At 55.5% G+C, this 230,686-nt stretch carries 201 protein-coding genes and 1 tRNA gene (1 of these 202 cut by a window edge); 113 read left to right on the forward strand and 89 right to left on the reverse strand.

Annotation, left to right across the window (positions count from 1 at the left end):
• On the reverse strand, positions 1-512 hold a 512-nt coding region (locus H6G07_RS00005; RefSeq protein WP_479684952.1), incomplete at its 3' end, for a photosynthetic reaction center family protein.
• 156 nt (positions 513-668) lie between these two features.
• Complete coding sequence (locus H6G07_RS00010) at positions 669-3,119, reverse strand: helix-turn-helix domain-containing protein (RefSeq protein ID WP_073608856.1); 2,451 nt, start codon at positions 3,117-3,119, stop codon at positions 669-671.
• A gap of 196 nt (positions 3,120-3,315) precedes the next feature.
• On the opposite strand from H6G07_RS00010, the gene H6G07_RS00015 reads away from it, so the two are divergent.
• Together H6G07_RS00015 and uppS are read left to right on the forward strand one after the other, a co-directional pair.
• Positions 3,316-4,287, forward strand: a complete 972-nt coding sequence (locus H6G07_RS00015; protein WP_073608855.1) for a hypothetical protein — start codon at positions 3,316-3,318, stop codon at positions 4,285-4,287.
• Positions 4,288-4,427: 140 nt separating this feature from the next.
• A complete protein-coding gene (uppS, locus tag H6G07_RS00020) occupies positions 4,428-5,201 on the forward strand; it encodes an undecaprenyl pyrophosphate synthase (RefSeq protein WP_073608854.1) in 774 nt (257 codons plus the stop codon).
• Positions 5,202-5,213: 12 nt separating this feature from the next.
• Here uppS and H6G07_RS00025 read toward each other — a convergent pair whose 3' ends face one another.
• The 3 genes from H6G07_RS00025 to trxA all read right to left on the reverse strand — a co-directional run bounded on the left by H6G07_RS00025 (position 5,214) and on the right by trxA (position 7,729).
• Positions 5,214-5,777, reverse strand: coding sequence for a bactofilin family protein (locus tag H6G07_RS00025; RefSeq protein WP_084173220.1), 564 nt, complete (start codon positions 5,775-5,777; stop codon positions 5,214-5,216).
• A gap of 167 nt (positions 5,778-5,944) precedes the next feature.
• Entirely contained in the window at positions 5,945-7,039 is a 1,095-nt protein-coding gene (locus tag H6G07_RS00030; RefSeq protein WP_073608852.1) for an alkene reductase, read from the reverse strand.
• A gap of 363 nt (positions 7,040-7,402) precedes the next feature.
• On the reverse strand, positions 7,403-7,729 hold the full coding sequence (trxA, locus tag H6G07_RS00035; RefSeq protein ID WP_073606994.1) for a thioredoxin: 327 nt from the start codon (positions 7,727-7,729) through the stop codon (positions 7,403-7,405).
• 86 nt (positions 7,730-7,815) lie between these two features.
• Between trxA and H6G07_RS00040 the strand changes: the two genes are divergently transcribed.
• The gene (locus H6G07_RS00040; protein WP_073606993.1) at positions 7,816-8,133 is read left to right on the forward strand and encodes an ArsR/SmtB family transcription factor; all 318 of its coding nucleotides are present in this window, start codon (positions 7,816-7,818) and stop codon (positions 8,131-8,133) included.
• A 52-nt stretch (positions 8,134-8,185) separates the two neighbouring features.
• On the opposite strand, the gene H6G07_RS00045 is transcribed toward H6G07_RS00040, so the two are convergent.
• Positions 8,186-9,229, reverse strand: a complete 1,044-nt coding sequence (locus tag H6G07_RS00045) for an AI-2E family transporter (RefSeq protein WP_073606992.1) — start codon at positions 9,227-9,229, stop codon at positions 8,186-8,188.
• 3 nt (positions 9,230-9,232) lie between these two features.
• On the reverse strand, positions 9,233-10,771 hold the full coding sequence (locus H6G07_RS00050) for a phosphomannomutase/phosphoglucomutase (protein ID WP_073606991.1): 1,539 nt from the start codon (positions 10,769-10,771) through the stop codon (positions 9,233-9,235).
• Between the two features lie 163 nt (positions 10,772-10,934).
• On the opposite strand from H6G07_RS00050, the gene H6G07_RS00055 reads away from it, so the two are divergent.
• Positions 10,935-11,498: a Uma2 family endonuclease gene (locus tag H6G07_RS00055; RefSeq protein WP_073606990.1), complete on the forward strand. Its 564-nt coding sequence runs from the start codon at positions 10,935-10,937 to the stop codon at positions 11,496-11,498.
• 128 nt (positions 11,499-11,626) lie between these two features.
• Here the strand turns inward: H6G07_RS00055 and H6G07_RS00060 are convergent, their stop codons facing one another.
• On the reverse strand, positions 11,627-16,666 hold the full coding sequence (locus H6G07_RS00060) for a PAS domain S-box protein (protein ID WP_073606989.1): 5,040 nt from the start codon (positions 16,664-16,666) through the stop codon (positions 11,627-11,629).
• Positions 16,667-17,250: 584 nt separating this feature from the next.
• On the opposite strand from H6G07_RS00060, the gene H6G07_RS00065 reads away from it, so the two are divergent.
• A complete protein-coding gene (locus H6G07_RS00065; RefSeq protein ID WP_244901900.1) occupies positions 17,251-17,385 on the forward strand; it encodes a PDDEXK family nuclease in 135 nt (44 codons plus the stop codon).
• Positions 17,386-17,516: 131 nt separating this feature from the next.
• Here H6G07_RS00065 and H6G07_RS00070 read toward each other — a convergent pair whose 3' ends face one another.
• From H6G07_RS00070 to H6G07_RS00090, 5 genes are read right to left on the reverse strand one after another with little or no spacing between them, the layout of a single operon-like run.
• Positions 17,517-18,059, reverse strand: a complete 543-nt coding sequence (locus H6G07_RS00070) for a J domain-containing protein (RefSeq protein ID WP_073606988.1) — start codon at positions 18,057-18,059, stop codon at positions 17,517-17,519.
• Positions 18,060-18,094: 35 nt separating this feature from the next.
• Complete coding sequence (locus H6G07_RS00075; RefSeq protein WP_073606987.1) at positions 18,095-18,796, reverse strand: lecithin retinol acyltransferase family protein; 702 nt, start codon at positions 18,794-18,796, stop codon at positions 18,095-18,097.
• Between the two features lie 43 nt (positions 18,797-18,839).
• Complete coding sequence (locus tag H6G07_RS00080; protein ID WP_073606986.1) at positions 18,840-19,064, reverse strand: type II toxin-antitoxin system HicB family antitoxin; 225 nt, start codon at positions 19,062-19,064, stop codon at positions 18,840-18,842.
• The gene (locus H6G07_RS00085; RefSeq protein ID WP_073606985.1) at positions 19,057-19,266 is read right to left on the reverse strand and encodes a type II toxin-antitoxin system HicA family toxin; all 210 of its coding nucleotides are present in this window, start codon (positions 19,264-19,266) and stop codon (positions 19,057-19,059) included. Before H6G07_RS00085 ends, H6G07_RS00080 begins: the two co-directional genes overlap by 8 nt.
• A 9-nt stretch (positions 19,267-19,275) precedes the next feature.
• Positions 19,276-21,897 (reverse strand): M1 family metallopeptidase, encoded by a 2,622-nt coding sequence (locus H6G07_RS00090; RefSeq protein ID WP_073606984.1) that lies wholly within the window; start codon positions 21,895-21,897, stop codon positions 19,276-19,278.
• Positions 21,898-22,857: 960 nt separating this feature from the next.
• Here H6G07_RS00090 and H6G07_RS00095 point away from each other — a divergent pair.
• Positions 22,858-23,247 carry a hypothetical protein gene (locus tag H6G07_RS00095; protein ID WP_073606983.1) on the forward strand — a complete coding sequence of 130 codons (390 nt, stop codon included), beginning with the start codon at positions 22,858-22,860 and terminating at the stop codon, positions 23,245-23,247.
• Between the two features lie 70 nt (positions 23,248-23,317).
• Entirely contained in the window at positions 23,318-24,190 is an 873-nt protein-coding gene (locus tag H6G07_RS00100) for an MBL fold metallo-hydrolase (RefSeq protein ID WP_073606982.1), read from the forward strand.
• 48 nt (positions 24,191-24,238) lie between these two features.
• Here H6G07_RS00100 and H6G07_RS00105 read toward each other — a convergent pair whose 3' ends face one another.
• The 4 genes from H6G07_RS00105 to glgP form a co-directional block, all read right to left on the reverse strand.
• Positions 24,239-24,730 (reverse strand): TM2 domain-containing protein, encoded by a 492-nt coding sequence (locus H6G07_RS00105; RefSeq protein WP_073606981.1) that lies wholly within the window; start codon positions 24,728-24,730, stop codon positions 24,239-24,241.
• A gap of 243 nt (positions 24,731-24,973) precedes the next feature.
• Positions 24,974-25,951, reverse strand: coding sequence for a pyridoxamine 5'-phosphate oxidase family protein (locus H6G07_RS00110; RefSeq protein ID WP_073606980.1), 978 nt, complete (start codon positions 25,949-25,951; stop codon positions 24,974-24,976).
• 13 nt (positions 25,952-25,964) lie between these two features.
• On the reverse strand, positions 25,965-26,372 hold the full coding sequence (locus H6G07_RS00115; protein WP_073606979.1) for an OsmC family protein: 408 nt from the start codon (positions 26,370-26,372) through the stop codon (positions 25,965-25,967).
• Between the two features lie 8 nt (positions 26,373-26,380).
• Positions 26,381-29,002 (reverse strand): alpha-glucan family phosphorylase, encoded by a 2,622-nt coding sequence (glgP, locus tag H6G07_RS00120; RefSeq protein ID WP_073606978.1) that lies wholly within the window; start codon positions 29,000-29,002, stop codon positions 26,381-26,383.
• Positions 29,003-29,266: 264 nt separating this feature from the next.
• On the opposite strand from glgP, the gene H6G07_RS00125 reads away from it, so the two are divergent.
• The 3 genes from H6G07_RS00125 to rbp all read left to right on the forward strand — a co-directional run bounded on the left by H6G07_RS00125 (position 29,267) and on the right by rbp (position 30,519).
• Complete coding sequence (locus tag H6G07_RS00125; RefSeq protein ID WP_171972951.1) at positions 29,267-29,404, forward strand: hypothetical protein; 138 nt, start codon at positions 29,267-29,269, stop codon at positions 29,402-29,404.
• A 228-nt stretch (positions 29,405-29,632) separates the two neighbouring features.
• Positions 29,633-29,935 (forward strand): hypothetical protein, encoded by a 303-nt coding sequence (locus H6G07_RS00130; RefSeq protein ID WP_073606977.1) that lies wholly within the window; start codon positions 29,633-29,635, stop codon positions 29,933-29,935.
• Between the two features lie 254 nt (positions 29,936-30,189).
• Complete coding sequence (gene rbp, locus H6G07_RS00135) at positions 30,190-30,519, forward strand: RNA-binding regulator (RefSeq protein WP_073606976.1); 330 nt, start codon at positions 30,190-30,192, stop codon at positions 30,517-30,519.
• 94 nt (positions 30,520-30,613) lie between these two features.
• Here rbp and ylqF read toward each other — a convergent pair whose 3' ends face one another.
• On the reverse strand, positions 30,614-31,477 hold the full coding sequence (gene ylqF / locus H6G07_RS00140; protein ID WP_073606975.1) for a ribosome biogenesis GTPase YlqF: 864 nt from the start codon (positions 31,475-31,477) through the stop codon (positions 30,614-30,616).
• An 88-nt stretch (positions 31,478-31,565) separates the two neighbouring features.
• Here ylqF and H6G07_RS00145 point away from each other — a divergent pair, with 88 nt between their 5' ends.
• The gene (locus tag H6G07_RS00145; protein WP_073606974.1) at positions 31,566-31,787 is read left to right on the forward strand and encodes a hypothetical protein; all 222 of its coding nucleotides are present in this window, start codon (positions 31,566-31,568) and stop codon (positions 31,785-31,787) included.
• Positions 31,788-31,941: 154 nt separating this feature from the next.
• On the opposite strand, the gene H6G07_RS00150 is transcribed toward H6G07_RS00145, so the two are convergent.
• Positions 31,942-32,346, reverse strand: a complete 405-nt coding sequence (locus H6G07_RS00150; RefSeq protein WP_073606973.1) for a universal stress protein — start codon at positions 32,344-32,346, stop codon at positions 31,942-31,944.
• Positions 32,347-32,529: 183 nt separating this feature from the next.
• Between H6G07_RS00150 and H6G07_RS00155 the strand changes: the two genes are divergently transcribed.
• Positions 32,530-33,735, forward strand: a complete 1,206-nt coding sequence (locus tag H6G07_RS00155; RefSeq protein WP_073606972.1) for a phosphoglycerate kinase — start codon at positions 32,530-32,532, stop codon at positions 33,733-33,735.
• Between the two features lie 90 nt (positions 33,736-33,825).
• On the opposite strand, the gene H6G07_RS00160 is transcribed toward H6G07_RS00155, so the two are convergent.
• Together H6G07_RS00160 and H6G07_RS00165 are read right to left on the reverse strand one after the other, a co-directional pair.
• Positions 33,826-34,731: a glycosyltransferase family 2 protein gene (locus H6G07_RS00160; RefSeq protein WP_073606971.1), complete on the reverse strand. Its 906-nt coding sequence runs from the start codon at positions 34,729-34,731 to the stop codon at positions 33,826-33,828.
• Between the two features lie 392 nt (positions 34,732-35,123).
• Positions 35,124-36,248, reverse strand: a complete 1,125-nt coding sequence (locus H6G07_RS00165) for an AI-2E family transporter (protein ID WP_073606970.1) — start codon at positions 36,246-36,248, stop codon at positions 35,124-35,126.
• A gap of 127 nt (positions 36,249-36,375) precedes the next feature.
• On the opposite strand from H6G07_RS00165, the gene H6G07_RS00170 reads away from it, so the two are divergent.
• Together H6G07_RS00170 and gmk are read left to right on the forward strand one after the other, a co-directional pair.
• Entirely contained in the window at positions 36,376-37,107 is a 732-nt protein-coding gene (locus H6G07_RS00170) for a phycocyanobilin:ferredoxin oxidoreductase (RefSeq protein WP_073606969.1), read from the forward strand.
• Positions 37,108-37,181: 74 nt separating this feature from the next.
• Entirely contained in the window at positions 37,182-37,814 is a 633-nt protein-coding gene (gene gmk / locus H6G07_RS00175; RefSeq protein WP_073606968.1) for a guanylate kinase, read from the forward strand.
• A 107-nt stretch (positions 37,815-37,921) separates the two neighbouring features.
• On the opposite strand, the gene H6G07_RS00180 is transcribed toward gmk, so the two are convergent.
• Entirely contained in the window at positions 37,922-38,458 is a 537-nt protein-coding gene (locus H6G07_RS00180; protein WP_242026555.1) for a DUF1499 domain-containing protein, read from the reverse strand.
• An 89-nt stretch (positions 38,459-38,547) separates the two neighbouring features.
• Between H6G07_RS00180 and H6G07_RS00185 the strand changes: the two genes are divergently transcribed.
• Both H6G07_RS00185 and H6G07_RS00190 read left to right on the forward strand, forming a co-directional pair.
• Positions 38,548-39,936 (forward strand): aldehyde dehydrogenase, encoded by a 1,389-nt coding sequence (locus H6G07_RS00185; RefSeq protein ID WP_073606967.1) that lies wholly within the window; start codon positions 38,548-38,550, stop codon positions 39,934-39,936.
• Positions 39,937-40,058: 122 nt separating this feature from the next.
• Positions 40,059-41,417, forward strand: coding sequence for an 8-oxoguanine deaminase (locus H6G07_RS00190; RefSeq protein WP_073606966.1), 1,359 nt, complete (start codon positions 40,059-40,061; stop codon positions 41,415-41,417).
• Here the strand turns inward: H6G07_RS00190 and H6G07_RS00195 are convergent.
• Positions 41,414-42,193 (reverse strand): phytochelatin synthase family protein, encoded by a 780-nt coding sequence (locus H6G07_RS00195; RefSeq protein ID WP_242026556.1) that lies wholly within the window; start codon positions 42,191-42,193, stop codon positions 41,414-41,416. The two genes, H6G07_RS00190 and H6G07_RS00195, sit on opposite strands and share 4 nt — an antisense overlap.
• 117 nt (positions 42,194-42,310) lie before the next feature.
• Between H6G07_RS00195 and H6G07_RS00200 the strand changes: the two genes are divergently transcribed.
• The 3 genes from H6G07_RS00200 to H6G07_RS00210 all read left to right on the forward strand — a co-directional run bounded on the left by H6G07_RS00200 (position 42,311) and on the right by H6G07_RS00210 (position 45,744).
• The gene (locus H6G07_RS00200) at positions 42,311-43,207 is read left to right on the forward strand and encodes a pirin family protein (RefSeq protein WP_073606964.1); all 897 of its coding nucleotides are present in this window, start codon (positions 42,311-42,313) and stop codon (positions 43,205-43,207) included.
• A 72-nt stretch (positions 43,208-43,279) separates the two neighbouring features.
• Positions 43,280-45,046 (forward strand): ABC transporter ATP-binding protein/permease, encoded by a 1,767-nt coding sequence (locus tag H6G07_RS00205; RefSeq protein WP_073606963.1) that lies wholly within the window; start codon positions 43,280-43,282, stop codon positions 45,044-45,046.
• Between the two features lie 353 nt (positions 45,047-45,399).
• Positions 45,400-45,744 carry a DUF1815 family protein gene (locus tag H6G07_RS00210; RefSeq protein ID WP_073606962.1) on the forward strand — a complete coding sequence of 115 codons (345 nt, stop codon included), beginning with the start codon at positions 45,400-45,402 and terminating at the stop codon, positions 45,742-45,744.
• Between the two features lie 297 nt (positions 45,745-46,041).
• On the opposite strand, the gene H6G07_RS00215 is transcribed toward H6G07_RS00210, so the two are convergent.
• Entirely contained in the window at positions 46,042-47,850 is a 1,809-nt protein-coding gene (locus tag H6G07_RS00215; protein ID WP_073606961.1) for an aspartate kinase, read from the reverse strand.
• Positions 47,851-48,164: 314 nt separating this feature from the next.
• On the opposite strand from H6G07_RS00215, the gene H6G07_RS00220 reads away from it, so the two are divergent.
• The 4 genes from H6G07_RS00220 (at position 48,165) to H6G07_RS00235 (ending at position 53,347) form a co-directional block, all read left to right on the forward strand.
• The gene (locus H6G07_RS00220; RefSeq protein ID WP_073606960.1) at positions 48,165-49,565 is read left to right on the forward strand and encodes an NAD(P)/FAD-dependent oxidoreductase; all 1,401 of its coding nucleotides are present in this window, start codon (positions 48,165-48,167) and stop codon (positions 49,563-49,565) included.
• Positions 49,566-49,761: 196 nt separating this feature from the next.
• Positions 49,762-50,067, forward strand: a complete 306-nt coding sequence (locus H6G07_RS00225) for a hypothetical protein (protein WP_073606959.1) — start codon at positions 49,762-49,764, stop codon at positions 50,065-50,067.
• 89 nt (positions 50,068-50,156) lie between these two features.
• Positions 50,157-51,275, forward strand: coding sequence for a FecR family protein (locus tag H6G07_RS00230; RefSeq protein ID WP_139296905.1), 1,119 nt, complete (start codon positions 50,157-50,159; stop codon positions 51,273-51,275).
• Between the two features lie 119 nt (positions 51,276-51,394).
• Positions 51,395-53,347, forward strand: coding sequence for a CHASE2 domain-containing protein (locus H6G07_RS00235; protein ID WP_139296904.1), 1,953 nt, complete (start codon positions 51,395-51,397; stop codon positions 53,345-53,347).
• Positions 53,348-53,458: 111 nt separating this feature from the next.
• Here the strand turns inward: H6G07_RS00235 and rpe are convergent, their stop codons facing one another.
• The 5 genes from rpe to rpiA all read right to left on the reverse strand — a co-directional run bounded on the left by rpe (position 53,459) and on the right by rpiA (position 60,194).
• A complete protein-coding gene (gene rpe / locus H6G07_RS00240; protein WP_073606956.1) occupies positions 53,459-54,169 on the reverse strand; it encodes a ribulose-phosphate 3-epimerase in 711 nt (236 codons plus the stop codon).
• A 250-nt stretch (positions 54,170-54,419) separates the two neighbouring features.
• On the reverse strand, positions 54,420-55,601 hold the full coding sequence (locus tag H6G07_RS00245; RefSeq protein ID WP_073606955.1) for an aldo/keto reductase: 1,182 nt from the start codon (positions 55,599-55,601) through the stop codon (positions 54,420-54,422).
• A 138-nt stretch (positions 55,602-55,739) separates the two neighbouring features.
• A complete protein-coding gene (locus H6G07_RS00250) occupies positions 55,740-57,383 on the reverse strand; it encodes an MFS transporter (protein WP_084172864.1) in 1,644 nt (547 codons plus the stop codon).
• 83 nt (positions 57,384-57,466) lie between these two features.
• Entirely contained in the window at positions 57,467-59,236 is a 1,770-nt protein-coding gene (locus H6G07_RS00255) for a mechanosensitive ion channel family protein (RefSeq protein ID WP_073607077.1), read from the reverse strand.
• Between the two features lie 250 nt (positions 59,237-59,486).
• Positions 59,487-60,194 carry a ribose-5-phosphate isomerase RpiA gene (gene rpiA / locus H6G07_RS00260; RefSeq protein WP_073606954.1) on the reverse strand — a complete coding sequence of 236 codons (708 nt, stop codon included), beginning with the start codon at positions 60,192-60,194 and terminating at the stop codon, positions 59,487-59,489.
• 238 nt (positions 60,195-60,432) lie between these two features.
• On the opposite strand from rpiA, the gene H6G07_RS00265 reads away from it, so the two are divergent.
• Positions 60,433-61,374, forward strand: coding sequence for an alpha/beta fold hydrolase (locus tag H6G07_RS00265; RefSeq protein ID WP_199311829.1), 942 nt, complete (start codon positions 60,433-60,435; stop codon positions 61,372-61,374).
• Between the two features lies 1 nt (position 61,375).
• Here H6G07_RS00265 and H6G07_RS00270 read toward each other — a convergent pair whose 3' ends face one another.
• The 3 genes from H6G07_RS00270 to H6G07_RS00280 all read right to left on the reverse strand — a co-directional run bounded on the left by H6G07_RS00270 (position 61,376) and on the right by H6G07_RS00280 (position 65,388).
• Positions 61,376-62,458 carry a serine/threonine-protein kinase gene (locus tag H6G07_RS00270; RefSeq protein ID WP_073606953.1) on the reverse strand — a complete coding sequence of 361 codons (1,083 nt, stop codon included), beginning with the start codon at positions 62,456-62,458 and terminating at the stop codon, positions 61,376-61,378.
• 468 nt (positions 62,459-62,926) lie between these two features.
• The gene (locus H6G07_RS00275) at positions 62,927-64,660 is read right to left on the reverse strand and encodes a helicase HerA domain-containing protein (protein WP_073606952.1); all 1,734 of its coding nucleotides are present in this window, start codon (positions 64,658-64,660) and stop codon (positions 62,927-62,929) included.
• A 185-nt stretch (positions 64,661-64,845) separates the two neighbouring features.
• Positions 64,846-65,388 (reverse strand): hypothetical protein, encoded by a 543-nt coding sequence (locus tag H6G07_RS00280; RefSeq protein WP_242026557.1) that lies wholly within the window; start codon positions 65,386-65,388, stop codon positions 64,846-64,848.
• 382 nt (positions 65,389-65,770) lie between these two features.
• Here H6G07_RS00280 and H6G07_RS00285 point away from each other — a divergent pair, with 382 nt between their 5' ends.
• Both H6G07_RS00285 and H6G07_RS00290 read left to right on the forward strand, forming a co-directional pair.
• The gene (locus tag H6G07_RS00285; RefSeq protein WP_073606950.1) at positions 65,771-66,511 is read left to right on the forward strand and encodes a hypothetical protein; all 741 of its coding nucleotides are present in this window, start codon (positions 65,771-65,773) and stop codon (positions 66,509-66,511) included.
• Positions 66,501-67,070, forward strand: a complete 570-nt coding sequence (locus tag H6G07_RS00290) for a hypothetical protein (RefSeq protein ID WP_084172863.1) — start codon at positions 66,501-66,503, stop codon at positions 67,068-67,070. The genes H6G07_RS00285 and H6G07_RS00290 overlap by 11 nt, the downstream gene beginning before the upstream one ends.
• 13 nt (positions 67,071-67,083) lie before the next feature.
• Here H6G07_RS00290 and ppc read toward each other — a convergent pair whose 3' ends face one another.
• Entirely contained in the window at positions 67,084-70,197 is a 3,114-nt protein-coding gene (gene ppc / locus H6G07_RS00295; protein WP_073606949.1) for a phosphoenolpyruvate carboxylase, read from the reverse strand.
• Between the two features lie 178 nt (positions 70,198-70,375).
• Entirely contained in the window at positions 70,376-70,609 is a 234-nt protein-coding gene (locus H6G07_RS00300; RefSeq protein ID WP_073606948.1) for a hypothetical protein, read from the reverse strand.
• A 393-nt stretch (positions 70,610-71,002) separates the two neighbouring features.
• On the opposite strand from H6G07_RS00300, the gene H6G07_RS00305 reads away from it, so the two are divergent.
• The 4 genes from H6G07_RS00305 to H6G07_RS00320 all read left to right on the forward strand — a co-directional run bounded on the left by H6G07_RS00305 (position 71,003) and on the right by H6G07_RS00320 (position 76,572).
• On the forward strand, positions 71,003-74,185 hold the full coding sequence (locus H6G07_RS00305) for a hypothetical protein (RefSeq protein ID WP_073606947.1): 3,183 nt from the start codon (positions 71,003-71,005) through the stop codon (positions 74,183-74,185).
• Complete coding sequence (locus tag H6G07_RS00310; RefSeq protein WP_073606946.1) at positions 74,182-75,663, forward strand: MBOAT family O-acyltransferase; 1,482 nt, start codon at positions 74,182-74,184, stop codon at positions 75,661-75,663. Before H6G07_RS00305 ends, H6G07_RS00310 begins: the two co-directional genes overlap by 4 nt.
• A 92-nt stretch (positions 75,664-75,755) precedes the next feature.
• Positions 75,756-76,313, forward strand: a complete 558-nt coding sequence (locus tag H6G07_RS00315) for a GNAT family N-acetyltransferase (RefSeq protein ID WP_073606945.1) — start codon at positions 75,756-75,758, stop codon at positions 76,311-76,313.
• 1 nt (position 76,314) lies between these two features.
• Positions 76,315-76,572, forward strand: a complete 258-nt coding sequence (locus tag H6G07_RS00320) for a DUF2442 domain-containing protein (protein ID WP_073606944.1) — start codon at positions 76,315-76,317, stop codon at positions 76,570-76,572.
• A 60-nt stretch (positions 76,573-76,632) separates the two neighbouring features.
• Here H6G07_RS00320 and H6G07_RS00325 read toward each other — a convergent pair whose 3' ends face one another.
• The 7 genes from H6G07_RS00325 to H6G07_RS00350 all read right to left on the reverse strand — a co-directional run bounded on the left by H6G07_RS00325 (position 76,633) and on the right by H6G07_RS00350 (position 81,966).
• A complete protein-coding gene (locus H6G07_RS00325) occupies positions 76,633-77,106 on the reverse strand; it encodes a hypothetical protein (RefSeq protein ID WP_073606943.1) in 474 nt (157 codons plus the stop codon).
• A gap of 120 nt (positions 77,107-77,226) precedes the next feature.
• Positions 77,227-77,436, reverse strand: coding sequence for a hypothetical protein (locus H6G07_RS00330; protein ID WP_073606942.1), 210 nt, complete (start codon positions 77,434-77,436; stop codon positions 77,227-77,229).
• 110 nt (positions 77,437-77,546) lie between these two features.
• Complete coding sequence (locus H6G07_RS00335) at positions 77,547-77,765, reverse strand: DUF2283 domain-containing protein (protein WP_035990708.1); 219 nt, start codon at positions 77,763-77,765, stop codon at positions 77,547-77,549.
• Positions 77,750-78,061: a DUF4258 domain-containing protein gene (locus H6G07_RS00340; RefSeq protein ID WP_073606941.1), complete on the reverse strand. Its 312-nt coding sequence runs from the start codon at positions 78,059-78,061 to the stop codon at positions 77,750-77,752. Before H6G07_RS00340 ends, H6G07_RS00335 begins: the two co-directional genes overlap by 16 nt.
• Before the next feature lie 125 nt (positions 78,062-78,186).
• A complete protein-coding gene (locus tag H6G07_RS00345; RefSeq protein WP_073606940.1) occupies positions 78,187-80,901 on the reverse strand; it encodes a DNA methyltransferase in 2,715 nt (904 codons plus the stop codon).
• Positions 80,902-81,044: 143 nt separating this feature from the next.
• On the reverse strand, positions 81,045-81,167 hold the full coding sequence (locus H6G07_RS26595) for a hypothetical protein (RefSeq protein ID WP_277882031.1): 123 nt from the start codon (positions 81,165-81,167) through the stop codon (positions 81,045-81,047).
• A 553-nt stretch (positions 81,168-81,720) separates the two neighbouring features.
• Positions 81,721-81,966: a helix-turn-helix transcriptional regulator gene (locus tag H6G07_RS00350; protein WP_073606939.1), complete on the reverse strand. Its 246-nt coding sequence runs from the start codon at positions 81,964-81,966 to the stop codon at positions 81,721-81,723.
• Between the two features lie 274 nt (positions 81,967-82,240).
• Here H6G07_RS00350 and H6G07_RS00355 point away from each other — a divergent pair, with 274 nt between their 5' ends.
• The gene (locus H6G07_RS00355; RefSeq protein WP_073606938.1) at positions 82,241-82,522 is read left to right on the forward strand and encodes a hypothetical protein; all 282 of its coding nucleotides are present in this window, start codon (positions 82,241-82,243) and stop codon (positions 82,520-82,522) included.
• Positions 82,523-82,618: 96 nt separating this feature from the next.
• Here the strand turns inward: H6G07_RS00355 and H6G07_RS26790 are convergent, their stop codons facing one another.
• Positions 82,619-84,325 (reverse strand): RluA family pseudouridine synthase, encoded by a 1,707-nt coding sequence (locus H6G07_RS26790; RefSeq protein WP_206756247.1) that lies wholly within the window; start codon positions 84,323-84,325, stop codon positions 82,619-82,621.
• Positions 84,326-84,510: 185 nt separating this feature from the next.
• Between H6G07_RS26790 and treZ the strand changes: the two genes are divergently transcribed.
• The 3 genes from treZ (at position 84,511) to H6G07_RS00375 (ending at position 89,793) form a co-directional block, all read left to right on the forward strand.
• Complete coding sequence (gene treZ / locus H6G07_RS00365; protein WP_073606937.1) at positions 84,511-86,346, forward strand: malto-oligosyltrehalose trehalohydrolase; 1,836 nt, start codon at positions 84,511-84,513, stop codon at positions 86,344-86,346.
• Positions 86,347-86,462: 116 nt separating this feature from the next.
• Positions 86,463-89,285 carry a malto-oligosyltrehalose synthase gene (gene treY / locus H6G07_RS00370; RefSeq protein WP_073607073.1) on the forward strand — a complete coding sequence of 941 codons (2,823 nt, stop codon included), beginning with the start codon at positions 86,463-86,465 and terminating at the stop codon, positions 89,283-89,285.
• Positions 89,286-89,409: 124 nt separating this feature from the next.
• Positions 89,410-89,793, forward strand: a complete 384-nt coding sequence (locus H6G07_RS00375) for a hypothetical protein (protein WP_073606936.1) — start codon at positions 89,410-89,412, stop codon at positions 89,791-89,793.
• 83 nt (positions 89,794-89,876) lie between these two features.
• On the opposite strand, the gene hpsU is transcribed toward H6G07_RS00375, so the two are convergent.
• From hpsU to H6G07_RS00405, 6 genes are all read right to left on the reverse strand, one after another.
• The gene (gene hpsU / locus H6G07_RS00380; protein ID WP_084172862.1) at positions 89,877-90,509 is read right to left on the reverse strand and encodes a hormogonium polysaccharide biosynthesis acetyltransferase HpsU; all 633 of its coding nucleotides are present in this window, start codon (positions 90,507-90,509) and stop codon (positions 89,877-89,879) included.
• 22 nt (positions 90,510-90,531) lie between these two features.
• Entirely contained in the window at positions 90,532-91,494 is a 963-nt protein-coding gene (locus H6G07_RS00385; RefSeq protein ID WP_073607071.1) for a glycosyltransferase family 2 protein, read from the reverse strand.
• 49 nt (positions 91,495-91,543) lie between these two features.
• The gene (locus H6G07_RS00390) at positions 91,544-92,482 is read right to left on the reverse strand and encodes a glycosyltransferase family 2 protein (protein ID WP_171972950.1); all 939 of its coding nucleotides are present in this window, start codon (positions 92,480-92,482) and stop codon (positions 91,544-91,546) included.
• A 158-nt stretch (positions 92,483-92,640) separates the two neighbouring features.
• Entirely contained in the window at positions 92,641-93,723 is a 1,083-nt protein-coding gene (locus H6G07_RS00395) for a fatty acid desaturase (protein WP_073606934.1), read from the reverse strand.
• Between the two features lie 290 nt (positions 93,724-94,013).
• Positions 94,014-95,654 (reverse strand): alpha-amylase, encoded by a 1,641-nt coding sequence (locus tag H6G07_RS00400; RefSeq protein WP_084172861.1) that lies wholly within the window; start codon positions 95,652-95,654, stop codon positions 94,014-94,016.
• Between the two features lie 176 nt (positions 95,655-95,830).
• Complete coding sequence (locus tag H6G07_RS00405) at positions 95,831-96,868, reverse strand: AEC family transporter (protein ID WP_073606933.1); 1,038 nt, start codon at positions 96,866-96,868, stop codon at positions 95,831-95,833.
• Positions 96,869-97,518: 650 nt separating this feature from the next.
• Between H6G07_RS00405 and H6G07_RS00410 the strand changes: the two genes are divergently transcribed.
• Complete coding sequence (locus H6G07_RS00410; RefSeq protein WP_073606932.1) at positions 97,519-97,791, forward strand: Npun_R1517 family heterocyst differentiation transcriptional regulator; 273 nt, start codon at positions 97,519-97,521, stop codon at positions 97,789-97,791.
• Positions 97,792-97,962: 171 nt separating this feature from the next.
• A complete protein-coding gene (gene psb32 / locus H6G07_RS00415; protein ID WP_084172860.1) occupies positions 97,963-98,679 on the forward strand; it encodes a photosystem II repair protein Psb32 in 717 nt (238 codons plus the stop codon).
• A 233-nt stretch (positions 98,680-98,912) separates the two neighbouring features.
• Here psb32 and H6G07_RS00420 read toward each other — a convergent pair whose 3' ends face one another.
• The gene (locus tag H6G07_RS00420; protein WP_084172859.1) at positions 98,913-100,817 is read right to left on the reverse strand and encodes a polysaccharide deacetylase family protein; all 1,905 of its coding nucleotides are present in this window, start codon (positions 100,815-100,817) and stop codon (positions 98,913-98,915) included.
• A 197-nt stretch (positions 100,818-101,014) separates the two neighbouring features.
• Here H6G07_RS00420 and pheA point away from each other — a divergent pair, with 197 nt between their 5' ends.
• A complete protein-coding gene (pheA, locus tag H6G07_RS00425) occupies positions 101,015-101,923 on the forward strand; it encodes a prephenate dehydratase (protein WP_073606931.1) in 909 nt (302 codons plus the stop codon).
• On the opposite strand, the gene H6G07_RS00430 is transcribed toward pheA, so the two are convergent.
• The 9 genes from H6G07_RS00430 to H6G07_RS00470 all read right to left on the reverse strand — a co-directional run bounded on the left by H6G07_RS00430 (position 101,904) and on the right by H6G07_RS00470 (position 110,794).
• Positions 101,904-102,545, reverse strand: a complete 642-nt coding sequence (locus H6G07_RS00430) for an LON peptidase substrate-binding domain-containing protein (RefSeq protein WP_073606930.1) — start codon at positions 102,543-102,545, stop codon at positions 101,904-101,906. The two genes, pheA and H6G07_RS00430, sit on opposite strands and share 20 nt — an antisense overlap.
• 205 nt (positions 102,546-102,750) lie before the next feature.
• A complete protein-coding gene (gene rpsJ, locus H6G07_RS00435; RefSeq protein ID WP_017300626.1) occupies positions 102,751-103,068 on the reverse strand; it encodes a 30S ribosomal protein S10 in 318 nt (105 codons plus the stop codon).
• Positions 103,069-103,178: 110 nt separating this feature from the next.
• The gene (gene tuf / locus H6G07_RS00440) at positions 103,179-104,408 is read right to left on the reverse strand and encodes an elongation factor Tu (protein WP_073606929.1); all 1,230 of its coding nucleotides are present in this window, start codon (positions 104,406-104,408) and stop codon (positions 103,179-103,181) included.
• 23 nt (positions 104,409-104,431) lie between these two features.
• Positions 104,432-106,507, reverse strand: a complete 2,076-nt coding sequence (gene fusA / locus H6G07_RS00445) for an elongation factor G (protein ID WP_073606928.1) — start codon at positions 106,505-106,507, stop codon at positions 104,432-104,434.
• A 126-nt stretch (positions 106,508-106,633) separates the two neighbouring features.
• Positions 106,634-107,104, reverse strand: a complete 471-nt coding sequence (rpsG, locus tag H6G07_RS00450) for a 30S ribosomal protein S7 (RefSeq protein ID WP_073606927.1) — start codon at positions 107,102-107,104, stop codon at positions 106,634-106,636.
• Positions 107,105-107,292: 188 nt separating this feature from the next.
• Positions 107,293-107,667 carry a 30S ribosomal protein S12 gene (rpsL, locus tag H6G07_RS00455; RefSeq protein ID WP_073606926.1) on the reverse strand — a complete coding sequence of 125 codons (375 nt, stop codon included), beginning with the start codon at positions 107,665-107,667 and terminating at the stop codon, positions 107,293-107,295.
• Positions 107,668-107,798: 131 nt separating this feature from the next.
• The gene (locus H6G07_RS00460) at positions 107,799-108,197 is read right to left on the reverse strand and encodes a HesB/IscA family protein (protein WP_073606925.1); all 399 of its coding nucleotides are present in this window, start codon (positions 108,195-108,197) and stop codon (positions 107,799-107,801) included.
• A gap of 92 nt (positions 108,198-108,289) precedes the next feature.
• Positions 108,290-108,709 carry a cupin domain-containing protein gene (locus H6G07_RS00465; protein WP_073606924.1) on the reverse strand — a complete coding sequence of 140 codons (420 nt, stop codon included), beginning with the start codon at positions 108,707-108,709 and terminating at the stop codon, positions 108,290-108,292.
• 285 nt (positions 108,710-108,994) lie between these two features.
• Positions 108,995-110,794 carry a phosphodiester glycosidase family protein gene (locus H6G07_RS00470; RefSeq protein WP_171972949.1) on the reverse strand — a complete coding sequence of 600 codons (1,800 nt, stop codon included), beginning with the start codon at positions 110,792-110,794 and terminating at the stop codon, positions 108,995-108,997.
• Between the two features lie 485 nt (positions 110,795-111,279).
• Here H6G07_RS00470 and gltB point away from each other — a divergent pair, with 485 nt between their 5' ends.
• The gene (gltB, locus tag H6G07_RS00475; RefSeq protein WP_073606922.1) at positions 111,280-115,977 is read left to right on the forward strand and encodes a glutamate synthase large subunit; all 4,698 of its coding nucleotides are present in this window, start codon (positions 111,280-111,282) and stop codon (positions 115,975-115,977) included.
• Between the two features lie 301 nt (positions 115,978-116,278).
• Positions 116,279-116,458, forward strand: a complete 180-nt coding sequence (locus H6G07_RS00480) for an Asl3888 family RNA-binding protein (protein WP_073606921.1) — start codon at positions 116,279-116,281, stop codon at positions 116,456-116,458.
• 7 nt (positions 116,459-116,465) lie between these two features.
• On the opposite strand, the gene H6G07_RS00485 is transcribed toward H6G07_RS00480, so the two are convergent.
• Positions 116,466-117,536 carry an NAD(P)/FAD-dependent oxidoreductase gene (locus H6G07_RS00485; protein ID WP_277882032.1) on the reverse strand — a complete coding sequence of 357 codons (1,071 nt, stop codon included), beginning with the start codon at positions 117,534-117,536 and terminating at the stop codon, positions 116,466-116,468.
• 85 nt (positions 117,537-117,621) lie between these two features.
• On the opposite strand from H6G07_RS00485, the gene H6G07_RS00490 reads away from it, so the two are divergent.
• From H6G07_RS00490 to H6G07_RS00505, 4 genes are all read left to right on the forward strand, one after another.
• Positions 117,622-118,470 carry a YaaW family protein gene (locus H6G07_RS00490; protein ID WP_073606919.1) on the forward strand — a complete coding sequence of 283 codons (849 nt, stop codon included), beginning with the start codon at positions 117,622-117,624 and terminating at the stop codon, positions 118,468-118,470.
• Between the two features lie 48 nt (positions 118,471-118,518).
• Positions 118,519-119,127 carry a J domain-containing protein gene (locus tag H6G07_RS00495; protein ID WP_073606918.1) on the forward strand — a complete coding sequence of 203 codons (609 nt, stop codon included), beginning with the start codon at positions 118,519-118,521 and terminating at the stop codon, positions 119,125-119,127.
• A gap of 42 nt (positions 119,128-119,169) precedes the next feature.
• A complete protein-coding gene (locus H6G07_RS00500) occupies positions 119,170-119,442 on the forward strand; it encodes a DUF3143 domain-containing protein (protein WP_073606917.1) in 273 nt (90 codons plus the stop codon).
• Positions 119,443-120,466: 1,024 nt separating this feature from the next.
• Complete coding sequence (locus tag H6G07_RS00505; RefSeq protein ID WP_073606916.1) at positions 120,467-121,180, forward strand: hypothetical protein; 714 nt, start codon at positions 120,467-120,469, stop codon at positions 121,178-121,180.
• A gap of 147 nt (positions 121,181-121,327) precedes the next feature.
• Here H6G07_RS00505 and H6G07_RS00510 read toward each other — a convergent pair.
• From H6G07_RS00510 to rne, 3 genes are all read right to left on the reverse strand, one after another.
• Positions 121,328-121,409 (reverse strand) — tRNA-Leu (locus tag H6G07_RS00510).
• 318 nt (positions 121,410-121,727) lie between these two features.
• Positions 121,728-122,324: a ribonuclease HII gene (locus H6G07_RS00515; protein WP_073606915.1), complete on the reverse strand. Its 597-nt coding sequence runs from the start codon at positions 122,322-122,324 to the stop codon at positions 121,728-121,730.
• A gap of 3 nt (positions 122,325-122,327) precedes the next feature.
• Positions 122,328-124,460 carry a ribonuclease E gene (gene rne / locus H6G07_RS00520; protein ID WP_073606914.1) on the reverse strand — a complete coding sequence of 711 codons (2,133 nt, stop codon included), beginning with the start codon at positions 124,458-124,460 and terminating at the stop codon, positions 122,328-122,330.
• 408 nt (positions 124,461-124,868) lie between these two features.
• Here rne and H6G07_RS00525 point away from each other — a divergent pair, with 408 nt between their 5' ends.
• On the forward strand, positions 124,869-125,018 hold the full coding sequence (locus H6G07_RS00525) for a hypothetical protein (RefSeq protein WP_190740673.1): 150 nt from the start codon (positions 124,869-124,871) through the stop codon (positions 125,016-125,018).
• 5 nt (positions 125,019-125,023) lie between these two features.
• On the opposite strand, the gene H6G07_RS00530 is transcribed toward H6G07_RS00525, so the two are convergent.
• From H6G07_RS00530 to H6G07_RS00540, 3 genes are all read right to left on the reverse strand, one after another.
• A complete protein-coding gene (locus tag H6G07_RS00530; RefSeq protein WP_073606913.1) occupies positions 125,024-126,907 on the reverse strand; it encodes a ribonuclease J in 1,884 nt (627 codons plus the stop codon).
• 419 nt (positions 126,908-127,326) lie between these two features.
• A complete protein-coding gene (dapA, locus tag H6G07_RS00535; protein WP_073606912.1) occupies positions 127,327-128,235 on the reverse strand; it encodes a 4-hydroxy-tetrahydrodipicolinate synthase in 909 nt (302 codons plus the stop codon).
• 312 nt (positions 128,236-128,547) lie between these two features.
• Positions 128,548-129,576 carry an aspartate-semialdehyde dehydrogenase gene (locus H6G07_RS00540; RefSeq protein ID WP_073606911.1) on the reverse strand — a complete coding sequence of 343 codons (1,029 nt, stop codon included), beginning with the start codon at positions 129,574-129,576 and terminating at the stop codon, positions 128,548-128,550.
• Positions 129,577-129,888: 312 nt separating this feature from the next.
• On the opposite strand from H6G07_RS00540, the gene tig reads away from it, so the two are divergent.
• The 6 genes from tig to H6G07_RS00570 all read left to right on the forward strand — a co-directional run bounded on the left by tig (position 129,889) and on the right by H6G07_RS00570 (position 136,751).
• Positions 129,889-131,376, forward strand: a complete 1,488-nt coding sequence (tig, locus tag H6G07_RS00545) for a trigger factor (RefSeq protein ID WP_073606910.1) — start codon at positions 129,889-129,891, stop codon at positions 131,374-131,376.
• Positions 131,377-131,571: 195 nt separating this feature from the next.
• On the forward strand, positions 131,572-132,261 hold the full coding sequence (gene clpP, locus H6G07_RS00550; RefSeq protein WP_073606909.1) for an ATP-dependent Clp endopeptidase proteolytic subunit ClpP: 690 nt from the start codon (positions 131,572-131,574) through the stop codon (positions 132,259-132,261).
• A gap of 12 nt (positions 132,262-132,273) precedes the next feature.
• Positions 132,274-133,614: an ATP-dependent protease ATP-binding subunit ClpX gene (gene clpX, locus H6G07_RS00555; RefSeq protein WP_073606908.1), complete on the forward strand. Its 1,341-nt coding sequence runs from the start codon at positions 132,274-132,276 to the stop codon at positions 133,612-133,614.
• A 2-nt stretch (positions 133,615-133,616) separates the two neighbouring features.
• On the forward strand, positions 133,617-134,471 hold the full coding sequence (locus H6G07_RS00560; protein WP_073606907.1) for an alpha/beta fold hydrolase: 855 nt from the start codon (positions 133,617-133,619) through the stop codon (positions 134,469-134,471).
• Between the two features lie 41 nt (positions 134,472-134,512).
• A complete protein-coding gene (gene bioA, locus H6G07_RS00565) occupies positions 134,513-135,826 on the forward strand; it encodes an adenosylmethionine--8-amino-7-oxononanoate transaminase (protein WP_242026560.1) in 1,314 nt (437 codons plus the stop codon).
• A gap of 25 nt (positions 135,827-135,851) precedes the next feature.
• Entirely contained in the window at positions 135,852-136,751 is a 900-nt protein-coding gene (locus H6G07_RS00570) for a transglutaminase family protein (RefSeq protein ID WP_073606905.1), read from the forward strand.
• 101 nt (positions 136,752-136,852) lie between these two features.
• Here H6G07_RS00570 and H6G07_RS00575 read toward each other — a convergent pair whose 3' ends face one another.
• Positions 136,853-138,148: a pentapeptide repeat-containing protein gene (locus H6G07_RS00575; RefSeq protein WP_073606904.1), complete on the reverse strand. Its 1,296-nt coding sequence runs from the start codon at positions 138,146-138,148 to the stop codon at positions 136,853-136,855.
• Between the two features lie 246 nt (positions 138,149-138,394).
• Here H6G07_RS00575 and H6G07_RS00580 point away from each other — a divergent pair, with 246 nt between their 5' ends.
• Positions 138,395-139,870 (forward strand): site-2 protease family protein, encoded by a 1,476-nt coding sequence (locus tag H6G07_RS00580; protein ID WP_073607067.1) that lies wholly within the window; start codon positions 138,395-138,397, stop codon positions 139,868-139,870.
• 83 nt (positions 139,871-139,953) lie between these two features.
• Here H6G07_RS00580 and H6G07_RS00585 read toward each other — a convergent pair whose 3' ends face one another.
• Positions 139,954-140,886, reverse strand: coding sequence for an isopenicillin N synthase family dioxygenase (locus tag H6G07_RS00585; protein WP_073606903.1), 933 nt, complete (start codon positions 140,884-140,886; stop codon positions 139,954-139,956).
• Between the two features lie 213 nt (positions 140,887-141,099).
• On the opposite strand from H6G07_RS00585, the gene H6G07_RS00590 reads away from it, so the two are divergent.
• From H6G07_RS00590 to H6G07_RS00740, 31 genes are all read left to right on the forward strand, one after another.
• Positions 141,100-141,891, forward strand: coding sequence for a peptidylprolyl isomerase (locus H6G07_RS00590; RefSeq protein WP_338420674.1), 792 nt, complete (start codon positions 141,100-141,102; stop codon positions 141,889-141,891).
• Positions 141,892-142,024: 133 nt separating this feature from the next.
• Positions 142,025-143,161, forward strand: coding sequence for an SLBB domain-containing protein (locus tag H6G07_RS00595; RefSeq protein WP_073606901.1), 1,137 nt, complete (start codon positions 142,025-142,027; stop codon positions 143,159-143,161).
• 135 nt (positions 143,162-143,296) lie between these two features.
• Complete coding sequence (locus tag H6G07_RS00600; RefSeq protein WP_073606900.1) at positions 143,297-145,585, forward strand: GumC family protein; 2,289 nt, start codon at positions 143,297-143,299, stop codon at positions 145,583-145,585.
• Positions 145,586-145,648: 63 nt separating this feature from the next.
• Complete coding sequence (locus tag H6G07_RS00605; protein ID WP_139296901.1) at positions 145,649-147,733, forward strand: hypothetical protein; 2,085 nt, start codon at positions 145,649-145,651, stop codon at positions 147,731-147,733.
• 68 nt (positions 147,734-147,801) lie between these two features.
• Positions 147,802-148,788, forward strand: a complete 987-nt coding sequence (locus H6G07_RS00610) for a hypothetical protein (protein ID WP_073606898.1) — start codon at positions 147,802-147,804, stop codon at positions 148,786-148,788.
• An 811-nt stretch (positions 148,789-149,599) separates the two neighbouring features.
• Positions 149,600-150,904 (forward strand): glycosyltransferase family 4 protein, encoded by a 1,305-nt coding sequence (locus H6G07_RS00615; protein ID WP_073606897.1) that lies wholly within the window; start codon positions 149,600-149,602, stop codon positions 150,902-150,904.
• A 229-nt stretch (positions 150,905-151,133) separates the two neighbouring features.
• Entirely contained in the window at positions 151,134-151,559 is a 426-nt protein-coding gene (locus H6G07_RS00620; RefSeq protein WP_073606896.1) for a hypothetical protein, read from the forward strand.
• Positions 151,560-151,592: 33 nt separating this feature from the next.
• Positions 151,593-152,459, forward strand: coding sequence for an ABC transporter permease (locus H6G07_RS00625; protein ID WP_073606895.1), 867 nt, complete (start codon positions 151,593-151,595; stop codon positions 152,457-152,459).
• Positions 152,460-152,500: 41 nt separating this feature from the next.
• A complete protein-coding gene (locus H6G07_RS00630) occupies positions 152,501-153,766 on the forward strand; it encodes an ABC transporter ATP-binding protein (protein WP_073606894.1) in 1,266 nt (421 codons plus the stop codon).
• Positions 153,748-154,548: an FkbM family methyltransferase gene (locus H6G07_RS00635; RefSeq protein WP_084172856.1), complete on the forward strand. Its 801-nt coding sequence runs from the start codon at positions 153,748-153,750 to the stop codon at positions 154,546-154,548. The genes H6G07_RS00630 and H6G07_RS00635 overlap by 19 nt, the downstream gene beginning before the upstream one ends.
• Entirely contained in the window at positions 154,545-155,315 is a 771-nt protein-coding gene (locus tag H6G07_RS00640; RefSeq protein ID WP_073606892.1) for a DUF268 domain-containing protein, read from the forward strand. Before H6G07_RS00635 ends, H6G07_RS00640 begins: the two co-directional genes overlap by 4 nt.
• A 2-nt stretch (positions 155,316-155,317) precedes the next feature.
• Positions 155,318-156,184, forward strand: coding sequence for an FkbM family methyltransferase (locus H6G07_RS00645; protein ID WP_073606891.1), 867 nt, complete (start codon positions 155,318-155,320; stop codon positions 156,182-156,184).
• Positions 156,185-156,214: 30 nt separating this feature from the next.
• A complete protein-coding gene (locus H6G07_RS00650) occupies positions 156,215-157,060 on the forward strand; it encodes an alpha-1,2-fucosyltransferase (protein ID WP_073606890.1) in 846 nt (281 codons plus the stop codon).
• Between the two features lie 38 nt (positions 157,061-157,098).
• Positions 157,099-158,004 carry a hemolytic protein HlpA-like protein gene (locus tag H6G07_RS00655; RefSeq protein ID WP_073606889.1) on the forward strand — a complete coding sequence of 302 codons (906 nt, stop codon included), beginning with the start codon at positions 157,099-157,101 and terminating at the stop codon, positions 158,002-158,004.
• 79 nt (positions 158,005-158,083) lie between these two features.
• The gene (locus tag H6G07_RS00660; RefSeq protein WP_073606888.1) at positions 158,084-159,046 is read left to right on the forward strand and encodes a polysaccharide pyruvyl transferase family protein; all 963 of its coding nucleotides are present in this window, start codon (positions 158,084-158,086) and stop codon (positions 159,044-159,046) included.
• A 30-nt stretch (positions 159,047-159,076) separates the two neighbouring features.
• A complete protein-coding gene (locus tag H6G07_RS00665) occupies positions 159,077-159,940 on the forward strand; it encodes a class I SAM-dependent methyltransferase (RefSeq protein ID WP_199311831.1) in 864 nt (287 codons plus the stop codon).
• Between the two features lie 80 nt (positions 159,941-160,020).
• Positions 160,021-160,935, forward strand: coding sequence for a hypothetical protein (locus H6G07_RS00670; protein WP_073606886.1), 915 nt, complete (start codon positions 160,021-160,023; stop codon positions 160,933-160,935).
• 99 nt (positions 160,936-161,034) lie between these two features.
• Positions 161,035-161,694, forward strand: a complete 660-nt coding sequence (locus tag H6G07_RS00675; protein ID WP_073606885.1) for a sulfotransferase family 2 domain-containing protein — start codon at positions 161,035-161,037, stop codon at positions 161,692-161,694.
• An 81-nt stretch (positions 161,695-161,775) separates the two neighbouring features.
• Positions 161,776-162,654, forward strand: a complete 879-nt coding sequence (locus H6G07_RS00680; protein ID WP_139296900.1) for a class I SAM-dependent methyltransferase — start codon at positions 161,776-161,778, stop codon at positions 162,652-162,654.
• A gap of 23 nt (positions 162,655-162,677) precedes the next feature.
• Positions 162,678-163,910 (forward strand): glycosyltransferase family 4 protein, encoded by a 1,233-nt coding sequence (locus H6G07_RS00685; protein ID WP_073606884.1) that lies wholly within the window; start codon positions 162,678-162,680, stop codon positions 163,908-163,910.
• Positions 163,911-164,215: 305 nt separating this feature from the next.
• A complete protein-coding gene (locus tag H6G07_RS00690; RefSeq protein ID WP_084172854.1) occupies positions 164,216-165,127 on the forward strand; it encodes a glycosyltransferase family 2 protein in 912 nt (303 codons plus the stop codon).
• A 205-nt stretch (positions 165,128-165,332) separates the two neighbouring features.
• On the forward strand, positions 165,333-165,695 hold the full coding sequence (locus H6G07_RS00695) for an acyltransferase (RefSeq protein WP_422393849.1): 363 nt from the start codon (positions 165,333-165,335) through the stop codon (positions 165,693-165,695).
• 26 nt (positions 165,696-165,721) lie between these two features.
• Entirely contained in the window at positions 165,722-166,531 is an 810-nt protein-coding gene (locus H6G07_RS00700; RefSeq protein WP_073606881.1) for a methyltransferase domain-containing protein, read from the forward strand.
• A gap of 23 nt (positions 166,532-166,554) precedes the next feature.
• Positions 166,555-167,661 carry a glycosyltransferase family protein gene (locus H6G07_RS00705; RefSeq protein ID WP_084172853.1) on the forward strand — a complete coding sequence of 369 codons (1,107 nt, stop codon included), beginning with the start codon at positions 166,555-166,557 and terminating at the stop codon, positions 167,659-167,661.
• Positions 167,658-168,365: a class I SAM-dependent methyltransferase gene (locus H6G07_RS00710; RefSeq protein ID WP_073606880.1), complete on the forward strand. Its 708-nt coding sequence runs from the start codon at positions 167,658-167,660 to the stop codon at positions 168,363-168,365. Before H6G07_RS00705 ends, H6G07_RS00710 begins: the two co-directional genes overlap by 4 nt.
• Before the next feature lie 282 nt (positions 168,366-168,647).
• Positions 168,648-169,781 (forward strand): glycosyltransferase family 4 protein, encoded by a 1,134-nt coding sequence (locus tag H6G07_RS00715; protein ID WP_073606879.1) that lies wholly within the window; start codon positions 168,648-168,650, stop codon positions 169,779-169,781.
• Positions 169,741-170,550, forward strand: a complete 810-nt coding sequence (locus tag H6G07_RS00720) for a methyltransferase domain-containing protein (protein WP_171972945.1) — start codon at positions 169,741-169,743, stop codon at positions 170,548-170,550. The genes H6G07_RS00715 and H6G07_RS00720 overlap by 41 nt, the downstream gene beginning before the upstream one ends.
• Positions 170,551-170,609: 59 nt before the next feature.
• Positions 170,610-172,025 carry a hypothetical protein gene (locus tag H6G07_RS00725; protein ID WP_073606877.1) on the forward strand — a complete coding sequence of 472 codons (1,416 nt, stop codon included), beginning with the start codon at positions 170,610-170,612 and terminating at the stop codon, positions 172,023-172,025.
• Positions 171,979-173,244 carry a glycosyltransferase family 4 protein gene (locus H6G07_RS00730; protein ID WP_073606876.1) on the forward strand — a complete coding sequence of 422 codons (1,266 nt, stop codon included), beginning with the start codon at positions 171,979-171,981 and terminating at the stop codon, positions 173,242-173,244. Before H6G07_RS00725 ends, H6G07_RS00730 begins: the two co-directional genes overlap by 47 nt.
• Positions 173,241-174,428, forward strand: coding sequence for a glycosyltransferase (locus H6G07_RS00735; protein WP_242026563.1), 1,188 nt, complete (start codon positions 173,241-173,243; stop codon positions 174,426-174,428). The genes H6G07_RS00730 and H6G07_RS00735 overlap by 4 nt, the downstream gene beginning before the upstream one ends.
• A gap of 1 nt (position 174,429) precedes the next feature.
• Positions 174,430-175,623 carry a glycosyltransferase gene (locus tag H6G07_RS00740; protein WP_073606875.1) on the forward strand — a complete coding sequence of 398 codons (1,194 nt, stop codon included), beginning with the start codon at positions 174,430-174,432 and terminating at the stop codon, positions 175,621-175,623.
• Between the two features lies 1 nt (position 175,624).
• Here H6G07_RS00740 and H6G07_RS00745 read toward each other — a convergent pair whose 3' ends face one another.
• Together H6G07_RS00745 and H6G07_RS00750 are read right to left on the reverse strand one after the other, a co-directional pair.
• Positions 175,625-175,924, reverse strand: a complete 300-nt coding sequence (locus H6G07_RS00745) for a hypothetical protein (protein ID WP_139296899.1) — start codon at positions 175,922-175,924, stop codon at positions 175,625-175,627.
• 19 nt (positions 175,925-175,943) lie between these two features.
• The gene (locus H6G07_RS00750) at positions 175,944-177,455 is read right to left on the reverse strand and encodes a UbiD family decarboxylase (RefSeq protein ID WP_073606874.1); all 1,512 of its coding nucleotides are present in this window, start codon (positions 177,453-177,455) and stop codon (positions 175,944-175,946) included.
• A gap of 40 nt (positions 177,456-177,495) precedes the next feature.
• On the opposite strand from H6G07_RS00750, the gene H6G07_RS00755 reads away from it, so the two are divergent.
• From H6G07_RS00755 to H6G07_RS00765, 3 genes are all read left to right on the forward strand, one after another.
• Positions 177,496-177,663, forward strand: a complete 168-nt coding sequence (locus tag H6G07_RS00755; protein WP_171972944.1) for a hypothetical protein — start codon at positions 177,496-177,498, stop codon at positions 177,661-177,663.
• Positions 177,664-177,677: 14 nt separating this feature from the next.
• Positions 177,678-178,349, forward strand: a complete 672-nt coding sequence (locus H6G07_RS00760) for a DUF4333 domain-containing protein (RefSeq protein WP_073606873.1) — start codon at positions 177,678-177,680, stop codon at positions 178,347-178,349.
• Positions 178,350-178,491: 142 nt separating this feature from the next.
• Positions 178,492-179,184: a MotA/TolQ/ExbB proton channel family protein gene (locus tag H6G07_RS00765; protein ID WP_073606872.1), complete on the forward strand. Its 693-nt coding sequence runs from the start codon at positions 178,492-178,494 to the stop codon at positions 179,182-179,184.
• Between the two features lie 109 nt (positions 179,185-179,293).
• Here H6G07_RS00765 and H6G07_RS00770 read toward each other — a convergent pair whose 3' ends face one another.
• Entirely contained in the window at positions 179,294-180,577 is a 1,284-nt protein-coding gene (locus H6G07_RS00770) for a glycosyltransferase family 4 protein (protein WP_073606871.1), read from the reverse strand.
• A gap of 522 nt (positions 180,578-181,099) precedes the next feature.
• On the opposite strand from H6G07_RS00770, the gene H6G07_RS00775 reads away from it, so the two are divergent.
• Positions 181,100-182,071 (forward strand): CIA30 family protein, encoded by a 972-nt coding sequence (locus H6G07_RS00775; RefSeq protein WP_073606870.1) that lies wholly within the window; start codon positions 181,100-181,102, stop codon positions 182,069-182,071.
• 80 nt (positions 182,072-182,151) lie between these two features.
• On the opposite strand, the gene H6G07_RS00780 is transcribed toward H6G07_RS00775, so the two are convergent.
• The 5 genes from H6G07_RS00780 to H6G07_RS00800 form a co-directional block, all read right to left on the reverse strand.
• Entirely contained in the window at positions 182,152-182,805 is a 654-nt protein-coding gene (locus tag H6G07_RS00780; protein WP_073606869.1) for a DUF3318 domain-containing protein, read from the reverse strand.
• A 65-nt stretch (positions 182,806-182,870) separates the two neighbouring features.
• Positions 182,871-183,032 (reverse strand): hypothetical protein, encoded by a 162-nt coding sequence (locus tag H6G07_RS00785; protein ID WP_171972942.1) that lies wholly within the window; start codon positions 183,030-183,032, stop codon positions 182,871-182,873.
• Between the two features lie 18 nt (positions 183,033-183,050).
• Positions 183,051-184,118 (reverse strand): tRNA dihydrouridine synthase DusB, encoded by a 1,068-nt coding sequence (gene dusB / locus H6G07_RS00790; RefSeq protein WP_073607062.1) that lies wholly within the window; start codon positions 184,116-184,118, stop codon positions 183,051-183,053.
• Positions 184,119-184,137: 19 nt separating this feature from the next.
• Positions 184,138-185,625, reverse strand: coding sequence for an adenylate/guanylate cyclase domain-containing protein (locus H6G07_RS00795; RefSeq protein WP_073606868.1), 1,488 nt, complete (start codon positions 185,623-185,625; stop codon positions 184,138-184,140).
• A gap of 142 nt (positions 185,626-185,767) precedes the next feature.
• Positions 185,768-186,856 (reverse strand): hypothetical protein, encoded by a 1,089-nt coding sequence (locus H6G07_RS00800; protein ID WP_073606867.1) that lies wholly within the window; start codon positions 186,854-186,856, stop codon positions 185,768-185,770.
• 319 nt (positions 186,857-187,175) lie between these two features.
• On the opposite strand from H6G07_RS00800, the gene recJ reads away from it, so the two are divergent.
• Complete coding sequence (gene recJ / locus H6G07_RS00805) at positions 187,176-189,452, forward strand: single-stranded-DNA-specific exonuclease RecJ (RefSeq protein WP_073606866.1); 2,277 nt, start codon at positions 187,176-187,178, stop codon at positions 189,450-189,452.
• Between the two features lie 33 nt (positions 189,453-189,485).
• The gene (gene sfsA, locus H6G07_RS00810; protein WP_073606865.1) at positions 189,486-190,217 is read left to right on the forward strand and encodes a DNA/RNA nuclease SfsA; all 732 of its coding nucleotides are present in this window, start codon (positions 189,486-189,488) and stop codon (positions 190,215-190,217) included.
• Between the two features lie 56 nt (positions 190,218-190,273).
• On the opposite strand, the gene H6G07_RS00815 is transcribed toward sfsA, so the two are convergent.
• From H6G07_RS00815 to cpcB, 8 genes are all read right to left on the reverse strand, one after another.
• Positions 190,274-191,011 (reverse strand): WecB/TagA/CpsF family glycosyltransferase, encoded by a 738-nt coding sequence (locus tag H6G07_RS00815; protein WP_073606864.1) that lies wholly within the window; start codon positions 191,009-191,011, stop codon positions 190,274-190,276.
• A gap of 149 nt (positions 191,012-191,160) precedes the next feature.
• On the reverse strand, positions 191,161-191,811 hold the full coding sequence (gene cpcF / locus H6G07_RS00820) for a C-phycocyanin alpha-cysteine-84 phycocyanobilin lyase subunit CpcF (protein ID WP_244901896.1): 651 nt from the start codon (positions 191,809-191,811) through the stop codon (positions 191,161-191,163).
• Between the two features lie 64 nt (positions 191,812-191,875).
• Positions 191,876-192,709 (reverse strand): C-phycocyanin alpha-cysteine-84 phycocyanobilin lyase subunit CpcE, encoded by an 834-nt coding sequence (cpcE, locus tag H6G07_RS00825; RefSeq protein WP_073606862.1) that lies wholly within the window; start codon positions 192,707-192,709, stop codon positions 191,876-191,878.
• 39 nt (positions 192,710-192,748) lie between these two features.
• Positions 192,749-192,973: a rod-capping linker protein CpcD gene (gene cpcD / locus H6G07_RS00830; RefSeq protein WP_073606861.1), complete on the reverse strand. Its 225-nt coding sequence runs from the start codon at positions 192,971-192,973 to the stop codon at positions 192,749-192,751.
• 96 nt (positions 192,974-193,069) lie between these two features.
• Positions 193,070-193,945 (reverse strand): phycobilisome linker polypeptide, encoded by an 876-nt coding sequence (locus H6G07_RS00835; RefSeq protein ID WP_073606860.1) that lies wholly within the window; start codon positions 193,943-193,945, stop codon positions 193,070-193,072.
• A gap of 203 nt (positions 193,946-194,148) precedes the next feature.
• A complete protein-coding gene (locus tag H6G07_RS00840; protein WP_073606859.1) occupies positions 194,149-194,964 on the reverse strand; it encodes a phycobilisome linker polypeptide in 816 nt (271 codons plus the stop codon).
• A 102-nt stretch (positions 194,965-195,066) separates the two neighbouring features.
• Positions 195,067-195,555, reverse strand: a complete 489-nt coding sequence (gene cpcA / locus H6G07_RS00845) for a C-phycocyanin subunit alpha (RefSeq protein WP_073606858.1) — start codon at positions 195,553-195,555, stop codon at positions 195,067-195,069.
• 98 nt (positions 195,556-195,653) lie between these two features.
• Entirely contained in the window at positions 195,654-196,172 is a 519-nt protein-coding gene (gene cpcB / locus H6G07_RS00850) for a C-phycocyanin subunit beta (RefSeq protein WP_073606857.1), read from the reverse strand.
• Positions 196,173-196,877: 705 nt separating this feature from the next.
• On the opposite strand from cpcB, the gene H6G07_RS00855 reads away from it, so the two are divergent.
• On the forward strand, positions 196,878-197,465 hold the full coding sequence (locus H6G07_RS00855; RefSeq protein ID WP_073606856.1) for a phycobiliprotein lyase: 588 nt from the start codon (positions 196,878-196,880) through the stop codon (positions 197,463-197,465).
• Between the two features lie 461 nt (positions 197,466-197,926).
• Positions 197,927-198,685 carry a phycobilisome rod-core linker polypeptide gene (locus H6G07_RS00860; protein WP_073606855.1) on the forward strand — a complete coding sequence of 253 codons (759 nt, stop codon included), beginning with the start codon at positions 197,927-197,929 and terminating at the stop codon, positions 198,683-198,685.
• A gap of 113 nt (positions 198,686-198,798) precedes the next feature.
• Here the strand turns inward: H6G07_RS00860 and H6G07_RS00865 are convergent, their stop codons facing one another.
• On the reverse strand, positions 198,799-199,524 hold the full coding sequence (locus H6G07_RS00865) for a ZIP family metal transporter (protein WP_242026565.1): 726 nt from the start codon (positions 199,522-199,524) through the stop codon (positions 198,799-198,801).
• Positions 199,525-199,797: 273 nt separating this feature from the next.
• Here H6G07_RS00865 and H6G07_RS00870 point away from each other — a divergent pair, with 273 nt between their 5' ends.
• The 5 genes from H6G07_RS00870 (at position 199,798) to H6G07_RS00890 (ending at position 206,241) form a co-directional block, all read left to right on the forward strand.
• Positions 199,798-201,093, forward strand: coding sequence for a valine--pyruvate transaminase (locus H6G07_RS00870; RefSeq protein ID WP_073606853.1), 1,296 nt, complete (start codon positions 199,798-199,800; stop codon positions 201,091-201,093).
• A gap of 11 nt (positions 201,094-201,104) precedes the next feature.
• Positions 201,105-201,677, forward strand: coding sequence for a ribosome maturation factor RimM (rimM, locus tag H6G07_RS00875; protein ID WP_073607061.1), 573 nt, complete (start codon positions 201,105-201,107; stop codon positions 201,675-201,677).
• Between the two features lie 280 nt (positions 201,678-201,957).
• Complete coding sequence (gene ypfJ / locus H6G07_RS00880) at positions 201,958-202,794, forward strand: KPN_02809 family neutral zinc metallopeptidase (RefSeq protein WP_073606852.1); 837 nt, start codon at positions 201,958-201,960, stop codon at positions 202,792-202,794.
• A 392-nt stretch (positions 202,795-203,186) separates the two neighbouring features.
• Positions 203,187-205,637, forward strand: a complete 2,451-nt coding sequence (locus H6G07_RS00885; protein WP_073606851.1) for a DUF4912 domain-containing protein — start codon at positions 203,187-203,189, stop codon at positions 205,635-205,637.
• A 76-nt stretch (positions 205,638-205,713) separates the two neighbouring features.
• Positions 205,714-206,241, forward strand: a complete 528-nt coding sequence (locus H6G07_RS00890; protein ID WP_073606850.1) for a DUF937 domain-containing protein — start codon at positions 205,714-205,716, stop codon at positions 206,239-206,241.
• Positions 206,242-206,462: 221 nt separating this feature from the next.
• On the opposite strand, the gene H6G07_RS00895 is transcribed toward H6G07_RS00890, so the two are convergent.
• Together H6G07_RS00895 and H6G07_RS00900 are read right to left on the reverse strand one after the other, a co-directional pair.
• A complete protein-coding gene (locus H6G07_RS00895) occupies positions 206,463-207,254 on the reverse strand; it encodes a tetratricopeptide repeat protein (RefSeq protein ID WP_073607060.1) in 792 nt (263 codons plus the stop codon).
• A 135-nt stretch (positions 207,255-207,389) separates the two neighbouring features.
• A complete protein-coding gene (locus H6G07_RS00900) occupies positions 207,390-207,914 on the reverse strand; it encodes a gamma carbonic anhydrase family protein (protein ID WP_073606849.1) in 525 nt (174 codons plus the stop codon).
• Positions 207,915-208,077: 163 nt separating this feature from the next.
• Between H6G07_RS00900 and H6G07_RS00905 the strand changes: the two genes are divergently transcribed.
• From H6G07_RS00905 to H6G07_RS00915, 3 genes are read left to right on the forward strand one after another with little or no spacing between them, the layout of a single operon-like run.
• Positions 208,078-208,590 carry a TIGR02652 family protein gene (locus H6G07_RS00905; RefSeq protein WP_073606848.1) on the forward strand — a complete coding sequence of 171 codons (513 nt, stop codon included), beginning with the start codon at positions 208,078-208,080 and terminating at the stop codon, positions 208,588-208,590.
• 21 nt (positions 208,591-208,611) lie between these two features.
• On the forward strand, positions 208,612-209,043 hold the full coding sequence (locus tag H6G07_RS00910; RefSeq protein ID WP_073606847.1) for a VOC family protein: 432 nt from the start codon (positions 208,612-208,614) through the stop codon (positions 209,041-209,043).
• Entirely contained in the window at positions 209,030-210,517 is a 1,488-nt protein-coding gene (locus H6G07_RS00915) for an AAA family ATPase (protein ID WP_171972941.1), read from the forward strand. The genes H6G07_RS00910 and H6G07_RS00915 overlap by 14 nt, the downstream gene beginning before the upstream one ends.
• 29 nt (positions 210,518-210,546) lie before the next feature.
• On the opposite strand, the gene H6G07_RS00920 is transcribed toward H6G07_RS00915, so the two are convergent.
• Positions 210,547-210,828: a hypothetical protein gene (locus H6G07_RS00920; RefSeq protein ID WP_242026567.1), complete on the reverse strand. Its 282-nt coding sequence runs from the start codon at positions 210,826-210,828 to the stop codon at positions 210,547-210,549.
• Between the two features lie 180 nt (positions 210,829-211,008).
• Between H6G07_RS00920 and H6G07_RS00925 the strand changes: the two genes are divergently transcribed.
• The 4 genes from H6G07_RS00925 (at position 211,009) to gloA (ending at position 215,048) form a co-directional block, all read left to right on the forward strand.
• Entirely contained in the window at positions 211,009-211,542 is a 534-nt protein-coding gene (locus tag H6G07_RS00925) for a Dps family protein (RefSeq protein WP_073606845.1), read from the forward strand.
• A 218-nt stretch (positions 211,543-211,760) separates the two neighbouring features.
• Entirely contained in the window at positions 211,761-213,401 is a 1,641-nt protein-coding gene (gene pheT, locus H6G07_RS00930) for a phenylalanine--tRNA ligase subunit beta (RefSeq protein ID WP_073606844.1), read from the forward strand.
• Positions 213,402-213,633: 232 nt separating this feature from the next.
• Positions 213,634-214,554 (forward strand): SPFH domain-containing protein, encoded by a 921-nt coding sequence (locus tag H6G07_RS00935; RefSeq protein WP_073606843.1) that lies wholly within the window; start codon positions 213,634-213,636, stop codon positions 214,552-214,554.
• A gap of 62 nt (positions 214,555-214,616) precedes the next feature.
• Positions 214,617-215,048 carry a lactoylglutathione lyase gene (gene gloA / locus H6G07_RS00940; RefSeq protein ID WP_073607058.1) on the forward strand — a complete coding sequence of 144 codons (432 nt, stop codon included), beginning with the start codon at positions 214,617-214,619 and terminating at the stop codon, positions 215,046-215,048.
• 92 nt (positions 215,049-215,140) lie between these two features.
• Here the strand turns inward: gloA and H6G07_RS00945 are convergent, their stop codons facing one another.
• On the reverse strand, positions 215,141-215,593 hold the full coding sequence (locus H6G07_RS00945) for a hypothetical protein (protein WP_139296898.1): 453 nt from the start codon (positions 215,591-215,593) through the stop codon (positions 215,141-215,143).
• Positions 215,594-216,039: 446 nt separating this feature from the next.
• On the opposite strand from H6G07_RS00945, the gene H6G07_RS00950 reads away from it, so the two are divergent.
• The 9 genes from H6G07_RS00950 to H6G07_RS00990 all read left to right on the forward strand — a co-directional run bounded on the left by H6G07_RS00950 (position 216,040) and on the right by H6G07_RS00990 (position 227,382).
• The gene (locus tag H6G07_RS00950) at positions 216,040-218,682 is read left to right on the forward strand and encodes a DEAD/DEAH box helicase (protein ID WP_073606841.1); all 2,643 of its coding nucleotides are present in this window, start codon (positions 216,040-216,042) and stop codon (positions 218,680-218,682) included.
• 221 nt (positions 218,683-218,903) lie between these two features.
• Positions 218,904-220,265 (forward strand): glycosyltransferase, encoded by a 1,362-nt coding sequence (locus H6G07_RS00955; RefSeq protein ID WP_084172846.1) that lies wholly within the window; start codon positions 218,904-218,906, stop codon positions 220,263-220,265.
• A 55-nt stretch (positions 220,266-220,320) separates the two neighbouring features.
• Positions 220,321-222,408, forward strand: a complete 2,088-nt coding sequence (locus tag H6G07_RS00960) for an ABC transporter ATP-binding protein (RefSeq protein ID WP_073606840.1) — start codon at positions 220,321-220,323, stop codon at positions 222,406-222,408.
• Between the two features lie 43 nt (positions 222,409-222,451).
• On the forward strand, positions 222,452-223,666 hold the full coding sequence (locus H6G07_RS00965) for a glycosyltransferase family 4 protein (RefSeq protein WP_073606839.1): 1,215 nt from the start codon (positions 222,452-222,454) through the stop codon (positions 223,664-223,666).
• Positions 223,663-224,649 carry a glycosyltransferase family 10 domain-containing protein gene (locus tag H6G07_RS00970; protein ID WP_073606838.1) on the forward strand — a complete coding sequence of 329 codons (987 nt, stop codon included), beginning with the start codon at positions 223,663-223,665 and terminating at the stop codon, positions 224,647-224,649. Before H6G07_RS00965 ends, H6G07_RS00970 begins: the two co-directional genes overlap by 4 nt.
• An 86-nt stretch (positions 224,650-224,735) precedes the next feature.
• A complete protein-coding gene (locus tag H6G07_RS00975; RefSeq protein WP_073606837.1) occupies positions 224,736-225,725 on the forward strand; it encodes an Npun_R2821/Npun_R2822 family protein in 990 nt (329 codons plus the stop codon).
• Between the two features lie 8 nt (positions 225,726-225,733).
• Positions 225,734-226,663: an Npun_R2821/Npun_R2822 family protein gene (locus H6G07_RS00980; RefSeq protein WP_073606836.1), complete on the forward strand. Its 930-nt coding sequence runs from the start codon at positions 225,734-225,736 to the stop codon at positions 226,661-226,663.
• A 75-nt stretch (positions 226,664-226,738) separates the two neighbouring features.
• Positions 226,739-226,996: a type II toxin-antitoxin system VapB family antitoxin gene (locus tag H6G07_RS00985; protein ID WP_199311833.1), complete on the forward strand. Its 258-nt coding sequence runs from the start codon at positions 226,739-226,741 to the stop codon at positions 226,994-226,996.
• Positions 226,996-227,382: a type II toxin-antitoxin system VapC family toxin gene (locus H6G07_RS00990; RefSeq protein ID WP_073606834.1), complete on the forward strand. Its 387-nt coding sequence runs from the start codon at positions 226,996-226,998 to the stop codon at positions 227,380-227,382. Before H6G07_RS00985 ends, H6G07_RS00990 begins: the two co-directional genes overlap by 1 nt.
• A gap of 33 nt (positions 227,383-227,415) precedes the next feature.
• On the opposite strand, the gene nfi is transcribed toward H6G07_RS00990, so the two are convergent.
• A complete protein-coding gene (gene nfi, locus H6G07_RS00995; protein WP_073606833.1) occupies positions 227,416-228,126 on the reverse strand; it encodes a deoxyribonuclease V in 711 nt (236 codons plus the stop codon).
• A 133-nt stretch (positions 228,127-228,259) separates the two neighbouring features.
• Between nfi and H6G07_RS01000 the strand changes: the two genes are divergently transcribed.
• Positions 228,260-230,314 (forward strand): thioredoxin domain-containing protein, encoded by a 2,055-nt coding sequence (locus H6G07_RS01000; protein WP_073606832.1) that lies wholly within the window; start codon positions 228,260-228,262, stop codon positions 230,312-230,314.
• 3 nt (positions 230,315-230,317) lie between these two features.
• Positions 230,318-230,686 carry the 5' portion of a class I SAM-dependent methyltransferase gene (locus H6G07_RS01005; protein ID WP_073606831.1) on the forward strand. The gene runs 816 nt beyond the window's last position, so the window shows 369 of its 1,185 coding nt (coding positions 1-369); its start codon is at positions 230,318-230,320; its stop codon lies off the right edge, out of view.

A 230,686-nucleotide genomic window follows, 5' to 3' on the forward strand; every position in this document is an offset into this window, starting at 1 on the left:
CCGTCGGAGAAGGAGCCTTGACCCAGAGGGTAGATCAAGAACACGGCGGTTGCAGCAGCTACAGGAGCGCTGTAAGCGACGCAGATCCAGGGGCGCATACCCAGGCGGTAGGAGAGTTCCCACTCACGACCCATGTAGCAGAAGACGCCAATGAGGAAGTGGAAAATTACCAACTGGTAAGGGCCACCGTTGTACAGCCACTCATCGAGGGAAGCGGCTTCCCAGATGGGGTAGAAGTGCAGACCAATGGCGTTAGATGAGGGCACAACCGCACCGGAGATGATGTTGTTGCCGTACATCAGGGAGCCCGCAACAGGCTCACGGATGCCGTCGATGTCAACGGGAGGGGCGGCGATGAACGCGATGACGAAGCAAGCAGTGGCAGCGAGCAGCGTGGGGATCATCAGTACGCCGAACCAGCCCACATACAGGCGGTTCTCGGTGCTGGTCACCCACTGGCAAAACTGCTCCCACAGAGAGGCAGACTGTTGTCTTTGTAAAGTCGTGGTCATGATGAAATAAGTGCAGTTAGGTTTACTTTGTGCCCGTCCGCGAAGGACAAGCGGGGTATGTATGTCATTACATTAACCGAAATATTGCGGATTGTAAACAACCCAGGGTAGATTCCCCCCTAAAAGGAGCCGGAAATTACCCATCGGATGGCGTATTTAATCTGGCCCAAGGCTTTCGGCATGGCCCAAACCCTCTATCCACAGGTGTTTAGCCCTGTTGACCTGGTGGGGAGCAGGGATGCCTTCAAACAGTTTCAGAGCGTTACAAAAGTGGGCATGGGCTTCATTAACGTACGCGGGCTGGCAGACCAGGGTAAGGGCGTACTGGAGGTGAGCCGTAGCCAGATCACCGTGGGCACCGACTTCGTCAAGCAGGGCGATCGCCCCCCGACAATCCTCCACAGCCCCGGCCACATCACCCCGTCGATGCTGCAACCGACCCAAGCCAATCAGCGCATTGGCCTTAATTTGCAGATAGTGGCCTGCCTCTGCCGCCTGAATGGCAGCGTTAAACAGCAATTCTGCTCGATCGAGATCGCCTAGGTTGAGATAGGTATGGCCTAAAAGCTGCACAAAGAAGGCGTGGCGACCGCTTTGGCCTCGGCCCCGCACATGCTCAATGATGGAATCAGCTAAGGTTTGAGCAGTTTCCTGATCACCCTGGTATGACCGCACCAATGCGAGACAGGTGGTGGCTTTGTCGGCCCAGGGCTGGTGGCGAGTGCCGGTCGCGGTGGCGATCACCTGGCTAAACCAGGTGGCGGCAGCCTCAAGATTCCACAGATCTAAGTGATAGAGGCCAAGGCTGAGTTGAGAATCGACCACCAGCATGGTGAGGTAGTACCAGCGGTGGGTGTTGGCGTCGGGAGTTTCGGTGTGCAGGCAGGTTTGGGCGATCGCGATCGCATTCTGCTGACAGGCGATCGCCCTCTCCAAACGCCCCTGAATCCAATACAGATCGCCTAGGATGTTCGACAGCTCGCTAGCATCGGCATTCTTGGTGGGAATGTGGTCAATGATGGCGGTGATCGCATCGGTGACCGGCTGTACCAGGCCCATGCGGTAGAGGGTGCTACCCAGGGGCAAAAACTGCTGCCACTGGTTGTCGCGGCTGTGGAGAATGACCCGCGCCGCCGCGCCGTAGTCGCCAATTGCCACGTAGTGATAGTAGGCTTCAAACGCCTGAGTGGCATCGTCGAGGGTGCAGATGCGCTGGATGCGATCGCTCCAGCAGGAGGCAGCAGCGCGGTGGGCCGATTCCCACTCGGTAGACTCTTTTGAATTGGCGGCGAGCTGGGCTAAGGCTCCGGCTCGCACCACGGGATGCAGCCAGTAGCGGCCCTGGCGGCACTCTAGCAGCGATCGATTGCGTAAGGAGGTGACGATCGCCTGGTGACGCGGCGCGGGAATGTCGGCCATCAGGCACTGCACCGATTCCCAGGGAATAGTCGGCACATCTTGGTAGCGGTAGACGCCCAGGCGGCAAAACAGTCGATAGGCATCGGGGTCAAGGTCACGCAGACGGTGAATCTGGCTTTCGACCAGGTTTTTGAGATCTACCGGGCCGAGCAGATCTTGGCTGTGGGCCTGCCAGTAGAGCGCCAGGCTACCTTCAAAATCGGCCTGGACAGCCCCAGCGAGAATTTCCATCGCCTTGGCGTTGCCGCCGTAGGCGCTGTGCATGGCGGCCAACACATCCCTATGGTCAGGGATGCCTCGGTGGGCGAAGTAGGTGGCCCAGGCAGCGAGTTCTAAGCCAGGAAGACGGTAGTGGGTGATAGGAATGCCGGGTTCGCAGAGGCGATCGCGACTCGTCATCAACGTCAGCGTTTGCCCGCGAGGATCTGCCAGCACCCTCAGCAATTCTCCATAGCGGCGGTGAGCAGCGATGAACTGCCCCTGGGCATCTAGGGCGGGTTCGAGGTTGTCTATTAATATGGCGACGCGTTGCTGACGCAGGTGGCGACGCAGGCGATCGAGGGTGACGCCAAACTCACGCCCCGGCTCGACGCCAAAATCCTGGCGCAGCCATTCTTCAACCACCCACTCGACTGGAGTAATGTCAGCGGGGTCTTTGGCCATCAGCAGTTCTAGCGTGAGATCCGCCGACTGCTGCGCCAAAAAATGCTGGGCCAGGGTGGTTTTGCCGAGGCCGCCTTCGCCCTGGATGAGAATGGTGCGATCGCCTTGGGCAATCAGGGCAGTGAGGTGGGCGATCGCCTCTTGCCGTCCCACAAAGCTAGGATTGACCTGAGTAAAAACAGGCTCCTCGACAGGTAAAGCCTCGCGCTGAACCGTGGCATCCGTAAACCCAAGGGCAGCGCTGGCCCCCGACACATCAATGCCCATCTTGAGCAGCGATCGCTTCAGCGCCGATTTGAGAGTAGATTTGGTGACTTTCTCGCCGGTCACCCGTGACAACAGCCGCCACATTTGGTAGGCCACATCTTTTATATGGCCCTCGGTGTATCCGGCGGTGTTGGCAATATCGAGATACTTTTGGCCGTGCCACACCTGGTGCAAAATGGTGCGCTGCAAATCGTTCAGATGCCGTCCGGTAACGGTGAAGACAAGTCGATCTGCCAGTTCTACCGCATCTGAAGCCATAGCTGCCGGTATCCTCCACGGCCACAACTCTAGCCGAGATTTAGAGTTCTTTCATCCTCGGTGGACGGTTTCCGCCTTTTTCCGCCCCTGGACTATTGAGCGCCAGCAGAATCGCCGACCCTAACCGACCGACGACCGAAATTCCTAGAGCTACGGTGAACTTACTCAACCCTAACTTAATCCAGGCGTATCAAATATGACTACTACCCTTTTCTCCCCTGCAACGGTATTTAAGGACGATTTGGCTGGCCCCTGGTCAACCTCCCTCAGTCCCAGGCTAGCGCACCAGCGAATTGCGGCATTGACCCGGCGATATGTGACGGTGAAACATCTGCGCGATCGCCTCACCGACCTACCGCACCAGTTTCAAGATCCCCAGCCGCGCCGATGGCATCCAGTGAATTGGGCCGATGTTTCCTCCGATCAGATTAGCGGCATTAGCCTCGACACCTTCTGCGCCATTCTGCTGGGCACCATTAACACCGAAGCCCCTATACGCGGCTACACCCAGGCCAGCCGCCAATACCTGGAGCATTTCTATCCTCAAATGGCCAAGTTTGTGGGCGGCACTGTGGATGCTACCGGACACATGATCAGTCCGGGGCTTTGGGAGCGAGAAGAGAAGCGTCACACCCCTGTCTTGACCATGCTCTACCATCGTCTCTCTGGAAAACACCCCCATTCTGTCCCGCACAGCGCCAGGCCCTACACCCCCAGCGGCAACCCCCGCGCCGATCTCTACCGCCACGGACTGCACCGCATCGCCACCGAGTACGGAGCCGCATGCCTCTACCTGTGGATGATGGCCTACACCACCGGCCCCCTCCAGGCAGCGCTGGGGGAGCTAGTCATCGATGAGATCAACCACATGACCAAGTTCTGGGGTTTTGGTCGCTGGGCCTATCCCAACAGCGGTCTAGGCATGATGGCAGGCACGCTAACCCACGCGATGGTGAAAAAGTGGCGGCAGCCGCAGCTTCAGGGCAGCCTCATTCACACCCTGCGGCGCATGACGGCTGAACTCGCCTGGGAGCAGTGGAGCCTCAGCCACCGGCTCACCTTTCTCTATACCTTTGACCAGGTGATGCGGGTGCTATGGCGGTGGGAGCGATCGCTAACTCAGCCCTACTTAGAAGAGTTATTTGGCAAACGTCCTAGCCATGGTTAGAGAGAGCTGACGGGTGGGAAAAATCGCAATGCCCAACTCAGGCAAAAGCAAATGTCAAGGGCAAATGAAAATTCTCTCTGCCAAGAACTGTTGATTGTTTGAACTTATACCGTCCAGCTTATTTGTAAGGAGTATTTGAGATGGCCCAGGTAATTGATTTTGCGACTCTACCAGCAGACCTCTATACCGAAGCTCTGCCGAACCATGTGGCGGTGATCATGGATGGTAATGGTCGCTGGGCTACCCAGCGGGGCATGCCTCGCATTGCGGGCCACCGCCAAGGGGCCAAAACGGTGAAAGATCTGCTGCGCTGCTGCAAAGACTGGGGTATTGGAGCGCTGACGGTCTACGCCTTTTCGACCGAGAACTGGCGGCGACCGATGGAGGAAGTGAACTTTTTAATGCGGTTGTTTGATCGGCTGTTGCGCCGCGAACTTGCCGAAATGCAGCGCGAGGGCGTGCGAATTCAGTTTTTGGGTGACCTGTCGCCGCTACCGGAGCGGCTGCGATCGCTGATAGCAGAAGCGATGGCATTAACCCGCCAGAACCAGCAAGTGCAGTTCAACGTGGCGGTGAACTACGGCGGGCGGCAAGAGCTGGTGATGGCCACGCGCCACATTGCCCAGCAGGTCGCCTGCGGTGCCCTATCCCTAGAGCAGGTGGATGAGGAGGCTCTATCCCGCGCCCTGCTGACCTATCCTATGGCTGACCCCGACTTGCTGATTCGCACCAGCGGCGAACAGCGGCTGAGCAACTTTTTGCCCTGGCAGTTGGCCTACACCGAGCTGTACTTTACCGATCTGCTGTGGCCTGAGTTCGATCGCGCAGCCTTTCATCAAGCCTTGCAGTGGTACCAAAGCCGCCAGCGCCGCTTCGGGGGATTGGCGACAACCCCCATCGCCCAGGGATCCTAAAACAGGCATCCTTTAGAACCGGGCGCACTGGTCTTCTTTGTTGCCCCGCACCATGTTGCCGTTGCCGCTGGGGGTGGGGCGATTTTCTTTGCACTGCAAGTTGCCGTTGATGCGATTGCTAGAAACGCGCAGGCCGCCCTCGTTCTGAAAGGCCTGCAAATTGCCGCCGATGGTGTTGCTTTGGCTGAGCAGCGATCGCATATTCTCCTCAAGTTGCAGATCGCCACCAATGCGGGTGTCAGCTACCATCACGCCACCCGACTGTTTAATCTGAATGTCGCCATCAACCACAGAACGGGTGGTCACCGTCACCTGCTCGGCATTTTCGGCCTGAATGTTGCCCTCAACGCGAACGCTGCGAGCAATCAGCACAGCCCCCGATTCCACCGTGATGTTGCCCTCGACGCGGGTGCCGTTGAGAGTGCAGGTGGCATCGGCGGGCACCCGCAGGTTATCGACGGTGGTGTTGCCCAGATTGCCCCGACAGGTAAACTCATCCGCCTGGCTGGGGAGGGGGAGGGCGATCGCGCTAGACAGCCCAATTACACCCGCCAAAAGAATCTTTGCGGCTTTCATCATTGCGCTTCCTGGTTGTAGTGACTTGCAAACTACACGGAAAGACGCAGACGTGGAGCCGTTTGTTGCTGAACAAAAAAGTGAGCCAGATCTGGCTAAAAATCTGGCTCACCTGAGGGGGAATCGCTTAGAGAAAACTGTCGGTCAGCGCGGGTTGCGCTGACGCCCTAGGCCACCTCTGCAAGGGCGGGATAATCAATGTACCCTTCTTCCCCACCGCCGTAGAAGGTGTCGGGGTTGGGCTCGTTCAGCGGCGCATTCTTTGCAAAGCGCTCGGGCAAGTCGGGGTTAGCGATAAACAGCTTGCCGTAGGAAACCAGGTCGGCATCGCCGCTGGCGATCGCCGCATTACCTGCCGCCTGGTCATAGTCCCAGTTCACCATCAGCAGGCCATTGTATAGAGGCCGAAACTCTTTGGTAGGAATGGGAGTGCCGCCGTAGCGCAGGTCGGCCTCACTGGGTTCGAGCAGGTGCAGATAGGCCAGGTTGAACTGATTGAGCGCCTGGATGGCGTAGCCAAAGGTGGCTCTGGGGTCAGAGTCGGTCATGTCGTTGAAGGTGCTGCTGGGGGATAGGCGCACACCGACGCGATCGCCTCCAAACACTTCCACCACAGCCTCGGTCACTTCTAGCAGCAGGCGGGCGCGGTTTTCGACCGGGCCGCCGTAGGCATCGGTGCGGTGATTGGTGCCATCGCGCAAAAACTGGTCGAGCAGATAGCCGTTGGCCCCGTGCACCTCTACGCCATCAAAACCCGCTTCTAGCGCGTACTTGGCAGCCTGGCGATACTGATCAACAATGCTAGGAATTTCCTCTAGCTCTAGGGCTCTTGGTGTGACAAAGCGCTGCATACCCTCGTAAGTCATAGCGTCGCCCTTGGGCTGAACGGCGCTAGGAGCTACGGGCGTTGCTCCATCGGGCTGTAGCGACGGGTGCGAAATGCGACCGACGTGCCACAACTGCAAAAAGATCCGCCCGCCCTTGGCATGGACGGCCTCAGTAATCTTTTGCCACCCGGCCACCTGTTCAGCGCTGTGGATGCCGGGAGTGGCAGGATACCCCTGCCCCTGGGGCGAGACCTGACTGGCCTCGGTGATGATCAGACCAGCGGAGGCTCGCTGTTCGTAATAGGTCACATTCACCGCCTGGGGCACGTTGCCCTCCCCAGCGCGATTGCGGGTGAGGGGAGCCATCACAATGCGGTTGGGCAGGTCGTAAGCGCCAAGCTTAATCGGTGTAAACAGATTCTTCTCAGTAGACATGGAGATCTCCTTTTGTACTGCTGGAGCAGGGTATTTTGAATACTGGCAAAGACTGGATAAGGGCAAAGGGTATTTGCCCCTAAGGGAATCGGGCGTTGCTGATCAGCAGTATGATTTGCCCCCCTAGCCCCCCAATTCTGGGGGGAACCAGACGACTTCAAAGTCCCCCAAAATTGGGGGGTTGGGGGGCCGATGCAGCAACTGTTGCTTTTGCAAATTCATTCCTCAATTCAGCAACGCCGGGAATCGAAGCTGGGGAAGATTTGAATAGCGATAGGAATGGGGCAAGGGCAAACAACCATAAAGCCTTGGGATTGATTGCACCTACGCCCCTACACAGGATCGAACTGAGGCCAATCAGTCCTAGCTCAGAAATGGCTCGACGGCCTTGGAGAGGGCCGTCTTAGACACGGCCCCAACCACCTGCTCCATTTTTTCGCCGCCCATAAACACCATGAGCGTGGGAATGCTGCGAATGCCGTAGTGGGAGGCAATGCCCGGCTGCTCATCGGTGTTGACTTTGACCACCTTGAGCTGCCCTTCGTACTGCTGGGCAACCTCATCGACCACGCCCGCCACCAGGCGACAGGGGCCACACCACGGTGCCCAAAAATCGACGAGCACTGGCACGTCACTCTTTAGCACTTCGGTTTGAAACGTATCTTGGGTAATGCTGACAACTGCGGACATTGGACACCTCCGCCGACTGGCGAATTTCAGTTATTCGAAAAATTCGAACAATCAAACTATAGCGTCTCCCGTGGCATAATGCAACTATGCGACCCATTCATCATCCCAACTGCCAAGACATCGCCCTTGAAGGGGTTTTGTATGCCCTCGGCGACCCCGTGCGGCTCGAAATTGTGCAACGCCTAGCCAGCAACGATGAGCTGTCTTGCTCCGATTTGGATTTGGGAGTGGCCAAGTCAACCCTCTCTCACCACTTCAAAATTTTGCGTGAGGCTGGGGTGCTGCACTGCCGGAAACAGGGCACTCAGCACATGAATTCTCTGCGCCGCGACGATCTAGAAGCAGCGTTTCCTGGCCTGCTCGACAGCATTCTAAAAGCGGCTCAAACCCAGGTTGAGCGCTAGTTCACCCAGCCACTCCTGCATCTAGAAGCGGCTTGGGTTTGGGGATGCGGCCCTAAACGGTCTCTATTCTGGGTTCTCGAAACGCATCGACAATTTTTTTGATAAAGCTAGCTGTCGGTACGGCTAGCAGCAGCCCCAGAAATCCAGCAAACTTTGACCCGATCAGCAGCGCCAAAATAATCACCGCTGGGTTGAGGCCGGTAATGCCGCCCATCAGGCGCGGAGCCACCAAATTGTCGTTGATTTGCCCCAGCAAAAACGCTACACCCAAGACTTTTAAAGCCAGCCATACATTTTGGAAAGCTAGCAGCGTGCTGATGCCCACGACCGCCACCGTGCCGCCAAAGGGAATAACGCTGACCAAGCCAATCACTAGACCAAACAGCAGACCAAAGGGCACGTTTAGCAAAATGAGGGCTGTTGACTGGGCCACGGCCAAAATTAGCGCTAGGGTGGCCTGCCCTGAAAAATAGCCCTGAAAGCTGGGCCGTAGAGAGTTACGAATTTGCGCTTGCCAAGAGGCCGGAAACCAGCTGAGCAAACCTTCCCAAAGCGCATCGCCATTGATCACCAGCAGAATGGCCAGAACGGCGGTGATCAGCAGATTTAGGGCGCTGTCGAGGGTGCTGAGGGTAACGCTAATAGCTTGCGTGGTGGTTGCTTGCAGTGTGGTGGTGAGCTGATTGGCCGCCTGCACGGTGAGCTGATCGAGGTTGACGGGCAGGCTTTGAAAGATGGCCCGGTCTTCTAACAGCAGCAGCTGGGTTTTGGCCTGATCGATCCAGCCGGGCAGCCGTAGGGCAAAGTCGTTGAGCTGCTGCCACACCTGCGGTCCTAAAAAGACAACCAAGACAGTGGTAACTAAACCAGCCAACAGCACCACTAGAGCCACCGCCAACCCTCTGGCTAACCCTCGCTGTTCTAGCCAGTCAATGGGGTAGTCGAGCAGAAAGGCGATCAGGCTGGCGGTGATAACGATGCTGGGAATGGGGTGCAACACCCCTCCTAGTTTGTATAGCAGCCAGCCGTTGAGACAAATTAAGGGGAAGGCTAGGCCTGCGATCGCCCATCGAGGCAGTTGAGACAAAGAGACCATGGTTTACCGTTCTAAAGCCGAAATATCTAGCTCGGCTAGGGAAGTGAAAAACGCCTGCAGGCGCTGCGCTATTTTAGCCACTCCATCGGGCACATTCGACTCAATATTCAGCGGCAGCACCGGGTCGTGGAGCGACATCCGCATCATAAACCAGCCGTCTTCGTCGGGCGACTGGCAGGCAACACGCACTCCTTCGTAGGTGTTGGGCACCACCGCCCAATCGGTCTGGGTGGCAACAAAGTCTTTGAGCTGATTCATGACTTCAGCACCACGGCTCTGGGCATTGGCAGCCAGAATTGTGAGCCGATACTCCTGGCTGTCGTGGGGGTCTTGCAGCGTGGCAATTAGGTCGGTGAGGCGTTTGCCGGTGAGGCGGGCTTTGGCCAGTTCGACCAGCAGTTTGCTGACCAGGTAAGCGCCATCGTCTAAGAAGTAGTTTTCTTTCATGGCCCCGTGCCCCGAGGCCTCGATCGCAAGCCAGCTAGGCTGACCGCTCTCGTTGAGCCGAATCGCCTCGTTGATCACATTCTTATAGCCCCGCTTAAAGCGATGGTGAATGCCCCCCAGGTCGCCTTCAATAAACCGGGTGAGCCCATCGGAGGTGGTGGAGTCGGTGACGATGGTGGTGCCGGGGTGCTCTTGCAGCACGATCGCAGAGATCAGCGCAATTAAACGGTTGCGGTTGAGTTCGCGCCCGTCGGCGTCTACCGCTGCGCCGCGATCGACATCAGTATCGAAAATTAGGCCAAAGTCGGCCCCCTGGGCGACTACGGCTTGGCAGATCGAGGCGATCGCCGCTGCATCTTCAGGGTTGGGCACGTGGTTAGGGAAGGTGCCATCGGGGTCGAGGAATTGGCTGCCGGTGGTGTCTGCTCCCAGGGGTTCGAGCACCTGGCTGGCGAAAAAGCCGCCCGCCCCGTTGCCCGCATCGACAATAATTTTGAGCCCGTGCAGCGGTCGGTCAAAGTTGTCGGGATGGTTCACCGACTGGCGGATTTTCTGCACTAAGCCCGCCGCGTAGGCACCAATCAAGTCGCGGCTCTCTACTAATCCGGGGGCTGTCGCTGTAGAGAAATTGCCCCGCTCAGCCAATTCTAAAATGCGCGAAATATCCCCTTTGCCGAGACCACCCTGGCGAGTGAAAAACTTGAGGCCGTTGCGGTTGAAGGGCAGATGGCTGGCGGTCATCATAATCGCGCCGTGGCAGCTAAACTCGGGCAGCACGGTGGCCATAAACATAGCCGGGGTCGAGGCCATGCCCACATCCATCACCCGACAGCCCAGGGAGGCCATGCCGTCGATCACGGCCTGCATTAGGGTGGGGCCAGAGAGGCGGCTGTCGCGACCGACAGCGATCGCCAATTCTGCCGCTGGCAGGCCTAACTCTGAAGCAAGCCAGGTGGCAAAAGCTTTGCCCAGAATGGTGGCCACGTCAGGGGTGAGGTTCACAGCTTGACCCGCCACCCCCTCTAGGGCAACGCCGCGAATGTCGGAGCCGTTTTGCAACGCGGCCCAGTTGATGGATGTGGTGGATGGGGGCATGGGGGGCGATCGCTCCTGCTGTCGTCCCCTTCACCATAGAAGCAGCCCCCGGTTTCCGCCGATTTCTTCAGCTTTTTTGCACCTGATCGCTAAGTTCCAACCCATTCAAGCAGCTTCCCTTAAGGAAGCCACTAAACTTAAAACAAGCCCATCGGTAACTGCTATGGTCGCCTACTCCCAACCCTGGACTACCCGCGATCTGGCCGCCATGCCCGACGACGGCGGCTGGAAGCGCTACGAAATTATTGACGGAGAGCTCTACGTGACCCGTGCCCCCCACATTCGCCACCAGGGTACAGCCGGAAAGCTGCATGTACGTTTAGAAAACTGGTCTGAGCAGACGGGGTTGGGCTCTGCATTTCAGGCTCCGGGGGTCGTTTTTACCCCTACAGATGCTGTGATTCCTGATGTGGTGTGGATTAGCCAAACACGTTTAGCCGATGGGGTAGACGATGCGGGGCATCTCATTGTGGCCCCAGAGCTGATGGTGGAGGTGCTTTCCCCCGGCGACCTCAACGAGCAGCGCGATCGCGAAGTTAAGCTCAAACTCTATTCCCGCTACGGGGTGCAGGAATATTGGATCGTCAACTGGCAACTCAAAACCCTGGAAATCTATCGTCGCGCTGAAGCCCAGCTCCAGTTGGTCGGTACGCTCTTGGTTGACGACACGCTATCGTCTCCGCTACTGCCAGGCTTCAGTACTCCCATGGCTGAGTTCTTTCGCTAAGTCAGCACAGCCTCAGTAGGTCGAAAGCAAATTCTCGCAAGGGAGCTAGCCCACCCTGCGGGAAGCAAGCTACGCTCTTAATTCCTCTGCCCAGCTGGAAGCAGGACCTTGAACAGGAATTGTATGGGTTAGGAGTCTATTGAATGATTTTGAGCGACAGCATGGTTTAGCTTAGTGCCTGTGACGGTCATCAAAGCTCGAACCAAACGTTCTGGCTCCAATGGCTTGGTGACATGGTTCGCAAAACCACTCTTGATCGATCGCTGGCAATCTTCCTCTCTGGCATAGGCAGTGAGGCAGATCGCTGGAATCTGTCCCCCTTTTGTAGCCGGTAGGGCTCGTACCTGCTGGATCAGAGCATAGCCATCCACATCAGGCATCGCAATATCGCTGACCAACACATCTGGTTGAAACGACTCCAAACTGGCTAGCACTTCTGATGCGGAGGCAACCGCCAGAACTTCTGCTCCATATTCAGTCAGTAATACCGTCAATAGCTCACGGGCATCAAGTTCATCATCGACGGCCAGCACTCGAATTCCGGCAAGATTGAGTTCCTGCTGTGGCACCCCATCTGCCGGTTGAATTGCCGGGGTAACATTCAGGAGGGGCAATCTAACGGTAAAGGTAGCTCCAAACCCGTCACCGGGGCTTTCGGCTGTGATTGTGCCATTGTGAGCTTCAACCAACTGACGAACAATGGCTAAACCTAGACCTAACCCGCCGTATTGGCGCGTAATCGAGGCGTCCTCTTGCCGGAAGGTCTCAAAAATATGGGGAAGAAACTCTGGGTTGATCCCTTTGCCGGTGTCTTTTACAGTAATTTCTGCTTGATGGCCAACCCTTTCCATATAGATGTCAACCTGGCCGCCCTGGGGAGTAAATTTGATAGCGTTGGACAATAGGTTCCAGACAATTTGCTGTAAGCGCGCAGCATCACCAGACACTTGCCCAATATTGGGCAACATTGAATGTAGCGAAATTGATTTAGCGGCAGCGTTTGAGCTAACTGTTTCGATCGCCGATTTAATGACAAACGATAAATTGACAGAATCGACATTTAAGCTGAGTTTGCCGCGCAGGATTTTGGCAATATCCAGCAGGTCGTCAATCAACTCGGTCTGCAATTTGGCATTGCGTTCGATCGTCGCCAGCGCTTCAGCCGTTTTAGCGTCATCAAGCTTCCGCATTTGCAACAGCTTTGCCCAACCCAGGATGGGATTCAGCGGCGATCGCAACTCGTGGGAAAGCACGGCCAGAAACTCATCTTTGATGCGGTTGGCGCGTTCAGCCGCTTCCCGCGCGGCTTGCTCTTGCTGAAAGAGCTGTTCGCGTGCGGCCTCGGCTCGCTTGCGATCCGTAATATCGGTCAACATACCCAGGTAGCCCGCAACTTCACCCGTTTCGCGCTGTAGGGCGGTCGCAGTGCCTTGAATCCAAGTTACTTTGCCTTGCGGCGTTTGAAAGCGGTATTCAGCCGCAAACACCTGGGCATTTTGAGCCGCTTGATACCATACGTCTGCAACCCGCTCTCGATCGTCGGGGTGGAGCGCAGACACCCATCCTGTGCCTTGAGCGGCCTCGAGTGACATGCCTGCCATCTCACACCAGCGCTCGTTGACATAGAGGCAGTTGCCGTCTGGATCGGTCATAAAAATGCCAACCGGGGCGTGACTGGTGAGGGTGCGGAATCGAGTTTCACTCTCGCGTCGTGCTTCCTCCGCCTGTTTGCGAGCGGTGATATCCATCACCGTGCCAATAAACCGCAGCGGCTTCCCAACCGCATCAAAATAGGTTTGCCCTTTGGCAGCAATCCAGCGTTCAATCCCATCTTGAATGCCGATGGTTCGATATTCTGCGTCATAGCTGCCGCTGCTGGCCGGGTTAAAGGACCACTGCACGACCTGTTCTAAGCGTTCACGATCAGCAGGATGCAGTCCCTCAAAAAAGATCTCTACGCTGCTCTCTGCTTCTGGCGGCAACCCAAACATCGCTTTGCAACCCGCATCCCAGGTGAGTTGGTTGGTGATCAGATTCCAGTCCCAGGTGCCCAGCTGGGCAGACTCGATCGCCATGCGGAGGCGGTCTTCACTCTGGCGCAGAGCGGCTTCGGCCTGCTTGCGCTCGGTCATATCGCTATGCACACCGACCCATTCTCGAATCGCGCCATTTTTCTCAAACACGGGCACGGCTCGCACAGTCATGTGACGATACACGCCGTCATGTCGGCGCAAGCGATGCTCAAATTCATAAAGGCTACGGTTCTCTAAGGCAATTGACCAGGCTTGAGTGGTGGCTGCGCGATCGTCGGGATGCACGGCGTCGAGCCAGCCCCAGCCTTTCAATTCGTCGAAAGTTTGCCCGGTGAAGGCGCTCCAAGCGGGTTGCGGGGTCTTAAACTCGCCCCGATCGCCTAGCTCATTCCAGATGATTTGAGCGGTGGCTTCGATCAGCGATCGGTAACGCTCTTCACTGGCTTGTAAAGCGGCTTCTGTCTGTTTCCGCTGACTGACATCCTCAAACAAAATGGCAATTTTTCGGCTTTCGGGTTGCCCGATGCGGAAGGTTGACACATCAAACCACCGACCCAACGCTTCCGAATAGTTTGCGTAACGGGCAGGTTCCCCCGTCAGGGCAACCCTGCCATAGAGGTCGAGCCAGTACTGTTCCAGTTCTGGGTTCAGCTCGCGGCCTGTTGTGCCCTGGGCATCTTTCAACCCTGAGTGCTTTTCAAAAGCTGAGTTGATTTCTAACAAGCGGTAATCGATGGGCTGATTGTCTGCGTCAAACAGCACTTCAGCTATGCAAAAGCCTTGATTCATATTCTCAAACAGGGCGCGGTAGCGCTCCTCCGAGAGCCGCAATGCTTCCTCGGCTTGTTTGCGCTCTTCTTCGATGCGCACGCGATCGCTAATGTCGATCACAGAGCCGATGTAGCCCTTAAACTCCCCGTCCTCACCAAACCAGGGACTGGCTGCGTCGATCGCCCAGCAATATTCCCCATCGTTGCGCCGCAAGCGATACTCCAACCGGAAGGCGGCGTGACGTTCGGTTGCCTGTAAGAAGATGTGTTTGGCGGATTCGCCGTCGTCGGGGTGCACGGCATCGAGCCAACCCAGCCCCAAACCGGTCTGCTCCGTTTGTCCAGTGAAGTCGTACCAACCCCGGTTGAGATAGGTACAGTAGCCCGTGGAGTCTGTCACCCAAATCATCACTGGCGCATTGTCTGCCATATGACGAAAGCGTTCTTCACTCTGACGCAGCACTGCTTCTGCCTCAATTCGTTCCGTAATCTCTTCACAAACGGTGCTGATGCCAACCACCTCGCCGCTCACCTTTAAGGGCAGAAAATGTTCTAGCCAGGTGCGCTGTACGCCAGGTTGCGCTGGCGTTTCACCCTGAATTTTGACATTGAGCAGCGGTTCTCCCGTTTTCAGAATCGGCTGTAGCAGTTGCTCGATCGTATCTCCCAGTTCGGGGAACAGGTCCCGCACCGTATGCCCAATATGGGCGTCAACTGGTAGTCCGTTGATGTCTGCTAGCTGTTGATTGATCCGCACAAAGCGGAGGTCTGTATCTAGAACATTCAGGCCAATCGGGGCAGACTGATAAATCGCTTCGATTTCTGCCAGCTGTCGCTGCAACAAGGCCTTGCTGCGCTTGATGTCATCAATGTTTGTAATGGTGCCAATCCAGCTGGTGATTTGGTTTTGACCGTCACGGGTCGGAATGGCCCTGCAGATAAACCACTGATACTCCCCGTCCCAACGGCGAAAGCGGCATTCAGTCTCAAATGGTTCTCCATGGGCGATCGCCTCTTGCCACTGCGCTAAAGTGCGATCGCGATCGCTGGGGTGAACGGCATTGGCTTTCGGAATGCCGATCGACTCGGCTTCACTCATTCCGGTGTATTCGTACCAGCGCTGATTTCGATAGGTGACAATTCCAGCAGCATCGGCGGTCCAAACCATCTGCGGCATGGCTTCCGCTAGCTCTCGGTAGCGCTGCTGGCTGGCTTTGAGTTCAGCGGCATCCTGACTGCGCTCTGTGATGTCTAAAAAGGCTCCAACAACCCCTCTAATTTGGTTCTGCTCATCTCGCAGGGGTGTGGCATAGGAAAGTAGCTGATGTACCTTGCCATTTGGCAGCAGAATGTCAAACTCTGCGTCTCGCACCTCTACCCCCAGCCGGGCAGCCATCTGCATCGGCAAATCAGCCACAGGAATTTCCTGACCGTTTTGAAGCACCCGATAGGCAGGTTGCTGATCGGCAGGAGCGCTCTTGGAAACATTGCTGTCAGGGCTAACGCCGAGCAGCTGCCGCAGGTAGGCATTGTTGTGCATTTGGGCACAGGTAGGGTCGGTGGCGATCGCAATTCCCACCGGCATGATGTCTAACAGGCTTTGGAGTTCAGCAACCCGGTTGGTCAAATCTTGGTTGAGCTGTTGAACCGCTGTCTCTTGTCGCTGCAAATTGGCCACAGTCTGGTTCAATTGCAACTCTAGCTGCCTGTGCTCCGTCACATCTCGCCAGGAGGCAACAAAGCCATCCTTCAGTTTGGCGGCGCGAATATCAAACGCTCGAATTAGCTGCTGTTTATCGTCATCGCCATAACTATCCTCGTAAACGAGGGAGTCTTTAATCAACGGTTCAGCCGTCTCAACGACCTGGCAATATTCCTCAAACAACCCCGACTCGCGATGGGCGGGCAGCATCTCGCATAACCCTCGACCAAGCTGCATTTCTTTGGTCATCCGGTTGTTTTCACAGGCGGCTTGGTTGAGATAGTCGATGCGAAAGTCTACAATCTGCCCCGACTCGTCTCGCTGGGCCGAGAAGATGCCAAAGCAGTCCAGCATATTTTCAACCGATGTTTGAAACTGCTCCTGGCTGCGCTGTAGTTCCCGGCGTAGCTCAGCGTTTTCGATCGCGTCTCGCATGGCCAGGCGCAAGTCCTCGGGCGTCATGCGGTCTTGCACCAAGTAGTCTGCGGCCCCCTGTTTGAATGCCCGCACGGCTAGCTCCGCATCATCGCGGTCAACCACGACGATGGGGGGGCAGCGATCGCCCATTTGCTCCTGCAAGAGCCGCAGCACCGTGACGCTACTGGATTGTGGACGGTGAAGGCCCAGCAGAATGCCATCCACCGCCTGCGATGCCGACAGCATCCACGCGGAGGGCTGATACGGCTCCGACAAGATGCTGTACTCAACACTCCTATCCTGCTGTAATTGCTGCCTGTAGCCTTGGTCCCCTTCCTCTGAGTCAGCAATGACAAGAAGTGTTCGGTGAGTGGGCATGTAGAAACCTAACCTGCAAAGTAACGTGAAGCGAAGCTACAGAGTTTGAAATATTTTGGGTAGAAAAAATATTCTAAATATGAATCAAATATGAAAAAAGTTATCAAATACAGCGATTCCAAGGAAGAACCTGCTCAGACATTATCACTGTGACCGCTTCCCTAGTACCCCTCCCATAGAACCCTGAAGCGCGGGGTCTTAAAAATTATACTCATTGGGTCTCAGGAATAGGTGAGTAACGCCTATAAATGCTCCTACTGTTGTCCCCTTCACCATAGAAGCAGCCCTTGACTTCTGCCAATTTCTTCAGCTTTTTAGCACCTGAGGCTGATGGTATGGACGATGGGGACACCTCATTGTGGCTCTAGAGCTATGGTAGAGGTGCTTTCCTCGGTGATCTGAACGAGCAGCGAGATAGAGAAGTTAAGCTCAAACTCTATTCCCGCTACGGGGTGCAGGAGTATTGGATTGTTAGCTGGCACCTCAAAACCCTGAAAATTTATCGTCGCGCCGAGGCTCAGGTTCAGTTGGTCAGGACGCTATTGGAGGGTGACGCCCTAAACTCTCCGTATATTGCCAGGTTTTAGCACCCCAATGACTGAGATTTTTCGCTAGTGCTGGGTGGCACTATTAACACCACCATTCAGATTGAAGTACTGCAATATGAATAGGCTATCCGTGAGCTAACCGCTGGAATACTTACGCCCTTGAGGATTAGTTAAGTGAAGTCTTTCTGAACTTGGGTAATAGCCTGGTGAAAAACATCTGAATGAATCCAGCCGACAAAACCCCCAAAAACCATATTTCCTTTTTCATCTGCAATAAATACATGATCTACACCTACAGGATTTTTCCAAGTTTTTACCACTGAGCCATCACAAAGCTGAAACTGTGATACTGCACGGTTAAAATCCCGCCTATGGGCTTGAGTCATTCCTGGCACTTGATTCAGAATACTTATAACTTTCTTTGTGATATTAGACGTGGATCTTTGACTTTCAGCTTCCTGCTTGCAATCCTGTGAATCATCTACAGGGGTTTGATATCCGTTGCCTTCACAATATTCCTTGAGAATTTCGTATGACTCATTAATCTTCTGCAACCTTTGATGAGCGCGTTTCTGTAAATTAGAATTGCCATGAAATCGATCTGGATGCCAAATCTGAACTAGTTCCTTGTAAGAGGTTCTAATTTCGTCCAAGGAAGCACCTGGCTTAAGTTCAAGAACTGCTAAGTGTTTATGAATATTTTGATTGTCCATATTTCAATTACTTTTTTAAACACGAAAATGTTGCATCAACATCCACGCAATTGGCGAACAATGCCTAAAATCTCACCTCTTCCAACGAGAGCACCAAAATGCGCCAAAACAACCGAGTTGTAGCTTGACTCAAAATCCTCTAATTTGGAAATAGATGTTACATACAAGTGTTGTCCTCCCAAAGAGTGACTTAGATGATAGGTGTAGTAACCGTCTCTTAATTGGCTAACAAAAATAGCATTTTCAAAGTCCTTCCTTGACAATCTTGCAGGGCCGCAAAACTGGCATCTTAGCAAAGCATCACGCAGTTGATTAAGATCGTGAATCATAGGCTGACTAGTAAATGGATCTTTGTCTGTAAACAAGTGCCAAACACTTTGCTCAGAGTTTGGTGTTTGTCTAGTCACATAATTTGCAAAATGCTCACAGTTGCGGTGGCCTAAATGGTAATCGATTCCTGTGGTCATCTGATTAATTCGCTCTAGTATAGATTGCTCACTTGCTCCAGTACGTTTTTCTAGAGTAATATCTTGAATTTCTCCATTACTCCCTAACCACTTGTACTCTGTTTCAACTTTAGAAAGAATTTTTCTTTCAACGTGTCCCTTGCCGCCCATCCACGACATTCCATCCCAAGGCCCCCAACCGACCGTTTCTCCATTGCCAACATAGACAAAGAAATGACGGGTATGAGCAAAAAGTGGAACTGATAAAATGTCCCCGACTTTAAGGTGCATAAGATCCAATTGCCACGCTAGTAGTTTTCTGATCTACGTTGATTTAGGCGGCGATGTAGATAATATTAGGTTCTGGTAGCGGTTCGTCTGTAGCTTCATAGGCAATTACAAGCGATTCTAACGCTTCATATCCATTGGTGGCCGCTTCGGCATAGGTGTCTCCGTGGGTTCGCCATTTCTGGCCTGGAAAATCGGGAAAACCTACCAGGAAGCTTTGATCTTCTTCAGACCATTGAATAACCATTTGATATTTGAGAGGGTTAGTCATGCTCTTGACTCCTTATTGTTTGAATTGCGTTATTAACTTCCTTTTCTTGATAGGGCTTAGCATCTGCACTATCTTTACCAGAAACAGTGATTTTGCCAGGATAGAGAGGATGTGTCCAGTTGGTATGGCTACCCTTGCCAGGAACTTCTTGAAACCCGGCCTGACGTAACTTCCGCTTTAACTCCCGGATTTTTTGAGGCATGATGTCTTGCTACTTCGCCTTTGCCTCCAACGTCTCCAGCCGACTCTTCAAATCCTGATTCGATTTCTTTAAGTCATCCAGCTCTTGGCGCAGTTTTTCTACCGCTTTGTCTTTGCCGATCGCTTTCTGAACATCCTGCACCGCTTCCTGAGCGCGGCGGCGCACCCGACCATCGGGGGTATGATCGGCCAGGCTTTGCAAAATGCCCATCGCCCGCCCAGTTTCGATGCCGCTCAGGCCCGACACCGCCGATACCTGGGTGAGGAAGAACGGTTCGCTGGCAATGGTCTCCAGTCGATCCAAGATGCGCTCTACGTTGGATTTGCTCTGGCCTTTAGAGATCACCCCCAGGGAGCGAATGGCCGCCAGTCGCAGGGCTTGGGGAGTGCCGGGTTCGGTGTACTTGAGCAGCAGATCCAGCGCCTCTTCGGAGGATTTGAACTGGCTGAGGGCCGCGATCGCCCCCGACCTGACCGTCTCATTCCACCCCTGTCGCTCTTTGAGAATGCTCTCTAGCAGCTTGAGAGTTTTCTTGTCTTTGGCTTTGCCCTCCAGGTCAGCCGCGCCCACCTTGCCGAGGGAGCGAATGGCAGCAGCTTCGACGTAGTAGCTGGGGTCGCCTTTTTCGGCGATCGCCTTCAACGCTTTATAGCTCTCAGCAGTCTTGATGTCGCCCAGGGCTTCCACCACGGCGCGGCGCACGCGGGCTTCGGGGTCGTCGAGTCCTTTGAGCAATCCCTCGACGGCTTGATCAAGCTTCACCGAGGCCAGTTGCTCGGCCACTTCGGCCCGCACGCCCCAGAAGGGTTCGTCGGTGAGGGCTTCCGTGAGGGCGGTGACGGCTTCGAGACTGCCTTTTTTGGCCAGGGCGATCGCCGCCTCAATCCGTGAGAGGGAGTCGGGGTCGTGCTTGAGCTGCGCCTTGAGTTCCGCCACTGGATACTCTAGCTCGACGGTTTTGAGGTAGTGGTTGTCGATATCAAAGCTAATAAAGTCGGGCTTTTTGTCGAGGGGAAAGAACAGCGCCTGCTCCCGCTCGTGGATGCGCACGGTGAAGGGTTTGACCTCGACCTTGCCAGATTTCCCCTTGCCCACAAACCCGAAGCCGATCGGGATTTTTAGATCGAACAAGCCACTAGTGCTACTGGTGTCGCCGTCTTTGGCCTGGGTTTGGGTGACGGTGACCTTGGCCAGGTTGCTGTCGCCATCCCAGCTGTAGGCGACTTTGTAATCGGGGTGGCCGCCGCGCAGCACGTACTGGTCAAACAGGGGCCGCAGGTTGCGCCCGGTGGCTTTGTCGATCGCTCGCAGCAGGTCAATGGTTTCCACGGTGCTGTGGGCGTTGTCTTGCACAAAGGTGTGAATCGCCTTCCAGAACAGGGTGTCGCCCAGCTCGGCGCGAATCATGTGGTAGACGCAGGCCCCTTTTTCGTAGATGTGGCGGTCATACAGCTCGATCGCCTCCCGATACACATGGGTGACCATGGGGCGACGGTAGCGGCTTTTATCTTCGTTGAGGTAGCTGCGGGCTTCGCCCAGGCGGTAGTAGGCGGCCTCATCTGCGCCGTACTCCTGCTCGGTCCACATCACTTCAGAGTAGGTGGCCATGCCCTCTTTTACCCAGGCGTGGCTCCAGTGGTTGATCACCAGCAAATCCCCAAACCACTGGTGAGCTAGCTCGTGGACGACCAGGGATTCAGAACCGCGATTGTCGATCGCAGCGCGTTCATCCAGCAGGCAGCGATCGGTGAGAATGGTCACCGATGTATTTTCCATGCCGCCAAAGATGAAGTCGGCGGCGCACACCTGGGCATACTTGGGGAAGGCGTAGCGGTAGCCGTACTTTTCGCTGAGGAATTCCACCATGCGGGGCGTTTTGCCCATGGTGAGCTGGCCCTGGTCTTTGCGGCCTTTCTCGACGTAGTAGGTGACGGGGATGTCTTGCCACTGGTCTTGAATGACGTCGAACTCGCCCACCGCTAGGGCCATCAGGTAGGTGGGGTGTACCTGCTGCTGGTGCCAGTGATAGATCTTGTGGTCGTCATCTTCGGTCGTGTTTACCAGTTCGCCGTTAGAGACGACCTGGTAGGCAGCGGGCACCCGCACTTTAATCTCTGAGGTCGAGAGCATACCGGGATAGTCGAAGCAGGGAAACCAGAAGCGCGAGTCTTCGTCTTCGCCCTGGGTCCACACCTGCACGGGTTTGTCGGGGTAGTGCTTGTCGGGGCCAATGAAGTAGATGCCGCGCTCGGGTTGCACCAGGCGATAGGCGATCGCCACTGTAAAGCTCTGGCCTGCGATCGTGGGCTTCTTCAGCCGCACCACCAGTTGCTCGCCGTCGTAGTCAAAGTCTTGCTTGGCGGTGCCCACCTTCACCGACTCAATCTGCTGGTTCACCGCATCCAGCGTCAGACTTTCAACGCCGTCGCGCACGGGGTTAATGCGAATTTTGCAGATGCCTTCGCAGATCTTCCGCTCCAGATCGAGGCTGAGGTCTAGGGCAATGTGCTCGACCTGGCCAGGGCGATCGGGGTTGTAGTGGGGTTTAGCCCCCGGCATTTCAAACGACTTGTGGCCGTTGTTGTCGGTCTGCAAGCTTTCGATCTGAAACGTGCGGCGGGCGGTAGACATGGGCGCAATAAACCTTTTGGTGACGTTCAAGCTTCAGGGCCAAGGCACCGTGCTACCGAGCTGCACACACCTTGGGCCAAACAGTCTAACCCTGACTGGCATAAAGCCATCCTACTCTGAAACGTCTAAAACGTAGTCAGATTGACATTGCTTAAGCAACGTCAATCTATGGACAGCAGTTGGGTAAGGGATGGGACATTTAACCCGAAACGCCAAGCGTTTGCTCCAAGCATTGAGTAATCTGCTCGGAACGCTGAGGCTTTTATTCTCAACGCCAAGTAAATTTCTCTGGATGCCGAGCAAATTTCTCTGAATGCTGAGTCTTTTTGTCTGAACGCCGAGCAAATTTCTCTGGATGCCGAGTCTTTTTGTCTGAACGCCGAGTAAATTTCTCTGGATGCTGAGTCTTTTTGTCTGGGAGCCGAGTAATTTTCTCTGGATGCCGAGTAAATTTTTCTGGACGCCGAGTTGTTTTATCGAAGCGCCGAGTGATTCACTCTAGCTCCCGAATCATTATCTCTGGACGTCGAGTGCTTCACTCCAAGCTCCAAATAATTTGCTCGAAACGCTGTGTTTTTGGAGCCAACATTCGGGCTGCTGACCGCGATCGCCGATCGCACAACCACCTAACTCACAGAACACCGCCTCAAACCAGATTGGCCAGTATTGGATGGAGACCATAGCCGTGCAACGTCCTTACCGCTGGGTCAGTCAGCCATTTGGTTTAGAAGGCTGCTCTACCTAAAGTGGGATTTATGTCATGAACCGCCATCACTATTGATAAAGTTTCCTACTATCAAAGAGCAAGACTCTAAAATGAAAACCTCGATCTAAGCAGTGCTGTAGATTGTGTTTTAGCCATAGCCCAACGCGCCATCGGGGTTTGTTTCAATGCGTCAGAGTGCTCCATCACAGTGCCCTGCGATCGCCCCATTACAGTACTGTTTAGACCCTAAAATCATGCCTACCTTAAACCCCCAACAAGAAAAATCGCTGACGGCCTTCATCACCGCCCTGGGTCAGCAAGACAACGCATTACCCGAAGGACTGCAAAAACAGCTTCACGCCATCGGTCAAAATCTAGAGGCTCGCGTGTTGGAGTTGCCTGCGATCGCCGCCAGCTTGCCAAACTTAAACCAGGCCTACCAAACGGCTCTGTCGGAAACCCAGGCCGACGCACCGGCTGCCACCTTTGCGTCTAGCACCAGTCAATCCGACAGCGACAAACAGTTCGATCGCGCCGTGGATATTCTCACCGCTGATGACCCGGTTCAAGCGGCCAAGCGCCATCGCACCCCGCTGGGACAAGTTGCCTCAAACCCGCTAAAGCGGATCTTAGGCAGAGGTTAACTCTGTTTACATGCTGCCCCACGACCGCCCACCCCCAACGATAGACTCAAGCTATTAATGGGTAATAACCATGGCTCACCTCACCGCCCGCCGCCCCCAAAACGTAGAGGGCGATCTCTACGTCGATAGCTCTTGCATTGACTGCGACACCTGCCGCTGGATGGCCCCCAACATCTTTGGCCGCGACGATGAGCAGTCGGCAGTCTTCCACCAGCCTGAGACAGAGGCCGAACGACTAGCCGCACTACAGGCGGTGCTGGCCTGCCCCACCGCTTCCATTGGCACCGTAGCACCGCCCAAAGACATGAAAGAGGCCCAGGCCAGTTTTCCGATTCCAATTACCGACAACATCTACCACTGCGGCTACCATTCTGAAAAATCCTATGGTGCAGCCAGCTATCTTATTCAGCGGCCCGATGGCAATGTGCTGGTCGATTCGCCCCGCTTTGCCGCACCCCTGGTCAAGCAGCTAGAGGCTCTAGGCGGCGTGCGCTACCTCTACCTCACCCACCAGGATGATGTGGCTGATCACCAGCAGTTTCATGAGCGGTTTGGCTGCGATCGCATTCTCCACGCCGACGACATCGGCTCTGGCACCACCTCGGTCGAAATTCAACTCAAAGGCTCCGACCCGGTTGAACTAGCGCCCGACCTCACCATCGTTCCAGTGCCGGGGCACACCAAGGGGCATACGGTGCTGCTGTACGACAACCGCATCCTATTTACCGGCGATCACCTGGCTTGGTCGGTGCGGCTGCATCAGCTTCACGCTTTTCGCTCCGTCTGCTGGTACTCCTGGCCTGAGCAAATCAAGTCAATGGAAAAACTCGCCGCTTACGACTTTGAGTGGGTGCTGCCCGGCCACGGTCGCCGCCACCATGCCGACAAAGCTACGATGCGCCAGCACATGCAGAAGTGCCTCGACTGGATGAAGGCGCAGTAGGGTTAGGGATGGTCGTAGGGAGAAAAGAGCTGAATGCGATCGCAGTCTCTACACATCGAACACGTAGCGCACCGCTCCCGATTCTGGATCATTGATGACATCGGCATAGCCGCTGTGCAGAGCGGTCTGAATTAGGGCCTCTACCCGCTCTGTACTCAGTCCGGTGTGCAGTGCCACCTGCGCCTTAGAGAGCTTGCCCCCGTTAGCGTGGGCGGCCTTTAGCAGCAGCAGCATTGGGTCTTCTTTGGGTTGCGCGATCGCCTGGGCCGTGACCAAAGTTCGACCTATCGGCACCGGCATCGCCAGGCCATCTTCGCCCCACTCAGCTAGATACTTCCGCCGCAGTTGATCGTTGCGGGTTTTGACCATACCGGGCACCAGCACCAGATCGATGAGTTGACCAAAGCCAAACAAGCCAAAGGTAAACAAGTAGATGACACCCCACACAATCTGACCAGCATAAAACCGATGTAGTCCGCAGATACCAAACAAACACAGTGCCCACAGCAGGTAGGCTGTTTCAGTTTTTGCTCGTGCCATGGTGTGTCTCTGAAAAGACCAATTGTGGGGGGCAGCAAACCTGAGATTGGCTCGCAGCAGTTACCTAGAGCCCATTATAGACAGCCAATTTTTTGGAGTGCTGCCCCTGTAACCGACCCGTAATACCCTTGCTCTCGGTCAACAGCGCTTATGGGGGCATGGGGGCGAGGGGGAAACGACAGAACTGTAGGGGCAAACACCATTGGCCCTGACACTTTAAGGAAAGGCTGACAGTTTGACCGCCTAGGCCTGCGATCGCCAAGGTCCCGTGTCATTCAAAAAGGGCGAAACCTCTGGAGCTGACCAGGCGAGAGGCAAACTACCTTCAACGCGGTAGCCTTGCTTTACATAGAACCGCAGCAGACGTTCAGCCCCTTCATAGGCCATGATTTCGGGGCTATCCCAAATCACTTCGGCAGTGCCGGTGAGGTAGAGCAGATCGCCCTTGGCAAAATCGATGAAGACCAGCCCAGCGCGAGGGTTGAGTTCTAGATTGCCAAAGGTGTTGAAGTGCAAGTTGCCTGAAAAATCTGGAATCGTGAGCGTCTGCGCGTCGTCAATTCTCACAAAGCCCGGCTTACCGCCCCGGTGCGACACATCCACACCGCTGGCTGGCCCTGCCGCCGCATTTTGGTAGGCGGTGGCGATAAAGAAGGTATCGGCAGCGGCGATCAGTACCCTTTCGGCATCTCCCAGCATCGCGAGGGTATGTACAGATTTAACCACCGCTGCATCAAAGGAGCGCAGATCAAACTGCCGCGCCTGAATGTATTGGGGGCAGTTGCCAAAGCTCTGGCCCACCGCCACCGTAAATCCTTCCGGCTGGATGGCCGTTATGGTGCCATTGAGGCGGTTGCGGCGACGGGTGTTCAGCTCAATGCCGAGCAAACCAATGTCAGCTCCCACCGTCAGGGTAGTGTGCAGCGGGTCGCCAAACAGAGGTTGAGCGGCGATGTGCAAAGTGTCGCGATCGGGGGAGGTGATGAATCTCGGTTCCCCGACCAAAACCGAGGCCCAGGGCTGGCTATCACTCGCCACCGTACCCACCAAAACGTAGGACAACTGGGCGAAAAAATCGCGATGCTGGTCAGGCAAATAGTCACGAATGATCCGACGCCCTTGCCTGTCCAGGCGCTCTTGCACTCCCAGCCGGGTCTGAATCGCCAGCTCCCCGGCATGGAAGGGAGATTGTTCGTAGGACCAACTTAGATTTGCAGCCATCGGGTTACCTCCATTACGGCGACGGGGTAGCGGCAGGGGTCAAGATGGTTTGAATGGGGGTACTGGCGCTGAGCAGACGATGAACGGGGCAGCGATCGCCGATTTCCCGCAGGCGATCGCGCTGCTCGGCGGTCAGGTCGCCCACCAGAGTCAGGTAGACAGCAACCACCGTCTGTTTCTCCACGGTTTGTAGCTCCGCCGCCACGTAGACATTCTCCACCGGCCAGCCCTTGCGCTCGGCATACATTTTGATCGTGATCGCCTTGCAGCTGCCCAGCCCCGCCAGAAGCAGCTCCGTTGGGGTCGGCCCCTGATCGCTGCCGCCGAGGTGGGCAGGCTCGTCGGCAACTAGCTGAAACTGGCGGATGGCCACGTCTTGGCCATAGCGCGATCCATTCGACGAAACCTGCACTGAAGTCATGGCAATTCCTAGACCAGGGCTGCTGTGGGTGTCACCACTCCCGAGACAATTCGCACCGAGTCTGGGTCGGCCCAGAGCACCAGTTTGGGGTCGTAGGGGCTGTTGAGGTAGCGGTGGCGGGGCAAAATGCGCAGCGACAGGCCCTGTAATCCGCTGGCGGTGTACTCCATCTCTAAGGCGTAAATGCTTCTGCCGTTGGCATCCGGCCCCTGATGGGCCATGGGCACCGCCAGCCCTGTGTGAATTTCGCCATCCACCGAGACGGTGCCCTGGTAGAGTTCGACCTGCACATCGTCGGGGGTGAGGGCACCGAGTTGAATGGCGGCGGTCACCTTAAAGGGCTGGTTCACCTGGAGGTTGGTAGTGTCGGAGATGGCCACTTCTTCAAAGCGCACCTCATACCAGTGGTCGGCCATGCGGGCCTGCCAGGTGGCCAGCTCTTTGCCGGGGCTGTAGCTCGCTGAGGCCAGGGTGGCGGCGCGATCGCTGGCCGCAAAGTAGCCCAAATTGGCGTAGTCCTTCACCATGCGGGCGGTGTTGAACTGGGGCGTGTTGAAGTAGATCGCCTCCTTCATTTTAGCGACCCAGCCCCGAGGGATTTCGTCTTTGTCGCGATCGTAAAACAGCGGTACCACCTCTTTCTCCAAAATGTCGTAGAGGGCGTTAGCCTCCACATCGTCTTGGTAGTCGGGGTCGTCGTAGTCCTCGCCGTGGCCGATGGGCCAGCCGGTGCGAATGTAGTCGGCCTCATCCCACCAGCCGTCGAGCACGCTGAGGTTGGGCAGGCCGTTCATCGCCGCTTTCATGCCGCTGGTGCCGCTGGCCTCGCGGGGACGGCGGGGGTTGTTGAGCCACACATCGCAGCCCGCCACCATATCCCGCGACAGGTGAATGTCGTAGTTGGGCACAAACACGATGGATTTACTCAACCCCTGATCGCGGGTGAAGTGAATGATGCTGCGGATCAGTTCTTTGCCGGGAATGTCTTTGGGGTGGGCCTTGCCCGCAATTACAAACTGCACCCGGCGATCGCCGCCATGGCCGTTGATAATATTGCGAATGCGCTCGAGGTCGTGGAGAAACAGGGTGGCGCGCTTGTAGGTGGCAAAGCGGCGGGCAAAGCCAATGGTGAGCACAAAGGGGTCGAGGCATTCCTGGGCTTCGGCTAGCTCGCGGGTCGAGCCGCCGCGATCGCGCGTGCTCTTGGCCAGGCGATCGCGCACGGCCACCACCAGATGCGATCGGCATTGCTCATGGTTACGCCACAGCTCGTCGTCGGGAATAGCGTACACCCGTTTCCACAGCGATGCGCCGGGGCTGGCTTCGGCCCAGTTAGGGCCGAGGTAGCGATCGTAGAGCGCCTGGGTCGACCGAGCGACGCAGCTGCGGGCGTGTACCCCATTGGTGATGGCGTAGATCGGCACCTCACCCAGGGGCAGCCCCGTCCACAGCTCGCCAAACATGTCGCGCGACACCTCGGCGTGAAGCTTGCTCACTCCGTTGATAAAGGTCGCCGTCTTAATCGCCAGCACCGCCATGCTAAACGGAGCCGAAAAATCTCCTGTATCGGTGCGGCCTAGGGCCAAAAACTCGGCATCGCCCAGGCCAAAGCGCTCGCGGTAGTGGCCCAGGTAGTGCAGCACTTTCTCCGGCGGAAACAGGTCAATACCGGCGGGCACTGGAGTGTGGGTGGTAAACATCTGGCTGGCCTGGGCCACCTGGAGGGCTTCAGCAAAGGTCAGGCCCTGTTCTTCGACCAGCACCCGCATGCGCTCTAGGGCCATAAAGGCCGAGTGGCCCTCGTTCATGTGGTAGGCCGTTGGCGTCAGCCCTAACGCCCTCAACATGCGAATGCCGCCGATGCCCAGCATCACCTCCTGGTGAATGCGCATGTCGATGTCGCCGCCGTAGAGGCGATCGCAGATGTCCTGGTCGTACTGATTGTTGGGCTCGATATTGGTGTCGAGCAGATACAGCGGCACCGTGCCCACCTGCACCCGCCACACCCGCGCATACACCACCCGACCGGGATACTCCACCTCGATTCTGAGTTCCTGACCTTGGGCATCGCGCTCCAGGTGCAGGGGCATGTTGTAAAAGTCGTTGATCGGGTAGCGCTCCTGCTGCCAGCCGTCGGCATTCAGATACTGGGCAAAGTAGCCCTCCTGGTAGAGCAGGCCCACCGCCACCAGGGGCAGGCCCAGATCGCTAGCCGACTTAAGGTGATCGCCAGCCAGCACCCCCAACCCCCCGGAATACACCGGCATGCAGGTGGTAAGGCCAAACTCCATGGAAAAGTAGGCGTAGCATTCTCCCGAGACCGGGGTCTTGCGGTGTTTTTTGTACCAGGTGCGATCGCGCAGATAGTCATCCAGCCGCTGGGCCGCTCGATCCATCTGAGCCAAAAACCCCTCATCTTCCGCAATTTCATTCAGCCGCGCCTGTCTAATGGTGCCCAGCATCAGCACCGGGTTGTAGCGGCTCGACTCCCACAGATCGCCGTCCAGTCGCCGAAACAGGTCTACCATCTCCACATCCCAATCCCAGTGAAGGTTGTAGGCCAGGGTGCGCAGCGCCTCTAGCCGCTGGGGCAGAGCCGGGGTAACGTTAAACGTACGAATGGGGCGCATAGGAAAGAATTTGCAAAGATTTCATATAGAGCCATTCTGCCCTATCAGCCTTAAGGCAGTCGTAGGGCCACGGCTTTTGACACTCTCTTCGGCCCCCAGCTAAGCTTACAGCCGCCATCCTGCCGCCGCAATTAGCGCTTCTCCCCCAACTCCAGGTTATGAAATCCCTACCCGGGGGCATAGCCGAGGTCGCTGACCTCAGGGAATAATAATCTAGGTCAGAAAAATAACCCAACTATCTATAAAGACAACAAGGACAAGGCTATGACGCAGGACAGGAATAACCAGGGATTTGGAGCCACCCTCGACAAAGACGCTCACCCCGTAGTTGAGTTTGATCAGTGGGCCAGGGCCGTACGCCAGCAGATGGTGGCCGCCCTCAAGCGTCGCGGCAACAGCTAGAACTACCTTAGGCAACGACAGGCCTTGGGGCTGTCGTCATGACCTAGAGCTAGGGGGTGCAAAGTCTAAGTTGCCAGAGCATGGGGCCAAACCTTGCACCCTCAACCCTCAATCTTGCGCTCAAACTTGCCCTTAAACATCCCCATCTCCATCAACTCTCCTCCATAGTCTTGGTAGACTACTGGTGCAATCCCCTTCAAAGCACCCGTACCCTTCATCGCCAATCCTGTGGCCACCAAAAAAACCACCGGCAAAAGTAGCGGCCAGCCCGGCGAACGCCCCATCTCGGCTTCCGCCAGCTCAGGTCGAGGGTTTAAGGTTCAAGTATTTTATCTAGCGGCTAGCAGCAACAGCCCCAACGCCCCCATCAAAGACGCCCTGTGGTTTGCCACTTACCCGATCATTCCACGCATTGGCGACTGCGTATTTAGAGACGGCGTGTACTACCGGGTAGAGCGCGTCTTTTTATACGAGAATCTGGCCGCTGGCTGGTGTGCCGACGTAGAGGTCACCTTCTACGGCAGGCGCTAATCGAGCCTGGCTACGTGCTCCGCACAGCGTGTTACAAAACTTATGGAAAGCCCCGTCCTCAATGGCTGTAACGGTTGCTGTCACGGTGTTACAGAAGGATTAATCTCCAGAAACCTTATGCTAAAGTGGGAGAGTAACATGTTTTGCTTTCGGTAGGCTGGTAAATCACAGTTTGATCTCAGCTTTCGGGTAATCGACGTGTACCACTCCGAATCGAACTTGTCTACATTACATGTCAATTTTGGAGTTGTGCCATGTCGATTTATGTAGGAAACCTCGCCTACAATGCTGCGGAAGCAGACATCACCGAAGTCTTTTCCGAGTACGGGGCCGTTAGCCGAGTAACGGTGCCCACCGATCGCGAAACCGGTCGCCCCCGGGGCTTCGCGTTTGTCGAGATGGAGAAAGAAGCCGACGAAGACGCTGCCATTGAAGCCCTCGATGGGGCCGAATGGATGGGCCGCGAGCTGCGCGTTAACAAAGCTCGTCCCAAAGAAAAGCGTGCCGGTGGTGGTGGTTCCCGCGGCAATTTCGGCGGTGGCGGCGATCGAGAGGGTGGCAACCGCGAGTTTTCCCGCTGGTAAGTCGCCTAGACACAACTAAACCGTTGCAATGGCAGAAGATAGTTATCTTCTGCCATTTTGCTATGAACCGATTGGGCTGTTCCGCAGACAACCCCTAGGCAGGGGGCCACTCCAGCACCCACGGCCCTAGCAGCCCAGTGCGAAAATCGTTCAGAATGCGCTTAGCCGTGCGTTCTACGTTGTCCTGAAATTTTTGGGTCGCCACTTGAAGCAAAAAATCTTCTCCGGTGCAGTCGTCTAGGGTCAGGCCGTAGCGAGATCGCAACCCATCGCGATAATCGTCTGGAGAGCCTACCTGCTGCAAGCCTTTGAGCACGTCTAGAAACGCGGCGGCGGTGCGCTGCGTGTCGTAGGAAGCTTCGCCAATGTCGTCACAAATGGCCAGCTTTAGAGCGGCAGCCTGATCATCCATGCGGGAGGGAATAACGCCCGGCGCATCAAGCAGGTCAAGGTCGCCTGATAGACGCACCCACCGCAGCTGGCGGGTAACCCCGGCCTTGCGAGCACTGGCCACTACCTTGCGATTTAGCAGCCGGTTGATCAGCGCTGACTTGCCCACGTTGGGAAAGCCAATTACCACAGCGCGGATGGGGCGGGGTTTCATGCCGCGAGTCTGGCGGCGCTGGTTGACGGCCTCGCCAGCGGTTTGGGCAGCTTTTGCGATCGCCTTCACCCCCTTACCCTGCTGCCCATCGGTGAAGTAAGGCACCTCCCCCTGCTGACGGAACCAGGTTTCCCAAGCGGTGCGGGCCTCGGTTGAAATCATATCGACCCGGTTGATCACCAACACGCGAGGTTTCTCTCCTACCCAGATATCGACCTTAGGGTGCCGCGTCGATACTGGAATGCGGGCATCCCGTACCTCTAACACCACATCCACACGGTTGAGCTGATCGACCAGGGCTTTTTCTGCCTTGGCGATATGGCCGGGATACCACTGGATTTCGGGGGTGGACATGGGGGGTAGGGGTGAATAGGTGAGGAAGACGGAGAGAAAGTGACGGGGGTGATGGAAACGATGGGGAAAGCTCTCTAGCCATCGTAGGATGCAGAACGCCAAAAACACCTCACCGATCGGGGAGTTTGGCGTGGCAGTCTATACCCCGGTGCAGTACCGCAACCCGCTAAACGGGTTTGTGCTCTCCTTTATGCCACTCAGTTTGACTAATTCGCTGTGGACGGTGCCGCTGTGGAGGGCGCTGGGGCACGGGTTGCCCACGGAAATAAGGGAAAGGGAGGCGATCGCCTCCCCACCCAAACTCAACTAGGACAAATCGCTAGCGATCGTCCGCTCAGAACTGGGGCTGAGAGATTTTTTTGGAGGTCTATGGATATAGGCGAGCTGCCCTTCCCTATGAATTGTGGCACTTGGCCTACGCTACAGGCTATCCACCCGTCCACCCGACCCATCTACCTCTTCTCCTAGGGAATAATCAGCACCGGGCAGGGCGACAGATTAATTACCCGCGTGGTGACGCTTTCGTCTTGCACGTCTTCGATCAGGCCTACACCGCGACAGCCCATCACGATTAGGTCAGCATTGAGTTCGTCGGCGACATCGCAGATCACAAAGGCCGGTTGACCTTCTCGCTCAATCACTTCGGTCTCAATAGTCTGGGCGGCAAATAGGGCCTTGGCCTGCCCCAGCAGCTTAGCCACCGCCTCGGGGGATGACTGGGCCGAAGGCTGACTTGCCTCCTCCCTCGGTTCGACGACTGACAGCAAAACCAGCCGACTCTGGTGAGCTTTAACCAGTTCTGCCACTTTGGGAGCCGCCTGCTGCGCCTCAGAACTCATGTCGATGGGAAATAAAACCGTCTTGAACATGGCGTATCGAAGGGAACTCACACTCCGGTAAAATAAGGGCGGCAATAAGTAAATATTACGACAGACACAGTCGTTGAGCCGTTTCCTCAAATCTACCTTAGTCAAGGTTGGGGCCGCTGCCATCGACGCGCTGCATAACGTAATAAATACAGAGACTTAAACCAGTTTTAGGAGGTAGATACAGTGGTTAAAAAATCCGTAGCGAGCCTGACGGCAGCCGACCTTTCGGGCAAGCGAGTGCTGGTGCGAGCCGATTTCAACGTGCCCCTCGACGACCAGGGTGCGATCACCGACGACACCCGCATTCGGGCTGCCCTGCCCACGATTCAAGACCTCACCGGCAAGGGAGCCAAGGTGATTCTCACCAGCCACTTCGGTCGCCCCAAGGCCCAGGTGGTCGAGAGCATGCGCCTCACCCCCGTCGCCAAGCGTCTCAGTGAGCTGCTAGGCCAAGAGGTCATCAAGTGCGACGACTGCATCGGTGACGAAGTCGCTGCCGCCATTGGCGGTATGTCTGACGGCCAGGTGGCGCTGCTAGAGAACGTGCGTTTCTACGCAGGCGAAGAGGCCAACGACCCTGAGTTTGCTGAAGCACTGGCCGCCAACGCCGACCTCTATGTGAACGATGCGTTTGGCACCGCCCACCGCGCCCACGCCTCTACCGAGGGCGTGACCAAGTACCTCAGCCCCTCCGTGGCGGGCTACCTGATTGAGAAAGAGCTTCAATATCTACAGGCGGCGATCGAAAACCCCCAGCGGCCCCTGGCGGCGATCATCGGCGGCTCCAAGGTTTCTAGCAAGATCGGCGTGATCGAAACCTTGCTTGACAAGGTCGATAAGCTGCTGATCGGCGGCGGCATGATCTTCACCTTCTACAAAGCACGGGGTCTGAACGTGGGTAAATCCCTCGTTGAAGAAGACAAGCTGGAGCTGGCCAAGTCGCTAGAAGCCAAGGCGAAGGAAAAGGGCGTTGACCTGCTGCTGCCCACCGACGTGGTGCTGGCCGACAACTTTGCCCCCGACGCCAACAGCCAAACCGTCAGCATCGAAGCAATTCCCGATGGCTGGATGGGTCTCGATATTGGCCCCGACTCGATCAAAGTGTTCCAAGACGCGCTGAAGCAGTGCAAGTCGGTGATCTGGAACGGTCCCATGGGGGTGTTTGAGTTCGACAAGTTTGCGGCGGGTACCGAGGCGATCGCCCACACCCTGGCCAACCTCACCGGCACTGGCGTCACCACCATCATCGGCGGCGGCGACTCGGTGGCAGCGGTCGAGAAGGTGGGCGTGGCCGAAAAAATGAGCCACATCTCTACCGGCGGCGGCGCTAGCCTGGAGCTGCTCGAAGGCAAAGAGCTGCCCGGCATTGCTGCCCTAGATGACGCCTAGACGCTAGATTCGCTAGCTAAGGTCTAAACACAAAGGGATTGGGATGTCATTGCACCCCAATCCCTTTGTGTTGAATGGCGTTTCCTAACCCTAGCTCACCGACAGTTCGGGATCGGCCTTACCGCGGCTGAGCTGAGCCACCGCAGCCTCCTTTGCCATATCGAACCAGCTATGCCAGTAGCCCAGGGCCCAGCCGAGGTTAAGAAACCAGAGGAAGAGACTGGGGCGATCGCGCACTCGCACCACAAACTTCACCGGCACTAGCGGCAGCGACAGAAAACACTTGAACAGCATCTTTTTAGGAAAGCCATCGGTCCAGTGCTTGCGGTACAACCGAGCAGAATAATAGCCAAACTTTTTCAGCCGCCGAAAGTTAGATCTGACATCGCCCCGAAAGCGAAAGTTGACCACCGCATCTTTGACTTCATGCAGCGTTACCCCCAGCGCCTGGATGCGCCAGCAGTAGTCAATGTCTTGCAGGGCCAAAAACTGCCCGTCAAACCCGCCCACCGCCTCGTGGTGCACCCGTTTAACTGCCAGGTTGCTGGCTGAGCCAAAGGGCCGAAACGGATGGTAGAGCTTCCCGGTGCCCTCAATGCTGGTCAGCGCGGCAGAAAATTCGTTGCGATCGTTGAGCTGCGCCATTTCTCGCCGACCGCAGACCAGGTCGTACTTTTCTAGAGCGGTGGCCATAGCTGCTAGCCAGCCGGGGGCAACCGCATCATCAGCATCACAGAACAGTAGTGCGTCACCCTGGGCCTGGGCACAGGCCATGTTGCGGGCGTGGGCAGCCCCCCGGCGAGCCGAGGCATCCACTACCTTGAGGTGGGGCATCGTCTGCTGGTAGCGCCGCACGACATCTAGGGTGCCGTCGGTTGAGCCATTGTCGCCGACCACAATCTCCCAAGGCCCCGCAAAGGTTTGCTGGGATAGGGCATCGAGCTGATCTGCGATCGTGGTGGCAGCGTTGTAGGCCGGAATAATCACGCTTAGCATAGAGCTATTAATATAAATTCAAAGGAAGAAAATTTTAGCCATAGACCTGGCCCTACGACCTACGTGTGCCATCGACGAAAGGACGTAGGTTTCTCTAGAGCAGTTCCTAGTCAGTCTATGAAGATCCCCTTAGAATGACAAGTCTCCACCGTTCTCGGCAGCAGGCGATCGGTAGCCACTGTCTTAAATTATACTTCGTCTTCCAGCCGTAGCCTCTCTAGGCGAATTAGTCTAGGGTGACAAGTCTAAAACCGTCAGTTCGCTCTGGGAAAGCCTCAAAACCCCAGGATGCTGCGGCAAAAATTGACCTTACTGTTCAGACTGATTGAAATAACCTCTGCCCCAAGGATTTTTCACTTTGAATTTTGCATTTTGAACTCCGCGCAGCGGTACTAAACATCCTCTGGGGTCAAGGCAGTCTCTAAGGGTTCCGCAGTCGGTTCTACGCCCTCAAACGTTTGAGGCCGCGACCCGATCGTATGACCTCTAGGGCGATCGAGCACGTCGATGATCCAGGCTTCTTCAATCCAGGTTTTGCAAACCACCGCCAGCGGCAGAGCCAACACCAGCCCCACAGGGCCAAGAAAGGTAGCAAAAAAGATTTGAGACACCAGGGTGGCGGCGGGCAGCAGCGACACCTGCTTCTGCATCACCATGGGCGAAAACCAGTAGCTCTCAACGTTTTGAATCAGCACGTAGAGCACAATCACCGCCAGGGCCTTACCGGGCGACTGGAGGAGCGCCACGAAAACTGGAAACACTGCGCTCAGGGTCGGCCCCAGGTTGGGGATAAAGTTAAACAGCCCCGCCAGCACCGCGTGGGCAAAGGCGTAGGGCACCCCCAGCAGCACCAGTCCGGTGAAGCTGATCGTGGCCACAAAGATTGAACTCAGCGCTACCCCGCCCAGCCAGAACATCAGCGATCGCTCGCACTTGGTCAAAATTTCGTCGGCCCGGCGACGGTAGCTCGACGGAAACAGGCGCAGCAGCAGTCGGCGGTAGGCTTGGGGATTGGCCAGCATCATCAGCGTCAGCACGACCAGCAGCAACAGCTGGAGCAAAATCGCCATTGAGCTTGAGAAAAACGTTAGAAAGTTGCCAAACACCGTGGAGCCAATGGAGGCCACCTGACGCAGCAGGTCGGGCAAGGGCGGCAGCACCCGCAGATCTTGCTCAGGAAACCATTCCGGTGGGTTCTCCTGAAAGGCATCAAACCACACCCCCAGTTGCTCAAACCCTTTGGGCGTCAGCAGCAGCAGTTCTTGAAACTGGCTGACAAACAGAGGCAGCACTAACCCCAAAAACACCACGCCGCCCAAAAGCACCAGCGCCCCCGTGACCAGCACGGCGCGATCGCGACGCCAGCCATATACCCGCGAGAAAAATCGCACCAGGCTGTTGAGCGCAATGGTAATCACCACTGCCGCAAACATCAGTAAAACGATCTGGCGAAACTGCCAAATAATGACGAGGGCAATGCCCAGAGCAGCTAGGTTGATCCAGTCGATGAGCTTCACGGCAATAGAACCTTATGCAGTTAACGACGCCTGTGGCCAAATTGTAGCTGGCTACCGTAACCGAGAGGTCTAGTATCCCGACTGCGACTGGTATGCTGAATATTTATTGCTGTTTCTTCGGGTGTCAATGGTAGCCCCAACTCCAATCTCCCTGCGCGACCAGCAGCACCCGATGATTCGGGATCTAGCCGATCGCATTGAAGCCACCTGGCGACAGTATCTCGACCTATCGCCCTACCACCTGCCGGAGGATCTCGGCTACATTGAGGGCCGCCTGGAGGGCGAGCGGCTCACCATTGAAAACCAGTGCTACCAAACCCCCCAGTTTCGCAAGCTGCACCTAGAGCTGGCCCGCGTGGGCAACAACCTGGACATTTTGCACTGCGTCATGTTTCCCCAACCCGAGTACGCCCTGCCCATGTTTGGTTGCGACCTGGTGGGCGGGCGTGGGCAAATTAGCGCCGCCATTGTCGATCTTTCACCCGTGGGCAATGTTTTACCGGCGGGCTACACCGCTGTTTTAGAGGCTCTACCAGCCCAAAGCTTTAGCGAGGAGCGCGATCTGCCGGGTTGGGGCACCATTTTTTCGCCCTATTGCCGGTTTATTCGCCCGGCCAGCCCCGAGGAGGAAACAGCTTTTATCGATCTGATTGCCACTTACCTGGCTCTGCACTGTCAACAGGCGATCGCCACCCCAGCGACCCCGGCCCAGCGAGAGAGCATTGTGGCCGGTCAGCGCCACTACTGCGAGCAGCAGCAAAAGAACGACAAAACCCGACGAGTGCTCGAAAAAGCCTTTGGCGACGCCTGGGCCGAGCGCTACATGACCACCGTGCTGTTTGATCTGCCGCCGGTCTAAAGTCATCTGGAAGTTAGCCTGTCCCCAGGCTCGGGGTTGACTAGAATAGAAAATCTTAGCTATACACCGCCGCCATGACCGTCAGCACCCCAGCACCGCTAGAAACCCTCAGCCCGGAGACCCTCAGCCTAACCACCGAAACCGAATTCACCCCGCGTCGGGGGCGGCTGATTGTGTTTACTGGCCCTAGCGGGGTGGGTAAGGGGACGCTGCTGCGGGCGCTGCGCCACCGCTATCCGGCACTGAAGCTGTCGGTGTCGGCCACCACGCGATCGCCCCGCCCCGGCGAGGTCAACGGCCAAGACTATTTCTTCGTCAGCCGCGACGAGTTTCGCGCCATGGTTGAGCAGGGGGAACTGCTGGAGTGGGCCGAGTTTGCGGGCAACCTCTACGGCACCCCAAAAACTCCGGTAATTAAAGAGATCGAAGCTGGCCAGTGGGTGATTTTAGAAATTGAGCTAGAGGGCGCTCGTCAGGTGCGTGAAACCTTTCCCCATGCGCTCCAGCTATTTGTGCTGCCCCCCTCGCTGGAAGAGCTAGAAAGCCGCATTCGCCTACGGGGCAAAGATGCCGATGATGCCATTGCCCGGCGGCTTCAGCGGGCTCTGGTTGAGATCGATGCCGCCTCAGAGTTTGACGAGCAAATCGTCAACGACGATCTCGAGGTAGCCCTTCAACAGCTAGAGAATGCGATCTTCAAGGATTAAACTCAGCTTTCCCTAGCTCTCCAGCCTGCAAGATATACCGAAGAGATTCCCCTAGCCTTAGTAAGGTCAGGGGAATCTCTTTAGCAAGCGGTTAGAACGGAGCTGGTCTATCCAGCCACTGCTGCTGAGGCTAGAGCCTGGCGAATGGCTTCGATGCGTTTGCGGTTGGCCCCCAGGTCGGACTGGCCGAGGCGCGACGCCGATCGCACCTGAATGACGGGCGTGGAGGGGTCGAGGTAGAACTCCACATCGTCCACAAAGCCCATCAGCTTGCTGGTGAACTCGGCGTAGAGGTAGCGATCGGTCTTCTCAATAATTTTGGTGCGCGACATGGCATTGACCACAGCCTCTAGCAGAGCCATGGCCTGAGCGGGGTCGCCACTGTAGGCCAAAGGTGCGATCGCGTGTTCGGCATCGGCATCGCTCTCGCTGATCACGCAGTTGGGCGTATTGGGGCAAGGCGACAGCTTACCGTCTTTGACCCCCAGGTTTGTGGGGCGCTTACCTGCCAAACCACCCATAAACGGTAGTACTGCCATGGGGCCATCATCCAAAGAAACAGCAGCGCTGGGATACGCATGGCCCAGCAGAGTCATCATAACCAGAGCAACCCCAAATACCAGGCGAAAAACTGATCTCAGCATGGTGAAACGTTCAAATCCTTAGGTGGCTCTCTAGTAGGATAAAGCAGATGAGTTAGCTCCGAAACCAGCCCCCCTGCCAGAGATTAACCATGACGACCTTTGCCGCCACCACACCCGTCGCCGACCTGCTGCAACGCCAGCGGGCCTACTGGGCCACCGGGGCCACTCGTAGCCTCGACTTTCGCCTCGGTCAGCTCAAGGCGTTGCGGGCGGCGATCGTTACCTATCAGGCAGAGATTATTGATGCGGTCAGGCAAGACCTGGGACGCCCTGAGTTTGAGGGCTACTTTGAGGTGGGCACCATCAGCGAGCTAGATCACGTGATCAAGCATCTGCATCGTTGGGTCAAACCTCGCAAGACATCGCTGCCCCTGAGCCAACTACCCGGTTCGGCCTGGGTGCAGCCCGAACCCCTGGGGGTAGCTCTGATTATCGCCCCCTGGAACTATCCTTTTCAGCTCACCATATCGCCGCTGATCGGGGCGATCGCCGCTGGCAACTGCGCCCTGCTCAAACCCTCGGAGCTGGCTCCGGCCACCTCTAAAGTGCTGGCTCAGCTCATAGCAGACACCTTTGACCCTGCCCACGTGGCCCTGGTAGAAGGCGGCATCGACACCGCCCAAGCGCTGCTGGCCGAGAAATTTGACCACATCTTTTTTACCGGCGGCGAGCGCATCGGCAAGATTGTGATGCAGGCGGCGGCCCAGCACCTGACGCCCGTCACCCTAGAGCTGGGCGGCAAAAGCCCCTGTATCATCGATGCCGATGTCAACCTGGAGGTCGCGGCTCGGCGCATTGTCTGGGGCAAATTTCTCAATGCGGGGCAGACCTGCGTAGCCCCAGACTACCTGCTAGTCGATGAGCGCGTTAAGGACGGTCTAGTGGCTGCGCTCCAGCAGCGCATTCAGGTCTGCTATGGGGATGACCCCGCCATCAGCCCCGACCTCTCGCGGGTGGTTAACGATCGCCAGTTCGATCGCCTGGTGAATTTGCTGAATCAGGGCAACATTCTTGCCGGGGGGCAGCACAACCGGAGCGATCGCTACATCGCCCCCACCCTAATCGACGGCATCGGCTGGGATGATTCGATTATGCAGGAGGAGATCTTTGGCCCGATTCTGCCAATTCTCACCTACAAAGATCTGGGGGATGCGATCGCGGCCATCAACCAGCGGCCCAAACCCCTGGCGCTATACCTATTTACGCGCGATCGCCAGGTGCAGACCCAGGTGCTCGATCGCACTACAGCGGGCTCAGTATGCATCAACGATGTGATTTTGCAGATCGCCATCTGGGATTTACCCTTTGGCGGCGTCGGCAGCAGCGGCGTCGGCAGCTACCACGGTCAGCACAGCTTCAATACGTTCTCTCACCTCAAAAGCGTGCTCAAAAAGCCCTTCTGGATCGATATGGACTGGCGCTACCCCCCCTACGGCGACAAGGTAAAGCTATTTCAGAAATTTATCGGGCTGTCCTAGACTAGGGCCATCGATCCTGAGGCAACCGTTCAAAATCTGACTTTGCATAGGGGAAAACATTGGCCTCAGCGAACGGTCTGCTATAGTCCGCTGCTAATGCTGCGCTGCGGGGCTTATTTACCATGCCAACCCTTCTGGTCAAAAACATTCACACCTTGGTCACCATGGATGACCAGCGGCAGGAGATTCGATCGGGGGCACTGTTCATTCGCGACCACGCGATTGAGCAGGTGGGCACCACTGAAGAACTCCCTCAGACGGCAGATCGGGTGCTGGATCTGGGCGATCGCCACCTCGTTCTCCCCGGCCTGGTCAATACCCACCACCACTTTTTTCAAACCCTTACCCGCGTAGTGCCCAGAGCGCAAAATTCATCGCTGTTTGACTGGCTCAGCGCTCTCTACCCGCTATGGCAAAAACTCACCCCTGATGCGATCGCCCTCAGTGCCCAGGTGGCCGCCGCCGAGCTGATCTACTCAGGCTGCACCACTGCCAGCGACCACCTCTACCTCTTCCCCAACGACTGCACCCTGGATGACGAAATCGAGGCGGTGCGCCAAACCGGGCTGCGCTTCCACGCCAGCCGAGGCAGCATGAGCGTGGGCGAAAGCAAGGGCGGCCTGCCCCCCGACGCGATCGTGGAAGCCGAGGCCAACATTCTCAAAGACTCCCAGCGGCTGATCGAGCAGTACCACGACAACGACCCCTACTCCCTGCTGCGCATTACCCTGGCCCCCTGCTCCCCCTTCAGCGTCTCGACTGATCTAATGCGCGAATCGGCGGCGCTGGCCCGCAGCTACCCCGGCGTGCGGCTGCACACCCACCTGGCCGAAAACAACTCTGATGTCACATACAGCCTCGACACCTTTGGCCTCACCCCCGGCGACTACGCCGCCTCGGTGGGCTGGCTGGGGAAAGATGTGTGGCACGCCCACTGTGTCAAGTTGGATGACAAGGCCATCCACAGCTTTGGCCAAACGGGCACCGGGGTAGCCCACTGCCCCTGTAGCAACATGCGCCTGGCCAGCGGCATGGCCCCAATTCGGAAAATGCTGGATCAGAGTGTGCCCGTTGGCCTAGGGGTGGATGGGTCGGCCTCCAACGACGGCAGCCACCTGCTAGCCGAAGCGCGTCAAGCCCTTCTCATGGCCCGCGTGCGCGAAGAAGATCCTTCAGCGCTGACCGCTCGCGAAGCGTTAGAAATCGCCACTCGCGGCGGCGCTCAAGTGCTGGGCCGCACCGACATTGGCCACCTCGCCCCCGGAATGGCGGCAGATTTTATCACTGTAAATCTCGATCGCCTCGCCCTATCCGGCATCACCCACGACCCTGTCGCCGCACTAATTTTCTGCATCATCGATCGCGTCGATTACAGCTTCATCCACGGTCGAGAGGTGCTCAACCCGGAGGGCTTGCTGACGCTGGATTTGCCGGTGGTGCTGGAGAAGCACGGGGCGGTGGCGCGATCGCTTGCTGCCTAGCGTGCCTCAATCAACAAAAACCCCCGCGTCTTGCCCGACACCGAATCTACCGTGTTAGTAGACTCCCACAGGGTTTCAGCCTGCACCCACACCGGAGGATATTTGTAGCGCGACACATCCAAAACCAAAAATTGGTCGGTATCAGCATCGTAGGCGGCGATGGGCGAAATGTGTCCACCGCTTTCTTGACCGATCGCTCGGCGCAGGTAATTGATCAGCACGTAGCTATCGGGGGTCTCCAAGTTGGTGCGAATCAAATTGCGAAACTCATCCAAACTCACATCGCTGCCGTGGTGAATTTCAGCGCTGACGGGATAGGTTTCGAGAATGCCAGCGAGTTCAGCTAGGGTGAGGCCCTGACGGGCGATCTCGTCCCTGGCAATAATCGCCTCGGTCTGCTCGTTGAATACATTCTCCTGGGTGAAATAATTCCGCTCCCACTCCGGGGCCAGCGGGGCCGGAACCCCCAGGGCGTTGAGCACCATCACCGTGCTAGCTACCCCGCAAAAGGCCTGGTTCACCTGAGTGACAAACTGGCTTGTCAGCGGCACATAATCCGCTAGGGCTTCACTATCTCGCAGCAGCCTCTGCCCCTCCGCCGAGGTCAACGGAATTAGGTGATCGGGCAGAGGTAACGTTTGAGCAGCCAGTGGCCTGGCGATCAGCGTTAACCCCAGCGCCGCCAACAGCGCCATGATTTTGGGTTGTCGGGGGGCGATCGTCAGCATCTGACGCAGCGCAGGAGTAGCAGTCTTTGCAGGGGATGCGATCGTCATAGAATTATTCCAATCCGTAGCTAACACTGTAGGTCACGACTTTATCCTCGGCGGCACCCAAAACAATGGGTAGCTACAGTAGAAGAGTGACCACAAGTTTTCTTCGCAGCCATTGTTATGTCAATCTTGAACCAGGCCAGTACTGCTAAAACCCTGCACAGCATTCAGCGATCCCAAGGTCGTCACTGGGTGGGCGATGGCTTTCCGGTGCGCACGCTGATGGCCTACAACAGTTTGGGCCAAACCATCAGCCCCTTTTTGCTGCTCGACTATGCCGGGCCAGCTGAGTTTTCGCCAACCACTGCCCGGCGCGGCGTGGGCGAGCACCCCCACCGGGGCTTTGAGACCGTCACCATTGTCTACGACGGCGAAGTCGAGCACCGCGATTCTGCCGGGGGGGGCGGCATCATTGGTCCTGGCGATGTGCAGTGGATGACGGCGGCGGCGGGTTTAGTCCACGAAGAGTTCCACGGGCCAAATTTTGCCCAAACTGGTGGCCCCTTTGAGATGGTGCAGCTATGGGTGAATCTGCCCGCTAAAGACAAAATGTCTACACCTCGCTATCAAGGCATTACGAGCGATCGCATTCCCACCGTCGAGCTACCCGAGGGCCAGGGCCACCTGCGAGTCATTGCCGGAGAGTTCCAAAACGTCCAGGGGCCAGCCCAAACCTTTACCCCCATCAATATGTGGGATCTGCGGCTGAGCGGTGGTAAGCAAGTGAATCTAGAACTGCCCGAGGGCCACACCACCCTGCTGGTGGTGCTGAAAGGCTCGGTGCGCGTCGGCAGGTCGGAACCGATTAGCGAAGCAGAGATCGGCATCTGCGACCCGGCTGGCACCACCCTCACCCTCGACTGCCTGCAAGATACCAAGGCTCTGCTGCTCTCGGGTGCTCCCATCGACGAGCCCATCGTCGGCCACGGCCCATTTGTGATGAACACCTCGGCGGAAATCTACCAGGCTGTAACCGACTACCAGAGCGGCAAAATGGGTGCCCTCGCCCCCCAATAGCCCGGCACAAACGGGTCAACTTTTGTAAGATCCCCACAGCACCCTTTGCGCAGCGGGAGATTTTGCACCGGCATGGAACGATTTAACCTAAAGGGCTTCAGGCGGTTTTGGGCGATCGCCAAGAGCTACTGGTTTGGCGACGAAAAGTGGAAAGCCGGGGGCCTGCTGCTGCTGATTGCGGTGTTTCTGCTGGGCTACACCGGCCTCAGCGTGGTGCTCAACAACAAGCGCGGTGTGCTGATCTCGGCCCTTTCGGCCAAAGACGAAGCTCGCTTTTGGGAGACGGTGCTGGTATTTATCGCTGTGCTGGTGGCCTACGCGCCGCTGATGGCGGGCTACGACTACCTGCAAAAGCGCCTGGGCCTAGAGTGGCGACGCTGGCTGACCGGGCGGTTTGTGGCCGACTACTTCGGCGATCGCGCCTTCTACGACATTCAGCAGTTTCACCCCGATATCGACAACCCCGACCAGCGGATTGCCGAGGATGTGAAGAACTTTACCCAGCAATCCCTGGCGCTGCTGTTAGTCGTGGTCAGCTCTGTCTTGCAAGTGATCGCCTTTAGCGGTGTGCTGTGGGGCATCTCCAAAAACCTGGTGGGCTTTCTGGTGCTCTACGCCGTTTTAGGAACGCTAGTGACGGTCGGGATCTTTGGTCAGCCCCTGGTGCGGCTCAACTTTGAGCAGCTCAAGCGGGAGGCCAACTTTCGCTTTAGCCTAGTGCGGATTCGCGAAAATGCTGAGGCGATCGCCTTTTACCGGGGCGAAGCGCAAGAGGCCAGCCAGGTAAACAACCGCTTCATGGCCGCCTTCGAGAACTTCAAAAAGCTGATCGTTTGGGAACTCAACCTCAACGCCCTCACCAACGCCTACGAGTTCATTCCCTTTGTGCTGCCCGCGATCGTGGTAGCTCCGGCGGTGTTTTCTGGCGATCTCGAAGTGGGCAAAGTCTCCGAGGCCCAGGGAGCCTTCGTGCGGGTGTTCTTTTCCCTCAACGTCGTGGTGGCCCGGTTCTCAGAGCTAACCTCCTTTGGCGCGGGCATCGACCGTCTCTACAGCTTTGCCGAAGCCCTCAACCACCTCGAAACTGAGGCTCCAGCGGCAGCAGAGCCTTCAGCATCAGTAGACGATCCCACAGCGACAGACGCTTCAGAATCCTTAGAGCACCCCACGATCGCCATCGAAACCGCAGACTCTCTGGCGCTGAAAGAGTTCACTCTGCAAACCCCCAACTACCAGCGCACCCTGGTCGAAAATCTCTCTATCAATATCCCTGACAAAACCGGGCTGCTGATTGTGGGGCCAAGCGGCTGCGGCAAGAGTTCGCTGTTGAGGGCGATCGCTGGTCTCTGGCATTCCGGCAGCGGCACCATTTACCGCCCCGAGCTAGACAACATTCTCTTTTTGCCCCAAAAGCCCTACATGATTCTCGGTACCCTGCGAGAGCAGTTGCTCTACCCCAACACCAGTCAAGCGGTAGACGATGCTGGTCTCCAGGCTGCTCTAGAGAAAGTCAATTTGGCGAACTTAGCTGAGCGCTTCGGCGGCTTTGATGCCGTAGAAGAATGGGGTGATGTGCTCTCCTTGGGCGAACAGCAGCGGCTCACCTTTGCCCGCATCTTGGTCAGCCAGCCCAAATTTGCCATTCTTGACGAGGCCACCAGCGCCCTCGATCTGGCCAACGAAGCCAAGCTTTACGACCACCTGCACCACAGCGGCACCACATTCATCAGTGTTGGCCACCGCGAATCGCTGGTTGACTATCACCAAACCACCCTGAAACTGGCAGAAGACCACACCTGGGCCATCAAACCCTCAAGCTTAGCCACAGCAGATTTATAACGTTGCATGACATTGTCGCTAGAAACCGCCATTTAGTTGTGACGGCTACCGTGGGGGCTCAATTTACTGTCTACCCTATGCAAAGTGCATTTTCAGCCCCCCGCTACAGCCCGCCTTCACGTTAGAACGCACAAGTTCTCAAGTTTTCACAATCTACAGGATGCTTTCGCAGCCTATGTCTGCGGGGATATGACAGTCAGTGAAAGATAGATTTAGCGTCGAGGAGGGCAGATCTACGTCAGGGTCGCTAAGATGGATGGATTGCTTAACCAGAAGTTGAGCAACATATTTAGTATCTTAAGAATTAATTAATTTTTGGGCTACAATTTTTATGGGTAACGAGGAGTGTCGTTATGTTTGTCAGACTAGCCGAGCAGCACCGTCAATTTGTTAGAGACCTGGTTATGAACCTGCAAGCACTGGCCACCGTGCTTGAGGAAATGGGCTATCTAGCCTCCTGCTACACCTGTGGCGGCCAAATGAACAGCGCCTCCTTTATGGTGAGCCTGGGCGATGACCACCTGATTCGCTTTTTGGTGTCCGACTACGGCATCACCTGGACCGAAATGCGCGACGATCGCGAGCTGATGAAGCTGGAAGGGGCTGAGGCCATTCACCAACTGCAAGAGTTGGCCAACCTGGTCAAGTTCCGCGTTCAGCCTGTTGGGGCGAAGAAAGTGGTTCCTAGCAAGGTTTAGCACCCCCGGTCGTACAACCTTTTGTGAAAGCTATACTTTCGCCCCCTTTGGGGGACTAGCACCGCTGTGAGCATCGGTGTTTTTTAGTATTTAACCGAACTGCGGCCAAGGCAAGCTTTGAGAGCGCTACTAGATTTGTCATGGGTTCTCCAGGAGCGAAGGTTTTGGGGAAGCGTTGCCTGCAAAACGCTGCTGCACAAGCATCAACAAACTCCAGGGAAACTACTCACTCAGCTTGGCATCTGCGACCTAAAGGGTGCTGCCAAAACGGCCCGATTTGAGAACAGGCCAACATTCTCAGGCGGGCACCACCGTGCGCTCTAGCCCCGCTAGACCAAAGGCGTTGTGCACAGCCCGCAAGGCCGTAACGCCTTCATCTTCCGCCACTACGCAGCTAATTTTGATCTCTGAGGTAGCAATCATTTGCAGGTTAATGCCCTGTTCTGAGAGCGCTTTAAACATGCGTGCGGCTACGCCAGGGGCATAGATCATGCCGGTGCCGACGACGCTGACCTTGGCGATCGCCTCATCCACCGCCACATCCCCTAGGCCCAGTTCAGCGGCAGCCGACTCCACTACGGCCTTGGCAGTTTGGGCATCGCCCTGGGCCACGGTAAAGGCAATGTCGCGGGTGGCCTGGCCCTGCACCAGACGGCAGCGCTGGGACTGAATGATCATGTCTACGCTAACCCCGTGGGTGGCCAGTAGCTGAAAGATATGGGCCGCCATACCAGGGCGATCGGGCACGTGGCGAATGGCAACTCGAGCCTGCTTGGTATCTAGGGCCGCGCCACGTACCACTGGAGCCTCAGCAGCCGTGGGCGATGCGCCCTGGGGCATGGGAGACGAGGTGACCTCAAAGGCCTCGCAGAGGATCGCAATGGCGCGATCGCAGTCTGCCACATCAATCGTGCAGCTCACCTTTACCTCTGACGTTGAAATCAGCTGAATGTTGATCCCCGCTGCGGCTAGGGAGGAGAACATCTTGGCGGCCACCCCAGGGCGACCAATCATGCCCGCCCCGGCGATGCTAATTTTGGCCATGCGCTGGTCAATCATCACCTCGGCCTGGGTGCTGTCGGTGGGGTTGCTGCGCAGCGCTGGAGCAATAGCCTCGGCCACCGCCTCCGCCCGGTTCAAGTTCGCCCTGACCATGGTGAAAGCAATGTCGTTGGTATTGCCCTCGTGAATCGACTGAATGATCAAATCTACATTCAGCGCCTGGGTGGCCAGTTCGCCAAACAGTCGAGCGGCAATGCCGGGGCGATCGGGAATGCGCAGCAGCGCCACCTTGGCCTGGTCAGTGTCAAACTCCACAGCATCCACCGGCTGGGCTAGCTCTAGCCCTTCGAGGGGTCGGGGTTGAGGTCGCGGAGAAATGACGCGGGTGCCTGGCTCATCGGTCCAGCTCGATCGCACCACCAGGGTGACGCCATAGTTGCGGGCGATCTCCACGGCGCGCGGGTGCAGCACCTTGGCTCCCAAGCTAGCCAGCTCCAGCATTTCATCGCTGGTGATCTCATCCATTAGCTGGGCCTCGGGCACCAAGCGCGGGTCGGTGGTGAGAATGCCCGGCACATCGGTATAGATTTCGCACTTTTCGGCCCCTAGGGCCGCCGCCAGGGCCACCGCTGACGTGTCAGACCCGCCCCGCCCTAAGGTGGTGATCTCTAGATCGGAGGTTTGGCTAATGCCCTGAAACCCAGCCACCACAATCACCTTGCCTTCGTCAATGTGGCGCTTGAGGCGATCGGTTTTGATTTTCAGAATGCGGGCGCGGGTATGCTCGGCTTCGGTGACAATGCCCACCTGAGCACCCGTAAGGGAAATGGCGTCTTGCTCCAAGGCGTGCAGGGCCATGGTCAGCAAAGCGATAGTCACTTGCTCGCCCGTGGAGAGCAGCATGTCCATCTCGCGGCGACTGGGCTGCTTGGTAATCTCGTTGGCGAGCTTCACCAGGCCGTCGGTGGTTTTGCCCATGGCCGACACCACCACCACCACTGAGTGCCCGGCCTCCACTGTGGCTTTGACCCGCTGGGCCACCGCCTGAATGCGCTCCACGGTGCCCACGGAGGTGCCGCCATATTTCTGTACGATCAGCGTCATAGCCGTATTTTTGTCTCCCTGCGATCGCGCGGTCGGCCCTCCTCACCCCGTCGCCAAGGCACAGGAAAGCTCCCCAAATTTTAGCCCCCTTACCGCAACCCAAACATGACGTTGTCTAGATTGGTCGAGTAAGGCCCATAAAAACCAGATCTTTTAATTTATCAGCCTGGCTCCCGCGATCGAAACCCCTGCCCTTCAACTTGTCACAATCTTAGGCGGGCTGCATGGAGCTGCGCGGATATAGCACAGCGCACAGTATTTAGCGGTATCCTGCTTTATAACGAAAAGTAACAACCTGCTTCCCTGGTATTGTCATGCAGACTGTCTCCCGTCCCGACCAAGCCGCTACGGCCCCAGATACAGCCCGCGCCGATGCTTCCCCCACCGTTGAGGTGCCGCCCGTTACCCCCGGCAAGCATCAGGTGGTGATTATTGGCGGCGGCTTTGGTGGTCTCTACGCCGCTCAGCAGCTCGGTCGCGCCGACGTGGAAGTCACCCTGATTGACAAGCGCAACTTTCACCTGTTTCAGCCGCTGCTGTACCAAGTAGCCACTGGCGGCCTTTCCCCCGGCGACATTGCCTCCCCCCTGCGCGGCATTCTCAGCGCCCAAAAGAACACTCGGGTGCTGATGGGGGAAGTCACCAATGTTGACCCTGGCCCGCAGGTGGTCAGCCTCAACGATGGACGCGTTGTGTCCTATGACAGCCTGATTGTAGCCACGGGCATGAGCCACTTCTACTTTGGCCGCGACGACTGGGCCGAGGTCGCCCCCGGCCTCAAAACCGTAGAGGATGCCCTAGAGATGCGGCGGCGCATCTTTGCCGCCTTTGAAAAAGCTGAGAACACCACTGACCCTGAGCTCAGACAAACCCTACTCACCTTTGTGATTGTGGGCGGCGGCCCTACCGGCGTCGAGCTGGCTGGAGCGCTGGCTGAGCTGGCTTTCCACACTCTGCCCAACGACTTTCGCCACATTGACACCACCGACAGCCGCATTCTCTTGATCGAGGGTATGGATCGCGTGCTGCCACCATTCCCGCCCGAGCTATCGACCCGCGCCAATACAGATCTAGAGAAAATGGGTGTCGAGGTGCTGACCCAGTCTTTAGTAACCGATATTTCAGGTCACCAGATCACCCTCAAGCAAGGGGATGAAGTCACCACCCTTCAGGCAGGCACCGTGCTCTGGGCGGCTGGGGTGCGCGACCCCGGCATGGGCGGTATTTTGGCTGAGAGCACAGGGGCAGAGCGCGATCGCTCGGGCCGAGTCATCGTCAACAACGACCTCAGCCTACCCACCCACCCAAATATTTTTGTAGTCGGTGACCTAGCCCACTTTGCCCACCAAGGCGACCGCCCCTTGCCAGGAGTGGCCCCCGTCGCCATGCAGGAGGGCAAATACGTGGCCAAACTCATTCAAAAACAGCTCAAAAACGAAACCCTGCCCCCATTTGAGTACAAAGACACCGGCAGCCTGGCGGTGATTGGTCGTCACGCCGCCGTCGTCAACCTGCCCTGGGCCAAGCTCACTGGCTTTTTTGCCTGGTTTGTGTGGCTGTTTGTGCACATTTTTTATCTGATTGAGTTTGACAACAAGCTCATGGTGATGACCCAGTGGGTAGCCAACTACCTCACCCGCAAGCAGGGATCACGCCTGATTACCGAGAAAGTGTTTGAAAAAGGCGAGGCCCGCGCTCCAGCCACCCCTGGCTAAGGACTCGGAGTTAGCGAGTTATGCAGAAAAGCACCGGACAGCTTGTCTGGTGCTTTTCTGTATTGCCCTACTCTGAAGAATCAGGTGGCGGCAAGGCGATCGCTTTCTAGACTGCTTTACGGTCAAATGGGTAGTATCAAAGGCCAACACTGACTCTCAGCGGTTTCTGCCTTAGGCCATTCCTATTTGCATCCCTATGCCCATCGATCCCCAAACTTTGCCCGACTACGAGCGCGATCTGCTGGCGGCCCTAGCCTACTTTTTAGGGCGCGATCCCGAAGCTCAGGCGCGGGCCTGCCTGTGTATGTATCTGCGCCAGGCCGAACCGCGCATTATGGCTCAGCTGCGCTACTATGCCCATCGCCTGTCGGCGCAAACTGGCGAGCCGATGGAGGCCTATGACTTACTGACGATGATTGCCGAGTCACCCGACGATGTCAGCGCTCTGCTGCCCGACCTGGGCCAAGTGCACGACCCCGATCGGCTCGATGTATTCAGCTAGGTTTTGGCGAGTTAAGTTTCGCAATCTGTGCTGAATTTAACGGGTTGCCTGTGTATAGATCCTATCAAGGCAACTCAGTGGAACTTATGATGGCGTCTTTTTGGTTATCGGGGCTTAGACTACAGTCCAACACCAGTTGGGGACGGTTTGCGCGACTCATGGGGGCAGCGCTGGTAGGCAGTAGCCTGCTAGCCATACCGGGGCAGCGGGCACTGGGCCAATCGAGTGCTACCGCTACCGTGACCGAAATCTTAGACAGCAACCAGGTCTACATTCAAAACCGCGCAGCCCAGGTCAACAGCGTAGCTCAGCAGCGCCAGCAGGTCAGAACTAGGGATGCTCGGGCATCGCTGCGGTTCAACACTGGGGCCGTGGCGCGCCTGGCCCACAACTCTAGTTTGGTTGTGGGGCAATGTGCCCAGCTCAACCGGGGCACGCTGCTGGTCAATGGCAACCTCAACGGCTGCTCGACCACCGTCGTCGCGGGCGTGCGAGGCACAATTTATACCATCGAAGTTACTGACACTGGGGAAACCATTGTTCAGGTCTTTGAGGGAGAGGTCGTGGTGGGGCGCAACGCCAACCCCGAGCCGATTGAGGCAATGTCTAACGACTTTGACCCGCTCGATCCATCCCTAGACCCGGCAATACCCACCACCGATCCGGTGGTTCCCTTCGTTAACCCGATGGAACCCCAGACGCCACCGACTGAGCCATCCCCGGTAGCCCCCCCCGACCCCATCACCCCTGCCCCTGATCCTGTCACGCCTAACCCTGACCCCGTCATTCCACCTAGTACTGAGCCCCCAGCCTCGACGTTTGATCCCATGGGCTTTGGTTCTCCGCTCAAACGTAGCCGTCTGGTAGCCGCCAATTCCCTAGGAGCGGCTAATAAGCAGACTGATGCGTCAACAAGAGATGCCGATGCAGAAACCGTGGAGTTTACGCCAGAAGACTCTATTACCGTAGCGGAAGGGCAACAGGTTGTCGTGGATGCTGAGGAGGATGAGGCGGTGATTTCACCCCTGAGCCCGGAGGATTTTATCGACCTGCTAGAAGGTCCGCTGATTGACGGGTTTGCGGTCGAAATACCGGGTATGGCTAACCTGCGCCGCTCCTTCGAGCAACTGTTTCCAGGCATACCGTTGCCCTACTATTGGGTGCCCGCCATTCCTAGCCCACCGATCCGCTTTCCCTTTCCGTTCTAACGGTAAGCTTCCAGCATAGGGAGCAGGCGGATGGTGGAAGAACGGTAGAGGCATTGTCAAACTTTTGGGGCTGTGCCAGAACTACTCGTTCAGCGTTGGCGTCTTAGGGAGCGGTTGCTGTGGTTAGATCCTATCGACGTATCTTTCAGCTGGGACACGGGCTGATGGTGAGCTGGGCGGTGTTTGGGGCGATCGCCCTCACCTCCCAGCACCCGTGGATCGTGCTGATTGAGGGGCAGGCTCAGTCGTTTTTGCTTCGGCTGCGGGGGCCAGTGTCCCCACCCGAAGAAATTGTGATTGTGGGCATTGACGAATATTCGCTGACCCAGGGCGATCTGTACCAGGCCGATCCAGAACGCTATCCGTTTTTGGAACCCCTGGCAATCTGGCCCTGGCAGCGCCAAGCCTATGCCCAGGCCATTGAGCAGCTGATGGCGGCTGGGGCTAAGGCTGTAGCCCTTGATGTGCTGCTGGTTGACCCCAGCGGCTACGGCCCCGATGATGATGCAGCTTTAGATGCGACCCTGGCTCGGTGGGGCGATCGCGTGGCCCTAGCCGCCGCCTACGACGTGTCGAGCAGCGACTTTGGTCTGTTTACTAACCTGCTAGAGCCTGTCTATAGCAGCCAGACCCAGGTGGGCCTGATCAACCTGGAGGTTGATGCCGACGGCAAGCATCGCGCCTTTCCCGATCGCGGCATTGAAACCCTGCGGCAGGCCCACCAATTCTCTGATAATTTACCCTCTCTGGCAGGGGCCACCCTGGCGGCGGCCAACTATCCCAGCCCAGCGCGCCAGAGCGAACAGCTCTTCTTTTACGGCCCAGCGGGCAGCTTCCCGGTGGTGTCGTTTGTGCAGTTGCTTGACCCCACCAACTGGCCCCTAATCGCCGATCAGTTTGAAGGCAAAATTGTGCTGATCGGCCCCATGGCCACGTCGTTTCAAGACCGCAAGCGCACCCCCAGCGATGACGCCATGCCAGGGGTTGAAATCCACGCCCACGCCCTAGCCGCGCTGATGGAGGATCGGGTAGTTAACCCTGCGATCGCCAACCCCCTGGCCCAGGGCTTGCTGACGGCGATCGCCATTGGCGCGATCGGCCTGGGGCTCGGCTACCGCTTTACGCAGCCCGTGCCTAGGCTGGTGGGCTTTGTGGGCGCGATCGCCACCTGGGGCGCGATCGCCTACCTGCTGATGGTGCATGGCGATCGCCTCATGCCCGTCGCCATCCCCGTCGCCTGTCTGGGCATGGGCGGTGTCACCTACATCGCCACCGGGGCCGTCAGCAACCGCCTCGAAGAACAGCGCCTGCGCCGCACCCTAGAGCGCTACGTAGCCCCGTCGGTGGCCCAAGAAATTCTCAACCAGCCCGAAGACTTTACCAGTCTCACCGTAGGGCAAAAGTTTCAGGCAGCGGTGCTGTTTTCAGACATTCGCGGGTTTAGCCGCATTTCGTACCAGTTGGGGGCAGTTGAAACCGTCAGCTTGCTCAACTCCTACCTCGATGTGATGGTGGACGCCATTCTGGAGCACCGGGGCACCATCGACAAGTTTATTGGCGATGCGGTGATGGCCGAGTTCGGCGCGCCCAAATCCCTCGGGCCAGAGCAGGACGCTCTGGGGGCCATCTCCGCTGCCTTGGCCATGCGAAAGGCGCTCGCTACCCTGCGCGTCTCCCTCAAAGAAAAAGGACTGCCGCCACTTTTCAACGGCATCGGTATCAGCTATGGCGAGCTGGTGGTGGGCAATGTGGGGTCGGTGCAGCGGCTAGAATACACCGCCATTGGCGACACCGTGAACGTCGCTAGCCGCATTGAGGGACTCACCAAAATGGTTGGCACCGATCTGCTGATCACCCAGCCCTGCTACGACTTGGTGAAAGACCACATCATCACCATCGACCACGGCACGCACTTTTTGGCCGGGCGCGAGCAAGAATCGGTTCAAGTGTACGGCGTCGTGGCCTTTAAAAACGAAAGCGACGACCTCTATCAGCAAGTGCAAAAAGACCTGATTCAACACTTGAGCCAGCCGAAGGCCATAACCCTGACCAGCAGAGAAAAACCGACCTGACATCGAGAAGAAACGACACAAAAAAGGGGGAGTCAGCTTAGATGCTGATCTCACCCCTTAGCGTCTAACTTTTAGGGAAGTAGACGGTGTTAAATCTCACTGTTGAGCGAACTAGACAGCGGCCAGCTCAGGGGCGGGGCGCTTGCTGTGGCGAATGCCTTCGATCGCCGCTGCATAGTCGGGCGCGTTAAACACTGCCGAACCAGCCACGATCGCATTGGCCCCAGCCTCTAGCACCTGCCAGGTGTTGTTGGCCTTGAGGCCACCATCCACTTCAATCCAGGGATTTAAACCGCGCTCGTCGCACATGGTGCGCAGGGCACGAATTTTGTCGACCATGGTGGGAATGAAGCTTTGGCCGCCAAAGCCGGGGTTAACGCTCATGATCAGCACCAGATCGCAAAGATCGAGCACATTCTCGATCAGCGATAGCGGGGTGCCGGGGTTAAGCACCACGCCCGCCTCTTTGCCCAGTTCTTTGATTTGGCCGAGGGTGCGGTGCAGGTGAGGTGAGGCGTTATGCTCGCAATGAACCGTGATGATGTCAGCGCCAGCCTTGGCAAAGTCGGCCACATACTTCTCCGGCTCAACGATCATCAAGTGCACGTCGAGGGGCTTTTGGGTGACGGGGCGAATCGCCTCGACAATCAGGGGGCCAATGGTGATATTGGGCACAAAGCGACCATCCATCACGTCCACATGAATCCAGTCGGCACCGGCTTTGTCAGCAGCCTTGATCTCTTCGCCCAAACGGCTAAAGTCGGCTGACAAAATTGACGGAGAGATGACGACGGAATTTTTGTTAGAAGAGGTGTGAGGCATGGGGAATGGTTCTCCTGTGCGTTTGTGTTTATCGTAACAAAGTCTTAAAATCTCTTCTCACAAAAGTTCTAGATTTGAGAGAATTCACCATCAATATATGATGAAGCCCTGGGATCGCCCAAGGGGCAAAGGTTTCGTCAAGCTAAAAAAATTGATCTCCCCGTAGGTTGGGTGAAACCCAACACCAGACTGGGTTTTGTTGGGTTCCGCTCCGCTCAACCCGACCTACATAGTTGATTTTGACCAGCCATTAGGCATTCGACAGTCGAGCCATCGCTTGACCCGCCAGTGCAGCGTGGGTCTCGGCCAGCAGGTGCGGAATTTTCTCGGCGTGGGGGCTGCGGCGCAAGCATTCAGACAGATCGACCTGGCTCAGGTGCTCGGCCTTTTCGCCGGGGAACCAGTGGCCTGCGTTGCCCAGCATGTTGTAGCGGGCCTTGGCGTAGTCTTCCATATCAAAGGCAAGCAGCAGATTGCGCAGCCGCAAAATGGCGGGGATATTGATGTGGCCAGGGGTGTCGTCGGGGCTGGGCAGGCCGATCGCCCAGGTGCGGAGCCAGTCTTCGCCCAGAACGGCTTGGGCGTGGCGGTGCAGGCGATCGCACACCGGTTTGAGGTGCCGATCAGCGTTCTCTAGCAGAGGCAGGGTCTTGAGGTGCTCGTCAAAGTCGGTGGGCTGCGCCGCGCCAATGCTGAGGGTGTGCACCTGGGGGTGGCTGAGGCAAAACAGATCGTTAAACACCATCGGGCTGAGCGGGTCGCACAGTTCTACTAGCTTGGCGGGAGGATTATAGAGGTGCCCACCTTTGTCAGACGGGCTGATGATGAAGACGCCGACATCGTGGCGCTGGGCAGTGTCGATCGCAGCCCAATTGTCTTGATTGACGTAGTACCAGTGCAGGTTGACGTAGTCGAATTGGTCAGAGGCGATCGCCCGCTGAATTACCGCCGTCGGTGCATGGGTCGAAAAGCCAATAAACCGCACCCGCCCCTGCCGCTGAAACTCGCGGGCTACCTCCATGCAGCCGCCGGGGCGCAGAGTCCAGTCTAAAATTTCGGCGGTGTTGATGCCGTGGAGGCCGAGCAGGTCAACGGTGTCTAACCGGAGGTTGGCCAGCGATTGAGTCAGGTTTTGGCGAAACTCAGCCGGGTCGGCGGTGGGGGAAACTTTGGTTTGCACAATCAGGCGATCGCGCTCTAGCCTCGGCAAAATTTGCCCCAGCTGAATTTCAGACGTACCGTAGCCCCGCGCCGTTTCGATGTGGTTAATGCCCACATCTAGGGCGCGGTGAATGGTGGCTGCCAGATTCTCCTGATTTTTCTGGGGAACGTCCTCTAGGAGCACATCTTTCCAGGAGTGCTGATACCGCATGCCGCCGCAGGAGAACACGGGCATCTGAAGCTCGGTACGACCAAAGCGTCGGTACTGCATAGGGGGTGAGTTCTCAAAAGGACTTATCCATCACGGTAAGCAAGGGATTGCTGGTTGTAAAGGTTAGGCCACCCATGGGTTGGTGCCTGCTCTACAATCATCGCTGCTTTGCGCTGCGACGAGAGTAGAACTAGCTGTTCAATCGATGGGGGCTTCGAGGGTTTTGACCGTCTTGGGCAGCAAAAACGACAGCCCCAAGCACAGGAGGCACAGCGCCAAAATAACCAGCAGCGTGCTCTGCATCGCCTCGATCGCAGCCGTTTGCAAAATACCGTTGAGCGCGGGCTGAATCGAATCAGGCAGCTGGTTGAACAGGTCTCGGCGATCGCTGCGCCGCAGGGTTTGAATGGCCACCTGTAATGAGCGAATTGCATTCCGCCGCACCTCAGGCTCCACCGACTGCCCCAGCTCGGCCACAATGCCATCGACAATTTTGTAAGAGGCCACACTGATCAGCAGCGTACCCAAAATACCTCGCCCCAGCGAAGCCCCCAGGTTTTGAAACGGGCGGTATACGCCGCGCGCTTCGGCTTTTTGGTCTTTGAGGGTGTCAGCAAAGGTGAGAGAGGTGATGTAGGTGGTGAACAGCCCTGTGCCTGCGCCCATCACCACCAGGGCAGGCACTAAACCCAGGGATGTTACCGGCGGGCCAACGGCAGCCACCAGCATGGCAATGCCCACACTCTTAACCAACAGCCCCGCCTGAAGCAGGTAACGGGGCGGAAACTGGGGCCGTCGCTTGACCAGCGCCAGCAGCACGGCCAGTTGAGCAATGGTAGAGGGCATGACCGCAATGGAGGTTTGTACCGGGTTGAGCCCCACCACCGCCGGAATGAACTGAAACAGGTTGAACTGCACTCCCACCGTCGTCATGGTGTGCAGGGTGCCAATGATTAACCCCAGGGTGTAAATGCGGCGGCTAAACACCCCCAGGCGCAGCAGAGATGGCTGGCCCTGGCGCGTCCTGGCCCGCTCCCAAAACACTAAGATTCCCAGGCAGATCAACCCCGTCGCGATCAACACCGGGGCGATGGAAATGCCGAAGGGGGCTAGGGCAAAATCTAGAACCTGGGGTTTGCCCTTGGGCTGCCACCAGCCCAGTTCTGAGGCCAGGCTCAGCCCCACCAGCGTAAACCCAAACCCCGCCACCGAGAGCAGCCCCCCCAGCCAGTCAATGGGCAACGTTTGGGCGGGGACAGGCACCGCTATGGGTTTTATCAGCAGCCAAATAATAGGAATTAGCCCCAGCTCAAAGGCAAAGGCCCAGCGCCAGCTAAAGTCAAAGGCCATCACCCCGCCCGTAATCGAGCCGACCAGGGCACCGAGCACGCCTGCGATCGCCAATGCCACCAGCCCATACCGCTGGGCCAGCTCGTCGGGGTAGAGGGTATCCATCAGCGCCACGGGGGTGCTGACCAGCACCGCTCCCGCCACCCCAATCAGCCCCGCCAACCCCAGGGTAAACAGGCCAATGCTGGGGCTCAGAATAATTGCCACCAGCCCTAGGGCAAAGACCCCCAGGGCGATCGCCAGCATCGGGCGGCGGCCTAGCCGCTGGCTCAGATTCTCAGCAGTGGGGGTAAACGAGGCCGTCACCAGCGACATCAGCACCAGGGCCGACTGCACATAGCCCACGCTAGAGTCAAACTCCTGCACCAGGGGCGGCATAATCGGCTGCACCACCCCCAGGGTGTAGGACAGCATAAAGAGCATCAGGCACAGCCCCAGGGGCTGGCCCCACGGCACTTTCAGGGCTGCCGAGTTAACCATGGCCGTGGGCATGGGGGATATTTTGCTCCCCTACTCTTTCCGCTCCACCTAATCTCCCCATTAACAGAGGTAGTAGAGGGATGCATCTACTGGGCTTAGGCACCGTTGCTCTCCTGATTCGTCTCACTGAAGGTAGGATTGCCGAGTGGGCCAGCGCCGTTGGTGCCCTGCACCACAAACGAGGGCGCTTTGTAGTCGGCGGGCAGATAGTCGGCGGGAATGGTGGAGTGGTTGCCGTCGCGCAGGGCCGAGAAAGCGGGCGACAAAATCTCGATGTCGGCGGCGTTGCAGTAGTCCTGAATGTTTTGGTGCAGTCGAGAGTAAATGTCGGGCATTTTTGACGGCGAGGCCGTGAAGGCATTGAGTTCGTAGCTGACGTTAAAGTCGTTGAGGGCGGTTTGCAGCACAAAGGGAGCAGGCACAGGCACAACATCAGCCGTTGCCCTCGCCGCCTCAATCAGCACCTCATGCACCTTGCGCCAGGGCAGGTCGTAGCCCATGGTAACGGTGGTGTAGAGCAGCAGATGGCCGCTAGATTCGCGGCAGATAGCGCTGTAGTTGATCACATTGCTGTTGAGCACCGACGCGTTGGGAATGGTGACCGTCTCCTGCTTGGGGGTGAGCACCCGCGTCACAAACAGCGATTTGTCTTGCACCTCGCCCACCACATCATTGATGCGAATAAAATCCTTGAGCTGAAAGGCGCGGGTGTAGATCAAAATAATTCCCGACAGGGCGTTGGCCACCGCCGACGATGACCCCAACGTCAGCAGCGCCCCCAAAAATAGCGAAATGCCCTGAAACGCGGGGGAACCAAACCCTGGCAGGTAGGGGCCGACGATCACCATGGCGATCGCCACAATCAGCAGCATCGCCAAGCGGTTCGTCGGCTGCACCCACTCGGGGTAAAACCAGGGGTAAACATCGTGGCGACCCAGCTCGATAATCACCTGCCGAGCAAACTCAATTACGTAGTAGGTGAGCAGGGCAATCACTCCAATCATCGCCAGCTTAGGCAGGTAGGCCACAAACCCCTGGGCCAGCAGACTGAGGCGAAAGGCAATGTCTTGCAGCAGGCTGTCGCCAAAGGCCGCCGTCGCCGGAAACTGGCTGAGCACAAAGGGCACGTATAGGTACAGCGCCAGCAAAATCAGCACCGGGCGCAGCAGCCGCACCAGCCCGCCTAGCAGGTAGCTGGTGGCCCCCGACCCCAACACCCGCACCGCTTGAATTTGCAGGGTCAGGCTATCGGCCTCCCGCCGCTGGCGAATGTAGGTCAACAGCTTAGAGCTACCAAACAAAATGCCCCGCAGCACCAAAAACACCGCTATGGTGCTGAGAACGGTCATGCCTACACTGGTGGCAATGCGCCGCAGGCTGCGGCGATCGCGGTAGTCACTCACCCCCTGCTGAATCCGCTCCACCGCATCGGCGGCCAGTTCTGGATGGGACAGACCGTAGGCCGCCACATCATTCTGGCGCACGGTGAACAGCACGGTGTCACCCGCCAGCACCACCGTCTGGGTGCCTGTAGACTGGGCGCGAATGGCGTCGGGGCTCAGGTCGGGGTCGGCAGCGATCGCCCCGAGCCGCTGGGTAATGATGCCAGCCCGCTCCTCCGCTGTGGTGACGCCATCCACCCCCTGCTTAACGTAAAACAGCGGCTCCCCATCCAGCGTCACCGGAAACCCATCGACCTTATTGCCTACTGCCTCGGGGCGAACGGGGCTAGCGTCGGCTGGGCTGGGGGAATCGGCGATCGCCAGGGCCGGAGGCAACCCCACCAGCAGCACCACAGACAGCCCCAGCAGCAGCCAGCGCCTCAACCGCCGCCTCTGAATGCGCCAATCTGCTAAAAAACCCATAGCGTTGATTACTAGCTGGCTGTAGAACACCAAACCCTTACCCAGGCTGATTGGGTATAAGCAGTTTAGGACGGCTAACTGCTGGGCATACAGAATCATGTATTTCCTTAAAAAACGGGCTCCTAAAAAACGAGCGATCGTGGCCAAAGGCAATTACATTCGCTAGCTCTGCTACCCGCAAATACAAAAATAGCCGAGGGCTACGATTCCGCTTAGCCCTCGGCTATTTTCAAACTAAAATTTGCAATCTCTACAGCTTGCGAACGCTGGCCTGACCGTCTTTGACTTCGCCCACCAGCACTTCGGTGGCTACGCCCACAAATAGGCCGTTGTCGAGCACGCCGGGAATGTTGTTGATAGTTTTCTCTAGCCCGGCAGGGTCATCGATCGCGTCAAATTTCACATCCAAAATCATGTTGCCCTGGTCGGTGATCACCGGGCCGTCTTTTTTAATGCCCATCCGCAGGTCGGGCTTGCCGCCCAGAGCTTCTAGAGCTTTAGTGACAGGGGTAACGGCCAACGGCATGACTTCCACGGGCAGCGCAAAGGTGGTGCCGAGCTTGTCAACCAGCTTGGAGCTGTCCACAACAACGATAAATTCTTTGGCGAGAGAATCCACAATTTTCTCCCGGGTGTGGGCAGCACCACCACCCTTCACCAGGTTCATTTGAGGGTCAACCTCGTCGGCCCCGTCAATCGCCAAAGCGATCTCATCGCCTTCGTCCAGCGTGGTGAGGGGAATGCCGTACTGCTTAGCCAGCACCGACGCCTGAAAGGAAGTGGGCACACCTTTAATATTGCTGATTTCACCGCTAGCCAGCCGTTCGCCAATGAACTGGATGGCGTAGGCGGTGGTCGATCCGGTGCCCAGACCCACTACGGTATTTGACTGCACCCGCGCCGCTGCCTGACGACCCACTTCCTGCTTCATCAATTTAACAGGATCCATCTCGGTCATAACTCTAGTTCCTCGTAAATCACTGCGTTTTCGGGATCTAGCATGACCTAAAGCGGGGCGGCTGCATAGGGAGGGGTGAGGGGGTGGATGGGTAGATGGGTGGATGGGTGGGGGATGTTCAGATTTGTTGGGGTTCTTGATGCTGGGAAGGGGGGTGATCCGCTTTGAGGCGGTAACCTCTGACTCGCTAACATCGTAGTGTGGGTAGTGTCCACCATCCTCAATTGGGCTTTGTGCTGTGCCTTTACCTCCGACGTTCCTTAGCAGCCTGTCGTCTGGTCTCAGCGAGGCGGGCTATCAGCGGTTTTGGCACTGGCGGGGCTGGCGCATTCGCTACTGGTTTCACCCTGGGCCGGGGGATGCGGCGGTGCCGCCCGTGCTGCTGATTCACGGGTTTGGGGCCAACCTTAACCAGTGGCGGCACAACCTGCCGGCCCTGAGCCGAGTGGCTCCGGTCTATGCCATTGACCTGCTGGGTTTTGGCGATTCTGAGAAGGCGGCAACGCTCTACGGCGCAGAGCTGTGGGCGGCCCAGGTGAGCGATTTCATTCAGCAGGTGATTGGTCAGCCAGTGGCGCTGGTGGGTCATTCCCTTGGGGCGCTGGTGGCGCTGACGGCTACTCACAACCACCCCGACTGGGTGCGGCAGCTGGCGCTGATCACTCTGCCGCTGGAGGCCAACCGCGAAGATCTGGTGGCGGGCTGGGTGGCGGCCCTGGCGCTGCGGGTCGAGAGTCTGGTGGCCAACCCGCTGCTGATGCGATCGCTCTTTGCTCTGGTACGTCGCCCCAGCATTTTGCGGCGAGCGCTGGCGGGCATCTACACGGTGGCTGAACGGGTAGACGATGACCTGGTTAATTTGTTTGCGCTGCCTCCCTGCGATCGCGGCGCGGCCCGAACGCTGTGTTATCTGGTGCGATCGCGCACCGATCCCAGTTTTAGTCCCTCGGTTAAAGATATGCTCGCCACGCTAGCAATCCCCACACTGCTGCTTTGGGGCGATCAAGATCGCGTGGTTCCCGTGGGGCTGGCCGCAGGGTTGACGGCCTTGAGCCCGCACCTTTCCCTAGAGGTGGTGCCCGATGTGGGCCACTGCCTCTATGACGAAACCGACGCCGATTTTAACGCCCGCGTAGAGGCCTGGCTGCGGGGCACAAGCCCGACCTTGCAGCCCTGCTAGCCTAGTAGGGCCGCGACACTGGCCCTGCCGAACGCCCCTGCCCCTGTGGGAGCGAGCGCTTTGTGCGCCACTTGCGAATTGCCTGGGCCTCTCGCTGAATGGGGGTTAAGTAGGCATCGCTGGGTAGATCAGCAGACCCGTCGCCAAACTCGTTGGGTGGGTGCTGACGCGTATTCATGCAGCCCGCCAGCACGTCGAGGTGAGGCTCTAGCTCCAGAGCGCGCTCCAATTCATCGACGGTGGTGTAGCGGTCTTGGGAATCGGGCAGCAGCATGCGATCGAGCACCATGGTCAGGTGGGGGCTGACGGTGACGGTGTGGTGCCAGCGAATCACCCCGCTGTGGGGGTCTTGATCAAACTCGATGGGGGTGCGGGCGGTGAGCAGATAGAGGCAGGTCATGCCCAGGGCGTAGACATCGCTGGCGTAGCAGGGGCGCAGGGCCAGCTGCTCGGGCGGGGCAAAGCCAGGGGTGCCGACAAACTGAGTGGCCGGGGCCTGCATCGCGCCTTCATCCACGTCGGAGAGAAACTCCCGCACGGCCCCAAAGTCAATCAGCACTAGGCGGCGATCGCGCTCGCTGCGAATGATATTGGGAGGCTTAATGTCGCGGTGAATGATGCGATTGCGGTGAATGAACCGTACCACCGGAATAATTTCGCGCAGAAAATATTTGACCTGGGCCTCAGTCAGCCGCCCCGCCCGCCGCACCTCCTGGGCCAGGGTTTCGCCATGCACGTACTCCTGCACCAGGTAAAACTCGCCCCCAGTAGTGAAGTAGTCGAGCAGCTGCGGAATCTGGGAGTGACTACCCAAACTGGCCAGCGCCCGAGCCTCACGGCGAAACCGTACCTTGGCCCGCTCTAGCGACAGCTCGCTGCCCGCCTTGGGGCAGAGCTGCTTAATCACGCAGTAGGGCTCCCCCGGCAGAGTGGCGTTTTGAGCCAGGTAGGTGACGCCAAAGCCGCCCTGACCCAGCTTTTTAAGCACGCGGTAGCGATCGCGAAACAACCGATGCGACTGGTAGTAGTGGCGAATTTCAGAATTGGCTGCCCGGTCGAGGGGTTGGCCCGGTGAATTGACCATATTTGTTTGTCCTGGCCTCAAAAGAGGGGAAGATGCCTGTTTCCCAGTTTAATAATGAGCCAACCGGGCTATGGCTCTAGAGCAGTTAAAAATGCGCAGGAACACAAAACGCGAGTACATTCAAAGCTAACCGCAGTGCAGCATTATCCACCACCTTAGCAATTCTCCCAACAATACTTAGAAACTTAAGATTGAAGTGGCAGCAATACTACATTCGTAGCGACGATTAGCCATTAGGGTATCACGACGGGCCTGCTCTACTCAGCTATAGATCTTATCTCTATCCAGAGGCGGATTTTTTCTCCGGAAGAAATTTGGTTCTCGCTCTAACGTGGCGATTGTTAGAACGTTTTTGGTGCATCATCCCCTAGATAGCATCCTCCAAAGTGGTCTTGCCACAACCCTTAGAGCGATCGCAGAGGCCTGACAACGCCGATGCCAATCTCGTGCCGGGTTTGTTAACTCTTCCTAAAACCCTAGATCGGCGCGGGCCATCTCTGAGGCTTTAAACACCACCTCATCGGGCAGCTCTTCCCAGGCGGTGGCCCCCACCTGAGTATAAAAAGTGCTGTCGTAGGGGCGGGTGCGCACGACCACAGGCATGGGCACCGCATGGCCTAGCACCAGTGCCTGCTGCTTGGAGTCGAGCTTGGCGAGAACCGATCGCAAGCTCTGCCCCCCCGATACGCCGGTAAAGATGGCGTCGATATCTTTCTCATCGTTGAGCAGGGCGGTAATGCGGGTGCCAATCTGCGACATCACCTCGTTATCGATGCCTGAGGGCCGCTGATCGACCACCAGCAGGGTGACGAAGTACTTGCGCATTTCGCGAGCAATGGTGCCAAAAATCGTCTGCCGCGCCGTGGCCGGGTCGAGAAAGCGGTGGGCCTCTTCGATGGTGATCATGAGCTGGCGGGGCCGGTCTACGACATTCTTGGTCTGCAAGAAGCGATCGGCCTTTTTGACGTAGCTGGCGTGGATGCGGCGGGCAATCACGTTGGTGGCCAGCATATAGGCCAACATGTTCGACTGGGAGCCAAACTCCACCACCACGTGCTTGCCCTCATCGATCGCCGCGAGAATCTGGGTGATGTAGTTGGTGCCGCTGACCGCCTTCATATATTTAATGTCGGCCAGCCGCGTCAGCTTGCGCTGGAGGGCCATGATCGACGACTTGCTGCCCATCTTGGTCTCGCAGAATTCTTGGATCTCCTCGTTGGTCATGGTCAGCAGGCGGTTGATCCAGGCCTTGCCAAACTCATTGCGCAGAATGATCGCGTTCTCCAGGCTGGCCTCCGATAGATTCAGCTCGCCCCGCACCAGGTTCAGGTCTTCCACATCGATCTGGTCAAAGCTGATGTAAAGCTCTTGGGCATCGCGCACGCCCCGCCGCTGGGTGGCCTCGGGGTCGAGGGTAAACATCTGCACCTGGCCGGGAAATAGCTGACGCAGCCCCTTGACGGTGCTGAACTGCTTGCCCTCACTGACCGCCTCCCAGCCGTACTCGGAGTGCATATCGAAAATCAAATTCACCGCCGCCTGCCGCTGAATCACCCCCGCCAGCAGCAGCCGGGTGAGGAACGATTTGCCCGTGCCCGACTTGCCAAAAATGCCGTTGCTGCGCTCCACAAAGCGATCGAGGTCTAAGCACACTGGCACTTCCATATCGATGGGCTGACCGATCGCAAAGTTGCGCCGATGGGGGTCATCTTCCCAGCCAAAAATGATGCGAAAGTCGCGATCGCTGGCGTCATACACCTGACTAAAGTGCGCCGGAATCGTCTTCACCGGCAGCAGCTCCACCTCAGCACTACTCTGCACCTCCATCGAGCCGTAGGAGCTATCAGCCTTTTTCTTCGCCTTCCCCCTACCCCCTACTCCATCACCCCCACCTCCCTCACCCTCCTGCTGCGTAAACATCAGCATCGGCGTCAGGTTGATCGTGCCATAAGTCCCCGTCCCCGCCAGGACTTCTTGCAGGAAAAGGTTCGACGGCTCCGGCGGATGGGCCAAAATGCGCTGGCTGCCGGTGCCCAGGGTGACATCGGTGAGCATGCAGAAAAACTGCGATCGCCGCCCCTGCACCACCAAAAACTTGCCCACCCGCATATCTTCTACCGAGATGTCAGGGTGCAGGCGCACCTCTAGCCCCTGGCTCAGCGAACCCTGGATGACTGACCCCAGCGGCTGACTCATCCCCATGGATAATCCTCTGTGTGAACTTCAGATAGCAGGCTAGCGATCGCTCCCTTCAGTTCAGCCAATTTTAATACATTTGTTCTGACTTGCCCAAGCACAAAAAAGAGTTCTGAGCTAACCAATTCGTTAGATAGCTCAGAACTCAACCGCTCAATCAAAACCGTTGGCGAGGGGCCTAAACCCAATCGCTAAAACTGAATGCCGACGCCGCCCTGCACCGAGACGGCCATGTTGTTGCCCTGACGGTAAGCATCGAAGGCAAAAATAGCATTACCAAAAGCGACCAAATTGCTATTGGGGAACAGATGGTCAATACCCGGTTGAATAACAAAAGCTGTCTTGTCGCCCACGATGGAGGGATCGTCGCCACCGCCGCCGACAAATGAGGCCCCAGCGCCTACGTACACGTCGGTATTCCAGCTCAGCGGCACGTCGTAGGAAACAGTTGGCACAAAGGCAAAATCGCCGCCAAAAACAAAGCCCTGGGCCCGCAGCGAAACCGGGTACTGCAACAGCCGGTAGCGGCCCGAGATCACACCCTGCACGCCGCCGCCTTGGCCTGTAGCTGCGTCGCTGGTCAAGCCGAGACCGGCCCCAATGCCGACATAGCTCCCGTAGGCGACCTGGGCCTCGGCGGCCTCTGGGGCGATCGCCGCACCCGTAGCGGTGGCAGCTACTGCTAGCAGAGCAGCCCCTGCCGTACGCCCCATCCAACGCCCTAAGCTTTTCATGGAGTTACTCCTCAACCCTTCAAACGATTTTGTGTTGGCTGACTGTGCGGGCTTACCGATGCCGACCTGAACCCATCGCTGTAGGGCGATTTTGGCCCTGATACCCCTTAGTCTGCCGATAAGCTTACTGCATGGCTCAGATTTCGACACACTGAATTTTTCCAGTCGGTAAGATCGTGGGGGAGGATTTGAGGCGAGGGTTAGAGGTTTCCGCGAGAGCAGCAGCACATCGACGAAAAGGGCATATCCATCTACCGCAGCGATTGTCTGACAATCAAGTCTATATAGCTTAAGTAAAGGAACCAACGGAAAGCCTCAGACTCAATGGCAGACGGGTATTCTGAGGCTAAATCAGCTAACAACCAACGCCGCGATCGCCGTGATGAACGATTCTAAAGTCCTCTTTGACTACTGGCATAGCAAGGTACGCCTTAAAAACCTGAGCATCGTCTCTTCCCCTGGCCATATTGAAACTCCCCGCCTGCGCCACGATTGCACCAACTACGACACCCTCCGCGCCAGCCGCGAAGTCGCGTTGCTAGAAGAGCCAGAACGTAGTCGGGTCATTGCTGTCATCAAGTACCAGTGCACAGCTCAGGTGCTCCAACGGCGGGCAGGCTTTCTCAACAGCCACATTGCAGAACTCCAGAGCGAAGTTCAAGACCTCGCCCATACCAAGGGCAAGTTTCAAAAGATCATTCAAGCGCTACAGGAAATTATCTTCGGCAAGGATCAAGATATTCAGGCGCTGCAAAATCGCATCTCTATTCTGGAGACAGAAAACGAGACCTTGAAAGCTGAGACTGAGCAGGCCAAAGCTTACAGCGAGCTTCTCCAAGAGTTTGAGACCCTCAAGAAAGAATTTGAGAAAGTTGCTAAGCGCAAGCAGGAACTTGCCAAAAATAATCAGAGTCTTGGCGGTCGAGTAAGTCACACTAACCGCTTCCGGAACGAGCGCGATGCAGCACGGGCAGCGGCAGAAGAGCTGCGCCAAAAGCTGGCCCAGGTTACAGACCATAACCAGCAGCTCCTTAGCGAAAATGAGGCGCTAACGTCAGAACTATCTCAGCTCCGCAAGCAGACCAAGCTAGGCATTGTAGAAGTTCGCCGCCATGGGAATTAACGACTTAAAGGCTAGAGCCTACGAGCTAGCCGGAGTAACCACTACCCAGCAGCTCAAAGCTAAATACACGGCGATTGCTCAGCTCAACCTTCGCCTCAAAGCCTCTTGGCAAGAGGCGATCGTTATTCTAGAAACGAACCCGGTCAGCGATGGCAACCTCGCCAAAACCATCGCCAATCTAAAGGCCGAGGTTTATGCGCTAGCTCAGGTCACCACAACTCAGCAGCTCAAAACCAAGTACGAACCCCTAAGGGCACTCAACTTCAGCTTCAAAGCGTCTTGGGAAAAGGCTCTTACCCTCTTAGCCGATCACACACAAGACTTTCAATCCTGGCTGGCCAACCCACCCGAAGAGTACAAAGCCCTGTTTGCCGAGATTGAAACAGTTTCCGATAGCTTTGACTCCAAGCTGGGGAAGACCAAACAGCTGGGGCAAGAAGCTCGGGCAATGGCCATCAGCCTTGAACACCTAGCTGAGGAGGCCCAAGAGGATGCAGAGCAGCTACGGCAAGAGGCCGAGATAGCCTACCAGGCCGCTCAACAGGCCAATCTCAACTAGCCAAACTCCAAAATCAACCTGTGTTCCGCATCCCCGCCGCGATGCCGTTGATGGTAAGCAGTGCGCCGCGCAATAACTCGCCTTGGCTGTAGCGCGATCGAATCACCCCCGTTGCCGCCTGATCTTTATACTGGCGCAGGCGTTTCAGCAGGGCCACCTGCAAAAAGCCCAGGGGCACAATGGTGCCATTGCGCAGGTAGACCGATCGCTGCAAATCGGGGTCGCCATCGAGCAGGCGATCGCAGTCGGTAATCCGCAGCACCATATCCCGAGTCAGGTAAAACTCCTGGGAAATGGTGTCGAACAACGCCAAAAACCGCTCTTTATCTTCGGGGGTGGTGAGTTCGCGCACGTAGTGCTCAGCAATTTGCAGATCGACCTTGGCCAGAGTCATCTCAACCTTTGAGATCACCATCTTGAAGAAAGGCCACTTGCTGTAGAAGTAGCGCAGCACCTTAAGGTGTTCCTCCGGTGCTTCGTCCACAAACTCTTGCAGGGCCGTGCCCACCCCGTACCAAGAGGGCAGCAAAAACCGGGCCTGGGTCCAGCTAAACACCCAGGGAATCGCCCGCAGGCTGCCGAGGTCTTTTTTGCCGCCTCGGCGCGAGGGGCGCGAGCTGATCTGGAGCTGGCTAATCTCTTGAATGGGGGTGACCTGGTGGAAGAAGTTGACCAGGTCAGGCTGTTCGTAGATTAGCTGGCGGTAGTGGCTGCGGGAGCGGGTGGCCAGCTCCTCCATAGTCTCATTCCAGGGCTGAATGTCATCGACGCTGTTGCTCAGCAGGCTGGCCTGAATGACGGCGGTGGTCACTGTCTCTAGGTTGTAGAGAGCCAGGTCTGAGAGGTTGTACTTAGAGGCCAGCACCTCGCCCTGCTCGGTAATTTTGATCCGGCCTTTGATGCTGCGGCCCGGCTGGGCCAAAATCGCCTCGTAGGCGGGGCCGCCGCCGCGCCCCACTGAGCCGCCGCGCCCGTGGAAGATGCGCAGGGAAACGCCGTAGCGATCGGCGGTGGTCTGGAGCGCCTGCTGGGCCTTGTGAATTTCCCAGTTGCTGCTGAGAAAGCCGGAGTCTTTATTGCTGTCGGAATAGCCCAGCATCACCTCTTGCAGAGGCACCGCCCGCGGCGTGGCCACGCTGCCGGGGCCTTCGTCGGCGGGCTGGTTGGCCTGACCTTCTAGCAGGTTGCGATACAGCGGCAACTGAAACAGCTCCTCCATCACCGCCGGGGCGCGCTGGAGGTCTTCGACAGTTTCAAACAGGGGCACCGGCTGCAGGCTGCTGAGCTCGGCGCTGGGGTCGTAGAGGCCCGCCTCCTTGGCCAGCAGCAGCACCTCTAGCAGGTCACTGACGGTGTGGCTCATGCTGATCACATAGCTGCCACAGATGTCGGGGCCAAACTCCTGGTGGAGCTGGCGCACCATGTGCAGAGTAGCGATGGTCTCGCGGGTTTTGTCGGAGAAGGGCAGCTCGCGCGGGGTAAGGGGGCGGCGGGTGGTGAGTTCGCTGACTAGCCAAGCAATTTTGTCGGCCTCAGGCAGCTCGCTGTAGGGCTGGGGCAACACTTGCAGGTACTCGGCGATCTCGTCGAGGGCGTCGGAGTGGCGTGTGCTCTCTTGCCGCAGGTCAAGCTGAGCCAGGTTGAAGCCAAAGATTTCGACCTGGCAGATCAGGGTGTTGAGGTCTTGGCAGTTGAGGCCAGTGGCTTCTAAGTTGCGCTGAATCAGCCGCAGCTCAGCCAAAAACTCGTGGCCGTAGCGGTAGATGGGCAAGCCGCTGGGGTCGTTGGAGTGGTCGGCGAAGGGGTCGCTCTGGTATAGGCGCTGGCTGCGATCGCAAGTATTCTTCAGCCGCTGCTTGATGTAGGCCAGCTTGAGACGGTAGGGCTCTTGACGATAGCGAATCGCTAGCTCGTCATAGATGTCGGCCATTTTGACCTGGTCTTGCTCCAGCGATTCGAGCAGCTCGGGCAGCACCTCGCTCCAGTGGAGGGAGAGGCTGAGCAGCTCGACGAGGCGATCGATGGAGGCCATGTACTTGGTCAGCACCAGGTTGCGCTGGTAGCAGGCGGTCTTCCAGGTGACTTCGGGGGTGACGGAGGGGTTGCCGTCGCGATCGGCCCCCACCCAGGAGCCAAACCGGCAAAAGCGGTGGCGGGGCGGGTCAAGCTCGGGGAATGTGGTGGCGATCGCCCGCTCAAACCGCTGGTAGAGCTGGGGCAGCGCATCAAACAGCACTACGTTGAAGTAGTGCAGGGTGTAGTCGACCTCGTCGAGCACCGAGGGCTTAAACTGGTGCAGCTCGTCGGTGCGCCACCAGAGGCGAATTTCTTCGGTGAGCTGTTCTTTGAGTTCTTCGATTTCCCAGGAGGAAGCCAGACCTAGGGTTTGGGCGCTTTCTTCGGCCTGATCCATCTGGCGCAAAATGCTGGCGATCCGCCGCTGCTTGTCGCGGATGGTGTGGCGCACAATTTCGGTGGGGTGGGCGGTAAACACCAGCCGCACGTCCAGCTGATCGATCAAGTTTTGGATCACCTGGGGTGGCACGTTCAGCCGCTTGAGGGTGGGGAACAGCCAGTGGAAGGTACCCGCCTCTTTGCGGCTGCTGGGGGGGTCGGCGATGCTGCGAGTCAACAGGTCGGCCTGGAAAAGGTTGCTCGACTCGCTGTCGCTGACAGTGTTGCCAAAAATCGACTGGCCGATGCGCTGGGCCAGTTCTGAGGTTTCGTAGGCGGCCCGATACTGCTGCTGCTGATCGCGCTGCTCGTAGTGCTGTTCGACGATGTTAATCAGCTGAAAGTAGAGGGCAAAGGCCCTCGAGGCGCGAATGGCGTCTTCGAGGTCGAGGGCCTCGACCACCTCAACCACGGCTTTGACCCGCGCCTCGGCGGCGGTGGGGGCCTGCCCCTCGGGGGAGCACATGCGCCGCAGCTGCTGGAGCAGCTTTAAGAGTTCAGGGCCACAGGCATGCTCCAGAACGTTTTCCCACAGGTCTTCGACCACGCGCAGCCGGTGGCGCAGCAGCAAATCTTGCCAGGAGGACTGATCATCCACCGCTGCGGGCAGGCTAGCCGGGTCAGTCTGAGCTGCGGGCCGGGCATCCCCGGAGGAGTGGAGCGTTGAACTCATGGGTATGACAGCAGAGAGAACGGGGATATCGCAAAGATTCTATAGGATTACCCTGACCGGAAGAAGTTTATCTAGATGAACAAATTGAAAACATTAGCCATTAATCAGTCCTGGTCAAAGCCGTCAACCCTTCTTCTGGCAGGGCTTTCAGAAAAGAGAGAACCCTTGCCAAAACAACCTAAACCTCAGGTGCAGGGGCCGCAAGATCGGGCGCAACCGGCGGCATGTGCAAGTTGGGTAGGCGATCGCCCGCAAACAGCTGCTCACTGACCAGACCTAGCTGGGTGAGCCCATCGGCTAGGGCACGGGTGAGCACAATACCGAGCAGCACCGGGGGCACCAGCAGACCCACCGCCACCTCGGCAGACAGGCGGTTAACTGGAGCGGAATCAGAAGGGGGCGACGAGGTCATAGGATAATCACAAGTTGGGGCACAAAGAAGAGTGAACCTAGGGCCATGGCCGACGCTGGAAGCACCACTGGAAGGGTCTCGGGGAGCGATCGCCTAGCCATACCGTCGGTGCAATTGATCACTAATATAGTAGACAAGGAGCCTTGCACCTGACCAGGTGGCCTTGGCCAGGGCATTCCTATGATCTCTGTATTGTCGAGCAAGTAGGATGGGGCGAGTAGGATAGAGTCAATGGCTGGGCGCGACCTGGGCTGGCCCAGTTTTGAAATTGCCCCAAAAGAAATCGGCTGAATGGCGCTGGAGTTGGTATAAATTAAACCGACTGCGCCACGGCCAGGCGTTGTCTCACAATTCGGGAGTGTGGCCCTAGCCTAGCCGTTACCCTGACCCCCTATGCCTGTGTCTTTATCCAACCCCACCCTTAGCCCCAATTCCCCAGCAGACACCGTGCTGGGCTGGCTGAAGCAGGCCATGGGGTTGCCCACGGCGGAGCTGCACATCAAGCTGCGGGGCAACATTCTCCACGTGCTCTGCGAGACCCCATCGGCGCTAGATCAGTCGGCGGTGCTGCTCAAGCTGGTGCGATCGCTGATCGAAGGCGGCGACGACCTAGTGCGCCAGCACTACCCCCAGGTGTATCAGCTCTACGTTTATAGCAGGCTAGAGGGCAACCCCACCCCCGGCTGGACAGCCCCGATCTATCTCAACCGGCTAGAGCGCCACCTGGCCCAGCTAGTGCTCGAAAACCAGGACGAGGCCGATATCAAGGCCACCCAGTCGCTGCTGGAGAAATATAACCAGGGCCAGTCGGCCCGGGGAGTCGAGGGCGGCAGCGGGGCGATCGTGATGTCGAACCTGAGCCTGGCCCGCAAGGGCGACCCCGAGGCGATCGCCTGGTACCTGAGCGAGACCCTCAGCAGCCTGGATGTCGGCGTGTGGGTCAGCATTAAGGCCATCCCCGGCACCGCCCACCTGCACCGGATGGCAATTCCGGTTGGGCTGGCATCGCGCATCGCTGGCGACGATAGCGACACCACGGCAGATGACCCGGCAGGCACCGATACGACTATCTCGCGGCTATGGATTCTCTGCGAGGCCACCTACAGCCCCGACCCCTCGCTGATTGCCCGACCCACGGCAGAACGGCTGCGGCAGCTTCAGCTCACCCAATTTAAGGATGCGGTGCTGCTGCTTCAGGTGCGAGGCGAAACCAAGCCCGACTGGAGCCTGCGCATTGACCTCACCCCGCCCGAGGAAATGCTGCGGGAGTGGGGCCGCTGGGGCGATACCGATGCGATCGCCCGCTTACTTTCAGCGGCGGTGGCCAGCTGGCACCTAGGCATCACCGCCGAACTTACCAACGGCACCCTGCACCTGATCTGCTCACCCCAGAGCGGCGACCACGACACTCAGCAGGCCGAGGGGCTAGCCGCCCAGGAGGCCGTGCTCGAAGCCCTGACGACGCCCCTCAACGACCTCGCTCCCCAAGGCATTCCTCGAGCGGTGATCTATGGCCAGGCTGGAGCCAACGCCACCCCCGCCTGGGTGCACTACCTCGACCTGCCCGCCGCCGAGCACAGCGCCCTGGCCGATACCCCCGAGTATCTGGGCCAGACCGGCGACCTGCCCGCGATCGCCTTTCTGCTCACCCGGCTGCTCAACCCCAGCCTCGACGACCGCCTGGCCACCGGTGGCCAGCGGGTGCAGCTGCTGCGCCGCGACGGGCTGCTGCACGTCATGGTCGATGGCCCGGTGGCCCCCCGCCGCCGCCTGGTAGCCCCGCCCATCAACGACTATCTGCTGTCTCTTAGCCCCATGGGCATCGAGGGGGTGCGAATTTACGGGCGGCGATCGGGGCAGTCGCAGCCCGCCTGGACCTTTGGCCAAGACTTTTTGGCCCGTCGCCGCCTGGTGCCCGAGGCCACCCCCGAGTTCACCGCCTCCGACTCCTACGTCAACGAGCTGCTGGTGCGGCCCGACGGCCCGGTCACCACCGCTGAACTTGAAGCCGAGCTAGAGGAGGACGTTGCCCTCAGCCAATGGATGCAGGACGTGCTCACCCAGGGACGCCACTTGCTGCTGCGATCGCAGCTGCTAACCAGCGCCACCCCCGACCGGGGCGATGGCGTCGAGAGCCTAGATGACCTGGGCCGCTCCGACGGGTTCAAGATTGCCGTGGTGTGGGCGGCGGTAGGCATCCTTGTCGCCCTTCAAGTGGACTGGTTGCTGGGGCAGATTATTACCCCGCCGAGCCAGCAGGCCAAGGCCGAAGCCATCGCTCCCCCCCTGACCGAACCTTCTGAGCCTAGCGACCCCCTGGCAGAAGATCTGGCCGAGCTTGACTGGCCCGGTTCTCAAAGCAGCGACAACGGCTGGGGCGAGGGGGGCTTTACCAGCGATTCCAACGGCGACACTGCTGGGGCACAAGACCTCGACACCAGCCCCAGCCAGCCCATCGTCGCCATCGATGACCTGGTCGAGCAAGCGTCGTTCGCCAGCTTCAACAGCGACCAGATGAACGAAAAGCTGGCCCTCTACTATCAGCACCTAGAGCAGTCTGGCCCCCCCGACGTGATGATTGTCGGCAGCTCCCGCGCTCTGCGGGGGGTTGACCCCGCAGCCCTGCGCCAGGAGCTGGCCACTATCGGTTACGAGAATGTCAGCATCTTCAACTTTGGCATTAACGGGGCCACGGCCCAGGTGGTGGATCTGGTGATTCGCCAGGTGCTCGAACCCGACCAGCTGCCCCAGCTGATTATCTGGGCCGACGGGGCGCGGGCCTTTAACAGCGGGCGGGTCGATGCTACCTACAATGCCATTGCGGCCTCCCCCGGCTACCGCGAGGTGGTCAGCCGCCGCGGCGAAGCCACCGAGGTTGTCGCCGACCCCGCTGACCCCGCCGCCCCAGGTAGCCCCAAAACTCCCACCGGGTCGTTGCCCAACAGCTACGCCGCGATGGATGAGTGGCTCAGCGGTCGGCTGGCTACGGTTTCAGCGGTGTATGCCGATCGCGATCGCCTCAAGGGCTGGTTTCAGCAGCGGCTGATGGTTGCCACCCCCACCCCCACCGGCTCTAGCGAAGAAGCCCTCGATGCCGCCATGCCCGAGGGCAGTACCATCGACTTCGACGGCTTCTTGGCCCTCTCGGTGCGGTTTAACCCGGCCACCTACTACCAGGACTTTGCCCGGGTTTCGGGCCGCTACGACGGCGACTATGACAGCTTTCGCCTCGAGGGCCAGCAGGTCGAAGCCTTTGCCAATCTGCTCAGCTTTACCCAAGAGCAAGACATTCCCATCGTGTTCATCAACACCCCCCTCACCGATGAATACCTCGACGACTATCGGCGCGATGCCGAGGCCGAGTTCTTGCAGCACATGCTCAAGCTCTCCACCACCGAAACCGGGTTTCTCTTCCGCGACTTTGCCCAGCTCTGGCCCGATCGCTACGACTATTTTTCCGATCCCAGCCACCTGAACCGCTACGGCGCGTACCAGGTCTCTAGCCAGCTGGGCCAAGACCCGCTAATTGCCTGGCCCCGTCCCGCCGCTCCCCCTGCTCCCCCCGCCCTGCCATGACCCTGCCCTCCCTGGTCTACGCCCTGTTTTTGCTCAGCGTCGTCGGCGTGTTTTGGACGCTGGAATCATTGCAAGCGCGGCTGTGGCTGCTGGTGGTGGCCAGCCTGATCTTCTACGCCTCGATTCAGGTACAGTATCTGCTGCTAATGGTGGCGCTGCTGATCGTGACGTTTTTGGTTGGCAATGCGATCGCCGCCCCCCTCGACTGGCGCATCCCCAACCCCCGCTGGCAACTGGCTGAACGGGGCTGGAACCAGCGCCGCACTCAGCTGCTGTGGCTGGGCGTGGGCCTCAACGTGGCGCTGCTGCTGGGGTTTAAGTATGGCGAAGGGCTGTTTCGCTGGCTGGGGATTGAGCTGGGCAGCGCCCCCGACGACACCCTCACCCGCATTATCATGCCCCTGGGGCTGAGCTTCTTTGTCTTTGAGTGCATCGCCTACCTGGTGGATGTGTATCGGGGGTCGCCAGCGGCGCTCAACTTCTCTGACTTTGCCGCCTACAAGCTCTACTTCCCGAAGCTCATCTCTGGCCCCATCACCCGGTTTCACCCCTTTATCGACCAGGTCGAGCAGCAAAAGCCGCCGGGCCTCAACACCGCCGTTGAGGGGCTATGGCTGATCGCCTACGGGGCGATGAAAAAGCTGCTGATTGCCGACCACATTGCCATTTTGGTCAACCTCAGCTTTGACAACCTGGAGCGGGCGGGCAGCGCCGACATCTGGCTGGCCACCTTTGCCTACGGCCTTCAGCTCTACCTCGACTTCAGCGCCTATGTGAACATTGCCCGAGGCAGCGCCCTGCTGATGGGCATTAACCTCCCCCAAAACTTTGACGCCCCCTACTTCACCACCAGTCTGGCCGACTTTTGGCGACGCTGGCACATTACCCTGGGCGACTGGCTGCGCAACTACCTCTACTTTCCCCTGGGAGGGTCGCGGCGGGGGGTGGTGCGCACCTGCATTAACCTAATGGCGGTAATGCTGATTGCGGGGGTCTGGCACGGCAACAACTGGGGTTTTCTCATCTGGGGTGCCATTCACGGGGCGGGGCTGGTGGTGCATCGCCTCACCCAGTCGTGGGGCAAAGCGGTGCCCAAACTCAAAGCGTTTTGGGGCACGCTGCCGGGGACAGGGCTGGGCTGGCTGCTCACTCAGGGGCTGGTGTTCTTTAGCTGGCTGTTCTTTCGGCTGCCCGAGCCCGATCGCTACACCCTGGCCCTGCAACGGCTCTGGGGCACGCCGTCAGATGCGCAGTTTAGTCAGCTGGTCTACCTGGAGTCGCTGGGCTTTACCTTTACGCAACTGCTGCTGCTGCTCTGCGGGGTGGTGGGGCTGATGGCGGGGGCCTATGTGATCAAGCGAGGGCTAAAGCTAGAGCTGAGCTGGCCGGTGAAGCTGCTGCTGGTGCCGTTGTTTAGCGTGATGGCCTGGCTGTTGGCTCCGGCGGAGACGTTGCCGTATATTTATTTCGACTTCTAAATGGGTGGGGAGTAGGGAGTTGGGGGTAGGGGGTAGAGTTAACGCTGCTTGCTGGGGGTTGAGTGGAGCGGTGAGCGTCCTGCCTAGAGCTTATGGAATTACCAGATGAGCAGCCAGTTTTGTATACGGCGCGGTTGGTGTTGCGACCGTTTGGGCTGGCGGATGTGGCGGCGGTGGTGGCGCTGGCGGGCGATCGCGCTGTTGCTGAATACACCCTCTCGATTCCCCACCCCTACAGCGAGGCCGATGCGGAGGAGTGGATTAACCAGCGGCCAGCGGCTTGGGCAGAGAAGAAAGCCATTAACTACGCTGTTGTGCTGCCTGACGGCGATCTCTGCGGTTCGGTGGGGTTGGGCTTATACCCGGCCTACAACATGGCAGAGCTGGGCTATTGGATAGGAAAGCCTTACTGGGGTCAGGGCTATGCAACGGAAGCCGGGGCCGCTGTTGTGGATTTTGGGTTTAGCACGCTGGGGCTGAACCGCATTAATGCCATACGTTTTGGCGACAACCCTGCCTCGGGCCGGGTGCTGGAAAAGCTGGGCCTGGTGCAGGAGGGCTATCGGCGGCGGCAAACGCCGAAGTGGGGCGTGTATCGCGATGTGGTTCTCTACGGTCTGCTGCGCGAGGATTGGGAAGTAGGAGGTTGAGGTGTCGCCAAAAGTCATCAAGGTAGAAGCGCTGGGAAACAGCAGGCTGCGCTTGTTTTTTGACAATGGCGAAATCAGGTTTTTTGATGTCTCGCCTTATCTAAGCAAAGGAATCTTCAAAGAGTTACAGGCTCCTCACTACTTTGAGCAGGTAAAGCCGTTTTTTGGGGGCGTGCAGTGGCCCAATGAGCAAGACTTTAGCCCAGATACGCTGTTTTTAGAAAGCACTTTCGAAAGCATTTGGGATGTTGCTGAATAACAACTAGCGACATCCCAAATGTTCCATCCATACAGCCGGAGTCGAGGTTTAATGATGCCCTTACATGGCGGCTTCGATCGCGGCTTTTTTGCGGGGCTGACGCTCGAAGCGCTGGCCGAGGTCTTCGACCATGGCGTCGAGGCCGCTGCCGTCGCCGTGGGCTTTGGCGTGGCGGTAGACCTGAAGGGCGGCGGTAAAGGCGTCGCTGCCGACGGCGGCGAGGGTGTCGTCGAGGTCGGCTTGGAGCTGGGCGATCGCCATGGCCAGAGGGTAAATGGTCTCAAACAAATGCACGTCGCGCTGGAGTTCGGCGATGTCGAAGGAGCGGGGCAAAAAGTCGGGGTGTTGAACGGCAATATCGAGGGCTTTTTGCACGAAGGCGCGGCTTTTGTCGCCCATTTTGGGCATAGATTTTTTGACTTTTGGGGCCACATCGACGATGAAGGGGAGATTGTCGCGAATGGCGGCGATCGCGCTCATGATTTCGTCGCGGGCTTGTGGGGAAAGGGTGGCGCTGATGTAGTTGCTGGTCATAAGGTAGGTGCCTCTCAAGATGGTTTTCTCAAGATTCCCAGCCGTAAATACAAAATCTTTATGAAGATTGAATTTTATTTGCGCACCTGCTCCTACAGCTGACCTGTGGCACTTAAGAACTTACAAAATTTTGCTGAGGATGTCGGGGGTTAGCCCATTGGCCTGGGCTTGAGCTTGCATGTCGCGAATAATGTCATCGAGGGAGCGGCGCTTCATGGTTTGCTTGAACCAGCTATTGAGAAGCTGCTGGATCTTAAGCTGCTCGGCGGGAGCGGCTTCGCGGTAGGCTTTGGCAACGTCTCGATCGACTTGGATGGCAATGGTTTCCATGGCTGTGACCGAGAAAAAGAGCGGTTTGGATATATCAATTTGGCGCTATACGCATGGTAGTACAGCTACAAAGTAGATAGGTTGCCGTCTGCGGCACAGAGAAACTAGATCTAGGCCGCATTGGGTGCAATCAACTGGGCATAGAGGGGTTTTTCTTTGGAGAGTTTGCTGACGCTGAGTACAGAAAAACCCAGGATGTTGCCCTGGTCATCTACCCGTTCCATGATGGCGTCGTGGTCGGTTTCGCGCAGGTAGCCGGGGGCATCTGAGAAGAGCACTTCGAGGAAGTCGGCTTCGGGGTCAAACCAGATTTTTACAGATTGGGCCATAGTTGCTCTCCCTGTTTGAGTTTGTCGGTCAAATAGGCGGTGATGACAAAGGCATCGTTGTCTAGATATTTCACGACGACGCAGAGCCATTTGTCGCCGACGATAGTACTTTCGCGATAACGATAGTAGAGGTGGACAGCGTCATCGGTGTTAGAGACCCTGACGACCTCTGGGTTAGAGAGGGCTTCTTGGATCGCTGTTTCCATACTAGCCATTTCAGGGTGCTCAAGAATGTGAGCTAACCTTTCGTCAGTTAACCGAATCTGGCGACCTTGGTAATCGACAAGAATTTGCACAGCGAGTTGATGCTTTGGAGATCTTCCCTAGCGTAGGGTGCATCGCCGCTATGGAATAGGGGTTAGCCTGGCGGGGAAAGACTGGATGCACCGCTTGCGTTACGGGGAAACTCGATATGGGTGGGCTATTGTGTCGGATCCCAGGGGCCGATCGCAGGTTCGCCGCGCTGTTCTTTGGCGGCTACCTCTAGGTTGAGGGCGAGGAGTTTTTCGAGGAGGTCGTCGGTGGGGTCAAAGCCGTAGGCTTGCAGCACCAGGGCGTCGAGCTGTTTGTGGAGTTTGTAGAGCTGGCTGACGGGTTCGTGGAAGTAGGCGTTGTAGAGTTTGGTAATGCCCCACTGTTTTTGCTGCATTTGGTCGCTGCGGTATTGGTGCAGTTCGATCGCTTTAGTGCGGATTTGCTGAATAGTTTTGGCGCTGGGGGCCTGCGGAAACGGGAAGGTTTCAAAGCAGGTGCGTGGAGTATAACGAGTATCTCCCTTTAAAGTTGAACTTTGAGCACTTACCCACAAACGATGCATAGAAGATGACAAAATGCCAAAGATATAAAAATCCTCTGAAGCTACTACCTTAGTTGTATTACCTGGCAACCAAAACAAGGGACAGGGTATGAATATGGCCCATTTTGAAACTTCTGAAACCGCAAAAAATTCAGATAAGTTTTCAACAGCAAGTCTCATGGCGGGTCTAACCTTCTCAAACCTCCACCAGGTCACTTGGAGTGCTTGATTTCTATTCTTGCTTCTCTCTGGTTTTACGACTTGCTTGACATGCTCAAATGGCTCCTTATAAAGAGAGGCATCCTCTAAGGACATTTCACCAAAATCTATAATCCATCTGTCGGGAGTGCCGTTTACATTCTCCGTTACTTTTGAGCCTGTTAAATAAAGCTTAAGAACATCAGAGTTTTTGGAATTTATTTTTTTCCATTTTTCTGCTGTATCACTATCAATAACAAAGCCGGATCCGGTAGGTTGTATTCCAACAAAGCTGTAGCCAGAGTTATTTGCTAATAAGCTTGCATAGGATACGTCAACACTTGACTTTAGTGATGAACTAATGTATCTAACTGGCATGTTGTCAAGAAAATTTTGCTCGGACTCTTGCTTGTTCCAATTCACAATGCTGACATGGACTTTTGCTTGGCCAGACCAAGGCTGTGTTGAAATGGCCTCATGGATATGGCCTCCATTCTGGACAACATAGTCAAGCGCTGCAATTCGGCTTTTGCCTTGACTAACTGAGTTTGTTCCAACTAGGCCTACTCTGCTATTTTCTTGAATATGGTCATGAGCTAAGCGAAACCAGTAAGCGCAAAAATCTACTGAATCCTTTACGTCTGGAAATTTCTGGAAAACGCGATCTATATATTCATCACCTATTGCAAGTCGCATGTACTTTCCACCCAAGAAAGGGGGATTCCCGATGATCGCATCCGCCTTGGGCCACTCGGTAAACAGAGCATCTTGGCAGACAATATTCTTATCTAGCGTATCTAACGGCAGGGCGGGTTCATAGTCTTGCAACCCCAGGCGATCGATCGCCACCTTTCGCGCAATCATCAGCGTTACCCGTGCCAGCTCCACCGCAAACGGGTTGTTGTCGATGCCATAAAATTGCAGCGGCGTCACAAAGCCCATTTGAATTTGAGCACGGGGCGACTTGCGGCGGCTAGCGATTTTATCTAGCAGCGTTTGCTCAATTTGCTTTAGCTCTTGGTAAGCAATGTAGAGAAAGTTGCCCGACCCACAGGCCGGGTCTAGCACCCGGTAGGTTTGCAGCTCTAGCTGTAGCGCCTCTAGCTCAGGAATCGTGTTTGCCTGGTCAATGCGCTCTTCCCAATAGCGTGAGATAGTGGGCCGCACAATTTTCATAATGTCGGCCTCGGCAGTGTAGTGAATGCCGTGGGCATGGCGCGTTTTAGCATCGATCGCCGACTCAAAAATGCTGCCAAAGATAGCCGGGCGCACCTTGCTCCAATTCTCCAGCGCCGCCACCTCCAGCAGCTTTAGCTCTGGGTGCGTTAGGTCAATAGGGTCAATATGGGCAAACAGGCCACCGTTAAAATAATCGACCCCCTTAAATCGCCCAGCGGGGGTAATGCCAGGGGCATTCATAGCGCTAAACAGGTTGCCCAGCACATCGTAGCTGCTCTCGCCCCCCAGACAGTCTTGCACCGACTGCACAAACAGACTGTCAGGCAGCAGGGCGCGGTCTTCGGCAAACATAGCCAGCACGCTTTGCAGCACAAACCGCTGGGCCACCATATCCGGCTGGTCAAAATCTCCCTGGCGGGTAAGGCGATCGCGCAGCATGGCATACAGCTCGCCCATACGTCCGGCGGCTTTTTCGGTGACTTCTACCTGGTTGTTGCCAAACACCGACTTGCGCACAGTGACTTCCATAAAGCCAAAGACAGCAGTGCGATCGGGCAAATCGGCTAGAGCTACGGTATCAATCGGCGTATCGATCTGAGTGTCGAAGTCGTAGACCCAAAACTCATCAAAATTGCACAGCAGCACATAGCGGGGGCGATCGGGCACCGCCCGCTGCCAGTAGTCAAAGGCTTGAGAGTAGTGCTTGCTGAGGTCGGCCCCGCGCTTTTTCATCTCGATTAGCACGCGGGGCTTCCAGACCAGGTCGGCGTAGCCGGTTTTGCCCTTTTTGCTGCCCTTAGCAATGCGCTCTTCGTAGACTGCGCCCGCTTCTACGGCCCCCTCATGACCAAAGGCACGAAAGAACTTGTCGAGAAAGATCTGCGACTCGCCTTTTTCGTCGCCCTTGAGGTGTGCTTGCACAAACTGGGCGAACTCTTGCAGGCGCTGAGCAGTGGTGGACATGGGAGAGCTACGACCTTGGCAATGATCAGCGGAACAGGGGGTATTTTCTTTCCTCAAACCTTAGCCATAGATCCCGGATGCCTTTGGGTTTTGACCAAAACCTTAACGATGCATGAAACCAGACGGCTAGTGCTCTCTCAAGTCTAGGTTTGCAAGTTGGGTGGCGCGCCAGCAGAACCCAACAAGGCTAACTCGATCTTGCCAAACTGCTGGGGCGGTAGAGCAGTCAGAGTTTGCAGCAGCTTGGCGCGGTCTATCAAAGCCATGAACCAGCTAGCAAAGGGCAGTCGTCACAATCTTATCCTCTGCCTTCAGCTTCAGAATGCGAGATTCCGAGGGATTTACTCCAGGTTTCGAGTAATTTTCTCGGCACGCCAAGTAGTTTTCTCCAACTGTCGGGCTGTGTGCCCGAAGCGCTGAGTAATTCTCTCGGCACGCCGAGTGATCTGCTCGAGACTCCGAGTAATTTTCTTGGAATGTCGAGTAATTTACTCGAAAGGCTGAGTCCTTTTGGTGAAACGTCTTAAAAGCCGACCGTAGGATGAGCATCGCCAGCCCTGTCAAGGTAGCCCGAAAACAGAGGTTTTAGCCCGTCGAACTCACCGAAAGCTTGATTATGTGTAGGGTGCGTTCCCGGCCTCAGACTAACTCGGCAAGGGGGCAGTACGCTTTGCCCTGGCCGTAACGCACCATGGGCGTCAAGCGAGACACTTGATACAGTGAGCGGTGCATTGCGGCCCAAAGTCAGAATCTGTGAGGCTTTGCGCGGACTGGTGGGCCGAGAATGCACCCTACGCGTGGAGCAGACTGCCATCGCGCTTACCTAGCCGAAAAATTGTCTGGAATATCTTCAAGTCGCTCAATTCCCAGCTCTTGACCAAGGGCTTTGAGCTGGGCAAGGCTCAACTTCGCCTCAGTCTTGCCAGCAATCCAGCGCTGGTAAGTGGAGCGGGGTATGCCACAGCGAACCGCCAACTCATCTTGAGTCAGTTTGGTGCGCTCTAGCCTCAAGACCTCTATGGGGGAGAGCTTTGATTCTGCTGGTAGGGCGCTTTCTTCAGCCATTGGTTAACAGTAGAGGTCTCAAATCAAAGCCTCAGATTGACATATTCAAAATAAAGCCTCAAAATGAGGCATGAGTTTCCAGGGAAGGCTGCATCGCATTCTGCGTGTCCTTCTCCTGGCTGTCGTGCCCCATTCTACCGTTACCCATCATGTTCTTTTGCCATCTGCGATCGCGGGGGCTAGTTTTTGCTGGCCGTGGGGTCGCTGAAACGCTGTGGCTGGGTGGTGGGCAGTGCCCACCCTACGCTTCGTTCTGCTGTTGAGGACTTTCTAAATGTTGCAAGCTCAATCTTTTTTGCCGTCCTACATCCAGGGAACGGCACAGACGCCGCTGCCGACAATTCCTATAGCTATGGTGCCGCACCGCCGCCTGCGGCACTACCTGGTCGGCTCTCCCGACGACACCCAGCACGCCATCGATCGCCTGCACCTGCTCGGCTACCTAGAGCGCGTCAGCTGGAGCCATGCGATCGACATCCCCGCTAACGGCCTGATCATTCGCCCCGATGCTGGCGATGTGTTGCGCTACAGCCAGCGCGATCGGGTGACGGGGTGATGGGGTGATCAAGTGATAGGGCAAGCAGCCCTGCATCCAGAGGTAGGGTGGGCACTGCCCACCACTAGGTAAACTGCTTCCTCAAAGCCGCCGCAGCTAAAACGGCACAGCGGAGTTTAGAAGAACTACATCCTGGCTGTGGGGATGGGCAAATTGTAGCGATTGGGCATGGAGGTGCAGACGCTGCCCCGGTTCGCTGTAGCCATAGAGGCGATCGCCCCAAATCGGCGCATTCAGCCCCTGGGCCGCATGCACCCGCAGCTGGTGAGTGCGCCCCGTCAGCGGGTAAAAAGCAATTCGCGTCAGCACTCCCTCTCGGCCCAGCACCTCAAACTTGGTTTGGCTGGGTTTACCGTGCTGCCAATTCACCTGCTGCCGGGGCCGCTGCGTAGGGTCACCCCACAGCGGCAGGTCAATGATCCCCGACGATTCAAAGACGTGACCCACCGCGATCGCCTGGTAGGTTTTCTGCACCTGGCGATGCTCAAACTGCTGGCCGAGCTGGCGGTGGGTTTCGGCATCGAGCGCCAGCAACAGCACCCCAGAGGTGTCTTGGTCGAGCCGATGCACGGGTTGCAAGAACGCTCCCTCGGGTAGGGTCAGGCGCAGGCGGGTAAGCACGCTATCTTGGCGATCGCGGTAGCGACCCGGCACCGACAGCAGCCCCGCCGGTTTATCCACCGCAATCATCCACGGGTCTTGGTATAGAACGGGAATCCCCAACTCTGGTTGAATGTCCCCAGCTTGTGAGGGTTGTAGGGGCGCAGCATGCTGCGCCCCTACGGGGAGTTTGGCTGCGCCCAACACCTGGGCCGACAATCCTGACAATAGAAACCCCATAATCGGCTGACAGCGCTCGGCGCAGGCCCTATAAAATTCACCCGGCTGCTTGTCGCCCTGGGGCGCTCCCCACCAAAACTCAGCCATCGCCAGGGGCACCAGGCCATGCTGAGCCGCCGCGTGCAGCAGCTTAGGGGCACAGCAGTCGCCCGTACCGGTGGGCAGATTGCCCTGGGCCGCTAAGTTCTGGATAGCCAAAGATTCGCCCGCAAAGTTGGTGAGGGTATAGGCGGCGTGCATCTCAGCCTGGAGCTGGCGGGATAGGGCGCGACGCTGCTGCCTGAGGGCAGCGATTTCCGTATCAGCAGATTGGATAGTGACTTCTAGAGGGGCAAGGCGATCGCCCCATCGCTGCTTAAACTGCCGCAGCTCGGCCTTATCGCCCCGGCTCTCTTGCTCCAGAGCTGCTAGAGCTTCCGCAAGTGCATCTCCGGTGAGGTTGCTAGCCAAGGTTTGGCGCTGAAGGTCGCGGGCTTGTTTGCGATCGCGGTGCCTCTGGTTCAACACCTGGCGAGCCTCGGCCTGCTCCTCCTGCAACCGACCGTAGGTCTCCCGCTCTGGCAACCGCTGCAATACCAACAGGCGGTCTTTAATCGCCTCCAGCGCATTGAGAGTACGTGCCTCTTGCAGCGCCACCTCATCCCTTCCTGGTATCGGCGGCACCCAACCGGGCACCCGCTCTCGCCCCTGCCACAGCCCCGAAAACGCCTTGAGCACCCCGGTTTGTCCCTCGGGTGACTGCACCACCAGCACCCCAAACATCTTGCCCTCGATGGCGTAAACATCGCCGAGCTGGGTCATGAGGGATTGGGCGATCGCCCGAGCCATTGCTGTGCGGGGCAATCGGTAGTGCTGCCCCGTGCGAGGGCAGTAGCCCTGGTAGTAGTAATCAGCCAACCCTAGATCAGGCAGCCGCACCCCACCTAAAAAGGCATCGAGGGTATGAAAAGGTAGGTCAGGCACGGCCAAAGAAGTCTCTAATCCTTCTGACTATAGGGCCTTCACCCAGCGCCATGATTTCCGTCTAAGTAGAGAGCAAGATCTATCTAAGAGGAGATTGGGAATCAAATTGGCGCTGATAAAGTTACGGTGCGTGATGCTTCGCTTGGGCATCGCCCCCTACCTTCGCCTAAAAAAGATTATTCCCCATGAGATCAGACCTCAAAGTTGGAGCCATTCTCCAAGCCGATGGACAGTGCCATTTTACACTTTGGGGGCCTGAGCTAGACTCTGTCGAGCTGCGGCTTCTCTCACCTAAAAAAGCCTCCTTTCCTATGCAGAAAAGTGAGGAAGGCTATTGGACAATTTCGGTTGATGACGTCGCCGAAGACACCCAGTATCAATACTGCATAAACGAAGCCGATGTGCGGCCCGATCCAGCTTCGTTTTATCAGCCCGAAGGGGTGCATGGCCCCTCGGCAGTGGTCGATCTCAATACTTACGAATGGGGCGACGAGGCCTGGAAAAATATTCCCTGGTCAGACTACGTTATCTATGAAATGCATGTCGGCACCTTTACCGCCGAAGGCACCTTTGACTCTGCGATCGCTCAGCTAGCCGACCTCAAAGCCCTGGGCATTACCGCCGTTGAAATTTTGCCGGTGGCGCAGTTTCCCGGCGAGCGCAACTGGGGCTACGACGGCGTGTTCCCTTACGCCACGCAAAACTCCTACGGCGGCCCCAACGGGCTCAAGCGCCTGGTCGATGCCTGCCACCAAGAAGGCTTGGCGGTGATTCTCGATGTGGTCTACAACCACCTGGGGCCAGAGGGCAACTACACCGGCAGCTACGGCCCCTATACCACCGACAAATACAACACCCCCTGGGGCAACGCCATCAACTTTGACGACACCTGGTCGGATGGGGTGCGCCACTACTGCATTCAAAATGCGCTCTACTGGCTGCGCGAGTTTCACATCGACGGGCTGCGGCTCGACGCGATTCACGCCATCTACGACTTTAGCGCCAAGCACCTGCTGGCCGAGATGGCCGAGGCCGTGGCCCAGCTGTCTGAGCAGGTGGGCAAGCCGCTGTACGTCACCGCCGAAAGCGACCTCAACGACACCCGCATCATTCGCCCTGCCGAGCAGGGGGGCTTTGCCCTGCGCGCCCAGTGGAGCGACGATTTTCACCACGCGTTGCACACCATGATTACCGGCGAACGCTACGGCTATTACCAAGACTTTGGCACCTGCGAAGCCCTGGCGACAGCCATCCGCGATCGCTTTGTCTATAGCGGCACCTACTCACCCTTTCGGCATCGGCGGCACGGCAACTCTGCCACCGATTTGCCCTCCGATCAATTCATTGTCTGTGCCCAAAACCACGACCAAATTGGTAATGCCAAAGGCTGCGATCGCCTCTCTAAACTCGTGCCTTTTGATGCCTTGAAACTAACGGCAGGAGTGCTGCTGACCTCACCCTACATCCCCCTGATTTTTATGGGCGAAGAATACGGTGAAGAAGCCCCCTTTAACTACTTCATTGACCACAGCGATCCCGATTTAATTGAGGCCGTCTATGAGGGGCGCAAACGCGAATTTAAAGAAGCCCACGGCTTTGGTGAACCCGCCCCCGCCCACGAGGTGGCCACCTACGAAGCGTCAAAATTGAACTGGCACCTGCGCGGCGAAGGCAAGCACAAAACGCTGTTGAACTACTACCAACGCCTGCTAGAGCTGCGGCGACAGCTCAAGCTCAATGCGCCCTCCTATTCCAAAGATATGGAGATTAGCAGCGACGAAGACACTAAGGTGATTGTCTACCGTCGGGCAATTGAAAGTGGGCAACTACTCTGCCTGATGAACTTCAACCAGGGTGTCAGCGTCATCGACCTGGCCCCGCCCCAGCAGCCCTGGGTGCTGACCTTTGACTCCGCCACCGCTGAGTGGGCTGGGCCAGGATCATCTCTCCCTGAAAAAATCACCGAAGCCCAGTCCTTAGAAATGCCCCCGCTTGGGTTTGCTCTCTACACAACTATGTAGGAACGGTTGACTCTCTAGGCGCTCTGGGTTATACCAAGGCCAGCTTGAGAGTAGGCCCCAACGTCAATGCCGGCCTGGCACAGATTATTTCATCGTTCATCCTTTCTGAGTTCGCCATGCGTATTCCTATCGCGACCTACCGGCTTCAGTTCAACCCAGATTTTGGGTTTGCTGCGGCCCAAGATATTGTGGAATATCTCAAAAACCTTGGGGTTTCAGATGTCTACGCCTCGCCGATTTTCAAGGCGCGAAAGGGCAGTACCCACGGCTACGACGTGGTTGACCCCACCCAGCTCAACCCCGAGCTGGGGGGCGAAGCGGGGTTCCAGCCGCTGATCGATACGGTGCACCACCACGGGCTGGGCTGGCTGCAAGACATTGTGCCCAACCACATGGCCTATGACGGCCAAAACCCCTACCTCATGGACATCATGGAGTACGGCCCCGACTCAGAATATTTCAACTTCTTCGACATTGAGTGGGAAGGGCCAGAGGAACTGGGGGGTCGGGTCTTAGCCCCCATGCTGGGCGATTTTTACGATCGCTGCCTAGAGCGGGGCGAGATTCAGCTCAGCTACGACGAAACTGGGCTGAGCGTCAACTACTACGGCCTGCGGTTTCCGGTGCGCATCGAATCCTATGGGCGGTTTTTGAGCTATCAGTCGGGGCGGCTAGCGCAGCAGCTCGACACCAGCGATCGCACCTTCGTTAAAATTTCCGGCATTCTCTACCTGGTCAAAAATGCGATCGTCGATCTCAAAGGCCGGGAGTATCGCGACCAGGCCCAGTTCGCCAAAGGTCTGCTGTGGGATGTTTACCAGGAGAGCGACGCCGTCCGCGAGTTCATTGACCAAAACCTGGTGATCTTTAACGGCACCCCCGACCAGCCCAGCAGCTTTGACCTGCTCGACGAGCTGCTGTCAGAGCAGTTCTACCGGCTGTCGTTTTGGAAGGTGGGGGCTGAGGAACTCAACTATCGCCGCTTTTTCACCGTCAACGAGCTGATCTGCCTCAAAATCGACAACGAAGAGGTCTTCGAGCAGACCCACGACCTGATCTGTAAGTTAGTCAAAACCGGCGATTTTACCGGCGTCAGAATCGACCACATCGACGGGCTTTACGACCCCACCCGCTACCTGGAGCGGCTGCGCGAAAGGCTGGGCGACACCTACATCGTCATCGAAAAAATTCTCGAAGACGAAGAAACCCTGCCCAGTGAATGGCCGATTCAGGGCACCTCGGGCTACGACTCGCTGATTCAGCTCAACGGCGTGTTTTGCCAACAAGACAACCAAGACGCCTTTACCCACATCTACCAGCAGCTGACCGGCGAAACCACCCCCTACCCCGACCTGGTGGCCGCCAAAAAGCGGCTGATTGCCGAGACCAACCTGGTCGGCGACATCAACAACCTGGCCCGGTTTCTCAAGCGCGTCTGTCAGCAATATCGCTACGGACGCGACCTCACCCTCTACGGCCTGCGCACCGCGATCGAAGAGGTGCTGATTGCCTTTCCGATCTACTGCACCTACGTCAACCAGGAGAAGATCTCCGAGCGCGACCTGGCCTACGTGCAGGAGGCGATCGAGGCCGCCCGCAAGCGCATTCCTCAGCTAATCAACGAGCTGAATTTAATCGAACGGTTCCTATCGCTCAACTTTGAAGGCTCATTGCCCGAGGAAGAAAAGGCCCAGTGGCTGCATTTCGTCATGCGCCTACAGCAGTTTACCGGCCCGCTGATGGCCAAAGGCCTAGAAGACACCCTGTTCTACGGCTACAACCGCTTTATCAGCCTGAATGAGGTGGGCGGCACGCCGGGACACTTTGGCCTCTCTATGCGGCAGTTTCACCAGCGGCAGCAGCAGCGACAGCACCAATGGCCCCACGCCATGAACGCCAGCTCGACCCACGATACCAAGCGCAGCGAAGACGTACGCGCTCGGCTCAACGTGCTCTCTGAGCTGCCGAACGACTGGCAGACGGCGGTTAACCTGTGGCGCAGCCTCAACGGCAGCCACAAAACTGTGGTGCGCGACCAGGTGGTGCCCGACGCCAACGACGAATATTTCCTCTACCAAACCCTGGTGGGGGCGTTTCCGTTTGACGAGAGCGAGCTGCCCAGCTTTAGCGATCGCGTCGCCGACTATGTAGTCAAAGCCGTGCGCGAGGCCAAGGTGCACACCGCCTGGCTGCGTCCCGATGCCGACTACGAAGAGGGCTATGTGGCCTTTGCCCGCGCCATTTTGACCCCCGGCGACAAAAACAACTTTCTGCCAGAGTTTCGCAAGTTTCAGCAGCGCATTGCCGACTACGGCATCTACAACTCGCTCTCCCAGGTGGTGCTCAAACTGGCGCTACCGGGAGTGCCCGACCTCTACCAGGGCCAAGAACTGTGGGACTTTAGCCTGGTTGACCCCGACAACCGCCGCCCGGTGGACTACGACCGGCGGCGTCACTGGCTCAACGAGTTGCAGCAGTGGGCCGAGGGCGATCGCGCTGCCCTGCTCAAAAACCTGCTGGAATATCGCCAGGATGGCCGCATTAAACTGTGGGTCACCCATCGCGGGCTGGCCGCGCGGCAGGCCTACTCCGAGCTGTTTGAGCGGGGCGACTACCAACCGCTATTTGCCCGTGGCGATGCCGAAGATCACATTTTGGCTTTTGCCCGCCAGTGGGGCAATCAGTGGGTGGTGGCGATCGCCCCCCGCTTTCTCACCAGCCGCATCGAACCTGGCGAATACCCGATCGGCAAAGTTTGGGGCGACACCACCCTGGCCCTGCCCAGCGGCGTTCAGCATTGGCAAAACTGGATCACGGGCGCATCAGTGACGACCACCGAAGATGCCGCCCTATCAGATCTGTTGGCCACCTTCCCAGTCGCTATCTTGGTGGGCACAGCAGCCGACCAGCCAACCCCAGAGGCCGCCGCTGAACCCTAAGAAGGAGGTTGCATTAGCCCCCTTTGTGGGGGGCTAATGCGATCGCCCCACCCACTGTCTCCCCGCAGAAGGATGGCAAAGTCAGGCCTCTTGCCTAAGCTAAAGGCGTTGCACAGGAGTCACTATGGGCGTTCGCAAGCGGATATTTATACTGAGTTCTGCGATCGGCGCTGGTATTGTCACGATCGCCATTGGGTTAATTCTTTGGAGCACGACCCTATCCCCAGCCAGCCAGGCCAAGGGCGTCGAGGTTGAGCCAGCACCCATTCAGCTCGAACAGGCTGCTAACCAAGCAGAAAACCTCTCAGAAAATGTCTACGGTGGGCTTGACACTACCAAGAAGATCAGTGGCAAGACTGAACCCCGCAACCAAGCTATCGAGCGTGGCCGAGACGCCGCTAGCCAAAAAATGAAGGAATTGGGCGATCGCGCCCGTCAAGCAGAGGAATCTGGAGAAGATGTGCTATCTGCTACCGACAAGCGAGTGCTCAAGCACATCTCAGAGTAAGTTTAGCAAACCCATTGAACTGACATTCGGCAGGGGCTTTGTTTATCAAAGCTGAATTGATTGAGCGATCGCGCATTTCAGCCTTAGTCACTCGCCATCTGTCGTGGTGCTACAGCGCGACAGGGGTTACCGTAACAGATTTGCCCTGACGGCAACGACTTCAATACGCTGCTGCGTGCTCCCACTACGCTATTGGCCCCCACCGTTACTCCAGGGGCCACAAAGCAGTCGGTCGCCACCCAAGCACCATTTTCAATGTTCACTGGCGCAACTATCAAGCCAAAATGAGGGTCGTGAATATCGTGGCTGCCGGTGCAGAGGTAGCTCTTTTGTGAGATTACGCAGTGCTGGCCAACAGTGATCTGAGCCAGACTGTAGAGCACCACGTTATCCCCGATCCAGCTATGGTCGCCGATGCTCACGTTCCAGGGATAGGTGAACCGAGCGGTGGGGCGAATCACCACACCTCGGCCAACGGTGGCCCCAAACCGGCGCAGCAGCCAGCGCCTCGGCCCGTGGGAGGCATGGGGCGTAAGGGGAAAGACCACCGCCTGCAACAGCCACCACATCAGAATGACGACCTTCGATCGCCCTGGTTTGTACCACGACTGGTCGTAGGCATCGAGCCGCACCCAGGGGCGTTTCCCGCCGGGATCGCTTCGCGAATCGCCACTGCTATCCAAAGGGCTGGAATTTAAATCAGGGGGAACCGTCATGGGCAGCCGCCATCAAGAGGTCTTAAGGGGCTGATTCTACCGAAATAATCGATGATTGAACCGCTGGCTGAGGCAGGGGCGCAGTTTCTTTAGGAGTGACATTGAGCTGCCCACCAAACCGCCGCAGCTCAAACAGTTTTACCCCAATCTGATACTCATACTGGCTCAGCAGTCGCCCATAGATATAGCCCGCCCGCCCGTCTAAAAAGCCTAGCCGCAACACATAGAACAGAACAAACCGCAGCATCGGTTTAAAGGGCAGTCGCACCCAGATTTTCTTGAGAAATCGCTTGCGCTGCACCGCATCGCCAAACAAATTTGCGCCGATGGTGCCGCCGTCGCCCATGCCGGTGAGCAGGTTGTAGTAGACCTGGGCCTCCCAGTTGGAGTAGCGGTTGTGGCGAGCTAGCCAGTGATACAAATCGCGAAAGTCTTCGTGGAGCATGTCCTGCTTCAGGTAGCCGACGGCCCCCTCGATCATCACGTGCTCGTGCACTTCGTTGTCGCCCGTGTTGGGAATGTCGGCGGTTTGCAGGTTTTCGTAGCGGCCTTTTTGGTGGCGAAACAGGCGCAGGTTCCAGTCGGGGTATTTGCCACCGTGGCGAATCCAGGTGCCAAGAAAAAATACCCGACGGTTGAGGTAGTAGCCGTCAAACTCGGCCCGCTGAATGGCGATCGCAATTTCGTCCCACAGTTCTGGGGTAATGCGCTCGTCGCAGTCGACAATCAGCACCCACTCGTGGCTAAAGGGCAAGTTGTCTAAGGCCCAGTTTTTCTTTTTGGGCCAGTGGCCGTTGAAGTCAAACTGCACCACCTTGGCTCCAGCAGCGGTGGCGATCGCGATGCTGCGATCGCTGCTATTTGAATCCACCACAAAAATCTCTGCCGCCCGCTCTAGGCTGGCCAGACAGGCGGGCAGATTTTGCTCCTCATCCTTAGCCGGAATCAGCACAGAGATGGGGACTTTAGGGGTCGTCTTAGCCATGGTGAATTCCATTACACGAAGGATTTACTCAACAAACGCCGGGCGGTGCTTAGGGGCAGACCTTCGCCCTAGGACGAGGCCATAGGTGGCGCAGACCGCTGACCACGTAGGCCAACTGCCCGTAGGCATAGACCAAATTTTCAAACCGCAGCGCTGGATCAGACCAGTAGCGCCCGGCCTTAACCACCCCCCGCAGCAAACACAGGCTCCGCACCCGCACCCGTTCCAGGGTCAGGGTGTGGCTGAGCTGCTCGCGGTAGCATTCGCTGATGCCCTGCCACCAGCTGCGGCGCAAAAACCAGCCCCGACGCAGCCGTTCAGGAGCCACGTTGTGGGCCACCTGTGCCTGGGGCACAAACAAAACCTCATGCCCAGCGGCCAGGGCTAGCTGAGTCAGGTGCAGTTCTTCGTTGGAGAGCAGGTTTTTGCCTACTCGACCAAGCTGCGGGTCAAAGCCACCCACAGCCTCTAGAAAGCTTTTTTTGACCCCGTAGTTGAGCCCTCGGGGAGTTTGACCGGGGTTAGTGATCAGTCGCGTCGTCGTGCCCAAATCGTAGGCCCCTAGGCTCTCAGACAGCGTGGACGACAGCCAGCGAGGCGGAGTCATATCCTGCGGCCAGATCAGGCTGACGTAGCCACCCGCGATCGCCGCTTTGGGATGCTGCTCAAAGGCTTCCGCTAGGGCGACCAGCCAGTGGGGAGAGGCTTCGGCATCGTCGTCGAGGTAGGCGAGAATAGTGCCACGGGCGATCGCCGCACCCCGGTTGCGCGCTGCCGATAGCCCCAGGGTGCTCTCATAGACATAGGTCAACGCCGGATGGGGTAGGTAGGTTTCGACTACGGCCTTGGTGTCATCCGTCGAGGCGTTGTCCACCACAATAATTTCGTAGGCGGCGTAGGTTTGCGCCAGCAGGCTGGCGATCGCTGCCCCTAGGTAGCGAGCCCGGTTGTGGGTACAAATAATGGCTGAAATTAGGGGCTGAGTCATCATCAACACTATTGCCGTAGGGCTGCCAAACTAATATCTCCCGCCCTGTCCAAACGCCACAATGGGCAGCCTAGAACCGCGCTGATTCTAAACTGCCCATTTCAGTCTATAGACTACCGAAGCCCCCCGTCTGTGATGCGACGGACACCGGCAACCGGCTACTGGCGGTAGCTAGGGTGGGGTTGGTAGTAGACCTTCGCCCCTTGATCCGCCACATAGTGACAGGCCCAGAACGATCGGGCAAAGCTTTTCCACACCGGCTCATCAGAGCGACGGTAATAATCGCCCAAAATTGGCTTAATGGCCTCTGTTGCCGTCTTCAGGTGATAGTGGGGAATGCCCAAGAAAATGTGGTGGGCCACATGGGTGCCAATGTTGTGGTGAATGGGGTTGATAAACCCATAGTCGCGGTCAATGGTCGACAGCGCCCCCTTGAGAAAGTACCACTCGTCCCCTCGATACCAGGGAATATCGGGCTCGGTGTGGTGCAAGAACGTCACTAGATCAAGCCACACGATAAATACTAAGTAGGGAGCGATATAGTAAGTCGCCAAAAACAATAGCCCCTGGGTTAACCCTACCCAGGCCAAAAACACGACCATGGCCGACCAGCACAGCGTGCTCACCAACACGTCACGCCGCTCAGAGGGGCGAAACAGCGGACTGTTGGGCATGAAGTGAGAGCCACTGCGCCCCGACGACCGAAAGAACAGATAGAACGGATAGGCAAACAATGCTCCATAGAAACGCACCATCTTTTGCGCTTTGGGCATCGCTTGATAGGTCGACTCATCTATTGGGTACCAACTTTCGTCAGTGTCGAGGTTGCCTGTGTTGGCGTGATGGGTGCGGTGACTAATGCGCCAGCCGTGGTAAGGCACCAGAATAGGCGTGTGGGATAGGTGACCAACCAAGTTGTTCAGCCACTTGTAGCGCGAAAACGAGCCGTGGCCGCAGTCGTGACCGACCACAAAAAGAGCCCAGAACATGGTGCCCTGAGCCAGCCAAAATACCGGGAAAAACAGCCAAGAATTGACTGCGTGGGCAACGGCGTACAGCGCCGCAATAATCCCCAAATCCAAGAAGAGGTAGGCCAGCGACTTAATTACGGAAGACTGAAAACAATGGGTCGGAATCGCCGCTTTGAGATCTTGAAGGGTAAAGTCTAGCTCCTGAGCTGAGCGAACGTAGGCCGAAAATTCTGCGTCTGTAGCTCCGGTCGGAGCACGATCTACTTGCACGAAAGTACCAATTTAACCATAGAGACGAACGCCCAGCTGCTTCCAAAAAAATGAGCGGGCGTTACACAGCTTAACTTTTCGCGGCATAAAATTCTATCCCGCGATGGCGAAGCATAGTCAGTAAGTTAAAGCAACCTTTTGGGTTAACCGAAGAAAAAATGGTTGGCGAGAGTCCTGAGCCTATCTGTTGGGACTACCGATGGGCGCTATCAGTGCGATCGCGCATCCCGTGCTGTGGTTCTTAGGGTTTTTAGGAGGGGCGATCGCCCCTCTCAAACCAGCAGCAGTCTTTAGAGAGAGCTCAGCACAGGGTGCTCCTCTACCCACACCGACACCGACCCACCATTGCAGCGAAACTCAGCCCATCCATCGCCATTGGTAGTGATAGTTTGAGAAACATGCCCAGTCAAGTCGTAGAACGTGGTGTTGGGCTTGCCCACCTCCATCCATTTGGTGCCCTCTGACCCGTTGCTCAGCAGCACCGCCATAGCATGGGGGTGGGTCTCAGAGCCAAGGCGCGTCCAGCCCACCACATTGGGATGGTCAAAATAGTCGTACTGGGGGCCATAGGCAAAGTGCTTGCGGCCAATCAGTAGCCGATCCAAAATCTCCCGATGGGAGTCCATCCAAATTTCGTATTCGTTGCCATCGCGACCCTTATCTACATAGTGAGCACCGTAATAGTCGCAGTAGAAAATACAGGGATAGCCATCCTGGCGCAGCAAAATCAGCGCGTAGGCCAGGGGCTTGAACCAGGCCTCAACCACCGACTCCAGGGCTTGCAGGGGCTGGGTATCGTGATTTTCGACCAGGGTGACAGCCAGCAGCGGCATCTCTTTAACCACGGTGTTGTCAAAGATGGTGCGCAGGTCGTAGCTGTTGCCGGCCCTACTGGCTTTATAAAAGTTGTGGTGTAGCGGCGCGTCAAATAAGTCGAGTTGCCCGCCAGAGTTGCCGGCATACCAGCTCAGCGCTCCCATGTCATAGGTCCAATATTCACCCACACAAAATAGATCGCGCTGGGCATAGTTTTCCAAGTGGGCCAGCCAATCCACGAAGAAGTCACCGCAGATGTGTTTGATAGCGTCTACGCGAAACCCGTCTACCCCAATGTGGTCGAGCATCCACTCGCCCCAGTACTTCAACTCGCCGCTCACCTCAGGATGCTCGATATCCAGATCACAGCCCATCAGGTAGTCAAAGCTGCCGAGTTCCCAGCTCACCTTGTCTTCAAAGGACTTACCTTCAACCAGCCATACGGCTTTGTAGTTGGGTTCATAGCTGTTGTAGTCAACGCCGTCAAAGTGATACCAATGCCACTTCATGCTCGAGTACTTATCGCCCCGCCCAGGAAAGGTAAACCCTGTCCACGATTTGATCTTGCGCATATCTCCCAGGGCACGGTGGCGATTACCCGGATCCATCGGAATCGCGTTAAATTCCTCTTCACTATCAGCTGCCATTTTATGGTTGAACACCACATCGGCGTAGATGTTAATCCCTAAATCGCGACAGGCTTTGACCGCCGCAACATACTCATCCTTAGTGCCATACTTCGTCCGCACTGTGCCCTGTTGGTCAAATTCCCCCAGGTCAAACAGGTCATAGACTCCATAGCCGACATCGTAACCCCCGCCAATGCCTTTGTAAGCAGGCGGCAGCCATAGGGCGGTAATGCCAGCATTGGCGAGGGCCTCAGCCTCATCCTTGACTCGATTCCAGTGGCTACCGTCGGCGGCAGTATACCAGTGAAAGTACTGCATCATGGTGCCGTTAAACTCCCCTTGCCTGCGCCGACTCCGCAATGCATCGGCGTTAGCCTCCAGCCATTCCTGTAGAGACGCTTTAGCAGTTGCCGATCCTTCGGGGGTAGTGGGCTTAGAGCCGATCGCCTTAAACGTATCCTTGAGCTGCCGAAAGGGATTAGACATAGCGCCCCCAGGGGAATGATTTTCCACCAGAATAGGAGTAAAGTCTAAAAATTTGATAAAGCTAAGCTAAACTCCAGAAAAATCGGTTTCCCTAATCAAATTATTAGGATCTCGCCCTACTGCCCCTTAACCTCCACACGAATTAAGGCGCATGAGTTTTGGATATCACGACATTTCTAGCCAAAAACCAGAAGCCACAGCGGAACAGTAAGCAGCAAACCGCCTGTAGATAGAGCAATGCTGGCTGCCGCCAGTTCTCGGTCAAGGTCGTACTCTTCGGCCAAAATCAGTCCAGCAAACGCGCTCGGCATTCCTGACATCAGCACCAGCACTAGCACCGCATCCCTGGGCAGCCCTGCGCCCAAAGTCACAGCCCCGACGATCGCAGGCAGCACCAGCACCTTGAGAATTGCTGGCACCAGCGCTGGCTGTAGACTACTCCACCCCTGTAGCTGGCTCAGCCGCAAACCCATCAGCACCAGCGCCACCGGAATCACCAGCCACACTGACTGATGCAACGCATCGTCAATCAGGGGCGGCCAGGCCCAAACCTGGGAGACTGAGCCTAATCCAAAAGCCCACAGCGAGGGCACAGTCACCATGTCACGCAACTGCTGCCAACGCGACTGAGCGTGGGCACCACGTCCAAACCAGCTGGCTATAAACACTCCTAGTCCAAAGGTGCCAACCACGTTTTGGGTCACGCTGTAGAACACAGCCCAGCCTAGGTAAGGACCACTGACCAGAGTAGGCACAATGGCTAGCCCAACAAACCCCGTATTGCCGAGCATAGCGGCCAGCACAAAGCTGCCCTGGCGAGGCTTATCGGCCCAGGTCATCGTGCCGGTGTCGGGCCACAGAGACAGATCCACGGCCTGCGGGGAGAGCAGCTCTGGCCCTAAGGCAACCCCTACGTCAGTGGCGGCGGCCTCAACTGAGATGGGAGCGGTTAGCGATCGCACCACAGCCAGCCCCGCCAACCCGAGCCCCAGCCCCAGCCCCAGCGACACAACGGTATACAGCGGTGCTAGCCCCGTATCTTCTGCGAAGTGGGTCTGACGCGCCAGGGCAAAAATTTCGAGGGGAATGCCCACCCAGTACAACCCTCGCCCCACCAATCGCGGTAACGCCGCTGGCAAAAATCGGCCCAGCCCAGCCCCTAGTCCTACCCAAATAACCAGCGGGAGATAGGCTTGAATCAGAGAATCACGCATTTTGGCAGTTCGCTATGGCACTTACCCCACTCAGTAGTCTACGGAGTTTTGGTCACGTTGGCACTGATTTAGTGCGATCGCAGCTTCAGCCGTAGACACAACTTCAATGCCAACCACCGCTCGCTCAACATGTTTTCAAATACTGTCATTGATCCATTAGATCTTAGTTTCTTACCTACCTTAAAAAAGGCTGAAGTGACCCTATGAGAGACCTTTAGGCGACAACTTAATTCTAAAAATACCAACGAAACACAATCAATTACAACACCAAGATGGGCTTAAAGTATAAAAAAATCAGCTTCTTCGGAAATTATACGGACGAGTTTCAATACTATTAATCTTGGCCTCACAAAACTGTATCAATCCCGTAAAAACAGGCTAAAAAACCGAGTGTCAGCTAGTTTTTTTGGTTTGATGGTATCAGGTGGTTCAATCTGCGCTGCTGCTGCCTAGCAACAGGCAGCGGCTTCAGCCGAAAGCCACCTCATCGTCATCAATAGGGTTTGCATCACCGCTACCGACTGTAGAATCATCCTCCACAGCCCATCATGCTGCGATGCCCCTGCCAGCCCTCAGCAGGACAACCACCCTAGCCCCCAGTCTCCTTTGATGACTCCTTTCATACTTAGTTAGGGAGTACACATTTGACTATGGCTACGTCTGCACCCCGTCCGCCGGTTGAGCCTCAGGTTGGCGTTTATGAGTGCGCCATCACTCTCAAGTTTCGTATTTTAGAAGAAAGCCACGTCATGGCCGATCGTGAGCACCTACTGGAACAGCTAATCGATGCCTTTTCCTACGGCAGCGACGAGTTTGTAGAGCAGCTCGACGCCCAAGTAGAGGTTGCCGAGGTCGCCGAACTCCAGGCATCGCCACTGATGCGGCGGCAGCTCATTCGGCTGCGCAACTTACCCTCAGCCTGAAGCATAGACCTCCCAGTTTAGCGAGCTTCAGGGGGCAAACAAAACGACCTAGTTCCCTCAGGGCTCTCAGCCCCGTATATTGATTAATAGGCCAGGGTAGAACCCGGTAAGTTCCCTCTGGCTCAGTCATTGCTGTAGCTGAGGCCTATGAAGAATTACCCCTGCCAACGAATGCATAGCCGCTGGATTCAGGACTGCTGGAGCGCGCTCTTGGGCCTAGTTTTACCCCTGTTTTTAGTGTTGGGGTTATTCCCTGAGCCTGCTGAGGCCGTAGCCGTCTTCCAAGTTCCCACTGTAGCGGCGGGCGAGTCTACCTGGGTGGTTGACGAAGCCAACATCATTAGCCGCATCAATGAAAACAAAATCTCGAGCCGTTTCAGCGATCTAGCAGCCGCAACCGGCAACGAGGTGCGCCTTGTCACCATCCACCACTTTGACTACGGCGATACTATTCAAAGTTTTACCGATAAGCTATTTGAGCGCTGGTACTCCACCCCAGAAGAGCAAGCTAACCAAACCTTGCTAGTTCTCGACGAAGTTACCAAAACCGTGGGCATTCGTGTTGGCGATCAGGCTGCGACCCTGCTCACCGATGACATCGCCACTAGCGTCGCCCAGGAAACTGTGCTGTTTCCCCTGTTGGAGGGCGACAAATACAACCAGTCGTTTTTGGCCGCCAGCGATCGCCTCGGGGCCGTACTAGGCGGCCAAACAGATCCCGGCCCGCCCAACTTCGACGACTCCTTTGACAGCGAAAGCACCTTCGCCTCCGCCGAAGAAACTGCCGAAAACCGCGGCAATAGCACAGTGGTTCTGATCGTTTTGCTAGTGTTAGCTACCGTCATTCCGATGGCAACCTATTTTTGGTACGTTGGATTCGGCAACTAAATCTAGACAACACTTGCTTCACACCCATAAATTCTTCAAAGCCTCAAGGTCAAGATAGGCAAGCGATTTGAGTTGTCGCTCCGGCCATATCGGATAGTCTCAATGGTTGACCTAACAACACGTTCTCAATCCCATGAGACTTGCTTTAGGCCCAAGTTTAGGTCTGCGGAAAAATCTGAATTAACCGGTTTTGATTTTAGAACGCTGTTCTAAAATCAAAACCTCAATGCGTTCTATCGCTTAATGGTAGTCGGGTTTTCTTCATCGATCACCAAAGGACAGGGACTACCATCGTTGGCTTCGGGAGGCACCAGTCCGAGCAGGTGAGGTACCGGGCGCGGAGTATAGCCTACGAGAGAATCTCCCTGATAGGCCAGCGAGGTGCTGGCTCCAGAGTCAAGCATGACGGCATCACGCAGACCGGCCTGGTGCAGCAGTTCACCTAGCTGTACCGAATCCACCATGGTGTGGGTCACGCCAACCACCGGCTGCCCGGCGGTATTGATCCCCCAAAATGCCCGATGGCGACGGGCATCGTAGTCAAACAGAGTGCCAAAACTGCTAGCCGGCTGGGGCAAACCATCCTTAACTAGCCAGCCAGCCGCCACAAAGGCATCGGTTACCCCAGGAAGCTCCTGGGCCAAACCTGCCAGCGTATTGTGACGAGTAGCGTCAAAGGGCACAAACTGAACTTCGTTAGGAGCAATTAGCACTAGAGGGCGGCCATTGAGCTTAGGCGTTTCCCCTGGATAGCCCGGCACAAACTGCCGCGTGCTTTGGCTCAAAACCGGACCGATCATGACGTTGGAGTCTAGGTACTTAAGGGAGAAAAAGCCCCCGTCAACCGCTCCGGCAACGTTGCTGCCCGCTAGCATCTCGGGCAATTGGTAACGACTGTTGGCGTGGATAGTAACCGGCTGCCCACCGCTAATTAACGAAAACGATTGATCCTCCTGATCGATCGTTTGCACAGCGACGGGAGTAGCAAAATTAAACGCGGAATCGGCGACGACGGGCATCACCCCAGCCGCAGTAGGGCCACCCCAAGCCACCTCCAGCAGCGCCTGAAGATTGGATTGACCAAACCGCTCGATGGTCAGCAGGGACTCTGAGGCTCCAGCAAATTTTTCGTCACTCTCTCGCATCGTAAACCCGGCTAGATAACCGGCATCGGCTACGGCCTGGGCAACCCGCTCATCGTAGTGCCCAGTAGGATAGCTAAAGTACTGGATAGGGATACCCAGTTGGGCCTCTAACTGCTGCTTCGACTCAACCACTTCGTAGGCTAACTCTTCATCGCTGAGGGTTCGCAAATCAGGGGGGTGGGTCACACTATGGGATGCAATGGTTATTAAAGGGTCAGCGGCCATGGTCTTGAGCTGATCCCAGGTAAGGGTTGAGCGCCCAGCGACGGTGCCGTCTACCTTACCGGGGAAGACGAAAAAGGTGGCCGGTACTTGATACTTTTGCAGCAGCGGATAAACATGTTCGTAATGGCCTGCATAGCCATCATCAAAGGTAATCAGCACCGGTTTTTCGGGCAGGGCCACACCGGTACGCAAGTGCTGAACTAGCTGATCGGGGCTGATTGGCGTTAGGCCATTATCTAATATGGTTTTTAGGTGAGACTCAAAATCTGCGGGGGTAAGGTCAAAAAATACCTCCGGTGGCTCGAGGACATCGTGGTACATCAACACTGGAACCCGAGCTTCGGCTGCTAGGGGATGGATACTGGGCCAAGGTGCAGCCCCTAGCTGGGCGATCGCCTCAGCAGCCCGGGTTACGGCAGTGCTAGGGCTAGAACCATGAAAGAGGCTTTCGCCCGCTATAGCGCTACTGACCCCAGCCTGATTTAGATCCACAGGGCGACGGCAAAGCCTCTCACTGCTGACCACGGTAGGAAATGCATCTACTCCAGGGGCATCGGCTAGAGCCAGAAAACCTGCATTGAGGGGCTGGGGCTGGTCGAGGGCCGCAGGGGCGGCCAGCCCCACGCCACCAATGCTCATTAAGCCGGTACTAAGAGCGCCAGCCAAAGGTACTGCGGCCCCCAGCAAAAATGCTCCCGACCCGAACGTAATCAGTGTTCGCACTTTAGACGGCTTAGCACCGTCTGTCTTTTTTTCGCCCTTGACCATTCCGCCACTCCCCACCAAGTTAGGCCCCGCCTAAGACCCATTACATATTACTGGGCAATGTCGACTTTGTTCGCCCAGAGTATGCCGCATTTCGGTTAAAGAGCTGTTAATTTAAGTCGGTCAAAGATCGGTGGTCAGAGGGCGCGATCGCGCCAGCCTCGTCTTACTATGAAACAAGCCCGCTATTGCAAGTCCTCATGACCGTCACCATCGCCTACCTAGGGCCTGAGGGCACCTACACCCAGCTTGCGGCTTTAGCCTATAGCCTTAACTTAGAGCAGCATGACAGCAGCCTGCCGGTTAACCTATTAGCCTTTCCAAGCATCCCTAAAGCCATGCAGGCCACTGCTGAAGGCATGACGACTCTGACTATTGTGCCGGTTGAAAATTCTACCGAAGGGGGAGTTACTACCACCCTAGATACGCTTTGGCAGCTTCAGCAGCTCAAAATTCACCACGCCGTAGTCATGCCCATTCGCCACGGCTTGCTATCTCAAGCGACTTGCCTCAGCGCCATAGAGGCAGTTTTTTCCCATCCCCAGGCGCTGTCTCAGTGTCAGCGGTGGCTCGAGCACAACCTGCCTCAGGCAAACCTGGTTGCCACCCGTTCTACCACAGAAGCCCTCGACCACTTAACCGATAACAGTACAGTAGCCGCCATTTCTTCTGAATGGGCAGCCCAGCTCTACAACCTGCCGATCCTGGTTCACAACATCAACGACCATTCTGACAATTGCACAAAGTTTTGGGTGCTTAAGGACGACAAAAGAGAAGAAAATCCGGTCAAAGGCCGCTACACCTCTCTCGCCTTTAGCCTGCCGGTGAACAGTCCTGGGGCTCTGCTCAAACCGCTAGACGTATTTGCTCGCTCCGGCATCAATCTCAGCCGCATTGAGTCGCGCCCTACCAAGCGATCGCTGGGAGAATACCTATTCTTTGTCGATTTAGAGACTGATGCTCATAGTCAAACAGGACAGCAGGCCCTTAACGAGCTTTTGGACTGTACCGAATCCTTAGTTAATTTTGGCACCTATGACGTGGTCACCGCAGACCCTAGCCTAGCCGCCGCCAAGGCTAGAACTCAATCTACTCAAGCACTTCCTTAAGAGCAGTACGAGCTGCCAGGTGATTGCGAGTGGAGGTTAAAATCTCAGCCTCACGTTCTAGCCTCACGCTGGTGTCATCCATTTCAAGCAGGGCTTGCTGCTCAAGGGCCACCCCGTGCAGGTTACTAGCTACCCAATACGACAGTTCAATGGGAATATCGGGGATGTTATCAGGCAGATCAATCTCCTGATTGGTCAGCTTAGCTGATAAATGAACCACGTCCCGCAGCAGTTGATCCACGTCGGAGGCCAGCGGGCTGAGATCCTGACTAGTGGGTTTATCTTCGACCCATTCTACTAGCCCAACTCGATAGGGCTTATCGCGCACGTAACTCAAAACCCGAAACCGCTGCTGGCCTAGGGTAAGAATTTTAAGGCGATCATCAGGCAATCGTTGGTAGTGAAGAATTTCAGCGCAACACCCTACATTTGCTGGCTGTCCCGTAGCAGGGTCGAGCATCAGCACGCCAAAGCGGCGATCGCTCTGGAGAACGGTGTTCATCATGATCCGGTAACGGGGCTCAAACACGTGAAGCGGCAGATGTCTCCCCGGGAATAAAACCAGCTCAGGTAACGGAAAAAGCGGTAGTTCTCGCACAGATATGGACTCGGAGAATGACATTATCGCCTCTTGCGAATTCAAGCAAACCGCACTCTGGCACGGCACTGTAACACTTGTTTACATAGGGGTATTCTAACCCAACTCCCCAGCTAAATGCTGCGGCTTAGGGCATAGTCTTTGATTAGCTCAATCCAACTAACAAAAATTAATCAACGCAAAAAACCCGCCAAATATCAAACATTTAGCGGGTTCGGCAGATAAGGACTTAGAGCTTGACTTCGATATCAACCCCAGCAGGCAGATCCAGTTTCATCAAAGCATCAATAGTTTTAGAAGAAGGCTGGTAAATATCGATAATTCTGCGATGGGTACGGCTTTCAAAATGCTCTCGTGAGTCTTTATCTACGTGGGGAGAACGAAGGACGCAATAAATACGTCGCTTAGTCGGCAAAGGGATAGGGCCAATAGCTGTGGCGTTAGTACGGTTGGCGGTATCCACAATTTTTTCGCAGGAAGTGTCGAGCAGTCTGCGATCAAAGGCTTTGAGACGAATGCGAATTTTTTGTTGCTGAATAGTAGCCATAGGTTTTAGAAGAATGGGTTGTCAAGGTACAGCGGCAAAAGCTTTGGAAACGAAAGGCAGGAGCAAACCTTGGAGGCTTACTCCTGCCCTTAGTACAGTAGACGAGAAGACTACTTCAGGATTTTAGAAACCACGCCAGCGCCCACAGTGCGTCCGCCTTCACGAATTGCAAAGCGCATGCCCTGCTCAATAGCGATGGGGTTAATAAGTTCGACGGTCATCTTGATGCGATCGCCGGGCATAACCATTTCAGCATCGCTACCATCGTCAGAGGTGAAGGCGATGATGCTACCGGTCACGTCGGTGGTGCGCACGTAGAACTGAGGCTTGTAGCCAGGGAAGAAGGGGGTGTGACGACCGCCCTCTTCCTTCTTGAGGATGTAAACCTCAGACTCAAACTGGGTATGAGGGGTGATGCTACCAGGCTTAGCCAACACCATGCCGCGCTCGATGTCCTCTTTTTGAAGACCTCTTAATAGCAGCCCAGCATTGTCACCGGCCATACCTTCTTCAAGGCTCTTTTTAAACATCTCAACCCCAGTAACAGTGGTGCTACGGGTATCGCGAATGCCGACCAACTCAACGGTTTCACCAACCTTGATTTTGCCGCGCTCAATTCGCCCGGTGGCTACAGTACCGCGACCTGTAATCGAGAACACGTCCTCAACAGCCATCAGGAAAGGCTTGTCGATATCGCGCTCAGGGGTGGGAATATAATCATCGACGCTGTCCATCAGCGCCAGGATTTTGTCGACCCACTCATTTTGACCACGGGTAATGGCAGGGGTAGCAGTTAGAGCCTCCACAGCCAGCAAAGCGGAGCCGGAGGTGATAGGAATATCATCACCAGGGAAGTCGTAGGAGCTGAGCAGTTCGCGAACCTCTAGCTCAACTAGCTCTAGCAGCTCTTCGTCATCAACTTGGTCTTGCTTGTTCAAGAACACCACAATGCTAGGTACACCCACCTGCTTAGCTAGCAGAATGTGCTCCCGAGTTTGGGGCATGGGGCCGTCAGCAGCGGAACAGACCAGGATGGCTCCGTCCATTTGAGCCGCGCCGGTGATCATGTTCTTGACGTAGTCAGCGTGTCCGGGGCAGTCAACGTGGGCGTAGTGGCGAGTCTCAGTCTCGTACTCCACGTGGGCGGTGTTGATGGTGATACCACGAGCCTTTTCTTCAGGTGCCGCATCGATCTCGTCATACTTGCGAGCTTTAGCGCCACCGGCTGCCGCCAGTGTCATGGTAATGGCAGCCGTCAGAGTGGTTTTGCCATGGTCAACGTGACCGATAGTGCCGATGTTGACGTGGGGTTTATTGCGTTGAAACTTTTCGCGTGCCATTTACGTTACGTGTCCTTTCCTTTCTAAGCGTTCCCAGTGTTTTTAGAGATAATGGCCTCAGCCACGTTTCGAGGAACCTCGCCATAGTGGCTAAACTCCATCGAAAAAATGCCCCGACCCTGCGTTTTAGAGCGGATGTCGGTAGCATAACCAAACATCTCAGCTAGGGGAACATGGGCTGTAACCTTTGCAACATCAACCTCTGTTCCCATACCCTCGATCTGGCCACGGCGGGAGTTTAAATCTCCCATGACGTCACCCAGAAAATCTTCTGGAACTTCAACCTCGACCTTCATGATCGGCTCTAGAAGGACGGGAGACGCCTGCATGACGGCTTCCTTCATCGCCATTGACCCGGCAATTTTAAAGGCCATCTCTGATGAGTCTACATCGTGGTAAGACCCATCGACCAGAGTAACCTTTAAATCAATCACGGGGTACCCAGCTAGGATACCAGATTCGCAGGCTTCTTTCATGCCCTGTTCAGCTGGGGAAACATATTCTTTAGGAATCGTTCCCCCAACGATTTTAGACACAAACTCAAAACCACTGCTTTCTTCAGAGGGTTCTACCTCAACCACCACGTGACCATACTGGCCTTTACCGCCGCTCTGACGAATAAACTTGCCTTCAGCTCTTGTAGCCTTGCGAATGGTTTCTCGGTAGGCCACCTGGGGAGCACCAATATTGGCTTCCACCTTAAACTCCCGCAGCATGCGGTCAACCAGAATATCAAGGTGCAGCTCACCCATGCCAGCGATCACGGTCTGGTTAGTCTCTGGGTTAGTGCTGACTCGAAAAGTGGGGTCTTCCTCCGATAGGGATTGCAGAGCCTTGGACAGCTTATCCATGTCTTGCTTGGTTTTGGGCTCTACCGCTACGGAGATAACCGGCTCGGGCACGAAGAGCGATTCCAGCACAATGGGATCCGCAGGGTCGCAAATGGTGTCACCAGTAAAGGTTTCTTTGAGTCCAATGGCAGCCCCCAGATCCCCGGCTCGTAATTCGTCAACTTCGATGCGATCGTCGGCTTTCAATACGATGAGGCGAGAAATTCGCTCTTTTTTGTCTTTGGTGGCGTTGTAAATATAGCTGCCCTTTTTGAGCACCCCAGAGTAGACCCGCACAAAGGTGAGGCGTCCGTAGGGATCGGCCATGATCTTAAACGCCAGGGCGGCTAGAGGCGCATCGTCGTTGGCAGGCCGCTCACCCAGTTCACCGTTGGGCAAATGCCCCTGAATCGGCGGCACCTCAATGGGAGAAGGTAGATAATCCACAACCGCGTCTAACAGCAGCTGCACCCCTTTGTTTTTGAAGGCAGAGCCACACAGAACCGGTACGATAGTGCCTTGAATTGTGCCCTTGCGCAGGGCAGTGGCAATTTCGGCTGAAGACAGCAGTTGCCCTTCAAAGTATTTTTCCATGAGGGCGTCGTCGGTCTCAGCCACCGCTTCAACTAGCTTGGCTCGATACTCCTCCGCCACATCTTGGACATCGGCTGGTATCTCGGTATCGTCAAAGCTTTGACCTAGATCGTCGTGATAGATGCGCGCGCGCATAGCAACCAAATCGACAACGCCCTGGAAGTCACCCTCAGCCCCAACGGGAATCTGAATCGGTACAGCATTTGCCCCTAAGCGATCGCGCAACTGACCGCACACTTTTAAGAAATCGGCTCCGGTGCGATCCATCTTGTTGACAAAGGCGATGCGAGGAACGCTATAGCGATTGGCTTGACGCCAAACGGTTTCTGATTGGGGCTGCACCCCTCCCACCGAATCAAATACAGCAATTACCCCGTCCAAGACGCGCATAGAACGCTCGACTTCAATGGTGAAGTCGACGTGACCAGGGGTGTCGATGATATTGATTTGGTGGTCTCGCCAGCTAGTAGTGATGGCCGCAGCCGTGATGGTGATCCCCCGTTCCCGCTCTTGCTCCATCCAGTCGGTAACGGCGGTACCTTCGTGAACCTCACCAATTTTGTGCACCATGCCTGAGTAGAACAGGATGCGCTCTGTGGTGGTGGTTTTACCAGCATCAATGTGTGCGGCAATCCCAATGTTTCTTACCCGCTCTAGGGGCGTTGTCCGTACCACAGCTCCCTCCTCCTTGCTCTATAGCCGATCGCTTCGGCAAACCCGAACAAACAAATTTATTCTAGGAAATAGAAACAGCGATCGCCAATTGAGCAGAAGCTCTACAACCACAATCACCGTTTCAACTTAGTACCGGTAGTGAGCAAAGGCCTTGTTCGCTTCTGCCATCCGGTGAGTCTCTTCACGCTTGCGGACTGCACCGCCCGTCTCGTTGGCCGCATCCATCAGTTCATTGGCCAGCTTGATAGCCATCGACTTGCCGGGGCGCTGGCGAGCGAACTGGGTCAACCAGCGCAACGCCAGGGCAACACTGCGCTCAGAGCGAACTTCCATGGGCACTTGATAGGTAGCACCGCCCACGCGACGGGCTTTTACCTCAACCAGAGGAGAAGCATTACGCACGGCCCGTTCAAAAACATCCAAGGGATCACCGCCACTGCGCTCTTTGATAATCGTGAAGGAGTTGTAGATGATTTTGTCAGCCAGAGACTTTTTACCGCTGGTCATCAGACGGCGGCTCATCATCGTGATAAGACGGCTGTTGTAGACAGAATCGGGCGGAATTGGGCGCTTTTGAATGACGGTGCGGCGAGACATGATTCAAGTTCCAGTGATTGAAGGCTAGCTACGCGGACAAAATGAACTCAATGCTTAAGAGTGGCAAACTCTAAAAACTAGGCCAGAGCAGCTCGTTACTTAAAAACAGCAAGAGCAAAGGGTTTAACTTGCAAACCAATGCATCCGACTGCGAAAGTTCTCGGCTGACCCAGCACTCTTGCCTATTTTTACGATTTAGGACGCTTGGCCCCGTACTTAGAACGCCCCTGACGGCGATCTTTTACGCCAGCGGTGTCAAGGGTGCCACGGATGATGTGGTAACGAACACCAGGGAGATCCTTAACCCGGCCACCACGAATCATGACTACGGAGTGTTCCTGAAGGTTGTGGCCAATGCCGGGGATGTAAGCGGTGACCTCAAACCCAGAGGTTAAGCGCACCCTAGCCACTTTCCGCAGAGCCGAGTTGGGCTTCTTAGGAGTGGTTGTATACACACGGGTACAAACCCCCCGACGCTGCGGACAGCTCTTTAGGGCAGGAGATTTGGTCTTTTTGTCGGCTTTTTGGCGCTCACTCCGGATGAGTTGCTGAATCGTGGGCATAGGACGCTTTTGCTGCTACGGCTGATAAGACTCAAGTTTTCACAAGATCTAATGCTACCACTCTGAAGAAGCTTTGGTCAAACGCCACAATCTACAGCTTGGAGCGTTGCTCGCTTGAGGTATTTAGATTGCTAGGGCGTTGGCAAATGAGCGGCGGTGCAGTCTTGAGTGACCGGAGTGTCAGCACTTAAGGCAAAGGCATTGCCACAGCCGCAAGTGCGCTGGGCCAAAGGATTGACAAAGCGAAACCCGCCACCCATCAAGTCTTCGGCGTAGTCAATGGTAAGGTCTTGGACTAAATCCACTTGGTCGATGGGCACTGCAAGGCTGATATCGCCGCAGGTTAGGGTCACCAGCGATCGCTGGGAGGCAATGTCAGCAGTCAGGCGGTAGGTCCAGTCGGCGCAGCCGCCTGGCTCAAGGGCAAGGTAGATCTGAAACAACTGAGACGAAGAGTCGGCTCCGTGGGCAGCATGCCGACGCAGCAGTCGTTTGAGTTCTTGGGCAGCAGCAGGACGAATTTGAACCATGGGAACTTGGCAGTAACGGTCAAAAAACGGCGATAATGCTGAGCTTAGCATCACCGCCGTTTTCACCGGGCTGGATTTAGCCACACAATAACCTAGAGATTTTCGGCCCTTGAATAGTCGTCCTGAAAACGAACAATATCGTCTTCGCCTAGGTACTCGCCATTTTGAACTTCGATCAGCACCAGGGGAATAACGCCAACATTCTCTAGACGGTGCTGGGTGCAGGGCGGTACGTAGGTAGACTGGTTGGTAGACAGAAGAATTTCGTTTGCGCCGCAAACCACTTTGGCGGTGCCAGATACCACAATCCAGTGCTCACTACGATGGTGGTGCATCTGTAGGCTAAGGCGGTGCCCAGGTTTGACTTCAATTCGCTTAATTTTGTAGCCTCGGCCCTCTTCGAGCACGGTATAAGAACCCCAGGGACGCAGCCCAGTTTCGGCAATTTCTTGGCCATTGCTGGTGGCCAGGGCCAACGCGGTGGGCTGAATCGACTCTTGTAGTTTTGGCATGCCGAATAATTCTCCTAGAACCTGAATGTATAAGACTGTGGCGGGATCAGCGACGTGGGAAAACCGCTTTTTCCTATGGTGCCCATTACGATTAGACTTTTGTTTTGGCCCAAGAGTTTCAAATGCACAAGACTCGGGCGAGGTTTTCAGGCAATAGTCTAACAAGCGCACACTGGCAGAGCGGAGCAACTGGGCAGGGCAGGACACAAAAACACAAATTCTTTATACCTACTTTGAGGTTTTAAAGAATTTGGGGCAGGGGCTAAGGCGCTGCAACCCCAAAAGCTACGGAAAAAACAATCCGATGCCGTTGTTGACCCTAGCTGCTGTGCGGGGGGAGCGATTGATGAGCCGACCGCCTAAATAGAGGCTGGCGGAGCTACCGCCGTCTAGATTGAGGGCGTTGGTGCTACCCAGCTGAAGCATGATTTGAGCCAGCTGATCGAGGGTAGGGCCTGGGCCTTGGGGGCTATTGTGGACGGCGACCAGCAGAATTTCGCCGGTGGCGGTGAGGCCGATGGCGCTGCGGGGGGCTGCCTGAGTGCCAAAGGCCGCGCTGAACTGCTCTAGCTGGGCATTGAGCACAAGGGCGCGATCGCGGATCAGCAACGGCCCACCACCAATTAAGTTGGGAAAGGGAGCCATCGTCGCGGGTAGGAGATCAGACGCGATGGTAACCCGCTGCCCCGGTGGCATGGCTTGGGCAGCGGTAGCGTAGGATCGCAGGGCCAGTAGATAGCCGTTGGGGGGGATTGAAATTCCTCCAGGGCCAATGGTGGCCGCAGGCTGCTGGGCCGTAACCACGTCATCTACCACCGTAACCACGGTTTCGCTTTCGATCACAGGACGGTAGGTTGCCCCCCAGGCAGGGGTGTAGAGGCCGATGCCTGCTTGCACATAGCCGCTGTTGATCGCCAGCACTGGATAGGTTTGACCGCTAGCAGTAGTAAGAGTCTGCTGTAGAGCCAGTCGCTCCATACGCACCTGGCCCTGGTCGTTCCACCCCACCACGCCACGGCTGAGGATGGGGCCTGAGATCCAGGTGTTGTTGGCCCTTACGGCCCCGAGGGGATATTGGTTATTACGGTTAAAGAACCCGGCGTTGATGGCAGCGGCGGCCTGCCACCTTTGGGCAATGGTCGTCAACGGAGCGGTGCCCGTCGCCGTGGTGGGATCAGTCCAAATGGGTCGCAGGCTAGTCTGGGTCGGGTCAATTTGTAAGTAATAGACGGGAAACGGCTGACCGGCGACGGAGACATAGCGCTGCTGCCAGCGCAATCCAGGAGCCCAAGCAATGCTGTGGAGCTGAAGGTGGTCGGCACGAATATCGATCGCGATCTGGTGAGGATTGACCTGGGTGACTAGACGGGGCGGGTAACTGGTGCTGGCCTGGAGGCGGATGCCGCCATTTGTGGGAGAAACGGTCAACGCTCCTAGATAAGATCCGGCGGGGGCGGCGATCGCATCCTCAATCACCCGGTTGTCAGCGGTAGCTCCCAAAGTGAGGGTCAGGGCATCGGCACTGTCGGCCAAGGCAGCGGGCACTGGGCCTGACAGGTCTACAATTAAGCGCTCACCGCCAGGTTGAGCAATGCGTCGCAGCCCTACCACCTGGGCCGGAGCAGTGGTAATCTGCAACGTGCCCGCCTGGGGCTGCACCTGCCAGCCATAGCGGGTAGCCAGGGGCATGATGTCAAGAAACCGATAGCCGCCCTGAACCCAGGCGGAGAGTTCCACAGGGCTGCCAGGCTCGGTAAACCACTGCACGGGCTGCCGACTGGGGTCACTATTGTTGAGTAGGGTGGCCCCTAGGTACGCAGTCAAGCCGTAGTCGGCCAGGCCAATTTGACCATTGGCCATTATCCAGGGAACGGTAACGGGATTGCCGTTGATAGTCAAGGTTTGGCCTTGGGCGACAGGGGCCACAGCAGCACCGGCTATGGCTGTCTCAGCCGTTGGCGAGGCAGGGGGAACCGCTAGAATAGGAGCGGGGGCGATCGCTGCCACAGCACTCAGACCCAGCCAGCCAATCCAGCCTCCCACCACCCAGCGGTGCCCCAGGCAAAAGCGAGAACGTAAGGTCAAGGTCGGCCATTTAACCATAGAAACCATCGCGGTATAGGGTCTAATGCTGACGGGGCAAAGCGAAGAATTACGAGGCCATCAAATGCTGTCTGTGGAGGATTTTGAAGCAATCGCTACCGTTACTGCCGCTTAATTCTAAGAAGCTGTGTCTACATGCTATGACTAAGGTTTGTAAACTACTGATAAAGTCTGTAAATTACAAATCAAGCACTAAGTGCACTAATGCTTTATGACTAGGGCCATTCCCCCTAGTTCCCTCCATAGACCGAGATAATTGACCAAGTTGCAGGCACTGCCCCTAAGCCTGCCCGGGGTTGATTGAATCACTTGAAATCAGGCACTTAATTCTGGCCTGTTTTCTGGACACGACCTGCGCTTCGATTTAGAGGCTCTGCCGTCTTGCTGTGGGATGTGTGCTGTTAGGCTAGTTCTCCCAGCCAAATCCGTTGCTCTGCTTTTACCACACCTTCGTTGTTTCCTATTCCATGGGACGTACACCTGTGAATCACCCCTACCAACCTCGGCAGCACACCCGTTCTGAATGGCCAAATTGGGGGCCAAAGTCGCTAGTCGAAGAACGTGATGCTTGTGGCGTGGGCTTTTTGGCCGATCGCCAGAACCGCGCCAGCCACGATTTAGTGGCTAAAGCCCTAGCGGCCCTCGACTGCATGGAGCACCGGGGCGGCTGCTGCGCCGACCAGGATTCTGGCGACGGGGCCGGGGTGATGACGGCCATTCCATGGGCGGTGCTCGATCGCTGGGCAGAGGAGCAGGGGTATGGGTCGCTAGAGAGCGATCGCACCGGCGTAGCGATGATCTTTCTGCCCAACCACAGTGAGACGGCGGCCTTTGTGCGCGACACCTTTAACCAGGTGGTCAGAGAGGAAGGACTGAGCGTGGTGGGATGGCGCTCGGTGCCTGTCAATCCTGACGTGCTGGGGCCTTTGGCAAAGCAGTACCAACCACGCATTGAGCAGTTGGTGATCGCCTCAGCCGCAGAGACCGGCGACGATCTGGAGCGTCGGCTTTACCTAGTGCGTCGTCAGGTGCTGCATCTGGTGGCCAAGGCAGCCATCAATTCTGACCAGCTAGGGGCGGCTTCTGTAGCCGATCTGAAAGAGTTCTATGTGTGCTCCTGCTCCTGCCGCACGATTGTCTACAAGGGCATGGTGCGATCGGCGGTGCTAACAGCCTTTTATGACGACCTCCGCGATCCCGACTACATTAGCTCGTTTGCTGTGTATCACCGTCGGTTTAGCACCAATACGATGCCTAAGTGGCCCCTGGCCCACCCCATGCGGCTGCTGGGTCACAACGGTGAAATCAATACCCTGGTGGGCAACATCAATTGGATGGTGGCGCGCCAGGCCGATCTCCACCATCCGGTGTGGGGCGATCGCGTAGATCTGCTCAAGCCCATTGTCAACGCCGAGAACAGCGACTCCGCTAACCTCGACAACGTTATGGAGTTACTGGTGCGATCGGGCCGTTCACCTCAAGAAGCCCTGATGATGATGGTGCCCGAGGCCTACAACAACCAGCCCGAGCTAGACGCCTATCCCGAAATCATCGATTTCTACGACTACTACAGCGGCCTGCAAGAGCCCTGGGATGGCCCAGCGCTAGTTGTCTTTAGTGACGGCACTCAGGTGGGAGCCACCCTCGATCGCAACGGCCTGCGTCCGGCCCGCTACATCGTCACCAAAGACGATTTGCTGATGGTGTCGTCGGAGGCAGGCGTGCTCGATGTAGCCCCCGCAGACATCGTAGAAAAGGGTCGTCTTGGCCCCGGCCAGATGATTGCAGTCGATCTACAGAGTCAGGAAATTCTCAAAAATTGGGCCATTAAGCAGCGGGTGGCCACTCGGCACCCCTACGGCCAGTGGCTGAAGGACAACCGAGCCGAGATCCAGCCTCAGCTATTTACGGAGGCGACCCTCTACCCCGCCGCCGATCTGTTGCCTCAGCAGAGCGCCTTTGGCTACACCGTCGAAGACGTCGACATGATCATTCAGGACATGGCAGCCCAGGGTAAAGAACCCACCTTCTGCATGGGCGACGATACGCCCCACGCCGTGCTGTCAGAGAAGCCCCACCTGCTCTACGACTACTTTAAGCAGCGCTTTGCCCAGGTCACCAACCCGGCCATTGACCCTCTGCGCGAGCGATTGGTGATGTCACTGACTACCCAGCTTGGTGCCCAGGGCAACCTGCTGGATGAGCAGCCCGAGTACGCCCACTTGCTCAAGCTGGAAAGCCCGGTGATCAATGAGGTGGAGCTAGAGCAAATTCACGGGTCGGGCTTTGCCACCGCCACCCTATCTACGCTGTACGCTACTGCGGATGGCCCAATGGGTTTGGCAAAGGCGGTGGCAGCGTTGTGCGATCGCGCCGACGCCGCCGTTAAAGCCGGTAAGACAATTGTGGTGCTGAGCGATCGCGTTGACGCCCAGGGCAACCCGACCCCTCTCAGTGCCGAGGTCAGCTACATTCCTCCCCTACTGGCGGTGGGCGCGGTGCATCACCACCTGATTCGCGGCGGGTTGCGCATGCGGGCCTCCCTGGTGGTCGATACGGCCCAATGTTGGAGCACCCACCACTTTGCCTGCCTAATTGGCTATGGGGCCAGCGCCGTGTGCCCCTACCTAGCGCTAGAGTCGGTGCGCCACTGGTGGGCCGACAGCCGCACCCAAAAGCTGATGGAAACGGGCAAGCTGTCGGTGATCACCCTCAACGGTGCCCAGGACAACTACCGCAAGGCGGTGGATGCGGGCCTGCTGAAAATTCTTTCGAAGATGGGTATCTCGCTAATTACCAGCTATCGAGGGGCGCAGATTTTCGAGGCCATCGGCATCGGCCCCGACTTGCTGGATCTAGCCTTCCGGGGCACCACCTCTCGATTGGGGGGGCTTTCTGTCATAGATTTGGCCCAAGAGACGATTCAATTCCACCAGCGGGCCTTTCCTGAGCTATCGGCCAAGCGCCTGCAAAATATGGGCTTTGTGCAATCGCGACCCAGCGGGGAATACCACATGAACAACCCCGCCATGAGCAAACTGCTGCACAAGGCGGTAGCCGATCGCCAGTACGACCACTACGAGCTATACCGCGCCCAGCTCGAAAATCGCCCGCTCAGCGCCCTGCGGGATTTGCTGGAATTTGAGAGCGATCGCCAGCCCATTGCCATCGACCAAGTAGAGTCGGCAGAGGCGATTATGCGCCGCTTCTGCACCGGGGGCATGTCCCTGGGAGCGCTGTCGCGTGAGGCCCACGAAGTGTTGGCGGTGGCGATGAACCGCATCGGCGGCAAGTCAAACTCTGGCGAAGGGGGCGAAGACCCGGTGCGCTTTAAGGTGCTCGCCGATGTCGATGCTGAGGGCAACTCGCCCACCTTCCCCCACCTGCGGGGGCTCAAGAATGGCGACACCGCCAGTTCTGCCATCAAGCAGGTGGCCTCAGGGCGCTTTGGGGTCACCCCCGAATACCTGATGCACGCCGACCAGATTGAGATCAAACTGGCCCAGGGGGCCAAGCCCGGCGAGGGAGGTCAGCTACCCGGCAAAAAGGTGAGCCCCTACATCGCCATGCTGCGCCGCTCAAAGCCTGGGGTAGCGCTGATCTCACCGCCTCCCCACCACGACATCTACTCTATTGAAGACCTGGCCCAGCTAATTTTTGACCTGCACCAGATCAACCCTAAGGCCGGAGTATCGGTGAAGCTGGTGTCTGAAGTGGGCATCGGCACTATCGCCGCCGGGGTCGCCAAGGCCAACGCCGACGTGATTCAGGTGTCGGGTCATGACGGGGGCACCGGAGCCTCGCCCCTCAGCTCGATTAAGCACGCCGGGGTGCCCTGGGAACTGGGCCTCACCGAGGTACACAAGGTGCTGATGGACAACGAGCTGCGCGATCGCGTCACCCTGCGCGTCGATGGCGGCCTCAAAACCGGGTGGGATGTTGTCATGGGTGCCCTAATGGGAGCCGAAGAATTTGGCTTTGGCTCTATCGCCATGATCGCCGAGGGCTGCATTATGGCGCGGGTCTGCCACACCAACAACTGTCCAGTGGGGGTCGCTACCCAAAAAGAAGAGCTGCGCCAGCGGTTTACCGGCGTGCCTGAGCACGTGGTGAATTTCTTCTTCTACATTGCCGAAGAGGTGCGATCGCTGCTGGCTCGCTTGGGCTACAGCTCCCTGATTGACATTGTGGGCCGGGCCGATCTGCTCCGGCCCCGCACAGATGTCTCCCTGGCTAAAACCAATGCCCTCGATCTCACCACCCTGATGGATCTGCCCGACGGGCGGGGCGATCGCACCTGGCTAAACCACCCAGCCGTCCACAGCAATGGCCCGGTGCTCGACGACGACATGCTGGCCGATGCTGATATTCAGCACGCTATTCAGAACCAGGGCACGGTGACCAAAACCTATAGCGTGGCCACCACCGATCGCACGATTGGGGCTCGGGTTGCTGGAGCGATCGCCGAAAAGTACGGCAACAGCGGGTTTGAAGGACAGCTCAACCTCAACTTTGAGGGCAGCGCCGGTCAGAGTTTTGGGGCGTTTAACCTACCCGGTATGACCCTAACCCTCGTGGGCGAGTCTAATGACTACGTCGGCAAGGGTATGCACGGCGGCGAAATTGTCATCAAGCCCCCCGCTGGCATTACCTACGATCCCGCGACCAACGTGATTGTTGGCAACACCTGCCTGTACGGGGCTACCGGCGGTACCCTTTATGCCTTGGGCACCGCTGGCGAACGCTTTGCCGTGCGCAACTCCAAAGGGCAAGCGGTGATTGAGGGCGCTGGAGATCACTGCTGTGAATACATGACTGGTGGTGTAGTTGTTGTGCTTGGGCCGGTGGGCCGTAACGTAGGGGCCGGCATGACCGGCGGCCTAGCCTACTTCCTAGACGAAACCGGCGGTTTTCCAGTGCGAGTCAACCCCGAAATTGTCAACGTTCAGCGGGTCATTACCCCTGCGGGGAAAGCCCAGCTCAAAATGCTAATTGAGGCTCACCTAGCTCACACCGGCAGCCCTAAGGCTAAGGCCGTTTTAGACAACTGGAACGACTACTTGCCTCAGTTCTGGCAGGTGGTACCGCCCTCGGAGGCTGATACTCCAGAAGCCAACCCTGATACGGCTGAGGCCGAAAAGGTTCTCAGTCCCAGTCAGTCGTAGTGCCAAGCGTGAACCGACATCGGGGGTGTTGCTGATGTCGGTTCACGCTCAACCGCACGCGCGCATCCCTCTGCTCTGGCCACATTAAAATAGGGGCCAGTCCTGGTATCGCTTTGTGTTAAGGTAGATCTCTAGTTTTGGCATGTCGTGGGTAACGAATGCCGGTGCGGGCAGATTGTCCGGCTTGAGATTTTGATTGGCCTCAAGGCCTGCTTAAGCCTGAGATCAGGGTTATATCCCTGCTGTAGGTGCCGTGTCCTTGTTTACTGATCTCGTCTGCCCTGTTGTCTGAGGTTATTGAATGTCTAAGCGTCGCAACCCGAAAAAAGAAAAAGCATTACGCAACCAGGCCTATGCCCGCAAGTTCCGCAAGAAGCGGACGGGTAATCAGCGCTTCTTCCGCCGCAACAACACTGGCGCAACGGATGAGGACAACACCGAAGACAAAGAGAATAGCGAATACTCTAATAACAACGCCTAGAGCTGCGCTATCTCAACACTGTGGCAATTAGCTGCGCGGCTTGACGGCCTGAGGCGATCGCGCCCTCAACATTTCCTCCGCTGCACCAGTCACCGCAACCCACTAGCGTTGCCACCGCTGGAGAAGACAGCACCGGAGAGCCTAGGGGCTGGCGCACAAAACCGTAGCGCCAGCGGTGAACCTGCATCCAGGTTGGGGAACTGAGCCAAGACGCCAAACTCTTTGCCGTAGCAGCGAGTAGCTCCTGGCCAACCGACTCTAGATCAGAGCGATCGATGTTGCTGGCCGCGAAAGCCGCACTGCTGTGCATTACCACCACCAGCTCTTGAGGGTCGGTACGTTTGCCGCTGTCTAAAGCAACCCAGCGCAAGATCGGGTGTTTGTTGCCAACTATCATCCAGCCGTTCTGAGAGGTTTGAGCCGGAAGACTGGCAGATTGATCAGGGCTATACCCAGCCATGGTGGTGATGACGGCTTCAAACTCTACGTTCTGAAGCTGGTGTCTGAGGTTGGCCAGGCCTTCGTGTTGAAGAGCAGCCCTATCCATCAGAGTGGCGGCTTGTGGGGCAGGAGTCGCTACAACCACAGCCTTAGCTTCGATTGAGCTAGGTTGTTCCTGGCGATCGCCGCTCAAAGTCACTCCTTCAATTCGCCAGCCCTGGGGTAGCGGAGTTAGCGCTGTAGCGCGCCAGTGGTGATGAATAGTGAGCCCTAGAGCCAAAGCTTTGGCAACAGCGCTCATGCCCTGGGGCGCTATATAAAATGTTTCTGGCGACATTGCCTTGAGGGAACCGGCGGCCTCCAGGGTAAACGTCTCTGGCTCCCAGGGCTGTAGGACACCAGCTTCTAGGAGTGTGGGCAAGCAACTGAGCGTGGAGTCAGAAAAAGGCTGTAGATACCGACAACCATGATCTATGGTCGTAACACCACGGCGGCGAGTGGCTAAGCGCCCCCCAAGCCCGCGAGACTTATCGACCACTATCACCCGGTGTCCGCCTTGCTGAAGCTGACGGGCTGCTGTCAGGCCGCTAATACCCGCTCCGATGACCACTACATCTTCCATACCCATTTCTGCCAAATTTTGGTGTGTAGCCGTTGCTCAACATCCTATCTTGGGGAATTGTGTAAAAATGTAAGACAGTTTTTAAATATGGTGATGCCCAGTGGATGAGCTGAGGTCTGCCCTGGAGCTAGCAACAGACGAAGAACTTGAGGCCCTAACAGAAATGTTGTTTCGGCCACGCTTTAACCCACTAGATTACCTGCAAAAAGCCGACCCACTGACGGTACAAAGCGGTTCGCGGCAGCAGTGGCTCGATCGCCTAGAACAGCGCTTTCGGTTTTTGGCGGCGGATGGGCTGACGGTGATCAACGGCCAGAGCCAGCGAGTCAGCTATCGCCAGGCGCTGATTCAGATTTGCCATTACCTCAAGGTGCCTTACTTGTCCGCTTGGTCTACCGACGATTTAGAGGCAGAGGTGTTCTTGCACCTGCTACGCAGCAATCTCAAGAAGCTGCCAAAAGCAGAGCGCGATCGCCTACAGCAATCGATTCAAACATCTTTACAGGGGTCAGCCCAGTTTCAATCCTTACCCCTAGCCTTGCAGGCTAACCCTTTAAGTCTATTGGCCAAGGGCAGTAGTGCCGTGGCAATTAGCACAGTCCTACAGCCTTGGCTGCTTCAGCATATTGCTCAGCAAATGGCTTTCCATGTGGCCCGCTACGAAATAACCCGGCAGGCCGTGATTAAAGGGGGCGGCACAATGTTGACCCAAGTACACCGGCAGTTTGCTCTACGCATGGCCTCCCGAGGGGTAGCCACTAGTGCCGCTCGTTACAGCGCTACTCGAGCCGTATTTTCGGTGCTAGGGCCAGCGCTGTGGGGCTGGTTTTTAGCTGATTTGGGCTGGCGAGCGATCGCAACTAACTACGGTCGAGTCATTCCTGTCGTGTTTACCCTAGCTCAAATTCGCCTAACCCGCTCTGACGATTGGGACTTAGCTCCAGGATAGGAGCAAACAACCTATACCTCTTGCTAATTGCCCTGCCAGTGGGACGCCATGCCTGACGCAAACCCGAGACCCAAAACCCACTACGACCAATTAGGGGTTAAGCCTACTGCTAGCCCTCAACAAATTCGGCGCGCCTTTCGTGACCTCAGCAAGCTCTACCACCCCGATACCACTGACTTGCCCGCCACCGAGGCAACTGAAAAGTTTCAGCAGCTCAACGAAGCCTACGCCATTCTCAGCAGCCCCGATCGGCGTTGGACTTATGACCAGAAAGTAGGCTACTCTCGCATATCAGTCATGCAGCCTTTGGAGCCACTAAGTCGTCCAGCAGCCCTCCAGCGACGAGAGCCTGCCAACATGTATCTCGATCCTACTGATCGCCCTCTATCAGCTGGAGAAATTTTTGCCCTATTTATTTTAGGGATCACCTTTGTAGCTTGCCTAGCCTTAGTGGTCACCGTCAGCCTGACCCGAGGCGACTATACCGCCAATCTAGAGACATTACCCATGCAGTCCAGCCCTGACATTGAAGTGATTCCAGATCTACAGTCAGAAGCAGAATTTTCAGCAGGGGATACCTCTCTAAAAGCACCTTCCCTTCCAAAAGCGCTGCCTAGCCCAAGATCCCTGCCATCTGCACCACCCACCTGGCTGTAGATACGTATTGCTATTTACTCCTTATTCCTGTGACCCACGGCTATGGCACTTCCCTCCGCAACCACACCTCTCTATAACTACCCGCTGCCCGACATCGAAGCTTGGCTACGACAGCAGGGTTGTACCCAAGACAGCGATGCCCCCCACTGTTGGCACGTGATTCGTTCCCGATGGGAAGCTGAGATTCTACTTGAAACCGACTGCATTGTGGTGCGCTATATCAGTGCCGGGTCAGACAACAAAGACATTCAGCGCGTGTTTAAGTATTCCTTAAGCCGACAAGATTTGGAAGCGGCTATTTTCTCCGGCCCTTAGGAGTAAAATTTACTATTTGGCACATCACATCAGATTATGCTGTCAGCCTAGATAGCATAGGCAAGACGAGTTCTAGAAGGTCGTTTTAGAAAATTCGTTCTGCATCATTAGACATTTAATGCTACAGAACAGCCTCTTTTTATAAGGAGATTTGGAATTACTTCCCAAAAATAATTTGAAGAATATTGCCCATTTCTAAGGAAAGGGTAAAAGTTTTTAAATCACTTCTACACTTTTTGCCCTAGATAATAAGTTGCCTCGCCAAGCGCCTTAACCCGATCTAGGTGCAGCCCAAGACCCACCAAATTAGTTTTCATCAAAATAGATCATAAGTGTTGCTGAACAGAAGGCTAAACAGTTTTCTAGATAACTACTAAAGCTTCTGTTTTTAGTGGGGGTTGCATACTTTTTTTGAGGCGTGCACTTTCATGCTTTCGTCGGTCATTAGATCCTGCACGGAAAATTGGCTCAATAAACATTAAGAGCAGATCGTGCTTGCATAACCCTGTCGATAAATCGCACTTAGCCGCGATGCTGGCCTGAGAGAAAGAGGTCAGTCTTGCAACCTAGGGAAGGCTACGTTAAGTATTTTTCGTCACATTTTACTCCAGCTTTATAAAGGCATTTCGTGTATACACATGGCTAAGCCATTGATTGCCATCAAGCCCATGCCGACATAAGAAGTTTCACAGAAGGCCTATATTTTTTTGAGTGTTATTTACAGGCACTTCACAAAGCTGCCGCAAGATCGTGATTAAATTTAGGTTAATAGAAGGCAAAGAGAAGTTATATCCAGATTATGGAAAGCTGTTTAAGGAGGACTTTCGTTCTGTAGAACTTGTCCAGACTGGTCAGCTTCGTACCCAGTTTTGGTTCCCGTTAATAGGCGCAATGTTGGCGCTGCGGTCTACAAAGCCTCGCATGTGCGCTTCTAGGAAGGCAATTTCTCTCGACAGACGTTGGTACGTCTACATTCAAAAAATCTGTCCCAAAAAACATCTTTTACACTTTTTTAGGAGGAGATATGACAGCTTTAAATGAATCTCAAACTGAGATCCACCAGAAAAGTAATCAACATAGATACAATATTTGGCTAAACTTTATTGTTGCGCTACTAGCTACCAATCTGCTCAGTATTTATATCGTTACTGATGGCAACACTGACTTAGGATTCGTGTTCCAGGAAGATGGTGTTCTTGAGAGCTTAAGCGCCGTCTTCTATTTTTTGGCTGCGGGCATTTTTGCTTTTGGTTTTAAAGCTAAAACTGCTCCTCTAAGGTTTTGGTGCCTATTTTTTGCGGTTCTGCTATTTATGGTTGGCGGTGAAGAAATTAGCTGGGGCCAGCGCGTCTTCGGCATCGCCACTCCGGAGTCTTTAGAATCTGTCAATCTTCAAAATGAGTTCAACATTCATAATATTGATGGAATTCATCAACATGTTCGTATGGTTGGGGTGGCTTTTGTAGGACTCTTCTGTTTTCTTATTCCCATCTCAAATCGTGTCAGTCAGAAAATGAATCAATTCTACGTCCAATGGGGCGTGCCTCTGTTTCCTCTAAATATGGCTTGGCTAGTCGTGCTTTCTATACTATTTATGGTTATCCCACGAGCCATCAATTTGCCAGAAATTTTTGTTCTAGATGAAATTGGGGAATTCCTGCTTTCCTTTGCCTGGATTCCTTTTGCCCTCAATAATTCTTTAGGCGCTCGTTTTAACAGGTTGGAGTACAACCCCTAGACCCAAAGGTTTTTTCGCTCCTAAACCCCAAAATCTGCCAGGGTTGAGAGCCTTGTTAGCACCACCGGAATCTCAACTGCTCAAATAAAGTAAAGTAGTGTGCGGAACAGCGAACTGTTCCGCACACTACTTTACTTTATTTGAGAATGCGGATGAAAGGACTTGAACCTTCACGTCCGAAGACACTAGAACCTAAATCTAGCGCGTCTACCAATTCCGCCACATCCGCGTTCGGTCATTTAGCATAGCAAACAACGGCGGACTATGGGAACCTTTAAACCCGTTTTTTAAAACTATTTTTTTAGCTCAGGCCAAGACGTACGAGTTGAGCTGGCTCACCAATTCTGACGGAAGATTGCTGGGACGGTAACTAGCGCCTAATGCCTGCCAGCGCTGAAATACACTGTGGTGGAGAACCGCATCCGGAGGAATGTTACGGCGGTGGAGACCTGTCAGTCGCAACAGCCAAGAGATAGGTTCTACGGGGACTAAAGCCGTTGGGTTTGGGCGAATGCTAAGTGCCTGAGATAATAGCTGCCATCTGTCGCTAGCCACACCCTTTGAAGGAACGGCGGTGCTGGGGCGTGGGGCCTAGCGTTTGCAGAGCTAGGCGATGGGCAGAGCTGCCATAGCCTTTGTTACGAGCTAGGTGGTAACCGGGATAGCGGCGATCGAGGCGCACAATGAGGCGATCGCGCCATACCTTAGCCAAGATACTGGCGGCGGCAATCTCGGTGTGAATGCGATCGCCTTGTACCACCGTTTGCTGGGGGCAGGGTAAGTGAGGAATAGGCTGATTGCCGTCAACTAGACAGAGATCTGGCAGAGTAGACAGGCGACACAATGCCCGATACATCGCTAAAAGACTGGCATGGAGAATATTCAGTCGCTCAATGTCGTGGATGGTGGCTAAGCCCAGGGCATAGTCTGTGGCCAGCCGCTGGATAGGCTCCACCAAGCTTTCGCGGCGGGCTGCGCTCAGGCGCTTGCTGTCGGTCACCCCTAGCGCCTGAAGCTGCCCACAGGCCTGCGGCGACAGCACCACCGCCGCTGCTACCACTGGCCCAAATAGACACCCTCGCCCCACCTCATCGACCCCGGCAATCTTAGCCGCCGGGGAATGCTCAAAAGTCTCAGGGGTCAAAACCTACTCGTCGCCACCATCACCAGCGGAGGAGGAACGACGGCGGCGGCGACGGCGCACGCTGCTAGACGATTCTTCTGGCTCAGCTTCGGGGGTGACCTCTACGGGGTTTAGTTGAATAACAGGGGCAGGTTCGATAGTCGGCTCTGGAGTTGAGGCGATCGCGTCAAGAGGCATGACCTCAGCTTCCTGGGCTTGAGCACGGGCCGAGCGCGTGCGCACGGTGCGGCTAGGAGACGGCTTGGGCGCTGGGGGCGCTGGTTCAGTCACACCCACCAGCGGCACTTCGACAGCAGTCTCTGCCGAAGTTTCCATTGGGGTTAGAGACACAATCTCGGGTGGAGCCTGCCCTGGCAACACCACCGACACCATCACGTTGCGAGGGTCAGCCACCTCTTGGGTCGACAGCACCATGGGTGAAATTCCCATCATGGCGTAGATACGCTGCTCATCGGGGGTCATTTCGACGGTTACCACTTGAGGGGGCACAGCGGACTTCCGATTCCGAGACGGATCGCTTTGTGAATCGGTTCGTCCCCCAGTTCGCCCGCGCCCGCGAGGCACAGCCTTTTCATCTTCAGGCTTAGGAGATACTAGCGGTGTCAGCGACTCAATCGGCTCTTTAAAGTCAAGCGGAGCCGGCCCACTGTCTTTCACAACAGGCAATTCTTTACCGTTGCTGCGAGTCGGCAATGGATCGCGGCGGCGACGGCGGCGGTTGTTGCCGCGACCCGATTTGTCTTGATAGCTAGGGTGATTACCCAAATCTAGCTCTTGCAGGTCAGGACGACTATCAAAGTCGCTCGGATCGCCGGGGGGAAGTGGCGCTAGCTGAGGAGCCGGACTTACCCCAGAGGTCAGAGCGCGAGGGGCAACTTCATTGCCATTGTCCATAGGCACCTCACCGGGCAGATGCACCAGATGACCCAAACCACCGCAGGTGGGACAAGGACGCCCAAACAGCTCATAGATATTTTGACCCTGACGCTTACGGGTTAGCTCTACTAGACCCAGCTCAGACAGTTGCGAAATTTGGGGCCGCGCTTTGTCAGAACGCAGGGCTTTGGTGAAATGTTCAAGCACTTGCAGCTTGTCACGCCGCGAGTCCATATCGATAAAGTCAACGACGATCACCCCGGCAATATTGCGCAGGCGCAGCTGCCGGGCAATCTCAGCGGCGGCTTCGCAGTTAGTCCACAGGACAGTTTCGCGAGCAGTGGCAGAGCGCGTAAAAGAGCCAGAGTTGACGTCAACCACCGTCAGCGCTTCGGTGCGCTCAATAATGATGTAGCCGCCGGAGGGCAAGTCTACCCTCGGCTTGAGAGCCTCGCGAATGGCGGCATTGACTCGAAAATATTCCAGAATGGGAATGCGCTCGCGGTGGTGGTCGATCAGTACCCCAGCGGGCACTTGGCCATCGCTCCAGTTGGCCAGATGTTGCTTTACCCGCTTCATGCCGGTGCTAGAATCGGTCACAATGCGGTTAACTTCAGCGTTGTAGGCGTCGCGCAGCACTCGCTGAATAAAGTCGTCGTCGCGATTGAGCAGAGCCGGAGGACGAGTGCTCAAAGCCTGTTGCTGAATGCTTTCCCACTGCTTTTGCAGGGTTTCTAGATCTTCAATAATGGCATTTTCGCTAATGCCCTCGGCTTCGGTACGCACCAGCAGCCCCATGCCCGCCGGTTTGATCAAAATAGCTAAGGCCCGCAGGCGGTTGCGCTCGCTCTCGCTGCGAATGCGCCGTGATAGGTTGACTCCACGCCCTGAGGGCATCAGGACTAGATATCGCCCCGGCAGGCTGATGTTGCCAGTCAGCCGAGGCCCTTTGTTGCCCGTGGGCTCCTTCATGATCTGCACCAGCACTTTTTGCTGGGGCACGACCAACTCGGTAATGGAACCAGCGCTGCGCTTTAGCTTTAGGGGCCCTAGATCCGTGACGTGCATAAAGCCGTTGCGCTCGCTGTCGCCAATATTGACGAAGGCAGCATCAATGCCGGGCAGCACGTTTTCTACGGTGCCTAAATAAATATCGCTGACCTGGTGGCTACCGGTAGCCACAATCAACTCTTGAATCTGATCTTCAGAAAAAACCGCAGCGATCCGGTTTTGCTCAGCAATAACAATCTGCTTCGGCATCCAAATTCCTCATACGACGCTCACCAGGGAGAATAAAGTCTGCTTTTCCCGCCCTGAGAGGGTGATTTGGCCATTCACCAGCCACGTCAACACCGCTACTGAGCGATCGGAAAACTCGTTTGCAAAGGTTTTGCAATAGAATTCATTGCGACATCGCAATAAACCCTGCTTCCTAAGGGCATGCACAGATTCCCTAACTCGCTGGGCGACTCTAAGAATTCTTGTTCGTACTGGATCTCGTTTGCGCTAGATCTGCTTGGGATAAACCGCACAAGCTGAACAAAAACTCTAACAGAAGCACTTAGCGCTAAGGTTGTGTAGCTGCTTAAGACACTTGCTATGCACCTTTGCTCAGGTACATTAGCTCCTGCTGAGTGCATTATAGCGCCAAGCAGCCGCAGCAACACGATGTTGCGTATCTTTCTACCACAGGTGGAGCAAATTTGCACCTGTGATATTGAACGTGGCTTGCAATATTGCACTGAGACCCGCAACAAAAAGGGCGGGGCGATCGCGGCCCTAACTGTGCCCGCGATCGCCCCGCCCTCTAGGCTTTAAGTTGATTAGGAAGCCGAAGCCGCCGTAGTCCGAGTCCGGGTGCGGCGCTCGGTGACTACGCTTTGAGGCGCAGGCTGGGGTTCGACCTCAACCTTAGGTGGCGATTTTTTCTGGGCCTTAGGCTCAGCCTTAGGTCTGGGGTCAGATTGGGTCTGGGTCTGAGGCTGCACCACAGTCGCCACACCAGAGCCCTGAATAAGCAAGATCAGCATGGGATCGCGCTTATCAAACTCACGCCGCACCAAGCGACGAAGGTCTTGGTCGAGGGCAGCTTTGAGTGCATCTAGGTCAAGGGCAGACTTGCCGTTGCCGTTAGACACTACCAGCTCTGCGCCACGACTTGAGAGCACCTGGGTGATCACCTGCTTCACCTGGCCCTGCAAGCGTTCTTGGGAGATTGACTGAGCCACCCCGCGAATTTGCACGGTGGGGTCGGCTACTAGTTTGCCGTTGCTGCCCACAGTGGCCGCAATAGTAACTAGGCCATCTTCAGCTAGCTGCTGCCGTTCCTTAAGCACATCGCGGCCCACTACCCCAACGCGGGAAGCATCAACCAACTCAATGCCCGAGGGCACCTGACCAGCAATGCGAATGCCTGCGGGGTTAACTTCAACGATGTCGCCATTGTTGATGATCACCATATTCTCAGCGGGTACACCCATGCTTTGGGCGGTTTGAGAGTGCTTCACTAGCATGCGGTGCTCACCGTGCACGGGCAAAAAATATTTGGGCCGGGTGAGAGCTAGCATCAGCTTCTGGTCTTCCTGGGCACCGTGGCCCGAGACGTGAATGCCTTTGTCTTTGCCGTAGACCACGGTGGCCCCGCGCATCATCAGCTTGTCGATAGTGTTGACCACCGAAATGGTGTTGCCAGGAATGGGGTTGGCAGAAAACACGACGGTATCGCCTTGCTTAATCTTGATCTGCCGGTGGGAGTCTTCGGCGATGCGAGTAAGGGCCGCTAGCGGTTCGCCCTGGGAGCCGGTGGTGAGAATTAGCACGTTCTCATCGGCAGTGTGGCCTAGGGATTTGAGAGGCAAAAACAGGCTCTCAGGGCACTTGATATAGCCCAGGTCACGGGCGTGGGCGATCACGTTGAGCATTGAGCGGCCCACCACAAACACCTTGCGGTTGTGCTTTTGGGCTAGCTCCAGAATCATATTGACCCGGTGAACCGACGATGAAAAGGTCGTCACCATCAGTCGTCCCTTAGCCTTGCCAAACTCGCGGTCAAGGTTAGGGAAAACCGATCGCTCCGAGGGAGTGTGCCCCGGCACCTCAGAGTTGGTAGAGTCACTCACCAGGCACAGTACGCCCTTTTCGCCAGCCTCTGCCAACTTCTGAATGTCGAAGGTTTCGCCATCAACGGGGGTATGGTCAAACTTAAAATCGCCCGTGTGGATAACAATGCCCACGGGGGTGTGGATGATCACCGAGCAGCTGTCGGCGATGGAGTGGGTGTTGCGAATGTATTCGACTAAGAAAGAGTTGCCCACTCGCACGGTTTCACGGGGGCGCACGGGGCGTAGCTCGGTGCGATCGCTCATCCCTGCCTCTTCCAGCTTGCCCTCTAAAAGGGCCATCGCCAGACGAGGGCCGTAGATTACCGGAATGTCAAATTGCTTGAGGTGGAAGGCAATGCCACCAATATGGTCTTCATGACCATGGGTGACAATCATGCCCTTGATCTTGTGTCGATTTTCCCGCAGATAGGTGACATCGGGCAGCACAATATTGACCCCGTGCATACCGTCGGTGGGGAAGGCTAGCCCTGCGTCAAGCAGCATGATTTCGTCATTGATCTCGAAAACGCAGGTGTTCTTGCCGATCTCGTGCAGCCCTCCCAGCGGGATGATTTTTAGGGCAGTATTGGCAGATTTTGAAGTCATAAACAATCTCGTCAGTAAACAATTGAGATGAAAAATTGAACAGTTAAAAAAGAATGGGTGGCAGATAGAGCCTAACCGTGTCGGCATTTACAGCCTGGGTTACATGCCAATGGGTAAAGCCGTTTGCTTGCCAAGATGCAGCACAATCAGCGTGCTAGCTGTCGAAAGTAGACACTATGGAGGCAGTTGAGGCCCAGTTCGATGTCGCAACATCGACAGGTAGAGCAGCTAGGGCCATAGACAGTACAGATAGAGCCATAAATACGTTTCACACAGAACGAAAGGATAGACAGACTATTCAGTTGTTAGAAAACTAGCGATGCAGACAGCTCTTGCCAAGGAGGCGAGCCGAGACCGATTTGAAGATAGACGATGGTGGCCAGATACGCCGCTCAGGGCCTAACAGCAGGCCTGCTAGCCTAGGCTTTGGTGGCTAGAATACCTTGGTCAGAGAGCTGCTGGAGCACCTCTGCGATCGCAATACCCACAGACTCATCATCGGGCATGCACAGGGGCGATCGCACTGCCCCTACCGGCCATCCCTGCTGTGCTAGAGCTACCTTCAGGGGCACCGGATTGGTGGTGACAAACAAGACCTTAAACAAAGGCAATAGCTGTAGATGTATTTTTGTGGCCAACCGGGTCTCTCCGGCTTCGTAGGCCTGCACCATAGCTTGAATCTGAGGGCCAACTAGGTGACTGGCTACGCTCACAACCCCGCAACCGCCGACCGAGAGCACCGGCAGAGTCAATGAGTCATCCCCAGAGTAGATGCCAAACTCAGCAGGGGTGTAGTAACGAATTTGACTGGCCTGGTCTAAACTTCCACTAGCCTCCTTAATAGCTACTATATTCGATATTTCTGCCAGGCGGGCAGTGGTTTCGATCGCCAGCGCACAACCCGTACGTCCCGGAATGTTGTACAGCATGATGGGCAGGTCGGGCACCGCTGCCGCAATCTGGCTAAAGTGCTGATAAAGCCCCTGTTGGGAGGGCTTGTTGTAGTAGGGCACCACCTGTAGAGACCCATCTAGCCCTAGATCACAGGCATGGCGGGTAGCCTCAATGGCCTCAGAGGTTGAGTTAGACCCTGTGCCCGCGATCACCTTAGCACGGCCAGCCACTGCTTCGCGCACCGTCTTGTACAGCTGATACTCTTCCTGCCAGCTCAGAGTGGGTGACTCACCCGTAGTGCCGCACACTACCAGCCCATCACTGCCGTTGTTTACCAAATAGTCGGCCAGGCGCTCGGCCACGGCGTAGTCAACGGAGCCATCTTCAGAGAATGGCGTCACCATTGCCGTTAGCACTCTGCCAAAATACGTCACCCGAAATGCCTTATATCCTGCGAAGTTTGAAGTTTAATGACCCTGAGATTATACCAAGTTGCCCCCTAGCGGGTCGGCCCTAGGGAAGATTGTAGGCTAGAAAGCCCATGGAGTCGGCAAATCACGTCGATGAGTTGAATGGCGATCGCATTCCGGGAATGGGTTAACCCAACAGGTCAGAAATGTAAGCGCTATCCACCCTACCGCCGTCTACTCGTTACTGATCCTTAGAAGGCGATCAGCGTACACCCTAAGCTTGACCTAGCCTCAAAAGTCATCCGAAAACTCTCCAGAATCCGCTGAGTGCTCATCTCAGTGAGTGACGCCAACAGCTTGGGGAACTTGCAGCAGTTCAGCAATCTGCACCGCGTTTAGGGCTGCCCCCTTGCGAATTTGATCGCCGCTGAGCCAAAGTTCTAGGGCGTTAGGGTTAGAAATATCCTGGCGGATGCGCCCCACCAGCACATCATCTTGGCCGCTAGCTTCCATCGGCATGGGGAAGTAGTTCCGCGCCCAATCCTCAACTACCCTGACTCCGGGAGCCTGGGCCAGTAACGCCTTAGCCTCCTGGGGCGAGAAGGGTGCTGCAAACTCAATATTAACCGCTTCGGAGTGGGCTCGCAGTACGGGAACCCTCACACAGGTAGCCGAGATTCTCAGGCTGTCGGCCCCAAAAATCTTGCGGGTCTCATTCACCATCTTCATTTCTTCTTGGCAGTAGCCCTGCTCGTTGAGGGGCGAGTTGTGGGGAAACAAGTTAAACGCCAGGGGGTAGGGAAACGCCTCGGCCACCGGCTCTTCCCCAGCCAAAATAGCGCGGGCCTGCTGCTTCACCTCTTCCATCGCCCGTGCCCCAGCTCCGCTAGCCGACTGGTAAGTAGCGACGACCAAGCGCTGCACGGGCTGCACCTGGTGCAGCGGCCACACGGCCAGGGCCATGAGAATGGTGGTGCAGTTGGGGTTAGCAATAATGCCTTGATGGGTGCGGGCCGCCTCGGGGTTCACCTCAGGCACCACTAAGGGCACAGAGGGATCCATGCGGTAGGCACTGGAGTTATCGATGCAGACGGCCCCTGCCGCCACGGCCTTGGGCAACCATTCCTCAGACACCGAGCCGCCCGCCGAGGCCAGCACCAGGTCAATGCCGTCAAAGGAACCTTCGCCTAGGGCCTGCACAGGAATCGCTTCGCCCTTAAAGGTCAAGGTGGTGCCCGCCGACCGGGGAGACGCCAGCAGAGTCAAATCTTTGAGGGGAAACGATCGCTCATCCAGCAGCGCTAGCAGCTCTGCCCCTACGGCCCCGGTGGCCCCCATAATCGCAACTCTCAGCCCGTTCGCCACAGCGCTACCTCAACCTACTCACAGAATGCATTGCATCAGCCGATACTAGCATTTTGCCTTCGCCTACCAACAGCGCCCCTGCTGGCCAGACAGAGCTGCGAAGGATACGCGAAATACAAGGCCGTCACACGTCCGCCAACCCGACTGTTGACGGATCAATCTCTAGGCGAAGACCTATGGACTCAGAAATGTGGACTAAAGCCAAGGAATGGGTAGCAGGCTGTGACGATAGAGTATGCTTATTAATTGCGCCAAAAGTTCCTTACTGGTTTGGAGCGCGCGCAGCCGCCGTCTAGTTAGCAAAAAGACCCCATGAAAGTTACCCAGGAAGTACTGCCCGAAAGCCAGGTGGGACTAGAGATCGAAATTCCCGCTGATCTGTCCCAAAAGACCTACGATCAGGTGCTAAATAAGATGATGCGGACGGTCAATGTACCGGGTTTTCGCAAGGGCAAGGTGCCTCGGCAGGTCTTTTTGCAGCGGGTTGGGTTGACCCAGTTTAAGGCAGCGGTAATTGAGGAGCTGGTGCAGAATGCGGTCGATAAGGCCATCAAGCAGGAAGAGATTGATGCGATCGGCAACTACCAGCTTAAAAGCTCCTTCGAAGAGCTGATCGGTCAGTACGAACCCGGTCAGCCCATTACTATTCAGGCCTCTGTAGACGTTCCCCCTAGAGTTACCCTCAAGACTTACAAGGGGCTATCCGTCCAGGCCGAAGAAATTCTCCCAGACCCCGAGCGGGTCAACAGCACCCTGGCCCAATATCAGAACAATCTTGCGACTTTAGTGCCCATCGAAGATCGCCCCGCTCAGGCTGGCGATGTAGCGGTAATTGACTTTGTCGGCAAAGTTCAGACCGAAAGTGGCGAGTTCGAAGAGTTCCAAGGCGGTTCTGGCACCGACTTCCAGGTAGAGCTAGAAGAAGGGCGGTTCATTCCCGGTTTTGTGGAAGGCATCATCGGCATGGCCCTAGAAGAGGCTAAAGATGTCGAGATTCCCTTCCCCGATGACTACTCTCAAGCCGACCTGGCAGGCAAGCCAGCAGTCTTCTCTATCACCCTGAAGGAAATTAAAGAGAAGGAACTGCCTGAGCTAGACGACGATTTTGCTCAAGAAATCAGCGAATTTGAGACCATCGAAGCCCTGCGCACGTCGCTGACCGAGCGCTACCAGGAAGAAGCCAACGACAAGACCAAGGCCAACAAAGATGCGGCCCTGATCGAAGCTCTAGTGGAGCACCTAGAGGCCGAAATCCCTAATACGCTGGTGCAAAAAGAGGTGGACTTTTTGCTCACCCAAACCATCATGCAGCTCAGCCGCCAGGGCATTGATGTCAACAAAATGCTGACCCGCGAGCTGGTTGACAGCATGCGCCAGCGCACCCGTCCTGAGGCGATCGATCGCCTGCATCGCACCTTGGCCCTGGGCGAGGTAGCCAAGCAGGAGGGCATTAAGATCGAAGAAGCGGCCCTGCAAGAAAAGATTAAAGAGGCCATGGCCGAGGTTGAAGACCCCAGCCAGGTCGATCCCGATCGCCTCAAGCAGGTGCTAACCGAGGAGCTGCTTCAGGAAAAAATTCTGGCCTGGCTTGAGGAAGCCAACACCGTTGAGCTGGTGCCTGAAGGGACTCTGCAAAAGGCGGCGATCGCCGATGAAGCCGATGCTATCGAAGCCGCAGCCGTCGAGACTAATGCCTCTGGTAGTGACGCCATTGAGGTTGAGGCAACTGAGGTTGAAGCCGACGATGCCGCAGCGGTTGAAGCAGATCCGGTCAAGGCCAGCAAGGCTAAGAACAGCTAGAACCGTTGGCACTTGCCTATAGATTCAGCACGCCATCGGTTAGCCCACCCCGTGAACCTAAATTTTTGGGGCATAATGTCGGGTAGGCTAACCGATGGCTTGTTAGTCTGAAACATCTAGCCCAGCGTCGGGTGCTCTAGCCCTCTGACCGTAACGCAATATTCCTAAGCCCTTGAAATCTCGCGCAAACCCATTATGATTGCATCGAACCCATTGAGTAGCCCTATCTTGAGCTTGAGCCAGTCTGCCCTGAGTGCTAACCAGGTTCGCAGCATGCTGCCCGTTGTTGTAGAGCAATCGGGGCGGGGGGAGCGGGCGTTTGACATCTATTCTCGCCTGTTGCGGGAGCGCATTGTGTTCTTGGGCACTCCGGTGATGGATGAGGTAGCTGACTCTATCGTTGCTCAGCTGCTGTATCTAGATGCTGAGGACCCCGAAAAGGATGTGCAGCTTTACATCAACTCTCCAGGTGGTTCTGTAACAGCGGGCATGGCGATCTACGACACCATGCAGCAAATTCGCCCCGACGTGGTGACGATTTGCTTTGGGCTTGCTGCCAGCATGGGTGCGTTCCTGCTCTGCGCGGGGGCAAAGGGCAAGCGCCTTTCCCTGCCGAGTTCGCGGATTATGATTCACCAGCCCCTAGGGGGTGCCCAGGGCCAGGCCGTGGATATCGAGATTCAGGCGAGGGAGATTCTCTATCACAAGAACCGGCTGAATGAGCTGATTTCTCACCATACTGGGCAGCCAATGGAGCGCATCGAGACTGACACCGAGCGCGACTTTTATATGTCTGCCGTCGAAGCCAAAGCCTATGGGCTAATTGACGATGTTGTTGAGCAGCAATATCTTCCCACCGCCCCTACTATGACTGCACTAAACTAGGGTCATTATTTTATGTCTAAGTACGACTCCCATCTTAAGTGCTCGTTTTGTGGCAAGTCTCAGGAGCAGGTGCGCAAGTTGATTGCGGGGCCGGGGGTCTACATCTGTGACGAGTGTGTTGACCTGTGCAACGAAATTTTAGACGAAGAGCTGTTTGACTCGGGTACGGCGATCGCCCAGCCCGTGCCCCGGCGCGACACCCCCGCCGCCGATCGCCCGCGCACCGCTCCGGCCATCGCCCTCAACCAAATTCCCAAGCCCCGGGAAATCAAGAATTACCTCGACGATCACGTCATTGGCCAAGATGAGGCTAAAAAGGTACTGTCGGTGGCGGTTTATAACCACTACAAGCGCCTCAGCTATCTGCAAGGGTCTGAGGGGGAATCAGCCGACGATCTTGTTGAGCTACAAAAGTCAAATATCCTGCTGATTGGCCCTACGGGCTGCGGTAAGACGCTGCTCGCTCAGACCCTGGCCCGCATTCTCGAAGTGCCCTTTGCCGTAGCTGACGCCACCACCCTGACCGAGGCGGGCTACGTGGGCGAAGATGTGGAAAATATTCTGCTGCGGCTGCTCCAGGTAGCCGACCTGGATGTGGAAGAAGCCCAGCGCGGCATCATCTACATCGACGAGATCGACAAAATTGCCCGCAAGAGCGAAAATCCTTCCATTACCCGCGATGTGTCTGGTGAGGGGGTGCAGCAGGCACTGCTGAAGATGCTGGAGGGTACCGTGGCCAATGTGCCGCCCCAGGGAGGGCGCAAGCACCCCTACCAAGACTGCATTCAGATCGACACCAGCAATATTTTGTTTATCTGCGGCGGTGCTTTCGTTGGGTTAGAAAAAATTGTTGAACAGCGGATTGGCAAGAAATCGATTGGCTTTGTGCAGCCGGGCGAAGGGCAATTCTCCCGCGAAAAGCGTACCGCTGACGTGCTGCGTAATCTAGAGCCTGACGATCTGGTGAAGTTTGGCCTCATACCTGAATTTATTGGCCGCATTCCGGCCACCTCGGTGCTAGAGCCGCTAGATGAAGAGTCGCTGATGGCGATTTTGACCGAGCCGAAGAACGCGCTGGTGAAGCAGTTCCAAAAGCTGATGGTGATGGACAACGTGCAGCTTGAGTTTAAGCCGGACGCGCTGCGGGCGATCGCCCGGGAAGCCTATCGCCGCAAGACCGGAGCCCGTGCCCTGCGTGGCATTATCGAAGAGCTGATGCTCGACATTATGTATGAGCTGCCCTCACGCAAAGACCTGAAGCGCTGCACGATCACCCGCGAAATGGTGGAGCAGCGGTCTACCGCTGACCTGCTGCTGCATCCCTCGTCTATGCCTAAGCCCGAATCTGCTTAGCCATGCCCTACATTGACGTCAACCAGGTTAACCATTACTACGAGTGGGTCGGCACCAATACGCCCCGCGACCCCAGTTCTTCGAAGCCGGTGATGGTCTTCATCCACGGCTGGGCCGGGTCGGCCCGCTATTGGCAAAGTACGGCGGCAGCGTTGAGCGATCGCTATGACTGCCTGCTCTACGACATGCGCGGGTTTGGGCGATCGCGTCTCGCTCCCGATCAGCAGGAGGCGGCTGCGGCGCGAGGCTACGAGCTAGATACCTACGCGGACGATTTGGCCGAGCTGTTGAAGGCGCTGAACCTGCCCAAGGTTTCGATCAACGCCCACTCCATGGGGGCGTCGGTGGCAGTGTACTTTTTGAATCAGTACCCGGAGCTGTGCGATCGCGCCATTCTGACCTGCAACGGCATTTTCGAGTACGACAAAGCCGCCTTTGAGGCGTTCTACAAATTTGGCGGCTATGTGGTGGCCTTTCGGCCCAAGTGGCTCGGGAAGATTCCCTTGGCCCCGCGCTTCTTTATGGCCCGGTTCCTCAGCCGCCCCATTCCCGCCGCCGAGAAAATTGCGTTTTTAGACGATTTCTTAACCGCCGACTACGCCACGGCGTTGGGCACTATTTTTACCTCGGTGAGTAAGAAAGCCACCGAAGTCATGCCGGTAGAGTTTGCCAAAATTAGCGTACCGACCCTGTTGGTTTCGGGCGAATTCGACCAAATCACCCCGGCGGAGCTGGGGCGCACGGCGGCAGCTTTAAACCCGAAGGTTGAGTATGCCCTGGTCAAGAACACTGGGCATTTCCCGATGCTGGAAGACCCAGAGACCTATTTGGGATACGTTGATAGGTTTCTTGCCTAGACTTTCTACGGTGCACTGCTTTGCGTTGGCGAAGCCGCGCCTTGGCGTTGTACACCCTACGATTTATGGATGCGCTGCCGATTGATGAACTTATAGCGCTCGATCGCCGCCATGTGTGGCATCCCTACGCGCCAATGCCCAATACTGGGCCGGTGTTTGCGGTGCGATCGGCCCAGGGAGTCTATCTAGAGCTAGAAACCGGGGAGCGCTTGGTCGATGGCATGTCGTCGTGGTGGACTTGCATTCACGGCTACAACCACCCCCGGCTGAACCGGGCGGCCCAAGAACAAATGGGGCACATGAGCCACGTCATGTTTGGCGGGCTGACTCACCAGCCCGCCGTGCAGCTCGCCCATAAGCTAGTGCAGATCACGCCAGAACCCTTACAACAGGTGTTTTTCTGCGATTCTGGCTCGGTGGCGGTAGAAGTGGCCATGAAGCTAGCCATCCAGTACTGGCACAACCGGGGAGAACCGCAGAAACAGCACTTTCTGACGATTCGCAATGGCTACCACGGCGACACCTTTGCGGCCATGGCGGTGTGTGACCCAGTGAACGGCATGCACCACCTGTTTCGCAACAGCCTGGTGGAGCAGTATTTTGCCGATGCGCCCCAGATTCCCTTTGAGGGGGTGTGGGATGAGGCAGATATTGCAAGCTTTGAGGCGATTTTGCAGCGCCACCCTGGCGAGATTGCCGCCGCGATTTTTGAGCCGGTGGTGCAGGGGGCAGGAGGCATGCGGTTTTATAGCCCGCAGTATGTGCGGCGGGCGCGGGAACTGTGCGATCGCTACAACATCCTCCTAATCCTTGATGAAATCGCCACAGGCTTTGGCCGCACGGGCAAACTGTTTGCCTGCGAATACGCAGACGTCACGCCAGATATTCTCTGCGTCGGCAAAGCTCTCACGGGCGGATTTATGTCCCTAGCAGCTACCCTAACCACCGATCACATTAGCGAAACCTTTGCCCAGGGGGAAGCGGGAGTTTTTATGCACGGCCCCACATTTATGGGTAACCCCCTCGCCTGCGCGGTGGCCTTAGAAAACCTGAACCTGTTGGAAAGCTACGACTGGGCCGAGAAGATATGCGCCATCGAAACCCAGCTCAAGCAGGAGCTAACCCCCTGCCGCGATCTGCCAGCGGTGAAGGATGTGCGGATCTTGGGAGCGATCGGCGTTGTCGAACTGCATGAGCCGGTAGATATGGCGGTGGTGCAGCCCCAGTTTGTGCAGCAGGGGGTGTGGCTGCGCCCCTTTGGCCGGCTGGTCTACACGATGCCGCCCTATATCATTGAACCCGAGCAACTGCGGCAGATTACCCAGGCGATTTATGCGATTCTGAGCCAGCAATAAACGAAGCCCCATTCTAGGACTATCCATGTCGGTGATTTACGAAGTTGAGCACGTCACCACCTACCGCTACGCTAAGCCCGTCACCTTTGGCCCCCATAAGGCGATGTTTTTACCCCGGGGCAACTACAGTGGGCGACTCCTGGAATATTCCCTAGACATCAACGTGCCTGCTAAGGTGCACTGGGTCAGCGACACTCTTTCGAACAATGTGGCGGTGATTGACATCGGCGCACCGGCTCAAGAACTGACCTTTACCTGCCGGTTTCGGGGCGAACACTTTGGCACTAAGGGCATTGATAACTTTCCCCTCGACCCCAGGGCAGAGGAGGTACCAGTGCAGTATACCCCCGACGAGTGGACAGATTTAGCGGTATATCTGCGGCCCCACGCCGAAGACCCCAATGGCTCAGTGGCAGCCTGGGCCAAGAGCTTTGTGGCAGGCGATCGCGATCGCACCAGCGACATTCTGAGCCGCATCATGAACACCATTCGCGACACCATTACTTACCGATCGCGGGCAGAGGAGGGCACCCAGCCGCCAGGGGAAACCCTGCGGCTGAAGTCGGGCACCTGCCGAGACTACGCCTGGCTGATGATGGAAGCCCTGCGGCGGCTGGGGATAGCCTGTCGGTTTGTGTCGGGCTACCTGTATGACTCGGCCCTCGATGGCGGCGATGTGGGCATGACCGGCTCAGGGGCCACCCACGCCTGGCTCCAGGTCTATTTACCGGGGGCGGGGTGGCTGGTGTACGACCCCACCAACCGCCTGACTGAAGGGTTTGATTTGATCGCGGTGGCGATCGCTCGCCACCCCGGCCAGGCAATTCCCCTCGCTGGCTCATGGTTTGGCGAGGCCAGCGACTACCTGGGTATGGAAGTTTCGGTGGCGGTGCGTAAGCTGGGGGCAACGCCGGAGTTTAAGTGAGAAAATTTTGAGTTTTGAGTTCTCAGTTTTGAGTTCTTGCAGTCAGGCTTTAATTCAAAACTCAAAACTCAACCTTCAAAACTAATTTCATTCATCCCCTCCTACCGCCCCAGCAGATTGGGAATATCCGCACAGCCGCCAGGAACTGTAGCGCGGGTGGCCTCACCGCCCCAGGCACCGATGTAGCGGCGCTGTTCTTCAGATAGGCGGTACACGCCGCTAAAGTTGGCCCCTTCGACTACGGCTCCGGTGTTGGCTCCAGTGACATAGTCGGGTGCGCCGGTGCGGGTGCGAGGGGTGGCGGTGGCCGCATCTCCATAAAACAGTCGCGCCTCCATCAGGTCGGCCCCAGACAGATTGGCCTGGTACAAAATGGAGCGGGCGAAATTGGTTCTCACCAAGTCGGCCCGGCGCAGATCGGCGCGAATCAGATTGGTTTCGCTGAGGTCGGCCCAGCGCAGGTCGGTGCCCGACAGGTCGGCGGCGGCCAGCATAGCTCCCAGGTCGATGACGCGGGTGCCACTCAGCCGGTCTTCTTCGTAGCCCCCCCGACCATCGAGGATGGGGCGGCCCAGGCGATTGTCGCGGCGCAGGGGGGTGAGCAGCTTCGAGCGAGAGAGGAAGCGCACCACCTTGGCCTTGCCGCCAGCATCGACGCTGCTGAGAATGGCGGCGGTGCGGGCTTCGGCGATGATACGTTCCTGGGGCCAGTCTTCGAGCAGACCTTCGTCATCGAGCACCAGTTCTGAAATGCCCTGAAAGTAGGCATCAATGGTCTGCTGCTGGGTAATCAGGTTTTGCTGCTTGGTCAGGTCGCGGGAGATGACGTACTGCCGCCAGGCCACAAACAGAGCCAAAAAGGCAATGAAAATTTGCCCGATCGCCCCCAAAAAATCTCCTAAGGCTCCCAAAATATCCCACCGCAGGGTCAGCCCCCAGGTCAAGATGGCGCGGTTGATACCGGTGATATTCATCAGCCCCGCCAGCCCAATCAGCACCCCAGGAATGGCGATCAGCAGCGACTGCTGCCGGGCCGACAGCTCTCCTAGCACCTCCTGAAAAAAGGGCCACATCAGCCGAATCGATACCAGAGTAGCCACCAACGACCCGGCCAGGGTGAGCCAAAAACTGCCAACGATCAGCCCCAGCCCAATTACCGCCACCGCCACGATGGTGATAGCGCTAGCTGAGGTGACTGTGGTGTCAACCAGCAGGGGATCGACATTCATAGGGTCGGAGGGGTCTACATCCAGCCGAGCGGCTGCCGGAGGATTCCCTGTCGCACCGTCGCTTGGGTTAGATTGCACGACGAGCTGACCTGGAGTCGCACCAGCGCCGTTGTCTGGGATAGATGTCGGTAGCGGAGGCTGGGCAGGGTCGGGGGGCGGGGGAGTCATGGGCGCGCAACAGTGAGCAAGATCGACAGGCCCCTGGGATACGGCGGCAATGGGCAATTGTCTGGCTACATTTAAGCACCTTAATCTTGGAACTACAGCCATTGGGGTGGGTTTGCCCCCGCTAATCGGTTGGGGCGGCTGGCCCTGACTAGTCGGCTCCGGCCCATCGACGGTAGACTGATGGGGATTTTGCCCGCCAAAACGGGCATTTCAGCACATGTCGAGGAGGGTAGGGGCAGCGGCACTATGGTGATTACTGGGTTAATTTTGCTGGCTGCGATCGCGATTTTAGTCTGGGGCTATCGCCGAGCACGGCCCTACGGCACCGTGGGCATTTTGGCCTGGCTGCAATCGCTGGTGCTAATGGCCCCGTGGCTGCTGTTTTTTGGTCTATTTGCCTTGGGTATTTACGTCAACCTGGCGGGGGTGCTGCTGCTGCTGCTGGGATCTACGGGCATCTACATCTATTTGGGACGACGGCTGCGCGCCCTAGGCCAGGACATGCTCTCGACCCAGCGGCCAGCGCCAGCGATGGACTCTCCCCCCGAGGCCACCGATCGCCTGGAGCCCCTCGATCAACCTAGCGCAGCCCCGACCGCCCCAGCGGCGATCGCCATTCCCGCCGAAGATTTGGCGCAGATCGAAGGTATCTTTGGCCTCGACACCTACTTTCGCACCGAGACGATTCCCTACGACCAGGGGGCGATTTTTCGCGGCAACCTGCGGGGTGAACCAGCGGCTACCCAGGCCAAGCTGGCAGAATCCTTACGAGAGCGGCTGGGCGATCGCTACCGGCTGTTTCTCGTCGAAAATCTGGAGCAAAAGCCCACGGTGGTGGTGCTGCCCGCCAGCAATGACCCGGTCAAAACCACCCCGGCCCAGTGGGCCCTGGCGGGAGGGCTGGCGATCGCCACTATTTTCACCGGCCTAGAAGCCGGAGCGATTTTGCAGGGCTTTGACCTGCTACAAGACTTTTCACGCTGGCAGGCGGCCCTGCCCTTTTTGGTGGCACTGCTAGTCATCCTGCTCAGCCACGAATCGGGCCACTGGATTGCCGCCCGTCGCTACGGGGTGCGCCTCAGCCCGCCTTTCTTCATCCCCGCCTGGCAGATTGGGGCCTTTGGTAGCCTCACCCGGTTTGAGTCCCTGCTGGCCAACCGCAGCGTACTGTTTGACATTTCCCTGGCCGGGCCTGCCGCCGGGGGCATTGTTTCCCTGGCGATGCTGGTGGGCGGGCTGCTGCTGTCGCACCCCGGCAGCGCCTTTCAAATTCCCTCCGGGTTCTTTCAGGGGTCAGTGCTGATTGGGGCTCTAGCTAAGGTAGTGCTAGGCTCGGCGCTGCAAGCGCCCCTGGTCGATATTCACCCGCTCACCATCATGGGTTGGCTGGGGCTGGTGATTACTGCCCTCAACCTGATGCCCGCCGGGCAGCTCGACGGAGGCCGCATGGTGCAGGCGATCTATGGCCGCAAAACCGCCAATCGCACCACGGTGTTTACCCTGGTGGTGCTGGCCCTGGTGGCCTTGGCCAACCCCCTCGCCCTCTACTGGGCCGGGGTGATTGTGATCTTGCAGCGCACCCTGGAGCGCCCCTGCCTCAACGATATTTCTGAACCCAACGATGCCCGCGCCGCCCTAGGGCTACTGGCCCTGTTTTTAGCTCTGACGGTGCTGCTGCCCCTGACCCCCAGCTTGGCCGGTCGCCTAGGGATTGGGACGTGATGGGGTGGGGGGTGAAGGGTGGGGGGTAAGTGAATAGGTTGTTCGGCCAGCACCCACTTACCCACCCATCCACTCCCTACTCCCTACCCCACCGGCTCTACCTGAATCTCCCCCAGTCGCCGGGCCAAATAGGCGGCGGCAGTAATCGGCGGGAACTGAGGCATTCCTCCAGTGCGATCGACCAAACTATCTACCGGAGTTAAGTCAATCTCAGGGCGGGGATGCACAAAAAACGGCATTGATAGGCGGGCCTGGTTGCTGGGTTGAGGATTGACTACCCGATGGGTAGTGCTTCTAAACAGCCCATTGGTGAGGTTTTGCAGCATGTCGCCCGTATCGACCACGATTTGACCGGGGGTAGTTTTAATCGGCAGCCACTGCCCGTCCTGGGTAAGAATTTCAAGCCCTGGTGCAGTAGCCTCGCAGAGTAGGGTAATGAGATTGATATCTTCGTGGGGGGCGGCCCGCAGACTACCGGCGGCGGGTTGACCGACGGGTGGATAGTGGGCTAGGCGCAGCACTGTGTTGCCGCCGCTGGCCATGGCCACCAGCCAGTCGCTGGGCTGGCCTAGATAGTCGCTGCAAGCTGCCAACAGCACTTCCGCGCAGGCCATGAGTTGTTCATATAGGCGGGTCATCACCGGGCGAAAGGAGGGCACCTCTTGGGGCCAGGGCGAGTCGGGGGCAGTGAGACTGTGGCGGTTGACGTGCCAAAATTCTTTTAGATCGGGTAGGGTGTGGCCCTTGGCCTGCTCACTGCCAAAGTTTGAAAACCCTCCTTGCCCGCCATGCTGGGGTAGGGAGTACTGGGTTTTGGCGGCATCGGGTAGGGCAAAGAACTTTGCAGCGTCTTGGTAGGCTCGCCGCACCACCTCCGGCGACACCGGGTGGGGCTCCAAAATAAAAAAGCCAAGGTCTTCTAGGGCCTGGCCTAGGGTTGCGATCGCCTCCTGTCGTACCGCCGTAGGGCCGATTAAATCTGCGTAAGACACCACAGGAATGGGCGGCCGGGTCATGGTGTGATCCTTAGAGAGAAGTAAATAGGTTGGCTGGATTGTAGCAGCCTAGTCAAGGGTCAATAACTGACCCAGAATTGCTGTTTTTAGACAGGCGGGCGACAGCGAAGAACCACCTGGATTTGGCTAAACTTAGCGATCAAACGGTTTAATTAACCGAAACGCCTTAGCATAATGCGATAAGGTTGGGCTACGTAGCTTGCTAACGTTTTGGTGTCTGTGAACAGTCCTGCTAACCAAGAGCCCAGTCCAATGCTGCACATCGGCGATCAGGTGATGACTGCCGCCGAGGCTGTGTCGCGGCTACAGCGTTACGGCATGATGCCAGCTCTGATCAAAGAACTGGTGATTGACCAGGCGATCGCAGCGATCGCCATCGCCCCAGAGCAAAGCGCCCAAGCCCTAGATCAATTTTTGCAGGCCAATCAGGTGACGACTCCCGAGCAGCAGCAGGGGTTTTTAGCCCAGCGGGGACTGAGCGAGGGCGATCTTTTAGCCTTAGCCCAGCGGGCTCAAAAGCTTCAGCAGTATAAGCTCGACACCTGGGGCCACCAAGTCGAGTCTCATTTTTTGCAGCGCAAGGGTCACCTCGATCGGGTGCTGTACTCCCTAATTCGCACCCGCGATGCGGGCCTGGCCCAAGAGCTTTACTTTCGCATCAAAGACGACGGCCAACCCTTAGCCGACCTAGCCCGCCAGTATTCCGAAGGGCAAGAAGCCCAAACCGGAGGCCTGATTGGCCCCGTAGAGCTATCGGTACCGCACCCGGCCCTGGCCCGGATTCTCTCCATTAGCCAGCCTGAGCAGCTCTGGCCCCCGACCCGCGTCGGCGAATGGTTTGTGGTAGTGCGTCTGGAGAAGTTTTTGCCGGCCCGCTTGGATGACGTCACTCGCCAACGCCTGATCGATGAGCTATTTAACACCTGGCTAGCTGAGCAAGTGCAGCGAGAGCTTCAGGCCAACGCCATCTCAGGAGCGAAGTCTCTGCCAATTCAAAACAACTAGCCGGGCCTATTTTTTGCGAAAGTAAACCTTTGCGAACTACGGAGGTCAAACCTAGACCGATCGCCCATCATGAACTCGGGGTACACCCGTAACATATTGATACGATTGTCCGGACAGCCTAAGGAGGTCAACTATGACCCGCTTTCGACCGATGGACTGGGGAATGGGGGTGCTGATGGTCGCCGCCACCTTCAGTGGCTTAGCTGGTAGAGCCCTGGCAGAAACCCTGCCCCTAAATAACTCAACAGAGCCAGAAGAGGCTACTCCGTTAACTATTCAAAGGCCACGACCTGGATTAGACACAGCTGAGGGGAGTTTTCCTGAGGCCTATGTGCTGGGACCGGGCGATCGCATTCGCATCGATATTTTTAATATCCCAGAGTTTAGCGGCCCCGAAAACGGTACCCATGAGGTGCTGGTTGACGGCACATTGTCTCTTCCTATAGCCGGAGTAGTAGCCGTGCAGGGGCTGACCCTGGCAGAAACCCAAGCGGCCCTAACCGCCAGCTATGCTCCGTTGCTGACCCGTCCGCCCCAGCTCACCGTCACGCTGCTGTCGGCCCGCCCGGTGCGGGTGGTGGTAGCTGGCGAAGTCAACCGCCCCGGCACCTACACCATTGAGCTAGAGGCCGAGGCCAGCGGGGCCAGCGCTGGGGCCGGTCGCCAGTGGCCCACCCTCACCCAGGTGATTCAAGAAGCGGGGGGCATTACCCAGCAGGCCAACATCAAAGATATTCAGGTGCGGCGGCCCCAGCGCCAGGGTGAAGCCATTCTGACCACCAGTCTGTGGGAGCTAATTCGCACGGGCGACATCAGCCAAGACGTGCGCCTGCGCGACGGCGACACCATTGTGATTCCGCAAGCCATAGCGATTTTGCCCGAGGAGTCCGTAGCGATCTCTAGCGCCAACTTTTCTCCAGCAGAAATACCGGTTCAGGTAGTAGGTGAAGTGGCGAGTCCCGGTGGGGTAACACTGCCCGCCAACGCCACCCTAAACCAAGCCATTTTAGCCGCAGGCGGATTTGAGAGTAGCCGGGCCCAAAGTTCTACGGTCAAGCTAGTTCGGCTTAACCCCGACGGCAGTGTTGACCAACGCACCGTAGATGTTGATCTATCTGCAGCGGCTAACGACACTACCAACCCAATACTGCGCCCCAACGACGTGGTGATTGTGGATCGCAATATCGCCGCTGCCACTGGCGACACCCTAGGACTCTTTCTGCGTCCCTTTACGTCTCTGACTACTGTCTTGAGGCTGCTGGGGTTTTAATCTCGCGCCTCGAATACCGTCTCCACCCCACCCAAAAACTCGTAGTTTAGGTTCAAACAGGTTTGGAGCTAGGTCAGTTTTTGAGTTTTGAGCTATAAGTTAACGAACTCTTGGGAGTATTCCCAGACAGCCCCTATGCCTTTTCCCCCCTCCTCCACCCATGAAATCAATGGCAATGGTCATGGCCATGCCAAGCCTGGTTTTATGACTGTCATGGCTCCTCCATCCCTAGTGGAACAGAGAGATGAGGTAGACTTCAACCAGCTCGTAGGGGTTTTTAGGCGTCGAGCAGGCATATTTTTCGGCGTGGCGGCTCTCTCCTTGGCAGGGTTCACCCTTTGGCACCTCAGCCGTCCACCGGCCTACAGCGGTAGCGCTAGCCTACTGGTGGAGCCCGTTACCGCCGTTAATACGCCGGGGCTGGAGACGGTCACCGGAGCGCCCAGTCCATCGGGTTCTGGGCTTGATTACACGAGCCAAATTCGAGTGCTGCGCGGCCCAGCGGTGATCAACCCCATTTTGGCCAAGATTCAGCAGCGCTACCCCGACATTACCTACAACTCCCTACTCAACGGCTTGAACATTGTTCAGGAAGGCGAATCTAAGGTGCTGCGCATTAGCTACAGCAATGCTGACCCAGCGGTGGCGGCGTTTGTGCTTAACCAGGTGGTTGAAGGGTTTGTCAACTACAGCGTGCAAGACCGTCAAGGAGATCTGCGCCGAGGTCTAACGTTTTTAGACGAACAACTGCAAGAAAAATGGCAGGAAGTCGCAGCCATTGAGGGGGATCTTAGCGAGTTTCAGAAGCGCTACGACTTAGTCGATGTCAACGCCACTAGCGAAAGCGTTACCCAACGGCTCAACCAGATGCTGGCGGATCAAGAACAGCTGCGGGTGGAGCTGAGCGCCCTAGCCCCCCTCTACGAAAATCTGCGGGAGCAGGTGGGCTTTGATCCCAATACCGCCATTCGGGTAGCGAACCTCAACGAGTCACCAACCTACCAGGCGCTACTGGGGGATTTGCGCGAAATCGAACAGACCATTGCCGCCGAGTCGGCCCGGTTTCAGGCTGACACCCCCATGATTGAGGCCTTGACAGACCAGCGGCAGCAGCTCTTACCGCTGCTAGAGGCGGAAGCCCAGCGCCTAGTAGGGTCGGCAGTAGAAGCCGAGACCCTCGGCTACCAAGGATCGGTCAGCCAAGATCTGATGCAGCAGCTGGTCAATACCGCCAACCAGATGCAGGTATTGCAAACTCAAGATCAAGCGATTGGCCAGGCGGTGCAGTTGCTGCGGGCAGAGATTCAGCGGCTGGCCGATCTCTCCCGGTCGTATCAGCAGATCAGCCGCGAGCTGACCGTGGCGGAGACTAGCCTCGATCAGCTTTTGGCGAGTCGGCAAGATCTACGGTTTCAGATGGCGCGGCAGGCGTCACCGTGGGAGCTGATTTCTCCCCTCAATGAGACCAGCATTGCTCAAACCAGCAATTTGCCGCGCAACCTGTTGCTCAGCACAGTGCTGAGCCTAATGTTGGGAGGGGTTGCGGCGCTACTGCGCGATCGCCTCGACCAGGCCTTTCACAGCGTCGACGATCTGGTCAAAGCAACTCAGTTGCCCAACCTGGCTGGGGTACCCAACGCCCCGGCTCTGCAAAAGCAGCCACTGCTGATGGTGCCCAACCTGTCGGCCACCATGGCCGATGTGCTCACCCAAAATCAAAGTCCCCACAAGTTATATACCTCCTTTAGCTTTGCCGAGGCGTTTTACTCGCTAGAGGCCAACCTGCGCATGCTCAGCTCTGATACCCCGATACAGGTGGTAGCGCTGACCTCCTCAGAGCCTGGTGAGGGTAAGTCAACCATCTGTGCCCACCTGGCCATTGCCGCCGCCAACATGGGCCGCCGAGTACTGTTAATTGATAGTGATCTGCGCAAGCCGAGTCAGCACCTAATTTTTGGTCACGCAAACCGCCAGGGTCTAAGTGATCTAATTACTCAACCGCTCGATGACCCCATGGATTTAGTGCAGGTGATACCGGGCAATCCCAACTTGCACTTGCTAACTGCAGGGGCGCGGCCCCCAGCCCCTGGCCGCCTGCTGTCATCCCGCAAAATGCAGCAAATTGCTGAGCAGTACCGTTGTCACTTTGATTTGATCATTTTGGATACCCCACCCCTAGCAGGCGGGATGGTCGATGCCAAGCTGGCCGCAGCCCACGCCGATGGGCTACTGCTAGTAGCGCGGCTCAACCGGTCTGAGCGGACAGAAATTCAGCGGGTGCTGGCCGATCTGGGCAACACAGTCCAGGCTCCGCTGCTGGGTCTGGTGGTCAACGGCGTACCCCACAGCCGCCAGAGTGGCTACGACTATTACTACGGCTACTACGGTCGCCCTAGAGTGGCCGCAGGGATTGAGGACGGTTAGCCAGTGGTTGCCCTGTTAACAGCAGGTGTGGTGATGATAACGGGATGTGAGGAGCAATAAAGAATGAAGCGCAAATCAAGACCACTAATTACTGGCGGACTATTGGGGCTAGCTGGGCTGGGGTTGCTGCCATCGCAGGCCGAGGCCACCCCTGACAACTTGGCAGTAGCCCCTGAGCCTAGTCTAGGAACAGATCTAGCGGTAGATCCGCACCCGGTAGTGGCACCCGAACCGTCGGCCCAAACCACGGAACCTCAAATCGGCCACCAGGGAGCACCTCAGCCCACCTGGACTCCAGATGAGGATCACCCCGTTGTGGCGGCGGCGATCGCGGCCCAGACACCAGCACCGGCAGCGGCGGTCGTCATCCCTCAGCCAGAACCATCGGCCCCGGCTGTGACAGAAAACAGGATTCCAGAGATCTCGGAACCTGCTTCTGGGGCAGCACTAGCGGCAGTGCCAGAGACCACCGCGATTGCCCCTGCCGACGCATTAAACCCGGCAGGGGTGAGCCCAGAACCCTCAACCAATACCCTGACTGATCTGCCAGTAGCCCCTGCGCCAGAGCCAGCGGTCATTCAGGCTGAAATGGCAGAGGTTGCGGAAACCACAGAGGCCGCAGAGACCACGGAGAGTGACCAAGCTGCGATCGCCAGCCAGCCTATCGGCACGCCTGCTATTCCGGTAGTTATTCAGAACGTTGCGGACACCCCCGTAACTGCGCCGACCGCTACTCCAGCCGAAACTTTAGCTGCAACTAGCGCCAAACCCACAGCTAGCAAGCCTGCCCAGGCACTTCAGCTACCAGAGATAGAGCCCCGCTCCGCAACCACCACAGCGATCGCCTCCCCAGCACCACAGGAAGCATCAGAGGATTTAGCTGCCACCTCAACCCTGGCGATCGCCCCCCGGCCTACCCCTGCGGACAGGGTCGCGACGTCGGGAGCCACACCGCGCCAGACAGCCGTTGATGTAGCCACCCTGCGATCGCGGGCCACGACGGTTCAAGCCTTGCTGCGCGACCTGCGCACCGCCTACGGGTTAGAGCTCCAGAGTTCCCCAGGCCGCCAAGTTTCTCAGCCTGAAATCGCGAGCCGAGGGCCACAGCTGCCGCCGCTGCCCTCGCGAGCTGACCGTAACGCTGCGGCTGCAAACCCCGCCGCCAACCAAATTTTTGTTGCCCCACGGCCTTCCCCGGCGATGGCTCGCCAGACCGAGCGAGAGCCGCAATTACCCTCATTCGCCGGACACAGCCCCAACATCGCGCTAGCCTTGCCGCACCCTCAGCCGACCCTTTCGACGGGTCGGGCCGCGATCGCCTCGCCGCCGGTAGAGCTAGTCGCAGCGCCGCTCTCTGCCGATACAGTTCCGGCTGTCACTACCGCTCAAGCTACGCCGTCAACTCCTGATGCCACCCAGCTGCGGGACGATCTGCGCGTCGCACCGCTCACGACTACCGCCGAAGCCGTGCGCTCCTTTCCCCCCTCGCCCAACGCCGGCATTCCATCTGCCTTTGGGGCCAACTGGGGAGATGTGTTTTTTAGCGCCTCGCTGGCTGGGGCCGATCGCATTCGCCCTGAGGCCGATGGCAGTCTCTCCATGGGCTTTGGGCTCGGCGACTCACGCCGGGCGGTGGGAGTTGAGCTAGCCTACAACCTCCAGAGCGTGCGACAGTTTGGCGAAAATGGCGGCTTCGACGCCAAAGTTCATCGCCAGGTCTACAGCAGCGACAAAACCCAGGTAGCAGCGGCGGTGGGGGTAAATAATTTTGCCTCCTACGGTACCAACGCCGGTGGGGGTGAGTCCAGCCCCTACGGCGTAGTCACAGCGGCCCACCTGCTCCAGCCCGATCATCCCCACAACCGGTTGCCGATCACGGCCTCCCTGGGGCTAGGTGGCGGTGCTTTCAGCGGTGAGCGTAGCGATGTAGGCGTGTTTGCCGGCGTTGGGCTCCAGGTACATCCGCAGTTTTCTATCAATACTGCCTGGAGTGGTGTGGGTGTAAATGTGGGAGCGTCCATTGTGCCCGTGACCACGCTGCCCCTTACCCTCAATCTGCTCTATGGCGATGTCGGCAACAATACGCGGGCAGGTTCCGTCGCAGTGTTAAGCATCGGCTATGGCTTTAACTTTGGCCCCCAGTTTTAAGCCCCTTTCACCCTAATACCGCTCCCTAGCGATCTCAACTGACCTCAATCCGATTTAGGAGAATCCCCGTGGACAAACTGGCGAGCCCGCTGCGGCAAACATGGCTCATGCTAATTCTGGCAGGCGGGAGCGTGGCGATCGCCCTGCCCGGACACAGTGGTTCGGTTCCTACTGGGCTGACTAGCGGCGTCAGCGTCGGTGGCTCAAATTTATTACCCATTGGTGCCTCGACCCTATGCATTTATCCAGAGGTGGAGTCACCCGTATGCCAGGAAGAGCGGCTGGAGTCAGCCTCTGCCAATGCCACCGTAGACCCTGTGACTGGCGATATCACCCTGACCGTCGTCGCCCAGCAGGCGCTCAACACCTCAGCCAGTCAGATTGCTCAGGGGCTCCAGGGCACTAACCCAGTTCTGGCGATTCTCCTGACCACACCTAGAGAAATTAATTTAACCAGCCCTAGCCCCCTAGGAGCCAGTGGTCTTAGCGTGAATCAAGATGCCGACGTGACGGTAGCTGACCTAGCGGCAGCGGCAGCAGCGGCGATCGCCAATGGCGAAAGCATCTCTCTCACCATCAGTCAAAGGACTCTCGGGATTGCAGTCCCGACCGTTGCCCAAGCCAGTGACAGCGATCCTATCCTGGTCACCTCGGCGGTGTTTACCACCCAGGGCGGCACCCCCATGGTGGTACCCCTGCGGGGCACCATGGCCCAAATCTCTAATACCACCGGCCTTTTAGCCGCTGCCTTTGCAACTGGCCTTACCCCCAACCAGGTAGCTCCCTTTACCGAAATGGCCCTAGCCGGAGCCAGCTACCGCGATCTAGTGTTGCTGTTCAACGCAGCTAGCGGGCTGATTCCCCCCTCGCCCCAGCCTCGCACGACAGCTCTGGCTATCGACCCCACCCAGCTAGAGGAAGCCATCCAAGCCTATAACCGCATCGTTGATAACAGCACTCCAGAAACCCTGGCGACCCTGAGTGCAAACTCAGATTTTGTCGCCCTGGGGCGATCGCTTCAACAGCTGCGAGCAGCCATTGAAGTGGTTAGTTAGTGTCTCAAATCCGTCAATTGCCCATAGAATATCTATTCGTGATTCGTGCCCGAAATTTTGATGAATGACATTTAGCTGGGGAATCACTTTTAATCAAGCTACACTGCATCAAAATAGATCTGCGCTAAACTGCTAATTCGATCGCAGCGGACAAGGGTTTGTTGCGCAAAGAACGGCTCAACAAACCCAGTTTATTTTGACCAACTGAATCTCTTTTTAACCAAATCGCAAGCCTTTTATCCTGAGATTTTGACCGCAGCAGGTGCTTAAGGAGTGTCTATACCGCGAAGTCTTGAACAGTAACAGTCTCACTGATGCCGCAGCGGCATCTTCCAAAAGTAGCCCGAGTTCATACCTAAGATAGATTCGAGAAACTTTACTCCTAGACTTATATAAGGTCGGCAAAGATTTGGGCTTTACCCTTACACCAGCACCTCACAGCTGAGCAGCATGAGTGCTGAGTGCGCGAACTTAGTGCCGGTTTATTCTAGGTCTTTCTGAAAGTCTATGGACAACATTTGCAGTCAAAGGGTCCAGATGCACAGCCATAAGGTAAATTGTAAAAAATAATATCTTTAGCCCCTCTCTCATCAAACTTTAGGTCATATTCTGAACACGAAAAATAGATTTCAAAGTTTGTGACAGCCTTAAGAATGTTGTCCCTAATACACAAATTGATCTCTAGTTAAGGGCAATATCACATTTAATCGACAGGGTTTCTTAACCGATAGACTCTGCATTCGTCTATAAAAAGCTCAGAATCAGAACATTTAGCTTTCAGCCGTGTTGCATCGCCCAATGAGTAGATCCTATGAGAGCAAACCAAAACCGGCCTAACCTTCCCTTGCAGGTCTCGATTCTGACTCAGTTTTTTCCACCCGACTATGCCGCTACTGGTCAGCTTGTGGAAGAACTGGCCCAAAGCTTTAGTCAGCAGGGGGTGGGGGTACAGGTATTTGCCGGACAGCCAGGCTACGCCTACGATCGCAGACTCGCCCCTAAACAGGAGGAGGTGCAGGGGGTGACGATCCGCCGTACGCGTACCTCGCGGCTCTGGCCCAAGCGCATTCGGGGGCGGGCAGTGGGCGGGCTGCTCTACTGTTTGCGATCGCTCATTAAGCTATTGCACCCAGCTCGTCGCGGCCAGCTACTGCTAGTCACCACCGAGCCCCCTTACCTACCGGTGCTGGCCTACCTGATGTACTGCCTGTTTGGCCAACGTTACCTGTGCGTGGTGTACGACCTTTACCCCGAAGTGGCCTTGGCCCTGGGAGTAGTTTCCAAGCATCACTGGCTGGTGCGCCTCTGGCGCTGGCTCAACTGCCGCACCTGGCAACGGGCTGAGGCCATTGTGGTGCTGAGCCAAACCATGAAGCAGCGGATTGTCGATCACTGTCCCGCCGCCGCTGACAAAATATCGGTGATTCACAACTGGGCCGACCCCAGCCTAATTGTCCCCTTACCAAAGGCCAACAACTGGTTTGCGTTACGACACCGGCTCGACCAAGTCTTTACCGTGCTCTATTCTGGCAATATGGGACGCTGCCACGACATGGACACTATTTTGGCAGCAGCCATAGCACTGCGCCACGAGCCCGTGAGATTTGTGTTTATTGGGGCCGGGGCCAAGCGCCAGATCTGTGTTGACCATACTGCCCGCGCAGCACTGACCAATTGCTTGTTTTTGCCCTATCAAGCAAAAGAAACCCTGCCTTTTTCTCTCACCGCCTGCGACCTCAGCTTAGTTAGCCTAGTAGAAGGGGTAGAAGGGCTAGTGGCCCCCAGCAAATTGTACGGCAGCCTAGCGGCAGGCCGACCGGTGGCGGCTATTTGCGAACCCCATTCCTACCTGCGATCGCTGTTAGCAGAGGGGGGCTTTGGCCGGGCCTTTAGCAATGGCGATGGCGCAGGGCTGGCCAATTTTATTCGTACGCTGGTGGCCAACCCCGTCCTAGGGCAGCAGATGGGCAGCCGAGGTCGCCGCTACATGCAGCAAAAGTTTACCCCCGAGCAGGGCACCCACCGTTATTTTGAGGTGGTCAAAGCTTGCCTACAGACTCCGGCAGCGGTGCCTCCACCGGCTGAGGTGCCAAAAGCTACCGTCTCTCGCCTCTAACTCACCAACTACGGACGACGGAATCTTAAAAAAACCTGGCTTTAGCCCTTGCTTAATTGAATAAATCCTGTACCCTTCTGGCATGGAGTGGGCTTTGACGGTCACTGCGATCTCAGTCTCTCCCCCGCAACCTCGGCAGCCATTGCCGAGGCCGTAGCCCAGGATGAGTGTGGCTATTTTTATTCAGTGCCTGTTAGCTAGCCCTGTACTCTTCAGCCATTGTTCCCCTATGACTCAGCCCCGCCGCAACCGTAGCCGCTCTAAACGACGCGCCATTTACTGCCCTGACCACGGCACCTACCTCGACAGCGTTAGCCAAAAGTATCCGCTCTACACCACTGAGCCCGAGCATCTCCAGCAGCGGGGGTTAAGCCGACTGCGATCGCTCACTGTCATCGCCGGCTACGGCACCGTCCCCTTAACCGGTGAGTGGCTTGAGGCCTTCTGGTGCGATCACTGCCAAGAAACCCGTTGGTACCATGTCCACAGAACCGTCGCTAACCGCTACAGGGTTGTAGCCGCACCAGAAACCCTTTGGATGCGGGCCAGCGGCGTCATTCTTCCCACCGGCAACCCCAGCGTGGGTGAGTTTACGCGTCGTCAGGCTCGCCAAACCCAATACCAAGGTATAAAAGACTTTCGCCGCATTGGCTAAGCTAGCGCTTGATTTTGACGTAGGTAACCCTCAATGACCAAGCTGAAGATAAAGCGGCGCCGGGCACCAAGTGCTCCTGGAGAAACCGAGCTAATTATTGAGGCGGGTCGCACTGAGAAAAACTACTGGCAAGATATCTGGCGCTATCGAGAGCTATTTTATTTTTTAGCCTGGCGCGATATTTTAGTGCGCTACAAGCAAACTGCCATCGGGGTAGGGTGGGCGCTCATCCGGCCATTTCTAACCATGGTGGTGTTTACAGTGGTGTTTGGCCGGCTAGCCAACCTGCCGTCAGATGGGGTGCCCTACCCGATTCTCGTGTTCTCTGCCATGCTACCTTGGCAGCTATTTTCTACTGCTTTATCAGAGTGCAGCAACAGCCTGATCGCTAACGCTAACCTATTATCAAAGGTGTATTTTCCTCGCCTGGTAGTACCCACTAGCGCTGTAGTAGTTAGCTTTGTAGACTTTGCCATCTCTGGCATCATTTTGATAGCGCTAATGGTGTGGTTTGCCTATGTGCCCAGTTGGCGAATCGTTACCCTCCCGCTATTTACCATCATTGCCCTAGCGGCCTCTCTAGGCGTAGGGCTGTGGATGGCCTCCCTCAATGTGCAGTATCGTGATTTTCGCTACATTGTGCCGTTTTTGGTTCAGTTTGGACTTTACATTTCCCCAGTGGGCTTTAGCAGCAGCATTGTGCCCGATAAGTGGCGATTGCTGTACTCGTTAAACCCTATGGTCGGCGTAATTGACGGCTTTCGCTGGGCCATTTTAGGGAATGAGGCCAGCATCTACTGGCCAGGGTTTGCCCTATCGACGAGTCTAGTCATGCTGCTACTAGTATCTGGTATCTGGTATTTCCGCAAGATGGAGCGCACCTTTGCAGACGTGATTTAGCAGCGGATGCCTTCATACCACAACCTTTATCGACGGCTAGCATGTCTGATACCGTAATTCGCGTTGAAAATTTGGGCAAAAAATACATCATTGGCCATCAGCAGCAAGAGCGCTACACGGCTCTGCGAGATGTATTGGTTAACAGAGCTAAAGATATTACCCAGATTTTCAACCCAAAGGCTAAACGCCAAAAACCAAACTCAGAGGAGTTTTGGGCTCTCAAAGATGTCTCATTTGAGGTAAAGCGGGGCGATCGCATCGGCATCATTGGCCGCAATGGCGCAGGCAAATCTACCCTACTCAAAGTCCTCAGCCGGATCACCGAACCTACAGAAGGACGAATCAGTATTAAGGGACGAGTGGCCAGTTTGCTAGAGGTCGGCACAGGGTTCCACCCGGAACTCACTGGTCGAGAGAATATCTACCTGAATGGTGCCATCCTAGGAATGAGCAAAGTAGATATCCGCCGTCAGTTTGACGAGATCGTAGCTTTTGCAGAGGTAGAAAAGTTTCTAGACACGCCGGTCAAGCGGTATAGCAGCGGCATGTATGTGCGGCTAGCATTTGCAGTGGCCGCCCACCTAGAGCCAGAAATTTTAGTGGTGGATGAAGTGCTAGCCGTAGGTGACGCAGCATTCCAAAAAAAGTGTCTCGGCAAGATGGAAGATGTAGCCGAGAACGAAGGCAGAACGGTTTTGTTCGTCAGCCATAATATGGCAGCCGTAGAGAAGCTTTGCAGAAAGGGATTTTTTTTGCGCCAGGGACAAGTAATGTTTTCAGGGAAGCAGAGTGAAACAATTACTCAATACCTAACCAGTTCTGTCAGCGAATCAGGCTCACTCAAAGACCGACGAGACAGAAAGGGCTCAGGTGAAGCCAAAATTGTGAATATTGAGATAAAGAATACAGAAGGCGATTTATTAGAAATTGCCACATCTGGTCAAACTATTGATATTTATTTATATTTTGAGTCAGCCAGCATAAATTTATCGAGAGTTATAGCAAGTATTATGATCAGAACCCAGCTAGACGTGCCTGTATTTCTTCAACATAACCGATTAACACAAGATGACTTTGGTGCCCTTCCCAAAAATGGTGCCTTTGTTTGCCGTATCGAAAAGCTGCCACTACCTCCATCTAGCTACAATTTAACTTATTCACTAATTCGAGATGGAGCTTATTTAGATTCTCTCAGCGATGCATTAGAGCTATCAGTGGTTGACGGCGATTTTTATGGTTCTGGAGAGGTGCCTCCCATAAGCACAGGCGTATGCTTAGTGAATGCTAAATGGCGTTTGGAAAATTGACTTTTAATAGTGCAAAATCTCCTATGGTCAAGTCACTGCTATCAAAAATTGAGAAAGGTAAAAATAGATTAATTAGAGCTGTTAAAAGAAAACAAGCTTCTTACATAGATACTGAAAAGGCTGAGCAAATATTTTATATATCCTATCTTGAACAAGGAATGATAGTTTTTGATATAGGAGCAAATATTGGAGAATTAACCCTCTTATTTTCTCGTTTTGTGGGTACTTCGGGAAAAGTCTATGCTTTTGAAGCATGTGTTTTGACGTTTCAAAAGCTTTCAAATGTTTGCAAATTATCTGGTAGACCTCAAATTCACTTAAATCAATGCGCAGTTGCAGATAAAGACGGCATTCTAAAGTTAAATATCTATGACGAAAAATATTCAAGTTGGAATACTTTAGCAGATCGTCCCTTAGAGAACTATGGCATCGATATAAAACCAATTAGCCAAGAAGAAGTAACTGCAATCACTCTTGATCAATATTGCATTCATCATAAAATTGACCACATCGACTTACTAAAGATAGATGTCGAAGGGGCTGAATATCAGGTCATGCTTGGTGCAAGGGCACTGTTCGCGTCCCGACGTATAAGATGTTGTGTGTTCGAGTTTGGCGCAACAACTTTTGACATGGGTAATACCCCATCAGAAATAGAAGTATTTTTGAAAGATTGTGGATATGTCATTAGGAATATAGTAAAAGATAATCCGATTTTTCCCGGTGGCCATTCATCGCAAACTGCACAGTTTTCACTGCACATTGCAACTCCGAAAGTATGATGCAAGAAGCTCTATGGATACTCCGAAGACAACGGTATAAGTATTCACCTCGCGCTATATCAAGATCATTGCTAAAAAATATTGGCGCATGGCAACGCTTTTGGAAGAGCTACCATCAATACAGAAAAGCTGCTGGCATTACAGACTCATCTTTGCTGCAAAACTTTTATCCATGCCTAGGGGAAGATACAGCAATAACAACAATTGAGCCTACCTATTTTTACCAAGACACCTGGGCTTTCGAAAAAATTGTTAATCGTGCTCCCAAGCAACACATAGATGTGGGATCACATCATAAATTCGTTGCGTTTCTTTCAAAGATACTTCCCGTTACAATGGTCGATATTAGACCTCTTTCTCTTCCCTTAGAAAGCCTTAAATTTCAAGAAGGATCTATCTTAGATTTACCATTCAAAAGTGAGAGTATTAATTCTTTGTCTAGCCTTTGTGTTGTGGAGCATATTGGACTAGGACGTTATGGCGATCCACTCGATCCTGATGGATCAGAAAAAGCAATTGCTGAACTTTGCAGAGTTTTAGCGCCAGGAGGACATCTTTATCTTTCTGTTCCTGTTGGCGACCAAGACATAACCGCTTTTAATGCGGGTAGGATCTTTAATATGGAAAGCCTGGAAAAAATGTTGTCGCCGCTGATAATTATCGATAGTTCTTTTATTGTGGAGCGATTGCTTTCCAAAAACTATTGCCACACAAAGAATTTTGGCACAACCGGCCTATTCGAAATTTTTAAGCCTTATGGAGCATAACAATGCTTGTAGAAGACTGCTGCCAAGCTTTGCTAGCACAAATTCTCCCTACGGTAGGCTACTCAAAATCAGACTATGCTATTGAAATTGGGTGCGGAACCTTCGCATTCTACTGTGAGCTTTTTGATAAGCTCAATTTTCCAACAATTGCAGTTGAGCCCTTGCCTGCAAAAAACCTTAAAAAGCTCTGTAGACGTCGCAATATCCCACTGGTAGAAGCTTGCATTACTGAAAAGAACGGAACCGTAAATTTGTACGTAGGTAACTACTTAGGGAACGAGAACTTAAACCTTAGTTCAACTTGCCCAGACTGGTGGGGATCAACTGCTACTGCGAAAGAAGTTGCTTCCATAACTCTCAAAGACCTAATAAGTATGTTTTCTATAGAAAGAATAGGTTGCCTCAAGATAGACATTGAAGGCGCTGAATATTCGGTTTTAAACCAGCTCTCTAGCCTCAATCCAAAACTGTTGCCGAAAGTCATAATGTTTGAGTACGGGGGTGGAGGAACCTTTGAGAGTAAACAAGGTGGCTGGGCCAAAGGGTTTTTACAGGACACCATGAATATTTTATCTTTGTTGAACAATCTCGGCTATGGGCAGTTAATCCAAATCGATTCCGAGAAAGAATCTAAGGAAAAAGTTTTTAATCTTGAGACTATTAATTTAGTTGCAAGTACTCTTTTCTCCTCTAAAAATGTTTATGGCAATATGATTGCTATTCATGACAATAAATCTTTTCCAAAAGACAGAATTGAAAGTATCTGCAATAGCTTTAGAGGCGATCATCCAGAAACTCCTCCCTTAAAGATATCAGAACCCCTTTCAAAACGTATTGCCGTGGAATTTCGCCGACTAGTTTACAGATAAATCTCTATTTTTTTCACCATAGTTGGTCTTTTGATAATATTTAATCAGTCTGGAAGATTAGGCAATCAACTGTTTCAATACGCTGGTCTTAAGACTCTAGGTCAAACAAATGAAACACTTGTGCTGCTTGGATTCGAAGCTTTGCAATCGACTTTTGATGGTATAGAAGCAAAGATCATCAACACACGCAGTTCTAAGATAGAAAGATATGTAAGCTATCGTTTTTATGAATGGGCTAACTACTTATCTCAAAAAAATATTATTCAAAGAGTTAAGCAAGCTGAAGCATCAATAAATCTCTTTCATAATTCAAGCTTGTTAAAAACCATTACCGTTGTAGAGCAGAATTACTTCCAAAGCGAATCTTTTTTTAATCCAAGCATAATTAACTCCTTAGTGTTAAAACCAAAACTTTTAGCTTTTGCAAAGCAATCATTAGATCAATTCCCTCTAGGAACAATCCCTATCTACGTCCACGTCAGAAGAGGAGATTACCTAAACTGGCCTGACAAAGAAAATTCAGCAGCCCTGCCAAATAGCTATTATCGAAAGTGTATCAACCTTATTAAAATTGATATTCCTAATGCTTTTTTTGTGTTCACCTCTGACGAGCCTGATTATATAAGGAAAGCATTTGGTGATTTAGACAATTTTTATGTTTCTACCGGAACTGCTACTGAAGACTTTGCCCTGATGACTCAGTGCCAAGGTGGTATTCTATCAGCAAGTAGCTTTGCTTGGTGGGCAGCTTATTTTTCAAAGTTATGGCAAAATTCCTCAGTTTTTCTTGCTCCAAAATATTGGGCAGGCCACTCTAAACAACAGTGGTACCCAGCCTTTATAAAGTCATCCTTTTTAACTTATATAGAGGTTTGACATAAATACTTTTCCCTCATACCGTTGAAGCAACCTCTATGCCTTGTTCTACCCCAGTAGCCTTTCTCATTTTTCGCCGCCCCGACTTGACCGCCCGTGTGTTTGAAGCTATCCGCCAAGCGCAACCTAAAAAGCTATTTGTAATAGCCGATGGCCCTCGTAATGAAGAGGAAAACGTACTATGTCAGCATGCTAGAGCAGTTACGGAAAACGTCAATTGGGATTGCGAAGTTCTCCGCAATTATTCGTCCATTAATTTAGGTTGTAAAAAACGCGTTTGTAGTGGATTAGATTGGGCTTTTGAAAACTCAGAAGAACTAATTATTCTGGAAGATGATTGCTTACCCAACCCATCGTTTTTCCAGTATTGCACCGATCTGTTAAAACGTCATCGAAACGATCAAAGAATTATGCTCATTAGTGGCTTTAATAAGCAAGGTGTTTGGAAAGATAGCGATAATGATTATTTCTTCTCAAATTTGGGTGGGATCTGGGGTTGGGCTAGTTGGAGAAGGGCATGGAAGCTAAATGACCCAGAGATGTCAGACTTAGAAGAATTTGCAAGCAAAAAATATTTCGAATATTTGCTGGGATTCGAATTGGGAAATATAAGAAAAAAACAAATGTTGTCAATCGCTAAAAATAGTGAGAGTACTTGGGATTTTCAATGGGGATTTTCAAGGCACAAAAACTCAGGTTTAGCATGCGTTCCCAGTAAAAATTTGGTTAAAAATATTGGGTTCAGACATGATTCAACTCATACATTTAGAGAAAGCTTTAAGCATCCAAAAGTTTATTCTTTGAGCTTACCAATTAGAACCAATAAGTTTATCGTACCTGATCATGATTACGATGTAGCTTTCTTCCAGAAAAACGAAAGAAATCTAGCTTATATTCTGAAGCTCAATATAAAGAAAGCAAAAAAACTTCTCTTTTCTCGTTAAATCTAAGTTACTTCAGAAATAGATGCCGCTTGATCTTCCTACCTAAGAGGGAAGCCTCTTTCAATAAGTTCTTAAAAAAATGATTACTGTTCTCGATCCCGGCTTGGAGAATAATCGATGCACTCCAAGTTCTAACCTCGGTGATTTAATTATTCAGGAATCTGTAAAAAGAGAATTACGCAATATTTTTCCTATTTCTGAAATTTTCAGCCTGTCCACACAGGATTTTATAGAACCAGAAAAAATAAAATTCGTTAGGAATAGCTCACATGTCTTTGTTGGTGGGACAAATCTGCTTTCGTCAAAAATGCGCGATTATAAGCAGTGGAAAATATCTTTTATTGATGCAATACAAATTCAAAAAGCTGTTTTATTCGGTGTTGGTTGGTGGCAATATCAAGATAAACCAGATTTGTACACGTCATTATTACTAAAGACTGCTTTGTCTAGCAAATATATACACTCTGTAAGGGATGGCTATACTCAAAGAAAACTTGAAGAGATAGGGTTTAGAAATGTAGTCAATACGTCCTGCCCCACCATGTGGCCATTAGCCACCGTAAAACCAGAGAGCTTTCCTGTCAAAAAGTCTGAAAATGTTCTCTTAACGCTTACTGATTACAATAAGAATCCCAGCTTAGACAAAAAACTTATAAGTTTGCTAACTCAAAAGTATAAAACAGTATATTTTTGGCCCCAAGGCAGAGGTGATCTTGATTATTTTTCTCACCTAGGGTTTTCAGTAAAGATTCTCGAACATTCGTTCGAAGCGCTGAAAGTTTTCTTGTCTTCAACCCTCAATTTCGATTATATTGGCACTAGATTGCACGGAGGTATATATTGCCTATGTGCATCTAGAAGGTCTTTAATTATTGAAATTGATAACAGATCAAAAGAACTTTCAGAGGATACTAGCCTACCAACTGTTAAAAGAAATGATTTAGAGTATATTGAGCATTGGATCGAAAGCAGTTTTGAGTTTAAGGTGACTCTTGATCTCGATGCTATAAAGCTTTGGAAATCTCAATTTCTTCGACTATAGATGTATAACCTTAATAGGAAGTTGAAGTGTTTGAATTTAGGCTGTGGTAGTCGCTATGTCCCTGACTGGGATAATTTTGACTTCGTTGCGAACAGCGAACATGTAGTTCCCCATAATTTAATAGCTGGTCTTCCTGCTAAAGACGATAGCTATGACTTTGTCTATCACTCTCATCTGCTAGAGCACTTTTCGTTTTATCAAGCTCCTATATTTCTTCAAGAATGTTTTAGAGTTTTGCGCCCCAATGGTATTCTTCGAGTCGTTGTTCCTGATTTAGAATCGGTTGTTAATGGATATTTGGATGCCTTGAAAAAGGTTGAGAACAATTTATCAGGCTGGGAAGACAACTATAGGTGGATGCAGATAGAGCTTTTAGACCAGTTGGTACGCAATCAGCCAGGTGGTCTGATGAGTTTTTACCTAAGTCAAGAACACATTCCAAACCTGGATTTTATAATCCAAAGATTAGGATCTGAGGCCAAGAAGTTTACGGATAGAGAAAGAAGTCAGTCAGGCAATCAAGGCAAAACTTACGCTAGCAACTTCCCTACAATATCTAGAACACTAGAAAGTTTTGCGCAACCTATTTACAGATTTTTTTGCTATTCTAGCTACCGCCGTAATGCATTTTTAAAGCTAATTTTAAGCTCAAAAGAATATCAATCTTTACGTATAGGCAGCTTTCGCCAAATGGGAGAAGTACATCAGTGGATGTATGATCGCTATTCTTTAACACAGCTAATACAGCAATGTGGCTTTATCGATATAATACAGCGCAATGCAACGACAAGCTATTTAGAGGGATGGAGTGCTTATAATCTAGATACTGAGCCAGATGGAAGTGTCTACAAGCCTGATTCTTTATTTGTTGAAGCCATTAAACCTGAGCTATAGAGACAGAACATTATTGCCACTCAAATTAAGACAGTCAGACTTGATAAGTAGCTGTCCCAAAAAATTCTTTTTTTGCGCTCGTGTCCTGCCATACAGCTGTTATATTCATCATTTTTCGTCGCCCTGATTTAACAGCACAGGTATTCAAGGCAATTCGCAATGCTCAACCTGCCCAACTTCTGGTAATCGCTGACGGCCCTCGTAGCAAAGGTGAAGCTATATTTTGCCAAGCAGCTAGAGCTATCACAAACAATGTGGATTGGGATTGTGATGTCCTACGCAATTATTCGGAAGAGCATTTAGGTTGTAGAGAACGCGTTTCTAGTGGTCTAGACTGGGCTTTTTCCATAGTTGAAGAAGCAATCATCCTTGAAGATGACTGTGTTCCTCATCCAGACTTCTTTCCCTACTGCTCAGAATTGCTTGAGCGCTATCGCTACGACATGCGCATTATGGTTTGCTCTGGTAGCAACCAAGGCAACCTACCTATTAGCGGAGAGGCCAGCTACTCTTTCAGCATCTTTCCCCAAATTTGGGGATGGGCTACCTGGCGTAGAGCATGGCAAATGAAACAAGCTTCATTGCACTTTATGGAGCAAACCGATGTTATTGAAAATCTTGCTTTGAAAGCTATTTCTGTTGGTCTAGATTTCAATCATTTTCTAAGCCAATGGAAACTCATTCAAGCAGGCGAGCTCGATTCTTGGGCCTATGTCTGGGCAGCATCTGTATGGGTCAACTCTGGGCTTTGTATTCGACCTCGCGTAAATTTGGTTGGCAACATAGGATTTGACAGGGATGCTACCCATACTCTCGGTCATGCACCAAACTGGCTAAAAATGCCTACAGAGGCTATATTACCTATCCGCCATCCAAGTTATATAATCCACGATGTCATCCATGACACATTGCTGGCCCAGCGATTTTCCAAACCAAAGCTGTCTTTTGCTGCAAAAATAAAATCGATTTTGAAGGTTTGGATGAAAAACCGCTGAAAAAACAAGTTTAATTTTTGAAGATTTATTTTAGTCATTAACTTCACTCTAAGATGCACTATTAATAGCCTACTATGTACCATATAACGATCAGCCGAGATGAAAATACCTTCGAAATTGAAATCGGCCTTTAGCTTCGACAATAATGTCAGAAAGGACTCGAAAAGACTTAGCATACCCCGCCAATTTAGGCAAGACAAAGTAATTTTTATACATATTCCTAAATGTGCAGGTTCAGCCTTTTTAGATTCTTATATAGGTTTTCAGCTAGGTCATGCAAGTGCATCTGACTACTACAAGCTAGACAGATCCCTATTTTTAGCTTCATTTGTCTTTTCTTTTGTTCGCCATCCTGTAAGTCGTTTTATTTCTGCCTACAATTTTCTTCAGAAAACCACTCTATGGAACTATGTTCCCGAAATAAGAAACAAAATCAATTTATATGGTTCATCAGTTGACCAAGTTGCTAAAACTATTTCAAAGACCTCTGAGCTACTGACTTTGCCTTGGTTTAAACCTCAATACACCTTTCTAGAAATAGATGGAAAGATAGCTGCTAACAGAGTTTTTAAGACTGAAACCTTTACGGAAGACATTAAAATATTGCAAGAATTACTAAAAGTTCGGCTTCGGCCTCAGGCGACAGTTAACCGGTCTTCTTTGACTACCATAAACTTTAGTGAAATTTTGAATGCCGATAGCATTAAAAATTTAGAATCAGTCTATGAACGGGATTTCACGCTTTTTGGATACTACTGATATCGCAAAATCATAATTCTACTCGACATGGCTTTAACTTTGTAAAAAGTGTTTATAATTCATCTGATACAGTCTTAGGCTATGTACTTTACCGACTATTTATCAAATGATGAAACAATTGAAATTAATCGGCTAATCAACAGACTTCAAGGTGAAGACCTCACGCTTCAAGCACTATGGCACATAATGGATCAAATTTGGGACGAAATGCAGTGTGACAATAAGGCACCTGATATAGCAAAACTCAAGAGCTATTACCAGCATCCTGTCTGGCTACTCAACGGTCTATTTATAGAAAACCACGATGTTTCTCTAAAGTGTAGAGCTGCCATATCAGATTGGATAGTCCAAGAAAAACGCACTAAGATTCTAGATTTTGGTGGTGGCTTTGGTACATTGGCGCGTATGATTGCTGAGAAGTCAGCTAATGCTGTTATCGATATTTATGAGCCTTTTCCCGCCCAAGCCGCGCTGAAGTCTTGCCAAGGTTACAGCAATATAGCTTTCGTCAATCAACTTGAATCAGAATATCAGTGCTTAGTGAGCACTGATATTCTGGAGCATGTTCCTGACCCTCTTTCTCTTTTGGCTAAGATGATTTCTCTAGTAGAAGTCAACGGTTACTTAATTATTGCCAATCACTTTTACCCCTCGATCAAGTGCCATTTGCCTGAAACTTTTCATCTGCGCTTTAGTTTTAACCACCTTGCAACCGCGATGGGGCTTAAGATGGTTGATTACTGTCACGGTAGCCACGCCACCATCTACCTGAAAACATCAACTCAGCCTATAGATTGGGTAAAGGTTCGCCAGATAGAACGGCAATCTAGGCGTTTGTTTATCTTGCGAGAGTTTAATAGATATTATGTTTCAGCTTGGAGAATTGAGACAAAGAAAATAATAGCCAACTCAATTAAACAAACTCAGCAAATCCTCAATAGCATTCATTTTGCTAATTAATTCAAAACAGCAGCCCGTTTAGTTTGAAAATTTTACATATCAACCAGTCAGATATATTAGGTGGAGCTGCTATTGCTGGGTACCAGCTACATGGCGCTCTACTCAATCAGGGCTTAGACTCCAAGCTATTAGTAGGGCAGAAGAAAACTGATGACCCTCGGGTTGCCCAAGTACCTCGCCATCAATGGCTTGAAAATCAGCTCCAGCGATTGACTCACAGAGGCGGCTTTAACTATGTTAACCACATTAGCAGCTTCGCCATACCCAAACATCCCTTCTTTGCCGCAACAGATATCCTTAACTTCCATAATCTTCACAACAGTTACTTCAGCTATTTAGCTATTCCACGCCTTACAGAACACAAACCCGCCGTGTTTACACTTCACGACATGTGGAGCTTTACTGGGCACTGTGCCTATAGCTATGACTGTGCTCGTTGGCAAACGGGTTGTGGGCATTGCCCCTATCCTGAAACCTACCCTGGCATACGTCGCGATAGCACCCATTTGGTATGGAAGCTAAAAGATTGGATTTACAATCACTCTAATCTCACGATAGTTGCCCCCAGCCGCTGGTTAGCCGAACAAGCGAAAGCCAGCGTTTTAGGGCATTTTCAAATAAACCACATACCTAACGGGGTTGACCCCGATGCCTATCAACCCCTTGAACGCGAGCTTTGCCGCACAGCATTAGGAATACCTGCAAAGAAAAGAGTCATGCTATTTAGCGCCATTAATCTTACAGATTCGCGGAAAGGTGGCGATTTGCTGATTAAGGCATTGAACCAATTGCCTGCCACCCTAAAGAAAGACTGCCTCTTGCTAACCCTCGGCCATCCATCTAAGCAATTAGCTACTTTATTGGACATACCCCTAATGAACTTGGGCTATGTCAGCAGCGATCGCCTCAAGTCCGTAGCATATTCTGCGGCAGATCTCTTTCTTTTTCCTACCCGTGCCGACAACTTGCCCCTAGTGCTACAAGAGAGTATGGCCTGTGGCACTCCTATGGTTTCTTTTGACATAGGTGGGGTGTCAGACCTAGTGCGTCCTGGCATTACCGGCTATCTGGCTCAACCTGAAGACATAGACGATTTTTGCAAAGGCATAGTAGAATTGCTAGACGATAATGCAAAGCGCCAAGTCATGGGCGAAAATTGCCGCCGCATTGCCCTAAAAGAATACACCCTTGACCTGCAAGCCATCCGTTACTCACGTCTTTACCAAGAAATACTAGATGAAAGCAATCCTAACTAGTAACGGTCTCTCCCTACACCAAGGATGACCATTCGTTTATTCATTCATAAGTAAGACCTAAGTCTTACAGCATTTTACATAAGCATTTCCCTGGAATACTTATTCCTCTATAAGTAAGCTTTAAGTTTTTCCAGCATGCCGCATAAGCATTTCTCTAGATTGCCTATTCATTCATAAGGAAGGCTTAAGCCTTCCAGCGTACTCTATAAGTCTTTCCTTAAATTGCTTATACATTCCTAAGCAAGACTCAAACAATGGATGATTCAGCTTGAGCACTACGTTTTTTGTAATCTACTGCACCGTTAATGCAAACAAGTTACAGCACTCTGACGCTTCAAGATTTACCTCAGCCTCCAGCAGGTAAGGTAGGGTGGCCTTGGACAAAAGCCAGTAAACCATCTCCAAAGTACATGGCTGATGGTTCAGAGTGGCCGCGCGTTAGTGTCATAACTCCAAGCTATAACCAAGGGCAATTCCTAGAAGAAACGATTCGTTCAGTCTTGCTCCAGGGATATCCAAACCTAGAGTACATAGTTATTGATGGCGGCAGCACTGATAATTCAGTTGAGGTGATTAAAAAATACCAATCTCATATTACTCATTGGGCTAGTAAAAAAGATAATGGACAAGCTCATGCAATCAATAAAGGATTAAAAATTAGTACTGGTTCTATCCTAGGTTGGGTTAATAGCGATGATTTATATGCAAAAAATACAATTACAAAAATTTCCCAGAAGTTTCATAAAAACCAAGCTGCCATATTAGTTCATGGCAACCGAATTTTGATTAATGAGAATAGTGAAGTTATAGGATGGTCGCCTCTTCCACCCTTTAGGTCAGAAACAGGCTTATTCAACGTCTGTTCAGAAACCACTTTCTGGAAGCGAACTGCTATGACACAGACCGGTTTCCTGAAAGAAGAGCTAAAGTTTGCCATGGATCTGGAGTTCTTTAGTCGGTTGTACCTATGTGGAAGATTCTTGAAACTAGACGATTATCTAGGTTATTTTCGCTGCTACAAATTAAACAAGAGCTCGACCATTCCCCATATAGGCCAAGAAGAGGCATTTAGAGAGTGGAAAATTATTTTTGGGAACGACTATACTACAAAAAAGATTCAATCAAACAAGTTAGCTCTGCTGAAGGCAATGATTGTCAATCCGGGGCTAATAAGCTTACCGTACATATCATACAAATTATCAAATCTACTCAACTAAAGTTCAGCTCTTGAATTCTTGAATAATGTCAAAAATTCATTATTTTGGGGGAGAACTTTTACGTTACTGTTCAAACCACTTTATAAACAAAATCCCATTTCATTCTATTAGGTTATTTTTCTATCGTTATTTTTTAGGTTTTGCAATCGGCAATAACAGCTATATATTCATGGAAGTTTGCTTTGATTCCAGAAGAAATTTTTCTATGGGAGAGAACTCTGTAATTAATCAAAAGTGTCGTATTGATAATCGGGGAAGAGTTGAAATAGGTAAAAATGTTTCTATATCCGCTGAGGTTTGTATTATTACAGCAGACCATGATTTACAAAGTGCCAATTTTGCAGGGAGAATTCGTTCTGTTTTAATTGACGATTATGTTTTCGTTGGCGCACGTGCGCTGATACTTCCTGGAGTCAGACTTGGCAAAGGATCTGCCGTTGCAGCAGGTGCAGTTGTGACAAAAAACGTTCTTCCTTACACTATTGTTGCAGGAGTTCCAGCGAAGCCGATAAGTATGAGAGAAAAAAGCCTCAACTATACTATTAATTATAGAAGATTGTTCTCATAGCCTGAGCCAAGTTTGTTTAACCCAATATGAAAAGAATTAGTTTTCAAGAAGACTGGCCTGATAGCTGGAAGAATAGTTTCTCCTATGATCTATTGGAGATTTATGAAGACAAGCCCTTTAAAGGCAATGCTGCTTACTTCTATACTTACAGAAATCGCCGCAAGAGTATTTTAGAGATCATTCAAAAGGTAGCTCAGCCAGGAGATAAAGTTTTAGATGTTGCAGCAGCACAGGGAAACTTTAGCCTTACATTGGCCGAGCTAGGCTATGAAGTGACATGGAATGACTTGCGGGAAGAACTGGCTGATTATGTCAAGCAAAAATGGGAGTATGGCAGTATTTCCTATGCACCAGGAAATATATTAGAGCAAAATTTTTACGAATTTTTTGACATTATATTAATCGCTGAAGTGATTGAGCACACAGCACACCCTGACGAGTTTTTGCGTAACATTGGAAAAATGGTGAAGCCAGGTGGATATATTGTTCTTAGTACTCCTAATGGTGAATATTTTAGAAATCGTTTGCCTAAATTCTTAGATTGCCCTGATCCATCTCAGTTTGAAGCATTCCAATTTAAGCCTGACGCGGATGGGCATATCTTCCTATTACATATGGACGAAATTGAATATATATCTAAGCGAGCTTTTCTAAGTGTTCGAGAGATTCAGCTTATAACTAATTCACTTACAAGTGGGAATTTGAAATTATTTCATATATTAAAATACACACCTGAACCATGGATTAATGCTATTGAACTACTGACTCAGAAGTTACCCTTTTACCTCAAGAGGAAATTGAGCACTTGCACGGTCATTTTGCTCACTCGCTCTTAACAAGAGCAATATAGCCTAACATTATGCACAAGCCAAAACTGGTGGTTTCAGTTGTTCCAAGACTTTACCCTTCTGTTGATGGCGTAGGTGATTATGCCATGAATTTAGCGCGTCAACTTCGCCTCGATTTTGGCATTAATACCCACTTTTTAATTTGTGATCCAGCTTGGCATGGCTCTAATCAATTAGAGGGATTCCAAGTGACTCAAATTAATGCTCGATCAACAAAATCCTTTCTTGCTAAATTAGCTAATATTGAGCCTAATAGGCCTATTTTACTTCACTATGTTGGCTATGGTTACGCCAAACGCGGTTGTCCGACTTGGCTAGTCAATGGGTTAGAAATTTGGAAGCATCAACGCCAACAGGCACCGTTGGTGACCATGTTTCACGAGACTTCTGCCTTTGGTCCAATCTGGACAAGTGCTTTCTGGTTTTCCTTGGCACAGAAAGGCTTAGCGAAAAGATTAGTTAGGTTAAGCGATCGCATTCTCACCAGCAAGCGCTCCTATGCAGAGCTACTTGAGAGCTATGCCCCAGAACGGTTTACGACTATTCCATCACTTCCTGTCTTCTCAACCATAGGCGAGCTACAAAATCCTTCCAGCTTGTCTAAACGTACCCGCCGCCTCGTCATCTTTGGGGGCCGCAGTCAACGCACTAAAGTCTACGAAGATTCCTTAGAACAGTTGAGCCAAATTTGCCGATACCTAAATATCCAGCAGATTTTTGACATCGGCCCCCCTCTCGACTCACTTCCTATCGATATAGATACTGTGCCGATTACTGCTACAGGTTGCCTGCCCAGTGAAGAGGTCTCTACTATCCTCTCCGACTCGATCGCAGGTTTTTTCAGCTACCATCCTGCCTTTCTTGGCAAATCCACGATCTTTGCAGCCTATTGCGCCCATCGAGTCATACCTATTAGTGCCAATATGACCGATCTCCCCGAAGAGGGGCTGCAACCCGGTAATCATTATGCCCTCCCATCGCAGTACAGCACCGAGAAAAGCGACATGGTATTGATGCAAGCAATCGCAGATAACGCTCATGCTTGGTATCAAACCCATAATCTATCGACTCAGGCAAAAGCTTATCATTCTATCCTGTCAAATTTCAAAAGCATATGACTATAAACCAATTAGAACCGTCTACTGCAACTCTACTGCAACATCGACAGCAAGCTGCAGAATTTAGCGCAGGGATCAGCAACGAAACCATTTATAACTGTTTTGAATCCATACTGATCGAAAAATCTGCATCAGGAACTGTTGTAGACTGGGGCGCAGGTCAAGGACTGTTGACCCAACGGCTTTTTAAGTTTAATCGGTTTAGCTCAATTACTGCTGCGGATATTCAGTCGCGACCTCAATCTCTCGACCCTTCAATTTATTGGATAGAGACCGACCTCAACTATCCTCTCGACCTTGAAAACAATAGCTTTGATACTATCGTCTCTGCTGAAGTCATTGAGCATCTAGAAAATCCGAGATCAACAGTTCGAGAGTGGTTTCGGCTCCTCAAACCTGGAGGCTTATTGATTTTTAGCACTCTTAATAACGAAAGTTGGCGATCAATTTTAGCTCTAATTTTGCTAGGGCGTTTTGTTGACTTTGGTAATTCGTCTTATCTCGCCCAGATCACTGCTCTGATGCGGAAAGATATTTCTCGTATCCTAAGCGAAACAGGTTTTTGCATACCTCAATTTGAATTTACTAATGCTGGGAAAATACCTAAATTTCCTCACCATCACTGGCAAAACATACCCTTTTTCTTTTTCGGAGGGCTACGCTTTAGCGATAACTTTTTAGCTATAGCCTATAAACCTATTTGAGAGCCATGAAATCAGTGCTTTTTTAGGCGAAAAATCTTCAAGAAAATTTGGTTTGAGGCATTCTTTCTGAGGATTATCGAGCTTATTCAAAACCTGTTCCCGTGTTTCTGAAGGAACAAGAATACTGACTTTTTGCAGGTTAGAACCTTTTGGAATATTCCTAACAACGCTAATACTATAGTCTTCTGCACAAAGTTTATCGGTCAAAAACATCTAAGGAAAATGCTACATCAATAATGGTGAATATTAAAGTTGTAGCTGCTCAACGAAGCTGATAAACCCATGAAAATTCTTCTCTATTCTTATGTTTTTTATCCATCTATAGGCGGCGTTGAGACCATCACAGCTACTCTTGCTGAAAACATTCAACGTCTTGGTCATCATTGTATTGTTGTTACTGAGGCAATGCTATATGGCCATCAGGAACTAGAGGTAGATTATGAAATTTATCGTAAACCCACTTTACGGAAAAGATTATCATTAGCTCACCAGTGCGATCTAGTGCATTCCAATGGGGCAAGCGTTGCGATGTTTCCATTTGCCCAATTGGCTAATAAACCATTTATTTGGACTCACAATGGTTACCAAGTTGCTTGCGTAGATGGCTTAGGTTGGTTTGATGGTGAACCTGCTCCTATGACCCCTAGGGAATCTTTACTATTTCATTTGAAGAAAAGAGGACTCATTCATTTTTGTAAAGAAGCCATTAAACTTTCTATTCGTCGATATGTGGCTGACCAGGTAGACCTCAATATTGCAGCAACTCATTGGGTTGCAAAGCGCCAACCTCTGAAGAATCAAGTGGTGGCATATACTCCTTATCCATTGGCAAAACTTAGAGCAGCTAGACAAGATATATCTAAAAAATATGACTTTATATATGTGGGGAGATTAGTAAGCGAAAAAGGAGTAGATACTCTTTTGCAGGCCTTTCAAAGGCTTATGATGGAACCTGAGTATCGCCACACGACTTTAGCTGTTATAGGAGAAGGAGAACGAAAACAAGAATTAGAGACTATAGCAGATCGATTAAAACTGCAAGACAAGGTGTTTTTTCTCGGAGCAAAACGTGGGCAAGACCTAATTCGAGTTATTGAACAAGCGACGATTGGTATTGTTCCTTCAATTTGGGAAGAACCGATGGGTGGTGTTTCCCTTGAACTGATGGCTGCTGGTAAGGTTGTTATTACCTCTTCTCGCGGTGGACATTCAGAATGTGTAGGGGATGCCGGTCTTAAATTTGAAAATGGGAATTATAATCAGCTCTGCAATTCTATGAAAATACTAGTTTCCGACCATGATTGTTTCATAGAGCTATGCAATAACATTCGCAATCAAATAAGTATGTTTGATGAATTTGAGCTCACTCAACGTTATGCTGAAATCTATAAACAGTGTATTGAGTCTCATACATAATGCTTTAGTTGCTATTGCCCATGAGAATGCGTTAAAAATCGAGACTCAGGGCAAGCAGGGCAAGTTGCCAAGTATCTTTAGTTTTAGAGAGGCTCTTATGACCAGTAAAGTTTCCCACTCATATGACCAACAGTATTATGATTCACACTATGGCTTTCTTCTTGATGAAGAGTACTACGAGCTTTTGTCACTCTACTGGAAATACACTCTATTTGAGAAAACGGGCTTAAATCCTGAGGCAACTATCCTAGATTATGGATGTGGCTTGGGGCAAGTCTCTGGCGCACTGGATAATTCGGTCGCTTTTGACCCCTCCGATTTTGCTAAGCAGTTCCTTGCGAAAAAAGAGCGCAGATCCGTGAAAGATCAGGATTCCATACCCTCTGGATATTTTGACTATATTCTTTCTTCTCACTCCCTTGAGCATTCTTCTAAACCTTCTGAGGATCTAAAATGTTTCCGTTCTTATGTTAAGGATAATGGGAAATTAGTTCTTTTACTGCCTATTGAAACTGGTTTAGAGCCTTGCTTAGAGCCAAATAATGATCAGCACTTTCAGTGCTGGACATTTCAAACTATCACGAATTTACTTTGGCACTGTGGGTGGAAGCCTATTTTTCAAAGCCACATTTACAACCCTTTTTTGCTTAAGACTTTAGGTTGTCGTTTAAATCTCGACCAAACTACAGCAGTGTATCTATCTGCAATGCTAGGAAGATTAGTCCGATCATATCCATCTCAAATGACGATTGCTCAAAGGATTGATTAGCAGTTGCTTATGAATGCCTCAAATCGGTTTAATTCTATTTCCTCTATAGAAAAGCTGATATGAATACACTATTACTTGCTTTGCCCCTATCTCTAATAGTAATTTATTTATCCAGCTTAGATTGGCGGCGAGCTATTAAAGCCGTATTTATTTTAGTGATAATTGAAGGGGCATTGCGTAAATGGGCGTTGCCCCAAGCTAGTCAGCTTATCTACTTTTTCAAAGACTTTATTCTGATTGGTGCCTACTTAAAGTTTTTCTTCTTTACACGTGAAGACCATCTTCGCGTCGTCCGTAATGGCGTTGTCATTACATTAATAGTGATGGCATTCATTTGGGGCGTTGTGCAAGCCTTTAATCCTAGTCTCGGTTCCCCTATTATTGGTCTGTTTGGTTTAAAAAACTACTTCTTATACATCCCCTTGTTATGGCTGATTCCTCTCCTTTTTGATAGTGAAGAGGAACTTTTCCGCTTTCTCCGCGCCTACCTGCTCCTGCTCATCCCCGTTGGTTTACTGGCGATTGCCCAGTTCTTTAGCCCGCCAACTAGCCCTTTAAATGTTTATGCTTGGGGCGATGAAGCTCCAGGCATAGCTGTTTCTGGCCTAAACACTGTTCGGGTAACGGGTACATTCTCTTATCTATCAGGTTACGCCACTTACCTGCTGGCCTGCCTATGTCTATTGCTGCCTATTCTGGCCCGTCCTCAACCTCGGCTATGGCAGTTGCTGACCCTAACTGAGTTGGTCTTACTAGCCGTTACTTCGTTTATGACGCTGTCACGGGGTGTTATTCTTGGGTCTATCTTAATAATTTTGAGTTATTTCGGCATTCAAGCAATAACTAACTTATCTGTTTTTTTCCAGAGTGTTCGCAAAATATTTTTGCCAGCGCTTATTGGCTTTATTGTTGTTTCTCAAAGCTTTCGGTACGCCTTCGATTCGTTTTTCATACGTGCGACAGAGAATGAAGATGTACCCGGGCGAATAACTAGTAGCTTTATTGAGCCCATCACAAATTTGCAGTTTAAAGGGCTCGATGGCTATGGATTAGGTGCTACCTTTCAGGGTAACTCTATATTGCGTCAGATATTCCAACTTGCGCCAGGAGAAGTGATTCCGGTTTATTACGAGAACGAAATGGGGCGTATTATGTTAGAGGTTGGCCCGGTTGGTTTTTTCCTGTGGTATGGGTTGCGGCTTGTACTGCTCTATTCTCTATTTAGTGTTTACCTTAAGCTCAATCATCCATTTTTGCGTCAGTTGGCCCTTAGTGCGTTTGTCTATCAGGGCGTAACGTTTATTTCTCACGTAGTTTATAACCATACTGCTAATGTTTACCACTGGTTTTTCTACGGCTTTATCCTTTTGCTTCCCTATTTAGAGCGGGTAGACCAATGGCAGCGAGCCCAACCACCTAATTTTCTATATGGTCAAGCGACGCATCTCTCTAGTACACCCTACCAGCAACCCTAACTCTCGCAATGCAGCGATCGCCTTAGCTGAGGCAAATCTGCTCCACGAAATTATTACAACTACCGCCTATAATCCCAAAGGCCGTCTAGCTCAAACTATTCAGCGATTACCGCGTTCCCTTGGCTCGTTCCTCAGTCAAGAACTAGAACGCCGTGCGTGGATGGCACCAAGTGGCGCTATCTTGAAGACTCATCCCTGGAGAGAAACCCTTAGAGTCTGTTTAGTCAAGTCGGGATTAAGCTCTAAATTAGGATTTGGACAACAGGGTCTCATAGACAGAGTATATGCTTCTCTCGATCACCACGTTGCGCAGCATCATCTTGATCAACTTGATGCAATCTACGCATACGAAGATGGTGCAGCATCTACGTTTCAAGCGGCTAAGCAAAGAGGTATACGCTGCTTTTATGAGTTGCCCATCGCTTTTCACTACACTAGCCGAAAAATTCAGCAAGACGAAGCCGATCGATTTCCTGAGTTTGCGTCTTCTTTGCAGGCTATCCATGAGCCTAAGTGGAAGTTAGAACGAAAAGACCAGGAAGTTGCTTTGGCCGATCATATTTTTGTGCCCTCTACTACAACGCATCAATCGCTGCTAGATGCAGGAATAGCCTCAGAGCGTATTTCAGTCATACCCTACGGTGCTCCGGTTGATTATTTTAAGCCAGAGCTTAAGCGTGATAAGCAATTTCGAGCCTTGTTTGTGGGGCGAGTTGGCCCCCGAAAAGGTGTTCACTATTTGTTGGATGCATGGAAAAAGCTTAGACTTAACGATGCCGAACTGAAATTGGTTGGCGTTGATGAATTTCCGCCGGGCTGGCTACAATCTCACCAAGATTACATCAATTACCAGGCTAGTGTACCTCACGCTAGTCTCAATCAATATTATTGCAGTGCAAATATTTTTGTGTTCCCGTCTTTAGTGGAGGGCTTTGGGCTTGTACAGCTTGAAGCCATGGCCTGTGGAATTCCTGTAATAACTACTCCTAACGCTGGTGGGCTTGATTTGATTACCGATGGAGTTGACGGGTTCACCGTACCCATTCGTGACTCGAATGCACTTCAGGAGAAGTTGGAATGGTGCTATCGCCATCCTAAAGAAATGGCCAAAATGGGACGAGCTGCTCGAAAAAAAGCTGAGGCTTTCACTTGGACTGCCTATCAGAAGAAACTAACCGATGAGATCGAAAAGCTATTTTCTAGCAGCAGAGATGAATGAATCACATGACTAAAGATCTACATTTTAACAATTCAATTCACATTTGGGTGCCTAATCTTTTTGAATTCAAGGGTGGAATTCAGGCTTACCTATGTGATTTTCTAACTGCAATTGAGTGCTTGCATGAGCAAGGGAATATCACTTTAAACGATGTACTTATTTTGGATAAGCTTGACTCTAAGAAGCCAGAGAGTCTGTTCAAGACAAGCTATTTCTCGTTTAAGTTTACTGGTCAATTGATAAAAACATTTCAAACGTCGGCTTTTACACTAAAAGCTTTAGTTGATGTTTGGCAACAGCGACCTGGTCTAATTGTGTGTGGACATCTTAATTTTGCGCCTGTTGCATACTTACTGTACCGTTTTTTAGGAGTTCCGTATTGGATTTTAGTGTATGGTGTCGATGCCTGGAATATTGAAGATTCTTTTCGATGTCGAGCTTTGCGGGCAGCCAGAAAAGTAATTTCCATTAGTGGATACACTCGCGATCGCCTCATACAAGAGCAGGACCTGCCGCCTAAAAACATTTCACTTTTGCCGGTCACGTTCAACACCAATCGTTTTCAAATCAAGCCAAAACCTAGTTATTTGCTTACTAGACATGGGCTTAAGACTAGTCAACCCGTAATTTTGACCGTTGCCAGGTTGGCTGATGACGAGCAGTATAAGGGCTATGATCAAGTTATCAGGGCTATTCCTTTAATACGGCAAAAACTTCCTGACATTCACTATGTTTTGGTTGGGAAGGGGAGCGATCGCCCTCGAATTGAGCAGCTAATTGAGTTTCTTGGCCTAAAAGATCATGTAACGTTAGCAGGGTTTGTTCCTGACGAAGAAATTTGCGATTACTACAATTTGTGTGACGTTTTTATAATGCCGAGTAAGGGCGAGGGCTTTGGCATTGTCTACCTCGAAGCTTTGGCCTGCGGTAAGCCAACTGTCGGAGGCAATCAGGATGGTGCCATTGATGCTTTATGCAGTGGCGAACTAGGTATCTTAGTCAATCCTGATAACACAGAAGAAATAGCTGCTACCTTAGTAGAAATCCTTCAAGGTAAGTCAACTCATCCTATACTTTATCAGCCAGAGATATTGCGCCAGAAAATCGACGAAATTTATGGTTTTAAGCAGTTTCAGATCAATCTCTTAAGGCTGCTTAACGAGGCTGACTTCGCAGCACTGTAGTATGAGAGTTCTTCACGTGTTGCCGTCTCTAAGCTACAAGCTGGGTGGGCCAACTCAAGTCGCTTTAAATATTATTCGTGCCCTACGAGAGATAGAAGTTGATGCCGAAATAGCTACCACTAATGACGATGAAGCCGAATTGCTAGACGTGCCTATCGGTCGGCGAGTCAACTACGAAGGCGTACCGGTTTGGTTCTTTCCGCGTCTAGCTCGGTTTAAAGCATTTATTCCATCTATTGGGTTGACCCAGTGGATGATTAAGCATTTGCGCCAATACGATATCGTTCACAACCATTACTTGTTCTGCTACGCGCCCACGGTGGGGGCAAGGCTAGCTCAGTATTACCAAGTACCCTATGTCTCAAGTACGATTGGTCAACTAACTCCCTGGGCACTTCAGCAAAGTCAGCTGAAAAAACAAATTTATGGCCGTTACATAGAGCGTTCTACACTCAACCGAGCCGCTGCTATTCATTGCACTACCGTTGCAGAAGCCGAGGACGCCCGACAGTTTGGAATTAGCGCGCCTGCCTTGGTTTTACCGCTAGGGGTTAATCCGACAGTCACGATCGCTGGTGCAGCAGCAAAATTGCGCGATCGCTATGATTTACCTGCTGACTGCGCGATAGTTCTATTTTTGTCGCGCCTGCATGAAAAAAAGCGACCTGATTTTCTGCTGCGCGCGTTTGCTCGGCTTGACCCCAAATCTCACGGCTATCACCTTCTGCTAGCCGGTTCTGGGGATGCAGATTACTGTCACTATCTCAAGACTTTGACCAGCACCCTAGATATTGCCGACAGCGTCACCTTCACTGGCTTTGTCTCTGGCTCAGACAAAGATCTACTACTTCAGGGATCTAATCTCTTTGCGCTGCCATCTTATTCAGAAAATTTCGGCATCGCTGTAGCAGAAGCCCTAGCCGCTGGTCTCCCCGTTGTGATTACCCCTGATGTTCAAATTGCCCCCGACATCTTAGCTGCCCAAGCGGGGTTAGTAGTTTCTGATGATTTGGACGCGTGGGGCAATGCTTTAGGTCAACTGCTCCGCTCGCCCGATTTAAGCACCCAGCTAGGTCATAACGGCCAACAGCTAGCCGCCGAGAAGTATAGCTGGCCTACGATCGCGCGAAATCTGAGTCAGTCCTACAATGAAATCCTTACTGGTCAGTCACTATCGTTCGCCTATAGGTCTTGACCTAGTGGGTAACGCGATCGCAAATGAATTGTCGTAAAGCCGATTCAAAATAGGGCATAGCCAACTCTCGATCAGCGCCAGTAGTCCGTCGGCAATCATAGCGTTTGACAGGTCGGCTTTTGCCGTCGATGCTGACAACTACCCGATACTCCCAGGTATATTTGGCACTGCGCTTGATTGTTTCAATACAGACTTCCTGCCCCTCTACGTCGCGGCAGAGAACGCTGGCCGCGGACTCAGGGATCCAAACCCACAGGACTGCCCATAGCCCGAGCAGCACGGCAACCAAAGCGCGCACCATACCCTTACTTTTCCGTCCGTCAGCGAAGGTCATAGCCAAACAAATTTGGATCTACATCACCCAGGTTTAGGTCGCTCAAGCCATATTCGGCCCAGCGACTATCCACCAGCGCAGCTATATCGGGGTCGGGGGTGAGTTCTTCACTCCAGGGACGATCGGTTTCGGGGTAGACCTTAGTGGTAGCGTCAATGCCCATGCGGCTGCCAAGGCCAGGCTTTTCGGTGGCAAAGTCAAGGCTATCAAAGGGGTTGTCGGGCAGGATAAATACGTCTCGCACCGGGTCAACCTTAGAAGTCACAGCCCACATTACCTGGCGTGGGTCGCGGATATTGATCGATTTATCGACGACAATCACAAATTTGGTATAGCTGAACTGGGGCAGGGCCGACCAAAAGGCGAGGGCAGCGCGCTTGGCTTGGCCAGGGTACGACTTTTCAATGGAGAGCACGGCGGCTTTGTAGCTCAACCCTTCCATCGGTAAAAAGAAGTCCTGAATTTCGGGCACCTGCTGACGCAGAATTGGGTTGTAGATGCGGTTGAGGGCGATCGCCATCATGGCATCTTCCTTTGGCGGGCGACCGCTAAAGGTGGTCATGTAGATCGGATTTTTGCGGTGGGTGAGGCAGTGGAAACGCAGCAGAGGTGCGGCTTCGTTGACGCCACCGTAGTAGCCAATGTGGTCGCCTGCCGGGCCATCAACGGCGGTTTCACCAGGAGTGATGGTGCCCTCCAGCACAATCTCAGACTGGGCCGGAACTTCTAAATCGACCGTTTTGCACTTGGCTAGGGTGAGTCCTTTGCCAGCGTAAAGCCCGGCAAACAGCCACTCCGAGAGGTCGATGGGCAGTGGAGTGGCAGCGGCGAGAATCACCAGGGGGTGAACGCCGATCGCGATCGCCACCTCTAGATTTTTGCCCATCTCAGCGGCCTTGCGCAAGTGGCGGCTACAGCCCCGCACCGAGAGCCACTGCACTGTCGCGGTATTTTTCGACTGAAGCTGAAGGCGATAGACCCCCACGTTGGGAATGTTGGTTTCGGGGTCTTTGGTAATCATCAACCCCAGGGTAATCACCTTGTCGGCGTCGCCAGGATAAACCCGCAGCAGGGGAATTTGGTTGAGATCCACAGCGTCATCTTTGAGCACCACCTGCTGACAGGGGGGCAGCAGGTCGCGCATGGGCTTGGCTTTGACCACGTCAAACAGCGCCTTGCCGAGGTCGATGGCCTGGGAAAACTGCTTGGGGGGCCGGGGTTGGTAAAGCAGCGCCAGTTTTTCGCCCAGGGTTTCGAGTTCGGCGGGGTGTTCCATGCCCATGGCCCAGCACACCCGCTCGACGGTGCCCAGCACGTTGATGGCCAAAGGCATGGTCGCGCCCTGCACATTCTCAAACAGCAGGGCCGGACCACCCCCTAGCAACAGGCGGTTGGCGATCTCGGCAATTTCTAACTCTGGGCTAACGGGGGCCGTGATGCGGCGCAGCTGGCCTCGCTGTTCCAGAAGGGTGAGAAACTGCTGTAGATCGTTTGCCATAGGAAAGAGTTTGTGAACGAGTGTTAAGGCTACTTTCATTATGGTGGAGCAGGGGGCCAGTCTGGAAACCCTGGCCCAATTCTTTGACCTGGTGAAGTCGTGGAGACAGCATGCGATCGCCCCAACTTCCTGGCACAATCGGGATATTGCCATCGGCAATGACAGCCACTCAAAGGATTCTCTGGCTCAATGCAAAGGCGCATACTGAGATTGTCTAGGTATTTGGTCTGGCCCCTGACCCTAGGTCTGGTGGGCTGCGGCAACCGCCTCGACACCGCTGCGGTCGAGAGTGCCATTCAGGCCGACATTGAGCGCCAGGGCCGACGACTCTCGCTCAAGGCCGTGCTCTGCCCAGAGGGTGTGAAGCGCCAGGCGGAGGCCTATTTTCGCTGTGTGGGCGAATTAGATGACGGCGGCACCTTTACGATCAACGTGATTCAGCAAGACAGCCAGGGGAATGTCACCTGGGAAGTGCCCAACTCCAAAGCGCTGCTCAATTTGCCCAAGGTCGAAGACAGCATTCAACAAGGGCTTTCGCAGACCTACGGCCAGCGCGCCCTGATTGACTGCGGCAGCGCCACCTACCGGGCAAATCAGCCGGGCGATCGCTTTGAGTGCCAGGTCGTGGGGGGCATGACTACCGACGCCAGCACCATCACCGCCGTTGTAGTCAGCATCGACCCCGATGGCGACCTCAACTGGCAGGAGCAGGCAGCTGCCCCAGGGGGGTCGCTCCAGGCGATCGCGGCCCCAGACAATCCATCCCCACCCAATACTGCCACCGCCCCCCTGCCCCAAGCAGCAGCCCCCGCCACTATGCCTAAACCCACTGCGGCGACAGGGCCAGGGGGGCGCATCGTCAATCGCCCTTACGTTCGAGGCGACAACGATTAGCGGCGGTGACGATTAGAATGGTCACTTAACTTTTCCTTAAGTCGTCAATGCCCATTCTTTAATTTCTAGGACAACCGCTTTCGGTAGGCTTATCGTGGTAGAAACGCTAACAAGCAAAGCAATTTAGGGTTAAAGCTGGGCTATGGCAACTGTTCTCGACGTTTTGGTCAAGGGTGGCCCCGTGATGGTGCCCATTATGGGCTGCTCGGTGCTTACCATTGCCACGGCCCTAGAGCGCACCCTGTTTTGGACAAAGCTGCTGCGCCGAGAAGACCAGGTCGTGGCTGAGGTGCTCGATGCTTCCCGGCGCGATCTGAGCCAGGCGGCTGAGATCGCAGCCCAGGCCCAAGATTTGCCCATCGGTCGGTTTTTGCTGGCCCCCCTACGACTCAAACAGCCCTCTCCCGACACCTTTCGGCTAGCGATGGAAACCGTGGGCGATCGCGAATTGGTCAAAATGCGCAAGGGCGACAAGCTGTTAGAAACCGTCGTAGCCGTCGCGCCGCTGCTGGGTCTGTTGGGAACAGTGACCGGTCTGATTGCCACCTTCAGCAACCTCAACATTGGCGGCGGCGGCTCCGGCGACCAGGCGACCGCTGCCGCCGCTGGTATCGGCGAAGCGTTGATTACCACCGCAGCGGGCATGGTCGTCGCCATCCTGGCGCTGCTAATTTTTCGCGTTCTGGTGACCCTCCAGGCGCAGCAGGTTGACTACTTTTCCGATGCTGGCAATGAGCTAGAACTCATCTACCGACAGTATTGGTATGAGCCCACTACTCTGGCTAACGACCCCGCCTACCGGGAAGAGTTTATCGGCAGCGGCGATCGCCTTTAATCCCATAGGCACCTCACGACCTAGGCCAAACGGCTTGACCTACAGACCCGCCAAGCGAGCCCGTGCCGCTCACCAACACCAGCGCAGGGGTTGATCATAACCCCTGCGCCTACTTTTGCACTGACTGTAGAGCCAGCACCGCCTCGCCCCCCGAAGGCCACCTCTGGGGTGACACCAGAGCATAGAACAACGTCTCGTAGCGATCGATCGCCCGTTTAGCTGAATAATGCTCCAAAGCATACTGCCGTCCGCGACGAGCTAGCAGCTCTGCCGTTGCGGGCTGATGGTACAGCTCAAGGATACCCTTGGCTAGGGCCGTAGGGTTTTCGGGTTCGACCACCAGGCCGCCGCCGCTGGCCAGCACCGCCTGGGCCGCCGCGCCGTGGGCCGGTACAGAAGCCAAAATCGGTCGTCCACTGGCTAGTAGCACCTGAGTTTTAGACGGCATGTTGAAGCCCACCACACCGTGCTTCTGCAAGATCAGCCCCACATCAGCCGCCGCCAGCATATCGGGCAGTTCGGCGCGAGGCACAAAGGGCAACAGCGACACGTTGGCTAGCCCTAGCTGCTGGCAAAAGCACTCCAACGCCTCTAGCTGCTTACCTTCACCGACAATCACCATTTGAATATCTGGGTAAGCGCTCAGCGCCTGGGCCGCTCGAATCGCCGTTCGAATTCCCTGGGTCTCAGCAATGTTGCCGGTATAGAGCACCACAAACTTGTCTTGCAGCCCATGGCGGCGGCGAAACTCGCTGCTGGCCCGAGGCCGAGGGGCAATAAAGTCAACATCCACCCAGTTAGAAACGGGCACCATTTTGGCGTCGGGCACCCCCTTGGCCAGCAGGTTGTCACGAAAACCCTGGGCGATGACGGTAATGCGAGTAGCGTTTTGATAGGCAAACTTTTCTAGCACCTCAAACAGACGAATTGCCCAAAAGTTGGTTAGCAGCCCGGTCTGGATGGCGGCTTCTGGCAAAATGTCTTGCAGGTTTAGCACGCTGGGGCACTGAAACAGCAGCTTGAGGAAGGCCACTGGCAGGCAAGCAGGCAAAGAAGGGCTGGCGTTGAGAATAATATCGGGTCGCCAGCCTCGCAGGGCTGGCCAAAGGCTGAGGGTAATAAAGCTCGATTCTAGCAGCAGCCGCCCCAGCAGCCCCCGACTGGCATTGGCCAGCACAAAGCAGCGCTGAATGATGACGCCATTGCGCTCTTCGGTGGCGTAGAGCCGCCCACGATATTGAGGATAAATACTGCGCTCGGGGTAGTTAGGCATAGCGGTTACCACCCGTACCTGATGCCCCCTAGCAACCAGCCCCTCTGCCAACTCGGTCATCAAAGGCGCAATGCCGATGGGCTCAGGATAGTAATTATAGGAATAAATGAGAATTTGCATCGACAACGCCTGCTCCAGAAAACCACGTACACAACAGTTGTGTTGGGGCAAAAGATGACTAGGGTGAGTCTGAGTGAACACTGGGCTGCGCCCTAACCTGGGGTGGCTTGTTTCTACTAGACTGAGGGCAAGCGCCACTATCCGGAAGCATTGAGACTTTGTTCATCAAATATTGATGCATCGCCTCCTATCGCCCCATGGAAACTTTAGCCTGTAAGTCTGGCCCCTATTGGTTAACGATGGCCAGAATTGCTGGTTCTCGCTAATTTGAGCGCCTAGTGATCAATAGGTTCAGCATACCCAGAGGAGAGTGGCTGGTTAATAGGTAAATTCACAGAAAAGCTGGCTCTTACGGTGACAAGCCAGATCAGATTAAGCGTTTTGCAACTATAGGTTCTGCTAGGTTTTTGGATGGTTTGGAACCCCCTCAGGCTATTAAAAACTCTAATTCACTTCGAGGTCGCTGGGCCTTTGAGTAAAGGACTGCGCTACTTACCCGGCATGACGGACTCAGGTATTGCGATGACACAGCCTTTAGACGCCAACAGTTTAGTGCCAGCACCGGCAAAACAGGTGCTGTGGCTGCTAGGAGCAGATGAGGAGGCTGAGGCTCTGGCTAAATCCGTAGCCTCCCTAGGTTATTCGGTTATTACCGAGACGTCAGACCACCCACTAGTGAACACACCCTTGGTCATTTGGCCAAGATCAGCGGCCGATTTAGAGCTTGGCTCTCTGCTCGAAGAGCTAGGGCAACGGCCCACCTACCAGGAAGCCACCCTGATTGATTTTTGCCAACCTGACCTGGCGATCGCAGCGCTCTGGGGCAGTTTAGACGATGGGGTCATGGGTGGCGTCAGCGCTAGCCAAGTGCAGTGGCGGGAGGGGCTGCGGTTTGTGGGGGAGGTGTCTACGGCCAATAGCGGCGGATTTGCCTCGATTCGCACCCGCAACCTTGAGCCACCATTAAATCTTGGCCAGTGGCAAGGTACGGTGCTCTCTGCCCAAGGTGACGGCCAGCGCTATAAGTGGATTTTGCGCGACAGCCCCGGCTGGGACAGCCTGGCCTACTGTCGATCTTTCGATACTGAGGCCGGCCAACTGAGCACGATCAGGACGCCGTTTTTAGAGATGGTTGCCACTCGCCGCGCCCGCACGGTGCCGGAGGCTAGCCTTCTTAACCCGGCCCAGCTGTATTCTATGCAGCTGATGCTGAGCAAGTTTGAGTACGACGGCGAATTAAACCCAGCGTTTCAAGCCGGTTTCTTTGGGCTAACGGTGCGGAGTCTTGGGGTCTATCGGCAGGGGCCAAGGCCGGTAGTCGTGCTGCCAGAAGAACATGCGGCTGAAGCTGAATTCGCCCAACTGCTAACAGCGGCGGGGCTAACAGGAGTAATTCGCCAGGGAGAGGGCTTTGCGGTGATTGGAGCCAACGACAAACTGCCGTCAGAGGTTGAGCCAGCAGTGATAAGGGCAATTTTTGAGGTTTTTGGTTAAACGACCAAAAACCTGTGGCTTGATAGAGAATTCCATCAAGCTACAGGCTCCTAAACTTTAGAAAGGGTTGTGTAAAGGGGTTAGTAGGCCGATCGCATGTCGCCGCGTTCAGCCCGAGCGCTCTCTTTAGCTTTAGCGGCGCTCTTTTTAAGGGCTTCGAGACGCTTGATGTAGCGATCGCGCTGACGCTTCTTGGGGGTTTGCTCAATTAGGGTTTTGAGGGCACTACCCAGGCTCTTGTAGGCGTTGGGTAGAGTGTAGCCAAAGCGAGTGGCGATGGCGATCGCCCGCTCGTCGGCGCTAATGCTCTCTTGTAGGGTCTTTTGGTTGTTGTTGCGCTTATAGAGTCGCCAGCTCGAAAACCCGCACAGTCCTAGAGCCAGCATAAGCAGCAACCCATCTTGCACCCACAGCTCACCCACAGCACCGCCCAGGCCAATGGCCAGAGCCGCCATTTCCCAACCGTCGCGGGGAATGGTGTCGTTTTGAATGCGGCCCACCTCGTGCCAAAACAGCAGGTTGCGCTGGTCTAGGGCCAGCTGCTCCCACTTGATCAGGTCAATCTGAATTTCGACCTGGTCCTTGCCCAGCTCTTCACAGGTGATCAGCGGTGGGGTGACATCAATGGCCGACTCCACCGTCACCCAGCTCTGAAGTTCTGGGGGCAGCAGGCTTCTCAGACGGCGAAGCTCACCCATATCGGCGCGGGCAGTGGCGGTGGCGTACGAGGTCATGGAGATTACGGGGGTGACAACGGCAAATCAAATTTATTCATAGATCCTACCTTAAACCTATTTAGTCAAGGGTCGGTTATCCGCTTTCGGGATTGGTGGGAGAGGGAACCGGTGGGCTGCGTTTCAACAACGTACCCGCTGTAGAGTTCGTACTGACCGCCGTTTTCAGGAATCCACTGGATAAATTCCTCGAAACTCATGGCGCTGGGGTTGAGGGCTTGAACCATGGGGATGCCGTTAAAAGATCACATTGCAGGAGCCAGGGTCTGGGGTTCTACGGGGGCGATCGCGTCGGGGGCAGCAGCTTTTTCAAGCTGGGCGATCGCCCCATCCAGCAGATCATATCCAGCCTCCACCGTGTCAATTTGGCAGAGCTGCTGACGTAGGGGAGCAGCGCCCTCAAAGCCTTTGACATACCAGGCCATGTGCTTGCGGGCCTGATGAATGCCCTTCTGGCCTTTGTACTGCCACAGCAACCCTAGGTGCTCGCGGGCGCAGCGCAGCACCACTACGGAGGATGGGGGTAAAGGAATCACGCCTGTCTTTAAAAAGCTATCGATCTCGCCCACCAAAAACGGGTAGCCCAGGGTGCCCCGCGAACACATCACCCCATCGGCCCCGGTTTCTTGCAGGCAGCGCGCCGCTGACTCGACCGAGACAATGTCGCCGTTGGCAATCACCGGAATCGAGAGGGCGTCCTTGACCCTGGCAATCCAATCCCAGCGGGCGGGGCCGTGGTAGCCCTGGCTGCGGGTGCGACCGTGGAGGGTAAGCATCTGTGCCCCGGCGGCCTCCATGCGGCGGGCAAACTCAACGGCGTTGATCTGTTCATCGTCCCAGCCCAGGCGAGTTTTGACGGTGACGGGCACGGGCACCGCCACCGCCACGGTGCGAACGATCGCCTCAGCGACCTCGGGCTGGCGCAGCAGCGACGAGCCGCCGCCTTTTTTGGTGATTTTATTCACCGGGCAGCCCATGTTGATATCGATGGTTTTGGCCCCTTCGGCGACGGCTTTGCGGGCGGCATCGGCCATAAAGTCGGGCCGACAGTCAAACAGCTGAATGCTAATCGGCTGCTCACCGCTGTCGATATCCATAATTTTTTCAAGCTGCTGGGCGTGGCATACCCCGGTGGCTTGCACCATCTCGGTGTAGAGCATCGAGACCGGCGCGTAGCGGCGCACGAGCTGGCGAAAGGCGCGATCGGTGACGCCCGAGAGGGGAGCCTGGAGCACCCGGCTTTGAATCGTGACCGAGCCGATCACCAGAGGCGATTGCAGCCGCTGCAAGATCGTAGAGGAGAGAGAAACCATAGCCATACCCAATACCCACCTAGAGCTTGCCCACCAGCCAGTAGGTGAGCATTTGACCGCGCCCCTTAACCGCCACATAGCCGCGCTGCTCAAACTGAAACTGATCCTTCAGCCGTTCGTACAGGTCGGGGGTGACCTGAATGCGCTGGGCTTCTCCGGTAGCTTCCATGCGGCTGGCGATATTGACGGTATCACCCCACAGGTCGTAGGCAAATTTGCGCCGCCCAATTACCCCGGCCACCACCGAGCCGGTGTTGATGCCCACCCGAATTTGAAAGGTCTTGCCGTCGGGGCGAGGGAACTGCTTGATCGCATCGCAGATGTCGAGGGCGAATTGAGCGATCGCCGCCGCATGGTCATCGTTGGCAGAGGGCAACCCCCCGGCCACCATGTAGGCATCGCCGATGGTTTTAATTTTTTCGAGCCGGTGAAACTCAGCTAGCTGATCGAACATAGAAAAGACTTCGTTGAGCAGCTTGACCAGCTCGCGCGGCGTCATCTCGCTAGAGGCAGCGGTAAAGTCAACCAGGTCGGCGAACAGCACACTCACCTGGTCAAGGCTCTCGGCAATGGTGCGCGCCCCGCCTTTAAGACGCTGAGCAATGCGATAGGGCAAAATATTTACCAGCAGGCGATCGGCCTGCTGCCGCTGCTGGCGCAGCTCAGTCTCCATCTGGCGGCGTTCGCTGATGTCGTGGACAATGCCCTCGTAGTGCAGGAAGTTACCCGCTTTATCCCACACCTTCCAAATGTCTTCGCTCACCCAAAAGGTGGTGCCGTCCTGGCGAAACACCTCCGATTCGGCGTCAGTAATTTTGTCGAAGCGATCGAGGTATACCGCTAGTTCGTCGCGGCGCTTGGGCTGGAGGTAGATCTGGCGGCTGATGTCTTCGACGGTGGCTACCATCTCCTCGGCTGACCCGTAGCCATAGAGGCGAGCCATCGACGGGTTGACGCTGAGCAGCTGCCCCGTAGCGGAGGCCTTAAAAATACCTACCGTCGCATTTTCAAAGATGCTGCGGTAGTTCATCTCAGCTGCGATCAGCGCCTGCTCCATCTGGGTGCGCTCCTTTACCTCTTGGATGAGAAGCGCATTTTGCTGGCTGAGCTGCTGGCGCTGCTGGGCCAGCCGCAGCTGGTTTTGCACCCGCACTAGCACTTCCTGCACCGCAAAGGGCTTTGTGATGTAGTCAGTGGCCCCAACCTGAAACGCTTTAACCTTGTCTACCGAATCTATCAGAGAACTCAGGACAATCACCGGAATCTCGGCGGTGAGGGGGTTGTGCTTGAGCTGCTGACACAGGGAGTAGCCATCCATGTCGGGCAGCAGAATATCGAGCAACACTAGCCCCGGACGTCTTTCTAAAATCAGCGCGATCGCCTGTTGACCGCTATCAGCCACCTGAATGCGGTACCCCTGCTGACTCAATAGCCGCTGCAGCAGGCACGATGTCTCAGCATCGTCATCGACGATGACTAAATCAATGGCGATGGGGGCATCATCCACAGCGCGAGGGCAGGGCAGACTAGGGGATTGGTCTAAGCATACGGGTATTAAGCCGAAACGATGCACCGGATCTACACCCTGGGCCCTAGGGTAACGCCATCCGGGCCCAGGGTGTGCTGGAACGAGTGTAATGGATGGCTGACTAACGAACCTTGAGTGCGCCACTGCGGTTGCGGTAGCCCGTCACCAACCCTTGGCGAAAGGTAACTTCGCCGTCTTCGAAGTGAAAGACTTCTTCACAGCTATTGTCATTGCGGCTGATGGCCACTGGGGTTTGCCCCTCAGCCCGCAGCACTTCAGTCCGACTAGAGCCCATGGTCCAAAAATCAAGGGCAGTTTGATCAGACAGCAGGGCCGGGGGCTGTACTGACACCTTGAGGTTTTGATCAGCATTGAGGTAGCCAATCACCTGGCCGTTTTCAAACAGCACCGAGCTTTTGCCGTAGTACAGCGTGGTAAACCCGTTTGAGGTGTATTGCTCTTGGCGGGTGGGGGTGCCCTGGAGCTGGAGCACGTCGGTTTCAGTTGCCCCTAGGGTCCAGCGGTTTTGGGGGGCGCTGACCGACACCACCACGTCGCCATCGGCCAGTACCTGGAGGTTGCCGTCGGGGTTGTCGTACTGTTTCACGTAGCCGTTACGCAGCTCAACGATGCTGTTGCCGTAGCGCAGGGTTTGCTGGCAGGCACCCTGGTACTGCATGGTTTGAGAGGGCGCTCCCTGAACGGCTGTGACTAGATCGCGATCGGAGCCTAGGGTCCAGTAGGTTTTGCGATCGGGGGCGCGGCTGGCCCGGCTACCCACATTGCTTTGGGCGTACTGCAAATTACGCCCGTATTCGACCACCTTTTGTTTGGCCAGGGCCGCGTTGGCGCTGCCGTTGGGCACCGATCGCATGTGGGCGATCGCCTGCTGCCAGAGAATCACTATCTCAGCCCACTCTTCGCGGAACTCTGCACTTTGAGTCAGCTCGGCTGCTTTCATCGCCCGCTCGGATCCCTGGCGAAACGTGTCGCTGTTGGCGGAAACAGCCGCACGGGCGGGCAGCCATGACCAGGGGCGATCTTGAGGATTAAGAAATATAAAGCCAGCGGCGACTCCGAGGCCTACCGACAGCCCGACCGCGCTCCAGGTCAGCCGTTCTCGCAGGGTTTGACCGGGTCGCCTGAGTACAAAACTGTAAAGAGTTTGAGGATTTTGCCCGTCTAGCTCAGGATGGCTACGTTTGGTCATAGGGATTAAGGAGGAGTGAACAACCCCAGCACTAGTCTGTGGGCCAAGGGCCACAACAGAGCTTGCCTGGAGCTTCCGTTAAGCATCAAAACCTAAAGAGATATGCAGACAATAGGGGAATAAAGTCCCAGGATAACGCTAGAGAGAACAGAATTAGTTATGGGTGTATTCGGCCAAACGAAGGAACCTTTAGCCTTCGCCCAAGCTATCTCACAAACCTAGACTATGTTTTTAGGCTTTCTGTAGTTTACGGAAGCTTCTTTAACTTGCCCGTCTGGGTCAAACTCTCACCACCACCTCCACTATTTTTTGATGCCCCATGGATGCCCTACCGCTGCGCTGGAACCTGCCTAAGGCGGATGCCGCCCCTGACAGCTGGGTGGAAACAGTTGCTCAGGCAACTCCAGGCACGACGACCTCCCGCTGGCTGGCCCAGGTGCTGTGGCAGCGACAGATTGGATTTACAGAGCCGCTAGAGGGCTGGCTAAATCCAGCGCTCTACCAGCCCACGCCCGCCAGCGCCCTGGGGCCAGCGATGGCGATCGCCGTCAGCCGCCTCCAGCAGGCGATCGCCACCGAGGAGAAAGTCGCGATCTGGGGAGACTTTGACGCCGACGGGGTGACTGCCACCGCCGTGCTGTGGGATGGGCTGGGGCAGCTGATCCCCAAGGGCGATCGACTCACCTATTTCATCCCCAACCGCCTCAGCGAATCCCACGGGCTGTCGCGGCGAGGCCTCGACCATTTGGCTGACTGGGGCGCAACATTGGTGGTGACCTGCGACACCGGCAGCACCAGCGGCGCTGAAATTGCCTACGCCAAAGCCCTGGGCCTGGAGGTAATTGTCACCGACCACCACACCCTACCAGAGGTCGATATTGGCGCGATCGCCTTGATCAACCCCCGCAGCCTACCGCCTGAGCATCCCCTAGCCACGCTGTCGGGGGTGGCAGTGGCCTACAAGCTGCTAGAGGGGCTGTACGCAGCGCTAGATTCTCCACCACCGCTACCGCTCGATCACGTGCTCGATCTAGTGGCCATTGGCCTGATTGCCGACCTGGTGGAGTTGCGGGGCGACTGTCGCTACCTGGCCCAGATCGGGCTGGCGCGCCTGCAAACCCAAACCCAGCCCAACCCACCTTACCCACGACCGGGGCTGGCCGAGCTGCTGGCGTTGTGCAAGCGCACGGGCGATCGCCCCACCGATATTTCCTTTGGGCTGGGGCCGCGCATCAATGCGGTTAGCCGCATTCACGGCGACGCCAGCTTTTGTGTGGAGCTGTTGACCAGCCGCGATCGCGATAGTCAAGGACTGGCCCTCAAGGGCCAACACACCAAAACTCTAGCCTACGAGGCTGAACTGGCCAACACCCGCCGCAAAGCCCTCCAGCGCGACCTCTACGGCCAGGTGATGGCGCGGGTGGCCCAGGTCGATCTGGCCACCACCCGCTGCCTGGTGCTGGCCGACGAGACCTGGCCTACCGGCATTTTGGGATTGGTCGCAGGGCAGGTGGCCCAGGCCCTTGGTCGTCCGACCATTCTGCTGCGAATTGACTCAGCCACTGAGGACGGCAGCCCAGGGCTGGCGCGGGGGTCGGCGCGATCGGTGGCAGGGCTCGATCTCTACCAACTATTTCAGGCGCAGTCGGCGCTGCTGACCGGCTTTGGCGGCCACCCCCTAGCGGCGGGGCTAACGCTGCCGGTGGAGCACATTGAGGTGCTGGCGGCGGCGCTCAACCGGATGGTGCGCGAGCAGTTGGGGGGCAACGGTGAGCCCCAGCCACAGATTCAGATCGATCTCACCGTGACGGTGGCGGATCTGGGGCAACCCCTGTTTCGCGAACTCAAGTGGCTGGAGCCCTGCGGCATGGGCAACCCGGTGCCCAAACTGCTGCTTAGCAATGTCTGGTTTCAGAATGCCTTTCACAAGAAATTGCGCGATCGCCAAAACAAAGCGGTGAGCTTCATCAAGACCGAGTTTGAGCTGTGGGATGACGCCGCCGAGGCAGGCTTTCCGGGCGAGTGGTGGGGGCACTACCGCGACGAACTGCCCCCAGGCCGCAGCGATGTCGTGGTCGAACTCGATTTCAACAGCCATACCGGCTACCACGTCAAGCTCATTGACGTACGACCCACTGCCGTAGGCCAGCCGGGTGCAGACCCAGGGCCGTCTAACTCCGTTCTCGACGGGTGGCAGCACGCCGCCCAAGCAAAGCTGCCCCTAGCCCTGGCCTTCTCTCAAGCGATCGATGACCTATCGCCGGGGGAGGTCTGGCAAGAGCTGGTGGGCTTAGCCAAGTACCTGGCTCGCACCCAAACCCCCGTGACGCGATCGCAGCTTAGCGATCGCCTGCGTCTTTCGCCCACCAGCCTGGCCCTGGGCTTAGCCGCCTTAGAAACCGCTGGCTTTGAGATCACTCCAGATTCGCACTCCCTAGCTGTCGCGGCCCCAGAGCAAGACATCCTGACAATTCAGTTTGATCCCGATCCCACAACGCCCACTCCCAGAGCGGTGCAACCGTTTCTCGACGTGCTGCAAGAGGAGCAATTTCGGCGTCGCTATTTTGCCCAGGTACCGGTGACCGCCCTTTCCTGATAGGGTGAGCACTGCCCACCATTTCCCGCCGTCATGCCAGCCGACTGGTTCTATCCGTTTCCACCCCTGATCGAGGGCACCGTACTCAAGCGCTACAAGCGATTCTTTGTCGATATTGAGCTAGAGACCGGCGAGGTGATTGTTGCCCACTGCCCCAACACCGGCCCCATGACCGGGGTGTACCACATTGGTGGACGAGCCCTGGTTTCCTACAACCCCAGCCCTAGGCGCAAGCTGGCCTACACCTGGGAACTGACAGAAGTGCGCGACACGGTGCCCACCTGGGCCGGAGTCAACACGGCGCTGCCCAATCGGGTGGTAAAGTCGCTGCTGGAGGCGCGGCAAATTCCAGAGCTGGGCGACTACACCACCATTCGGCCCGAGGTGCGCTACGGCGGCGACGGCAAAAGCCGAATCGATTTTGTCCTTTCTGGGGAGAATACGGCTCCTGTTACCTATGTTGAGGTCAAAAACACCACCTGGGCCAAGGGCAACCTGGCGCTGTTTCCCGATACAGTGACCACTCGCGGCCAAAAGCATTTAAGGGAGTTGGCGGCACTGGTTCCCGAAACCCAGGCGGCGATGCTGTACTTCATTAACCGGGGCGACTGCACTGACTTTGCCCCCGGAGACGAGGCCGACCCTACCTATGGCCTGCTGCTGCGCGAAGCTATGGCAAAGGGTGTCCAGATTCTGCCCTGCCGATTTGAGATAACTCCCGCTGGGCTGCGATACCTAGGTTTGGCGACTCTGCGGCTGCATTGAGGCCGTTATAGGGCGTAAGTTTCAAGGTTATGCCCTGTACTCTACGCCCTGGATCTCTAGCGGGCCGAGTAGGTGAGCGATCGCCAGGCAAAGTGAGGCAATGCCAGCATTCGCCGCCAGCGCCAGGGCTCTTTGTAGAGGCGGTAGAGCCATTCGAGGTGGTTGTTGCACATCCACTCGGGGGCGCGAGACTTAACCCCGGCCCAGATATCAAAGCTGCCGCCCACGCCAATCCATACGCTGTTGGGGCAGAGGTAGCGGTGGTCGCGAATCCACAGTTCCTGGCGAGGAACACCCATGCCGACCAAAATCACGCTGGGCTGGAGCTGCTCTAGATGGCGCAAAAACTCAGGCTGATCGGTTGGCCCCAGGTAGCCGTGCTGGGTGCCTACCACCTTTAGCCCAGCTACCTGGCGCTGCCAATACATCGCGGCGCGATCGGCCACGCCGGGTACACCGCCATACATAAAGACCGTTTCTTGGGGGGAGATGCGCTTGAGTACGGTGGCGGCCAGCTCAATACCTGGCGCTCGCTCTATCCGCTGCCCTTTGGTGCGAAAGTAGAGCACGACCCCCGCCCCATCGGGAATAACGAGTTCGGCATTGACAATGACCTGGCGCAGATCGGGGTTTTGGTCGGCCTGCATGGCCATTTCGGCATTTAGGGTGACCACGTGAGCCCCACAGCCCTGACGATACTGAGCGATGAGCCAGTCTGCATAGTCGGTTCGCCAGTGAACGGGCAATCCCATCACCTGCAAGACTTCTGGTGCATTTGACCGTGCCAACACCATGACCACCTTCCCCAACTCAATTGTGGGCGCTAAACCGCTGAGTGTCTGTCTTCAGCGCTCGGGCTTGGCCCCTGTGCGCATTAACCATAGAAGACCATACCTCGAAACTGAATCAATGTGTTGCATTTCTCAACGTCGAGGCAGAGGCTTTAATTTGTGGCGTCAGCCAGTTCGCCCAAGGTCTCTAAAGCTCTACAGGCGCGGGCTTGTACAGCAGGAGTTTCATCGTGGTGAAAGGACTGCTGAAGACAGGCCAGGATCGGTGGCTTTTGAGTTTCAGGCTCCGCTAAAGCTTTTGCTAAACCTTCTAACGAAGCCATTGCGGCATAGCGCACTACCCATTCCGGGTCTTGGGCCGCTCCAATTAATACGCCAAGCACCGCTTGTTGAGATAAAGCCGCTTTGTCGGCGGGCAGCTTAGCCCAGTCGATGGTGCCCAATCCCCGGACTGCGGCACGGCGCACGCTCAGGGCAAAATCTCCTTTGGCCGTTTCTAGCAGCACGGGCAGGGCGCGGGGGTCGCCGATTAGAGCGACGGCCCGAATGGCCCAGGCCCTAGCGCCGTAGTTGTAGCCATCAATTTGTTCTAACAGCGCAGGCACAGCGTCTTGCCCCAGGGTCACCAGCCCATCGACTGCGGCCACCGCAGCACCAGGATTGTTGTACCCCAGCACGGTAATTAGTGCAGGAATGGCGGCGACATCTTTCGCCGCCGCTAGCTGGTGAACCGCAACCACCATTGCGCCCTTAGAATCAGCGGTTTCAACCGCCCGAACTAGCTCTGCTACTGTCGCACCCACAACCAACTGTTCTCCAGCCCTGGTGATACCTAATCAATTCGTCTTTGCTGCCATGCCCTCGGCACTACAGCAGTTCGTCCATTAGCAACAATACCTGGCGGGCTTCGTCGGTCAAGCCACGTTGGGGAAACTCGGTCTGCCGCAGGTGAGTTTCTAAAACGCCCTGGAGGGCTATTAGTTTGAGGCTGTTTTCGGCCTGGGTGGCGGCGATAGGTTGGGCGGCAGGTAGGTATCCGATCGCACCCAAATCCATCATGGCCGATCGCCGCAGCTGGAGGTTGGGCTCTTGCAGACGCTGCACCAGGCGATCGCAGTAGGTCGCCTGCCCCGTTAGCTGGTAGAGGGCACGGGTGGCGGCATTTTGCACCTGGGCCACCTCGTGCTCTAAAAACGGGGTGATTTCGTCTACGGCATCGGTAGCGCCCAGGGTGCCGAGAGCCTCTAGCACCGCGTTGTAGGGCTGCACCAGGTGGGGTTTATCGGGCACAGCCACCGCAGCGGCGACCCCGCCCGCCAGCAGCGATTGCAGCGCTGGAATCGCCTGGGGATCGCCCAGGGACTCTAGCGCCTGGGCGGCGGACTCGCGCACGTAGTAGTCGTCGCAACCGAGACATTGAATCAGCGCCGGAACCACGGTGCGATCGCCCAGCTTACCCAGTGCCCGAGCGGCATTGCGACGCAGCGGGTATCCCCCGTCGGGGGCGCGATCGCCCTCATCCTCAAGGGCTAACACCAGAGCGGCGATCGCCTCGGGCTGGGTCACGCGAAAGCGACCCAGCCACCAGGCAGCGTAATAGCGCAGCCCGGTATCGGCAGTTTGACGCAGGTTTTCAATAGCCTGATCCACCGTCAGGGATTCTCCCTCGGCATTGACCAACTGCTGCGGATCCTGTGCCATACCTCAGTACGTCTCCAGCATTTCAGACCTGCTCTCGGCTCAATCGGCTGACAAAGGCTGAATGCTGACTATTTTGCCACCCATACGGGTAATGCGCTGCATTTCTTCGTTCATCCGGCTGTAGGGCACCTTAATAAAGGTGCTGCCGCTCTGACGAATGGGGTAGTTGTTTTGGTCGGTGGTCTCGTTTTGGCGCAGCCCCTCAACCTCATAGAGAAAAATGCGGTTAGTAGTCTGGCTGCCAAAGGCGTTTTGAGCGAGCATAGGAAACTCTCCTGGTCGTTGCGAGATCTCGTCGAATGCGGCATTTCACACATCACTGGCGCATTCTCTAATGAATGCGCCAGTGATGCCATGTAATTAGAGGCTGGCAGCGGTAACGCTGGTTACCCGACCACCCTGCTTATGAATCTGCTGAAGCTTGGCAGACAGCTGCTCGTAGGGCACCAGGTAGGCGGTGTTGATGCGCCGTACCTTGGGATAGCGGGGCAGGTTGGCCCCAACCACCTCAATCCGGTAGACCTTACCAGCACCGGCACCGTAGGGGGTAGACCCACCTAGAGCCTGGCTGGGGGTGGTCAGCTTGTTGGCCTGAGCCGACCAGCCCGCCGCCGCACTGGTGGGGCTGATGATCGAAGAGGAGGTGTTGCGACCCAGCTCTCCCGCTAGGCGCGACTTTTTGCCGCCCGCCTGGGAAGTGTCACTGGTGGCGTAGCCCCGATACATTTGGAACATCCGGGTAAAGCCCACCGAACGCTGCCCCGCTTGATAGACAAAGCTGCGGTAGTAGGGCACTACGCTGTCGCCAAAGTTAGCCTGGTACTCTTCGCTGTCGATGAACGAGTCAACATCAGCATCGTAGCCCTGGGTCTCGTAGCGATCGAGGTGGTCAACCACCTCAGACTCATCGTAGACGGCGCGACCGAGCAGGTGCTTGGTGTGCAGCTCAATCACGCGGGTTTGGAAATTGCCGTAGAAGAATTTTTCTTTGTAGAGCTCGGACTTGGCCACAGCCCGCACAAAATCGCGCACGCTGATATAGCCATTCTTGAGCAGCGACTCGGCACCGACTAGGCGCTCAGATTTCATCAAGTAATCGTTACCCAACAGCTGGCGATACACGGCCCGGATGACCACATCGGCATCGTCGGGAGTCCAGTTGGCACGCAGCTCTACGGGCAGGGTTTCATCGAACGCAGCGGTCCCCAAACGGGATGCTGCCGTTGTAATAGGCACAGGATTATCCTCCTTATCAACACAGTGAGCGTGAGCTCAATCTACACAGGCAGAATAAAAGAATGGCGCAGTACTCAAGTTAGGTCTCCTTGGAGAGAGCAAGCTAAGGCCTAAACCCAGCCAACTCCACCCCGAGGAGATACCAACGCGGCCTGCAAAAGCAAGACCAAGCACTCCGCCATATGAGGTATTAAAGCCGCAGCCTAGGCCAGGTCGACTTTAGTTACCCGACCGCCGGAGCGGTTAACTTGTTGAAGTTTGCGAGACAGCTGCTCGTAGGGCACCAAAAACTCGGTGCAGGTGCGACGCACCTGGGGGCGACCCGGCACGGTGGCCTGGGTAACTCGCACCCGATAGAGCTTCTCGCGATCGCCCCCAGATCCGCCTACAATAGCGGCTCCAGTAGCTCCTCTGCCCACGGGCGACGAAGAGTTTTTGGCGATTTCAGACACGAGCTGAGAGCGAATGCCTCCCTGGACGCGATCGCTAGTGCCGTAGCCCCGATAGAGCTGAAAGAAGCGGGTAAATCCGACCGTCTTTTGGCTCCGCTGGGTGAGGTGGCCACGATAGTAGGGAACTACATTGTCCCCAAAGTTATCGCGGTACTCTTGGGAATCAATATAGGAATTGATTTCCGCTGCGTAGCCATCGGTGTTATAAAGGTCGGTATGAAAGGCGATTTCGTCCTGGCCGTAGGGCGCCCGACCTAGCAGGTGCTTATAGTTCAGCTCGATAAAGCGATTCTGTGGCCCGCTCAGGAAAAACTTATCCCGATAGAGGTCAGACAGGGCCAAAGCCCGCACAAAATCTCGAACTGAAATAGCTCCCTGCCGTAGCAAAGACTCGGCGCTGGTATTGCGCTCGCTAGCCATAATGTACTGGTTGCCAAAGACCTGACGGTAAGCAGCACGAATTACTGCCTCCACATCGCCTTCGACCCAGTTAGGCCGCAGCTCTACCCGCATCGACTCATCGTAGGGCGAAACGCCAAGGCGTCCCGCCGCAGTGGTTACTGCCATGGTTGCCTCCTTGGGCGTGTATAGATACAACAATGCCCGGAGCAGCAAACAATCGCTAACAATGCGCTAACAACTGTCTGCCCCTCCGGGCAAATGGCCAACCTAGCTTAGAGCGTTGATGGCGTAGTCGATGTAGGAGTTGGCTTCGGTAGCTGCATCGCCAGACAGACCGTGGTTAGCTTTGACGTACTTCAGAGCTTCCACATACCAGCTGGGGGACAGTTCGAAGGTGCTGTTGATCTCGTCGAGACCAGCAACCAGGTACTCATCCATAGGGCCAGTACCGCCAGCTACGCAGCAGTAGGTGACCATGCGAACGTAGTAGCCGATGTCGCGGGCGCACTTGTTTTTGCCACGCTCGTCAGAAGCGTAGTTAGCCCCCTGCATTTGGGTGGTGTAGGGGAACTTGTTGTACACAGCTTGAGCAGCGCCGCTGACTAGAGAATCAGCTTTGTTGGTCAGAGCTTTAGCAGCTTCTAGACCAGCGGTGGCTTGGCGTAGACGACCAAAAGCAACTTGTAGCTCAGAAGCGCTCAGAAAGCGACCCTGAGAATCGGCTGCTGCAACAGCTTCGGTTAATGGGGTTTTCATAGTCTAAGATTCTCCTTAAATTGTCTTCACAGCAAACGAACAGGCAGTGAGAATTAAGCCAAATTGGCTCAACTCAAATGAGGCTTAATAGCTTAAACCTAGGCAACAGCTGCAGCAGCCAGGTCGAAGTAGCTACCGATCTCAGAGTAGAGAGAGCTGCAATCGCCTTGGGTGATGCCGTTGGTGTCAGAAACGATACCAATAGCAGCAGCCTTCATTTTCTCAACGCCAGCAGCTACGGAAGCACCGGGGGTACCCAGGGCAACGTAGGTCTCGCGTAGGCCGTTCAGACAGCGATCGTTGAGGACGCTAGCATCGCCAGTGAAGGTAGCGTAGGTCACGTAGCGCAGGATGATTTCCATGTCGCGCAGGCAGGCAGCCATGCGACGGTTGGTGTAGGCATTGCCGCCGGGAGCGATGAGCTGAGGCTGTTCGGCAAACAGAGCGCGAGCGGCATCAGACACGATCTTGGAAGCGCTACCGGTCATGCGGTTAACAGCATCGATCCGCTTGAGACCGTCGCCGGTAACACGGGATAGAGCATCTAGCTGGTCGCTAGACAGAAAATCGCCTCGTGCATCAGCCTGAGAAACAACCTTAGTGTATGCGTCAAACATCGACTCAAATCTCCTAATTTTTGTCGCTGAGTTGCTTGAAAATGGTCAAAAGACCGAGTTAATCATTAGTTCAGCCGGAGCTGTCTAACCAATCTATAGGAAGGATCTTAAAGATCAGCGTGCTCGGTTTTCTCATCTAGTTTACATTTCTTCAAGGTTGTTCAAGCTTCTACACATTCGGCTCGACAGTCTCAAAGGGAAGGCAGATGAGATGAGGAAAGGCGTCTCTGTAAGAGATCCGAAACATTCCTCGAAACCGTTGCCTGAATTGGCTTTCGCTAATTCAATTAACCCTCCAAAGATGTTTATACACCGCTGGTGTGTCTTTGTCTTTTACAAGTTATTAAGGAAAAGTGACCCCTATGGCAGGGGCAAAGCGAAAGAATTCTGATATTTCAAGCACTCTGGGGACTTTGAATTGAGTTAAAGCCTTCTCAGGTAACGTAACATTTCGCAATATTACGGGCATAAAAAGGCTCCGATCGCAGGGGTCAGAGGCTTTCTTCGGAGGCCCGATCGCTATGTCTCTACCTAGATTGTGATGATCAGCAGCCCCCCGACCTACGACAGCCAGCCCAAGCCACCGCTGCAATAGCCCGCAGTCAGCGGTAAGATCCAGCTATGCCAACCTGGGGTCGGCCAGATCGGATTTGTAATTCTGAGAACGCCAGTAAGCAACAGTTAAGACATTTTAGAGACCTGCCCATGGACGTAATGGACTTTTTCCGCATGAGTGCGGGCCAGTGGAACTCTCAACGCACTACCCATCACCTGCCCTTTCGCCGGGCTGAGCTGGGTGGGTCTACCATTGCGGTGGAGGCATTAGATGCCGGACACCCCAGCGTGGTGGAAATTTGTAACTTGCATGAGGTTGACCCCGCCCTTGCCGTCGGCGGCGCACTGGTCACCTGGCAAGGGGCCATGGCTTGGGATAAAGAGGATGAAAACCACGAAGGCAGCACCGTGTTTGCCCTGGTGCCCGATGCTGACGACCCCAGCCGTGGCCAGCTGCTGCGCGAGCGGGGCTATGCCGAAATTGTGCCCGTGATTGGCCGCTACGAAATCGACGGCGACGAAGGGCTGCTGCTGATTACTGAGTACGAAACCATGAGCTCGGTGGAGCGCTTTTGGTTTGCCAACCCCAATCTGCGCCTGCGCACCAGCGTGGTAAAACGATTTGGCGGCTTTAGCACCGCCTCGTTCTGTGCCGAATCGCGGCTAGCTGCACCGGCTGCTGAGGCCGAGGGCGAAAGAAAACAAGCGCCAGCACCCGTCTCAGCCTTTGGGTGGTAAGCGGCTCAGTCTGTTACCCGCCTTGGCAACGCCTACGGCTCGAATGACAACCCCCTCTTGATCAGTACTGATGAAGAGGGGGTCTGTGTGAGCATCGGTTAGCCGGGCCAAAACCCTGCTCCTACTGCTGCCCAATCTGACGCTGCGTCAACGACCCACCTCGCTCCAATGGATTTAGGCCGGGAATTGATTTCACCTCGACACCACATTCAATTCTTTATTGATAAGAAAATAGTCAAATCCTTGCCTGCTTGAAGAAACATAACCGTTTGTTACTCTCTCTGTCGAAATAAGAATACTTAATTCCTTGTCTTGTAGGCTAAATCTTAACTTTTTGGCTCCTATTTAATTAAAACTCAGAGCTTTATTGAGCAACGAAAATAATGACGAGGTTGTCTATTTGCAGCGACCTCAAGCCGAGAAAGGGATCTTTTTATTTTGCAAGTGGAGGAAAAATAGTTGTGACTTTGCCACTATTAGCCTACGCCCCCAGCAGCCAAAATCAGCGCGTCGAGGGCTATGAGGTACCAGGAGACGAGCATTCTGGAATTTTCACCTTAAATAAAACTCTCTCTACCATGGATGTGGATGTGCTCGATGTGGACGCCCTGATTTTGGCGGCCTACCGGCAGATATTCCATGAGCAGCAGATGCTGAAAAGTAATCGCCAGACTCTATTGGAGTCACAACTGCGAGGCGGTTTGATTTCGGTAAAAGGTTTTGTGCGAGGATTGGCCACATCGGACGCATTTCGCACCTGGAATTATGAAGTCAACAACAACTACCGCTTTGTAGAACTGTGCGTGCAGCGGCTGCTGGGTCGCAATGTCTACGACGACAAAGAAACCCTGGCCTGGTCAATCGTGCTGGCCACTAAGGGCGTTGAGGGGCTGGTGGATGCCCTGATGGGCAGCGAAGAGTATGCCACCAGTTTTGGGGATGATACGGTGCCCTATCAACGGCGACGGGTCTTGCCCCAGCATGCCCTGGGCGACTTGCCCTTTGAGCGGGTGCCCCGCTACACTCACGACCACCTGACCGAGCTGGAGGCGTTGGGCTACAATTTCTCAGCCGATCGCCGCCTTACCCAGGGCGACTGGATGGAGACTCCTGACGCGGTTCGCAAGGCCGCTGGGGCCATTACCGCCGGATTGGCCATCTTCCTGAGTTTGGTGGCGATCGCGACCATCTTCTCGTGGTTCAGCTGGATTTCTCTCTAACCCATTGGCCCTGATGGGTCAAAACGTTTGTCCGCGCCTGTGACTGAGCCCTCCGTAGCCATCGGGGGGCTTTTTTTGACTGGGTAGGAACCCTAGACAGAACAAACCGCCGATCACAGGGCAATATCCAAGAACATCATGATCACAAAGCCACCCATGAGGCCGAGGGTGCCGCGCTGGCCAAAGGCTTTTTGGTCGATATCGGGAATAATTTCATCGACAATCACAAACAGCATGGCCCCGGCGGCAAAGCCCATGGCCCAGGGCAGGGCAGCCTGGGCAAAGGTAACGACAGCCGCCCCAAACAGGCCGCCAACCGGCTCAATTAGGCCCGTCAACGACGAAACCGCAAAGGCTTGGCGGGGGGCATAGCCAATATTGCGCAGGGCGATCGCCACCACCAGCCCCTCGGGAATATTCTGTAGCGCAATGCCCAGAGCCAGGGCCACAGCCCCGGCCTGTTCACCACCACCAAAGCCCACGCCCACCGCTAAGCCTTCAGGGAAGTTGTGCAGGGCGATCGCGATCACAAACAGCCAGATGCGCTTGATATTTTGGGCCTCTGGCCCCTCGGTTCCCTTGAAAAAATGCTCGTGGGGAAAAACATTGTGGGCTCCCCACAGAAACGCGCCGCCGAGCAGCACCCCAGTGACCATGACCAGCGCGGCGATCGGGCCGGGATAGCCCAGGGCGATCGCCGCATCGGTGCCGGGCAAAATCAGCGAAAAGGACGTGGCCGCCAGCATCATGCCGCCGCCGATGCCCAGCAAAATTCCCTGAGTACGCTCGGAGGGGTCGAAGGGTAGCAGCACCGGCAGAGCACCAAGGCTTGTACTCATGCCAGCGAAGAGGCTCGCAAAAAATCCAGCGGCTAGGGGGTTCATGGGGTGGATGGGTGGATGGGTGAGGGGTGGATGGGTAAGGGGTGGATGGGTAGAGGGTGGGTGGGTTAAAGGGAGTAGGAGTAGAGAGTGGGTCACTGAGGGTTGAGGCGGCGGTGGGCTGCCAGGCCCAGCGAGGTTACTATACTAGTCTCACTATCTTTAGTAGAGCGAACTACGCGTAGAGCACCCATCCACCCCTTACCCATCCACCCCTCACCCTCACTTCCTATGACCCCTGAACTCACCCGCTTTGGCGAGGAAATGTCTCACCTCACCGGCGTGCGCGCCATCATGAAAGATATCGTCGAGACGCTGCGCGCGGGGCAGGGGCAGCATTTCATCAACCTCAGCGCGGGCAATCCGGTGATTTTGCCTGAGATTGAGCAGCTCTGGCGCGACTGCACCCAGGCGCTATTGGCCAGCCCCGAGTACGGCAATGTGGTGTGTCGCTATGGCACCAGCCAGGGCTACGAGCCGCTGATTGAAGCCATTAAGCACGACTTTAACCAGCGCTATGGGTTGGAGCTGAGCGATCGCCACATTCTGATCACCCCTGGCAGCCAGGCACTCTATTTCTTAGCGGCGAATGCCTTGGGCGGCTACCAGTCCACCGGGCGCATGAAAGACATTGTTCTGCCCCTGAGCCCTGACTACACCGGCTACGGCGGCATTTCGCTGGTGCCCGAGGCGGTGCGGGCCTACCGACCAGCGATCGATGTGGATGAAGCGGCCCACCGCTTTCGCTACCGGCCTGACTTTAGCCAGCTCAGCATTACCGCCGATACAGGGTTTGTGCTGTTTTCGCGCCCCTGCAACCCCACGGGCAACGTCTTGAGTGGTGAGGATGTGCAGCAGATCGCTAGCCTGGCCGCGACCCACAACGTGCCGGTGCTGGTCGATTCGGCCTATGCACCGCCTTACCCGGCGCTCAATTTTACGGCTATGGAGCCGGTGTTTGGCGACAACATTCTCCACTGCATGAGTCTGTCAAAGGCGGGACTGCCAGGCGAACGGCTGGGGGTGGCGATCGGCGATCCGGCAATTATTAATGTGCTGGAATGTTTTCAGACCAATTTTTGCATTCACTCGTCGCGCTACGGGCAGGCGATCGCCGCTCGCGCCATTGCCTCCGGCGAGCTGGCCCGCCTAGCCGAGCAGGTGATTCGCCCCTACTACCAAGACAAATTTGCGGTGCTCGCAGCGGCCCTCGACCAGGCCATGCCCAGCGACCTGCCCTGGTATCTGCACAACGGTGAAGGGGCCATTTTTGCCTGGCTGTGGTTTGATCAACTGCCCATCACCGACCAGAACCTGTATGAGCAGCTCAAGCAGCGGGGGGTGATTGTGGTGCCGGGCAATCCCTTCTTCCCAGGTTTGCGCGAAGACTGGCCCCACACCCGCCAGTGTGTGCGCATTAGCCTAACCGCCAGCCGCGAAGATTTAGCGGAGGCCGCCACCCGTCTCGGTGCCCTAGTGAGCGAGGTCTATCAAGCCCAGCCCAGCCCGATGGCGGTGCCTGCCTAATGGTTTCTCCTATGTCCAATGCAGCGACTTCCGAAGACTGGGTTGAAATTGGCCGCATTGTTGCCCCCCAAGGCGTGAAGGGCGAAGTGCGCGTTTACCCCAGCAGCGATTTCCCAGAGCGATTTTTAGAACCGGGAGAGCGCTGGCTCAAGCGCCCCCGCAGCCTCACGCCGGAGACCATAGAGCTGGTGCGCGGGCGACATATCGACGGCAAAGGGCTGTATGTGGTGCAGATTGCCGGGGTCAACAGCCGTGATGAGGCCGAGGCCCTGCGGGATGCGGTGCTGCTGGTGCCAGCGGGCGATCGCCCCCAGCTTGACCCCGACGAGTTTTATGTGGCCGACTTGGTGGGGCTGCGGGTGATCGTGCAGGCCACGGGGGACGAAATCGGCACCGTAACCGACATCTTTGCCGCTGGCAACGACCTCTTAGAAGTTACTTACTATCCTGCTGTGGATCAGAACTCGCAGCCCGCCAAGCCCCGTAAGGTGCTGGTACCCTTCGTCGCCGCCATTGTGCCAGTGGTAAATTTAGGTGAAAGATACCTTGAAATTAATCCTCCGGCTGGGCTTTTAGACCCTTAGTCTTATGACTTTCTTATCTTTAAGTCTTACTGTTGCTATCAACGACCATAAATGGAACGACCAATTCGCCCCAGCCCTCCCTAGAGGGCTGGGGTTTGCTTATGGCACTGAGTCATCGACAGGGTTTAGCCACGATGGGCTAGAACGCTAGCTTATTCGCAGCGCCAGCGATCGCGCCTCCGTCCAAAGATGTATTAGCAAGGAAACGGTAGCGAAACGGACGTTGTAATTCGGTACTCTAAGGCATAGCTACCAGTGCCGAGCAAAACGAGGTGAATTGATGAAGTGGCAATCGAGTCGGCGCAGCATCAATATTGACGATCGCCGGGGCATGCCCGGGGGCGGTGCTGCCATCGGGGGTTTGGGGTCAATCTTGCTGGCGCTGGTGGTGGCGTTGTTGGGGGGCGATCCATCGGTGGTGCTAGAGGGTAACCCCTATGAGGATGCGCCTCAAGCCTCATCAGAGGAGAGCGATCGCGCCGCCGATTTTGTGGCTGCCGTGCTAGGCGAAACCGAAGACACCTGGCACAGCATCTTTCAGTCTGAGTTTGGTGCCACCTACGAGGAACCCGGCCTAGTGCTGTACTCTGGGGCCACTCAGTCAGCCTGCGGCACGGGGCGAGCGGCCATGGGGCCGTTTTACTGCCCAGCCGACCAAAAGGTGTATCTCGACACCAGCTTTTTCCGCGACTTGCAGGTGAACCTGGGAGCACCGGGCGATTTTGCCCAAGCCTACGTCATTGCCCATGAGGTGGGACACCACGTTCAAAACCTGCTGGGAGTATCTAGCCAAGTGCAGCGCGCCCAGCAGCGGGCCAACGAGACTCAGGCCAACGAGCTGTCGGTGCGGCTAGAGTTGCAGGCCGACTGTTTCGCTGGGGTGTGGGCCAACCGGGCACAAAGGTCGGGGGAAATCTTAGAGGAAGGTGACATCGAAGAAGCCCTCAACGCCGCCAGCCAAATCGGCGACGATCGCCTGCAAATGGAGTCCCAGGGCTACGTTACCCCCGACTCATTTACCCATGGGTCGTCACAACAGCGGGCCGAATGGTTTTATCGCGGCATTGAAACGGGTGACATTAACCAGTGCAACACCTTTGATGTAGATCGTATCTAGCCAGCCTTCTATCTAGAGAGATCTATGTGTAACAGCCATTAACCCTAGTCTAGTTGCCTGGCACAGGGGTATTTATGACTTTCTTATGGTTATGGTCTAAGCTCCTGATGCCAAGAATGGGTAAGTTTAGCGGGCAAAGCTATGGGCTATTTTAGATCACCTGCCTTTTAATTTAATCCCTAGGGTGATGATAGGCAAAGGGGCTAGTTGCTCCAACGTTTTGCACCGTAGAGGATTCAATTTCCTCGATTTTAGAAGCTCTTTAGATCGGCTTGACTTGGGCTTCAATGCAGCTCGAATAGCTAGGCTGCAATGCCTTTAGCAACCTAAATTCACAGTCTAGACTTTAACAATTCTCTCTGTTTACACTCGAAATATTCTGGTGCCTGCTTATGTTCAAACGCCACGCTCATGTCCAACGCGCTACTACATTTCAGGGGCGATCGCTGCTTTGGATGACCGCAGCCCCCCTACTCATTGCCGCTACTACAGTGCTAGAGCGAGACGGGCTCTGGGCTCAGTCCCCTGACCCGCTGGAGGGCGTTGAAATTCCTACCTCGTTAGCGCCAGGTAGTGAGCTAACCATTGAGAGTTCAGAGGCCATGCGCTTGGTAAACGAGGCGCTGCGATCGCGCTTCTCCAGTGAGTACGGCGATGCCGATGTCGTTGTTGAATACGACAGCGCCAGCAACGCCCTACAATCGCTAGCTGATGGCGACGCAGACCTCGCCGCCATTGGCCGTAGCCTCACCGAGGAAGAAGCCAGCACCGGACTGCAAGAAGTGCCGGTTTCGCGTCAAAAAATTGCCATTCTAGTCAGCCCCAGCAATCCCTTTGCTGGCAGCCTCACCATTGAGCAGTTTGCCCAAATCTTTCGCGGCGAAATTACCAATTGGTCTGAGGTGGGCGGCCAAGATGCCCCTATCGTGCTCATTGACCAGCCCGGCAACAGCGATACTCGCCAGGCCTTTCTCAACTATCCGGTGTTTGCGTCGGGGGTGTTTGAGTCGGCCCCTGGGGCAACCGTGTTGCTAGAGGCCGACGCCGACTCAATCGTCGCCAATCTCGACGAAAACAGTATTAGCTATGTGGTCGCCGAACAGGCGCTCAACAACCCAGCGGTGAAAATTGTGCCCATGCACGATACTCTGCCCGACGACGAGCGCTATCCCTTCTCCCAGCCTCTCGCCTACGTTTACAACCCCCAAACGGCCAGCCCAGCGGCTCTTGCCTTTCTGGGTTTTGCGGTCAGCCCCAGCAGCGAGGCGCTGATTGAAGGGGCTCAAAATGCGGCGATCGCAGGTGCGGATACCCCTGAGACAGAGACCGACTCCACCGCCGAAGCCCCCCCAGCAACAACCCTCGAAGAAACCGACCCCGTTCCCCCTGCTGCTGCCCCAGCGCGGGGTCTGCCCTGGTGGCCCTGGCTGCTGGCGCTGCCCGTCCTGGGTGGCCTACTCTGGTGGCTGCTCAAGGATAGTGCGCCGGTAGCAGCGCCGCTGGCCGCCCCCCTAGCCGCAGTCACCGATCGCCGCATTATTCTCACCCCGCGCACCTGCCGCGACGCCTACGCCTACTGGGAACTGCCCGAGGATGAGGTTGAGGCGCTTCGCCAGCAAAACTGCTCCCTGGCCCTCAAGCTCCACGATGTCACCGACATTGCCGATGTCGATCGCCAGTCGCCCCACCACACCTACCCCTTTGACTGCGACACCGTCGCTGTAGGCGATCGCCACCTGCCCGTAGCCGTCGATGACCGTGACTATCTCGTCGAACTGGGTTACTTAGACCCCGACAACACCTGGCATGCCCTGGCACGATCGGCCCCCGTGCGCGTGCCCGCCTGTCTCAGCAGCAGCACCCCCAGTGCTGCGGGGGTAGGCACGGCGGCAGCCGTTGGTTTGGGTGCCCTAGGGGTAAGCGCAGCTGCGATCGCCCGCCCACCAGAAACCGCTGCGATCGCGCGGGCCGTTCTCACCCCGCGCGATTGCAGAACAGCCGACGCCTCCTGGGAACTACCGACCTCAACTGTGGACGACCTCAAGGCTGGCTCTCGTAGCCTCAAGGCTCGGCTATACGATGTCACCGAACTGCCCGGCCACGGCAACCGCCTCAACAGCCTGCAAGAGTTTAATGCCGAGCTGGTGGCTCAGGGCGATCTGCAATTGCCCATTGCCATTGACGATCGCGACTATTTAGTAGAGGTGGGCTACGTCGACAGCAACTACCAGTGGCAAGCTCTAGCTAAGTCTGAGCCGGTGCGCGTCCCCGCCTGCCCACCGCAGGCTGCCACTGCCTTACCTGGCTCCCCCCTAGACGCTCCCTTGGGCGGGGTCAGCGATCTCAGTGGCGACCTACAGACCGAGCCAACCGCCGTGGACGCGATCGCAGAGACAGCCCTCCCCAACTTGGCCAGCGGAGTCACCGCCGCCGGGCTTGGGGCCAGCTTGGCAAGCCACACTACTGACACCACCCCAGGGCGAGAAACCGCCGCTGGCATCGGTCGGCGCACCGACATGGGGGGCGAGAGCAACATTATTCTGGTGCCCCGCAGTTCTACTGCCGCCTATGCCTACTGGGAAGCCGCCCCGGCCCACAAGGAGGCTCTTCGGCAGGAAGGGGGTCGAGTTATGGCCCTGCGCATTCACGATGCCACCAACTTAGATCTAGACAGCCAACCGCCCCACGCCACCCAGGAATACATTTTGGCGGACAGCGACCCAGACCACCACGTGTCGATTTGGAGCGCCGATCGCGACTATGTAGCCGAACTGGGCTACCTGACCGACGGCGGGCAATGGCTTCAGCTAGTGCGATCGCGTCCCGTGCGCGTGCCCGCTTGAGCCGTGCTCCCGACATTACCTTCCGTTTCGTAACGGCATTTACCCTGTGACCGCCCTTAGCTAACAAGGAACACCCATGTCTCTATTTTTTGATGTTCTCAGTTCTATCAACAACCCTAACCAGCAGGGCAACATCGACCAGCTCAGCTCAGTGATGACCGCCGTACAACAGCTCGCCAGCAGCCAGGGCATGAGCCATGATCAAATCGTATCTATTCTCAACGCCCTGGGAGGCACGCTTCAGCCCACCCTCAAGCAGCAGGCCGCCACTCTGGGTACCGGTCAGCTCGAAGGGATGCTCGGCAAACTGTCTGGATCTGGGGGCGCGGCAGCACTCGCCGCTGCCATTCCGCCTCAAATGCAGCAACAGATGATCGAGGCTGTGGCCCAAAAGAGTGGTCTAAATGCGGGCACGATTCAAACTATGCTGCCCAAGCTGTTGCCTGTGGTGATTGGGCTGCTAGGCATGGGGGCCGCTAAGCCCGGCGCAGTCAGCGGCGGCAACCCATTGCTCAGAACGTTCCTCGATTCTGGCGCGTCCAACTCCACCGACCTGGGCACCGTAGTAAAATTTGCCGAACGCTTTCTAAACTCGCCTCAGTAGGGGTTTTGGGTGAACCCTTCGCCGTTAGTTGTGATTTCTCCTGAGCGCTGCCCTTGAGTAGCGCTTTTTGGTGAGGCGGATGAGGGAGGTGGGGAGGGTAAGGAAGGTGGTAGTCGGCACTGCTTTTCTGATCTCCCAATCTTCTCCATCTTACCTATCTCCCCTAATCTCCCTCACTCGCTCCACCGCTGTAGCGTCCCAAAAGATAAGCCACCCGCCCGTTATAGGTGCAAGAACTTTTCCAAGGCGGCGACCATGGCAGGGGGCCAGCGGCGCACGGTGCTGACCCAGTCTAAATCTCTGTAGCGGCGATCGAGGCCCATGACGGCGACCCAGTTGCTTTCGGCTTCGCCACTTTGACCTTGGCTCCAGAGGGCGGCAGTGAGGGCAGCACGGGCATCGGCAAAGTTGGGGTAGCGGCGGGTGAGGCTGCGGAACTGGCGAATGGCTTCTTCGGCATGGCCTAGCTGGTATTCGGCTAGGGCAGCGTTGACCCGAGCAAAGGCAAATTTGGGGTCGAGATCGACGGCTTTTTGGTAGTCGGCCAAGGCCGTTTCCCATTTGCCTAGGCCCGCCTGGGCGTTGCCCCGGTTGTTGTAGGCGGCGGCATCGTCAGGGTTAAGGGCAAGCACTTGGCTGTAGTCGACGATCGCATCCTCCCACTGCCCCAAGCCCTCTAACGCCGCACCCCGGTTGAGGTAGGGATCGGGCTGCTCTGGGGCTAGAGCCACCGCCTGGTTGTAGTCCTCCAACGCTTCAGCCAGCTTGTTTTGGCTCACCCGCACGTTGCCCCGGTTGCTCCACAGGGCGGCTTCGTTGGGCAGGTAGTCGATCAGCTGGCTCCAGTAGGTTTCGGCCTCCGTGAACTGACCCTTTTGGGAGGCGGTAAAGGCTTTTTGGCGCAGGTCAGAGATCTCCTGCACCACCTGGGGAGAAAGGTCTGCCGAGGTGGATTGGGCCAAGGCGGGAAGGCCCCAGCCCGTCCAGAGGAGCAGGCAGACGATAGCAGCCATCAACCGCCCTTTCCATGGAATAGGCGTGCGAGGCTGAGTGGTGAGGTCCTGGGTTAGTTGGGGCCAAAACGTCATAGCTGTCCTAACGGTCGGGGGATAGAAATTACTGCCTTCACTACACCATAGCGATACCGTTTAAATAAACCCCAGATCATTGCTACGTCCGGCGTGGGCCAAGGCGAGTTGGTGATACTTCTGGGCGTGCTCCAGCAGTTCTAGGACTTGCTGGTCGGAGATTTGGCGCACCACTTTACCGGGAACGCCGATAACGAGCGATCGCTTCGGCACATCCTTAGTCACTACCGCACCGGCCCCAATAATGCTGCCGGTGCCCACCCGCACCCCGTCCAGCACGATCGCCCCAATGCCGATCAGGCAGCCTCGCTCAATGTGGGCGCTGTGGATGACGGCGCGGTGGCCAACGGTGACATAGTCTTCGAGCACCGTCGGCTGGCCGGGGTCACCGTGGAGAATTGCGCCGTCCTGCACGTTGCTGTAAGCACCGATTTCGATGCGTTCAATATCGCCGCGCAGCACGGCCCCATACCAGATGTTGCAGCCTGCATGGAGCGTAATTTGGCCCATCACCGTGGCGTTGGGGGCCACAAACGCCGCCTGAGACAGGTCGGGTCGAGGCCAGAGCGAGCTAGGGGAAGCCATAGGCCACAGGAGTCTCCAGGGAAATTCTCAAAAAAATCGGCGGTTTCAGACAATGGGATGTCCCGGCTACGGAGACAGCCGAGTTCCCACAGGTATAATACGGCTATAGCCCATGCCCCTATCTGTTTCTCGCCCTCAAGAGGACACGTCTGGTTTCAGCCCAATGGTCAACTCCGCCTTGCAGTATCCCATCTATGGGCCAGAAATCCAGTGCCCTCACTGCCGTCAGACGATTCCGGCCTTGACGCTGACTGACACGTATCTGTGCACCCGCCACGGAGCCTTTGAGGCCAACCCCGACTCCAAGGAGCTAGTGCACCTCCAGTCGGGTCGGCACTGGCGTCAGTGGGAGGGCGAATGGTATCGCCAGCACACCCACCCCGACGGCATTCGCTTTGAGATTCACGAGGCGCTCGATCGCCTCTATACCCAGGGCTATCGGGCCACGCGGGTAATTATTGCCGAGCGCTATCAAGAGCTGGTCAATTCCTATCTAGAGCGCAACAACCCCTGGCGCGGGCAGATGGAAACCTCGACTGCGCCCAAGCTCTACGGCCTGCCGGTAGAGTTTAGCCCCCCCGCCGAGGTCGATTCCCGCTGGGCGGTGATCAACTTTAGCCTTGAGAAAGAGCCCGGCGTGCCGGTGCGCTATCCCTATTTTCGTCTCTTTGAGTAGCTCTTTTGAGCCGCCCGCCCGATGCTCCACCACGCGTCCATTCGCACCCAGGATATTCACCGCGCGATCGCCTTCTACGAAGCCCTGGGGTTTACTGTCCACGAGCGCTTTACCGCTGGCATTACCCTGGCCTGCTGGATGGAGGGACTGGGGGGCCGCATTGAGCTGATCCAGGTGCCGGAGCCGCGCCCCGCCGCCGATGCCTTTGGCGATGAGCACTACAGTGGCTATTATCATCTATCCTTTGATCTCACCGAGGCGACCTCTAGCCTGCCCCTGTGGCTAGAGGAGCTGCGCCAGCGGTTTGAGCAGTCGGCGGCGGCGATGCCCAAGGTGCTGCTGGAACCCCAGCAGCAAATCATCGGCGATCGCGTCTATGAGGTGGCCTTTCTCGCCGATGCCGACGGGCTGCCTTTGGAATTTATTCGAGTGCTGGGCTATGTCCAACCCTGAGGGGTCTAGTTTTGAGAGAATGACACCGTTTACCGACAACTGGGCCTATTTAAAAACCGAACTGGCCTGGCTTGATCGCCTGCTGATGGTGGCCGTCTCGCGGCAAAAGCGCGAGCTGCAAGAGCTAGACGACTTTGCCCTCTCCGGCGAAGACCGGGTCACCCGCCACTGGTGGAAGGGCATTATTAGCCTCAACGGCCAGCCTAACTACGACAACGCCCGCCCACCCAAGACCCAGCGTCCTAGCGGCAGCTACGCCCAGCAGCTAGAGGCCCGCATTTTGGCCAGCCAGCGGCAGGGGGTGGTGCTGGCCCTGCCCCAGCTGCGCGATCGCCTCCAACTCACCATGTTTGAAAAAAACGTGCTGCTGCTAGCTCTGGCCCCCGAGGTCAACCAGCGGTTTGGGCGGCTCTACAGCTACCTGCACTACCAGCACGACGAGTCTGACTGGGATTTGCCCACGGTCGACCTTTGCCTGCGGCTGCTGTGCAGAAATGACCAGGAATGGCGGCGATCGCGCCCCCTAATTGCCCCCAACAGTCGTCTGTCAAATCTGGGCCTGGTGGAGTGGCTCAACGCCGACGACACTACCTTGCTCAGCCGCCATCTGCGCCTGACCGAAGATCTCACCACCTATCTGCTCTCTGAAGAACCCGACCCCGCTACCCTCGATGCCTGGGCCACGGCTCCGGCACTAGAAGCAGAGGAAGCTTCAGAAGTTCCCGCCGAAAGCTGGAATAGCCTGGTGCTGCCCGACCCTCAGCTAGCGCAGCTCAGAACTGTAGCCGCCACCGCTCGCGCCACCGACGGCACCATGGTGCTGCTAGCTGGCCCCAATGGCACCGGCAAGACCCTCGCCGCCAAGGTGCTCGCCGCCGAGCTAGAGCTGCTGCTAGTGATGGTTGACCTAGCGGCGATCGCCCCCGACGAAGAGGGCAACATTCCCGAACTCGAAGACCTGGCCCACCTGCCGCCCTGCGTGCTGCTGCTCAAAAATGCGCCCCACTGGTTTGGCCGCACCCCCACCATCGCAGCAGCTCTGGTGCAGTCCTGGGGAATCCAGCGCCGCCGCCAGCCGGGCTTGACGCTTCTGGCTAGCCCCTACCTGCAAAGCATCAAGCCCTCCTGGCGACAGGCCATGACCGGGGTAATCGAGTTTCCCCGACCCGATGCCGCCGCCCGCGAGCTGCTGTGGAAGCGGGCAATTCCTAGGGGGGTAAAAAAAGAACGCACCCTGCGGTGGCCTCAGATTGCTCAGCAGCTACCGCTAACCGGCGGTGAAATTGTTACGCTGGCCCAAACTGCGGTCGCTTTGGCCCAGCAGGCTGACCCCCCAGTGCTCACAGTAGAGGGGCTACACCAGAGCTTAGCCCTGCACCATCCGGGGATGAACCTACAGAAGGCAAAGGCGGCGCGATCGCCCAAGACTACCCCAAAAGGGTCATCGCAGCGAACCAAGTCTAAAAAAGCCTAGCGTTGACTTAAAGCCGCACCGTGAAACCGCTACAGTTCGCTGGGGCTATCAGGCGCAACAACTTCACCGAGTTCTGGCGTTAGCACCGTAGGTTTGTCATCCACTAGGTCTGAGAGGCCATCGATCGCGATATTCATGTCGCCACAGGCTGACTTGAGCGCCTCTTGAAATTGGGCGGTGTCATCGCCATAGCCGCAGCGTTCGGTGGCGATCGCCAGCCCTTCTTTGGCATTCGCCTTGGCGCAATCGACTAAAATTACTCCGATCAGCGGGGATGAACTAGCCATATCAAACTTATTTTTAGACAGCATTCGTTCAGTCTTCAAACTAGGGGCGGCAGTAGCCTCCCACATCTAACTTGCGAGGGAGTTATTGCTCTAAAACATCCTCAGGTTAGGGACTCTCAAAGCACAATGTCCCACATTAGGCAGATGGGACTATTGGGCTGCTGCGGTTAGATGAAGGGGAACGGACTCCGAAGAGACATAACTATGAGCATCAACATTGGCCTTTCCGAACAAGAGCGCCAGGGCGTAACCGATATTCTCAACAAGGTTCTGGCCGACGCCTATCTGCTGTTAATCAAAACCAAAAAGTACCACTGGGACGTAGTTGGCCCTCAATTCCGCACCCTTCACGAACTGTGGAAAGAGCATTACGAAGCCCTCACCATTAGCATTGACTCCGTAGCTGAGCGGGTGCGCCAGCTCAACGGCTACCCCCTGGGCACTGCTGAAGGGTTCCTCAAGAATGCTTCTCTGAAAGAGCATCCTGGCGATCTGCCCTCTGCCCAAGAAATGGTCAAGCGACTGGTTGTTGACCATGAGCAAATCATTCGCAACCTGCGCGGGTTTGTTGACCAAACCTCCGAAGAGTTCCATGACGAGGGCACCTCAGACTTTCTGACCGGCCTGATGGAAGCGCACGAAGAAATGGCTTGGATGCTGCGCTCCTTCCTGGACGGCGAATCCTTCGAATCGAGCGGCACCCGCGACCAAGAGCTAGCTACCAGCAACCTGGCATAGTTTGCTTCAGGACAGCACTAGCTGCTTTAAGTAGTTCAGTTGTGAATTCTTAAAGTTTGGTCTTCCAAGACCAGCAACGAGTCTAACTTAGCCTCGTCAACCACCCCGCCTGTAGCCTTCCTTAAGAAGCCTATGGGCGGGGTGCTTTTTGCGCCCATCTGTACCTAACTCCCCATGACCTATGGGAGGATCAACTCACTCATCTCCCCATCTTCCCCATGCCCACCGTCACTTTTCCCCTCACCTACCTGCAACGGCTGACCCCCACCGCCCCTCAGCAGCTAGCCCAGCAGGCCTTTGACTACGGACTAGATGCCACCTTGGGCGACCAAACCCTAGAGGTCGAAGTCACCGCCGAGCGGCCCGATCTGCTAGCGGCAGAAGGGTTTACCCGCGCCATCAACATCTATAACGGTCTACCCCGCACTGTCCCCGAGCAGCTACTCGCCTCGGGTCGCCGGGTCACCGTCCAACCTGAGGTGTTGCCCCTGCGACCCCACATTGCCGCCTTGGTCGTGCGGGGGGCTGACTTGCAAGGCGGCGGGTTAGAGGTGCTGGTGCAGTTTCAGGAGAAGGTGACCCAAACCTTTGGTCGCCAACGCAAGAAAATTGCGATCGGCGTCTACGACCTCGACAAAATTAGCGGCGATTTGACCTACACCGCAGAATCCCTCGATGAATTGACCCTTGTGCCCCTACACAGCACCCAACCCATGACGGCCCGGCAGATTCTGCGCGAGCACCCGGCGGGTAGGACCTATGGCCATACCCTACCGGGAGATGACTATGCCCTAGTGCTGCGCGATGCCAGCGGCACTGTACTTTCCATGCCGCCAATCATCAACGCAGCGGGGGTAGGAGAAGTGGACGCCAACACCCGCAATTTATTCATTGACGTCACTGGCATTCTGGCCCAAACGGTGTTAGAGACGGCCAACATTCTGACCCACAACTTTTTAGACACCGGAGCTGAGGTGCAAACTGTGGAGATTGCCACTCCCCAGGGCATGCTCACCACCCCAAGCCTGGCCCGCTATCCCGTGCAGTTTTCGGCCAAGTATCTCAACGAAATTATGGGCACCGCTATTCCTAAGAGCGGCCTGGGTCAAGTGCTCTCCCGCATGGATCTGGAGGTGAGCGGTACCGATGTGGTGCATGTGCCTACCTATCGCACCGACATCTTTAGCCAGGTTGATCTAGCGGGGGATTTACTAGTGGCGATCGGCATCGGCACGCTCCAGGCCGAACCCTTAGCCGTCAAATTTCATTTAGGGGAAGCCGATGCCCTGCGCCAGGCCATGTTTAAGGTGGGTGATCTGGCTCAACGCATGGGATTGATGGAAGTGAAGAGTTTTGTGCTCACCGATCCCGAAATTCTCGATCTGTTTGGGGCGACCTATGTGCAGACCGGCAATGCCAAAAGCCGCACGTTTAGCGCCACTCGCACCACCCTGCAAGCGGGGCTGCTAGATATTCTGGCTCGCAACATTAACGCGCCCAAACCTATCAATATCTATGAAACCGGGGAAGTGCTGCGGTTCAATGCGGCAGATGTCCCTGACGAAAGCCAGCACTGGAGCTTTGCCAGCCTAGATGCTCGCGCCTCGTTTACTACCGCCAAAGCCTACATGCAGACCATGCTTAAAGCCCTAGGGCTGAGCTATGAACTGACTGTCTGCGAGGCTTCCTATTACATTCCGGGACGAGCAGCTACGGTGGTGATTCAGGGACAGCCGGTAGGAGAATTTGGCGAAATTCACCCGCAGGTGCTGGAGCATTTTTCGTTCCCGGAGCCGGTCTGTGCCGGGGAACTAGACTGTACCGCTAGCCTGCTCGTAGCCTCCGAACGGCGGCGTTGACCTAGGCTGGTCACGTTAAAGGGCTAATGTCCTGGGTTGATTTAATCCATAGCAGTGCCCCAATGCCAGCGACACCTTGCCCGATGAAATGCCACACAGAACGGGGACAGTAGGCCAGGTATGGGAGAAAGTGCCATAACCAAATATTACGGTTGCCACCAAAATCGTGATGCAACCATGACGTTCCTCTGCCCTTTGGCTAGTCTGGTCATCATCCTCCAGCCGGAATGCCATGAGCGACTCTTCTATTGACGGCCCCACCCGGGTCTATGCCAAACCGACCGAAGGCCACGTTTCCCTGGGGCGAGGGGTGCGTCAAGTACTGTTTTTGGTGCCCATGACGGTGTTGTTTGCCCTGCTCTTCTTTGGGCTACCCGTGCGCCAGCGCACAGTGGGGCTGACCGCTGGAGCTATTGTCGCGGTGCTGTGGAATGTGGTGGTAAGCGGAGTGCGGGTCGCTGCCCAGTGGGAGCGGGGCGTCATTTTACAGCTAGGCAAAATTCAGGACGTGCGGGGGCCAGGGTTGCTATACGTGGTGCCGATCCTGGAGTCGGTGCAGTTTATCGACACCCGCACCCTGGTGATCAACATTCCGCGCCAGAAGGTAATTACCCGCGACAACGTGCCTGCCGAAATTGACAGCGCCCTGTTTTTTCAGGTGAACGATGCTCAAAAAGCGGTGATTTCGATTCAGGACTTTCGCTTTGCGGTGTCGCAGTATGCCCAGGCGGCGCTGCGGGATGTGGTGGGTGGCCTTTCGCTCGATGATCTGCTGTCGGAGCGAGATCAGATTCAGACTCAGATTGGGGCGATCGTGGAGGCCCAGGTACAGGAGTGGGGCATGCACATCGACTCGATTCGGCTGCAAGACATTGAGCTGCCGGAGGATCTAAAGCGGATGATGTCGCGCCAGGCTTCGGCGGAGCGAGAAAAGCGGGCGACGATTACGAAAGCGGATGGCGATCGCCTCGCTGCCCAAAGTCTAGCCGCCGCCGCCCAAATTATGGAGGCCAACCCCATCGCCCTTGAGCTACGCACCCTGCAAAGCATTGATAGCCTAGGGGCTAGTCCGTCGAATACGGTGATTTTGTTTCCGATGGAGCTATCCCAAGCCCTAGGCAACCTGCGGGCTAAACCTGCACCCGAGGAGTAGCCACCACGCCAATGGGTGACGTGGTCATAATGATAAAGATCAATTACGACAGCGAACTCACCATGCGACTACTACACACCATGCTGCGGGTCGGCGACTTGGATCGTTCTCTCAAGTTTTACTGCGATGTGCTGGGTATGCAGCTGCTGCGCAAAAAAGATTACCCTAGCGGCGAGTTTACCCTAGCCTTTGTGGGCTACGGCGACGAGACTGACAACACCGTGCTAGAGCTGACCTACAACTGGGGCGTAGAGTCCTACGATTTGGGCACCGCCTATGGCCACATTGCTTTGGGCGTAGACGATATCTACGGGACCTGCGATCGCATCAAAGCCCAGGGCGGCCAAGTAGTGCGCGAGCCCGGCCCCATGAAGCACGGCTCGACCGTGATCGCCTTTGTGCAAGACCCCGACGGCTACAAAGTCGAGCTGATTCAGCTAGGCAGTTCCGATGGGCACCGCAAAGCCGCCGAGCCAGAGATGGCGGTCAGTTAAGCGGGGTAGGCAAGGTGTAGGGTTTCAGGTATAGGGTGCAAGGTTCGGCCCTGCACCTTAAGCCCTATACCTTGCACCCCTACTCGCGATCCTTAAAAGGCATAGTTAACCGTGGCCGTGATCTCAGTATCGGTATCGCCAGGCTTAAACAGGACGCTGCCGTTGATGTCGACAACCACACTGCGGGTGATGCCCCAGTCGAGCCCAGCGGTAATCATTGGGTCAATGGCGGAGCGACCGTCGGCGTTGTAGGCGACTCCAGCTCCGGCGTAGGGGTAAAGTGCCTGGTCGAGGGCGTAGTCTACGGAGATGGGCAGCCGCAGTTCGGTGCTGCTGTCAAAGACCAGGGAGGGACGCACCGAGAGGGTGGTGCGACGGCCTAGCTCAGTAATTTTGGCCTTAGAGTCGATGACAAACGAGGTACTGTCGTTGAACCCGGCACGCACACCTGCGCCCACGTAGTAATCGGGAACTTGCTGAGCCTGGGCTGGGAAGGCCACAGCGCCTACCGCCGCCGCAGACACTAGGACTACATTCAGTTTCATCATCACTCCTCCTCGGTAACGGGTTGAGTCAAACAGGCTCGTTTGACTAATTTGATTTTCAGCCGTTTTGGGGCAAAAGCCTGCCAATTTTTGGGGTAGGGCAGGGAGTTTGGGTAAAGGTTCTGTAAGGTTTCGCCGTCGTTAGAGGCTGGGACTAGCAACGGTAAAAGACCGTCCAGAGGGCGATCGCCGTCAGAAAAAATCGGGGTTACAGATACAGACCCAGGCCCCAAGCGATGAGTCTGAGAACATTAAAAGCATCGTCTGGGCACCCCTCGTTACAGCTTAAACATTGACCAATCTGACTTTAATGTATTGGGAATAGCTCCAAAAATTGCGCCATTTTTTGCCTAGAAAGCCGCTAAGTTTAAGCCGACATAACAATCCGTTTTGCCAATCTCTTGGCACACTAGAATAGTGACGCCCTTACCATAGATGCCAACCGCGTGCTAGACCTCGCCCAATTATTTCCCTTTCCCCTCGACGATTTTCAACATCAGGCGGCGGCAGCGCTCGATGCCGATAAGTCTGTGGTGGTGTGCGCCCCCACTGGCTCAGGCAAAACATTAATTGGTGAATATGCCATCTACCGGGCCATGGCCCACGGCAAGCGGGTGTTTTATACCACCCCGCTGAAAGCACTCTCTAACCAAAAGCTGCGCGATTTTCGCGACCAGTTTGGCTATGAAAATGTCGGTTTACTGACGGGCGATCTCTCGATCAATCGCGACGCCCCCATCGTGGTGATGACCACCGAAATCTTTCGCAACATGCTCTACGGCACCCGCATTGGCGAAACGGGTACCACCCTGCAACAGGTCGAGGCCGTCGTGCTCGACGAATGCCACTACATGAACGATCGCCAGCGCGGCACCGTCTGGGAAGAGTCAATCATCTACTGCCCGCCCGAAATTCAGCTCTTGGCCCTCTCTGCCACGGTCGAAAACTCTGGCCAGCTCACCGACTGGCTACAAAAAGTCCACGGCCCCACCGAGCTAATTTACTCTGACTTTCGCCCAGTACCCCTACAGTTTCACTACTGCACCGGCAAGCGGCTGGTACCGTTGCTAGATGCGTCCCAAAAGGCGATCAACCCCCAGCTCAAAAAACAGCGGGCTCCCCAGCGCCAGCCCGGTCGGCGCGGCGGCGGGCGGGTGAGCCTGCCCTTTGTCATGGGTCAGCTACAAGAGCGAGATATGCTGCCCGCCATCTACTTTATTTTTAGTCGCCGGGGCTGCGACAAATCGGTGGATGAGGTCAGCCACCTGTCGCTAGTCACGGATGAGGAAGCGCAGGAACTCAAGCTCCGCATTGACACCTTTCTAGCCCACAACCCCGATGCCGGGCGGGCGGGCCAGGTGGGGCCGCTATATCGGGGCATTGCCGCCCACCACGCGGGCATTTTGCCCCTGTGGAAAGGATTGGTCGAAGAACTGTTTCAGGCCGGGCTGATCAAAGTGGTGTTTGCCACCGAAACCCTGGCCGCAGGCATCAACATGCCTGCCCGCACCACGGTGATCGCCAGCCTCTCGAAGCGCACCGACAGCGGCCACCGCCTGCTCACCTCCTCAGAATTTTTGCAGATGGCGGGGCGAGCTGGACGGCGCGGTATGGATCTCCAGGGCCATGTAGTCACCGTCGAAAGCCCCTTTGAAGGATCGCGAGAGGCCGTACACCTGGCCACTTCGGGGGCCGACCCGCTGGTCAGCCAATTTACCCCCGGCTACGGCATGGTGCTCAACCTGCTGCAAACCCACTCGCTGGATGAGGCAAAAGACCTGATCGAGCGCAGCTTTGGCCAATATCTGGCTACCCTGCATCTGGTGCCCCAGCAGCAGGAAATTGACCGACTGGAGGGAGCGATCGCCCACCAGCGAGCCCAGCTCGCCGCCTTTGACGAAGGCTTGCTGGCCGAGTACGCCAAACTCAAAGAGCGCCTCAAAGAAGAACGGCGACTGCTCAAGACCCTCCAGCAGCAGGCAGCGCAGGTGCTGGCCGACGATGTGGGCAAGATGGTGCCCTTTGCGATCGCCGGTACGCTCCTCTCCCTCAAGGGCAAGCACATTCCTGTGGGTGAGCCGGTGGCCGCCGTGCTGGTTACTAAGGTGCAGGGCTCGGGGCAGTTTCCCTACCTGGTGTGTCTCACCAAAGCCAACCAGTGGTATGTGGTCACCGCCGCCGATGTGGTCGGCCTGCACGCCGATATTCCTCGCTTGCAGTCGGTCGATACCCTGGCTCCACCCACCGATCTGCCCCCCACGCCGGGCCAGCGCCGCCGAGGTGATGACTACACCGCTGCGATCGCCGCCACCATGGCCATGCCCCCCACCCTCGAAATGCTGGCCCCCGAGGTGCAAGACCAACTCGATCGCATGCGCGAGGTCGAGCACACCCTGGCCATCCACCCCGCCAGCCAGTGGGAAAACGCCAAGGGCTTGCTCAAACGGCAGCGGCGGCTGCGCGAGCTAGAGGATGAATGGCGCGATCGCCAGCAAAAACTCTCCCAATACACCGGTCGCTACTGGCAAGAATTTCTCCACATCATGGAGGTGCTCAAGCACTTTGGTGGCCTCGCAGACAACCGCCCCACCGAGCTGGGCGAAATGGCTGCCGCCATTCGCGGCGACAACGAGCTGTGGCTGGCCCTGGCCCTAGAGTCGGGCGAGTTTGACCACCTCAATACCGCTCAGCTCGCCGCCGCCTTTGCCGCCCTGGTCACCGAAAATTCGCGGCCTGATAGCTGGTGCCGCTACAAACTCTCCGGCACGGTAGAAGAAGCCCTGGGCGGCTTGCACAACTTGCGCCGACAGCTCTATCAGCAGCAGCACCGCCGCCACATTACCGCTCCCATTTGGCTGGAGTACGACCTGGTGGGCCTAGTCGAGCAGTGGGCCAACGGGGTTGACTGGGTAACACTGTGCGAAAATACCAGCCTCGACGAAGGCGACATCGTGCGCATTCTGCGCCGCACCCTGGATGTGCTGTCGCAAATACCCCACGTGCCCTACATCAGCGAAACCCTGCGCAGCAACGCCCGCGAGGCCAAAGACCTCATGAACCGCTTCCCGGTCAATGAGGACATTGGTTGAGCCAGACTGTGCCTGGCTATGGCGATCGCTCGCCGTCATCTTCGCCTTTTGCAGCGCGATCGGAAAATGTGACAGCGAGAGGTAGCCGCGTAGCCACAAAGCGGGGCGGGTTGCAGCCCCTACCTTAAGGTCAGCGCTGAAGGTGGGCAAGCTATAGGGGTGCGTTTCCGTTCTAGGTAGATCTCCCCTAGCCGCTGGCCCCCGTTTGGCTCCTGAGACCCATGCTCGACCACCGCTCCCAGTTCAGCGCTGCTGAGTCCCCTATTCATGGTTTGGGGACACGACCTAGGATTTCGATTTTAGTCAGTGATTTATCGAGTCGAGGCGCTGGGCGCTGGGGCGGCGCAGTGCGGCCATTTTTGCTGGGGCAGGCGCTGCAAAGCATGGGCTACCCGGTAGAGATTGTAGGATTTTCGGCGGAGAACGATGCCGGAAGGGCGACCCATGCCGAGGCAGCTCCCGTTTCTGGAATGTCGCTAGTAGGCGGGGCAGATCGGGTACTGCCCGCGATCGCCATTCCCGTCCACACTATTTTTCTGAAGACGCCGACCCCTGGGCCGGGGGACGTGGGCAGGCTTTTTCGCCACCTCAGCGGTGACATCCTCTATGCCTACAAGCCCAAGCCCAGCAGCTTTGGCCTGGCTCTGTTGCATCGCCAGTTCTCGCGATCGCGGCACCGTTGCCCAGTTCTCCTCGACATTGACGACTGGGAACTGAGCTGGCACGGGGGCGACGTCTACCGCTACCGTCCCCAGCCCCGACAGCTAGCGCGAGATCTGCTGAAATCTGACGGGGCGCTTCGCAACCCCGATCACCCGCTCTATTTACAGTGGATAGAACGACTGGTGGCTAGCGCGGATCTAGTCACCACCCACAATGACTTTTTGCAGCGGCGCTTTGGCGGGGTGATGATCCCTAACGGCAAAGATATTGAGCTGTTTAACCCCGATCGCTACGATGCGGCAGCCAGCCGTACCGCCTACGGTCTCAGCGACTATCGGGTGCTGATGTTCCCTGGCGCACCCCGCCCCTACAAAGGCGTGGAGGATATTTTGGCCGCAATGGATCGGCTCAACCAGCCCGACCTCAAGCTGGTGCTCGTCGGCGGTAGCCCCTACGACGACTACGATCGCACCCTAGTCGATCGCTGGCCCCAGCATATTATTCACCTGGGCAAGCAGCCCTACGCCGACATGCCCAAGGTTATTGCCGCCGCCCATGTGGTGGTGGTGCCCCAGCGCCAAACCCCCGCCGCCCAGGCCCAGTTTCCGCTGAAGCTGACGGATGGCATGGCGATGGCCAAGCCGATTTTGGCGACGCGGGTGGGCGATATCCCCGCCATTCTCAACGACTGCGGCTATTTGGTGGATGCGGATCAACCGGCGCAGCTAGCCGCGCAGATCACGGCGATTTTTGCCAACTATGACCAGGCCCTTGAGCTGGGGAAGCGGGCGCGCGATCGCACCCTCACCCACTACAGCATGGCCGCTATGGGCGCAGGCCTGCACCAGGCCATTCAGCAGACCATTGTCGCCAAGGTGCATCGGCAGAGCAATATTCTGGGGCATACCAACCCACCCTGACCGCCAACCCACCCCACACACCCCCTACCCATTACTCCCTACACACCCACTCCCCATGTCCGCCCAAAAGCTGCTCTTCAACTACGCAAAACGCTACCCCTGGCGCATTCTGGCCGCCATTGGGCTGGGCTTTTCGGGGGCGGTGTTTAACGGGGTGGGCACGACACTGATTGTGCCAGCGGTATTTGAGCTGTTAGGCACCGGGGCCAGTAGTGCTGAGGCGATCGCCCTTCCCCCCCTGCTAGAGCGACTGCTGGAACCCATTTTGGGCATCCCTGGGCCGGGGCGAGCGGTGCTCATGCTGAGCTTTATTGTGCTGACCATTTTGCTCAAAAACCTGGCTAACTACCTGAGCAGCGTCACCAGCGAGGGGCTCAGCCGCCGCCTCACCTGCGACTTGCGTCGAGACGGGCTCGACCTGCTGCTCAGGGTCGATATCGACTACCACAACACCATGCGCACCGGGGATATCATTCAGCGGCTTAATGACCAAATTGGCCGGGCGGTAACCTCGATCAACGCGGTGATCAACCTGCTGCGGGCATCTCTGAATATTTTGTTTTTTGGGGTGGTGTTGCTGTCGATCTCAGGGTCGCTGACCCTGGCGGCGGTGGTGCTGATGGCTGGGGTGCTGCTGCTTAACCGCTACGTGATTGCCCGTGCCCGCGAGTATGGCAAGACCCTGGCGGAGGCCTCTAAAGACTATTCGGTACGCACCTTAGAAATGCTCAACGGCATGCGCCTGGTGAAAGCCACCGCCAACGAGGCCGCCGAGTTTGCCCAAGTAGAAGCCCTGATCGAGCGGCGCGAACAGGCAGCCCTGCGATCGCAGATGAACGCCGCCATCATTGGCCCGCTGAACGAAATTCTCAGCATTTTGGCCCTGGTGGCGATTATTTTAATCAGCCAGTTTTGGTTGGGCAGCGGCTCGGCGGCCTCAGCCACCCTGCTGCTGACCTTTTTGTTTGTGCTGTCGCGGGTGGTTCAGTTTGTGGGGCAGCTCAACTCGGCCCGCAGCCAGTTGGCCAACAGCGCCGCCAGTGTTGACCTGGTCTATGACTTTTTGCGCTGCGACAATAAACCCTTCATGGCCCAGGGCAGCCGCCCCCTCACCACCCTTAGCCAGGGCATTACCTTCGAAGGCATTGCCTTTAAATATCCCACCGCGAAAGACTGGTCGCTGCACGAGATCACTCTCTCGCTGCCCAAGGGCACCACCCTGGCCCTGGTGGGGGCCTCGGGCGCAGGCAAGTCTACCCTGGCCGATCTGCTGCCCCGCTTTTACGACCCGGTAGCGGGCCGCATCGCCATCGATGGGGTCGATCTGCGCGAGTTTGACCTGGGCAGCCTGCGCCGAGCCATGGGCATTGTTAGCCAAGACACATTTTTGTTTAACGCCACTGTGCGCGACAACATCGCCTACGCCCAGCCCGCAGCCACCGACGCTGAGGTGGTGCAGGCGGCCCAGCGGGCCAACGCCTACGAATTTATCAGCCAGTTGCCCCAGGGTTTTGACACCGTCGTGGGCGATCGCGGCGTCATGCTCTCGGGGGGTCAGCGGCAGCGCATCGCCATTGCCCGCGCCCTACTGCAAAACCCGCCCATTCTCATTCTCGACGAAGCTACAAGCGCCCTTGATACCGTTTCAGAGCAGCTAGTGCAGGCAGCGCTGGAGGATCTGAGCCGCGATCGCACCACCCTGGTGATTGCCCACCGCCTCTCCACCATTCGCAAAGCCCACCAAATCGCCGTGCTTGACCAGGGCCGCGTGGTCGAACTCGGCACCCACGAAGAACTGCTGCAACACCAGGGCCGCTACACCTACCTCTATACCGTGCAATTCGCCCAAGAAACCGGCTCCTGCCCCATCCCCCCTACCATCACCGGCACCGCCTCCTACGACCTGCGATCGGGCCTTAACGTCGTTCTCGGCTCCCTCCAGCTACTCGCCGACGGCCTGGTCGAAGACGGCCCCGAAACCGAAGAACTGATTCAAGAAGCCTACCGCGCCGCCCTCAACCTCCTTCCCACCCTCGAAGCCGTCGAGAAACAGTCCGCCGTCGCCGACCAACCACCCCGAGCCCCATCGCTGTTAGCTATCCCTAACGCCCTATCAAATTCAAAATTCAAAATTCAAAATTAAGCCCCCACTCCCTTACTCCCCTACTCCCCCACTCCCTTACTCCATGCTCCGCCCCTACCTCTTTTTCATCCGCGACACGCTACCCCAGCCAGCGGCCCACCTGATTCAAACCGTGCAGTGCGCCAACGCCGCCGCCAACCTGGGCTACTCCACCCAGCTCGCCTTTGTCGATCGCAGCGCAACGGCCTGGCAACCCTGGCGCTGGGTCAACCCGCAGTCCCAGCCGGTGGATGACGCATTCGCCCGATTTTTCAACCTTCAAACTGGGGCGCTAAATTCGCTAGGACTGCTTCCCTTAGCCATGCCCTGGCCCATCGACCGGGTCAAGCACAAGCTCACCAACGCCAGCACCGTCGCCTGCAAATACTACTGGCCTCGGCACCTGGCCGCCCGCACCGCCCTCGTCCACACCCGCGACTGGAACTTTGCTAAGGCCGCCCTGAAGTACGGGGTGCCCGTAGTGTTTGAGTGCCACCATCACCTCGAAAAACTCTTCGAGCCTGAGATGGCAACCCATCCCCTCTTGCAGGTGGTAGTCACCGTCATCGACACGGTGAAGGAGAGCATTATTCGCAACGGTGTGCCCGAGAAAAAGGTGGTTACGGTACCTAACGGATTTAACTCGCAGTTTTTGGCGCGGCATCCAGCGGCGGCGCAGGGGTGGCGCGATCGCCTCCTCACCCCGCCCTTCACTCAGCTCGTCGTCTACGCCGGAGCGCTGCACGAATTCAAAGGCGTCGATTTACTGCTAGAAATCGCCCCCCAGTTTCCCCAGGTGAAGTTTGCCCTGGCCGGTGGCCCCGCTGAGCAGCAGCAGCACTACCGCGATCGCATCGCCAACCTAGATCTAATGAATGTGGACGTGCTGGGATTTTTAGGCCAGCAAGACCTGGCCCACCTGCTGCAAGCCGCCGATGCTCTGGCCCATCCTCACCAGCTCGGCCAGGCTGCCACCTTTACCTCACCCCTCAAACTGTTTGACTATTTGGCCTCGGGTACTCCGGTCGTGGCCACCCGCATTCCATCGCTGGAAAACTGGCCTCTGACCGACCAGATTGCCGCCTGGTGCGACCCCAACCAGCCCTTAGCGTTTGCGCATAGCCTGAGGCAGATGCTCGCCGATTATCTCCGCCCGGCTGAGGGTTTCGCTCCGAACATAGCTGCCCTTCAACCCTATTCTTGGGAAGCCCGCATTGAGAAAATTTTGTCCCATGTAGAAGCCCGATACCACCCCCAACTGTCGGGAGAAAACCCATGACCCGCCCCATCATCGGTATGCTATCGAGCTACGGCGGCCTTACTCAGTGCGACTGGCTATGGAAGCAGACGCCCGAACCCTTTGGGGTGTGGGGCAACATGCAGCTACAATCGCAGCACCCAAATCTAGACTATCTGCTGCTGTATCAGTTCAACTTTCACGAGCGACTGGCTCCCAAACCCCAGTCCAGATCGCAGCGGTTGCTCAGCGCCTTGCCCTTTGCCAAGTCTGCCGCTCCTGTAAGTGGCCTTAGTCAGCTACCGCCGCAGTTTAACCAGGTGCCGAAGGAACGCACTGCTTTTTTGCTGCGCGAGCCGCCGTTGCCGGAGGTGCGATCGCAAAACCTGCTCAACTACGCCTACGCCTGCGACTACTGCGGCTATGTCTCTGGCCCCGACGACTTGGCCCCAACTCCTGCCTACATGCCCGCTATTTGGTATGTGAATGTCTCCTTCCGCGAGCTAAATGAAGCACAGCCCCCCGAAAAGCACAGCCCCTGTAGCTGGATTACCTCGGGCATCAACCGCACCGAGAGCCACCGCCAGCGCCTCGCCTTTTTGCAGCAGCTTCAGGAGAGCGGCGTGCCGGTCGAGGTTTACGGACGCGGCCTGCCCCCCGGCACCCGTACGGCGGGAGAACTTAGCAACAAGTGGTCGGGCATGGCTCCCTACACCTACAATCTGGCGGTCGAAAACTTTGCTGACAACGACTGGTACGCCAGCGAAAAGCTCTGGGATGCGCTGCTCTCCTGGTGTCTACCCATCTACTACGGCGGCGGCGCAGCGGATAAACTGCTGCCCCCCGGCAGTTTTTTGCGCCTGCCCAGCCTGGATGAAAAAGGCATCGAGTACATCCGCGAGGTGACGGCCAGCCCCGATGCTTGGCTAGAGGCGAGGGATGCGATCGCCGAAGCCCGCCAGGTGATTCTCCACAAGCTGAACTTGATGAACTGGCTGTCGGAGTGGGTAGGGAGTGGGGGATAGGGGAGTGAGGAAGAGTTTTGAATTTTGAATTGTAGGTTGGGGCAAAGAAAGTAGGGTGGGCAGTGCCCACCATTGAGGTAACTTGAATGGACGGCATTTGTACCCTCGGCAACGATCGCGTCTATGACCAAATCGTCGCTTTAATCAACAGCATCGAAATCTTCGCCCCCGGAATGCCCGTCTGCATTTACCCCTACGACGATCGGGTGGATCGGCTGCGGGAACTGGTGCGCGATCGCCCCCACCTCACCCTCTACGACGACACCGATTCCATCCAGCGATGGGATGCCTGGGTGGAGAAAATCTGGGCCACCCATCCCACCGCTCGGCAACAGTGGGATGCGATCGGTAGCGCAGGCGTCCACCGCATGGGCACCCACCGCCGATTCTGCGCCTTTGACGGCCCCTTCGATCGCTTCATTTATATGGATGCCGATACGCTGCTGCTCAGCGATCCAGCCCCAGTATTCAACGCGTTGGATGAATACGACTGGGTCACCTACGACTTTCAGCACAAAGACCTCAGCCACGTGTACGACGTAGATTTGCCGTGGATGGAAAAGCTGTTCTCGGCGGAGCAGGTGCAGCGGCAGGCGTTTTGCTCCGGGTTCTACGCCAGTCGCCGAGGACTGTTTGATCCTAATCAGGGTCAAAACATTCTGGATTGGCTGACGGCTGGGGAAGCAGCGGTGTTATACCCTATGGCTCCCGATCAGACCATTCTCAACTACCTGGTGATGCGCTGCGGCGTCAATTCCTGCAACCTGGCGCTGACCCTGCCAGCAGAGGAACGCACCGGCAATTCTGTCACCTCCAGCCACTTCACCATTGAGAATCACCGCGTCTATGACAAGGGCGTGCCGCTGCTGTATCTGCACTACATCGGCCTGTCATCACAGCTATTTGCCCGACTGTGCAACGGTGAGAACGTTAACCTGCCCTATCGCGATGTGTTCTTGCACTACCGCTATCTGCACGATTCTGAGAATCGCCCAACGCTGGCGGGCAAACTAGTGACAGCCAAGCCCCAAGGCTGGCGACGGTACCTAAAACCCCTGGCCCAGTTGCTCCCTTAAGGATTGCTATGACCACGCGCGGCATTTACATTACAGCCAACGACAAGGTGCTCGACCACGCGATCGCCTGCCTCAACAGCATTCGCGCCCACGACCCCAGCATCCCGGTGATGCTGATTCCCTACAACGACGACTACCACCAGGTGGCCGAGGTGCTAGGCCGCGACTACGGGGTTGAGGTCTACCCCGATCTGGCGTTCATTCAGCGGTTGTCAGAAAATCTGCACGGCATTTTTGGCGAGGGGTTCTTTGCCCGCCCCAACCAGTTTCGCAAGCAGGCCTGCTGGTTTGGCCCCTTCGATCGCTTCCTCTACATCGATACCGATGTGGTGGTGTTTAGCGCGATCGCCAAAGTTCTCGACGCCCTCGACGACCACGACTTCATCAGCTACGACTACCAGCACCGGGGCGGCATTCGCAACGTGTTTGCCCCCGCTATTGTTGAGCAGGGTGTTTTTACCCCCGCCGAGCTAGAGGATATGTTTAACTGCGGCTTCTGGGGTTCTAAGAAGGGGCTGGTCAGCGAGCAAGACCTGTACGACACCTTTGCCGAATGTGCCGCCCACCCCGACTATTTCGACTTCTCCGAAAAAACCTCTGATCAGCCGATCATCAACTACCTGATTCTCAAGCGGGTGGCGCGGCGGTTTAACCTAGTGCGCCAGCCCGGCGGCGGCCCCGGCAACTGGGCGGGCAGCCCCCACTTTGTTCAAGAGGGCATGACGCTGCGTGATCCCAACGTGAACAAACCCCTCGACTATCTGCACTGGGCTGGCTACCGCATTCAACCCGGCTGCCCCTACTGGGATATTTGGGCTCACTACCGCTATCTGCGCGACCCCGACAGCCGCCCAGCAGAAGTGCCCACTGTCGCCCCATCTCGAATAAAAACCCTTAGGCGTAAAGCAGGAAAGCTGCTGAGCCGTTTGGGGCGGTAGCCATCTGGCCATCTGGATGCTGCACCATTGAGAAGAGTAAAATAGCGCTATCAATTTATTGGGGCTTTCGTGAGCATGAACATCCAAGATCCCCAAGCCAACCAGATGGCGCAAGAGCTGGCAGAACTAACCGGCCAAAGTCTAACCGATGCAGTCAAAATGGCGCTTCAACAGACTTTGGCTAAACTTAAGGCCAGCAAAACCGCTCCGCAGCCGCGCCCCTTAGCTGATCGCCTCAATGAAATTGCGCTACGCTGTGCTGCCCTGCCCGATTACGACAACCGCAGCGCAGACGAAATTTTGGGCTACGACGAGCACGGGCTACCCAGCTAATGGTGATCGATACTTCAGCGATCGTAGCTATTCTTTTTGCCGAAGCTGAGCGGGAAACCTTTAACCAGAAGATTGCTAACGCTACAACTCGCCTCATCTCAGCCCCTAATTTGGTGGAATGCAGTTTGGTGATTGAATCTCGCAAGCAGGCTTTGGGCCGCGCTGAGCTAGAACTGTTTGTCTACGAAGCAGAACTAACCGTAGTGGCATTTGATCGTCTGCAAGCTGATTTGGCTGCAACGGCCTGGCGTACCTACGGCAAAGGACGACATCCCGCTGGCCTCAACTTTGGCGATTGCTTTGCCTATGCTCTGGCCAAGTCTAGAGATGAACCTCTGCTGTTTAAGGGGAACGACTTTTCTCAAACGGATATTACTCAGGCCTAACAGCCATTTGTATACCGCCTTATCCTATTTGACCTAAAACAATCGGCCCTGCTGCGCTTCTCCTAACGCCGATCGCGCCGTGCCGGAAGACGCTAGGCGATCGGCGTAGCGGGTGGTTTCGGGCAGGCGGTATTTCGTGCTGCATCGCAACACCAGATCGATGGCGGTTTCTAGCGTTGTGTAGTGGCCGGGGGAAATGTACAGCGGTTTGGTATTGGCGCGGTTACGCAGCACGGCTCCAATGCGATCGCCCCGATCTATCAGCGGTACCCAGGTGCCTTTGTCGGGCGGTACCTCAATGTGGGTGCCGACCAAGCGCGACTTGGCGACGCCAACGGTAGGGCGATCGCACAACAATCCCAAATGCGACGCAATTCCCAAGCGCCGGGGATGCGCTATCCCCTGGCCATCGCAGAGAATCACATCCGGCTCGGTTTTGAGCTGGGCTAGCGCCGCCAGCACCGCAGGCACTTCTCGAAACGACAGCAGTCCCGGCACGTAAGGAAAGACGGTAGGCTGCCGCACCAGCACCTCGTCCACCGGGGTCAAATCGGGGAACGACAGCACCACCACGGCGGCACGGGTAGTTTCGCCCTCATCCTCAAACCCGGCATCAACCCCAGCAACGTAGCGAATGGGTTTGGGGATGCGGTCTTCGAGAACAATCTGGGGTGCGAGGGTTCGCTGAAGGACGATCGCCTCGGCAGGTGTCGTCGGCCAGCTCTCTGGAAACTGAATCTGCATTACTGTGCTTTGCCGATCCTAAATAAGTGCCTGTAAACGCTTTGTCCCCTTATCCTCAATCTCAAACCCTAGACCGTAAACCCTCTAACTACTGCCATGCTAGGGTGATCATGCCCTTCACTGCCTCACCTTTATGACTAATCGTCTGGCAGATTCGCCCAGTTTGTATCTGCGCAAGCATGCTGAAAACCCGATCGATTGGTGGCCCTGGTGTGATGAGGCGCTGGAGCGAGCTAGGCAGGATGATAAGCCAATTTTTCTATCGATTGGCTATTCGAGCTGCCACTGGTGCACGGTGATGGAGGGTGAGGCGTTTTCGGATGGGGCGATCGCAGCCTACATGAACGCCAACTTCATCCCCATCAAAGTCGATCGCGAAGAGCGCCCCGACATCGACAGCATCTATATGCAGGCGCTGCAAATGCTCACCGGGCAAGGGGGCTGGCCGCTAAACGTGATGCTGCACCCCGAGACGCGGGTGCCATTCTATGGGGGCACTTATTTTCCGCTGGAGCAGAAGTATGGGCGTCCTGGTTTTTTGCAGGTGCTCACGGCCCTGCGCCAGTTCTACGACACCGAAAAATCGCGCCTGGCCGAAATCACCGAGGCGGTGATGGGCAATTTGCACCAGGGAGCGCAGTTGCCAGAATCCCCCACAATTCCATCGGCAGAGGTGCTCTATGCGGGGTTAACAACGAACGCCAAAATTCTGCTCCCCTCAGGCCAAGGCACCTGCTTCCCAATGATTCCCTACGCGGCAGCGGTGCTGGGTGGGCTGCGGTTTGATCTGGATCTGGATGTGGCCCACATCTGCGTTCAGCGGGGGCAAGACATGGCTCTGGGCGGCATTTATGATCACGTAGGCGGCGGCTTTCACCGCTACACCGTCGACCCAAGCTGGACGGTGCCGCACTTTGAGAAGATGCTCTACGACAACGGCATGATTGTGGAGTATCTGGCTGACCTGTGGGCCAGCGGGCAGCAAGAACCAGCCTTTGAGCGGGCGATCGCCCTTACCCACACCTGGCTCTTGCGTGAAATGACTGCCCCTGACGGTTATTTCTATGCCGCTCAGGATGCCGACAGCTTTGTCACCCCCAACGATGCCGAGCCAGAGGAAGGCGCATTCTATGCCTGGCCCTACAAGATTCTAGAATCGGCATTGACCGCCGACCATTTACAGGCGTTGGCCAATGCCTTTGCGGTGACCCCCCAGGGCAACTTTGAGGAACAAATCGTGCTGCAAAGATTTGACCTTGGCCCCCTCTCCAGCGAGGTCGAATCGGCCCTCGATCAGCTCTTTACTCTGCGCTATGGCACCCCGGCGGCCGAGCTAGAGATTTTTCCTCCGGCGATCGACAACCAGGCGGCTAAGACCCAAACCTGGCCAGGCCGCATTCCCCCCGTGACCGATACCAAACTGATCGTGGCGTGGAACAGCCTGATGATTTCTGGCTTGGCACGGGCGGCAACGATGTTGCAGAACCCCAGCTATCTGGCCACCGCTGTAACCGCCGCCGAGCACATTCGCCAGCATCAGTGGATTGGCAGTCAGATGCACCGCTTGGGCTATGACGGCACACCCCAAGTGCCGGCCCAATCAGAAGACTATGCCCTGCTGATCAAGGCGTTTCTCGACCTGCATCAGGCCAACTTGGCTCTTCCAGACTCCGCTACTGACACTGACTGGCTGACGCTGGCGATCTCAACCCAGCAAGAGTTCGACCATTTACTGTGGAGCGCTGATCAGGGAGGCTATTTCAGCACCGCCGCTGGCGAAGATTTGCTGGTGCAGGAGCGTCCCTACCAAGACAGTGCGACCCCGGCGGCGAATGGGGTAGCCGTTTCTAACCTCGTGCGTCTATCTCTGCTCACCGACAATTTGGACTATTTAGACCGCGCCGATCGCACCCTGCAAGCCTTTGGCACCGTGATAGAGCAAATTCCTCGCGCCTGCCCCAGCTTGCTGGCGGGCCTTAACTGGTTTCGCAACGGCACCGTGGTCAAAGCTGTAGCAGAAATCATTCCTGAACTGGCGGCAGACTATTGGCCAACGACTGTTTTTGCGGTTTCCCATGATCTGTCTGCTGACGCGGTGGGTATGGTGTGCCGAGGCACTACTTGTTTGGCGGTGGCAGATTCTGTGGATAAACTACGGCAGCAGTTGCAAACCCTCCGGCCCCGCTAATCTATGCCCCACAACTCAGATTTGTATCGGGTGCTGAGCGATCGCATTCGCCAGTCGCCTCACCAGCGCCTCTCCTTCGCCGAGTTTATGGAGCTAGCCCTCTATCATCCCCAGGGCGGCTACTACACCACCAAAGACGCCATCCTGGGCTTTGGGGGAGACTTCGTTACCTCTGCCCACCTGGGCCACGACTTTGGCGAACTGTTGGCTACCCAATTCGCTGAAATGTGGGAGCATCTGAGCCGTCCTCAGCCCTTCTCACTGGTGGAAATGGGCGCTGGTCAAGGGCTGATTGCCGCCGATGCGCTGGGTGCATTACAAAACCATTTCCCCGACTGCTTTGCTGCCTTAAGTTACCAAATTGTTGAAAAG

It is taken from the genome of Phormidium tenue FACHB-1052 (genome assembly GCF_014696675.1).
Classification (GTDB): Bacteria; Cyanobacteriota; Cyanobacteriia; order Phormidesmidales; family Phormidesmidaceae; genus Nodosilinea; species Nodosilinea tenuis_A.

What these genes read in the sequence shown, in the direction of transcription:
- clpP (WP_073606909.1), top strand. Translation starts at nt 131,572, where the DNA reads ATGATTGCATCGAACCCATTGAGTAGCCCTATCTTGAGCTTGAGCCAG.
- tig (WP_073606910.1), top strand. Translation starts at nt 129,889, where the DNA reads ATGAAAGTTACCCAGGAAGTACTGCCCGAAAGCCAGGTGGGACTAGAG.
- H6G07_RS00150 (WP_073606973.1), bottom strand. Translation starts at nt 32,346, where the DNA reads ATGTTCAAGACGGTTTTATTTCCCATCGACATGAGTTCTGAGGCGCAG.
- H6G07_RS00735 (WP_242026563.1), top strand. Translation starts at nt 173,241, where the DNA reads ATGAATCACATGACTAAAGATCTACATTTTAACAATTCAATTCACATT.
- nfi (WP_073606833.1), bottom strand. Translation starts at nt 228,126, where the DNA reads ATGCAGATTCAGTTTCCAGAGAGCTGGCCGACGACACCTGCCGAGGCG.
- H6G07_RS00865 (WP_242026565.1), bottom strand. Translation starts at nt 199,524, where the DNA reads ATGAGTACAAGCCTTGGTGCTCTGCCGGTGCTGCTACCCTTCGACCCC.
- H6G07_RS00315 (WP_073606945.1), top strand. Translation starts at nt 75,756, where the DNA reads ATGGAATTACCAGATGAGCAGCCAGTTTTGTATACGGCGCGGTTGGTG.
- H6G07_RS00505 (WP_073606916.1), top strand. Translation starts at nt 120,467, where the DNA reads ATGACAGCTTTAAATGAATCTCAAACTGAGATCCACCAGAAAAGTAAT.
- H6G07_RS00645 (WP_073606891.1), top strand. Translation starts at nt 155,318, where the DNA reads ATGCTTGTAGAAGACTGCTGCCAAGCTTTGCTAGCACAAATTCTCCCT.
- H6G07_RS00755 (WP_171972944.1), top strand. Translation starts at nt 177,496, where the DNA reads ATGGTGGAGCAGGGGGCCAGTCTGGAAACCCTGGCCCAATTCTTTGAC.
- H6G07_RS00775 (WP_073606870.1), top strand. Translation starts at nt 181,100, where the DNA reads ATGACACAGCCTTTAGACGCCAACAGTTTAGTGCCAGCACCGGCAAAA.
- rpe (WP_073606956.1), bottom strand. Translation starts at nt 54,169, where the DNA reads ATGCCTCACACCTCTTCTAACAAAAATTCCGTCGTCATCTCTCCGTCA.
- rbp (WP_073606976.1), top strand. Translation starts at nt 30,190, where the DNA reads ATGTCGATTTATGTAGGAAACCTCGCCTACAATGCTGCGGAAGCAGAC.
- gloA (WP_073607058.1), top strand. Translation starts at nt 214,617, where the DNA reads ATGCGACTACTACACACCATGCTGCGGGTCGGCGACTTGGATCGTTCT.
- rimM (WP_073607061.1), top strand. Translation starts at nt 201,105, where the DNA reads ATGTCCAATGCAGCGACTTCCGAAGACTGGGTTGAAATTGGCCGCATT.
- sfsA (WP_073606865.1), top strand. Translation starts at nt 189,486, where the DNA reads ATGCCAGCCGACTGGTTCTATCCGTTTCCACCCCTGATCGAGGGCACC.
- H6G07_RS00720 (WP_171972945.1), top strand. Translation starts at nt 169,741, where the DNA reads ATGCTGAAATCTATAAACAGTGTATTGAGTCTCATACATAATGCTTTA.
- H6G07_RS00905 (WP_073606848.1), top strand. Translation starts at nt 208,078, where the DNA reads ATGGTCAACTCCGCCTTGCAGTATCCCATCTATGGGCCAGAAATCCAG.
- H6G07_RS00460 (WP_073606925.1), bottom strand. Translation starts at nt 108,197, where the DNA reads ATGGTTCAAATTCGTCCTGCTGCTGCCCAAGAACTCAAACGACTGCTG.
- H6G07_RS00595 (WP_073606901.1), top strand. Translation starts at nt 142,025, where the DNA reads ATGACCCGCTTTCGACCGATGGACTGGGGAATGGGGGTGCTGATGGTC.
- H6G07_RS00100 (WP_073606982.1), top strand. Translation starts at nt 23,318, where the DNA reads ATGGCTCACCTCACCGCCCGCCGCCCCCAAAACGTAGAGGGCGATCTC.
- H6G07_RS00060 (WP_073606989.1), bottom strand. Translation starts at nt 16,666, where the DNA reads ATGCTGTCGGCATCGCAGGCGGTGGATGGCATTCTGCTGGGCCTTCAC.
- H6G07_RS00200 (WP_073606964.1), top strand. Translation starts at nt 42,311, where the DNA reads ATGTCAATCTTGAACCAGGCCAGTACTGCTAAAACCCTGCACAGCATT.
- H6G07_RS00050 (WP_073606991.1), bottom strand. Translation starts at nt 10,771, where the DNA reads ATGCCCCCATCCACCACATCCATCAACTGGGCCGCGTTGCAAAACGGC.
- H6G07_RS00160 (WP_073606971.1), bottom strand. Translation starts at nt 34,731, where the DNA reads ATGCTAAGCGTGATTATTCCGGCCTACAACGCTGCCACCACGATCGCA.
- rpiA (WP_073606954.1), bottom strand. Translation starts at nt 60,194, where the DNA reads ATGACCGAGATGGATCCTGTTAAATTGATGAAGCAGGAAGTGGGTCGT.
- H6G07_RS00640 (WP_073606892.1), top strand. Translation starts at nt 154,545, where the DNA reads ATGATGCAAGAAGCTCTATGGATACTCCGAAGACAACGGTATAAGTAT.
- H6G07_RS00205 (WP_073606963.1), top strand. Translation starts at nt 43,280, where the DNA reads ATGGAACGATTTAACCTAAAGGGCTTCAGGCGGTTTTGGGCGATCGCC.
- dusB (WP_073607062.1), bottom strand. Translation starts at nt 184,118, where the DNA reads ATGGTTTCTCTCTCCTCTACGATCTTGCAGCGGCTGCAATCGCCTCTG.
- H6G07_RS00275 (WP_073606952.1), bottom strand. Translation starts at nt 64,660, where the DNA reads ATGGGGATGAGTCAGCCGCTGGGGTCAGTCATCCAGGGTTCGCTGAGC.
- H6G07_RS00990 (WP_073606834.1), top strand. Translation starts at nt 226,996, where the DNA reads ATGGTGATCGATACTTCAGCGATCGTAGCTATTCTTTTTGCCGAAGCT.
- H6G07_RS00985 (WP_199311833.1), top strand. Translation starts at nt 226,739, where the DNA reads ATGAACATCCAAGATCCCCAAGCCAACCAGATGGCGCAAGAGCTGGCA.
- H6G07_RS00010 (WP_073608856.1), bottom strand. Translation starts at nt 3,119, where the DNA reads ATGGCTTCAGATGCGGTAGAACTGGCAGATCGACTTGTCTTCACCGTT.
- H6G07_RS00215 (WP_073606961.1), bottom strand. Translation starts at nt 47,850, where the DNA reads ATGACGCTGATCGTACAGAAATATGGCGGCACCTCCGTGGGCACCGTG.
- H6G07_RS00310 (WP_073606946.1), top strand. Translation starts at nt 74,182, where the DNA reads ATGACCCTGCCCTCCCTGGTCTACGCCCTGTTTTTGCTCAGCGTCGTC.
- tuf (WP_073606929.1), bottom strand. Translation starts at nt 104,408, where the DNA reads ATGGCACGCGAAAAGTTTCAACGCAATAAACCCCACGTCAACATCGGC.
- H6G07_RS00075 (WP_073606987.1), bottom strand. Translation starts at nt 18,796, where the DNA reads ATGCACCTTAAAGTCGGGGACATTTTATCAGTTCCACTTTTTGCTCAT.
- H6G07_RS00400 (WP_084172861.1), bottom strand. Translation starts at nt 95,654, where the DNA reads ATGTCTAATCCCTTTCGGCAGCTCAAGGATACGTTTAAGGCGATCGGC.
- H6G07_RS00245 (WP_073606955.1), bottom strand. Translation starts at nt 55,601, where the DNA reads ATGCAGTACCGACGCTTTGGTCGTACCGAGCTTCAGATGCCCGTGTTC.
- H6G07_RS00625 (WP_073606895.1), top strand. Translation starts at nt 151,593, where the DNA reads ATGACCAAGCTGAAGATAAAGCGGCGCCGGGCACCAAGTGCTCCTGGA.
- H6G07_RS00290 (WP_084172863.1), top strand. Translation starts at nt 66,501, where the DNA reads ATGGGAATTAACGACTTAAAGGCTAGAGCCTACGAGCTAGCCGGAGTA.
- rpsJ (WP_017300626.1), bottom strand. Translation starts at nt 103,068, where the DNA reads ATGGCTACTATTCAGCAACAAAAAATTCGCATTCGTCTCAAAGCCTTT.
- treY (WP_073607073.1), top strand. Translation starts at nt 86,463, where the DNA reads ATGCGTATTCCTATCGCGACCTACCGGCTTCAGTTCAACCCAGATTTT.
- H6G07_RS00355 (WP_073606938.1), top strand. Translation starts at nt 82,241, where the DNA reads ATGTTGCAAGCTCAATCTTTTTTGCCGTCCTACATCCAGGGAACGGCA.
- H6G07_RS00975 (WP_073606837.1), top strand. Translation starts at nt 224,736, where the DNA reads ATGGACGGCATTTGTACCCTCGGCAACGATCGCGTCTATGACCAAATC.
- H6G07_RS00935 (WP_073606843.1), top strand. Translation starts at nt 213,634, where the DNA reads ATGAGCGACTCTTCTATTGACGGCCCCACCCGGGTCTATGCCAAACCG.
- H6G07_RS00955 (WP_084172846.1), top strand. Translation starts at nt 218,904, where the DNA reads ATGCTCGACCACCGCTCCCAGTTCAGCGCTGCTGAGTCCCCTATTCAT.
- H6G07_RS00895 (WP_073607060.1), bottom strand. Translation starts at nt 207,254, where the DNA reads ATGGCTGCTATCGTCTGCCTGCTCCTCTGGACGGGCTGGGGCCTTCCC.
- pheT (WP_073606844.1), top strand. Translation starts at nt 211,761, where the DNA reads ATGCCCACCGTCACTTTTCCCCTCACCTACCTGCAACGGCTGACCCCC.
- H6G07_RS00840 (WP_073606859.1), bottom strand. Translation starts at nt 194,964, where the DNA reads ATGGCAGTAACCACTGCGGCGGGACGCCTTGGCGTTTCGCCCTACGAT.
- H6G07_RS00890 (WP_073606850.1), top strand. Translation starts at nt 205,714, where the DNA reads ATGTCTCTATTTTTTGATGTTCTCAGTTCTATCAACAACCCTAACCAG.
- H6G07_RS00170 (WP_073606969.1), top strand. Translation starts at nt 36,376, where the DNA reads ATGGTAGCCCCAACTCCAATCTCCCTGCGCGACCAGCAGCACCCGATG.
- H6G07_RS00055 (WP_073606990.1), top strand. Translation starts at nt 10,935, where the DNA reads ATGGTCGCCTACTCCCAACCCTGGACTACCCGCGATCTGGCCGCCATG.
- H6G07_RS00960 (WP_073606840.1), top strand. Translation starts at nt 220,321, where the DNA reads ATGTCCGCCCAAAAGCTGCTCTTCAACTACGCAAAACGCTACCCCTGG.
- H6G07_RS00885 (WP_073606851.1), top strand. Translation starts at nt 203,187, where the DNA reads ATGTTCAAACGCCACGCTCATGTCCAACGCGCTACTACATTTCAGGGG.
- rpsG (WP_073606927.1), bottom strand. Translation starts at nt 107,104, where the DNA reads ATGTCTCGCCGCACCGTCATTCAAAAGCGCCCAATTCCGCCCGATTCT.
- H6G07_RS00125 (WP_171972951.1), top strand. Translation starts at nt 29,267, where the DNA reads ATGACGCAGGACAGGAATAACCAGGGATTTGGAGCCACCCTCGACAAA.
- psb32 (WP_084172860.1), top strand. Translation starts at nt 97,963, where the DNA reads ATGCATAGCCGCTGGATTCAGGACTGCTGGAGCGCGCTCTTGGGCCTA.
- H6G07_RS00285 (WP_073606950.1), top strand. Translation starts at nt 65,771, where the DNA reads ATGAACGATTCTAAAGTCCTCTTTGACTACTGGCATAGCAAGGTACGC.
- H6G07_RS00600 (WP_073606900.1), top strand. Translation starts at nt 143,297, where the DNA reads ATGCCTTTTCCCCCCTCCTCCACCCATGAAATCAATGGCAATGGTCAT.
- H6G07_RS00910 (WP_073606847.1), top strand. Translation starts at nt 208,612, where the DNA reads ATGCTCCACCACGCGTCCATTCGCACCCAGGATATTCACCGCGCGATC.
- H6G07_RS00080 (WP_073606986.1), bottom strand. Translation starts at nt 19,064, where the DNA reads ATGACTAACCCTCTCAAATATCAAATGGTTATTCAATGGTCTGAAGAA.
- H6G07_RS00325 (WP_073606943.1), bottom strand. Translation starts at nt 77,106, where the DNA reads ATGACCAGCAACTACATCAGCGCCACCCTTTCCCCACAAGCCCGCGAC.
- H6G07_RS00045 (WP_073606992.1), bottom strand. Translation starts at nt 9,229, where the DNA reads ATGGTCTCTTTGTCTCAACTGCCTCGATGGGCGATCGCAGGCCTAGCC.
- H6G07_RS00560 (WP_073606907.1), top strand. Translation starts at nt 133,617, where the DNA reads ATGCCCTACATTGACGTCAACCAGGTTAACCATTACTACGAGTGGGTC.
- H6G07_RS01000 (WP_073606832.1), top strand. Translation starts at nt 228,260, where the DNA reads ATGACTAATCGTCTGGCAGATTCGCCCAGTTTGTATCTGCGCAAGCAT.
- H6G07_RS00655 (WP_073606889.1), top strand. Translation starts at nt 157,099, where the DNA reads ATGCCTTGTTCTACCCCAGTAGCCTTTCTCATTTTTCGCCGCCCCGAC.
- H6G07_RS00740 (WP_073606875.1), top strand. Translation starts at nt 174,430, where the DNA reads ATGAGAGTTCTTCACGTGTTGCCGTCTCTAAGCTACAAGCTGGGTGGG.
- H6G07_RS00250 (WP_084172864.1), bottom strand. Translation starts at nt 57,383, where the DNA reads ATGCCCACGGCCATGGTTAACTCGGCAGCCCTGAAAGTGCCGTGGGGC.
- H6G07_RS00785 (WP_171972942.1), bottom strand. Translation starts at nt 183,032, where the DNA reads ATGGTTCAAGCCCTCAACCCCAGCGCCATGAGTTTCGAGGAATTTATC.
- H6G07_RS00770 (WP_073606871.1), bottom strand. Translation starts at nt 180,577, where the DNA reads ATGCAAATTCTCATTTATTCCTATAATTACTATCCTGAGCCCATCGGC.
- H6G07_RS00585 (WP_073606903.1), bottom strand. Translation starts at nt 140,886, where the DNA reads ATGACCCGGCCGCCCATTCCTGTGGTGTCTTACGCAGATTTAATCGGC.
- H6G07_RS00280 (WP_242026557.1), bottom strand. Translation starts at nt 65,388, where the DNA reads ATGAAAAGCTTAGGGCGTTGGATGGGGCGTACGGCAGGGGCTGCTCTG.
- H6G07_RS00800 (WP_073606867.1), bottom strand. Translation starts at nt 186,856, where the DNA reads ATGACCAAACGTAGCCATCCTGAGCTAGACGGGCAAAATCCTCAAACT.
- H6G07_RS00615 (WP_073606897.1), top strand. Translation starts at nt 149,600, where the DNA reads ATGAGAGCAAACCAAAACCGGCCTAACCTTCCCTTGCAGGTCTCGATT.
- H6G07_RS00630 (WP_073606894.1), top strand. Translation starts at nt 152,501, where the DNA reads ATGTCTGATACCGTAATTCGCGTTGAAAATTTGGGCAAAAAATACATC.
- gmk (WP_073606968.1), top strand. Translation starts at nt 37,182, where the DNA reads ATGACCGTCAGCACCCCAGCACCGCTAGAAACCCTCAGCCCGGAGACC.
- gltB (WP_073606922.1), top strand. Translation starts at nt 111,280, where the DNA reads ATGGGACGTACACCTGTGAATCACCCCTACCAACCTCGGCAGCACACC.
- H6G07_RS00300 (WP_073606948.1), bottom strand. Translation starts at nt 70,609, where the DNA reads ATGACCTCGTCGCCCCCTTCTGATTCCGCTCCAGTTAACCGCCTGTCT.
- uppS (WP_073608854.1), top strand. Translation starts at nt 4,428, where the DNA reads ATGGCCCAGGTAATTGATTTTGCGACTCTACCAGCAGACCTCTATACC.
- cpcA (WP_073606858.1), bottom strand. Translation starts at nt 195,555, where the DNA reads ATGAAAACCCCATTAACCGAAGCTGTTGCAGCAGCCGATTCTCAGGGT.
- H6G07_RS26595 (WP_277882031.1), bottom strand. Translation starts at nt 81,167, where the DNA reads ATGGCTTTGATAGACCGCGCCAAGCTGCTGCAAACTCTGACTGCTCTA.
- H6G07_RS00730 (WP_073606876.1), top strand. Translation starts at nt 171,979, where the DNA reads ATGGTCAAGCGACGCATCTCTCTAGTACACCCTACCAGCAACCCTAAC.
- recJ (WP_073606866.1), top strand. Translation starts at nt 187,176, where the DNA reads ATGGATGCCCTACCGCTGCGCTGGAACCTGCCTAAGGCGGATGCCGCC.
- H6G07_RS00115 (WP_073606979.1), bottom strand. Translation starts at nt 26,372, where the DNA reads ATGACTTCAGTGCAGGTTTCGTCGAATGGATCGCGCTATGGCCAAGAC.
- H6G07_RS00335 (WP_035990708.1), bottom strand. Translation starts at nt 77,765, where the DNA reads ATGGCCCAATCTGTAAAAATCTGGTTTGACCCCGAAGCCGACTTCCTC.
- H6G07_RS00945 (WP_139296898.1), bottom strand. Translation starts at nt 215,593, where the DNA reads ATGAAACTGAATGTAGTCCTAGTGTCTGCGGCGGCGGTAGGCGCTGTG.
- rne (WP_073606914.1), bottom strand. Translation starts at nt 124,460, where the DNA reads ATGCCGAAGCAGATTGTTATTGCTGAGCAAAACCGGATCGCTGCGGTT.
- H6G07_RS00085 (WP_073606985.1), bottom strand. Translation starts at nt 19,266, where the DNA reads ATGCCTCAAAAAATCCGGGAGTTAAAGCGGAAGTTACGTCAGGCCGGG.
- H6G07_RS00190 (WP_073606966.1), top strand. Translation starts at nt 40,059, where the DNA reads ATGCCAACCCTTCTGGTCAAAAACATTCACACCTTGGTCACCATGGAT.
- ypfJ (WP_073606852.1), top strand. Translation starts at nt 201,958, where the DNA reads ATGAAGTGGCAATCGAGTCGGCGCAGCATCAATATTGACGATCGCCGG.
- H6G07_RS00480 (WP_073606921.1), top strand. Translation starts at nt 116,279, where the DNA reads ATGTCTAAGCGTCGCAACCCGAAAAAAGAAAAAGCATTACGCAACCAG.
- H6G07_RS00465 (WP_073606924.1), bottom strand. Translation starts at nt 108,709, where the DNA reads ATGCCAAAACTACAAGAGTCGATTCAGCCCACCGCGTTGGCCCTGGCC.
- H6G07_RS00855 (WP_073606856.1), top strand. Translation starts at nt 196,878, where the DNA reads ATGGACGTAATGGACTTTTTCCGCATGAGTGCGGGCCAGTGGAACTCT.
- H6G07_RS00525 (WP_190740673.1), top strand. Translation starts at nt 124,869, where the DNA reads ATGTTGCGTATCTTTCTACCACAGGTGGAGCAAATTTGCACCTGTGAT.
- H6G07_RS00375 (WP_073606936.1), top strand. Translation starts at nt 89,410, where the DNA reads ATGGGCGTTCGCAAGCGGATATTTATACTGAGTTCTGCGATCGGCGCT.
- H6G07_RS00765 (WP_073606872.1), top strand. Translation starts at nt 178,492, where the DNA reads ATGGCAACTGTTCTCGACGTTTTGGTCAAGGGTGGCCCCGTGATGGTG.
- H6G07_RS00495 (WP_073606918.1), top strand. Translation starts at nt 118,519, where the DNA reads ATGCCTGACGCAAACCCGAGACCCAAAACCCACTACGACCAATTAGGG.
- H6G07_RS00780 (WP_073606869.1), bottom strand. Translation starts at nt 182,805, where the DNA reads ATGACCTCGTACGCCACCGCCACTGCCCGCGCCGATATGGGTGAGCTT.
- H6G07_RS00420 (WP_084172859.1), bottom strand. Translation starts at nt 100,817, where the DNA reads ATGGTCAAGGGCGAAAAAAAGACAGACGGTGCTAAGCCGTCTAAAGTG.
- ppc (WP_073606949.1), bottom strand. Translation starts at nt 70,197, where the DNA reads ATGAGTTCAACGCTCCACTCCTCCGGGGATGCCCGGCCCGCAGCTCAG.
- H6G07_RS00580 (WP_073607067.1), top strand. Translation starts at nt 138,395, where the DNA reads ATGGTGATTACTGGGTTAATTTTGCTGGCTGCGATCGCGATTTTAGTC.
- H6G07_RS00390 (WP_171972950.1), bottom strand. Translation starts at nt 92,482, where the DNA reads ATGACTCAGCCCCTAATTTCAGCCATTATTTGTACCCACAACCGGGCT.
- H6G07_RS00225 (WP_073606959.1), top strand. Translation starts at nt 49,762, where the DNA reads ATGCCCATCGATCCCCAAACTTTGCCCGACTACGAGCGCGATCTGCTG.
- H6G07_RS00680 (WP_139296900.1), top strand. Translation starts at nt 161,776, where the DNA reads ATGTACTTTACCGACTATTTATCAAATGATGAAACAATTGAAATTAAT.
- H6G07_RS00230 (WP_139296905.1), top strand. Translation starts at nt 50,157, where the DNA reads ATGGCGTCTTTTTGGTTATCGGGGCTTAGACTACAGTCCAACACCAGT.
- H6G07_RS00750 (WP_073606874.1), bottom strand. Translation starts at nt 177,455, where the DNA reads ATGGCAAACGATCTACAGCAGTTTCTCACCCTTCTGGAACAGCGAGGC.
- H6G07_RS00605 (WP_139296901.1), top strand. Translation starts at nt 145,649, where the DNA reads ATGAAGCGCAAATCAAGACCACTAATTACTGGCGGACTATTGGGGCTA.
- H6G07_RS00710 (WP_073606880.1), top strand. Translation starts at nt 167,658, where the DNA reads ATGACTATAAACCAATTAGAACCGTCTACTGCAACTCTACTGCAACAT.
- H6G07_RS00980 (WP_073606836.1), top strand. Translation starts at nt 225,734, where the DNA reads ATGACCACGCGCGGCATTTACATTACAGCCAACGACAAGGTGCTCGAC.
- H6G07_RS00330 (WP_073606942.1), bottom strand. Translation starts at nt 77,436, where the DNA reads ATGGAAACCATTGCCATCCAAGTCGATCGAGACGTTGCCAAAGCCTAC.
- H6G07_RS00185 (WP_073606967.1), top strand. Translation starts at nt 38,548, where the DNA reads ATGACGACCTTTGCCGCCACCACACCCGTCGCCGACCTGCTGCAACGC.
- cpcE (WP_073606862.1), bottom strand. Translation starts at nt 192,709, where the DNA reads ATGGCACAGGATCCGCAGCAGTTGGTCAATGCCGAGGGAGAATCCCTG.
- cpcD (WP_073606861.1), bottom strand. Translation starts at nt 192,973, where the DNA reads ATGCTCGCTCAAAACGCCTTTGGCAGCCAGACTACTAACCGCATTTTT.
- H6G07_RS00145 (WP_073606974.1), top strand. Translation starts at nt 31,566, where the DNA reads ATGCAGAACGCCAAAAACACCTCACCGATCGGGGAGTTTGGCGTGGCA.
- H6G07_RS00030 (WP_073608852.1), bottom strand. Translation starts at nt 7,039, where the DNA reads ATGTCTACTGAGAAGAATCTGTTTACACCGATTAAGCTTGGCGCTTAC.
- H6G07_RS00255 (WP_073607077.1), bottom strand. Translation starts at nt 59,236, where the DNA reads ATGGGTTTTTTAGCAGATTGGCGCATTCAGAGGCGGCGGTTGAGGCGC.
- glgP (WP_073606978.1), bottom strand. Translation starts at nt 29,002, where the DNA reads ATGCGCCCCATTCGTACGTTTAACGTTACCCCGGCTCTGCCCCAGCGG.
- H6G07_RS00385 (WP_073607071.1), bottom strand. Translation starts at nt 91,494, where the DNA reads ATGGCTAAGACGACCCCTAAAGTCCCCATCTCTGTGCTGATTCCGGCT.
- H6G07_RS00500 (WP_073606917.1), top strand. Translation starts at nt 119,170, where the DNA reads ATGGCACTTCCCTCCGCAACCACACCTCTCTATAACTACCCGCTGCCC.
- rpsL (WP_073606926.1), bottom strand. Translation starts at nt 107,667, where the DNA reads ATGCCCACGATTCAGCAACTCATCCGGAGTGAGCGCCAAAAAGCCGAC.
- H6G07_RS00900 (WP_073606849.1), bottom strand. Translation starts at nt 207,914, where the DNA reads ATGGCTTCCCCTAGCTCGCTCTGGCCTCGACCCGACCTGTCTCAGGCG.
- H6G07_RS00410 (WP_073606932.1), top strand. Translation starts at nt 97,519, where the DNA reads ATGGCTACGTCTGCACCCCGTCCGCCGGTTGAGCCTCAGGTTGGCGTT.
- H6G07_RS00025 (WP_084173220.1), bottom strand. Translation starts at nt 5,777, where the DNA reads ATGAAAGCCGCAAAGATTCTTTTGGCGGGTGTAATTGGGCTGTCTAGC.
- H6G07_RS00635 (WP_084172856.1), top strand. Translation starts at nt 153,748, where the DNA reads ATGGCGTTTGGAAAATTGACTTTTAATAGTGCAAAATCTCCTATGGTC.
- H6G07_RS00695 (WP_422393849.1), top strand. Translation starts at nt 165,333, where the DNA reads ATGGGAGAGAACTCTGTAATTAATCAAAAGTGTCGTATTGATAATCGG.
- H6G07_RS00070 (WP_073606988.1), bottom strand. Translation starts at nt 18,059, where the DNA reads ATGGACAATCAAAATATTCATAAACACTTAGCAGTTCTTGAACTTAAG.
- H6G07_RS00575 (WP_073606904.1), bottom strand. Translation starts at nt 138,148, where the DNA reads ATGACTCCCCCGCCCCCCGACCCTGCCCAGCCTCCGCTACCGACATCT.
- H6G07_RS00530 (WP_073606913.1), bottom strand. Translation starts at nt 126,907, where the DNA reads ATGACTTCAAAATCTGCCAATACTGCCCTAAAAATCATCCCGCTGGGA.
- H6G07_RS00110 (WP_073606980.1), bottom strand. Translation starts at nt 25,951, where the DNA reads ATGGCTGCAAATCTAAGTTGGTCCTACGAACAATCTCCCTTCCATGCC.
- H6G07_RS00915 (WP_171972941.1), top strand. Translation starts at nt 209,030, where the DNA reads ATGTCCAACCCTGAGGGGTCTAGTTTTGAGAGAATGACACCGTTTACC.
- H6G07_RS00180 (WP_242026555.1), bottom strand. Translation starts at nt 38,458, where the DNA reads ATGCTGAGATCAGTTTTTCGCCTGGTATTTGGGGTTGCTCTGGTTATG.
- H6G07_RS00870 (WP_073606853.1), top strand. Translation starts at nt 199,798, where the DNA reads ATGACCCCTGAACTCACCCGCTTTGGCGAGGAAATGTCTCACCTCACC.
- H6G07_RS00090 (WP_073606984.1), bottom strand. Translation starts at nt 21,897, where the DNA reads ATGTCTACCGCCCGCCGCACGTTTCAGATCGAAAGCTTGCAGACCGAC.
- hpsU (WP_084172862.1), bottom strand. Translation starts at nt 90,509, where the DNA reads ATGACGGTTCCCCCTGATTTAAATTCCAGCCCTTTGGATAGCAGTGGC.
- H6G07_RS00405 (WP_073606933.1), bottom strand. Translation starts at nt 96,868, where the DNA reads ATGCGTGATTCTCTGATTCAAGCCTATCTCCCGCTGGTTATTTGGGTA.
- H6G07_RS00270 (WP_073606953.1), bottom strand. Translation starts at nt 62,458, where the DNA reads ATGGTCAATTCACCGGGCCAACCCCTCGACCGGGCAGCCAATTCTGAA.
- H6G07_RS00210 (WP_073606962.1), top strand. Translation starts at nt 45,400, where the DNA reads ATGTTTGTCAGACTAGCCGAGCAGCACCGTCAATTTGTTAGAGACCTG.
- H6G07_RS00690 (WP_084172854.1), top strand. Translation starts at nt 164,216, where the DNA reads ATGCAAACAAGTTACAGCACTCTGACGCTTCAAGATTTACCTCAGCCT.
- H6G07_RS00570 (WP_073606905.1), top strand. Translation starts at nt 135,852, where the DNA reads ATGTCGGTGATTTACGAAGTTGAGCACGTCACCACCTACCGCTACGCT.
- H6G07_RS00725 (WP_073606877.1), top strand. Translation starts at nt 170,610, where the DNA reads ATGAATACACTATTACTTGCTTTGCCCCTATCTCTAATAGTAATTTAT.
- H6G07_RS00925 (WP_073606845.1), top strand. Translation starts at nt 211,009, where the DNA reads ATGAGCATCAACATTGGCCTTTCCGAACAAGAGCGCCAGGGCGTAACC.
- H6G07_RS00815 (WP_073606864.1), bottom strand. Translation starts at nt 191,011, where the DNA reads ATGGTGTTGGCACGGTCAAATGCACCAGAAGTCTTGCAGGTGATGGGA.
- cpcB (WP_073606857.1), bottom strand. Translation starts at nt 196,172, where the DNA reads ATGTTTGACGCATACACTAAGGTTGTTTCTCAGGCTGATGCACGAGGC.
- H6G07_RS00040 (WP_073606993.1), top strand. Translation starts at nt 7,816, where the DNA reads ATGCGACCCATTCATCATCCCAACTGCCAAGACATCGCCCTTGAAGGG.
- H6G07_RS00095 (WP_073606983.1), top strand. Translation starts at nt 22,858, where the DNA reads ATGCCTACCTTAAACCCCCAACAAGAAAAATCGCTGACGGCCTTCATC.
- H6G07_RS00920 (WP_242026567.1), bottom strand. Translation starts at nt 210,828, where the DNA reads ATGCTGTCTAAAAATAAGTTTGATATGGCTAGTTCATCCCCGCTGATC.
- H6G07_RS00700 (WP_073606881.1), top strand. Translation starts at nt 165,722, where the DNA reads ATGAAAAGAATTAGTTTTCAAGAAGACTGGCCTGATAGCTGGAAGAAT.
- H6G07_RS00105 (WP_073606981.1), bottom strand. Translation starts at nt 24,730, where the DNA reads ATGGCACGAGCAAAAACTGAAACAGCCTACCTGCTGTGGGCACTGTGT.
- H6G07_RS00350 (WP_073606939.1), bottom strand. Translation starts at nt 81,966, where the DNA reads ATGGCTGAAGAAAGCGCCCTACCAGCAGAATCAAAGCTCTCCCCCATA.
- trxA (WP_073606994.1), bottom strand. Translation starts at nt 7,729, where the DNA reads ATGTCCGCAGTTGTCAGCATTACCCAAGATACGTTTCAAACCGAAGTG.
- ylqF (WP_073606975.1), bottom strand. Translation starts at nt 31,477, where the DNA reads ATGTCCACCCCCGAAATCCAGTGGTATCCCGGCCATATCGCCAAGGCA.
- H6G07_RS00705 (WP_084172853.1), top strand. Translation starts at nt 166,555, where the DNA reads ATGCACAAGCCAAAACTGGTGGTTTCAGTTGTTCCAAGACTTTACCCT.
- treZ (WP_073606937.1), top strand. Translation starts at nt 84,511, where the DNA reads ATGAGATCAGACCTCAAAGTTGGAGCCATTCTCCAAGCCGATGGACAG.
- H6G07_RS00430 (WP_073606930.1), bottom strand. Translation starts at nt 102,545, where the DNA reads ATGTCATTCTCCGAGTCCATATCTGTGCGAGAACTACCGCTTTTTCCG.
- H6G07_RS00345 (WP_073606940.1), bottom strand. Translation starts at nt 80,901, where the DNA reads ATGTCCACCACTGCTCAGCGCCTGCAAGAGTTCGCCCAGTTTGTGCAA.
- H6G07_RS00015 (WP_073608855.1), top strand. Translation starts at nt 3,316, where the DNA reads ATGACTACTACCCTTTTCTCCCCTGCAACGGTATTTAAGGACGATTTG.
- H6G07_RS00965 (WP_073606839.1), top strand. Translation starts at nt 222,452, where the DNA reads ATGCTCCGCCCCTACCTCTTTTTCATCCGCGACACGCTACCCCAGCCA.
- H6G07_RS00745 (WP_139296899.1), bottom strand. Translation starts at nt 175,924, where the DNA reads ATGGTGCGCGCTTTGGTTGCCGTGCTGCTCGGGCTATGGGCAGTCCTG.
- H6G07_RS00660 (WP_073606888.1), top strand. Translation starts at nt 158,084, where the DNA reads ATGATTACTGTTCTCGATCCCGGCTTGGAGAATAATCGATGCACTCCA.
- H6G07_RS00675 (WP_073606885.1), top strand. Translation starts at nt 161,035, where the DNA reads ATGAAAATACCTTCGAAATTGAAATCGGCCTTTAGCTTCGACAATAAT.
- H6G07_RS00715 (WP_073606879.1), top strand. Translation starts at nt 168,648, where the DNA reads ATGAAAATTCTTCTCTATTCTTATGTTTTTTATCCATCTATAGGCGGC.
- H6G07_RS00220 (WP_073606960.1), top strand. Translation starts at nt 48,165, where the DNA reads ATGCAGACTGTCTCCCGTCCCGACCAAGCCGCTACGGCCCCAGATACA.
- H6G07_RS00620 (WP_073606896.1), top strand. Translation starts at nt 151,134, where the DNA reads ATGACTCAGCCCCGCCGCAACCGTAGCCGCTCTAAACGACGCGCCATT.
- pheA (WP_073606931.1), top strand. Translation starts at nt 101,015, where the DNA reads ATGACCGTCACCATCGCCTACCTAGGGCCTGAGGGCACCTACACCCAG.
- H6G07_RS00305 (WP_073606947.1), top strand. Translation starts at nt 71,003, where the DNA reads ATGCCTGTGTCTTTATCCAACCCCACCCTTAGCCCCAATTCCCCAGCA.
- H6G07_RS00970 (WP_073606838.1), top strand. Translation starts at nt 223,663, where the DNA reads ATGACCCGCCCCATCATCGGTATGCTATCGAGCTACGGCGGCCTTACT.
- clpX (WP_073606908.1), top strand. Translation starts at nt 132,274, where the DNA reads ATGTCTAAGTACGACTCCCATCTTAAGTGCTCGTTTTGTGGCAAGTCT.
- H6G07_RS00195 (WP_242026556.1), bottom strand. Translation starts at nt 42,193, where the DNA reads ATGACGATCGCATCCCCTGCAAAGACTGCTACTCCTGCGCTGCGTCAG.